The 230,686-nt window shown below is 72.6% G+C and carries 164 protein-coding genes (2 of these 164 cut by a window edge); 75 read left to right on the top strand and 89 right to left on the bottom strand.

The genetic code is table 11. The annotated features are described in order from the left end of the window. Both WMF24_RS23735 and WMF24_RS23730 read left to right on the top strand, forming a co-directional pair. Positions 1–1,102: the 3' portion of an FHA domain-containing protein gene (locus WMF24_RS23735; protein WP_437738717.1), read on the top strand. 122 nt of this gene lie to the left of the window's left edge; 1,102 of the gene's 1,224 nt are visible here — the last part of the coding sequence; its start codon lies beyond the left edge, outside the window; its stop codon occupies positions 1,100–1,102. Next, a complete protein-coding gene (locus tag WMF24_RS23730) occupies positions 1,099–2,484 on the top strand; it encodes a serine/threonine-protein kinase (protein ID WP_437738716.1) in 1,386 nt (461 codons plus the stop codon). The genes WMF24_RS23735 and WMF24_RS23730 overlap by 4 nt, the downstream gene beginning before the upstream one ends. A 13-nt stretch (positions 2,485–2,497) precedes the next feature. Here the strand turns inward: WMF24_RS23730 and WMF24_RS23725 are convergent, their stop codons facing one another. Beyond that, positions 2,498–2,818, bottom strand: coding sequence for a hypothetical protein (locus tag WMF24_RS23725; protein ID WP_437738715.1), 321 nt, complete (start codon positions 2,816–2,818; stop codon positions 2,498–2,500). Between the two features lie 122 nt (positions 2,819–2,940). Here WMF24_RS23725 and WMF24_RS23720 point away from each other — a divergent pair, with 122 nt between their 5' ends. Further along, a complete protein-coding gene (locus tag WMF24_RS23720) occupies positions 2,941–5,766 on the top strand; it encodes a tetratricopeptide repeat protein (RefSeq protein WP_437738714.1) in 2,826 nt (941 codons plus the stop codon). Positions 5,767–5,815: 49 nt separating this feature from the next. Here the strand turns inward: WMF24_RS23720 and WMF24_RS23715 are convergent, their stop codons facing one another. After that, complete coding sequence (locus tag WMF24_RS23715) at positions 5,816–7,960, bottom strand: M3 family metallopeptidase (RefSeq protein ID WP_437738713.1); 2,145 nt, start codon at positions 7,958–7,960, stop codon at positions 5,816–5,818. 173 nt (positions 7,961–8,133) lie between these two features. Next, positions 8,134–9,639, bottom strand: coding sequence for a PPC domain-containing protein (locus tag WMF24_RS23710; RefSeq protein ID WP_437738712.1), 1,506 nt, complete (start codon positions 9,637–9,639; stop codon positions 8,134–8,136). Between the two features lie 441 nt (positions 9,640–10,080). Between WMF24_RS23710 and WMF24_RS23705 the strand changes: the two genes are divergently transcribed. After that, positions 10,081–10,353, top strand: a complete 273-nt coding sequence (locus WMF24_RS23705; RefSeq protein ID WP_437738711.1) for a hypothetical protein — start codon at positions 10,081–10,083, stop codon at positions 10,351–10,353. 32 nt (positions 10,354–10,385) lie between these two features. Here WMF24_RS23705 and pruA read toward each other — a convergent pair whose 3' ends face one another. Next, the gene (gene pruA, locus WMF24_RS23700) at positions 10,386–12,026 is read right to left on the bottom strand and encodes an L-glutamate gamma-semialdehyde dehydrogenase (RefSeq protein ID WP_437738710.1); all 1,641 of its coding nucleotides are present in this window, start codon (positions 12,024–12,026) and stop codon (positions 10,386–10,388) included. A gap of 183 nt (positions 12,027–12,209) precedes the next feature. On the opposite strand from pruA, the gene WMF24_RS23695 reads away from it, so the two are divergent. Beyond that, a complete protein-coding gene (locus tag WMF24_RS23695) occupies positions 12,210–13,214 on the top strand; it encodes a DUF2804 domain-containing protein (protein ID WP_437738709.1) in 1,005 nt (334 codons plus the stop codon). A 12-nt stretch (positions 13,215–13,226) separates the two neighbouring features. On the opposite strand, the gene ligA is transcribed toward WMF24_RS23695, so the two are convergent. Both ligA and WMF24_RS23685 read right to left on the bottom strand, forming a co-directional pair. After that, positions 13,227–15,257, bottom strand: coding sequence for an NAD-dependent DNA ligase LigA (gene ligA, locus WMF24_RS23690; RefSeq protein WP_437738708.1), 2,031 nt, complete (start codon positions 15,255–15,257; stop codon positions 13,227–13,229). 13 nt (positions 15,258–15,270) lie between these two features. Beyond that, on the bottom strand, positions 15,271–15,756 hold the full coding sequence (locus WMF24_RS23685) for an NUDIX hydrolase (RefSeq protein WP_437738707.1): 486 nt from the start codon (positions 15,754–15,756) through the stop codon (positions 15,271–15,273). Positions 15,757–15,906: 150 nt separating this feature from the next. On the opposite strand from WMF24_RS23685, the gene WMF24_RS23680 reads away from it, so the two are divergent. Continuing rightward, positions 15,907–16,767, top strand: a complete 861-nt coding sequence (locus WMF24_RS23680) for a hypothetical protein (protein WP_437738706.1) — start codon at positions 15,907–15,909, stop codon at positions 16,765–16,767. A gap of 59 nt (positions 16,768–16,826) precedes the next feature. Beyond that, entirely contained in the window at positions 16,827–17,645 is an 819-nt protein-coding gene (locus WMF24_RS23675) for a carbon-nitrogen hydrolase family protein (protein ID WP_437738705.1), read from the top strand. A 98-nt stretch (positions 17,646–17,743) separates the two neighbouring features. Here WMF24_RS23675 and WMF24_RS23670 read toward each other — a convergent pair whose 3' ends face one another. The 3 genes from WMF24_RS23670 to WMF24_RS23660 all read right to left on the bottom strand — a co-directional run bounded on the left by WMF24_RS23670 (position 17,744) and on the right by WMF24_RS23660 (position 23,092). Continuing rightward, complete coding sequence (locus WMF24_RS23670) at positions 17,744–18,331, bottom strand: helix-turn-helix domain-containing protein (RefSeq protein WP_437738704.1); 588 nt, start codon at positions 18,329–18,331, stop codon at positions 17,744–17,746. Positions 18,332–18,750: 419 nt separating this feature from the next. Beyond that, positions 18,751–20,688 carry a DNA gyrase/topoisomerase IV subunit B gene (locus WMF24_RS23665; protein ID WP_437738703.1) on the bottom strand — a complete coding sequence of 646 codons (1,938 nt, stop codon included), beginning with the start codon at positions 20,686–20,688 and terminating at the stop codon, positions 18,751–18,753. Between the two features lies 1 nt (position 20,689). After that, on the bottom strand, positions 20,690–23,092 hold the full coding sequence (locus WMF24_RS23660) for a DNA gyrase/topoisomerase IV subunit A (RefSeq protein WP_437738702.1): 2,403 nt from the start codon (positions 23,090–23,092) through the stop codon (positions 20,690–20,692). A gap of 309 nt (positions 23,093–23,401) precedes the next feature. Between WMF24_RS23660 and bamA the strand changes: the two genes are divergently transcribed. Together bamA and WMF24_RS23650 are read left to right on the top strand one after the other, a co-directional pair. Continuing rightward, positions 23,402–26,053 carry an outer membrane protein assembly factor BamA gene (bamA, locus tag WMF24_RS23655; protein WP_437738701.1) on the top strand — a complete coding sequence of 884 codons (2,652 nt, stop codon included), beginning with the start codon at positions 23,402–23,404 and terminating at the stop codon, positions 26,051–26,053. A 254-nt stretch (positions 26,054–26,307) separates the two neighbouring features. Continuing rightward, a complete protein-coding gene (locus WMF24_RS23650) occupies positions 26,308–27,090 on the top strand; it encodes a rhomboid family intramembrane serine protease (RefSeq protein ID WP_437738700.1) in 783 nt (260 codons plus the stop codon). 51 nt (positions 27,091–27,141) lie between these two features. On the opposite strand, the gene WMF24_RS23645 is transcribed toward WMF24_RS23650, so the two are convergent. From WMF24_RS23645 to WMF24_RS23605, 9 genes are all read right to left on the bottom strand, one after another. After that, the gene (locus tag WMF24_RS23645; protein ID WP_437738699.1) at positions 27,142–27,456 is read right to left on the bottom strand and encodes a hypothetical protein; all 315 of its coding nucleotides are present in this window, start codon (positions 27,454–27,456) and stop codon (positions 27,142–27,144) included. 123 nt (positions 27,457–27,579) lie between these two features. Beyond that, complete coding sequence (gene rpoD, locus WMF24_RS23640; RefSeq protein WP_437738698.1) at positions 27,580–29,499, bottom strand: RNA polymerase sigma factor RpoD; 1,920 nt, start codon at positions 29,497–29,499, stop codon at positions 27,580–27,582. A 117-nt stretch (positions 29,500–29,616) separates the two neighbouring features. Then, positions 29,617–31,566: a DNA primase gene (gene dnaG, locus WMF24_RS23635; RefSeq protein ID WP_437738697.1), complete on the bottom strand. Its 1,950-nt coding sequence runs from the start codon at positions 31,564–31,566 to the stop codon at positions 29,617–29,619. Positions 31,567–31,765: 199 nt separating this feature from the next. Then, complete coding sequence (atpC, locus tag WMF24_RS23630; RefSeq protein WP_437738696.1) at positions 31,766–32,323, bottom strand: ATP synthase F1 subunit epsilon; 558 nt, start codon at positions 32,321–32,323, stop codon at positions 31,766–31,768. A gap of 7 nt (positions 32,324–32,330) precedes the next feature. Next, positions 32,331–33,755, bottom strand: a complete 1,425-nt coding sequence (gene atpD, locus WMF24_RS23625) for a F0F1 ATP synthase subunit beta (RefSeq protein ID WP_437738695.1) — start codon at positions 33,753–33,755, stop codon at positions 32,331–32,333. A 144-nt stretch (positions 33,756–33,899) separates the two neighbouring features. Then, positions 33,900–34,730, bottom strand: a complete 831-nt coding sequence (gene rsmA / locus WMF24_RS23620; protein ID WP_437738694.1) for a 16S rRNA (adenine(1518)-N(6)/adenine(1519)-N(6))-dimethyltransferase RsmA — start codon at positions 34,728–34,730, stop codon at positions 33,900–33,902. Between the two features lie 9 nt (positions 34,731–34,739). Next, positions 34,740–36,416 (bottom strand): DUF58 domain-containing protein, encoded by a 1,677-nt coding sequence (locus WMF24_RS23615; RefSeq protein ID WP_437738693.1) that lies wholly within the window; start codon positions 36,414–36,416, stop codon positions 34,740–34,742. 7 nt (positions 36,417–36,423) lie between these two features. After that, positions 36,424–37,401 carry an AAA family ATPase gene (locus WMF24_RS23610; RefSeq protein ID WP_437738692.1) on the bottom strand — a complete coding sequence of 326 codons (978 nt, stop codon included), beginning with the start codon at positions 37,399–37,401 and terminating at the stop codon, positions 36,424–36,426. Next, positions 37,398–38,825, bottom strand: coding sequence for a DUF4350 domain-containing protein (locus tag WMF24_RS23605; protein WP_437738691.1), 1,428 nt, complete (start codon positions 38,823–38,825; stop codon positions 37,398–37,400). The genes WMF24_RS23610 and WMF24_RS23605 overlap by 4 nt, the downstream gene beginning before the upstream one ends. A gap of 249 nt (positions 38,826–39,074) precedes the next feature. Here WMF24_RS23605 and WMF24_RS23600 point away from each other — a divergent pair, with 249 nt between their 5' ends. The 10 genes from WMF24_RS23600 to WMF24_RS23555 all read left to right on the top strand — a co-directional run bounded on the left by WMF24_RS23600 (position 39,075) and on the right by WMF24_RS23555 (position 46,324). Further along, positions 39,075–39,257, top strand: coding sequence for a hypothetical protein (locus WMF24_RS23600; RefSeq protein WP_104982642.1), 183 nt, complete (start codon positions 39,075–39,077; stop codon positions 39,255–39,257). A 462-nt stretch (positions 39,258–39,719) separates the two neighbouring features. Beyond that, on the top strand, positions 39,720–39,986 hold the full coding sequence (gene rpsP, locus WMF24_RS23595) for a 30S ribosomal protein S16 (RefSeq protein ID WP_012237071.1): 267 nt from the start codon (positions 39,720–39,722) through the stop codon (positions 39,984–39,986). Position 39,987: 1 nt separating this feature from the next. Continuing rightward, positions 39,988–40,239 carry a KH domain-containing protein gene (locus WMF24_RS23590; protein WP_061608562.1) on the top strand — a complete coding sequence of 84 codons (252 nt, stop codon included), beginning with the start codon at positions 39,988–39,990 and terminating at the stop codon, positions 40,237–40,239. A 12-nt stretch (positions 40,240–40,251) separates the two neighbouring features. After that, a complete protein-coding gene (rimM, locus tag WMF24_RS23585) occupies positions 40,252–40,764 on the top strand; it encodes a ribosome maturation factor RimM (protein WP_437738690.1) in 513 nt (170 codons plus the stop codon). 40 nt (positions 40,765–40,804) lie between these two features. Continuing rightward, entirely contained in the window at positions 40,805–41,617 is an 813-nt protein-coding gene (trmD, locus tag WMF24_RS23580; protein WP_437738689.1) for a tRNA (guanosine(37)-N1)-methyltransferase TrmD, read from the top strand. Continuing rightward, positions 41,614–42,189 carry an RNA methyltransferase gene (locus WMF24_RS23575; protein WP_437738688.1) on the top strand — a complete coding sequence of 192 codons (576 nt, stop codon included), beginning with the start codon at positions 41,614–41,616 and terminating at the stop codon, positions 42,187–42,189. Before trmD ends, WMF24_RS23575 begins: the two co-directional genes overlap by 4 nt. 69 nt (positions 42,190–42,258) lie before the next feature. Beyond that, positions 42,259–43,446: a tRNA epoxyqueuosine(34) reductase QueG gene (gene queG / locus WMF24_RS23570; RefSeq protein ID WP_437738687.1), complete on the top strand. Its 1,188-nt coding sequence runs from the start codon at positions 42,259–42,261 to the stop codon at positions 43,444–43,446. A gap of 121 nt (positions 43,447–43,567) precedes the next feature. Next, positions 43,568–44,464, top strand: coding sequence for a lysophospholipid acyltransferase family protein (locus tag WMF24_RS23565; RefSeq protein ID WP_437738686.1), 897 nt, complete (start codon positions 43,568–43,570; stop codon positions 44,462–44,464). 88 nt (positions 44,465–44,552) lie between these two features. Beyond that, complete coding sequence (locus WMF24_RS23560; protein ID WP_437738685.1) at positions 44,553–45,278, top strand: DUF72 domain-containing protein; 726 nt, start codon at positions 44,553–44,555, stop codon at positions 45,276–45,278. Then, positions 45,275–46,324 (top strand): hypothetical protein, encoded by a 1,050-nt coding sequence (locus tag WMF24_RS23555; RefSeq protein ID WP_437738684.1) that lies wholly within the window; start codon positions 45,275–45,277, stop codon positions 46,322–46,324. The genes WMF24_RS23560 and WMF24_RS23555 overlap by 4 nt, the downstream gene beginning before the upstream one ends. Before the next feature lie 364 nt (positions 46,325–46,688). Here WMF24_RS23555 and rpmB read toward each other — a convergent pair whose 3' ends face one another. The 3 genes from rpmB to WMF24_RS23540 all read right to left on the bottom strand — a co-directional run bounded on the left by rpmB (position 46,689) and on the right by WMF24_RS23540 (position 49,085). Next, the gene (gene rpmB, locus WMF24_RS23550; protein ID WP_104982632.1) at positions 46,689–46,913 is read right to left on the bottom strand and encodes a 50S ribosomal protein L28; all 225 of its coding nucleotides are present in this window, start codon (positions 46,911–46,913) and stop codon (positions 46,689–46,691) included. A 218-nt stretch (positions 46,914–47,131) separates the two neighbouring features. Further along, positions 47,132–48,211, bottom strand: a complete 1,080-nt coding sequence (locus tag WMF24_RS23545; protein ID WP_437738683.1) for a hypothetical protein — start codon at positions 48,209–48,211, stop codon at positions 47,132–47,134. Between the two features lie 13 nt (positions 48,212–48,224). Next, the gene (locus WMF24_RS23540; protein WP_437738682.1) at positions 48,225–49,085 is read right to left on the bottom strand and encodes an N-formylglutamate amidohydrolase; all 861 of its coding nucleotides are present in this window, start codon (positions 49,083–49,085) and stop codon (positions 48,225–48,227) included. A 157-nt stretch (positions 49,086–49,242) separates the two neighbouring features. Between WMF24_RS23540 and xerD the strand changes: the two genes are divergently transcribed. Continuing rightward, complete coding sequence (xerD, locus tag WMF24_RS23535) at positions 49,243–50,133, top strand: site-specific tyrosine recombinase XerD (RefSeq protein WP_437738681.1); 891 nt, start codon at positions 49,243–49,245, stop codon at positions 50,131–50,133. Positions 50,134–50,154: 21 nt separating this feature from the next. Here xerD and WMF24_RS23530 read toward each other — a convergent pair whose 3' ends face one another. The 7 genes from WMF24_RS23530 to WMF24_RS23500 all read right to left on the bottom strand — a co-directional run bounded on the left by WMF24_RS23530 (position 50,155) and on the right by WMF24_RS23500 (position 58,806). Then, a complete protein-coding gene (locus WMF24_RS23530; protein ID WP_437738680.1) occupies positions 50,155–51,942 on the bottom strand; it encodes a serine/threonine protein kinase in 1,788 nt (595 codons plus the stop codon). 4 nt (positions 51,943–51,946) lie between these two features. Next, on the bottom strand, positions 51,947–52,594 hold the full coding sequence (locus tag WMF24_RS23525) for a hypothetical protein (protein ID WP_437738679.1): 648 nt from the start codon (positions 52,592–52,594) through the stop codon (positions 51,947–51,949). Between the two features lie 147 nt (positions 52,595–52,741). Further along, a complete protein-coding gene (locus tag WMF24_RS23520; RefSeq protein ID WP_437738678.1) occupies positions 52,742–53,782 on the bottom strand; it encodes a DUF4340 domain-containing protein in 1,041 nt (346 codons plus the stop codon). Then, the gene (locus WMF24_RS23515) at positions 53,779–55,767 is read right to left on the bottom strand and encodes a Gldg family protein (protein WP_437738677.1); all 1,989 of its coding nucleotides are present in this window, start codon (positions 55,765–55,767) and stop codon (positions 53,779–53,781) included. The genes WMF24_RS23520 and WMF24_RS23515 overlap by 4 nt, the downstream gene beginning before the upstream one ends. Then, a complete protein-coding gene (locus WMF24_RS23510; RefSeq protein WP_437738676.1) occupies positions 55,764–56,489 on the bottom strand; it encodes an ABC transporter permease in 726 nt (241 codons plus the stop codon). The genes WMF24_RS23515 and WMF24_RS23510 overlap by 4 nt, the downstream gene beginning before the upstream one ends. Then, positions 56,486–57,568, bottom strand: a complete 1,083-nt coding sequence (locus WMF24_RS23505; protein ID WP_437738675.1) for an ABC transporter ATP-binding protein — start codon at positions 57,566–57,568, stop codon at positions 56,486–56,488. The genes WMF24_RS23510 and WMF24_RS23505 overlap by 4 nt, the downstream gene beginning before the upstream one ends. Positions 57,569–57,915: 347 nt before the next feature. Next, complete coding sequence (locus tag WMF24_RS23500) at positions 57,916–58,806, bottom strand: hypothetical protein (RefSeq protein ID WP_437738674.1); 891 nt, start codon at positions 58,804–58,806, stop codon at positions 57,916–57,918. A gap of 377 nt (positions 58,807–59,183) precedes the next feature. Between WMF24_RS23500 and WMF24_RS23495 the strand changes: the two genes are divergently transcribed. Beyond that, positions 59,184–61,067: a type VI secretion system Vgr family protein gene (locus WMF24_RS23495; RefSeq protein ID WP_437738673.1), complete on the top strand. Its 1,884-nt coding sequence runs from the start codon at positions 59,184–59,186 to the stop codon at positions 61,065–61,067. Between the two features lie 186 nt (positions 61,068–61,253). On the opposite strand, the gene WMF24_RS23490 is transcribed toward WMF24_RS23495, so the two are convergent. Then, positions 61,254–63,167 carry a DUF2169 family type VI secretion system accessory protein gene (locus WMF24_RS23490; protein ID WP_437738672.1) on the bottom strand — a complete coding sequence of 638 codons (1,914 nt, stop codon included), beginning with the start codon at positions 63,165–63,167 and terminating at the stop codon, positions 61,254–61,256. A gap of 346 nt (positions 63,168–63,513) precedes the next feature. Between WMF24_RS23490 and WMF24_RS23485 the strand changes: the two genes are divergently transcribed. The 4 genes from WMF24_RS23485 to WMF24_RS23470 are packed head-to-tail and all read left to right on the top strand — an operon-like array spanning position 63,514 to position 67,422. Next, positions 63,514–64,749 carry a DUF2169 family type VI secretion system accessory protein gene (locus WMF24_RS23485; protein WP_437738671.1) on the top strand — a complete coding sequence of 412 codons (1,236 nt, stop codon included), beginning with the start codon at positions 63,514–63,516 and terminating at the stop codon, positions 64,747–64,749. Next, positions 64,742–65,971 (top strand): DUF4150 domain-containing protein, encoded by a 1,230-nt coding sequence (locus WMF24_RS23480; protein ID WP_437738670.1) that lies wholly within the window; start codon positions 64,742–64,744, stop codon positions 65,969–65,971. Before WMF24_RS23485 ends, WMF24_RS23480 begins: the two co-directional genes overlap by 8 nt. A gap of 11 nt (positions 65,972–65,982) precedes the next feature. Next, positions 65,983–66,732, top strand: coding sequence for an ankyrin repeat domain-containing protein (locus WMF24_RS23475; protein WP_437738669.1), 750 nt, complete (start codon positions 65,983–65,985; stop codon positions 66,730–66,732). 9 nt (positions 66,733–66,741) lie between these two features. Beyond that, entirely contained in the window at positions 66,742–67,422 is a 681-nt protein-coding gene (locus WMF24_RS23470) for a hypothetical protein (protein WP_437738668.1), read from the top strand. 582 nt (positions 67,423–68,004) lie between these two features. Here WMF24_RS23470 and WMF24_RS23465 read toward each other — a convergent pair. Next, a complete protein-coding gene (locus WMF24_RS23465) occupies positions 68,005–68,316 on the bottom strand; it encodes a cupin domain-containing protein (protein WP_437738847.1) in 312 nt (103 codons plus the stop codon). A 219-nt stretch (positions 68,317–68,535) separates the two neighbouring features. On the opposite strand from WMF24_RS23465, the gene WMF24_RS23460 reads away from it, so the two are divergent. Beyond that, positions 68,536–69,663, top strand: a complete 1,128-nt coding sequence (locus tag WMF24_RS23460) for a BMP family ABC transporter substrate-binding protein (protein ID WP_437738846.1) — start codon at positions 68,536–68,538, stop codon at positions 69,661–69,663. A 133-nt stretch (positions 69,664–69,796) separates the two neighbouring features. On the opposite strand, the gene WMF24_RS23455 is transcribed toward WMF24_RS23460, so the two are convergent. From WMF24_RS23455 to WMF24_RS23435, 5 genes are all read right to left on the bottom strand, one after another. After that, on the bottom strand, positions 69,797–70,471 hold the full coding sequence (locus tag WMF24_RS23455; RefSeq protein WP_437738667.1) for a cysteine hydrolase family protein: 675 nt from the start codon (positions 70,469–70,471) through the stop codon (positions 69,797–69,799). Next, complete coding sequence (locus WMF24_RS23450; RefSeq protein ID WP_437738845.1) at positions 70,468–72,015, bottom strand: ABC transporter ATP-binding protein; 1,548 nt, start codon at positions 72,013–72,015, stop codon at positions 70,468–70,470. The genes WMF24_RS23455 and WMF24_RS23450 overlap by 4 nt, the downstream gene beginning before the upstream one ends. A 62-nt stretch (positions 72,016–72,077) precedes the next feature. After that, positions 72,078–72,776: a biuret amidohydrolase gene (gene biuH, locus WMF24_RS23445; protein ID WP_437738666.1), complete on the bottom strand. Its 699-nt coding sequence runs from the start codon at positions 72,774–72,776 to the stop codon at positions 72,078–72,080. A gap of 112 nt (positions 72,777–72,888) precedes the next feature. Continuing rightward, positions 72,889–73,818, bottom strand: a complete 930-nt coding sequence (locus WMF24_RS23440; RefSeq protein WP_437738665.1) for an ABC transporter permease — start codon at positions 73,816–73,818, stop codon at positions 72,889–72,891. Then, positions 73,818–74,918, bottom strand: a complete 1,101-nt coding sequence (locus WMF24_RS23435; protein ID WP_437738664.1) for an ABC transporter permease — start codon at positions 74,916–74,918, stop codon at positions 73,818–73,820. The genes WMF24_RS23440 and WMF24_RS23435 overlap by 1 nt, the downstream gene beginning before the upstream one ends. A gap of 326 nt (positions 74,919–75,244) precedes the next feature. Between WMF24_RS23435 and WMF24_RS23430 the strand changes: the two genes are divergently transcribed. From WMF24_RS23430 to WMF24_RS23415, 4 genes are all read left to right on the top strand, one after another. Beyond that, positions 75,245–76,288, top strand: a complete 1,044-nt coding sequence (locus tag WMF24_RS23430; protein ID WP_437738663.1) for a hypothetical protein — start codon at positions 75,245–75,247, stop codon at positions 76,286–76,288. A gap of 147 nt (positions 76,289–76,435) precedes the next feature. Then, positions 76,436–77,422 (top strand): hypothetical protein, encoded by a 987-nt coding sequence (locus tag WMF24_RS23425; RefSeq protein ID WP_437738662.1) that lies wholly within the window; start codon positions 76,436–76,438, stop codon positions 77,420–77,422. Positions 77,423–77,616: 194 nt separating this feature from the next. Then, positions 77,617–78,912, top strand: a complete 1,296-nt coding sequence (locus tag WMF24_RS23420) for a Kelch repeat-containing protein (RefSeq protein ID WP_437738661.1) — start codon at positions 77,617–77,619, stop codon at positions 78,910–78,912. A 299-nt stretch (positions 78,913–79,211) separates the two neighbouring features. Then, the gene (locus WMF24_RS23415) at positions 79,212–80,627 is read left to right on the top strand and encodes an EGF domain-containing protein (RefSeq protein WP_437738660.1); all 1,416 of its coding nucleotides are present in this window, start codon (positions 79,212–79,214) and stop codon (positions 80,625–80,627) included. A gap of 139 nt (positions 80,628–80,766) precedes the next feature. Here WMF24_RS23415 and WMF24_RS23410 read toward each other — a convergent pair whose 3' ends face one another. From WMF24_RS23410 to WMF24_RS23385, 6 genes are all read right to left on the bottom strand, one after another. Then, positions 80,767–82,203 carry a PEGA domain-containing protein gene (locus tag WMF24_RS23410; RefSeq protein ID WP_437738659.1) on the bottom strand — a complete coding sequence of 479 codons (1,437 nt, stop codon included), beginning with the start codon at positions 82,201–82,203 and terminating at the stop codon, positions 80,767–80,769. Then, entirely contained in the window at positions 82,200–82,949 is a 750-nt protein-coding gene (locus tag WMF24_RS23405) for a hypothetical protein (RefSeq protein WP_437738658.1), read from the bottom strand. Before WMF24_RS23405 ends, WMF24_RS23410 begins: the two co-directional genes overlap by 4 nt. Beyond that, positions 82,946–86,503, bottom strand: coding sequence for an nSTAND1 domain-containing NTPase (locus WMF24_RS23400; RefSeq protein WP_437738657.1), 3,558 nt, complete (start codon positions 86,501–86,503; stop codon positions 82,946–82,948). The genes WMF24_RS23405 and WMF24_RS23400 overlap by 4 nt, the downstream gene beginning before the upstream one ends. Positions 86,504–86,589: 86 nt before the next feature. Beyond that, entirely contained in the window at positions 86,590–87,609 is a 1,020-nt protein-coding gene (locus WMF24_RS23395; RefSeq protein ID WP_437738656.1) for a hypothetical protein, read from the bottom strand. Beyond that, the gene (locus WMF24_RS23390; RefSeq protein WP_437738655.1) at positions 87,564–88,070 is read right to left on the bottom strand and encodes a hypothetical protein; all 507 of its coding nucleotides are present in this window, start codon (positions 88,068–88,070) and stop codon (positions 87,564–87,566) included. Before WMF24_RS23390 ends, WMF24_RS23395 begins: the two co-directional genes overlap by 46 nt. A gap of 175 nt (positions 88,071–88,245) precedes the next feature. Beyond that, positions 88,246–88,968 (bottom strand): tectonin domain-containing protein, encoded by a 723-nt coding sequence (locus WMF24_RS23385; protein ID WP_437738654.1) that lies wholly within the window; start codon positions 88,966–88,968, stop codon positions 88,246–88,248. Positions 88,969–89,390: 422 nt separating this feature from the next. Here WMF24_RS23385 and WMF24_RS23380 point away from each other — a divergent pair, with 422 nt between their 5' ends. The 7 genes from WMF24_RS23380 to WMF24_RS23350 all read left to right on the top strand — a co-directional run bounded on the left by WMF24_RS23380 (position 89,391) and on the right by WMF24_RS23350 (position 106,271). Next, entirely contained in the window at positions 89,391–98,345 is an 8,955-nt protein-coding gene (locus WMF24_RS23380; RefSeq protein WP_437738653.1) for a LamG-like jellyroll fold domain-containing protein, read from the top strand. A gap of 69 nt (positions 98,346–98,414) precedes the next feature. Beyond that, positions 98,415–99,782: a hypothetical protein gene (locus WMF24_RS23375; RefSeq protein ID WP_437738652.1), complete on the top strand. Its 1,368-nt coding sequence runs from the start codon at positions 98,415–98,417 to the stop codon at positions 99,780–99,782. Positions 99,783–99,959: 177 nt separating this feature from the next. After that, positions 99,960–101,378, top strand: coding sequence for a peptidoglycan-binding domain-containing protein (locus tag WMF24_RS23370; protein WP_437738651.1), 1,419 nt, complete (start codon positions 99,960–99,962; stop codon positions 101,376–101,378). Then, complete coding sequence (locus tag WMF24_RS23365; RefSeq protein ID WP_437738650.1) at positions 101,375–102,595, top strand: hypothetical protein; 1,221 nt, start codon at positions 101,375–101,377, stop codon at positions 102,593–102,595. The genes WMF24_RS23370 and WMF24_RS23365 overlap by 4 nt, the downstream gene beginning before the upstream one ends. Before the next feature lie 41 nt (positions 102,596–102,636). Then, positions 102,637–103,980 (top strand): metallophosphoesterase, encoded by a 1,344-nt coding sequence (locus WMF24_RS23360; RefSeq protein WP_437738649.1) that lies wholly within the window; start codon positions 102,637–102,639, stop codon positions 103,978–103,980. Positions 103,981–103,992: 12 nt separating this feature from the next. Next, complete coding sequence (locus WMF24_RS23355) at positions 103,993–105,693, top strand: hypothetical protein (protein WP_437738648.1); 1,701 nt, start codon at positions 103,993–103,995, stop codon at positions 105,691–105,693. An 8-nt stretch (positions 105,694–105,701) separates the two neighbouring features. Beyond that, entirely contained in the window at positions 105,702–106,271 is a 570-nt protein-coding gene (locus WMF24_RS23350; protein WP_437738647.1) for a hypothetical protein, read from the top strand. A gap of 26 nt (positions 106,272–106,297) precedes the next feature. Here the strand turns inward: WMF24_RS23350 and WMF24_RS23345 are convergent, their stop codons facing one another. Beyond that, a complete protein-coding gene (locus WMF24_RS23345; protein WP_437738646.1) occupies positions 106,298–107,365 on the bottom strand; it encodes a hypothetical protein in 1,068 nt (355 codons plus the stop codon). Positions 107,366–107,667: 302 nt separating this feature from the next. Between WMF24_RS23345 and WMF24_RS23340 the strand changes: the two genes are divergently transcribed. From WMF24_RS23340 to WMF24_RS23330, 3 genes are read left to right on the top strand one after another with little or no spacing between them, the layout of a single operon-like run. Next, entirely contained in the window at positions 107,668–109,662 is a 1,995-nt protein-coding gene (locus WMF24_RS23340) for a CHAT domain-containing protein (protein ID WP_437738645.1), read from the top strand. Further along, the gene (locus WMF24_RS23335) at positions 109,659–110,351 is read left to right on the top strand and encodes an RNA polymerase sigma factor (protein WP_437738644.1); all 693 of its coding nucleotides are present in this window, start codon (positions 109,659–109,661) and stop codon (positions 110,349–110,351) included. The genes WMF24_RS23340 and WMF24_RS23335 overlap by 4 nt, the downstream gene beginning before the upstream one ends. Positions 110,352–110,353: 2 nt before the next feature. Beyond that, the gene (locus tag WMF24_RS23330) at positions 110,354–112,027 is read left to right on the top strand and encodes a hypothetical protein (RefSeq protein WP_437738643.1); all 1,674 of its coding nucleotides are present in this window, start codon (positions 110,354–110,356) and stop codon (positions 112,025–112,027) included. Between the two features lie 198 nt (positions 112,028–112,225). Here the strand turns inward: WMF24_RS23330 and WMF24_RS23325 are convergent, their stop codons facing one another. Next, complete coding sequence (locus WMF24_RS23325; protein WP_437738642.1) at positions 112,226–112,732, bottom strand: hypothetical protein; 507 nt, start codon at positions 112,730–112,732, stop codon at positions 112,226–112,228. A 259-nt stretch (positions 112,733–112,991) separates the two neighbouring features. Further along, a complete protein-coding gene (locus WMF24_RS23320; protein WP_437738641.1) occupies positions 112,992–114,413 on the bottom strand; it encodes a thrombospondin type 3 repeat-containing protein in 1,422 nt (473 codons plus the stop codon). Between the two features lie 300 nt (positions 114,414–114,713). Between WMF24_RS23320 and WMF24_RS23315 the strand changes: the two genes are divergently transcribed. Then, positions 114,714–114,956: a hypothetical protein gene (locus WMF24_RS23315; RefSeq protein WP_437738640.1), complete on the top strand. Its 243-nt coding sequence runs from the start codon at positions 114,714–114,716 to the stop codon at positions 114,954–114,956. Positions 114,957–115,129: 173 nt separating this feature from the next. On the opposite strand, the gene WMF24_RS23310 is transcribed toward WMF24_RS23315, so the two are convergent. Both WMF24_RS23310 and WMF24_RS23305 read right to left on the bottom strand, forming a co-directional pair. Beyond that, the gene (locus WMF24_RS23310) at positions 115,130–115,759 is read right to left on the bottom strand and encodes a response regulator transcription factor (protein ID WP_437738639.1); all 630 of its coding nucleotides are present in this window, start codon (positions 115,757–115,759) and stop codon (positions 115,130–115,132) included. Further along, positions 115,756–117,972, bottom strand: coding sequence for an ATP-binding protein (locus WMF24_RS23305; RefSeq protein WP_437738638.1), 2,217 nt, complete (start codon positions 117,970–117,972; stop codon positions 115,756–115,758). The genes WMF24_RS23310 and WMF24_RS23305 overlap by 4 nt, the downstream gene beginning before the upstream one ends. Before the next feature lie 932 nt (positions 117,973–118,904). Between WMF24_RS23305 and WMF24_RS23300 the strand changes: the two genes are divergently transcribed. Continuing rightward, entirely contained in the window at positions 118,905–124,697 is a 5,793-nt protein-coding gene (locus tag WMF24_RS23300; RefSeq protein WP_437738637.1) for an MG2 domain-containing protein, read from the top strand. 3 nt (positions 124,698–124,700) lie between these two features. Next, a complete protein-coding gene (gene pbpC, locus WMF24_RS23295; protein ID WP_437738636.1) occupies positions 124,701–127,217 on the top strand; it encodes a penicillin-binding protein 1C in 2,517 nt (838 codons plus the stop codon). Positions 127,218–127,298: 81 nt separating this feature from the next. Here the strand turns inward: pbpC and WMF24_RS23290 are convergent, their stop codons facing one another. Next, positions 127,299–128,570, bottom strand: coding sequence for a DUF1501 domain-containing protein (locus tag WMF24_RS23290; protein WP_437738635.1), 1,272 nt, complete (start codon positions 128,568–128,570; stop codon positions 127,299–127,301). A gap of 8 nt (positions 128,571–128,578) precedes the next feature. Further along, positions 128,579–130,888, bottom strand: a complete 2,310-nt coding sequence (locus WMF24_RS23285; RefSeq protein ID WP_437738634.1) for a DUF1588 domain-containing protein — start codon at positions 130,886–130,888, stop codon at positions 128,579–128,581. A gap of 433 nt (positions 130,889–131,321) precedes the next feature. On the opposite strand from WMF24_RS23285, the gene WMF24_RS23280 reads away from it, so the two are divergent. Together WMF24_RS23280 and WMF24_RS23275 are read left to right on the top strand one after the other, a co-directional pair. Continuing rightward, a complete protein-coding gene (locus tag WMF24_RS23280; RefSeq protein ID WP_437738633.1) occupies positions 131,322–132,623 on the top strand; it encodes a sigma 54-interacting transcriptional regulator in 1,302 nt (433 codons plus the stop codon). 501 nt (positions 132,624–133,124) lie between these two features. Beyond that, a complete protein-coding gene (locus WMF24_RS23275; RefSeq protein WP_437729744.1) occupies positions 133,125–134,162 on the top strand; it encodes an IS630 family transposase in 1,038 nt (345 codons plus the stop codon). Here the strand turns inward: WMF24_RS23275 and WMF24_RS23270 are convergent. The 3 genes from WMF24_RS23270 to WMF24_RS23260 all read right to left on the bottom strand — a co-directional run bounded on the left by WMF24_RS23270 (position 134,159) and on the right by WMF24_RS23260 (position 137,195). Continuing rightward, entirely contained in the window at positions 134,159–134,842 is a 684-nt protein-coding gene (locus tag WMF24_RS23270) for a hypothetical protein (protein WP_437738632.1), read from the bottom strand. The genes WMF24_RS23275 and WMF24_RS23270 overlap by 4 nt on opposite strands. A 66-nt stretch (positions 134,843–134,908) precedes the next feature. Continuing rightward, positions 134,909–136,069 carry a GNAT family N-acetyltransferase gene (locus WMF24_RS23265; RefSeq protein WP_437738631.1) on the bottom strand — a complete coding sequence of 387 codons (1,161 nt, stop codon included), beginning with the start codon at positions 136,067–136,069 and terminating at the stop codon, positions 134,909–134,911. Beyond that, positions 136,059–137,195, bottom strand: a complete 1,137-nt coding sequence (locus tag WMF24_RS23260; protein ID WP_437738630.1) for a quinone-dependent dihydroorotate dehydrogenase — start codon at positions 137,193–137,195, stop codon at positions 136,059–136,061. Before WMF24_RS23260 ends, WMF24_RS23265 begins: the two co-directional genes overlap by 11 nt. Positions 137,196–137,424: 229 nt before the next feature. Between WMF24_RS23260 and WMF24_RS23255 the strand changes: the two genes are divergently transcribed. Then, positions 137,425–138,720: a M18 family aminopeptidase gene (locus tag WMF24_RS23255; protein WP_437738844.1), complete on the top strand. Its 1,296-nt coding sequence runs from the start codon at positions 137,425–137,427 to the stop codon at positions 138,718–138,720. A gap of 12 nt (positions 138,721–138,732) precedes the next feature. On the opposite strand, the gene WMF24_RS23250 is transcribed toward WMF24_RS23255, so the two are convergent. After that, the gene (locus WMF24_RS23250) at positions 138,733–139,776 is read right to left on the bottom strand and encodes an agmatinase family protein (protein ID WP_437738629.1); all 1,044 of its coding nucleotides are present in this window, start codon (positions 139,774–139,776) and stop codon (positions 138,733–138,735) included. Between the two features lie 470 nt (positions 139,777–140,246). Between WMF24_RS23250 and WMF24_RS23245 the strand changes: the two genes are divergently transcribed. Next, positions 140,247–141,191 carry a fatty acid desaturase family protein gene (locus WMF24_RS23245; protein WP_437738628.1) on the top strand — a complete coding sequence of 315 codons (945 nt, stop codon included), beginning with the start codon at positions 140,247–140,249 and terminating at the stop codon, positions 141,189–141,191. Between the two features lie 176 nt (positions 141,192–141,367). Here WMF24_RS23245 and WMF24_RS23240 read toward each other — a convergent pair whose 3' ends face one another. Further along, positions 141,368–141,688 carry a KGG domain-containing protein gene (locus tag WMF24_RS23240; RefSeq protein WP_437738843.1) on the bottom strand — a complete coding sequence of 107 codons (321 nt, stop codon included), beginning with the start codon at positions 141,686–141,688 and terminating at the stop codon, positions 141,368–141,370. A gap of 501 nt (positions 141,689–142,189) precedes the next feature. Next, positions 142,190–143,275 (bottom strand): 3-phosphoserine/phosphohydroxythreonine transaminase, encoded by a 1,086-nt coding sequence (gene serC, locus WMF24_RS23235; RefSeq protein WP_437738627.1) that lies wholly within the window; start codon positions 143,273–143,275, stop codon positions 142,190–142,192. A 196-nt stretch (positions 143,276–143,471) separates the two neighbouring features. Between serC and WMF24_RS23230 the strand changes: the two genes are divergently transcribed. Both WMF24_RS23230 and WMF24_RS23225 read left to right on the top strand, forming a co-directional pair. After that, the gene (locus WMF24_RS23230; RefSeq protein ID WP_437738626.1) at positions 143,472–144,434 is read left to right on the top strand and encodes a ferritin-like domain-containing protein; all 963 of its coding nucleotides are present in this window, start codon (positions 143,472–143,474) and stop codon (positions 144,432–144,434) included. Next, entirely contained in the window at positions 144,427–145,638 is a 1,212-nt protein-coding gene (locus tag WMF24_RS23225) for a 1-aminocyclopropane-1-carboxylate deaminase/D-cysteine desulfhydrase (RefSeq protein WP_437738625.1), read from the top strand. Before WMF24_RS23230 ends, WMF24_RS23225 begins: the two co-directional genes overlap by 8 nt. Before the next feature lie 93 nt (positions 145,639–145,731). Here WMF24_RS23225 and WMF24_RS23220 read toward each other — a convergent pair whose 3' ends face one another. Beyond that, entirely contained in the window at positions 145,732–146,370 is a 639-nt protein-coding gene (locus tag WMF24_RS23220) for a hypothetical protein (protein WP_437738624.1), read from the bottom strand. A gap of 151 nt (positions 146,371–146,521) precedes the next feature. Here WMF24_RS23220 and WMF24_RS23215 point away from each other — a divergent pair, with 151 nt between their 5' ends. After that, positions 146,522–147,733: a hypothetical protein gene (locus WMF24_RS23215; RefSeq protein WP_437738623.1), complete on the top strand. Its 1,212-nt coding sequence runs from the start codon at positions 146,522–146,524 to the stop codon at positions 147,731–147,733. Between the two features lie 30 nt (positions 147,734–147,763). Here the strand turns inward: WMF24_RS23215 and WMF24_RS23210 are convergent, their stop codons facing one another. Beyond that, positions 147,764–148,720 carry a rhomboid family intramembrane serine protease gene (locus tag WMF24_RS23210; protein ID WP_437738622.1) on the bottom strand — a complete coding sequence of 319 codons (957 nt, stop codon included), beginning with the start codon at positions 148,718–148,720 and terminating at the stop codon, positions 147,764–147,766. A 254-nt stretch (positions 148,721–148,974) separates the two neighbouring features. Between WMF24_RS23210 and apaG the strand changes: the two genes are divergently transcribed. Next, positions 148,975–149,358, top strand: a complete 384-nt coding sequence (gene apaG, locus WMF24_RS23205; protein WP_437738842.1) for a Co2+/Mg2+ efflux protein ApaG — start codon at positions 148,975–148,977, stop codon at positions 149,356–149,358. Positions 149,359–149,674: 316 nt separating this feature from the next. On the opposite strand, the gene clpA is transcribed toward apaG, so the two are convergent. The 8 genes from clpA to WMF24_RS23165 all read right to left on the bottom strand — a co-directional run bounded on the left by clpA (position 149,675) and on the right by WMF24_RS23165 (position 161,257). After that, complete coding sequence (gene clpA, locus WMF24_RS23200) at positions 149,675–151,996, bottom strand: ATP-dependent Clp protease ATP-binding subunit ClpA (protein WP_437738621.1); 2,322 nt, start codon at positions 151,994–151,996, stop codon at positions 149,675–149,677. Continuing rightward, positions 151,993–152,316 (bottom strand): ATP-dependent Clp protease adapter ClpS, encoded by a 324-nt coding sequence (clpS, locus tag WMF24_RS23195; protein WP_020737250.1) that lies wholly within the window; start codon positions 152,314–152,316, stop codon positions 151,993–151,995. Before clpS ends, clpA begins: the two co-directional genes overlap by 4 nt. A 174-nt stretch (positions 152,317–152,490) precedes the next feature. Continuing rightward, positions 152,491–152,673, bottom strand: coding sequence for a hypothetical protein (locus WMF24_RS23190; protein WP_437738620.1), 183 nt, complete (start codon positions 152,671–152,673; stop codon positions 152,491–152,493). Positions 152,674–152,686: 13 nt separating this feature from the next. Continuing rightward, positions 152,687–155,260: a glycogen/starch/alpha-glucan phosphorylase gene (locus WMF24_RS23185; RefSeq protein WP_437738619.1), complete on the bottom strand. Its 2,574-nt coding sequence runs from the start codon at positions 155,258–155,260 to the stop codon at positions 152,687–152,689. A gap of 436 nt (positions 155,261–155,696) precedes the next feature. Beyond that, complete coding sequence (locus WMF24_RS23180; protein WP_437738618.1) at positions 155,697–156,035, bottom strand: hypothetical protein; 339 nt, start codon at positions 156,033–156,035, stop codon at positions 155,697–155,699. A 90-nt stretch (positions 156,036–156,125) separates the two neighbouring features. Next, positions 156,126–157,508, bottom strand: coding sequence for a WD40/YVTN/BNR-like repeat-containing protein (locus WMF24_RS23175; protein ID WP_437738617.1), 1,383 nt, complete (start codon positions 157,506–157,508; stop codon positions 156,126–156,128). Positions 157,509–157,633: 125 nt separating this feature from the next. Continuing rightward, positions 157,634–159,406, bottom strand: a complete 1,773-nt coding sequence (locus tag WMF24_RS23170) for an RICIN domain-containing protein (RefSeq protein WP_437738616.1) — start codon at positions 159,404–159,406, stop codon at positions 157,634–157,636. Between the two features lie 984 nt (positions 159,407–160,390). Further along, positions 160,391–161,257, bottom strand: coding sequence for an MOSC domain-containing protein (locus WMF24_RS23165; RefSeq protein WP_437738841.1), 867 nt, complete (start codon positions 161,255–161,257; stop codon positions 160,391–160,393). Positions 161,258–161,447: 190 nt separating this feature from the next. Between WMF24_RS23165 and WMF24_RS23160 the strand changes: the two genes are divergently transcribed. Continuing rightward, the gene (locus WMF24_RS23160; protein ID WP_437738615.1) at positions 161,448–162,545 is read left to right on the top strand and encodes a Nif3-like dinuclear metal center hexameric protein; all 1,098 of its coding nucleotides are present in this window, start codon (positions 161,448–161,450) and stop codon (positions 162,543–162,545) included. Positions 162,546–162,636: 91 nt separating this feature from the next. Here WMF24_RS23160 and WMF24_RS23155 read toward each other — a convergent pair whose 3' ends face one another. The 4 genes from WMF24_RS23155 to WMF24_RS23140 form a co-directional block, all read right to left on the bottom strand. Then, positions 162,637–163,515, bottom strand: a complete 879-nt coding sequence (locus WMF24_RS23155) for a hypothetical protein (protein ID WP_437738614.1) — start codon at positions 163,513–163,515, stop codon at positions 162,637–162,639. 362 nt (positions 163,516–163,877) lie between these two features. Then, a complete protein-coding gene (locus tag WMF24_RS23150) occupies positions 163,878–164,633 on the bottom strand; it encodes a Uma2 family endonuclease (RefSeq protein WP_437738613.1) in 756 nt (251 codons plus the stop codon). 67 nt (positions 164,634–164,700) lie between these two features. Continuing rightward, positions 164,701–165,330 (bottom strand): DUF4276 family protein, encoded by a 630-nt coding sequence (locus tag WMF24_RS23145; RefSeq protein WP_437738612.1) that lies wholly within the window; start codon positions 165,328–165,330, stop codon positions 164,701–164,703. Then, positions 165,327–166,658, bottom strand: coding sequence for an AAA family ATPase (locus WMF24_RS23140; protein ID WP_437738611.1), 1,332 nt, complete (start codon positions 166,656–166,658; stop codon positions 165,327–165,329). The genes WMF24_RS23145 and WMF24_RS23140 overlap by 4 nt, the downstream gene beginning before the upstream one ends. Positions 166,659–166,958: 300 nt before the next feature. Here WMF24_RS23140 and WMF24_RS23135 point away from each other — a divergent pair, with 300 nt between their 5' ends. From WMF24_RS23135 to WMF24_RS23125, 3 genes are read left to right on the top strand one after another with little or no spacing between them, the layout of a single operon-like run. Further along, positions 166,959–168,428 carry an MATE family efflux transporter gene (locus tag WMF24_RS23135; RefSeq protein WP_437738610.1) on the top strand — a complete coding sequence of 490 codons (1,470 nt, stop codon included), beginning with the start codon at positions 166,959–166,961 and terminating at the stop codon, positions 168,426–168,428. A gap of 55 nt (positions 168,429–168,483) precedes the next feature. Further along, complete coding sequence (locus WMF24_RS23130; protein WP_437738609.1) at positions 168,484–168,693, top strand: hypothetical protein; 210 nt, start codon at positions 168,484–168,486, stop codon at positions 168,691–168,693. Beyond that, a complete protein-coding gene (locus WMF24_RS23125) occupies positions 168,675–169,085 on the top strand; it encodes a type II toxin-antitoxin system VapC family toxin (RefSeq protein ID WP_437738608.1) in 411 nt (136 codons plus the stop codon). Before WMF24_RS23130 ends, WMF24_RS23125 begins: the two co-directional genes overlap by 19 nt. A gap of 50 nt (positions 169,086–169,135) precedes the next feature. Here WMF24_RS23125 and nudC read toward each other — a convergent pair whose 3' ends face one another. Both nudC and WMF24_RS23115 read right to left on the bottom strand, forming a co-directional pair. Then, entirely contained in the window at positions 169,136–169,975 is an 840-nt protein-coding gene (nudC, locus tag WMF24_RS23120) for an NAD(+) diphosphatase (protein ID WP_437738607.1), read from the bottom strand. A 144-nt stretch (positions 169,976–170,119) separates the two neighbouring features. Continuing rightward, positions 170,120–172,705, bottom strand: coding sequence for a helicase HerA-like domain-containing protein (locus WMF24_RS23115; RefSeq protein WP_437738606.1), 2,586 nt, complete (start codon positions 172,703–172,705; stop codon positions 170,120–170,122). 163 nt (positions 172,706–172,868) lie between these two features. Here WMF24_RS23115 and WMF24_RS23110 point away from each other — a divergent pair, with 163 nt between their 5' ends. The 7 genes from WMF24_RS23110 to WMF24_RS23080 all read left to right on the top strand — a co-directional run bounded on the left by WMF24_RS23110 (position 172,869) and on the right by WMF24_RS23080 (position 181,439). Continuing rightward, on the top strand, positions 172,869–173,099 hold the full coding sequence (locus WMF24_RS23110; protein ID WP_437738605.1) for a DUF433 domain-containing protein: 231 nt from the start codon (positions 172,869–172,871) through the stop codon (positions 173,097–173,099). Beyond that, on the top strand, positions 173,096–173,485 hold the full coding sequence (locus WMF24_RS23105) for a DUF5615 family PIN-like protein (protein ID WP_437738604.1): 390 nt from the start codon (positions 173,096–173,098) through the stop codon (positions 173,483–173,485). The genes WMF24_RS23110 and WMF24_RS23105 overlap by 4 nt, the downstream gene beginning before the upstream one ends. A 148-nt stretch (positions 173,486–173,633) precedes the next feature. Then, positions 173,634–175,817 carry a tetratricopeptide repeat protein gene (locus tag WMF24_RS23100; RefSeq protein ID WP_437738603.1) on the top strand — a complete coding sequence of 728 codons (2,184 nt, stop codon included), beginning with the start codon at positions 173,634–173,636 and terminating at the stop codon, positions 175,815–175,817. Positions 175,818–176,301: 484 nt separating this feature from the next. Further along, positions 176,302–177,579 carry a toll/interleukin-1 receptor domain-containing protein gene (locus WMF24_RS23095; protein ID WP_437738602.1) on the top strand — a complete coding sequence of 426 codons (1,278 nt, stop codon included), beginning with the start codon at positions 176,302–176,304 and terminating at the stop codon, positions 177,577–177,579. Positions 177,580–177,827: 248 nt separating this feature from the next. Further along, positions 177,828–178,334: a hypothetical protein gene (locus WMF24_RS23090; protein WP_437738601.1), complete on the top strand. Its 507-nt coding sequence runs from the start codon at positions 177,828–177,830 to the stop codon at positions 178,332–178,334. Between the two features lie 220 nt (positions 178,335–178,554). Beyond that, positions 178,555–180,543, top strand: a complete 1,989-nt coding sequence (locus WMF24_RS23085; protein WP_437738600.1) for a protein kinase domain-containing protein — start codon at positions 178,555–178,557, stop codon at positions 180,541–180,543. A 572-nt stretch (positions 180,544–181,115) separates the two neighbouring features. Beyond that, entirely contained in the window at positions 181,116–181,439 is a 324-nt protein-coding gene (locus WMF24_RS23080) for a hypothetical protein (protein WP_437738599.1), read from the top strand. Between the two features lie 251 nt (positions 181,440–181,690). Here the strand turns inward: WMF24_RS23080 and WMF24_RS23075 are convergent, their stop codons facing one another. Together WMF24_RS23075 and WMF24_RS23070 are read right to left on the bottom strand one after the other, a co-directional pair. Then, positions 181,691–181,999, bottom strand: coding sequence for a rhodanese-like domain-containing protein (locus WMF24_RS23075; protein WP_437738598.1), 309 nt, complete (start codon positions 181,997–181,999; stop codon positions 181,691–181,693). 97 nt (positions 182,000–182,096) lie between these two features. After that, positions 182,097–184,919: a hybrid sensor histidine kinase/response regulator gene (locus WMF24_RS23070; RefSeq protein ID WP_437738597.1), complete on the bottom strand. Its 2,823-nt coding sequence runs from the start codon at positions 184,917–184,919 to the stop codon at positions 182,097–182,099. A gap of 292 nt (positions 184,920–185,211) precedes the next feature. Between WMF24_RS23070 and WMF24_RS23065 the strand changes: the two genes are divergently transcribed. The 3 genes from WMF24_RS23065 to WMF24_RS23055 all read left to right on the top strand — a co-directional run bounded on the left by WMF24_RS23065 (position 185,212) and on the right by WMF24_RS23055 (position 190,880). Beyond that, positions 185,212–187,761 (top strand): DEAD/DEAH box helicase, encoded by a 2,550-nt coding sequence (locus WMF24_RS23065; protein ID WP_437738596.1) that lies wholly within the window; start codon positions 185,212–185,214, stop codon positions 187,759–187,761. Positions 187,762–187,857: 96 nt separating this feature from the next. Beyond that, complete coding sequence (locus WMF24_RS23060; RefSeq protein WP_437738595.1) at positions 187,858–190,170, top strand: DPP IV N-terminal domain-containing protein; 2,313 nt, start codon at positions 187,858–187,860, stop codon at positions 190,168–190,170. A 161-nt stretch (positions 190,171–190,331) separates the two neighbouring features. Next, positions 190,332–190,880: a hypothetical protein gene (locus WMF24_RS23055; protein ID WP_437738594.1), complete on the top strand. Its 549-nt coding sequence runs from the start codon at positions 190,332–190,334 to the stop codon at positions 190,878–190,880. Positions 190,881–190,919: 39 nt separating this feature from the next. Here WMF24_RS23055 and WMF24_RS23050 read toward each other — a convergent pair whose 3' ends face one another. The 5 genes from WMF24_RS23050 to WMF24_RS23030 all read right to left on the bottom strand — a co-directional run bounded on the left by WMF24_RS23050 (position 190,920) and on the right by WMF24_RS23030 (position 197,600). Further along, entirely contained in the window at positions 190,920–191,660 is a 741-nt protein-coding gene (locus WMF24_RS23050) for a DNA alkylation repair protein (protein WP_437738593.1), read from the bottom strand. 250 nt (positions 191,661–191,910) lie between these two features. Beyond that, a complete protein-coding gene (locus WMF24_RS23045; protein WP_437738592.1) occupies positions 191,911–192,918 on the bottom strand; it encodes a chemotaxis protein CheB in 1,008 nt (335 codons plus the stop codon). A gap of 58 nt (positions 192,919–192,976) precedes the next feature. Beyond that, a complete protein-coding gene (locus tag WMF24_RS23040; RefSeq protein WP_437738591.1) occupies positions 192,977–193,351 on the bottom strand; it encodes a response regulator in 375 nt (124 codons plus the stop codon). Between the two features lie 49 nt (positions 193,352–193,400). After that, on the bottom strand, positions 193,401–196,817 hold the full coding sequence (locus WMF24_RS23035; protein WP_437738590.1) for a CheR family methyltransferase: 3,417 nt from the start codon (positions 196,815–196,817) through the stop codon (positions 193,401–193,403). 75 nt (positions 196,818–196,892) lie between these two features. Continuing rightward, complete coding sequence (locus tag WMF24_RS23030) at positions 196,893–197,600, bottom strand: hypothetical protein (RefSeq protein ID WP_437738589.1); 708 nt, start codon at positions 197,598–197,600, stop codon at positions 196,893–196,895. Positions 197,601–197,955: 355 nt separating this feature from the next. Here WMF24_RS23030 and WMF24_RS23025 point away from each other — a divergent pair, with 355 nt between their 5' ends. After that, on the top strand, positions 197,956–198,363 hold the full coding sequence (locus WMF24_RS23025; RefSeq protein WP_437738588.1) for a hypothetical protein: 408 nt from the start codon (positions 197,956–197,958) through the stop codon (positions 198,361–198,363). Positions 198,364–198,506: 143 nt separating this feature from the next. Here WMF24_RS23025 and WMF24_RS23020 read toward each other — a convergent pair whose 3' ends face one another. The 4 genes from WMF24_RS23020 to WMF24_RS23005 all read right to left on the bottom strand — a co-directional run bounded on the left by WMF24_RS23020 (position 198,507) and on the right by WMF24_RS23005 (position 205,707). Continuing rightward, complete coding sequence (locus tag WMF24_RS23020) at positions 198,507–199,313, bottom strand: lysophospholipid acyltransferase family protein (protein ID WP_437738587.1); 807 nt, start codon at positions 199,311–199,313, stop codon at positions 198,507–198,509. 235 nt (positions 199,314–199,548) lie between these two features. After that, the gene (locus tag WMF24_RS23015) at positions 199,549–203,382 is read right to left on the bottom strand and encodes a protein kinase domain-containing protein (RefSeq protein ID WP_437738586.1); all 3,834 of its coding nucleotides are present in this window, start codon (positions 203,380–203,382) and stop codon (positions 199,549–199,551) included. Positions 203,383–203,789: 407 nt separating this feature from the next. Next, a complete protein-coding gene (locus WMF24_RS23010) occupies positions 203,790–205,088 on the bottom strand; it encodes a hypothetical protein (RefSeq protein WP_437738585.1) in 1,299 nt (432 codons plus the stop codon). A 274-nt stretch (positions 205,089–205,362) separates the two neighbouring features. Continuing rightward, on the bottom strand, positions 205,363–205,707 hold the full coding sequence (locus tag WMF24_RS23005) for a DUF433 domain-containing protein (protein WP_437738584.1): 345 nt from the start codon (positions 205,705–205,707) through the stop codon (positions 205,363–205,365). A gap of 294 nt (positions 205,708–206,001) precedes the next feature. Between WMF24_RS23005 and zwf the strand changes: the two genes are divergently transcribed. From zwf to WMF24_RS22980, 5 genes are all read left to right on the top strand, one after another. After that, complete coding sequence (gene zwf / locus WMF24_RS23000; RefSeq protein ID WP_437738583.1) at positions 206,002–207,570, top strand: glucose-6-phosphate dehydrogenase; 1,569 nt, start codon at positions 206,002–206,004, stop codon at positions 207,568–207,570. After that, the gene (locus WMF24_RS22995) at positions 207,567–208,640 is read left to right on the top strand and encodes a glucose-6-phosphate dehydrogenase assembly protein OpcA (protein ID WP_437738582.1); all 1,074 of its coding nucleotides are present in this window, start codon (positions 207,567–207,569) and stop codon (positions 208,638–208,640) included. Before zwf ends, WMF24_RS22995 begins: the two co-directional genes overlap by 4 nt. A 23-nt stretch (positions 208,641–208,663) precedes the next feature. Continuing rightward, a complete protein-coding gene (gene pgl, locus WMF24_RS22990) occupies positions 208,664–209,389 on the top strand; it encodes a 6-phosphogluconolactonase (protein ID WP_437738581.1) in 726 nt (241 codons plus the stop codon). A gap of 153 nt (positions 209,390–209,542) precedes the next feature. After that, positions 209,543–210,202 (top strand): cobalamin B12-binding domain-containing protein, encoded by a 660-nt coding sequence (locus tag WMF24_RS22985; protein WP_437738580.1) that lies wholly within the window; start codon positions 209,543–209,545, stop codon positions 210,200–210,202. Continuing rightward, positions 210,193–211,431, top strand: coding sequence for a sensor histidine kinase (locus WMF24_RS22980; protein ID WP_437738579.1), 1,239 nt, complete (start codon positions 210,193–210,195; stop codon positions 211,429–211,431). Before WMF24_RS22985 ends, WMF24_RS22980 begins: the two co-directional genes overlap by 10 nt. 41 nt (positions 211,432–211,472) lie before the next feature. Here the strand turns inward: WMF24_RS22980 and WMF24_RS22975 are convergent, their stop codons facing one another. After that, the gene (locus WMF24_RS22975; protein ID WP_437738578.1) at positions 211,473–212,570 is read right to left on the bottom strand and encodes a glucokinase; all 1,098 of its coding nucleotides are present in this window, start codon (positions 212,568–212,570) and stop codon (positions 211,473–211,475) included. Positions 212,571–212,948: 378 nt separating this feature from the next. Between WMF24_RS22975 and WMF24_RS22970 the strand changes: the two genes are divergently transcribed. Genes WMF24_RS22970 through WMF24_RS22960 form a run of 3 tightly spaced genes read left to right on the top strand, consistent with a single transcriptional unit; the run spans position 212,949 to position 217,557 of the window. Beyond that, the gene (locus WMF24_RS22970) at positions 212,949–214,790 is read left to right on the top strand and encodes a mechanosensitive ion channel domain-containing protein (RefSeq protein ID WP_437738577.1); all 1,842 of its coding nucleotides are present in this window, start codon (positions 212,949–212,951) and stop codon (positions 214,788–214,790) included. Continuing rightward, positions 214,787–216,091, top strand: a complete 1,305-nt coding sequence (locus tag WMF24_RS22965; protein ID WP_437738576.1) for a cation:proton antiporter — start codon at positions 214,787–214,789, stop codon at positions 216,089–216,091. The genes WMF24_RS22970 and WMF24_RS22965 overlap by 4 nt, the downstream gene beginning before the upstream one ends. Before the next feature lie 11 nt (positions 216,092–216,102). Then, positions 216,103–217,557: a cation:proton antiporter gene (locus WMF24_RS22960; protein WP_437738575.1), complete on the top strand. Its 1,455-nt coding sequence runs from the start codon at positions 216,103–216,105 to the stop codon at positions 217,555–217,557. A gap of 12 nt (positions 217,558–217,569) precedes the next feature. Here WMF24_RS22960 and WMF24_RS22955 read toward each other — a convergent pair whose 3' ends face one another. Continuing rightward, a complete protein-coding gene (locus WMF24_RS22955; protein WP_437738574.1) occupies positions 217,570–217,875 on the bottom strand; it encodes a hypothetical protein in 306 nt (101 codons plus the stop codon). Positions 217,876–217,879: 4 nt separating this feature from the next. On the opposite strand from WMF24_RS22955, the gene WMF24_RS22950 reads away from it, so the two are divergent. Next, on the top strand, positions 217,880–218,173 hold the full coding sequence (locus tag WMF24_RS22950) for a hypothetical protein (protein WP_437738573.1): 294 nt from the start codon (positions 217,880–217,882) through the stop codon (positions 218,171–218,173). Between the two features lie 184 nt (positions 218,174–218,357). Here the strand turns inward: WMF24_RS22950 and mltG are convergent, their stop codons facing one another. From mltG to WMF24_RS22920, 6 genes are all read right to left on the bottom strand, one after another. Then, entirely contained in the window at positions 218,358–219,458 is a 1,101-nt protein-coding gene (gene mltG / locus WMF24_RS22945; RefSeq protein ID WP_437738572.1) for an endolytic transglycosylase MltG, read from the bottom strand. A 327-nt stretch (positions 219,459–219,785) separates the two neighbouring features. Continuing rightward, positions 219,786–221,351: a vWA domain-containing protein gene (locus WMF24_RS22940; RefSeq protein WP_437738571.1), complete on the bottom strand. Its 1,566-nt coding sequence runs from the start codon at positions 221,349–221,351 to the stop codon at positions 219,786–219,788. 81 nt (positions 221,352–221,432) lie between these two features. Then, positions 221,433–223,970 (bottom strand): NAD(P)-binding domain-containing protein, encoded by a 2,538-nt coding sequence (locus WMF24_RS22935; RefSeq protein ID WP_437738570.1) that lies wholly within the window; start codon positions 223,968–223,970, stop codon positions 221,433–221,435. Then, positions 223,954–225,681, bottom strand: a complete 1,728-nt coding sequence (locus WMF24_RS22930; protein ID WP_437738569.1) for a DUF4215 domain-containing protein — start codon at positions 225,679–225,681, stop codon at positions 223,954–223,956. Before WMF24_RS22930 ends, WMF24_RS22935 begins: the two co-directional genes overlap by 17 nt. Beyond that, positions 225,663–228,602 carry a vWA domain-containing protein gene (locus WMF24_RS22925; RefSeq protein ID WP_437738568.1) on the bottom strand — a complete coding sequence of 980 codons (2,940 nt, stop codon included), beginning with the start codon at positions 228,600–228,602 and terminating at the stop codon, positions 225,663–225,665. The genes WMF24_RS22930 and WMF24_RS22925 overlap by 19 nt, the downstream gene beginning before the upstream one ends. A gap of 275 nt (positions 228,603–228,877) precedes the next feature. Further along, positions 228,878–230,686, bottom strand: partial view of a cyclic nucleotide-binding domain-containing protein gene (locus WMF24_RS22920; protein WP_437738567.1) — the 3' portion only. 567 nt of this gene lie beyond the right edge of the window; only the last 1,809 of its 2,376 coding nucleotides appear in the window; the start codon falls outside the window, past its right edge; it ends in the stop codon at positions 228,878–228,880.

Below are 230,686 nucleotides of genomic sequence, written 5' to 3'. Positions count from 1 at the left end.
GGACGACGCGGCCCGGGTCCTCCTCCTCCGCGCCGACGCCGAGCGGAGCGTCGAGAAGCGGATCGCCTTCTGCGCCACGGCCTCCCGGACGGCCGAGAGCCCCGAGCTCCGGCGGGCGGCGCTCGGGCGCAAGGCGCTGCTCGCCTTCGACCTGGTCCGCGCGCGGGGCGCGAGCGCGATGCGGAGCGAGGTGCTCGCGGTCGCGCGCGAGCTCGAGGCGGCGGGCGAGCTCGAGCGCGCGGCGGACGCGTACGCCCTGGTCGGCGACACCGAGTCGGAGACGCGCGTCCTCGCCGCGGCGGGGGCGATCGACCGGCTCGAGGAGCGGCTCCGCGCCTCGATGACCGCCGAGCGGGACCAGCGCGAGCTCGCCGCGGCGCTGCGGAAGATCGCGGATCTCGACCGGGTGGCGGAGCGCCGCGAGGCGATCGAGGTGGCCGAGGCGTGGCTCGGGGGCGGCCGCGACGGCGAGCGGGTGGCGGACGCGCTGCGGGCGATCCGCGTACGGCTGCTCATGGGGCCGCTCGTCACGATCGAGCTCGGCGGCGCCCTCCAGCGCTGCGCGCTCGGCGACGAGGTCACGATCGGCCGCGGCGAGGCGACCCTCGTCGTCGCGTCCCGCGCTGTCAGCAGGACGCACGCGCGGATCCGGCGCGGCCCGTCCGGCATCGAGGTCGAGGATCTCGGGACGCGCAACGGCACGACGCTCGCCGGCGCGCGGCTCACCGGGCCGCTGCCGGTGGGCCGCGGGGTGCAGATCCTGCTCGGCGGCGAGGTGCCGTGCGCGATCGCGCCGGGGACGGGGCAGGGCTGCGTCGTGGAGCTCGCGGGCGAGCGCTACGCCGTGCCGCTCGGCGATCTTCCCGTCGGTCCGTGGCGGCTCCGCCTCGAGCGGGCCGGCGCCTCGGCGTTCGTCGCGCTGAAGACGCCGCCGGGGGCGCCGCCGCCGTTCCTCGGCGACTACCAGCTCGCCCCGTCGGTCGAGCTCTGCGCCGGCGACGCGATCGCCGCGTCGCGCGGCGGGACGCCGGTCTTCCGGATCCCCGCCGCTGGCCAGGCGGCCGCGGCGCGGCGCGAGGGCGCGGAGGGCGGGCCGGCGTGAGCCTGTGGCAGCGGCTCAAGGAGCGGCTCGGCGTCGCCACACCCGGCGGCGCGCCGGCGGACGCCGACGTCGGCGCCGCGCCGGGCGCGCCGGACGACGGCGAGCGCGCCGATCCGGCGCGCGGGGCCCGGCGGTCGGCGCCCCCGCGCGCCGAGGCGCGCCCGGCGCGCAATCCGACGCAGAAGACGCGCAATCCGCCGCACAAAGAGGGCGTCGACGAGATCGCGCGCCTGAGGAGCGCCGGCGCGCGGGACGGCCCGTCGACGGACGAGGTCATCGCGGTCCTCCGGCGCGCGCGCGGCACGCTGCGGGAGGCCGAGGCGGTGGCGCACCTCGTCGCGGCCATGGAAGAGCGGGTGCTCCCGGATCCGGTGCGGGTGGCGTGCGCCGATCTCCTCGCGGCCCGGGGCGACGAGCAGGGCGCGCTCTCCGTCCTCGAGGGCGCGGCGCCGCCGCGGGAGCGCGGCGGCGCGTCGCGCGCGCAGCCGGTGTCCTCGACCGAGGGGCTCGTCCTCGCGGCCGACCTGTACGCGTCGCTCGGGCAGCTCCCGCGCGCGATCGGCGCGATCGAGCGCGTGCTCGTCCGGGAGATCGGCGCGCCCGGCGCGCGCGAGCGCCACCAGCGCTGGCGCGCGGCGCTCGGCGCGGAGCGACCCCCGGCGGCGCGGGTGGAGGACGTGACGGTCGTCGCGCCCTCGGCCGCCAGGACCCCGTTCCGCCTGCTCCGCGAGGTCGCGCGCGGCGGCGCGGGCGCCGTCTACGAGGCCGAGGACGAGGTGCTCGGCCGGCGCGTCGGGTTCAAGGTCTACCACGGCCGCGGCGGCGACCGGGCGCACGTCACCCGCGAGGCGCGGCTGGCCGCGGCGCTCGCGGGCCCCGGCGTCGTGCGGGTGTTCGACGCGGACCCGGACGAGGGGTGGATCGCGCTCGAGTGGGTAGCGCGCGGCTCGGTCCGGGACGTGCTCCGCGCCGGCGACGCGGCGGCGCTCGCGCCCGTCGCGCGGTGGGCGCGCCCGCTCGCGCGCGCGCTCGCCCGCATCCACGAGCGCGGCTACGTCCACGCCGACGTCAAGCCGGCCAACGTGCTGCTGCGCAACCTCGGCGAGCCCGTGCTCACCGACTTCGGGCTGGCCAGGCCCCGCGGCGCGCCGTCGGCCGGCGGCAGCCCGGGCTACGTCTCCCCCGAGCGGCTCGCCGGCCGGCCGAGCGACCCGCGCGACGACATCTACGGATACGGGCGCGTGCTCGAGGACGTCCTCGTGCGGCTCGAGGCGCTCGGGGTCGAGGGGCTGGCCGCCTGGAAGGAGCTGTCGCTCCGGTGCCTCGGCCCCGACGACGAGCGGCCGGCGGACGGCGTCGCGCTCGTCCGGGTCGCCTGCTGAGCGCCGCGCCGGCTCAGCACGCCTGGAGGCACCGCATGTACAGCTCGAACGCGGCCGCGTCCGTCCCGTCGAACGCGCCGCACGGCACCTCCGCGGCGCACTCCGACGCGCACCGCACGTCGCCCTCGCACGACGCCTCGCTGGACGTGCCGCCGCCCTGGTAGCCGCACTCTTCCATGTGCTCCGCCGCCTCGTCGCACACGCCGCCGCAGCCCGACGCGACCGCGACCGTGAGCGCGAACGACGCGGCGCGCGCTCTTCCGGACGAAGCGGCGCGCGCTCTTCCGGAGCTGCCGGGCGCTTCCGTCCACCAATGACCCCTGCCTTTTCTCATGGGTGCTCTCTCCCGGAGTGATGTCTCTGCGGGGGACCTTACTGCGGCGGGGTTGCGCGCAGGTTGGCAACTCGCTTCGCTTCGGGCGCGGCCCTGGGTAGATTGCTCGCCTACATGCGCGCGTGCACCGAGGGGAGGGCGAGCTGATGCGCCTGGCGATCGTCGCCACGCCGAGCTTGCTCCGCGATCAACGGCCGGCTCCCGGCTCGCTCGACGGTGATCTCATCCGGGCCCGCCTCTCGCTGGACGACGCGGGCTTCCGGGTGATCGACGTCGATCCGGCCCGGGATCTCGCCGAGCAGCTCGACGCGCTGTTCGACGAGCTCGTGGCGACGAGGCAGACGCTCGTCGACGCCGACGAGGCCGCGCGCGAGGAGGCGTCCACCCTGCTCCTCTTCTACGCCTCCAGCGCCGTCGCGCTGTCGCCGGACGGGGAGCTCTTCCTCTGCCTCGACCCCGAGAACCCCGGCGTCGGCGACGCGTTGAGCGACGTCGCCGCGGTGTTCCGCGATCGCGCGCGCGGCGAGGTGCTCTTCGTCATCGAGTGCCACCACGCCCCCGGCGCGCCCTCGCGCGCCGTCGTCGCCGCGGCGGAGCGGGCGGTCGCGTCCCCCGAGACGGGCATCGAGCTGCTCGTCGCGGCCCACCCGATCGGCTCGCTCGACGCCGACCTGCCGTCGGTGCTCACCCGCGCCTTCGTCGAGCACCTCGACGAGGCCGAGCCGGAACGCGGCCTCACCGCCGGCGCGATCGCCCTCCGCGTCCAGGGGAGCCCCGACCTCGCCGGCGCCATCCCGTGCTTTGCGCGCGCAGAGGGGCGGGGCTCCTGCTTCGTGCTCGTCCCGCGCGGCGGCGTCCCGGGCGAGGCCCCGGCCGAGGAGCCCGCGGCCGCGCCGCCCGACGCCGCGGGCGACGGGCACGCCGCCACGACGCCCGCGCCGGCGCCGGACGATCCGGTCGCCCAGTACCTCGCGGCCGGCGACACGCTCATCGCCGCGTCGGACCTGGAGGGCGCGCTCACGGCGTACAAGAAGGCGCTCGCGCTCGTCGGGACGGCGCAGCGGGACGCGCGCGCCGAGGTGTACCTGCGCATCGCGCACGTGCGGTGGCGCCAGGAGCGGCACCGGGAGGCGATCGAGGGCTTCGAGAAGGCGCTCGCGCTCGCGCCGGAGCACCGCCCCGCCCTCGAGGCGCTCTGCGAGGTGCACCTCGCAGAGCGCGACCTCGCCGGGCTGCGCACCACGGAGGAGCGGCTGCTGTCGCGGATCGAGGGCGACGCCGAGCGGTTCGGGTACCTCGTCCAGTCCGCCGAGCGCTGGGAGATCCACGCCGGGGACACGGACCGGGCGCGGGAGCTCCTGGAGCGGGCGCGGGAGCTCCGCCCCGACGACGCCGCCGTGCTGCGCAGCCTGGGCCGGCTTTACGAGGAGGCCGGCGACGTCCAGGCGTCGCTCGACGCGCGCCGCTGCCTCATCGAGCTCATGGAGCACCCGCGGCAGCGGGCGGTCGCGTTCCTGGAGCTCGCGCGCGCGGCGATCCAGGGCGAGGCGCGCGCGACCTTGACCGAGGTCACGCGGGAGCAGGCCGGCATCGACCTGCTCGAGCGCGCGCTCGACGCCGATCCCACGCTGCTCGATCCGCTCGCGCTCATCGCCGTCCTCCTCTCGGCGCGGCAGGAGTGGGGCGAGCTCGAGCTCGCGTACCGCCGCATGCTCGACCGCGCGCAGCGCATCGCCGATGCCCGCACGCGCAGCGATGTGGTCTGGGAGCTGTGCCGCCGCCTCGGCCTGCTCTTCCGCGACCACCTCGAGGATCCCGGCTCCGCGCTCGACGCGTTCGAGGGCGCGGTGGCCGAGCGGCCGGACGACGTCGCGGGGCGGCTGAGCGCGGCGTCGCTCGCGCGCAGCGCGGGCCGGCTCGAGCGCGCGGCGGCGCACCTCCAGGCCGCGGCGGTGCTCGATCCCGGCAACGTCCAGGTGTTCCACGACCTGTTCGACACGTTCCAGAAGCTGCGGCGCACCGATCAGGCCTGGGCCGCGGCGAGCGTGGCCGTGTACCTCGGCGCCGCCGAGGCGCGGGAGCGCTTCCTCTTCGAGGAGCACCGGCCGGCGGGCCTCGTCCAGCCCGCGCGCGGGCTGACCGCCGGGGCGTGGGATCTGCTGCGCGCGGCCGATCGCGATCGCGCGCTCGAGGAGGTGCTCGCGTCGGTCGCCGACGCGGCGATCCGCGCCCGGCTCGCGCAGCGGGCGCGGGAGAAGAAGCTCCCCCGGCTCGATCCGGCCGCGCGCGCCGAGGCGGAGCGGAGCGCGGCGGGCGTCGTGCGCCTGTTCGCGTGGGCGAGCCGGTGTCTCGGGATCGCCGCGCCGGCGCTCTACTTCCTCAAGGACGCGCCGATCGGGGTCGCCGCGGTGCCGGTGGGCGAGCCGAGCGTCCTCGTCGGCGGCGAGGCGCTCCGCGGGCGGACCGCCGCCGAGCTCGCGTTCCTCGTGGGCAGCCATGTCGCGTACCACGCCGGCCCGCACCGCCTGCTCCTGCATTTCCCCACGCTCGAGGAGCTCGGCATCTGCCTGGCCGCCGCCGTGAAGCTGGCGCGCCCCTCCGAGCCGGTCCCCGCCGAGCTCGACGGCGCGGTGCGCGCGCTCGTGCCCCTGCTCGACGACGAGCTCACCGCGGGCGAGCGCGACGCGCTCGAGGCGGCGGTGTTCGAGCTCTACGAGATCCGCGCGCCCCTCGATCTCGCGCACTGGGTGGGCTCGGTGGAGCGCTGCGCTGCCCGGATCGGCTATCTGCTCACCGGCGAGCTCTCGGTCGCGGCGTCGTCGCTGTCGCGCGCGGACGCGCCGGGCGTGCTGACGGCGGAGGAGAAGATCGGCGATCTCCTCTCGTTCACCGTCTCGGACGCCCACCACGCCCTGCGCGAGGAGCTCGGCGTCGCGATCCAGCCCTAGGGCCGGCGCGCGCTCGGCGCCCGCGCGCCGGGCGTCCTCTCGCGCGCGCTCAGCGCTTGCCCTGCAGGTAGGCGAGGTACGCGTCGTGGTTCGCCGCCCGGCCGAGGAAGCGGGCGACGAGCTCTCCTGCCTCGACGCCGCCCCCCTTCGCGAGCACCTCGTCGCGGAAGGCGCGCGCGACCGCGGGGTTCATCAGCCCCTCCTGCTGGAAGCGGGTGAGCACGTCGCGCGAGAGCGACAGGGCCCACTGGTAGCCGTAGTAGCCCGCGTCGTACGTGATGAGGTGCCCGAAGCTCGACTGGAGGTGCGTCCCCTTCACGAAGGCGAACGACTCGTTCGCGCGCTGCGCTTGCTCCACGACCCGCGTCGTGTCGAAGCCCGGATCGCGCGCGTGGAGCTCCAGATCGATCGTCGCGAGGGTGAGCTGCCGCTGCGTCGCGAGCGCCCGGCCGAAGCCTCGCGCGCGGGTCATCGCCTGGAAGAGATCGTCCGGGATCTTCTCGCCGGTCGCGTGGTGCCTCGCGAACAGATCGAGCACGTCGCGCGACCACGCCCATTCCTCGAACATCTGGCTCGGCGCCTCGACGAAGTCGCGCACGGTCGCCGTCCCCGAGTAGGAGGCGAGCTCCGAGCGCGTCAGCAGGTGGTGCAGCACGTGCCCGAACTCGTGGAAGAACGTCACCACGTCCTCGTGGGACATGAGCGCCGGCTGCGCCCCCGGCTTCGGGAAGTTGCACTCGAGCGCCGCGACCGGCGTCTGCCACGACCCGTCGTCGAGCCGCTTCGCCGTGCGCACCGAGAACATCGCCGCGTGCTTGTACTTGTCGGGCCTGCTGTACAGGTCGAGGTAGAATTTTCCGACCACCTCGCCCCCGGAGCGCACCTCGTACGCGGTCACGTCGGGGTGCCAGGCCTTCGCGGGGACCTCTCTGTACTCGAGGCCGTACATCCGCGCGGTGATATCCATGAGCCCCTGCTTCACCGCGCCGATCTCGAGGTAGTCCGAGAGCGCCTGCGAGTTGAACTGGTACCTGGACGCGCGGACGCGGTCTTCGAGGAAGTACCGCTCCGAGGGCGGGAGCTTGTCGGTCGGCTTGCCCCCGAGCCGCACGTGCTCCTTCATGAGCTCGGCGAACTCGGCCTTCGCGGGCTCCTTCAGCGCGGCCCTGACCTGATCGAGGAAGGCGCGCACCGCGCCGCTCGTCCTGGCCATCCGCGGCTCGATGGCGTAGTCGGCCCAGCTCTTGTAGCCGAGCATCTTCGCCTTCTCCGAGCGGAGCGCGAGCAGGCGCTCGAGCAGCTTCACGTTCTTCTCGCCGCCGCGGTTCGTGAACAGCACGTACAGATCGAGCGCGGCCTTGCGGTCCCTGGCGTAGGTCACGAACGGGAAGAAGTCGGGGTAGTCGGTCGTGATCTCGACCTTGCCGTTCGCCTTGGGCGGGTGCTTCGCCACGTACTCCTTGGGCAATCCCTCGAGCGAGGCGGGCGCGATCTCGATCGCGCCGATCGACGCGGACAGGTTCGACATGAACTCCTGTCCGATGCGGGTGATCTGCTCGTTCACGTCGCGCAGGCGCTGCTGCCGGTCTTTCGGCAGCGACAGCCCGTTGCGGCGGAAGTCGCGCAGGACGTCGGAGAGGAGCCGGGCCCGCTCTCCTTTCAGCGTCTCGCGCGTCTCGCTCTTCTCAGCGTACGCCTTGATGACGGCGGCGAGATCGGCGTCCAGCCACATCGCGGTCGTGAACCGGTCCACCTTGGGCTCGCAGAGCCTGGCGGCCTCGCGCACGGCGGCGTCCGGGTGCGCGACCCCCATCAGGTACGGGAAGTCGCCCGCGCTGTTCACCTCGAGCACCGCGTTGTCGAACCGCCCGAGGGTCGCGGCGTATGTGAGCTCCTCCGGCGGCGCGCCGTTGAGCGCCCTGATGGCGTCGAGGTGCGCCTCTGCCGCGCGCAGGTGGTCGTCGCAGAGCTGCTTCACCCCGTCCACGGTGATCCCCGGCGCCACGGGGTCGAACTCGGCGCGCGCTGGCGCTTCGGGCGCCTCTTTCGTGGCCGCGGGGGAGCTCGTCGCCGGCGTCGCGCTGCCGGGCGCGGGCGGCGAGGCGACAGCGCCGGGCCGGGGGCCGGCGCTGCAGGCGACGAGCAGGAGGAGCGAGACGAGCCCGCCGCGCGCGGGCGAGTGGCCGACCTTCATGGTGCTCCGGCTATATCACGGCCCGCCGGCGGGCTCGGGCGCGCCGCCGGCCGGACCGTCGGAGACGTCGAGTTCCGGAACGTGGAACGTGGGGAGAACACGGCCGCGTGTGTCGGCCGGGGCCCGGCGGCGCCGGCTCCCGAGGGGAGCGCGGCGCCGCGAGCGTCGTAGCGTCAGTTGCCCGGGATGAAGCCGAAGACGCAGTCGTAGCTGCGGCTCGTCACGTCGGCGGCGGGCGTGCCGGCCGACACCATGGCGATCAGCCGGTTCTCCGCGGGGGTCGCCGGGAGATCCTTCCCCACGATCTCCAGGTCCGCCGCCTCGCTCTCGGTGTGCGTGTACCCGTCGCCGAGCTCCGTGCCATCGCCGTTCAGCAGCGTGACCTTGAGCTCGCGCAGCCCGGAGCCGTGGCGCTGCGCTCCGCAGAAGGCGGAGACCTTCCATGTCGCGTCCGCGCCTTCGGGCAGCGGGAGCGCGTAGTAGTCGGTGTCCGGGGCGTCCCCCTCGGCGATCTCGCCGTCCACGGTATAGGCGATGCCGCCGCCGCCGATATCGAAGGAGTACAGGTCGCCCTCCGGCGTCGTGGCGTCGTTGTTTGTCGACTCCTGGGCTTCACGACCGGAGATATCGAGCCGGTTGTGAAGGAGAACATAGAAGTCGTTCGCCCCCACCTCTCCCTGCGGGCGCTTCACGAAGACAAGGTACTCGGCCTCCTCGCCGGCCTTGACGGGGACCTCGATGCTGCCGCCCTTCGAGGGGTCGACCTTCGCGTAAGGGGTGGTCAGATCCGCCGCGTCGAACACGGCGATCTCGCTGACGTCCACCGTGGAGCCGCTGCCCTCGGCGCCGGGCGGGGCCGAGAGGAGGAACGACGCCTTGAGCCCGTGCTCGGCGGCGGGGGCCTCGGGCAGCGTGAAGGAGTAGACGTCGACGTCCGTGGCGCTCTCGAAATCGCCGATCAGGAACGTCGTGTAGTACCCCGTGTCGTCGGCGAGCGCCTCGTAGTGGAGCGGCAGGGCCTGCGTCTCGTCGTCGTTCGGCTCCTTGTCCTCGATGAGGCTGTCGTCGTCGGCGGCGGCCGGATCGAGCGACGAGATACCGATGGCGTAATCGAAATTCTCGATGTCTTCCGCGGGCGCGCAGCTGCTCGGTCCCAGCGCGGACGTGCACTCCTCGACCACCACGTAGTAGTCGCCGTCGGCGGGCAGGACGGTGATGAGCCGGCTGTCGTTGCCGCCGCCCAGCGGCGGATCGTCGTTCCGGGCGATCTGGTTGCCTTGGGCGTCGAGCAGCGAGACAACGAGATCGGGATATGTCGGATCGGTCTCGTCCTGTTCCGGCTTCGCGTCGGTCGTGACGTACAGGATCTGCCCCTGGGTGCCGGTGAAGCGGTAGAAGTCCTGATCTGTGTCGACCGGATCGAGCGTCTCCTGCACCCCGTCGCCGTCGATCTCGATCGATTCGGCGGTCTCGATGCTGTCGTTCTGATCTCCCTGTTCGCCTCCCGAAGAGGTGGTCGTGGTGACGCCGCCGGTCGTCGAGGAGGAGCTCGTGGCGCCTCCTGCTCCTCCGGCGCCGCCCTGGCCGCCGGCGCCGCTGTCGTCATCACCGCCGCAGGCCGCGGCGGTCGCTGCGATCGCGCCGAGCACGAAGCAACCGAGGAAATGGATCGATCTCATGACACCTCCAACGTCTGCTGCTCTACAGCAGCCTCTGCTGTAGTTGTATAGGAATAGTGTGCCTACACTGCAGGCGGTCCCGCGTGCCACGAAAGCGCAAGATTTCGTCGGGCGGAACTCTGGAGATGTGGAAAGGATGAGCCCTGATCTACAACTGGATCTCGATCGTGGTGAAAATGAACTGTCGAGTCCGTTGCGCGGCGCCCGGGACGGTGCTGACTCGAGGCCAGACGGCCTGAAGAGAGTACCAGTCTCGACGCGCGAGCTCACGAAGGCTGTCGCGACATGGCTGCTGTGAGAGCTCACCGGCTCGACGCCTCGCCGGCGGTGCGCGCTTTACACGCGGTCTCCGGTCGAGCTGCCGGCGCGCGGCCGCCCCGCAGCTCGCCTCTCGCCGCCGGCTCGTCAGCGTGCTCCGATGGCGGCTGGAGCCTCCCCGCCATGCCCCGTCGCGCGCTCGTCCTTGCCCTGCTGCTCGCCTCTTTCGCCCCTGCCTGCTCGAGCAGCGACCCGTGCGAGGTCGTCTGCGCCAGGAACGCCGCGTGCCAGCCCGACGGCCCCGGAGAGGAGACCTGCACCGCCCTGTGCAACGAGCTGTCCGATCGCGCTTCCTACGCGACGGCGATCGAGCGCCAGGCCGAGTGCTACGAGTCGGAGGACTGGTCCTGCGAGGCGCTCGCGGGCGGCGCCTGCGACTACTCGGCCGAGGATTGAGCGGCGGGGCGCGCTGACGCGCGCCGCGCTTTCTACTCCGCTGCCATGAACGGGTAGGCGACCGCGCGCGACGGGGCGAACGTCTCCTTCACGACCCGCGGCGAGACCCACCGGAGCAGGTTGAACAGGCTGCCGGCCTTGTCGTTCGTGCCGGAGGCGCGTGCGCCGCCGAACGGCTGCTGCCCGACGACGGCCCCCGTCGGCTTGTCGTTGATGTAGAAGTTGCCCGCGGCGAAGCGGAGCGCGTCGCTCGCCCTCTCGATGAACGCCCGGTCCCGCGCGAAGACCGCGCCGGTGAGGCCGTACGGCGACGTCTCGTCGCAGAGCGCGAGCGCGCTCGCCTCCTCGCCGTCGGGGTAGACCCAGACCGTGAGCACCGGTCCGAACAGCTCGTCCGTCATGAGCGGGTGGCGCGGGTCCGCTGTCTCGACGAGCGTCGGCTCGACGAACCAGCCGTCGCTGCCGTCGTGCGCGCGCGCGCCGCCGCCGCAGACGAGCGAGCACGCCGCGTCCTTCCTCGCCGCGGCGATCCGCTCCGTGAGCCGGGCGTGCGCGCGCCCGTCGATCACCGCGCCCATGAAGTTGCGGAAGTCGGCGACGTCGCCCATGCGGATCGCCTGGATGTGGCCGGCGAGCCGGTCCCTGAGGCCCGGCCACAGCGAGCGCGGGATGTACGCGCGCGACGCCGCCGAGCACTTCTGCCCCTGGAACTCGTAGGCCCCCCGCACGAGCGCCACAGCGAGCGCGTCGACGTCGGCGCTGGCGTGCGCGAAGACGAAGTCCTTGCCGCCGGTCTCGCCCACGATGCGCGGGTAGCTGCGGTAGCGCCCGATGTTCTCCCCGATGCGGCGCCAGATCGACTGAAAGACCGCGGTCGAGCCGGTGAAGTGGACGCCCGCGAGCTCCGGATGATCGAGGCAGGCGTTCGAGACGAGCTCGGGCGGACCCATGACGAGGTTGATGACGCCGGGCGGGAGGCCCGCCTCGATGAGCAGCTCCATGACGAAGTGCGCCGAGTACAGCGCGTTCGCCGACGGCTTCCACACCACCGTGTTGCCCATCAGCGCCGGGGCCGCGCAGAGGTTGCCCGCGATGGCGGTGAAGTTGAACGGCGTCGCCGCGAAGACGAAGCCCTCGAGCGGGCGGGGCTCGGCGAAGTTCCAGGTGCCGGCCGCGCTCGCCGGCTGCTCCGCCGCGATCCGGTGGGCAAAGTGGACGTTGTAGCGGAAGAAGTCGATGAGCTCGCACGCCGAGTCGATCTCCGCCTGGTACGCCGTCTTGCTCTGCCCGAGCATCGTCGCCGCGTTGAGCACGGGGCGGTACCGGGTCGCGAGCAGCTCGGCCGCCTTGAGGAACACGGCGGCGCGCGCCGTCCACGGCGTCCTCGACCAGGCGGGGTGCGCCCGCCGGGCGGCATCGATCGCGCGCGCCACGTGCTCGGCGCCGCCCTGGTGAGCCCGGGCGAGCAGCAGGTCGCGCCGGTGCGGCGCGCGGACCTCGTCGAACGCGCCGGTGCGGACCGCCTCGCCGCCGATGACCATCGGGATCTCGATGGTCTCCCGCGACCTGCGATCGAGCTCGGCCTTGAGGGCCGCGCGCTCGGGGCTGCCAGGAGCGTACGCGAGGACGGGCTCGTTCTGAGGGCTCGGGGGCGCGGCGATGGCGTCGATCATGACGCCGAGTCTAGCGGGGGAGACGCGGGTGCGCAGCGCTCCGACGCCGTCGCGCACCGTCATCGGATGTCGCCCCCGTGAGCCGGACGGCCGTACGGGCGAGCGCTCGCCGCATTCCGCGGATGCCATGTTTCAGGAGCCGCCCGCCTTGGGCAGCGTCTGCGTCGCCGCTACGCTCGTCGGATGCGCGAGCTCCTCACGCCGCCGGATGCGTTCCTCGATCCGATCACCGGGGCGGTGCGCGTCGGCTCGTATCGCGGCGAGCTCCCCCGCGTCGATCTGACGCCGTTCGCGCCGCGGAGGCTCGACCGGCTGCTCAGGCACAAGCGGTGGACCTACGTGTCGATCGTGTCGGACGAGATCTTCATCGCCGCCGCGGTCGTCCACCTCGGCTACCTCGCGAACGCGTTCGGCGTCGCCTTCGACAAGGTCGGCCGGCGGCTGCTCGTGGACCGCTCCGCGTACGGGCCGCCGTTCGCTGCGAGCGTGGGCGACGTGGGCGGCGAGGGCAGCTCTGCGCGCGCGTGGCTGCCCCGCGGGCGCGTGCGGATCGAGCGCCCGCGCGGGGAGGCGACGATCGCGGTCACCGCCGCCTTCCGCGGGATCGATCTCCGCGCGCGGCTGGATCCGCGCGCGGCGCCGCCGGCGATCTCGGTGATCGCGCAGCCGCCGGGCGGCGTGCTGATCGCGACGGAGAAGCGGCAGCTCCTCGGCGTCGAGGGCGAGGCGTCGGTGCTCGGGCGCCGGATCTCGCTCGACGGCGCGCTCGCCAGCTACGACTACACGAGCGGCCTCCTGCCGCGCCGCACGACCTGGCGCTGGGCGCTCGCGCTGGGGCGCGCGCAGAGCGGCGAGCGCGTCGGGCTGAACGTGGGCGAAGGGTTCGTCGGCGACGCCGAGTGCGCCCTCTGGGTCGAGGGCGATCTCATCCCGCTCGCGGAGGGCCGGTTCACCTTCGACCCGGCGCGGCCGCTCGACCCCTGGCACGTGCGGACCGCGGACGACGCCGTGGATCTGCGGTTCATCCCCGGCGCGGCGCACTCGAACCACACGAACCTCGGCGTGCTCGCGTCCGAGTTCCTGCAGCCGATCTGCCTCTGTTCGGGCACGGTCCGCCTCCCGGGCGGGAGGGTCCTCGAGCTCCGCGACGTCCTCGGCCTGACGGAGGACCAGGTGATCACCTGGTAGCGGTCCGCCCGATCAGCCGCCGCGGCGCTCGGCGATGAGCCGGTCGAGGTCTTCCTCGGTGATGAGCTTCGTGCCGTACTTGCGCGCCTTCACCGCCTTGCTCGACGCGGAGGCCACGTCGGCGAGGACGAGGTAGTTGAGCTCCTTCGTGACGCTGTTCAGCACCCGGCCGCCGTTCGACTCGACGAGGTGCGTGAGCTCGCCGCGGGGGCGCGCCGCCGCGCCGGTGAAGCAGAACGTGAGCCCCGCGAGCGGGCCCTCCGCCTCGGGCGCGACCGGGACGATGCCCCCGGCGATGAGCCGCGCGATCTCGTCGCTGCGGGCGCGCAGCCCGCGGACGATGCTCGCGGCCTTGATGGCGCCGAGGCCCGGGATGTTCGCGAGCTCGTCCTCGCCGGCGGCGAGCAGCTTGTCGATCGTCGTGTACCCGGCCGACACGAGCAGCCGCGCGGTCTGGATCGCGAACCCCTCGATGCCGAGCGCCGCGAGGAAGACCGGCAGCGTGAGCGGCAGCCGGCTCCTGAGCTGATCGAGGCACTTCGTGGCGCTCTTCTCGCCGCGCCGATCGAGCTCGGCGATGTCCTTCACCGTGAGCTTGTAGAGGTCGAGCGGCTCTCGCACGAGGCCCGCGGCCACCACCTGCTCGATCAGCTTGTCGCCCCACTCGAGCGCGCCGATCGCGTCGATCCAGTTGTGGATGCGCCCCTCGATGAGGGCGCGGCACCCGGCGTTGCGGCAGAGGAGGTACTCGCCCTCGACGACGAGCGGCGCGCTGCAGACCGGGCAGGTCGACGGCGGCACCGCGACGGGGCCGCGCTTGTCGACGACCTCCTCGACGTACGGGATCACGTCGTTGCGGCGCGAGACGAGCACCTCGTCGCCCACGCCGATGCCGAGGCCCCGCACGTTGGCCGCGTTGTGCAGCGAGGCGCGCCGCACGTTGGCGCCGGCGAGCTCCACCGGCTCGACGATCGCCACGGGGGTGACGCGGCCGCTCGGCCCGGTGTCCCACTGGATCGCCACGACGGTCGTCACCTTCGCGGGCGACGCGAACTTGAAGGCGACCGCGCCGCGCGGCCTCCGGTTGACGTCGCCGAGCAGCCCCTGGAGGTGGAGCGAGTTCACGTAGACGACGAGCCCGTCGATCTCGTAGTCGAGCCCCGCGCGGAGCTCGCTCGAGTACCGCCGGTAGAGCTTCACGACGTCCTCGACGCTCCCGTGCGCGGTCTGCGGCGTGGCGAAGCCGAGATCGCGCAGCCAGGTGAAGCGCGCCTGGCACGTCGGGATCTCGAGGTGGTCGGCGACGTCGTAGAAGAGCACGGTGCAGTGCTCCGCCCCCTGGCCGTCGAACCGCTTGGCCGCGCCCGCGGCCATGTTGCGCGGGCTCGTGACGCCGGGGAAGTGGCGCTTCATGTCCGAGAGGCGGAGGATGATCTCGCCGCGCACGGACAGCCGTCCCTTCTCCCGGATGCGCGACGGGATGCCCTTCATCCTCGCGACGTTCGCGGTGATCCGCTCGCCCCACTCGCCGTCGCCCCGGGTGATGGCGTCGACGAGCTTGCCGCCCTTGTAGATGACCTCGATGGAGATGCCGTCGAGCTTCTCCGCCACGAAGAGGTCGTCCGCGACGCTCGCGACGGCGGTGTCCGCCGGCTGCCCGCCGCCATCGCCGTCCGCGCCCTGCGCGTCCTTCGCGAGGATCTCGTCGCAGCGGGCGACCCAGGCCCGGAGCTCGTCCTCGGAGACGACCTTGTTGAGCGAGCCCATCGGGATCTCGTGCCGCGCCTTCTCCCACTCGGTGATCAGCGAGGCCGAGCCGACGCGCGCGAGCACCGGGTGCGTGGGATCGAGCGCGCGCAGCTCGTCCTCGAGCGCGTCGAACGCCGCGTCCGAGATCTCGGGGTGCCCGGCGTAGTAGCTCGCCCTGTACTTCTCGATGCGCTCGGCGAGCTCATCGATCCTCGCCCTGTGCTGCGGATCCGTCGTGAGCCCGCCCTGCAGCGCGCTGCGCGCGCCGGTCTCGTCGTTGTGTGCCTGCGTCATCGCTTGCCTCGGCTCACTCGAGCTCCGTGTCGCCGCCGCGCCGGGCGGCGGCGAGGAAGTCGCCCATGCCCATCGCCAGCTCGGTCGGGAGCTCGTCCTCCCGGAACAGCCTGACCTCCCGGATCTCGAGCGGGTTCTGGGGAGGGCGCGTCGGCTCGCCGATCCGCGCGGCGACGACGACCGTCACGGCGTGGAAGCGGATGTCGCGATCGGGGCGCGAGTACACGCCCACGACTCGACCCACATCGACCTCGGTGACGCCGGCCTCCTCCGCGAGCTCCCGGACCACGGTGTCGCGGAGCGACTCGCCCCACTCCAGGGTCCCTCCCGGGAGCGCCCACGTGCCGGTGTCGCTGCGGCGGATGAGCAGCCATCGGCCGTCGGCGGTCTGCGCGGCGGCGGAGATCCCGACGACGGGTCTCCGGAGAAGCGCGCGCGCGACCTCCTTGGCCAGGGCGAGCACGGAGCGCGGTAACAACGACAGGGGAGCGATTTCCATGAGAATTTTCGTGATCTGCCGGCAAAGCATAGAAGCGATCGGCGGCTGCCGGGAGAGGGTACCGCTCGACCTTTGTCGTTCGTGAGGGGGCCGGGAGCTGCGCGGCTCGGGCTCGGCCCCGGGGGAGAGGCAGGCTACGCTCGTCCCATCATGACATTCGTGCGGCGGGCGATGCGCGCCCCTGTCGGGCGGTACGGCCGCGCTGTCCTGTACGGCGTGGCGACATGCGGCGCGATGCTCGCGGCCGCGTCGCTGCCGAGCTGTACCGAGGAGCGGCTCCCGCCGCCGCGCCCCCATGCCGGCTCGTCCACCGGCGCTGGCACGTCGGGAGGCGCGTCGCCCGACGCGGGCTTCGACGAGGGGCCCGGGCCCGCGAACCTCTGCGAGTGCGTCGCGGCGTACGGCGGTGAGGCCGGGCGCTGCGGCGATTGCTTCAACGAGCACGCCGCCCGCGGCGCGCGCTGCGAGGCGCAGCTCGCGGCGTGCGACGGGGAGCCCGGGTGCAGGCAGATCAGCCTCTGCCTCAACGCGTGTGGCCGCGACAAGGCGTGCCAGGCGGGGTGCGTGTTCCCTGAGGACGCGGGCGCCGCCGAGCGGGCGTTCCAGCAGGTGCTCGCCTGCGTGTGCGCCGCGTGCGGCGCGAGGTGCGCCTACCACAGCGCGCCGCTCGAGTGCCCTGAGCCGGACTTCGGGCCGGATGGTGGAGATGGCACGGCGGGCGCGGGCGGGGCTGCGGGCGCGGGCGCGGGCGCGGGCGGGGCTGCGGGCGCGGGCGAGGGCGGGGCTGCGGGCGCGGGCGCGGGCGGGGCTGCGGGCGCGGGCGGGGCTGCGGGAGCCGGCGGGGCGCCTGGCGCGGGCGGAAACGCGAGCTCGAGCGGGACCGCGGGTGCGGTCGGGACCGCGCAAGCCAGCGCGGGCGGAACTGCGGGAGCCGGCGGGGCGCCGGGGGCGGGCGGGGCTGCGGGCGCGGGCGGGAGCGCGGCCGCGCCCGTAGATCGCGGCGTCCGGTGAACGCCGTGCGTTCCTCGGCGCGCGGTCCACGCCGGTGCCTCGTGCGGTAGGCTTGCCGCATGCAGAAACCGGTCATCTGGGCGGCGCTTCAGCTCTCCAGCCAGGAGAACGTGAGCGAGAACCTGGCGCGGGTGGAGGCGCGCGTCGCCGAGGCGGCGCGTCGTGGGGCGACGACGGTCGTGCTGCCCGAGAACTTCGCGTACATGGGCAGCGAGGAGGGGAAGCGCAACATCGCGGAGGATCTCGACGCCGGCGGCGGCCCGATCGCGCAGCGCCTCGCCGACGCGGCGAGCTCCGCCCGCGTGACGATCGTGGCCGGCGGCTTCCCCGAGCGCGCGCACGACCCGGCGCGTCCGTACAACACCTGCGCGGTCTTCGCCCCCGACGGCCGGCTGGCAGCCCGCTACCGGAAGATCCACCTCTTCGACGTCGAGATCGCCGACGGGACGAAGTACCGCGAGTCCGCGTCGACGACCGCCGGCGAGCGCCCCGTCGTCACCGAGATCGACGGCGTGAAGCTCGGGCTGTCGATCTGCTACGACGTCCGGTTCCCGGAGCTCTACCGCGCGCTCTCGGCGGCGGGGGCGGAGGCCATCGTCGTCCCTGCGGCGTTCACGCTGCTCACGGGCAAGGACCACTGGATGGTCCTCCTCCGCGCGCGGGCCATCGAGGCCCAGGCCTACGTGATCGCCGCGGCGCAGTGGGGCAAGCACCCTGGTGGGCGCGCCACCTTCGGGAAGTCGTGCGTGATCGATCCCTGGGGTGAGGTGATCGCTCAGGCCTCGGAAGGGGAGGGGATCGCGATGGCGATGCTCGACCCCGCCTACCTCGATCGGGTGAGGGCGAATCTACCGTCGCTCAAGCACAGGCGACTCTGATCGCGATGTCATGGGGGCAGGGAATTTGTCTCCGCATCCGGGAGAGAGCGCGGCGCCGGCGCTCCACACGGCCGGCGCCTTCGTCAGATGGCGTCAGATCACTCCGCCGAGGCGTCGCTCGCCTCGGCCTCGCTGGCCGGGGCCAGCGCGCCGCCGCGCTTCGACAGGAGCGCCCGGAGCTCCGCCGGCCTGCGGAAGCCGATGCGGCGGGCGACCTCCCCCTCCGTGAGCCCTTCGCGTAAGAGCGTCCGGGCCCGCTCGGCGCGCACCTCGTCGTAATAGACGTGCGGCGATAGCCCGAAGGCGGCACGGAAGAGCCGAGCGAAGTGAAACTCGGACAGATCGAGATCCAGCGCGACCTCGTAGGAGCGGATCCTCTGGCCCGCTTCCGCGGCGCTGCGGATTCGATCACGGCCGAGCAGGAGCCGCTCCGACGTGCTGCGCGGGAGCGGGGCTGCCGGGTGCGGCGGCGTGGAGCGCGAGACCGCGGTCGCTGCGGCGCGCTCGCGTGCCGGCTGCGCGCTGTAGCTCGACGCTGCGGCGCGCGGCGGCGCCGTGAGCCGCGCGGCCGGCGTGCTGCTCGGGAGCGCGGCGGAAGTGGCCGGGACCGACAGGGCGCGTGCGGCCGGCGTGGTGTGGGACGAGGAGGGTGCGATCGGAGTCGAGATGGGAAGCGCAGTCGTCACGAGTACCTCTCCAGCGGTGAAAGGGCGGTGTGCCGCGGTCATCGCGGCCACCGGTAGGGCGTATTGCAACCGGTAGGCCGCAAGCGGACGCAGCGCTTCTGGCTCAGGTGATCCGGCATCCCGCGGCACAAAACGCCGGGATTTCAGGTCAACCTGCTCGCGATGTCATGTAGGGTGTGGCCTGGCGTTCACGCGACACAGACGCCCGGGATCATTTGTGCCTGGCACACCGTGCCTTCTCGCGGCGCACGCCAGCGCGAAGGCGTGTGACGAGGACTCCTCGCGGAAGGCGTGTCACGAGGACTCCTCGCGCCGCTGTCGCTGCTGTCAGGTGATGATGAATGCGCGCCGGCGTCCCGGCATCCAATGCGGTGCGCGCGCGGTGTGTCTCAGCGATCTCCGGATCGCGGCGTCGAGGATCAGACGTCGATCTCGGCGTTCGGCGCCCGCTCCATGATGAAGCGGAAGCGCGCCTGGGCGTCTTTACCCATCAGCTCGTTCAGGATGCGGTCGGTCTCGATCTCTCCCTCGATCACGATGCGCAGCGCGCGGCGGCGGCGGATGTCGAGCGTCGTCGCCTTGAGGTCCTCCGCGGGCATCTCGCCGAGCCCCTTGAACCTCGAAATGTCCGCCTTCGCCGTCCTGGGGAGCTTCGCGAGGATCCGGTCTCGCTCTGCGTCGTCGAGCGCCCAGTGCGTCTCCTTGCCGACGTCGATCCGATAGAGCGGCGGCTGCGCCAGGAACACGTGGCCGCCGCGGAGCAAGCCGGGCAGGTGTCGGTAGAAGAACGTCAGCAGCAGCGTGGCGATGTGCTGGCCGTCGCTGTCGGCGTCCATCAGCAGAAAAATCCGGCCGTAGCGCAGCTTGGAGGCGTCGAAGTCCTTCCCGAAGCCGCAGCCGAGCGCGCTCACGATGTCCTGGAGCTCCTTGTTGCCGAGCACCTTCGAGGTCGAGGCCTGCTCCGCGTTGAGCACCTTGCCGCGCAGCGGGAGGATCGCCTGGGTCCGGCGATCCCGGCCCTGCTTGGCGGAGCCGCCGGCGCTGTCGCCCTCGACGATGAAGAGCTCGCTCTCGCTGGGATCGGTCGAGGAGCAGTCGGCGAGCTTGCCCGGCAGGTTGAGCCGGTGGGACACCGGCGTCTTGCGCAGGACCTGCTGGGTCGCCTCGCGCCGCGCCTCCCTCGCGCGCGCCGCCAGGATCGCGCGCGCCACGATCGACTCGCCGGCCGTGCCGTTGTGGAGCAGCCACTGCTCGAGCGCGGGCCGTACCAGGCCCTCGACCGCCGGCCCAGCCTCCGGGTTGTTGAGCCGATCCTTCGTCTGCCCCTGGAACTGAGGTTCCTGGATGTAGATGGACAGGACCCCCACGATCCCCTCGCGGATGTCGTCGGCCGTCAGCGTCACGCCCTTCGGCTGGATCTTCTTGGCGTCCATGAAGGCGCGGACCGCCTTCACGATCGCGGCGCCGAAGCCGGACTCGTGCGCGCCGCCCGCGTGGGTGGGGATACCGTTGACGTACGACCTCACGTAGTCGTCGGTCGACTCGGTCCACTGGAGCGCGGCCTCGAGCCGGATCTCGCCCTCGCGCGCGACGTAGAAGATGGACGGGTGCGTCACCGCCTTGCCGCGCTGGGCGACCAGCTTCGGCAGGAAGTCCGCGATGCCGTTCGGGTGGAGCAGCTCGATCGACTCGCCGGACGCGAGATCGCGGAACACGATCGCGAGCCCTCCGTGGAGGTACGCCTTGGCCTCCAGGCGCTCGCGGATGGTCTCGGCGTCGAGCTTCCGGCCCTGCCCGAAGATCTCCGGATCCGGCCGGAAATGGATGCTCGTGCCGTGCTTCCGGGTGGGCGCGCCCTTCTTCAGCTTGCTGATGGGCACCCCGCGCGAGAACGTCTGCTGGTGCTCGAACCCGTCGCGCAGCACCCGGACCTCGACGAGCTCGGAGAGCGCGTTGACGACGCTCGAGCCGACGCCGTGGAGCCCGCCGGAGACCTTGTAGTTGTCGCTCGCGAACTTCCCGCCCGCGTGCAGCGTGCAGAAGATGAGCTCGAGCGCGGGGCGCTTGTACCGGGGGTGGACGTCCACGGGGATGCCGCGCCCGTCGTCGGTCACGGTCGCGCCCTGGTGGTCGGCGTCGAGCGTCACCTCGATCCGCTTCGCGTGCCCGTTGATCGCCTCGTCGACGGCGTTGTCGACGATCTCCCAGAGCAGGTGGTGGTAGCCCCTGGCGTCGGTGCCGCCGATGTACATGGCGGGGCGCTTGCGGACGGGCTCGAGCCCCTCGAGCACCTCGATGTCAGCAGCCGTGTAACGTGCGCCGGACGCGGCGCGGACCGGGGGATTCGTGGCGGCCATGTCAGCTCACCTCCAGCGTCGGTACGACGACGGCCGGCGGCACCACCCGGGCGAAGCGGTCGCGTCGCGCGACCGGCTCTCCCTGGGTGCCGCGGGCGCCGGCGATCTTGCTCGCGGCGATCTCGAGCGTCTTGCCCTTCTCGGTCTCGACCGTGATCGTGTCGTTCGGGCCGAGCGCGAGCGCGGCGCCGACGAGGCGCTCGCCCTCGGCGACCCGCATCACGACCGAGCCCTTGCCCGGGCCAGAGAGCAGCGCTAGCTCCTCCACGGCCACGCTGAGCGCCCACGCGTCGGTCGTGGCGCAGAGCACGCTGTCGGCCCCGTTCACGGCGTGGACGAAGAGCACCTCGTCGCCGTCGTTCAGCTTGGCGAAGCGGCGCCCGGAGCGCGTCGAGGGGTCGCGGTGCGGGCGCAGCGAGAACCGGAAGCCCAGGCCGCCGCGCGTGATCGCGAGCGCGAAGGGCGGCTCGGGCTCTGCCGCGTCCGGGGTGGGCGCCGGGACATCGATCGCCCTCGGATCGAAGGAGAGCATCGCGATCATCCGCTCGCCGTCGGCCAGCTTGAACAGCTTCTGCACGGGGTCGCCGTAGCCGGTCGACTGCGGCACGTCGTGGATGCGGCACACGTAGCACGCGCCGAGGTTCGAGAAGAACGCGACCGTCGACCGCGTCGATCCGGCGACCGCCGCGAGCACGCTGTCGCCCTCGCGGACGCGCGTCGACGAGAGATCCCGCACCTCGCGGACCCGCTTCACCCAGCCCTGCGCCGAGAGGATGACGTTCGCGTCCTCGGCGACGATGAAGTCCTCGGCCTGGTACTCGGGCTCGTCGATCGAGCCGACCACCTTGGTGCGGCGCTTCTCGCCGTAGGACCCCTTGATCTCGACGAGCTCGTCGCGGACGATCCCCCAGCGCTTCGCCTCGCTCTTGAGCAGCCCCTCGATCCGCTTCGCCTCGGCGCGCTTCTCGGCGAGGTCCTTCTGGACGAGCAGGATCTCGAGCCGCGCCAGCCGGTAGAGCTTGAGCTCGAGGATCGCGTCCGTCTGCTCCTCGCTCAGGCTGAAGCGCTTCATCAGCTTCTCGGCCGCGTCGGCCTTGCCCTCGCTCTTGCGGATGATCCGGATCACCTCGTCGAGCGCGTCGAAGATCTTCTCGAACCCCTCGAGGATCGTGATCCGCCGCCTCAGCTCGCCGAGCTCGAACTCGAGCCGCCGCGTCACCGTCGCGTAGCGGAAGTCGAGGAACTTCGTCAGGATCTCGTGCAGGCCGAGCCGCCGCGGCGCGGCGACCTCCGCGTTGTCGGTGGGCACGAGGCAGGTGAGGTTCACCTGGACGTTGATGGCGAGCGGCGTCTGTTTGTAGAGGTACGCCATCACGAGCTGCGCGTCCGCGCCGCGCTTCAGCTCCATCACGATGCGCACCTCGCCCGTCGACTCGTCGCGCACGTCCACGAGCGTCGGCAGCTTCTTCGAGACGATCACCTCGGCGATCTTCTCGACGATCGCCTTCCGCTCGACCCCGTACGGGATCGAGGTGATCACGATCTGGGGCGCGGCGCCGCGCTTGCCGTCGCCCTCTTCCAGCTTCCACTCGCCGCGGAGCTTCAGCGACCCCTGGCCGGACGTGTAGACGGCCTCGAGCTCCTTCTTCGTCGCGTGGAGCTGCCCGCCGGTCGGGAAGTCGGGCCCCTTCACGTACGACAGCAGCTTCTGCGTGGTGAGCTCGCGGCTCTCGATCAGCGCGACGCACGCGTCGATCACCTCGCCGAGGTTGTGCGGCGGGATGCTCGTCGCCATCCCGACGGCGATCCCCTGCGAGCCGTTCACCAGGAGGTTGGGGAAGCGCGACGGCAGGACGATCGGCTCGAAGCGCGTCCCGTCGTAGTTGGGCCGGAAGTCCACGGTGCGCTGGCCGAGCTCGCTGAGCAGCTCGAGCGCGAGGGGGCGGAGCTTCGCCTCGGTGTAGCGCATGGCCGCCGGCGCATCGCCGTCCACCGAGCCGAAGTTCCCGTGGCCGGCGATGAGCGGCGCCCGCATCACGAAGTCCTGCGCGAGCCGGACCATCGCGTCGTAGATCGCGACGTCGCCGTGCGGGTGGTACTTGCCCATCACGTCGCCGACGACCGCGGCGCTCTTCCGGTACTTCGCGTCCGGGCCGAGGTGCAGGTCGTGGAGCATCGCGTAGAGGATGCGGCGCTGCACCGGCTTCAGCCCATCGCGCACGTCGGGGAGCGCGCGCGACGTGATGACGCTGAGCGCGTAGTTCAGGTACCGGCGCTGCGCTTCGTCGGCGAGCGAGGTGTCGGGCGCCGGGGGCGGCGGCGGCTCGCCGTCGTCGGGCCGGCCACCGCGGCGGCCCCTGCGGGGTGCGTCACCGTCGGGCGGAAGGGAGGGGGTTCGAGACACGCGTTACTCCACGGAGTGCGCGGGCACCGGCTGAACAGGTGCTCCGATGTTCAGGTGAACGCTGGCAAGCCTCGGCAATTACCCAGGGCCTCGCGCTCGGTCAAGGCTACCTTGCGGGAATTTCTGACGGCGGGTGCTCGCCTGCGCTCGTTCGGGCCCTTGCATAGCGTCAGATGGCCCGGAGATCGACCCGAACGCCGGGATCGCGGCATGGCCCGTCGTCGATGCCCTGTTTTCGGCGTCCGCCCTTGAGACTCACGGCGCACTGGGCTACGGGGTGGCGCCTTGTACGCGACAGGCACCCGTTCAATGCTTCGCCTCCCCGGCCGCTGGCAGCGGCTCGTCTGGCTCGGCCTCTTCCTGGTGTTCGTTGCGGCAGTGGCGTTGCGCCCCCGGCTCGCGGCCGCGCAGGTGCCCGGAAGTGCTCCGGGCGCCCAGCCGCCCGGGGGTGGCGCCACGCCGTCCCCCGCCCCGGCCGGCGCCGCTGCACCACCCGATCCGGCCGGCACGGCCGGAGGAGCACAGCCCGGCGCCGCCGGTACACCTGTGCAGGGCGCCGCCGACACGGCGGAGCCGACGCTCGACCTCGCGCCGACCGAGGCCGAGCTCGCCCGCGGGCAGCCGGTCGTTCAGGTCACCGTCGCCGGCAACCGGCGGGTCTCGACCGAGGACGTGCTCGTCTACCTCGGGCAGACGCGCGTCGGCCGGCCGTTCACCCCCGAGGGGCTGGCGCGCGACGTGCGCGAGCTCTGGGAGTCCGGCCTGTTCGATGACGTCGAGGTCGATCTCACCCGCCGCGACGACGGCGTGAGCCTGCGGGTGCTCGTCCGCGAGCGGCCGAGCATCAAGGCCATCGAGTTCTCCGGCAACAACGAGATCAGCAGCGAGGACCTCACCGAGGCGCTCTCTGTCGAGGTCAAGACCGGCACGATCTTGAGCTACGCGGCGATCCGGCGCGGTGTGCAGAAGCTCCGCGACAAGTACGCCGAGGAGGGCTACTTCCTCGCCGAGGTCAGCTACGAGATCAAACCGGAGCGGGAGAACCAGGTCACCCTCAAGTTCACGATCAAGGAGCACTCGCCGGTCACCGTCCGGCGCATCACCTTCATCGGCAACCACAACATCTCGGACGAAGAGCTCCGGGAGGTGATGATCACGGGGCAGGGGGGCTTCTTCGCCTTCGGCACGGGCGGCCCGTTCCGCCAGGACGCGTTCGAGCGCGACGTGCTCGTGATCAACGCGCTCTATTACGATCGCGGGTTCCTGGCGGTGCAGGTCGCGACGCCCCGGGTGATGCTCACGCCCGACCGCACCGGCATCGAGGTCACGCTGACGATCAACGAGGGGCCGCGGTTCCGCATCCGCTCGCTCCGCGTCTACGAGCGGGACGCCGACGGCCGCGAGATCGAGCCGCTCGGCGGGCGCCGGGCGCTGCGCGAGATGGTGCGCGCGAAGCCGGGGGACTGGTTCAACCGCGCCGAGCTCGCGAAGGATCTCAGCGCGATCCAGACGCTGTACCGCGACGCCGGCTACGCGAACGTCGAGGCGTCGCCCGACACCCAGCTCGACCCCGACCGGCGGGAGGTCGACATCACCGTCGGCATCCGCAGAAACCAGCTCGTCTATTTCGGGCGCATCGAGATCCGCGGCAACACGAAGACGCGCGACAAGGTGATCCGCCGCGAGATGGAGGTGGAGGAGCGGAAGCTCTTCAGCGAGACGAAGCTGGAGCGGTCGAAGCAGCGGATCACCGCGCTCGGCTACTTCGAGCGGGTCGACATTTCCACCGAGCAGGGCGAGGACGCCCAGCACATCAACGTCAACGTCGACATCGGCGAGAAGCCGACGGGCACCTTCCAGATCGGCGCCGGCTTCTCCAGCGTCGAGAGCTTCATCGCGACGGCGCAGGTCCAGCAGGCCAACCTGCTCGGAAGCGGCCAGTCGCTCTCGCTCCAGGCGCAGATCTCGGGGTTGCGGCGGCTCATCGACCTCCGCTTCTTCGAGCCGTACCTGTTCGACAGCCCGTTCTCCGCGGCGGTGAGCGTCTACAACCAGCTCCGGGCCTACAAGGAGTTCTCGCAGACCTCCACGGGCGGCTCGCTCACGATCGGCTACCCCCTCGTCGAGCCTGAGCTCCGCGCGCAGCTCACCTACACCCTGGAGAAGGACGAGATCTCGTCGTCCACGACGACCGGCCTCGGCACGGCGGACCCGCGGTCCACGTTCCAGCGGCTCCCGCTCTACAACCTCTTCAACGACGGGATCACGTCGAGCATCCGCCCTGCGCTCACCTACGACACGCGCAACAACCAGCTCTTCCCGACCTCCGGCATCTACCTGCAAGGCTCGGTGGAGCTCGCTCACAGCGCGTTCGGCAGCCAGAACGAGTTCCTGCGTTACCGCGCGACGGGGCGGTTCTACTACCCGATCACGGACAGCCTGGTCCTCAAGCTGAACACCGAGGCGGGCATGGTGACGAGCCCTAACCCGGAGGGCGTGCCGATCTTCGCCCGCTTCTTCCTGGGCGGCATCCTCGACGTCCGCGGCTTCGAGATCCGCGACATCGGCCCGCGCCTCCCGCTCCGCGACTCGCTGGATCCGAACTCTGCGCCGATCGCGAACGGCGCGAACATCGGCGGCAACCTGATGTACTACCAGAACCTCGAGCTGGAGTTCCCGCTCATCGAGGCCGTGCAGATCAAGGGCGTCGTCTTCACCGATCTGGGCAACGCCTGGAACCTCGAGAAGCTCTACTGCAACGCCGCCCCTGCCTCGCCGCACGACGTCACGAACCCGTGCTTCTCGCTCGAGCGCCTGCTCGACGTCCGCACCTCGTGGGGGCTCGGGCTCCGGTGGTTCTCGCCGCTCGGACCGCTGCGCTTCGAGTGGGGCTTCCCGTTCAAGCGCCTGCCTTACGAAGAGACGTACAAGTTCGAGTTCAACATCGGAAACTTCTTCTGAGCTGTCGCCCTGCGGGCAGCAGGGGACCAGGCAGCCATCGAAACAGGCGCGCTGCCGGCGTGCGTGCGTGCGCGCGCGCGTGCGTGTGCCGCCTCGGGCCCGCCGGGCGCTGCCGGGCAGCCCCTGCCCCGGAGCGTCCCGGCTGGCGTGACGCGGGCGCACGCCGGGGCGCGGCGGCGCGGGCAGGGGGCGGATCGCGGCAAAGTACGGGGGCAGCGGTTGCCGGGCGGGGGCGCGGCTGTTAGGTGGAAAGCATGCGCCCGGAGCACGGCTCGATGGGGTTCCCCAGGCCAGGCAAGGCCCTGCTGGGGATGATGATCGCGATCGGCTGTATCTGGGTGATGTTCACCCTGGGGCTGAACTGGGGCGGCGCCGGGGAAGGGGTCCTGGAGCCGTTCCTCGGCATCAGCGACCGGGTGCTGCACGGCCAGGTGTGGCGGCTGCTCACCGCGCCGCTCATCCACAGCCCGAGCGACCCCTGGCACTTCATCATGACGGTGCTCGGCCTGTACTTCCTCGGCACGTCGCTCGAGGAGCGATGGGGCGCCGGCCGCATGATCGCGTTCCTGTTCGGCTCCGCGGCGTTCGCGTTCGCGCTCCAGGTGGCGGTCGGCGCGCTCTTCCCGAAGGTGGCGCAGTCCGTGTTCTACGGCGGGCTCGGCATGATCGAGGCGGTCGCCGTCGCGTGGGCGCTCGCGCACCGCCACGCCACGGTCCGGCTCTTCTTCATCCTCCCCGTGACGGGCACCATGCTGCTCGTCTTCATCTTCGCGATCTCGGTGCTGAACGTGATCGCGATGCGCGCGCCCCCCGAGGGGCTGATCACGCCGTTCGGCGGCATGCTCGCGGGCTACCTCTTCGGCGACTTCTCTCCGCTGCGCCGCTTCTACCTGCGGATGCGCTTCCGCCAGCTCCAGGCCCAGTCCGCCGCGCTCCGCCGCGTCCCCGCGGCGCGCGGTCGATCGAGCGGCGCCCCGCTCCGGGTCATCCCCGGCGGTCAGAAAGACCCGCCGAAGGACAAGCGCTACCTCAACTGAACCGAGCTGAGCCGCCGAGGGGGCGCCTGCTGGCGCGCCCGCGGGCGCCCTTCACGGCGCGCCGCACCGGCGGAGATCCTCGAGCGTCTTCGCCCGGGTGAGGCAGTCGATCTCGCCCGGGTCGACCTCGCTCCCGGCGAGCTCGCGTTTGCAGTCCGACGTCCACTCCGACGAGAGCCGCTCGCCCTCGCTTGCGAGCACGACCGAGGCCTTCCCCGAGCCTCCTGGCTCTGCCGGCCCGGCCCGCTTCACCTCCGCCGCCCAGGCGGCGCGCATGGCCTCGCCGACCCTGCGGCAGTCGTCCTCGGACATGGTCTTCTTGCACCCGGCGCCGAGGAGCGCGCCTGCGACCGCGAGGAGGGCCACGGCGGCGCGCTGAGCGACAAGCGAGCCCCTCCCCCCACGAGCGCGCGGCTCGCCGGGGAGGGGATGGCAGCGCGGCCTGCTCGCAGGGCCTGCCTTCCGTCGCCGAGCGGGGCAGCCCACGGGCTAGCTGTCGATGAAGCTCTTGAGCTGCTTCGACCGGCTGGGGTGCCGGAGCTTGCGGAGCGCCTTCGCCTCGATCTGGCGGATGCGCTCGCGGGTGACCTCGAAGTCCTGGCCGACCTCTTCGAGCGTGTGATCGCTCTTCTCGCCGATGCCGAAGCGCATCCGGAGCACCTTCTCCTCGCGCGGGGTCAGCGTCTTCAGGACCTTACGGGTCTGCTCGGCGAGGTTCATGTTGATCACCGCCTCGGCGGGCGAGATCACGCTCTTGTCCTCGATGAAGTCGCCGAGATGCGAGTCCTCCTCCTCGCCGATGGGGGTCTCGAGCGAGATCGGCTCCTTCGCGATCTTCAGGACCTTCCGCACCTTGTCGAGCGGGAGCTCCATCTTCTCGGCGATCTCCTCGGGGGTCGGCTCGCGGCCGTACTCCTGCACGAGGTAGCGCGAGGTGCGGATCAGCTTGTTGATCGTCTCGATCATGTGGACCGGGATGCGGATCGTCCGCGCCTGGTCCGCGATCGCGCGGGTGATCGCCTGCCGGATCCACCACGTCGCGTACGTCGAGAACTTGTAGCCGCGCTTGTACTCGAACTTGTCGACGGCCTTCATGAGGCCGATGTTCCCCTCCTGGATGAGGTCGAGGAACTGGAGGCCGCGGTTCGTGTACTTCTTCGCGATGGAGACGACGAGGCGGAGGTTCGCCTCGACCAGCTCCGCCTTGGCGCGCTCGGCCATCCGCTCGCCTTCGCGGATGTTCTCGTAAGTCTCGCGGATCGCCGCGACGTCGATGTTGAGCTCTTCCTCGACCTTCTTCAGGCCCTTCTGGGCGTTCTTGATGGTCGACTCGAAGTCGTTGAGCTCCTCGCGGTTGACGTTGAGCTTCCTGGCGAGCCGCCCCTCGAGGGCGCGGTTGCCCTTCACCTTGATGAGCTCGCGCTTGAGCTCGCCCTTCGAGAGCCCCGTGCGCCGCTCCAGCTCCGTCGCGCCGGCCTCCGCCTTCTCGACCTTCGAGATGAGGCTCTTCAGCTTCTGGACGATCTTGTCGATCGTGCGCTTGTTGAGGCGCATCTCCTCGAGCGTCGTCACGAGCTCGGCCGTCGCCTGCGTCACCTCGACGTCGATCTGCTTGCGGCGGGCCTCGGTCTTGACGTCCTTGCGCTCCTCGAGGAGCTCCGCCTTCTTCTTGTCGACGCGCTTCACCTTGTCGATGAGGCGGATGATGCGCCGGTCGGCCTCCTCCTCGTCGAACTCCTGGTCGTCGTTCTCGGCGTCCTTGATGAGCTCCTTCACCCGGATCTTGTGCTTCCGGAGCTTCTCGCCGAGATCGATGATCTCGCGGACGGCGATGGGGGAGTCGAGGATGGCGGCGTTGACCTTCTGCTCGCCGATCTCGATCCGCTTCGCGATCTCGACCTCGCCCTCGCGGGTGAGCAGCGAGACGCTGCCCATCTTGCGGAGGTACATCCGGACGGGATCGTTCGACTTCGAGTAGTAGTCGACGTCCTCTTCCTCGCGGTCGGGCGTGACGACGAGCTTCTTCTCGCCCGCCTCCTCGTCCGCGATGCGCTTCGGCGCGATCTTCACCTGCGTGGCGCCGTCGACGATCTCGATGTCCTCGTCACCGAGGGCACCCACCACGTCGTCGAGCTGATCGGGCGCGACGTCCGCGGGGAGCGCGTCGTTCACCTCGTCATAGGTGAGGAAGCCCTTGCTCTTGCCGGTCTCGACGAGTTTTTCCAGCGTCTTCCGGTCCTTCTCGGACCGCTCGGCTCGGATGCCCGCGTCTCCTTTGTTGCTTGGGCGTGCCCCTGCCTCAGCGTGCCCGCGTGTCGAAGCGTGCCGCGCGCCGTTCAACGCGCCGCCCCCCGCCGCCCTCGCGACCCCGCCTGCCCGACCGGAAGATTGCTTGGCCTTGCTCGCCATTACCTCATGCTCCACTTTCGGCGATCTGCTCGCCGCGACCGACAAGACACCAACGATTCCGACAAACTCTAGGGATCACGCACGTCGGGGCGCCACGTCGGGGCGACCCGGAACGCATCAAGGAAGACCGAGCCCCCCCGCTCTTCGCTGGAATAGCTCACGCAGCAAAGCGTTTTCAGCTTCGGCGTCGACAGCGCTCTTCTGAAGCTGGCTCATCACGGCGGCCTTCTGTCGGGCCAGGGCTTGCCTGCTCAACTTTTTCGAGTTCTCCAAGAGCGTCGCCTTGGCCGTTGAGGCCGCTTCGAAGACAGGCGAGACCAGCCGTCCAGCCGCGAATGAATGGATCGGACCCGGGACTTGCGCAAGAAATTCGCCGGCGGCAAGTCCCATTTCAAGAATGAAATTTTGACGCGCTGCGACAATTGCAAGAGCGACGTCGCCCTCCAGACATTCGAGCGCGGCCTGGACGTCGTCGTCGACGAGCAGCTCGGGGAAATCGAGGATCGATCCCAGGATCTCGAGGCTGATCTCCTGGATCTGCGCGCGCGACCGGGCGTGCTCCCAGGTCTCGGTCGACTGGCCGGAGGGGGTCACCTCGCGGGTGGGCTGGCCTCGCGGCCGGGAGAGCGATTCCTCGACGACGCGCTCGAGCTGCCGGAGGTCGTCGGGGGAGCGACCGCCGATCACGAGCTTCGAGGAGACGCGGTCGGCGTAGAGCTTCGCCATCATCCGGAGGTTGGGGTCGTCCTCCTCGGCGAGCAGCGCGGCCACGGCGCGCACGCGGGCGAGCTGCTCGGGCAGCGACGAGCCGCCGAAGCTGTCGCCGTCGAGCGCCTCGTCGATGAGGTGCTCGAGCAGGCCGCGCGCCCCCTTGAGGATGCGCGCGACCGCCTCGGGGCCGTGCTTGCGCGCGAGGTCGTCGGGATCGAGGCCGGCGGGCAGCACGGCGACGCGGGCGCTGAGCCCCGCCTCGCGGCACGGGGTGCGCGCCGCGCGCGTCGCCTTCTTGCCGGCCGCGTCGCCGTCGAAGAGCAGGACGACCGCGGGCGCGAAGCGCTTGATGAGCTTCGCCTGTCCGGGCGTGAACGCGGTGCCGAGCGGCGCGATCGCGTTGCCGATGCCGCGCGCGTGGAGCGCGACGACGTCGAAGTTGCCCTCCACGAGGACCGCCTCGCCGCGCTGCCGGATCGCCTGGCGCGCCTGGTACAGGCCGAAGAGGTGCTCGCCCTTCGTGTAGATCGGCGACTCGGGGCTGTTGATGTACTTCGCCGGGGCGCTGTCGGCCTGCGGCGCAGGGCCGGTGAGGCCGAGCGACGAGAGCTCCGCGGGGCTCGGATCCGGCAGCGCGCGCCCGCTGAACGCGATCACGCGGCCCATCACGTCGGTGACGGCGAACATGAGCCGGTGCCGGAAGCGGTCGTAATGGCCGCTCCCCGACGAGCGCGGCACGAGGAGCCCGACGCGCTCGCCGAGGACCGGGGAGACGCCTTGTTGCCGCAGGAAGGTGGCGAGCCCGTCCCAGCCGAACGGGGCGTAGCCGATCCGGAACGACTGGAGGGCGTCGGAGATCGGATCGACCGATCCATCGCCGTCGCGCAGGGGCAGGCCGCGGCGCTGCAGCTCCTCGTGGGCGTAGCGCGCGAGCGGGTGGGGGCTCGTGCCCGGGCCGCCGCGGAGGCTGTGCTCGAAGAACGTCGCGGCGAGGTGGTTGACGGCGTAGAGGTCGTCCTTCGACTTGCGCGCGGCCTGCGCTTCACGCCGCTCGGCCTCGGTCATCGCCTCGGCCACCTCGATGCCGGCGCGCTCCGCGAGCGCGCGCACCGCCTCGGCGAACGTCCGGCCCTCGAGCTTCATCACGAAGTCGATGGCGCTGCCGGTCTCCTTGCAACCGAAGCAGTGATAGAACCCGCGGTTCGGGTTCACGTGGAAGCTCGGCGTCTTTTCCTTGTGGAAGGGGCAGAGCCCGGTGAACGAGTGTCCGCGGCGCGTGAGGCGCACGCTCTCGCCGATGAGCGCTACGAGATCCGTGCGCTCTTTCACGAGCGCGATCGTCTCCGGAGAGATCATGGGCTGCCTTGAAGGCCCCGTGCGCGCGGGGCCCGCAGATCGTCACGGGTGAACCCGGGCGGCGTGGCGGCGTTCGCGCCAGCGCCTGGGCGATGCGGGCAGCTCGCGAAGCGGGAGAGCTCCCAGGCCTTCGCGGCCAGTGTAGAGACCAGTGTCCTGTGCGGCGGCCGCACGCGCAAGGCGGTTGCCGCCAGGAACGTCACTTCGGATCGGGGAACGGAGACCCGGGCTTCTTGTGGTCCGTGAGGCTCTCGTCGGGGTGGGAGGCCTCGACCATCTCCTCGACCGACGGCGCCTCGGCGTGATCGACGAGGAACCGCGTGTCCTCGCGGACCATGGGCGGCGGCGGATCGCCGATGAGCTCGAGCTCGGTGGCGAGCCACTGCTCCTCTTCAATGAGCTCGCGGCGGCGCGGATCAGTCAGGTCGCCTTGCCAGTGGTCGAGCTCAGCGTCGACCTCCTTGAGCCGGAGGCGCACCCTCACGACGTCGACGTCGGCCTTCTTCGCGAAGCGCTCGGTGAGCAGCAGCGCGGTGTCGTGGGCGACCTCGACGAAGCCGTGATGGACGGCCAGGCGGTGCTCCTGGCCGTTCTGGTGGTAGGTCACGAGGCCGGTCCGGAGGGCAGCCAGCAGCGGGAGGTGCCCCGGCAGCACGCCGAACTCGCCGGCGACGCTCGGCGCGGTCACGTCGGTGACCTGCTCGCGCAGCGCGACGCCGGTCGGCGTCACGATTTCGAGGAGGATTGTGTCGGCCATGGCTGCTTCAAGCCGCCCTCTGCGAGGCCCGAGCCTTCACCTCGTCGATGCCGCCCACCAGATAGAAGTCCTGCTCGGCGACGTGGTCGAGCTTGCCGTCGAGGATCTCCTCGAACCCCGCGATCGTGTCCTTGAGGGGCACGAGCTTGCCCTCGAGGCCGGTGAACTGGGCCGCGACGAAGAACGGCTGCGACAGGAACTTCTGGATCTTGCGGGCGCGCGACACGACAAGCTTGTCGTCCTCGCTGAGCTCGTCCATGCCGAGGATGGCGATGATGTCCTGGAGGTCCTTGTAGCGCTGCAGCGTCTGCTGCACGCGCCGCGCGACCGAGTAGTGCTTCTCCCCGACGATCTGGGGATCGAGCATCGTCGAGTTCGAGTCGAGCGGATCGACGGCCGGGTAGATGCCGAGCTCCGAGATCGCGCGCGAGAGCACCGTGGTGGCGTCGAGGTGGGCGAACGCCGTGGCGGGGGCGGGGTCGGTCAGGTCGTCGGCAGGGACGTAGATCGCCTGCACGCTGGTGACAGAGCCCTTGGTCGTCGAGGTGATGCGCTCCTGGAAGGCGCCCATCTCCGTGGAGAGGGTCGGCTGGTAACCGACGGCGCTGGGAATACGCCCGAGGAGCGCGCTCACCTCGGAGCCCGCCTGGGTGAACCGGAAGATGTTGTCGACGAACAGGAGCACGTCCTGGCCCTCCTCGTCGCGGAAGTGCTCGGCCACGGCGAGCGCCGAGAGCGCGACGCGGGCGCGGGCGCCCGGGGGCTCGTTCATCTGGCCGTAGATGAGCGCGGCCTTGGAGATGACGGGGCTGCCGTCCGCGAGCTTCGACTCGCTCATCTCGAGGAAGAGGTCGTTGCCCTCGCGCGTCCGCTCGCCGACGCCGGCGAAGACCGACACGCCGCCGTGCGCCTTCGCGACGTTGTTGATGAGCTCCAGGATGAGCACCGTCTTGCCGACGCCGGCGCCGCCGAAGAGGCCGATCTTGCCGCCCTTGCGGTAGGGGGCGATCAGGTCGATGACCTTGATGCCGGTCTCGAAGACCTCGACCTTGGTCGACTGCTCGATGAACGGCGGAGGATCCCTGTGGATCGGCGCCATCTTCTTCGCGTTCACCGGGCCGGCCTCGTCGATCGGCACGCCGACGACGTTCAGGATGCGGCCGAGGCACTCGTTGCCGACGGGAACCATGATGGGCTTGCCCGTGTCGCGGACTTCCATGCCGCGCACGAGGCCGTCGGTGGAGTCCATCGCGATGGTGCGCACCGTCGACTCGCCGAGGTGCTGGGCGACCTCGAGCACGAGGTTGTCAGGCTCGGCCGAGATGCTCGGGTTGCTCACCTTGAGCGCGTTCAGAATCTTGGGTAGCTGGCCCGACGGAAAATCGACGTCGACGACCGGTCCGATGACCTGAGTGATCTTTCCAACAACCATGGAGCGGGAGCCCTCCTCGTACGAGCTTTGACGAGTCGCGCGGCGCACTAGCACGGACCTGCGCGTCCGACTAGGGGTTCCGCGGCCCACTCCCTTCAGAGAACGCCTGCGCCGGGGGGCGGTCGGCGCTCGCGCGGTGGGTGGTCAGCGGCCCTTGGCGGCGGCGATCCGCGCGAACGCCTCGACGCTGAGCGTCTCGCCGCGCGCGTCGAGCGAGATGCCGGCGTCCTTCGCGCGGCGATCGAGCTCCTCGGGCGACCAGCCGTAGAGGTTCTTCCAGGCGTTGCGGAGCGTCTTGCGGCGAGCCGAGAAGGCCGCGCGCACGGCGGCGCGGAAGGCGTCCGTCTCCTCGGCGCGCCGCGGGCGCGACGGCGTCAGGACGACGACGGCGGAGTCGACCTCGGGCCTCGGGTAGAAGGCGCCGGCGCGCGCGATCAGCAGGCGGCGCACGTCGAACGCCGCTTGCACGAACACCGAGAGCGCGCCGTAGTCGGCGGTGCCGGGGGCGGCGGTGAGGCGCTCCGCGACCTCGAGCTGCACCATGAACACCGCGCGATCGATCTCGTGCGCGATCGTGGTCGCCTGCTCGAGGAGGCGGCCCGTGAGCTGGTACGGGAGGTTGCCGGCCACCGCGCGCGGGGGCGGCTTTCCGGCGAGCGAGGCGACCCAGTCGACCTGGGCGGCGTCGGCCTCGAGCAGCGTCAGCCGACCCTCCTCGATCGGGCCGGCGAGCTGCTCGCGGAGGATCGGGACGAGGTCGCGGTCGCGCTCGATCGCGACGACGTGCGCGGCGCGCTCGAGGAGAGGTCGCGTCAGCGCGCCGAGCCCCGCGCCGATCTCGACGACCGCGCCGCCGGTCGGCGTGGTGGCCGCCTCCGCGATCCGGCGCGCAGCCTCGGTGTCGACGAGGAAATTCTGCCCGAACGCTTTCTTGGGAGAGAGCCCGCGCGCGCGCAGGAGCTCGGAGATCGACATCGCTCGTCCTCAGGCGTGAGGTGGGGGCGCCCCGTTGTGGGGCGCTGCCGCGGCTGCGCTCGGCGCAGCCGCTGTCGTGGCGCGAAGCCGTACCACGCGCACGCCCGCCTTGCGGAGCACGGCCTCGCGGCGGGTCTGCGCCACGCGCGCGCGGATGAGCACGGCCTCGGCCGCGATGGGCGCGAGCTCCTGGAACGCCTTGTCTGCCGGCGTGGGGGCCCGACGCTCATCGTCGCCCTCGCTCTCCTGCGGGCGGGGGGCTTCCCAGGGAGGGCTGAGCCCCGGCTCGAGATCCGGGAGCACCCACATCACCTGGACGGCCTTCCGCGAGAGCCGCCGCACCGCCTCCGAGAGCCGGCCGAGCTGCGCGTCGGCGGGGGGCGGCGCGAGGACGTAGACCATGCTCGCGCGCGGCTTGGTGCGCGCGGCGTGCGTGAGCGACTCCGCGATGGTCACCGCGGAATCGCGCCGGTCCGGCTCGGACCGCGCGGGCGACTCGATGCCGTAGCTGGCGAGATAGCGGCGCAACGTGCGCTCGCGCTGCGAGCGCCCGAGCGGCGCCGTCGCCGAGAACGGCGCGCGCGACCGCATCGACTCGGCGCGGGCGGCCAGCCGGTCGAGGTCGCCGCGGCGCAGGTCGTCGAGGCCGCGCCCGTCGAGCGGCCTGAGGTGCTCGAGGACGCGCGCCGCGACGTCGGACTCGTCGAGCTCGCTGCGGTCGGCGTCGTAGGTGCCGCACCCGACGGTGAGCGCGTGCGCGATCTTCTGGCCGTGTCCCGGGCCGTGGTCGGGCGGGATCGTCACGCGCGGGCCGGGCGCGAGGATGATGAGCCCGACGCGATCGCCGCGCCCGAGGTGCCTCGTGGCGACGGACGAGGCCTCGTCGATCATGAGATCGAGCGGGGCGCGGCCGAGCGGGCCGGCCCAGAGGTCCACGGCCGCGTCGACGAGGATCCAGACAACGTCCCGCTCTTCGCGCTCGAACTCCCTCACGAGCAGCGTGCCCCGGCGCGCGCTCGCCTTCCACGCGATCTTCCGGAACGGGTCCCCCGGCTGGTGCTCTCGCAGCTCGCGCAGGTCGTCCCCTTCGCCGCGCACGCGCCCGGGCTTGCCGGACGCGGCGAGGAGGTGGCTTCGCCCTCCGCGCGGCTGCGTCAGGTACGCCATGAAGGGCCGCGGCAGCACCTCGATCCCGTAAGGGTTCGCGAACGTCAGCGGGACCTCGAAGAGGCCCGGGGCGCCGTGCACCTCGAGCGCGAGCCCGTGGAGCCCGTGCTGGCCGACGCGCGGCGTCCGCACGACGACCTTCACCTTGAGCCGCCCCGAGGCGGAGACCTCCCCGCGGCTCGGCTCGATGCGCACGTCGAGCTGCGACGACGCGATCGCGCGCAGCTTCACGTAGCGCGCCGCGAGCGTGTCGCGGTTCCGCACCTCGGCCTCGATCTCCACGGTGCCGCCGCGCGCGGACCGCAGGACCCGCTTCGAGCCGCCCCAGAGCATCTCGAACCCTGCAGCGCGGATGCGCGCCACCGAGACGAGCGTCACGCCGCGGGCCAGCGCGATCGCGACGAGGATCGCCCCGCCCCAGCCGACGATCGCCGGCTCGCGCGCGATGAGCCCGGCGCCCATGACCGCGACGCCGGCGATGGCCAGGTGGGCGGCGGTGCGCGTGGGGTAGAGCTGCATGGGCGACCTACGTCGGTCGCGCCGCGCGCCGGTAGCCCACGCGCTGGACCGCCTCCTCGATGATGGCGTCGCGCGCCTTCGTGTCCACGTCGGCCTCGGGCACGAGCACCAGGCGGTGCGCGAGCGTCGCGGGCGCCATGCCGCGCACGTCGTCCGGCGTCACGAACGGGCGGCCGCCGATCACCGCCGCGGCCTTCGCCGCCTGGATGAGCGCGAGCGTGGCCCGCGGCGACGCGCCGAGCAGGACGCGAGGGTGCGTCCGCGTGAACGCCGTGAGGTTCACCGCGTACTCGTACAGATCCTCCTCGACGTGGATCCGTCGCGCGACGCCCTGCAGCATGAGGAGGTCCTGGACGGCGAGCGTCGCCCGCGCCCGCGGCGGCTCGACGTTGTGCGCGCGGAGCATCGCCACCTCGTCCTTGTGCTGCGGGTAGCCCAGGCTCACCCGGATGAGGAACCTGTCGATCTGCGCCTCCGGCAGCGGGTAGGTCCCCTCGAGATCGATCGGGTTCTGCGTCGCGAGCACCATGAAGGGCGACGGCAGCTCGAAGCGATCACCCTCGATCGTCACCTGCCGCTCCTGCATGGCCTCGAGCAGGGCGGACTGGGTCTTCGCCGGGGCGCGGTTGATCTCGTCGGCGAGCACGACGTTCGCGAAGATCGGGCCGGGGCGCAGCGTGAACGTCCCCTCCTTGGGCGACAGGACGTACGTCCCCGTGATGTCGGCGGGCAGGAGGTCGGGCGTGAACTGGATCCGCCGCACGGACGCGCCCAGCGCGGCCGCGAACGCCTTCACCAGCGTCGTCTTCGCGACGCCGGGGACACCTTCCAGCAGCACGTGCCCCTGCGCGAGCAGGGCGGTGAGCATCAGATCGATCACGCGCGACGATCCGATGTAAACGCGCGTGATCTCCCGCCGGACCGCCTCGATCCGCTCCTTGGCAGCGGAGATTTCGTCGACGGCGACGGCTTGAACCTGGTTCATCGAGCGCCTTTGTCAGAGGGTGGTGGTGCGAGCTTCGCGTCTGCCTGCGAGGGCCGCGCCTCCGGCGCCGCCGCCGCGCGGCCCTCCGGCGCGCCGGGGTGAGATCCGCGCGGCGGCTTCCGGCCGTCGGCGCCGCAGGCGGCGAGGACCTTCCGCACGACGTCGGCCGCGTGCAACAGCGCTGGCCTGGACACGTTCGCCGGCTTGCCGGCGACGACGGACGCTTCGACTCGGTACATGGAGCCCAGAACCTCCTTGAATGCCGAGAGGGCCCGCTCGTCAAGAGATCCCTCTCGGGCCACGAGCCGCGCGACCGCCTCCTGCGTCGGGTTGGCCTCGAGGCCGAACCGCACGGACAGGGCCTCGAATAGCGCGCTCTTCAGCTCGAGGAACGCGAGCCCGCGGGGCGACGACGGGGCGGCGAGCACGGCGAAGCGCCCGGCGGCGCCTCCCTGCGCGACGAGCGGCGTCGGGCGGGCGTATCGAGGGAGCGGGCTCCGGTAGGGGCGCGCCGAGGCGCGCGCGGTCCAGAGCGCGAGGCCGAGGCCGGCGAGCGCCGCGAGCGCGAGGAGGGCGCCGCCGGGCAAGCCGTCGCGGCGGGCGTCCTCGACGGCGCTGGCGAAGGCCTTGAGCTGCGCGTCGAGGTCCTTGCGGAGCGACGACTCGCCGCCGAACGAGCTCTCCTCGTCGAACCGGTTCGCGACGATGTAGAGCTGCCCCCGGCGCGGCTGAGCCCCGTCCTCGTCGACGAGGTAGCGCGTCAGGCCCGACACGAACGCCCGGTTGCCCGGGTACCGGAGCATCATGTTCATCAGCGCGGACGGGTCGCCCATCGCGAAGAGCCGGCCCTTGCCGACCTGCCCGGCGACGGCGACGATCACGTCGGGCTCGCTGACGGCGCGGATCCGCAGCACGGGCGAGAGGTTCGGGTGCCTCAGGCCGGTCGCGTGGTTCGTGACGAGCCGCTGCACCTGGCTGACGACGGGGTGCGGGCCGATGGCGTGGCCGCCGACGACGTCGACGACCGGCTCCGCGATGGCGAGGGCGGGGCGGTTCCGGAGCGCGGCGACCGGCCGGGCTGGCGTCGGGATGCGCTCGATCTGGAACCGCCGGAGCGTGTCGTCGCCGCGGCCGAAGTCGTCGACGATCGCGAGCCGCCCGCCGGCCTTCATGAACGACGTCGTGTCGTCCGCGTCGAGCGCCTGCAGCGGGTGGAGCACGAGGATCCCGTCCTCGGGGCCGATCCGGCTCCAGTCGAGCACAGCGACGGCGTGGACCCTCGCGACACCGAGCTCCGCGCGCGCGATCTCGAGGAGCTCCGAGCAACCTTCCCAGCTCTGGTCGCTCACGTCGAAGGCCGCGCTCGCTGATCGGACGGGCGCGAGCAGCGCAATCAGCGCCGCCAGCGCCGCCAGCGCGACCACGCGGGAGCGGCATGTCGCCCGCCGGCGCACCTGCGGACGCCGATCATCCCTGGGAAATTCGAAGGATGCGTGCGCAAGCCACGCGCCGTACCGCGTCATGAGCGCCGCGAACATACCACTGTCGGCCCGAGCGATAACCTTGACCCGCCATCCCACATTGCTAGATTCGCTTCTAAGAGCGGGGTGCTTTCTCCCAGACCTCGTTCCACCAATTCAGCCGAGTACTCTACGAGGTGGAGGGGTTAGTCGATGCTTCCTCCGTTCATCATCGAGCAAATACGGCAGCGCGAAGAAGAGAAGGATCGGTCAAGAAGAGAAGAAATTCGACCGCGCCTCGAGCTGCCGATCGAACGCTACCCCGCACCTCGTCGTCTTCCGGACGCGGAAGAGGACGATCCCAACCGGGGCGTCATCATCCTCGACCTGGGCTGACGCCACGTGTAGCACGCAAGCCCCCCGTCTGATTCCCGCGGGAACGCCTCCCGAAGCGTCCCTGAAGAAGCCTCCCTGGAAACCGCCGAGCGGCTACCCCAGCGAGCCGCCCCGCAACGCTTTCCCGTACCTCCGCAAGCTCCGAAGATCGGCGACGTGCGTCCTTCGATGCGCCCACGGAGCTCGTTGTTTCGCCTGAACCGATGTCCGGCGGATCTCGTCCGGTCGGAACGGGATGCCGGCGGGCTCGAGCGCGTCCCGCCCCGCGCACGCGAAAGAGGGCAAGAAATCGCTCTTTGCGGGTCTCGCCACGCTTGTGCGGGGTTGACCACCGGCGGGATCTTCGCCTAGGTTGCGCCCCCGCTTCTGGCGCCGAGCACTGAACGAGCTACGCTCCGGCGCCTCAGAGCAGGCCGTGCACAACGTGCGCACGGGCTCTTCCATTCGATCGAGGTTCTACAGATGGCCGTTCATATTCGCCTCGCCCGCGCGGGCACCAAGAAGACGCCCTTCTACCGCATCGTCGTCGCCGACCAGCGCAGCCCGCGCGGCGGCAGGTTCATCGAGCGGCTGGGCACGTACGACCCGCGCAGGACGGAGATCCGCCTCGATGTGCCCCGCGTGAGGCACTGGATCTCGAACGGCGCCCAGCCGACGCACACGGTGGCGCTGCTCCTGAAGCACCCTGGGCTCGCCCAGGCCGCCGCGCCGGCGGACGCCGCGAAGTAGCATGGCCTCCTCGACGTCTCCGCTGGTCGATCTCGTCGCGCTCGTTGCCCGAGCGCTCGTCGATCACCCGGACCGGGTGGTGGTGCGCGAGGTCGCGGGCGACCGCTTCCCGCGGATCGAGCTGACGGTCGCGCGCGAGGACATCGGCAAGGTGATCGGCAAGGACGGGCGCACCGCGCAGTCGATCAGGACGCTGCTGAGCGCCGCCGCGAGCAAGTCGGGGCGGCGCGCGCACCTCGACATCCTCGACTGAGACGGATCCGACGTGGAGCGACGTTACGTTCCCGTCGCGGAGATCGCCCGTCCGCACGGCGTGCAAGGGGAGCTGCGGCTTCGGCTCTACAACGAGGCGTCCGACCTGCTCGTCGCACGGCTCGCGGTCAAGCTGCGCCTCCCGGACGGGGCCGAGCAGGACGCGAAGATCGTCGCGACGCGGCCCGTCGACAAGGCGCTCCTCGTGCGGCTCGCGGGCGTCGACGACCGCGACGCGGCCGAGGCGCTGCGCGGCGCGCAGGTGTGCGTGCCGCGCGACGCGTTCGCGCCGCTCGCCGAGGGCGAGTTCTACGCGTGCGACGTCGAGGGGGCCCGCGTGATGACCCCCGAGGGCGCGTTGCTCGGGCACGTGAAGTCGCTCCAGTCGTACCCGACCTGCGACGTCCTCGTCGTGGAGCGGCGCGGCGCAGACGCGATCGAGATCCCGCTGACCGAGAGCTTCGTCGGCAGCGTGGACGTGGAGCAGCACCTGGTCCAGCTCGTCACGCTGGAAGGCCTCGTTTGATCCGCCGTCCGGCGCGAGGCAGCCCGCCGCGGCAGGTTCGATGCGCATCGCTGTAGTCACCCTGTTTCCAGAGCTCTTCCAGGGCTTTCTGGCGATCGGCATGGTCGGGAGAGCGCTCGCCTCGGGCGCGATCACCGTGCAGATGCGCAGCCCGCGCGAGTTCGGCCTCGGCCGCCATCGAAGCGTGGACGACACGCCCTACGGCGGCGGCTCGGGCATGGTGATGCGCGTCGACTGCATCGTCCGCTGCATGGAGGCGCTCGACGAGGCCGCCGCCGACGGCGAGCCGGCGAGCGCGCCTGCCGGCAGCGAGACGGAGGCGCCTCAAGGCCCCGCGCAGCCCGCGCAGCCCGCGCAGCGGGCGCACCGGATCCTGCTCACGCCGCAGGGGCAGCCCTTCCGTCAGGAGAAGGCGATCGAGCTCGCGGCGCGCCCCTCCATCGCGCTCGTGTGCGGTCGATACGAGGGGTTCGACGAGCGGGTCCGCGCCTTCGTCGACGAGGAGATCTCGCTTGGGGACTTCGTGATGACCGGCGGCGAGGTGGCGGCGATGGCGGTGATCGACGCGTGCGTGCGGCTGCTGCCGGGGGTGCTCGGCAACGCCGGATCGGCGGAGCACGAGTCGCACAGCCCCGCGCTCGCCGGGCTCCTGGAGTACCCGCAGTACACGCGCCCCGTGGACTTCCGCGGGCTCAGGGTGCCCGAGGTGCTGCAGCAAGGGAACCACGCCGCCATCGCCCGGTGGCGACAGGCGCAGGCGGAGCAGCGCACGGCCGAGCGGCGGCCCGACCTGTGGCGCAAGGCGCGCGGGGAAGGCGCTCCGCCGGACGAGCGCGGTGAGGAGCGGCGATGAGGCTCGCGCTCGCGCTCGTTCACTACCCGGTGCTCGATCGATCGGGCGAGACGGTGACCACGGCGATCACGAACCTCGATCTCCACGATATGGCGCGGAGCGCGCGCACGTACGGGGCCGAGCGGCTCTTCGTCGTGCACCCGGTCGCCGCCCAGCGCGCGCTGGCCGAGCGGATCAGGGAGCACTGGGTGGAGGGATCGGGCAAGCGCCGGATCCCGGATCGCGCCGTCGCGCTGGACGTGCTCAGCGTGGTCCCGAGCCTGGAGGAAGCGTACGGCGCGCTGAGCAGCGCGGGGCGCGAGGGCGTCGAGATCTGGACGACCGCGGCTGCGTCGCGGGGGCTCCCGGTGACGAGCTATGCGGCGACCCGCGAGCGCCTCGCGCAGGCGACCCGCCCGGTGCTGATCCTGTTCGGCACGGGCTGGGGGCTCGCGCCGGAGCTCATCGCCGACGCCGACGTCCGGATCGAGCCCATCCGCGCGGCGGCGAGCACCGGCTACAATCACCTCAGCGTGCGCGCGGCGTGCGCGATCACGCTCGATCGGCTGCTCGGCGAGCGGACCGCCGGGTGAGCTCGTGGGGTCGTCGCGCGTGACGCCGGCGACCGCGTCCGTGCAGGGGGCACCGACGTCATGAACGTCATGAGCAAGCGCGAGGCCCATCGTCCCCCAGGGGAGGCGAGCACGGAGCGACCGACGCTCGATCGGCTCGTCCGCGAGCAGGCGTTCGCGCTCGGATTCGACGTCGTCGGCGTGGCGCGCGCGGACGAGCCGATCGGGATCGAGCACGCGCGGTACCTCGAGTTCATCGAGCGCGGCATGCACGGGGAGATGGGCTACCTCGCGGAGTACGCGGAGCAGCGCCGGCGGCTGGACACCAGCGCGATCCTGGAAGGGGCGCGATCGGTCGTGTGCGTCGGCCGCAGGTACGCCCGTCCCAGGGAGAGCGAGGGGCGCGACCCCGCGCTCGCGCAGAGCGTCGCGCGGTACGCGCGCGGGCAGGACTACCACAACCACCTGAAGCGCCGGCTGCGGCGGCTCGCGTCGTTCATCCGGTCGCTCGCGCCCTCCGTGCTCGCGCGGCCGCTCTGCGACGTCGAGCCGGTGATGGAGCGCGTCTGGGCGGCGCGCGCCGGCATCGGCTTCGTCGGCAAGAACGGGCTCCTCATCACGCCGGGGCAGGGGAGCTATCAGCTCCTCGGCGAGGTGGTGACCACGCTGCCGCTCGTCCCCGACGTGCCCATCGCCGAGCGCTGCGGATCGTGCACGCGCTGCCTCGACGCGTGCCCGACGCAGGCGTTCGACGCGCCCTTCGTGCTCGATCCGCGCCGCTGCGTCGCGTACCTGACGATCGAGCAGCGGAGCGCGCCGGCCGAGGAGCTGCGGCCCGGCGTCGGCGAGCACCTCTTCGGCTGCGACGTGTGCCAGGAGGTCTGCCCGTTCAACAGGACCGCGCCGCCGCCCCTCGAGCGCACCGCGCCGTTCCATCCGCTGGCGCGATGGGAAGCGCGGGACGTCGATGACCTCGCGTCGCTGGGCGAGCAGCAGTTCGATGAGCTGACCGCCGGGACGCCGCTCCGGCGCGCGCGGCGCGGCGGGCTCGCAAGGAACGCGACGATCGTCGCCGCAAACCGGCTCGCGCGCGGCGCAGAAGGCGCGGCCGCGGCCAGCGCGAAGCGCGCGCTCGCCGCGGCGCTCACCCACGACGACCCCTCGGTGCGCGACGTCGCTGCGTGGGCGGTGCGCCGCGCAAGGGTCGCCGAGCCGGCGAGCCCGTCCGCTTCTGAAGCCGCAGGGCCGCCCGAGGATCCGGAGCCCGGCGCGGGCTGAGGCGCGCGGCGCCCCCGGAGGGCGTCGCGTCGCGGCGCGGCGGTGCTCCGGCGCTCTTCGCGGGCGCCTCGCGATCCGCTACGGTGTCCGCCGGCACGACGCCGCGCGCACGAGCACGAACGTGGATCTCCCTCCCAGGCTCCGAGCGCTCCTCGACGATCTGCGCCACCACGACTCCGTTCTCTGGCGGCGCGCGGTCGACGCCGGGGTGACCTACGGCCCAGACCTCCTCGTCCGCCACGGCCCTGCGCTGTTCGGGATCTTCTTCGGCGCGGTGTTGCCGGAGCAGCGCAAGGCCGTGCTCAGGAACCTGCGGCTGGCGCTCGGCGAGCGGGGGACGCTCGACGAGTACCGGGACGCCGCCCGGGTGTTCATCAACTTCGCCAGCTGCCTCACCGACGCGTTCATCGCGGGCAGCGGCCGCCCCGAGCGGCTCACCGGCCTGTGCGTGAACGACGAGCACTTCACGGAAGCGTACCGGCGCGGCCTCGGGGTGATCGTCGTCACGGCGCACACGGGCGGCTGGCAGGCCGCCGCGCCCCTGCTGCGTTCGGTGCACGCAGCCGACGTGCTCGTCGTGATGCAGCGCGAGCGCGACAGCCGGGCGCAGGCCATCCAGGACGGCACGCGCGATCGGGTCGGCGTGCGGATGCAGCACGTGGCGGACGATCCGCTCGCGGTGCTCCCGCTGCTCGCGCACCTGCGACGGAAGGGCGTCGTGGCCATCCAGATCGATCGGCTCCCGTCCGGGATGCGCGGGCGCGACGTCGAGCTCTTCGGCATGCCCTGGCGCGTCCCGGAAGGCCCGCTCCAGCTCGCCGCCGTGAGCGGCGCGCCGATCGTCCCGGTGTTCACCCGGCGGACCGGCTTCATGAAGTACGAGATCTGCATCGCGCCGCCCGTCTCGCTGCCCCGCAGGCCAGGACCGTCCGAGCTCGACATCGCGGCGCGGCAGATCACGGCGGAGATGGAGCGGTTCCTCCGGGAGAACCCGACGCAGTGGTTCCACTTCGAATAATCAAGGATTTTGAGCCTGTAGCGAGAAATCGCGCCGCGGTCGCCCATGCGCTGCATCGGCGCGCGAGCTGGGTTAAGAGTCCGCGCTGATGGCCCGCCTCCTCGTCGGACTGCCCTCGCTCAAGGGGGATATCCAGAAGTACAAAGATCGCTTCGATCTGGTCGAGCTCCGTCCGATCGACTCGTCGCTGCCCCGCGTGACCACGCTGCGCAAATGGCGCAAGGCGGTCCCGCCGGGCTTCGTCTTCAGCGTCGTGCTGCCGCGCGTCGTCGGCGAGCTCGCGGCCGGGAGCGAGCTCGACGCGGCGCTCTCGACCTCGCTCGAGGTGGCGGCGGTGCTGGAGGCGCGGTGCATCGTGCTCCAGACGCCGGCGTCGTTCCGACCGACGGCGACCAACCGCAAGAAGCTCGCGGCGCTGTTCGAGCGCCTGCCCGCGGAAGGGGTCGTGCGCTGCTGGGAGCCCTCCGGGATCTGGGAGCGCGACGACATCGTCGCGACCGCGCGCGCCGCGAAGGTCATCCCGGTGCTCGACGTCGCCCGGGACGCGCCGCCGCCCGGGCCGATCGTCTACACACGGCTGCGCGCGCTCGGAAAGTCGTCGTCGCTGGGGGCGGCCGCGCTCGAGCGCGTCGCCGACCGCCTGCGCGGCCGGCGCGAGGTGTTCCTGGTGGTCGAGGGGGACCGCGCGCAGCAGATCAAGTCGCAGCTCGCGGCGTCGCTCGCGCGCAACCCCGATCGCTCAACGGCGTCGGCCGTGGTAAGGCCTGCCATGCCCATGGCGAACACCCTCGTCGCCGAGGACGAGGAGCAGTGATCCGCGGCGTGGCGGCCACGGCGAGCGACGCCTCTGCGGCCTCGGCCGCTCGGGCCGCGCTCGAGTCGTCCGGCAGCGCGATCGACGCGATCGTCGCCGGCTTCTTCGCCGCCGCGGGCGCGCAGCCTGACGTGCTGCTGGCGCCCGCCGTCGCGCTCGCGGCCGGCGTCGGCGTCGGCGCGCGCGCCTTCGATGGACGGGCGGTCCAGCCTGGCCGCGGCGCGCCGCGGCCGCGCGGGTTCGTCGAGGGGCAGAGCGTGCCGGAGGCCGCGCGCGTCGCGGTCCCGCGCTCGCTGGGCATGCTGGTCCTGCTGCACGGCTACCTCGGGCGCGCGCGGCTCCGCGAGCTGGTGCGCGCCGGCGTGGCCGCGGCCGAGCGCGCTGGCGCGAGCGGGCGGGCGGCGCTGCTGCGCGAGGTCGGCTCGCTCGGCGCGGTGGCGCTCCGGGCGCGCGACGTGGAGCGGGCGCTGCTCGCCGTGGGCGGACCGGTCGCCGGCGGGACGCTGACGGCCGAGGACATCGCCGAGGCTGTCCCGGCCGAGGTGGAGGCCGCATCGACGCCGGTCGCGGAGGGGGCGGTGGCGCTCCAGGCGCCGTGGCCGGTCGGGGAGCAGGCGCGGCCCGCGGACGCCATCGTCGCGTGCGACGGATGGGGCACCGTCGCGGCGCTGGCCTATGCGCGCACGGAGGACGGGATCGCCGTGCCCGAGCTCGAGATCGTGCTCGGCCGCGACGCCGTCCCGGTGCGCCGTGGCATCACGCGCCTCGCGCCGGGCACGCCCCTGCCGGCAGCGGCGCCGATCGCGATCCTCCAGCGCAGCGGCTTCGCGGCGGCGATCGCGCTCACGGGCAAGCCCAGGCTCGACGTGAACGCCCTCGGCGCGCTCCTCCACGGCAACGCGCTCGAGGCCGCCCTCCACGATGTCCGCACGCAGATGAGCGCCGAGGGCGCCCTGGCCGTCGTGCGCGACGACCGGGACGCGCGCGCGGTCCACCTGGCGCCCGGCTTCTCGGCAGGGCCAGGATCACGGCCAGCAGGGGATTGAGGCGACGCAGGCGCGGCGTCGGCCGACGCTGCGCCTGGCGGCAAGGCCGCGGGCGGGCCTGGCCTGCCGCGCTGGCTCGCCGCGCGGGGCCAGCGCCGCCGTGAGGGGGCCTGTCGGCATCCGTGCGGCAGCGGGTCGCCGTGGCGCAGCGATCGGCCTCGCCCGCGAGGCGTGCGGCGAGCAAAGGCCCACGCGCGGCAGCTCACGCTGGACGCACAGGACGCCTGCCGCAGGAGCCTGCGGCCTCGGATCGAGCCTGGTGTGGGGTGTGGGGCGAGGCCCCGGGGAGATTCAGAAGATTCAGAAGGGGCGCGTTGCGTCCACGCAGCTGCCGGGCGCCGGCCTGGTCGCGCCGGCGCAGGGCCTAGAGCGTGACGCCGTGGCGCTTCGCGTAGGCAACGACGCCGATCTTGTCGATCGTGCGGATGTCGCGCGTCGTGAGGTTGAGCTTCACGAAACGGTTGAGCTCGGGGACCCAGACGCGCCGGGTCTGGATGTTCACGAGCTGCCAGCGCTTCGTCTTGATGTTGGAGTGGGAGACATTCTGCGCCAGAAGCTTCCGCTTCCCAGTGATGTCGCTCTTCGCCATGACGTCCTCGGTTGGAAGGAGCACCGCCCTCGGTGCCCCGACCGGTATCGATAAAACTGGCCGGGCGCACGCCCTGCGCGGGGGAGCAGGGGGGCTCGGGAGCGCGGGAAAGTGAAGGAAGCCGGGGGACATGTCAAGCGTCCACCGGCGCGCTTCGTGAATCTTTGCGCCGCTTCGCGCAGCGCACCCGGAATTGCTGCCGTGCTTCCGGGAGGGCCCTAGGTCAGCCACTCGCCGCTGGAGGGCGGACGCCGGTCCGGCCCATCCTTGTCGTTCGGGCGCGAGTGTAGGTCGATGCGCCGGGCGTCGGCGGCCAGGCGCCAGGCCAGGACCTGGAACAGGCCGAGGCTCGTGAGGGCGGACGTCGCGGCGAACGCCAGGCCCGCGGACAGCACACCGACGAGCTCACCCGGCGAGAAGGCGCCGAGCTGGGCGAGGCGGCCGACGATCAGGTCGACCGTGAAGGCGAGCACCACCGTGACGGCAAGGAACGTCCCGGCGCCCGTCGTCTCCGACCCCATGAAGCCGGTGAGGCTGGACAGCACCGCCAGGATCACCATCGCGGCGCCGAGCTGGCCCAGGTGCGGCTCGAGAAGGGCGAGCTGCACGACGGCCTGCCCGAACGACGGGAGCGCGACGAGGAACGCGGCCACGAGCAGCCAGCGCGCGCCGCTGTACGCCCGGTAGCGCGACCGGAACACGAGCGCCGCGGGGAGCGCGATGGCCGCCGCGGCCCGGGCGGCTCCCCAGCCGAACGCCGTCCCGGCGCTCTCGAGGCCGACGACGGTCGCGATCCCCCCGAGCACCACCATGGCGACGGCGCGCTGCCGGTAGCTCACCGAGGTGAGCGCGGTGAACAGCGCGACGATGCCCAGCACGAACGCGGGCGGCCCCGCGACGACGCCGTCCGGGCGGAGCCCCGCGAGCGACAGGCCGCCGAGGAACAGAAAGCCCACGCCCACGGCGGCACACCAGATCCGCGCCGCGTCCTGCGCCGGGCGCATCGGCGCGAGGTCCTCCATGAGCGCCTCGGACGCGAGCAGCGGCTTCGTGACGGTCTCGCGCGCGCTCGGGGGAGGCTCCTCGATCGTGATGGCCGGGCTCGGCGCGAGCTGCCGCTCGTCCGGCGCCGTCCCGCTGGGCGCCGCGGCGGGCGCCTCTTCCGCGGGCCGGACGGCCGGGGCATCGCCCGCTGTGGCGCCTTCCGGCGGGGCTGGTGCTGCCTTTTCCCGTTCGGCGGTGGCGCGACGGCTTGCTGGGGGGCGGTCGCGATTCGCCTCTCCGTAAGGCTTTTCCATCGATGGAGCTGGATCAGATCTCACGGGCGTCGAGGGGGTAACGGCGAAGCTGCCCGAGCAGCTCGGCCGAGGTGAGCCGCGCGACCAGGGTGCGCCCGAAGTCTCGCACGGCGGTGAATCCTTGCCCATCCATCGCGAGGGATTGCTCGTCCATGTACAGCCGGCGCGCAATCTCGATCTGCACGGCGTGGACGGCGCGGTGCGGCTGGCCGTAGTGCCCTGTGCTGAAACCCCCTTTGTAGGGGTCGTCGTGGCGCACGGAGAAGCCGCAGGCGCGCGCGTGCTGGTCGACCGCGTCGATGACGGCGCTCGCGGCGGTCGTCCGGCCGCGCGTCCCGGGGACGATGTCGGCCCGGCCGACGGCGCCCTCCGCGTTGCCGCGGCGGCTCTGGCTCGGCATCGAGTGCGCGCACAGCAGGATCGCGAAGCCGAAGCGCTCGCGCTTGCGGGCGAGGATGGCGCTCAGGCTGCGGTGGTAGGGGCGATAGAACCGGTCGAGCCGGCGCTCCACCTCGGCCCGCGGGAGGCGCGACACAAGGATGGGCTCGCCGTCCGTTGTCACGCGCCAGATGAGCCCCCTCGGGTAAGGCGCCCGGCCACCCCCCTCGACGGCCTCGCCGTCACAGTCCGCCTCGCTCCGGTTGAGATCGACCACCAGGCGGCTCATCCGGGAGAACAGGAGGGTCGCGCCCTCGGACGGAGCGTCCTGGAAGAGCGCGTCGACGTACAGATCGGCGTCGCGCCCGATGCTGCGCGCAGGGGCGACCGTCCACGCCAGCGACTCGGGATCCATGTGGACGCCCGCGTGCGGTACCTCGACGAGGACCGGGCTTTCCGCTCCGCGGGGCTCGACGACCTCGAAGGCTGACACCACGGCGACACTCTGACGCATTCCGTGCCCGGCTGGAACCCGGACGGGTAAGGTCCAGACGGGAAGGAAGGCTGCGGCGCGGACGTCCAGTGCGTCCAGAGTGCACAAGCTCCGGGCCCGCTTTCTGGCGCACATCGACGCTTTCGCGTTAGCGTTGGGTGTGGATCTCGCGACCTGGGTGGACGCGTACCTGGATCACCTCCGCGTCGAGCGGGCTCTGGCGCCCCTGACGCTCGAGGCGTACGGCCACGACCTCGCCAAGCTCGTCGCCCACGCGGAGGCGGCCGGCGTCACGACCGTCGAGGGCCTCGACCAGGCGCTGATCGGCACCTACCTCGTCGCGCTCGGCGAGGCCGGCATCAGCGCCAGCTCGGCCGCGCGCCACCTCTCCGCCGTCCGCGGGTTCATCCGCTTCCTGCTGCGCGAGCGCCGGATCGAGCGAGATCCGTGCGCGCTCGTCGAGCGACCCCGGGTCGGGCGGCGGCTGCCCAAGGTGCTCTCGTTCGACGAGATCGCGCTCCTCATCGAGGCGCCGGAGCAGGGGACCTTCAGGGGCCTGCGCGATCGCGCGATGCTCCACGTGATGTACGCCGCCGGCCTGCGCGTGAGCGAGGTGGTGCGCCTCAAGATCGGGGACATCGAGCGCCGCAAGGGGATCGTGATGGCGCTCGGCAAGGGGGGGAAGCGGCGGCTCGTGCCGCTCGGGGAGCCGGCGCTCGCCGCCATCGACGCCTACCTGGAGGCGCGCGCCGCGCACCCGCGCAGCGCGTCGACGCAGGTGCTGTTCCTCTCGCCGCGCCGCGGGCCGCTCACCCGCCAGGCGGTGTGGAAGCTGCTCGGGGGATACGCCCGCGCCGTGGGCATCGACAAGCCGAGCTCGCCGCACAAGCTCCGCCACTCGTTCGCGACACACCTGCTCGAGGGGGGCGCGGATCTCCGGAGCGTCCAGGCGCTCCTCGGCCACGCCAACGTCGTGACGACCGAGATCTACACGCACCTCGCCGACGACCACGTGCGCGCCGCGTACCGGCGGGCGCACCCGCGCGCGTGAGCGCGTACGTCCTCTCGGTCGTCAGTCGCAGCGCTTGAGGAATTTCCCGCAGGGCTTCTTCGTGGCCTGCCCCGCAGGCTTGGCGGGGGCGGGGGGGATCTCCGTGAGCTGGAACTCCTGCACGAGCGGCGTGCCGGTCTTGGCGGCGACCTTGAGGCTCCGCGGGAAATAGCCGGCGCGCTTCACGCTGATCTGATGCACCCCCGGCGTCAGCTCGAGCTCGACCTCGGGCGCCTGGGTCGCCTTGCCGTCGACCGTGATCTCCTCGCAGGCGACGGGCTTGCACGAGATCCTGGCCGGCACCAGCGCGCTGGCCGCGGCGCCCGCGTCCTTGGCGGCGCCGGCGTCGACAGGGGCCTCGGCCGTCGCCGCGCCGGCGTCGGGCGCCGGCGCGGTGGCCGCCGGCGCGGGCGGCGGGGGCTCGGGCGACGGCGCGGGGGGCGCGGCGGAGGCCGCCGTCGGGGCGCTGGGGACCGGCTGCGCCTCGTCCTTGCGGTCGAGGACGTACCACGCGGCGGCCGTGCCCCCGACGAGCAGCACCGCGACGACGCCCACCGTCAGGGAGGCCGCCTTGCCCCACGGCGACCGCGGCGCGGCGCTGACCGCCGTCAGCGCCGTGCCGGCGGTCCGCGGCGGCGCTGCGGGGCTCTCGGGCGCCTGCGCGACGGTCACGTCCGGGAGCGTCGGCTGCGGTGACGCGACGGTCACGTCCGGGAGCGTCGGCTGCGGTGACGTCGACGGCTGCAGCGGGGGGGAGAGCGGCGGCGGCGCATGCTGCGGCGACGCGGAAGGGGAGAACGGCGCGAACGGCGACGGCGCGAGCTGCGTGGCGTCGTGCGGCGGCTGCGGCGCTGGCGCGACCGCCGGCGGGGCCGCGCGGGGCGGCGGCGCAGCGGCGACCGCCTCGCTCGCCGAGGGAGACAGGGCGAGCGTGGAGCCCACCTCGATCGCGGCCGCCGAGAAGCCGCTCAGCATGGCGGCGAGCTCGCTCGCAGAGCGGAAGCGCTCGCGCGGGTCGTGCGCCAGCGCGCGCGCGAAGGCCGCGTCGAGCACGGGGCTCAGCGGGACGCCGAGCTCCGCGGCGCGCGCGGACGCGGCGGGGCGCGGCCCCATGAGCTCGCGCTGCCAGCCGGGCACGTCGACCTGGCCCTGGCAGGAGCGCCAGTACGAGCGGCCCGTGAGCGCGAAGAACGCGACGAGCGCCGCGGAGAAGATGTCGGCGGCGGCGCCGGCGGGGGCACCCGGCTGGACCTGCTCGGGCGCGAGCCACGGCGCGGAGAGGACGTAGCCCTCCGGCGTCGGCATCAGGCTCCGCGCGAGCGACGGCCCGAAGTCGGTGACCTTCACGTTCCCGGGGGCGCTCGGATCGATGAACAGGTTCGTCGGCTTGAGCCCGAGGTGAGGGACCTCGCGCGCGTGCGCCGCGTCGAGCACCGCCGCCAGCGAGCGGAGCATCGATCCGACCTCCTCGAAGCCCATCGGCCGGCGCCGCGCGACCTCCGCGAGCGACGGGACATGGATCATGTCCGTCACCGTGAAGGGCGCGGCCGTCGCCTGGTCGTAGCCGGCCTCGAGGATGTGCGCGGCGAACTCCTGCGGCAGCCTGTTCGTCTCCGCCACGTACCGCTGGAGGTGCTGCATCGCGTCCGGGCGCTGCCCGATCGCCGGCGAGTACAGCTTGAGAGCGACGTCCCGCGCCTGCGCCGTCGCCGCGCGGAAGGTGGCCGTCGCACCCCCGTAACCGAGGAGCGCGCGGACGGAGAACCTCCCCGCGATGACGCTGCCCGGCGCGACGTTCGGTGCCGTCACGAGATCACTCCCCCGCGACCGAGATCGACTCGATCGACTGCAGGATGGTCGCGTCGGCGCCGGAGCTGTCGTCGTCCGGCACGAAGCCGAGCCCGATCAGGATCTCCCCCTCCTTGCCCGTGTCGGCGAAGATCAGCAGCGGGCCCTTCTTGGCCCCGCGCGTCGCGCCCTCGCTCTGCCACAGGCCGATCTTCCTTCCGGCGATCTCCTTGGTCTCGAGGGGCTTCTTCCAGTTCACCTTCTTCTTGGGCAGCGTCACGTTGATCTCGCCCGCCAGCGCCTCGAGCGCGGCGTCGCGCTTCTCCGCCGCCTGCTTGCCCTCGCCCACGTCGACCTGCGCCGTCGCGAGGGCAGGGCCCTCGGCCGCGGCCTGCGCGAGCGTCGCGCTCTCGGCCTGGGCGTAGGTCCAGCCCTTCACGGGCGTGAGGATGAAGGAGCTCCCGGCGATCTTCGCCCGGGTCGACTCCTCGGCCTGGCAGCCCTCGTCGAGCGCCTTGCAAGGCTTCGGCGCGGGCGGAGGCGGAGGTGGTTCGGGCGCCGCGGTCACGGGGGGATCCGGCGCTTCGGGTTGAGGTGGAGGCGTCGAGCTGCACGCCGCGGCGAGCGCCGCCGCAGCGCCCAGCGCCAGGGTGGGCCATCGTCGAGAGAACATTGCGTCCGAGCGTTGCAGGACCGGACCCGGGACGGCAAGTAAAGAGCGATCCGGGGGGACGGCTTGCGCCGGGAGACGCGGCGGGCGCCGCGTGAAACGCCGGGCGCGCCGGAGGAATGCCCCCGGCGCGCCCGCGAGGTGCAGCGGCTACTTGACGAGCGCGCCGACGTCCTGCTCGACCTGCTCCGCCAGGCCGGAGGGCACCTTGCCGTGGAGGCGGGTGCGCTCCGTGACCAGGAAGTAGTCAGGCTTGCCGCTCGCGCCGGGGGGCCCCTTCACGAGCTCGAGGAAGCCGATGTCGCCCGAGGCGCCGGCGTACTCGACCCGCACGACGACCTGCCGCTGCTCCGGGGGAGCGGCCGTGTACTCCGTGGGGCGCAGGCGATCGAGCTTGCTCATCCAGTTGCCGACGGTCTCGTCCTTCTGATCGGGGCTCGCCGGATCGGCCCAGAACTTCTTGCCCTCCTCGCCGCTGCGCACGATCTCGCGGCGCTTGTCGCCGGCGACGACGCGCGCCCGGGCGAGCTCGACGTCCTTCCACTCGTGGAGGTCCCGCTCCATGAGCCGCGACTCCGCTGTGTCGAGGTCGCGGTAGATGTCGCCGTCGATGGCGTACACCTCGCCCGTGGCCTCGTCGCGGGCGTAGCGGTCCGCGCCGCCCGGCGTCATGCCGCCGATGACGAGCTTCTTCTCGGCGCCGCGCAGCTTGACGGTGAGCGTGCCCTCCGGCTCGGCGAGCCCGAACTCGCTGGCGCGATCGTCCGCGATGCGGCCGACGGCGCGCAGCGCCTTGAGCGGGGCCAGCCCCTCGGCGAGCTTGTTGCCGGCGCCCACCGAGACGAACGTCGTCGTCTTGACCGTCGGCTCCGCGTCCGCGGGCTCGTCGTCGTGCGCGCCGTCGCCGTGCGGGTCGTGCGGGTTCTCCTTCTTGTCGGGCGGGGGCGTCGTGCGCTCCGTCGTGCCGACGAAGTAACGGCCCTCCTTGTCCTTCTGCGCCTCGAGGACGACCTTCTTCGACTTGCCCTCGAAGGCGATGCGCTCGACGTCCTCGGCGCGGCCGGCCCAGACGGTCACGTCCATCGTCGAGAGCGCGGCCGCTGACTTGTCGCGCGTCCAGACGAGGACCGCGAACACGGCCGCGATCCCGAGAAGGCCGAGGTGCACGAAAAAGCTGCGATCCAACCTCATGCGCGCCTCCCGCTCGCGCGCCGCCCGCGGCGCGTGATGAAGAGCCCGAGCCCCAGCACCATGGCCGGCGCCACGAGGATCGTGGCCCAGAACCAGACCTGGTCCTTCTCCTTCGTGTGCTCGATGCGGACGTCCTCGTTCGTCGTGATCTCGCCGGCGAAGCTCTCCTCGCCGCCGAGCCACCGGAACGCGTCGAGCGCGAGCACGATGTTGGGTTCGTTCCTGAACACCGCGTCGGTGAGCGCGTCGGCGTCGGCGAGCACGAACGCGCGCAGCTCCTTCTTGTCCTTGCCGTCAGCGCCGCCGGGCGCGATCTCCTTGGAGACCGCCGCGGCGAGGTTGTAGGCGCTCCGCTGCTCGCTTCCCTGGTCGAACTTGAAGTTGCCGTTCGTGTCCGCGAACGTCTCGCCCAGCGTGCGGACGACGAAGTCGGCCTTCACGTCGGCGCCCTCGACCTTGTCGAGCGACGACGCGCCCGGGAAGATCGTCGGCGCCTGCTGCGCGTGGCGGCTCAGCGTCGAGACCGAGGCGTGCGATGAGTACCGCGTCGTGACGAGCATCGCCTGGTCCGAGTCGTTGAAGCGCCGCCGCACGTGGACCCGATCGTTCGCGAGGACCACGGGCTTCCACGTGAGGCCCGCGACGCGGGCGAGCGGATCCAGATCGACCTTGGCCTCCGGGTCGAGCGCGAGCAGGAGGTGCCCGCCGCCGTTGGCGTAGCGCTTGAGCGCGTCGACCTCCTCCGGCAGGAACTCCTTCTGCGGGCCGAGCACGATGACCACGCTCGCGTCCTTCGGGATCTCGCTGCCGAGCCCCTGCGCGAGCCCGAGATCCTTGATGAGGTAGTTCTGGGACTCGAGGAGCTTGCGCAGGTTCTTCGTCGTCCGCCCCTCGGCCGAGCTCGACGTCTCGTTCAGCTCGCCGTGGCCCACGGTCATGTACGCGATGCGCTGGGCGCGGATGACCTTGAGCAGCACCTTCTGGAAGTCGGCGTCGAGGCTCTTCAGCTTGGCGGCCGCGGTCTTCATGTCGGCGCCGACGGTGAGCGTCTCGCGCGACGTGCCGCGCGTGAGCACGATGACGCCGTCCTGCGTGACCTTGGCCTCCTTCGCGAGCGCGGGGACGAGCAGGCGATCCTGCATCTCCACCGTGATCTGCGGCGACGCCGCCTTCACCTCGCGCAGGTAGCCCTCGACCTCGGCGCCCACGTCGTTGAGCTGCGGGAAGAACGCCGTGATCTTGAGCGGCTCGGTCAGGCTCTCGGCGACGCGCTTCGTCGAGTCGCCCGGGCGGGCCGTGCGGTAATACGAGAAGTCCGCCTTGAGCTCGAGCTGGCCCGCGGCGTACACGAAGAGCGCCGAGTACACTGCCGCGAACGCGAGCGTCACGCCCGAGAGCGTCGCGGCGCGCACGCGCCGGCCCTCGATGCGCTCGGCGCGCCGCATCGGCGCGAGCGCCGCCTCGCCGAAGAACAGCGGCACCGTCGCGATGACGAGCAACGCGACCCAGCCGACCGTCGTGGCCGCGTCGATGCGCGCGCGCAGCTCGGGCGCGGCGCGGGAGACGCCGAGCATCGCCCGGCCCGCGTCGGTCGTGGTGAAGTACGCCGCCACCGCGACGAGCCCGAGCGCCGACAGGATCGCGAGCGCGCGCTCGACCGCGCGCCGCTCGCCCGTCTCGCGCACGGCGGTCGCGAAGCGCAGCGCGGTGACGAGGAGCAGGGTCAGCACCCCGAGCCCCGACAGCGCGTAGCGGAGCCCCTCGATCGTCGGGACGACGCGCTCGCCGAGGAAGATGGCGAGGAGCGCGCCCGCGTACGCCGGCACCATCCAGGCCCCGGCGCGGATCGGGGGCCCGCTGCGCGGCGCGGCCGCCGGCTGATCGGCCGGGGTGGCCTCGGGGGCTGCGCCCTCCGCGCGCCTCGCGGCGCCCGCTTCCTTGCCGTTCACCTCGGCCTCGTCGGCCTGAGCATTCTGGTCCTTCACCGCCACCTCCGTGCCCTCAGGGTGTGGGTCGCGGCGAGCAGGAAGAAGTAGGCGACCGCGACGTAGTACACGACGTTCTCCAGCCGGAGCACGCCGTTCAGGAACGGCTTCTGGTTGTTCGGGTAGAGGTTCAGCGCGCTCACGACGTCGTTGAGCGGCGGCTCCGTGACGCGCGCGACGAGGAACAGGAAGCCGAGCGTGCCGATGATCGCCGCGCCGAGGATGACCGCGATGACCTGCGTCGACGCGAGCGTCGAGGCGAAGAGCCCGATCGCGAGCGACGCGGCGCCGAGCAGCAGCACCCCGGAGTAGCCGACGAGGATGTGCCCGACGGACACCTTGCCGTTCACGAAGATGAGCAGCGGCATGTAGATCGTGATCGCCGTCATCATGGCGACGAGCGCGAGCGCGGCCAGGAACTTGCCGACGATGATCTCGCCGTCGCGCACCGGCGCCGTCTTGAGCAGGATGAGCGTGCCGCCCTCCCGCTCGCCGGCGATGAGCCGCATCGAGAGGATGAGCGCCGCGACCATCGTGATGAACGCCGTGCCGTCGAAGAACTTGAGCAGCACCTCCGCCGACAGCCGCGCGCCCGAGCCGAGCGCCGCGACCTGGAAGTAGATGCCGTCGATGAGCAGCGCCGCGGCGGCGACGACGTACCCGAGCGGTGACTTCAGGTACGCGGACAGCTCCCGCCGCGCGACGAGCAATGTCCCTCTCATGCCTCGCCCTCGCCTTCCTCCGCCTGCTCGCTCGCAGGGGCCTTCCGTGAGTCGCCGCCGGCCTTCGCCTTGTCGGCCGCGGCGGCCCTGTCCTTCGCCGCGGGCGTCGCGCGCGTCGCGAGCCGCAGGAACACCGACTCGAGCTCGCGCTCGCTCCGCTTGACCTCGAGGATGCCGATCCCCGCCTGCACGAGCTCGGCGCACAGCGCCGCCCGCACGTCGCGGTCGGCCTCGACCGCGAAGCTCGCGACGTCGCTCCCCGGCTCGGCCGTCGTGAGCTGCTCGACCGACGTGACCCCCTCGACCTGGCGCGCGATCTCGAGCGCTCGCGCCGCCTCGCCGCGCGTGACGCGGTAGCCGGCGCCCTCCGCCGCGGGGCCGCGCACGGTGAGCTCGACCCGCTGGCCGTGGAGCAGCTTCGCCGAGAGCTCCTGCTCGGTGCCCTGCGCGCCGATCTCGCCGTCCCGGATCACGAGGATGCGGTCGCACGTCTCGCTGATCTCCGAGAGGATGTGGCTGGAGAGCAGGATCGTGTGCTGGCCGCGCAGGCTCCGGAGCAGGGCGCGCATCTCGACGATCTGCACCGGGTCGAGGCCGCTGATCGGCTCGTCGAGGACGAGCAGCCGCGGCTTGTGCACGATCGCCTGGGCGATGCCGACGCGCTGCTTGTAGCCGTGCGACAGCGCGCTGATCGGGTCGGCCGCGACGTCGTCGAGCTGCGTCACGGCGAGCGCCTCGGCCACGCGCTTGTCGGCCGAGCCGGCGTCGACGCCGCGCAGGCGCGCGGCGAAGTGGAGGAAGGCGCGCACGCTCATCTCGTCGTAGAGCGGCGGCCTGTCCGGGAGGTACCCGATGCGCGACCGCACCTCGTGCGGGTGGTCGACGACATCCAGGCCGTCCACGAGGACGCGACCCGCGGACGGGAGCAGGTCGCAGGCGAGGATCCGGAGCGTCGTCGTCTTGCCCGCGCCGTTCAGGCCGAGCAGGCCGACGATCTCCCCCGTCTCGATCGAGAACGACAGGGGCCCGATGGCCTTCCGGTCACCGTAATATTTGTAAAGGTCGCTGATTTCGATCACGGCCGTGCACCCCTCCGCGAAGGGAAGAAGGTCTCGCGCCGGCGAAGCGGATGCCGCGCAGCGCGGCGGTCCAGGCGCCAGCGGCCCCTTACAACAGCGGGGGGCGGAAATCATTCCCGGCGGGCGCGCGCGGAGGCGTCCTGTCCAGGGCAACGTCCGCCTCCGACGTGGACGACCGGGACACGCCACCAGCACGGTGAGCGCTGCGACCGGGACGTGATGGATGTCAGCGTTCGGCGAACGGGGGCGACGCCGGGGGAGCGGCGTCGATCGGCAGGGGCGCTCGGCTCGTTGTCAGCTTGTCGTCCGCTTGCCGTTCGCCGTCGTCCGCTGTCGTCAGCTTGCCGTCAGCAGTGCTCTGCGATGATCGCCCAGCAGGCGTCCGCGAACTCCCTGTAGGTCGACCGGTCGAGCGTCGTCTGCGTCACCGGCATCACGTCCTGGTGCTCGGCGAGCATCGGGCGCAGCGCGCCCTCGATGTCCGCGCTCGTCTCGATCCACAGGAACTCCTCGATGCCGTCGGTGATCTGGCCGCGGATGAGCTTCGGCACCTCGCTGAGCCGGACCTTCTTCGGGCTCCGCCGGGCGATCGACGACGCGATCTGCTCGGCGTGCGCGGGCCACCGCCTGAGCGCCCGGTGGAACGTCGAGCCGACGAGCCGCAGGATCTGCTGCGCGAGCTTCGCGACGCGCGGGCGCTGCACCCGCTCCTCGTTCTCCGCGACCATCGCGAGGTAGTCGTCGGTCAGGAGCTTGCGCAGATCGCTCGTCAGGATCTGCTGCGACTCCGGCGTCATCCGCAGCTCCGCGACGTGCGCGAGGAAGATGTCGCGCACCATGGTGAGCCGCGCCGTGACCGAGCCGGTCGGGGTCGTGTCGAGGATCTCGGCGAGCGGGTCGATGAGGCGGCGGCCGAACGTGGTGAGGATGTGATCGAGGATGCGCTTCTGATGCTGCTCGTGGCCGAGCACCGACAGCGCGCGCGCGATGTGCGCCTTGCTCGGCGCGTCGACGAGGATCTCGAGCGGCTGATCCTGCTGCTTCCCCTCGTACATCCGCAGCGACGCGAACATCTCGCGGAAGGCGTCCGCCGCGGCGGCGCCCTCGCCAGGCTCGCCGTAGACGCGGATGACGAGCCCCGAGTCGGGGCCGGCGTCGAACAGCCGCCGGAGCTCTTCCCGGATGTCCTCGTCCGTGACGAGCGGCCCCGGGGGGAGCGATTTCCCGCGTGGATTCATCGATCCACAGCCTACGGTAAAGTGCGGCGTACCTGAACCTCTGCGCCGAGAAAGCGAGCGCAGGGGGCGCTCCCGGATCCGATGAGGATGCGTCTGCGGCGATGTCGTACCCGGGCGACACCGGGGCGCGGGGCTGTCGCGGACGCGGCGTCCGCTCGGGCGTGCCGCGCTGCACCGCCTCAGCTTCACCGTCGCCGCACCGGCGTCACGGATCCGTGTCACGGACGGGCGCGGGGCCGGCCTTGTGGCGCGCTCGCTCTGCCGGATACCATCCGCCGGTCCGTCCCGTCGCGTCCCGTGCGGGAGGAGCGGGCATGGGAGCATGTATGGACGGTGCGAACCCGGCTCATCGGTTGAAGGCAAAAGGCATCGACGGCGTGGCAGGCGCGCTGGACGCGCGCGGCGAGGCCCGGGCCGAGGTGCACGTCGCCTCCGGGGACACGCTCGACGTGCGCCGGTTCACGGCCTCGGACCGCATGTCGGCGCTCTTCGAGGTGCGCATCGTCGCCGTGTCGGACAACCCGGACATCGACTTCGAGGCGGTCATCGGCCGGCCGATGCGCTTCGCCGCGCACCGCGACCAGGTCCGCGCGTGGTCCGGCATCTGCAGTCACCTCCGGCAGATCGCGGTCGAGGAGCGAAACCTCTCCACCTACGAGCTCACGCTCGTCCCCGCGCTGTGGCTCGCGACGCAGCGGCGCAACCACCGCGTCTTCCAGCACCTGTCGGACGTCGACATCGCGCTGAAGATCCTCGAGGAGTGGGGCATCTCTCCGGCGCTGCGCCTGGCGGGGAGCTACAGGAAGCGCAAGTTCCGCGTCCAGTACGGCGAGAGCGACTACACGTTCCTCTGCCGCCTGCTCGAGGACGCGGGGGTGAGCTTCTACTTCGAGAGCGGCGGCGAGAGCCGGCTCGTGCTCGACGACGGGCCTCACGGCAACCCCCGCCGCCGCCCGATCGCGTTCCGCGACCACCCGACCGACGCCGACCTGGAGCACGTCACCGAGGTGCGCGTCGGCCGCCGGCTGCGCCCGGGGAAGTACACGGTCCGCGACCACGACACCCGGAGGCCGGCGACGTACGAGCTCGCCGCGAGCGCCTCGGGCCCTGGCGGCGTCGAGGAGCGCCTGGAGCGCTTCCACTACGTGCCCGGGGCGTTCCTCTACGAGAGCGACAAGGGCGAGAGCACGCCGGCCGCCGACGACAAGGGCAAGTACCGCGCGGACGAGTCCGAGGGCGCCGCGCTCGCGCAGCGGCGGCTCGAGGCGAAGCGCGCCTCGGCCCGCGAGATCACGTTCGAGACCAACGCGATCGAGCCCGCGCCGGGCACCGTGCTGTCGTTCCTCGACCACCCGAAGGCAGAGCTCGGCCCGGACAGGCCGCTGCTCGTCCTCGAGTCGACGCTCACGGGCGAGGTCCCGGGCGCCTTCCGGCACGCGTGCAAGGCCGTCACCGCGGACGCGCCGTACCGCCCGCCGCTGCGGACGCGCAAGCCGCGCGCCCGGGGGGTCGAGTGCGCCACCGTCGTCGGCCCGCCCGGCCAGGAGATCCACGTCGACGAGTTCGGGCGCGTGCGCGTGCAGTTCCACTGGGATCGCGAGGGAAGCATGAACGACGGGTCGTCGTGCTGGATCCACGTGAGCCAGCCGTGGAGCGGCGCCGGCTTCGGCGGCACGAACCTGCCGCGGGTCGGCCAGGAGGTGATCGTCGACTTCCTCGGCGCCGACCCCGACCGCCCGATCATCACGGGCCGGGTGTACACGAACCTCCAGAAGACGCCGTACAAGCTGCCCGAGAACAAGACGCAGAGCGGCTGGAAGAGCTACTCGTCGCCGGAGACCGGCGGCTACAACGAGATCATGTTCGAGGACGCGGCGGGCAAGGAGCTCGTCCGCGTGCAGGCCGAGCGCGACCTGCACAAGACCGTCAAGCACGACGAGGAGGTGGTCATCGGCAACGATCGCGTGAGCGCGATCGGGCACAACGAGGACCAGACCGTCGGCAACGATTTCTCGAAGCAGGTGATGAACAACGCGCGCGAGGTGGTCGGGATGAACCGAGCGCGCGCGGTCGGCAACAACGAGACGGTGGAGATCGGCAGCGTGCAGGCGACCCGGGTCGGGGACCGGGTCGAGATCGTCTGCGGCAAGTCGAGCATCGTGCTCGAGAAGTCGGGCAGGATCGTGATCTCGGGGACAGACATCACGATCCACTCGAGCGGCCACACGCAGGTCTACGGGGATCCGATCGACCTCAACTAGCTCCTCGGGGCAGGGACCTTGCCAGGGCTCTGCCGCGCGGGCGGAGAGAGAGATTTCAACGCAAAGGCGCATAGGCGCAAAAACGCAAAAGCAAGAAATAAATTTTTCTCCCTTTTGCGCCTTTGCGCCTTTGCGTTGAAATCCCCCCGGATCCTAGCCTGGTGCGTGGAACCAGCGGGCACGACGTCACGGGTCCTCCGAGGCCCTGCGCATCGCGGCGCGCACCTCCTGGGCCGCCGCGGGATCCTTCACGGTGCGCTCCAGCCACACGCGCCGGAGCCGGAGCAGCGCGCCGTCCGGCAGGCCGAGCTCCGCGAGCGCCCGCGCTTCGTTGCCGCGCTCGGCCGCGATCACGAGCCGCGCGTACTCGTCCGCCGTGATCGTCCCGCGCTCTGCCGCGAGCGCCGCGACGTACGCCGCGTCGTACGACGACAGAAGCCGCCGCTTGCCGCGCCCCACGTCGGCGCGGATCGCGTCGAGCCAGTGCGCGTGCAACGCTTCCCACGCGTCCGGCGAGAGCTCCTCCTCCTCGAGGATCGCGTCCTGCGCCTCGGGGCGCCTCGCGAGCCGCGCCGCGATGGCCGCGCAGCGCTCGAGGGGATACGCGTCGACGGGCAAGGCCGGCGCTGACGGGACCTCGCCCGGAGGCCGTTCTGGGACGACCGCGGGAGGCGGCTCGGGGACGGCGTCGGGCGCGGTCGCCGCCGCCCGGACCGGCTCCACGAGGTACAGCACGCCGAGCGGCGCGGGCCGCACCGAGGGGGGCGGCGGCGCGGGCGGTTCCGAGGGGAGCAGCGGCGTGGGCAGCGCTCGCGGGGTGGGCGCGCCCTCGTCTTCGTCCGGCTCGTCGGCGTACGGCGCGAACGATCGCGCGTGGGATCCGTCCGGCGGGAGCGCGTGAAACGGGAGCGCTGGCGTCGGGGGCACCACGGCGGGCACGAGGGTCTGCTCGGCGTCGCCGGCGGCAGGCGGGGCCGGCGGGGTGCGCGCTTCGGCCGCGGGCGGCGCCGGCGGGGTGCGCGCCTCGGCCGCGTCTGGCGCCGCGCCGGCGGGGGGCTGCGCGGCGGCGGCCTGCAGGAACGGGAGCGCCGCGGGAGGCCTCGATGAGAGCGGCGCCATCACCGTGCCGGTGAGGCTCGGCGCGATGTCGTCGTCGGTGACGAGCACGACGCCCTCGCGCGGAGGGCGATCGAGCATGAGCTGCCCGCGCCAGACGAGCGCCGCGACGCCGCGATCGGCGTCGATGACGAGCGTGTCGCACCGGAGGGGCACGCGCTGCTCGGCGCCGTTCGTCAGCGCGATCGCGCGCGGCGCCGGCGCGCGCAGGCGCGTCGCGAGCCGCGGGTAGCGCGGGTGCAGGTGCTCGAGCACGATCGGCTCCGCGCCCGTGAGATCGTTCGTCACCTGATCGAGCGGCGCGACGTTGAAGTAGCCGGGGTCGATGCCCTCGGGCAGCGCCTGCTCGGTCCAGCGCGCGTGGTCCCAGCCCGCCGCGTGCCGGCGCAGGCGCTGCGCGCGGTCGGGCCACTCGGGCCGGAGCGGGCCGAAGCCGGCGGGCCAGAGGTGGCCGTGCCGCATCGCCGTCGACGAGGCCACGGGCAGGAGGTTCGGCGCGCGCGCTCGACCCCACCGGTCGGCGAGCGCGCCGTTGCCCGTCGGCACGCCGATCGGGTTCGAGGTGTGGGGACCGCCGGCGGCGCGCTCCCAGCGGAGCGGCATGCGCGTGAAGGGCGCGGGCTCGCCGAGCGATCCATCCGGCGCGAACCACGAGTCGCCGCGGACCTGGATCGCCTTGTCGATGTCGCCGACGGCGAGCCGCGCGATGAGCGAGCCCACCGCGCCGCCCTCGGGCGCGTGGGCGTGGCCGACGACGAGCACCTCGCCCCACCGCTTGAACGGCGCGACAGGGCCCCACGGCTCGACGAAGCGCCGCTCGTCGCCCTCGTCCTCCAGCAGGGCCGCGGGGCCGCTCATCACCGGGGACTCGAACGGCGCGAGCTCGAACAGCGCGTGGCACGCGACGGTGACCACCCACGCGTCGGGCGTGGGTCGCCATTCCAGCGAGCTGGCGTGTAGCAGGCCTTGGCAGACGACGTGCATCGACGTGAATCGGACGTTGCTGAGGTTGCTGACGTTTCAGGCGTTGAAGCGTGAAGCGCGACGACGTGGCGACGCGGAGGCGCGGCCGCCGTGAAGACGCGCGCGCGTGCACCTGGACGCGATCCGGCGTGCGCCCGACGCGCGCCGAGGCGACGTGCATCTGGGCGACACGCCTCAGGATATCCGAGCCGGGAGGGCCGCGTCCGGGCGAACGTCCGCCGTCACGCCGCGGCCACGCGCGGGACGCTCCTCCGCCGCGCCGCATCGCGCGGCGCCGCTCCCGGCCTCGTCGTGGCGCGTCGCCATTGAAGGCGATCGCGCGCTCCGATAGCGTCGCTATGCGACGATGGAGTGCCAGAACCTCACCCCATTCGACGCCCTCGCCTACAGCGCCCTGGATGCGCACGACGAGGAGCACCATGTGGTCGCGCTCAAGGCGGCCTACCGCCTCGTCCCCGGAGACGGCGGGGAGGTGACGCACCGCTGCGAGCTCGCCCCGGGCGACGGCGCGGGGCTGCTGCTCCTGCGCGACGCGTTCGAGGGGGAGGTGAACGCGTCGAGCGTCCGCGCCGAGAGCGATCTCGCGCCGTTCAAGCCGCGCTGCGACGTGCTCGTGCGCGCGACCGCGTGGGCGCCCGGCGCGGAGCCCGCGGAGCGCTGGACGGCCCGGCTGCGCGTGACGGAGCCGGACGCCCAGCACCCCGGCGGCGCTGGCGCGCGCGAGCCGCCGCGGCGCGCGCTCGTCGACAAGACGCTGGAGGTGTGCGGGCCGCGGTGGTTCGAGCGGACGGCGGAGGGCTGGCAGCTCACGCGGCCCGAGCCGGCGGCGAGCGTGCCGGTGCGCTGGGAGCGCGCCTTCGGAGGCCGCAGCCTCGTGAGCGCCGAGCCCGGCAGGGCGCCCCTGCTCGACGAGGTGTGCTTCACGAACCCCGTCGGCCGCGGGTGGATGGAAGCGCGCTACCTCGATGCGCTGCGCGACGCCGGCGCGCCGGCGCCCGAGCGCGTCGCGGCGCCGCAGATCGAGCGACCCGACAGCCGGGTGACGCGCCTCGCCGTGGCGTCGCACCCGCCGCACGCCGTGGAGGCGCCGCAGATGGCGGAGATCGCGGCGGGCTACCCGTTCGCGCCCGCGGGCCTCGGGTGCGTGGGGCGCGCGTGGACGCCGCGGCTCCAGCGCGCGGGCACCTACGACGAGGCGTGGGCGGCCGGCCGGCACCCGTTCCTCCCCGACGACTTCTCGTTCGCGTACTGGAACGCGGCGCCCGACGATCAGCAGATCCCGCACCCCGGCCACGGCCTGCGCGTCGAGCTGTGGCGCCTCGCGCGCCCCGACCTCGCCTGCGACGGGCGCGTCGCGTTCGAGCTGCCGCCGCACCGGCCCTTCGTGATGGCCTGGATCGCGGGGCTGCCGGTGCCGGTGCCCGCGGCGCTCGACACGCTCTCGGTGGACGCCGAGTCCATGGTCGTGACGTGCGTGTGGCGGGCGCTCGTGGCGCGCGCGTTCGGGGTGCAGCGGCTGGAGGCGCGCTTCGAGGTCGACCCGCGCGCTCCGCTCTTGAAGATGGAGGTCCGGCGTGGCTGAGAACGTCCTCTCCCGCAGGCAGGAGCCCTGGATGGCGGTGTCGTGCGCGCCCGACGTGTGCAAGACGCCGATGGGATCGAGCACGCCGCCCGTGCCGTACAACGTGGTCTCCAGGCTCTCGCCCGCGCTCGACGCCAGCGAGGACGTGCACGCCAACGACGGCCGCGTGCAGAAGCACGCGCTGACCGTGATGCCGACGACCGAGGGCGACGAGCCGGGCAGCGCCAAGGGCGTCGTGAGCGGCACCGTGGGCCAGCAGAGCTGGTCGCAGACGCACAGCCCGAGCGTCCTGGTCAACTCGCACCCGGTCGTGCGCCACGACGACCTGGCGCAGATGAACGGCGACAAGGCGGCGCAGGACAAGGCCGACAAGAAGGCCCGCTACGAGTGCCGCAAGGCGCAGATCGAGGCGGGCAAGAACAGCGACGACCCGGCGACGCGCGAGGCCGCCGCGCGCTTCGAGCGCAACACGATCGCCGCGGAGAAGGCCGCGCTCTCGGGCCACTCGTACGACCCGTCGAAGCCCGCGCCGACGGGCTGGCGCGACATCAGCGACGACCCCGAGGCGCTCGCGCGCTACGGGCTCACGCCGGGTGATCTGGACGGCAGCCGCCCCGGCGCGACGCGGCTCTACGAGCCGGACCCCGACGTCTTCGGCAGCGATCAGCGGCCCACGGTGGCGTTCCGGGGGACGGAGAACGGCGCGGACTGGAAGAACAACCTCGCGCAGGGGCTCAACATGGACTCGCCGTACTACCGCGACGCGGTGCGCGTGGGGAACACGCTCGGGAACAGCGTGGACTACACGGGCCACTCGCTCGGCGGGGGCCTCGCGTCGGCCGCGGCGACGGCGGGCGGCTCGCGCGGCTGGACGTTCAACGCGGCGGGCCTCAACGCGGGCACGGTGACGGGCTACGGCGGCACGGAGCGCCCGGCCGACATCGAGGCGTACCGCGTCCAGGACGAGGTGCTCACGGGCTTCCAGGAGCAGGGGTGGAAGGGCACCCTGGCCGCGTGGGCCGCCGGCGGCTTGTGGGGCGCCCTGGCCAAGGTGGGCCTGAGCGCCGTCATGCCGGACGCTGTCGGCACGAAGTACGATCTGCCCGCGTCGAGCCTGGACCCGTACAACCGGCACCTCATGCCCGACGTCATCAACGGCATCGAGAAGCAGAAGCAGGCGGACCAGCGGAAGATCGCCGAGAAGACCGGCAAGAGATGCTGAGCGGAGCCACCATGCGCGCGCCCGATCCCGAACGCTTCTTCCTCGGCCCGCAGCGCGAGCTCGCGCGGGCCATCGCGGCCGCCGACCTCGCGGCCGTCCGCGCGCTCGCGCCGGCGACGGACCTGAACACGCCCGGCGCGGAGGACATGACGCTGCTCGTGTTCGCGATGCACAGGGCGTCGGGGCAGGAGCCCGCGCGCTTGCAGATCGTGACCGAGCTCGTGCGCGCCGGCGCCGACGTGTTCCACGTGGTGCCGCTCCTCTCGAGCGCCCTCGATCTGGCGATCCTCGCGAAGAGCCCGGCCTTCCTGCGGGCGATGCTCGACGGCGGCGTGTCGCCCGACGCGCGGGTCGGCCGCGGCCACACGCCGGCGCTCTTCCATGCGGCCTCGGAGGCGACGGTCGAGAGCATGCGCCTCCTCCTCGACCGCGGCGCGGACGTGAACGCCCGCGACGCGATCGGGACGCCGGCGATCACCTACGCGCTGCGCGCGCTGCAGCTCGACCAGGTGGAGGAGCTGCTCGACCGGGGCGCCGATCCCCGCGCGGTGAACCGCCTCGGGCAGTCGTTCGCGCGCGTGCTGGAGGAGCTCATGGCGCGGCAGCTCCCGGGCTCGTCCGCGCTCCGCAAGATGGCGGCGATCCGCGACAGGATCGCGCGGCAGGGCGTGCAGTGGCCGCCCGACCCGCCCGAGGTCGAGCGCGAGCGCATGCGGCAGCGCGGCGAGGAGCCGATCGTCCCCGTCGGCCAGGCGCGGTGAGGTGACCCCATGGCAACCGGCAACACCATCGGACGCATCGTCGGTCAGACCCCTGTGCGCGCGGTGCCCGCGGAGCAGGCCAACCCCGCCGTGCAGCTCTTCCAGGGCCTCGAGCGGCTCGTGCCCATGTGGCAGCAGCTCGGCGGGCTCGCGCAGCAGCTCCTCGGCGGCGGGCGCGGCGGCGGGGCGGCGGCGATCGGCGCAGCCGCGGCGGCCTTCGGCGGAGCGCGCGGGGCCGGGGCGGGCGTTCCGGGGCCCGGGGACGTCGCGTCGGCCGAGGAGCTCGGCGCGCGCCTGACCGAGCTGGGACGCCTCGTGCGGACGCCGCCCGAGGCGATGGACGGGCCCGCGCGGCCCGATCAGATCCGGACGCGCCGGATCACCGAGGAGATCCTGGGGCTGGCGATGCGCGTGTCGGGGCCGCGCGGCCAGCCGGTGCACGAGCTCGCGCTCGGCGCGGCGCGGGAGCGGGTCGAGGCGCTCGCGGCGACGGCGCCGTCGCCGGCGCAGGCGGCGCAAGCCGTGGGCAACGCGCTGACGATGGCGCAGATGCGCGGGGCCAACGGGCCGGTGCTGGAGATGCTCCGGTCGGTGCTCGCGGGGCTGCAGCAGGCGCTGCGCCTGATCCAGGGGATCACGGGCCGGAACGACGGCGCGCAGATCCGGAAGCCTCCGCGTCCAGCGCCCTAGCGCGACAAGCGGGTCGAACGCGCCTGAAACGAGCAGGATTTCGAACCGCCAAGACGCCAAGATTTCTGTCTTTTCTTGGCGTCTTATGGCGTCTTGGCGATTCATTTCTCGCTCGCTGGGCGGCCCCGGTGTCCAGATGGGCGCCCCGGTGTCCAGATGAGCCGCCTGCGTGTCCAGATGGGCGGCCCCGGTGTCCAGATGAGCCGCCTGCGTGTCCAGATGGGCGGCCCCGGTGTCCAGATGAGCCGCCTGCGTGTCCAGATGGGGGCCCCGGTGTCCAGATGGGCGGCCCGGGTGTCCAGATGCGCCCGCAAGGGCTTGCGTATCGACGCAAGCCCTTGCGGTGCCGCGCAGCAGGCTGCGCGACCTGGCTCCGGCGCCTGCGAGCCCCGCCGGACTCGTCCCTCGGGTCAGAAATCCTGCCAGCGCTCTGCCTCGCGAGTGGAGAGATTCAACGCAAAGGCGCAAAGACGCAAAACTACAAAGATTCTCTCTTTTTTTTGCGCCTTTACGCCTTTGCGCCTTTGCGCCTTTGCGTTGAAATCTCGCTCCGGATCCCTGGCCGACTCCTGGTGCGCGGGACTAGATGAACACGACGGGCTGCTCCCAGATCGCGAGGACGATGCAGCCCTCGGCGCTCGAGACGCTGTGCCGCGTGCCCGGCGAGTTCACGACGAGCGTGCCGGCGCGGTGGTGCCCGCGCTCGTCCGACTGCGAGCCCGCGAGCACGAGGATGTGCTCGCGCCCGCGATGGACGTGCTGCGGCACGGACGCGCCCGGCGCATAGCGCAGGAGCGCCGCCGAGGCGCCCGCGTCGCCGCTGCCGTAGAGGCGGTGAATCTCGACGCCCTCCCGGAACCGCCGCCACGGGACCGACTCCGGATGAGCGGCCATCGCCGCCACGTTCGCAACGATGAACGGCAACTGCACAACTGCCGGATCCCGCGCCGGTGCTGGATTCGTGGCTGTCATCGCGAACCTCCCGTGTTGAGCGAACATGCCACGGCGCCGGGCGCGCGCTCAATCGCTATTCAACGAGGCGCGAAGAGTTCATGGGCGGGAAAAGTTTCAGAAATGTAGGGGCGCGTAGAGATCCAGAGCGTGAAGAGCACCCTGCGAACTCCTCTGCTCCACACGGCGCGCGCCCTCCTGCGCCCGCTGCTCCTCGCGCTCTCGCTCCTGCCGGCGGCCGCCTGCAGCAAGGAGGCGCCGGGCGACCAGCCGCTCACGGTGGGATTCGTCTACGTCGGCGCCAGGGACGACTACGGTTACAACCAGGCGCACGCGGAGGGCGCCGCCGCCGTCGCCAGGCTGGCCGGCGTGAAGACCCGCGAGGAGGAGAACGTCCCCGAGACGGTCGCCGTCCAGAAGACCATCGAGAGCATGATCAACCTCGACGGGGCGTCGGTCATCTTCCCGACGTCCTTCGGTTACTTCGATCCGCACATCCTCAAGGTGGCAGAGAAGTTCCCGGACAGGACGTTCCTCCACTGCGGCGGCCTCTACGACGCATCGAAGCACCCGAGCAACGTCGGCAGCTACTTCGGCTACATCGACGAGGCGGAGTACGTGTCCGGCATCGTCGCCGGCATGACGACGAAGAGCGGCAAGCTCGGGTTCATCGCGGCCAAGCCGATCCCGCAGGTGCTGCGCAACATCAACGCGTTCACGCTGGGCGTCCGGAGCGTGAACCCGGGCGCGAAGACCGCCGTGATCTTCACCGGCGACTGGTCGATGCCCGTCAAGGAGGCCGAGGCGGCCAACAGCCTCATCGACCAGGGCGTCGACGTCCTCACAGCCCACGTCGACTCGCCGAGGGTGATCATCGAGCTCGCCGAGCGCCGCGGCGCCTTCAGCACCGGCTACCACACGAACCAGGCGACGCTCGCGCCCAGGGGATACCTGACCGGGGCCGAGTGGAACTGGTCCAAGGTGTACACGGACTACCTGGCGTCGATCCGCGAGGGGAAGCCGTATCCGCACCTCCTGCGGGGCGGCTTCAAGGAGGGGTTCGTCAAACTCTCGCCGTACGGGCCCGCCGTCTCCGAGGAGGCGAAGAAGAAGGCCGAGGAGGCGAAGGCGAGGCTCACGGAGGGCACGCTCACCATCTTCAAGGGGCCCATCAAGGACAACGAGGGAAAGGTGGTCATCGCCGAGGCCGTCGAGCAGCAGCAGACCGACATCGCGCTCGAGAGCATGAACTACCTCGTGGACGGCGTGGTCGGCTCGGTGAGCCCGTAGCGCGGCGCGCGGCGGAGAGCGCGTGGGCCGTCAGGACGCCAGGGACATCAAGAGGCTCGTCTCCGGGTCTTCTTGGCGTCCCTGGCATCCTGGCGGTTCTCCTCCGCTGGTCCCTCTGGTCTCTCCCTGCCCGTCATAGCGCCGCGAGGACGGCGGTGGCCGGCGCGGTCCAGCCGACGATCGCCCCCTGGGCGCGGACCATCTCCAGGGTCGCCGCCTTGAACTCCGGGAAATAGCTCTCCGTGGCGTCCTCGATCAGCAGGCACTCGTAGCCGCGGTCGTTCGCCTCGCGCATCGTCGTCTGGACGCAGACCTCCGTCGTCACGCCGGCGAGGAGGAGCTGAGAGACGCCGAGCGCCTGGAGCCTGGCGTCGAGCCCCGTCCGGTAGAACGCGCCCTTGCCCGGCTTCGGCACGACGAGCTCCCCGGGCGCGGGCGCGAGCTCGGGCACGAAGTCGTTGCCCGGCTCGCCGAGGACGAGGATGCGCCCCATCGGGCCGACGTCGCCGATGCGCATGCCCGGAGCGCCCCGGTTCCGCTTGGCGGGCGGGCAGTCGGAGAGAGCCGGCCGGTGGCCCTCCTTCGTGTGGAGGATGGGCAAGCCGCGCTCGCGGAACGCGTCGAGGAGGAGGCGGACCGTCGGCACGATGCGCTGGAGCCGCCGGACGTCGTTGCCGAGCGCCGCGCCGAAGCCGCCCGGCTCGAGGAAGTCGCGCTGCATGTCGATGACGAGCAGCGCGACCGAGTCCGGCCCGGCGAGGCGGAACGGGTGCGGCCTCGCCGCGATCTCGAGGGCCCGCGGCGTCACGCGTGCCCCGCCATCGCGCGGCCGATCGCCGCGATGTCGGCCGAGGCGATCGGCGACTCGTGGACGATGCGGCCCCCGCTCATCACGAGGACGCGGTCGGCCATGGCGAAGATCTCGTCGAGATCCGCGCTCACGAGGAGGACGGCCGCCCCGCGGTCGCGCGCCTCGAGGATGCGGGCGCGGATCTCGGCGACGGCCGCGAAGTCGAGCCCGAAGCAGGGGTTCGCGGCGATGAGGAGCTCGACGCGCTCGTCGACGCGCTCGTCGACGCCGACCCCGAGCCCGAGCTCGCGCGCGAGGACCGCGCGCTGCACGTTGCCGCCGGAGAGCGCGCCGATCGGCGCGTCGACCGAGGGCGTCTTGACCGCGTACGCGGCGACGAGGCGCTCGGCCGATCGCCGGAGCGCGTCGCGGCTCACGCCCCAGCGGAGCCGGGTGAAGGGCGGCCTGTCGAAGACGCGGAAGCCGATGTTCTCGGCGACGGTCATCGCCGGCACGCAGGCGTTGCGCAGCGGCTCCTCGGGCAGGCACCGCACCCCGTGCGCGCGGGTCTCCTCGCGCCCGGCGCCGTACGGGGCGTCGTGGACGAGCACCCTCCCGGAGCGGGCGGGCCGCTGGCCCGCGAGCACCTCGACGAGCTCCTCCTGCCCGTTGCCCGAGACGCCGGCGATGCCGACGATCTCCCCGCGGCGCACCGTGAGCGTCACGCCGTCGAGCGCCGGCCTGCCGCGATCGTCGCGCGCGGCGAGATCCTCGACGCGCAGCACCGGCGCGCCGGGGGGCGCGTCGCTGCGCGCCGCGGCGACGCGCGGCGGCTGCGCGCCGACCATCATCTCGGCCATGGCCGCCGGTGTGAGGTCCCGGGCCTCGCCCCGGCCCGCGACCCGGCCGCGCCGCAGCACCGTGACCTCGTCCGCGAAGGCCGTCACCTCGCGGAACCTGTGCGAGATCATGAGCACGCTGAGCCGCCGCGCGTCGGCCATGCGGCGGAGCATCCCGAGCACCTCGTCGGCCTCCGCGGGCGTGAGGACCGACGTCGGCTCGTCGAGGATGACGATCCGGCTGCCGAGGTAGAGCTGCTTCAGGATCTCGAGCTTCTGCTTCTCGCCGGCGGCCAGCGAGCGCGCGGGCCGATCCGGATCGATCTGGAACGGCATGCGCGCCATGAACGCGCGGATCGCCGCGCGCTCCCTTGCCCAGTCGATCACGAGCGGGAGCGACGGGCGCGCGAGGACGAGGTTCTCGGCCACCGTCATGTTCATGACCAGGGTGAAGTGCTGGTAGACCATGCCGATCCCCAGCGCCTGCGCCTCGCGCGGGCTCCGGATCGACAGGGCGGCGTCGCCGACCCGCACCTCGCCCGCGTCGGCCCTGTGGTAGCCCATGATGCACTTGACGAGCGTGCTCTTGCCGGCGCCGTTCTCGCCGAGGAGCGCGTGGAAGCTCCCGGGCAGGAGGCGCAGCGAGACGTCGTCGAGCGCGAGCAGCGGGCCGAACCGCTTCGTGATCCCGACGGCGGAGAGCGCCGGCGGCGGCGCGGGCAGGGCGGGCTCGACGGCGGCGCGCGCGGGCCTCGCCGCCGGACCCGGGAGGACGCCCGGGGCCGTCACGACGCGAGCGCCTCCAGGAGCGCCGAGGAGGTCGAGACCGCGCCGAAGACGCCGTTCTGCATCGTGATCATCTTCAGCGCGGCGGCGTGGTTGCCGGGATCCGTGGCGGCGCAGCAGTCGGACAGCAGGAGGCACTCGTAGCCGCGGTCGTTCGCCTCGCGCATCGTCGTGTGCACGCAGACGTCGGTCGTGATCCCGGTGAGGATCAGGTTGTCGACGCGGCGCTGGCGCAGGATGAGATCGAGATCCGTCGCGCAGAACGAGCCCTTGCCGGGCTTGTCGATGACCGGCTCGCCGGGCAGGGGCGCGAGCTCGGGGATGATCTCCCAGCCGGGCTCGCCGCGGACGAGCACCCGCCCGCGCGGCCCCGCGTCGCCGATGCCGACGCCCGTGCCGCGCCCGCCGTCGGTCCGGCGCGAGCGCCACCGCTTGTTCGCCGGCAGGTCGGAGAGGTCCGGCCGGTGCCCCTCGCGCGTGTGGAGGACGTGGACGCCGCGGCGGCGCGCCCACGCGAGCACGCGCTGGATCGGCGCGACGCACGCCCGCGTGAGCGAGATGTCGTAGCCGAGCAGATCGATGTACCCGCCCTTGCCGCAGAAATCGGCCTGCATGTCGATGACGACGAGGGCCGTGTTCTCGGGGCGGAGATCGCCGTTGTACGGCCAGGCGTAGGGGTCAGCGGCCACGTGGGTCATGCGTCGGGTCCTCCTGTGATCCAGCGACTGGCGTTGCTTGCGTCTCGTTGCGTCGTTTGCGTCTCGTTGCGTCGTCTGCGTCTCGTTGCGTCCTTCGCGGGTCCTTTTGCGCTCACCGCGCGAGCGTGAGCTCGGCGGGCTGGTCGGGCAGGGTCCGGGTCGCGGAGCTCGTCGCGACCATGAGGGCCAGCGTGACGAGGTACGGCGCGGCGTTGAAGAGGTGGTACCCCCAGGTGACGCCCACGGACTGGAGCGCCGGGCCGAGCGCGCTCGCGCCGCCGAAGAGGAGCGAGGCCCAGAGGCAACGCACCGGGTTCCAGCGCGCGAAGATGACGAGCGCGACCGCCATGAGACCCTGTCCGCTCGACAGGCCCTCGTTCCAGCTCCCGGGGTAGAAGAGCGAGAGGAACGAGCCGCCGACACCAGCGAGGAAGCCGCCGGCCATCGTCGCGCGCCGCCGGACGAGGTCGACGTCGACGCCCATCGCGCGGGCGCTGTCGGCGCTCTCGCCGACGGTGCGCAGCACGAGCCCGGGCCGCGTGCGGTTCAGCACCCAGAGCAGGAGCGGGGCGAGCGCGGCGCCGACGAGGAAGAGCGCGTTCACCTGGAGCGCGGCGCGCACCTGCGGGAGGTCGCTGAAGAAGCCGAGCGGGATGGCGGGCAGGCGCGGGGCCGTGGGCTTGATGAGCGGCTTGCCGAGGAAGAAGGCGAGGCCGACGCCGAAGAGCATGAGCGCGATGCCGACGGCGATGTCGTTGACGCGCGGCTTCGCGCAGAGCCACGCGTGGAGCGCGCCGAGCGCCGCGCCGAGGGCGCCGGCGGCGAGCACGCCGAGCCAGGCGGAGCCGGTGAGGTACGAGGCGCCGTAGCCGCCCATCGCGCCCATGACGAGCGTGCCCTCGAGGCCGAGGTTCACGCGGCCGCTCTTCTCCGTGAGGCACTCGCCGAGGCTCACGAACAAGAACGGCGTGCTGACGCGGAGCGCCCCCGCGGCGACCGCGAGGGGAATGCCCCAGAGCCCGAGCGCCCCGGCGTCGTCCATCACGCCACCGACGGCGCCGGCGCCGCCTGGGGGGAGCCCGGGGCCCGCGCGAGGCGGAGGCGGCCGCGGAGCGCCTCGCTCGCGAGGATCGCGAGGAACAGGATGCCCTGGAGCACGCTCACCGTCGCGTCGGGGAGCTGCGCGGCGCGCTGCACGAGGCCGCCGCTCGCGCCGATGCCGCCGAGCAGCAGCGCGACAGGCACGATCGCGATCGGGTGGTGGCGCGCGAGGAACGCGACGAGGACGCCGGTGTAGCCGTAGCCGCTGACGAGCGACGCGCTGGCCCGGCCGTGGACGGCGGCGACCTCGACCATGCCGGCGAGGCCAGCGCACGCGCCGGCGAGCATGCACGTGAGCACGACGAGGCGCTTCACCGGCAGGCCGGCGAGGAGCGCGGCGCGGACGTTGCCGCCGCTCATCGCCGCGGCGAAGCCGAAGGTCGTGCGGTGCATGAGCACGTAGCAGAGCGCGCAGGCGAGCACGCCGTAGGCGAGGCCCCAGTGGACCTCGACGCCGGGCAGATCCCCGAGCGCGTTCTCGGCGGCGAGGGGGGCCGTCGACGGCTTGTTCAGGCTCGCGGGGTCGCGCAGCGCGCCCTCGACGAGGTGGTTCAGGAGGGCGACGCCGACGTAGTTGAGGAGCAGGCTGCTGATGGTCTCGCTGACGCCGCGGTGGACGCGCAGGGCGCCGGCGACGCCGACCCAGAGCGCGCCGGCGGCGAGCCCCGCGGCGAGCATCGCGGCGAGCACCGCGGGCGGCGGCGCGCGCAGCGCCTGCGCGCCGAGCCCCGCCGCCGCGGCCGCGAGCCCGCCCATCACCATGGCGCCCTCGCCGCCGATGACGATGAGGCCGAGGCGCGCCGGCAGGGCCGTGCAGAGCGCCGTCAGCAGGAGCGGCGCGGCGCGGAGCAGGGTGTTCTGGAACGAGAACCACGTGCCGAAGGCGCCGCGGTACATCTCGTAATAGACGTCGAAGGGGTTCGCACCCTGGGTCGCCACGAAGGCGCCGAACACGAGGAGCGAGGCCGCGATGGCCCCGGCAGGGATGGCGATCGACTCGGCTGCCTCGCGCCCGAGCAGCCCGCGCGGAATGAGCTTCACGGCGCCGACGATACGGCCTCCACTATTTCCGCGATTTTTCGGCGATCTTGCAGGGCGTCGCGGGCGCGCCCTGATCGCGAAAATACGGTCGTCGTGACGCGGCGCCGCGCCTCGCCGGAAGGCGCACCGACGGAGAGGCCCGCCGGAGCGGCGCCCTCCCGTCGTGACGTGCGGCGAGAGGTCGTCGGTGAGGCCGCACGATGCTGCGGTGTGGTGGCCGTGGCGACCGCGAACGAACCGCACAGATCGGCCGCCGCCGGTCGGGCCTCAGCCTTGCACGGTGCGCCGCGCAGTCCTGTGAGCCCCGATCCGGAGGTGTCCTCGGCATGCGGTTCGGCCGATCGTTCCTGCTCCTCGTGGGCGCCAGCGCCCTGATCGCGCCCCGCGCGACGGGCGCCGCCGAGCTCACGTGTCCATCGAGCGCGACCCTCGAGGCGCTCGTCGCGTGCATTCGCGACCAGATGCCCGGCAGGGGCTCGGGGATGTTCGTCGCCCCGAGCTTCACCGAGATGGACGCCTGGCGGAGCGCCGTCAGCACCATGATGCACGGCGCCTGCGACTTCGTGCTCCCGCCCAGCCTGTGGTCGCTCGCGCGGGTCCGATCCTTCCGCGACGCGGAGAGCGGCCGCCCGTACTGCCTGCTGATGGAGACCGCCGACTGGAACGGGGACGGCGTCGTCGACCGCGGGTTCGGCGCGTTCATCGTGGACGCGTCCGCGGAGCGGGAGCTCAGCCATCAGGTGTCGCACCCGATCGCGGACGCAGGGACGGAGAGCCAGGCCATCGCCGTCTTCAAGAAGACGAGATCCCGCACCTTCCTGCTGGCCGGCGCGCACCGCGACGCGATCCCGGGCAGCCGCTGGCTTCACGGCCCCTCGATGGGCTCGGACGTCGCCCACAACGCGGCGACCATGTTCCACGCGGCGCACGCGGCGATCGCGGCCCATTACGGGTGGAAGCCGTGGTGGGCCGTCCAGTGGCACGGGATGGCGGAGGACACGTGCGAGGGCGTGGATGTGCACCTCTCTCACGGCGTGGACACCGCCCCCGCGGCGGGCGACAAGATCCTGGAGCTCAGGAGCAACCTGCTCGCTTACCAGCCGACATGGCGGATCGGCGTGCCCGGCAGCCGGATGTGCTCGCTCAACGCGACGAGCAACGTCCAGGGCAGGCTCCTCAACGACGGCGCGCCGACCGGCTGGGCTCACGGCGGCTCGCCGAGCGGCTGGATCCACGGCGGCTCGCCGGCAGGCTGGAGCTTCGGGCGCCCGGCCGCGGCCCACCCTCGGCGGTTCGTGCACATCGAGCAGCACCCCGGGGTCCGCGACGCCGATCGGTGGATCGGCGCCGTGCTGGCCACCTGGCCGTGAAGGGCGTGGCGCCGGATTGCCCGTGAACGGAGGAGCGCTCCGCGCGGCGTCCGGACCAACTCGTCGCGCGCCTGCATGCGCGGCGCGCGTCTCGCGCGAGCGCCGGTCGGCCTCGCTCATGAACCCCTGTCTGGAGGTGTCCACATCATGCGGCTCCAATCAGCGATGTTGCTCGTGCTCGGCGTCAGCGCCCTGATCTCGTCTCGCGCGGCGATGGCAGCCCAGCTCACCTGCTCGGCGAGCGCGACCCTCGAGGATCTGACGGTGTGCATCCGCGGCCAGATGCCCCCCCGGGACTCGGGGGGGTTCGTCGCCCCGAGCTCCACGCAGGTGAGCGGCTGGCGGAGCGTCGTCCGCGCGATGATGCGCGGCACGTGCAACACCGCGCTGCCGTCGAGCCTGTCGCCGTTCCTGCGGATCCGGTTGCTCCGCGACGCCGACAACGGACGCCGGTATTGCGTGCTCATGGAGACAGGCGACCAGGACGAGGACGGGTTCGTCGATCGCGGGACTGGCACCTTCATCGTGAACGCAGCCGCCGAGCGGGAGCTCAGCCACACGGCGCCGCACCCGATCTCGGACATGACCACGGAGACGGAGGCGGTCACCGTCTTCAAGGAGACGAGATCCCGCACCCTCCTGCTGGCCGGGACTCACCGCGACGCCAGCCTCGCCGTCAGCACCTGCCAGAGCTCGACGATGCTCTCGGACGTCGCCCACAACGTGGCGAACATGTTCCACGCGACCCACCTGGAGCTCGCGGCCCATTACGGACCGCGTCCGTGGTGGGTGATCTCGTGGCACGGCATGGCGGAGGACACCTGTCCGGCCGTGGATGTCCACCTGTCTCACGGAATGGATGTCCCCGCCGCGGAAGGGGACAGGGCGCTGGCGCTCAGGAACAACTTGCTCGCCGATCATCCTGAATGGCGGATCGGGCTCCCGGGCCGCGGTCTGTGCTCGCTGAACGGGACGACCAACGTTCAAGGCAGGTACCTCAACGGCGTGCCGGCGAGCAGCGTCTGCGGCAGGGAAGCGGCGAGGTACAGCGGGCGCTTCGTCCACATCGAGCAGGATCCCGGGTTCCGGGATCCGGACAGCTGGATCGCCGCGGTGCTGGACACCTGGCCCTGACGCTCGGCCCCGGCGCGATCGTCTGCCCGGAGAGGACGCCTGGCGGCACGCGCAAAAAACGGAGCATTTACCGTACCTCGCCCTCGCTCCGCAATACGACGAACGTGCATCTGTCGCCGGCGTGTGCCCCGTCGTAGCGTCCCCGTCGCGTCCTGTCCTGCTGCGGGCGCCCTCCCTGGAGCCGGAGAACACCCATGACCCGTCAAGGTACGTCTGTCCCGATCGCCTCCCTCCTCCGCATCCTCGTCCCGATCAGCGTCGCGCTCCTCGCGGGCGGCTGCTCGCAAGCGCCGGCGGAGGTCCACGAGCGCCTCGGCGGGGACGAGGCCGCGCTGACCGACGCGCAGCGCCTCTCCGCGCATCGCGGGGGAGGCGACGTTCACCCCACGAGCTGCGGGGACCTCCCGAGCGCCGAACCGTCGAGCTTGCCCTACTGGACCGCGATCGCGCAGAACGGAGCCATCCCCGACGCCCTCTGGGACGGTTCGAGCGCATATCAGGACGGCCGGTTCTACATCTTCGGCGGGTTGAACGGGACGTACCCGAACGACGAGGCGGTGGCCGATTTCAGCGTCTTCGACGTCGACACGCGGACCTGGCACGATCTCGGCGAGCACACGGGCGGGCCCTCCGCACGGGCCGAGGCGATGATGTGGAGCGTCGCCGAGGACGACGCCCTGATCGTCTCCGGCGGGAGAGGCCCTTTCCGGCGCGGGCTCGATCTCACGCACCAGGACACGTTCCGCTTCGATCGGGGGCACGGGTGGACGCAGGTCGCGCAGAACGCGGCCGAAGTCGGGCTCGCGAATCGCTCCACGGAGGCGGTCGCCGTGCGACGGAAGGGCAAGCACAAGACCGTCGCGTACGCCTTCTCGGGATCGTCGTCGACGCTGTCGGGCTTCATCAACCGCCCGGACGGCCTCCAGCACGACCTGGTCCGCTACAAGAACGGCTGGAAGCAGGTCGCGACCGGCTCGCCTGTCCCGCGCGCTCGAGCCCATCACCCGCTCGTGTACGCCGAGGGCTGGAACGCCCTCCTGGTCTACGGCGGATACACGAACGACGCCGTGAACGGGACCGGCCTGTTCACGCCGGAGAACTACCTCGGCGATCTCTGGATGCTCGACGTCGACACGGAGACCTGGGAGCAGATCGCCTTCGACGAGGACAGCGGACCTGGCCGCCGCGACAACGCGAAGCTTGTCGCCGACGAGCGCGGCAATCGAATCTGGCTCTTCGGGGGCAGCCAGTTCGACGGCACCACCCTGTCGGATGTCTGGTGCTTCGATCTCGGCACCGGGGGCTGGACGCGCGTGGACACCGCGATGGCGGGGCCGGCGCCGGCGCCGCGGTTCGGCCAGTTCTCTTTCTCCCGCAGGACCGCCACGGCCTACGAGCTCTACATCTTCGGGGGAGCGACCGCGGAGTTCGCGCCGGTGCTGCTCAACGACATGTGGAGATTGACGATCCCCCTCGCCGGCGACGACTGAACGGACGGGAGCTCGGCCACGGCCAGGAACCGCTCCGTCATCGAGCTCGGCAGGGTCGCCGCGGTCGGTCACGGCGGTGCGTCGTGGTCTCCGCAGGTGAGGCATTCAGACAGCAGCAGCAGCAGGCGCGCGACTGGGCCTGGGCGACGGGGACCGGAGGAGCGCACACGCCGAATGCCGTGCAGGGGCCTGCGTCAACATCACCTCGGAAAGGGCAGGTTCGACACTGGCATTTAACTTGAATGGACCGGCCCGACCCTTCTCCAGATAGCGTAAGTACAACCTTGAAAGGATGACCCATGAGGTATCTTGCAGACTCGCTTCTCCACTCTCTGACGATCCCGGCTCTCTCCACCCTGCTGCTCGCGGGCTGCACCAGCGCCGGCCCCTCCGCGGCTGGCGGCGACGAAGGCGGGGAGGCCGTGGGCGAGGCCCATGACGCGCTCACCCCCGAGCAGTGCAGCTATTTCGATCCCGGCGGCAAGGTCCAGATCTGCCACCACACCGGCTCCGCGACGAAGCCGTACACGATCCTTCGTATCAGCGACCAGGCGTGCATCGACGCGCACAGCGCCCACGACGGTGACTACATCACCAGCACCGACCCGAGCTCGCCGCTCTACGACCCGACCTGCAACGGCCAGGGCTGCCTGCCGGTGGGGGCGCCGTGCGACGCCATGCCGCCGTGCTGTGACGGCCTCACGTGTCAAGACGGCACGTGCACCGATGTCGACGAGTGCGCGCTGGGCACCGACGACTGCGACGCGAACGCCGCCTGCGCCAACACGCCGGGCTCGTTCACCTGCGCTTGCACTGCGGGGTACTCCGGGGACGGGACGACGTGCACCGACATCGACGAGTGCGCGCTGGGCACCGACGACTGCGACGCGAACGCCGCCTGCACCAACACGCCGGGCTCGTTCACCTGCGCTTGCACTGCGGGGTACTCCGGGGACGGGACGACGTGCACCGACATCGACGAGTGCGCGCTGGGCACCGACGACTGCGACGCGAACGCCGCCTGCACCAACACGCCGGGCTCGTTCACCTGCGCTTGCACTGCGGGGTACTCCGGGGACGGGACGACGTGCACCGATGTCGACGAGTGCGCCCTGGGCACCGACGACTGCGACGCGAACGCCGCGTGCACCAACACGCCGGGCTCGTACACGTGTCAGGCTGCATGCAACCCGCCGAACACCCAGTGCGGCGCAGACTGCGCCGACACCACCTCGGACGCGAGCCACTGCGGCGGCTGCGCCAACGCCTGCGCCGCGAACCAGTCGTGCGTGGCCAGCACCTGCGTGGGCAGCGGCAATCTCGGGGTCAGCGTGACGTGGAGTCGGCCCGGCGACCTCGATCTCTTCGTCTCGACTCCCAGCGGGAACGTGATCTTCGCTGGTAACATGGGTCCGAACGCGAACACGGATTTCGGGCAGTTGGATAGAGACGATCTGGTCGGCACCGGCCCGGAGAACATCTTCTGGGATATCGGGGTGACGCCCCCGAGCGGTACGTACCACGTCTGCCTCCTGCCTTTATTCTTCTTGATTCCGCCGACGGTGCTCACCCCGTTGAGCTACACCGTCACCGTGCGGCGTCCCTTCCAGGCGCCGCAGGTCCTCAATGGCTCGTTCACGAGCCCGATCCTCGGCTTCTCCTTCTCGTGCGACCCCGGGCAACCGAGCTACGTGACGTCGTTCACTTATCCGTGATGAGGCTCGCCGTTGCCCCCAGGGCGGGCGCGTCCAATCTGAACCAACGGTTCCCGAGAGAGCGCGCAAGAGTCGGCAGATCGTGCCCAGGATAGGGATCTCCACCCGCGCACGGCAGTGCGCCGGAGGCAGGTCGGCTTCAGTAGAAATCGTACCTGGCGCCCAGGGCAGGCATGAAGATCGGGAAGAGGGGGGCCGTGAGGGGCTCGCCTGGAAACCAGGCCGAGGCGGCGTGATCGACCCCAGCCGCGGTGTCGACGAACACCCGCTGGCTCGACGCCGGCCTGGGCACGGCGATGAGCAGGGGCACCTCGAGCCCCAGGGTGAGCTCGACCCGCCTGGCTAGCCTGACGCCGGCGCGCACCTCGGGCGCGACGTACACGAAGCGCGCCGCCGCGCTCCGCTCGAGCGGGCCGAACGACGGCGCGCCGCCCGTCGACGCCCGTGCGCTCGTGCGCGATGCCGCGATCACGCCGAGCAGCCCGCCGGCGCCCAGCCGCGCGTGGAGCCGGAGGACCTCGCCCGATGAGTACCCGACCCAGGCGCCGAAGAGCGCGCCGCGGAGCGCTGTCGTGTCGTCGACGCGCACCGGGTACGACGCCCCGCCGACGGCCTCGAGCGTCGTGATACGCCCGCGGACGGCTTGCCGCACGCTCAGATAGCCCGCGGAGGCGCCGAACGAGAGATGGTCGATGCCGTACCCTCCGTGGACCATCAAGCTGACGCCAGCCCCGAGGGGCTTGCTGCAAGACGCCACGCACCCCGTCGGCGCGTCTCCGCCGAACGACACAACGAGCGGCGCCGCGGCGCTCAGCTCGGCGAGCCAGCGGGGCGTACGGCGCGGGCCGCGCTCCTCACGCTCGTCGGTGGCCCCGGCGCCTCGCGAAAGCCGGATCCTGCGTGCGTCCGGCCCCTCCCTCGGCGGCTCGGCGACCTCGAGCGTGCCCGTCTCCTGGAGCCGGACCAGCCGCGCCGTCACCTGGACCGTCTCCCCGCCGCCCACGTCGAGGCGCTGCTCGAACGGCTGGTAACCCGCCTTGACCACGCGGACGGTGTGGGGGCCGCGAGGCACGCGCAGGGGCGCGCCGAGCGGCAGCTCGCCGCGCGGTACGCCGTCGATCAGGACCGTCGCGCCCGGCTCGGCGCCCGCGATCCCGATGGCCCCGACGGCATTGTAAAGGAGCTTTACCACCAGCAGGATATCGCGCTTGTCCTCGGCCTTGAGCCTCTCGGAGAAGTCGCGCAGCGCGCTCTCGTACAGCGCGATGGCCTCCAGGTAGCGCTCGAGCTGGATGAGGCACGCGGCGGCGTTGGTCGTCCCGTTCAGCGTCATGAACAGCGAGCGCGATGCCTGGAACTCGGCGAGCGCCTCGGCCCAGCGCTCCTGATCGCGCAGCGCGATCCCGCGCTGGAAGTGCGCGCGCGCCTCCTCGCGACGCTGGACCTCGCCGGGCTCGCCCGGCTGCGCGGCGGCGAGCGAGCCGAAGGGCAGGGGCGCCAGGAGCGCCGCCGCGAGGAGGAGGCCGCCACGCGCGGCGCGTCGGCGCGTCGTGCCCGGTCGTGCGCGCGCCCTCATTCGAACGAGTCTCCGGCCAGCACGCCGCTGCGCGGCTTCCCGTGCGCCGCCGCGGCCGCGCCCGTCGGGCACCTGGGGGTGACCTGCGCCGCCGGGGGACAAACACACGCCGGACCCTCGCTCGGCCGCGCGGCGCCGAGCGCAGCGCCCAGCGCCGATCCGGGCGGCGGTTCCATCGCCAGGTGACCCGCCAGCACGTCGTGCTCGGCGGCGACACCGGGCAACATGGACTCGAGCGCCAGCTCCGGCGGCTCGGCGAGCTCCGGCGCGGCGGAGTCGACGGCCTCGGCGGCCGCCGGCTCGGCGGGCGCGGCCGGGAGGAGGCCGCGCCCGGAGCGGCGCGCCGCCCGCGCCAGGGCGGCGAGATCGAGCGAGGGCGGCGAGGCGCCGGCGTCCGTGAGGGTCACGGTCGTCTCGCCGTGCCGTGCCCCCCTGGAGACGCGCACCCGGTGCGTCTGCCCGACCTTGCCCGAGAGCTCGATGACGCCGTCCCGCCGCCGCATCGGGACGCCGTCGACCTCGACCACGGCGTCGGCGGGCAGGACGAGCAGCTTCACCCGGCGCTCGCCGGCGCCGAGCCTGTGCGCCGCCGGCCGCGCCGCCGCGGGGGCGCGGGCCTCGACGGCGTTCTCGCCGGCGGACGTCGCCGGCTCGGCTCCGCCCTCCTCGACGCCGGGCTGCCCGCACGCGCCCTGGGCCGACAGGAACACAAGCGCCGCGGCCGCGGCCATGTCGCGCGCCCTCATCGCCCCCGGCCCTCCGCGAGGAGCGGCGCGCGCTGGTACGAGCGCTCGCACGCCGCGTGCCGATCCCGGGCCGCGGACGCGGTCTCCCCGAGGTAGGTGACGCGCATGTGCGGCGGCAGGCAATCGGTATGCGCGGTCAGCAGGCGTCTCTTCAGGGTGTCCACGTCGATGCTCCAGGTGTGAATGCCGTTGTCCATGGCGACGGTCATCAGCCGTTGCCCTCCGTCGAGGAAGGCCAGCGCGATGACCGGCGCCGACGATCCGAGCACGATGGGCGCGCCCTCGCCGGCAGCGCTCCAGAGGCGGACGGTGGCGTCGGCCGACGAGGTGACGACGCGCCCGCCGTCGGGGCTGAAGAGGGCGCGGAGGACCGCGCCGTCGTGCCCGCGCAGCACGACGGGCTCGCCCTCGCCGTCGGCGCGCCACACCCGCGCCGTCCCGTCGTCGGACGCCGTCACGACGCGCTCGCCGTCGGGGCTCCACGCGCCGGCGTGGACGCCGCCGCCGTGCCCGCGCAGCACGACGGGCTCGCCCTCGCCGTCGGCGCGCCACACCCGCGCCGTGTGGTCGAGCGACGTGGTGAGCACGCGCGCGCCGTCAGGGCTCCACGCGGCCGAGGTGAGCCAGTCCTCGTGCCCGCGCAGCACGACGGGCTCGCCCCCGCCGTCGGCGCGCCACACCCGCGCCGTCCCGTCGTCGGACGCCGTCACGACGCGCTCGCCGTCAGGGCTCAACACGGCGGCGCGCACCTCGGCCTCGTGGCCCCTCAGCACGACGGGCTCGCCCTTGCCGTCGGCGCTCCATACGCGCGCCGCGCGATCGAACGAGGCCGTGGCGACGCGCGCGCCGTCGGCGCTCGGCGCCGCGCTCGCCACCCACCCCGCGTGACCCCTGAGCACGACGGGCGCGCCCTCGCCGTCGACGCGGAAGACGCGCGCCGTCCCGTCCTCGAAGGCCGCGACGACGCGCTCGCCGCCTGCCACGATGGACGCGGCGTGGAAGAAGCCGAGGTCGCGGCGCCGGTGCGGCATCGCCCGGAGCGGCTCGGCGCTCCACACCTTCGCGGTGCGGTCGGACGAGCGCTCCCACGGATCGGACGCCGCGGTGACGACGCGCGCGCCGTCGGGGCTCCACGCCGCGGAGCGGAGCGGCGCGCGGTGCCCGACCAGGACGAGCGGCGGGCCGCTGCCGTCCGCCGGCCAGAGGCGCGCCGTCCGGTCCGCGGAGGCGCTGGCGACGTACTCGCCGTCGGGGCGCCATGAGACGAAGGTCACGGCGAGCGCGTGGCCGGAGAGCACGACCGGCTCGGCGCCGCCGGCGGCGCGGAAGACGCGCACGGTCCGATCGGCCGAGGCGGTGGCCACGCGCAGGCCGTCAGGGCTCACGGCCACGTGCAGGACGCTGTCCTCGTGCCCGGCGAGCACCACGGGCGCGCCGGCGTCGGCCAGCGTGAAGACGCGCGCCGTCCGGTCGCGCGAGCCGGTGACGACCCGCGCGCCGTCGGGGCTCACGGCCACGGAGATCACCTCGCCGGTGTGCCCGCGGAGGACGCGGCTCCTGCCCGTCGCGATCAACCAGACGCGCGCCGTCCGGTCGTCGGAGGCGGTGACGACGCGCGCGCCGTCGGGGCTCCACGCGGCCGCGTTGATGCGGCCGCGGTGGCCCGTGAGGACGACCGGAGCGCCCTCGCCGCCCATGCGCCACACGCGCGCGCTGCCGTCCGCCGAGCCCGTGAGCACGCGCGCGCCGTCCGGGCTCGCGGCCACCGCGGTGACGGCGCCGCGGTGGCCCCTCAGCACCACGGGCTGACCGGCGCCGTCGGCGCGCCACACGCGCGCGGTGCCGTCCTCCGAGCCCGCGAGCGCGCGCGCGCCGTCGGGGCTCCACGCGGCCGCGAGGATGGCCCCGCCGCCGCCCTCCAGCACCACGGGCTGGCCGGTGCCGTCGGCGCGCCAGACGCGCGCGGTGCCGTCGGCCGAGGCCGTGAGCACGCGCGCGCCGTCGGGGCTCCACACGGCCGCGGCGAGGGCGCCCGCGTGCCCGCGGAGGGTCGCGCGGAGCGCGTTCGCGTTGAGGGCGTCGCTCGCCAGCTCGATCCAGCCGCGGCGCGCGCCCGGCCGCTCCGCCTCGGGCAGGAGCCTCATCGCCAGCGGGAGCTGCGCGCGCACCGCGAGCTCGCGGAAGCCCGCGAGGATCCTGGCGTCGTGCGCCTCGGAGCGCCGCTCCTCCGCGACGTCGCGCTGCCGGTCGGCCTCGCGTCGAGCCCGGACCTCCTCGACGCGCAGGCGATCCGCGCGGAGCTTCTGGCCGTACGCCACCGCGCCGAGCGCCGCCGCACCGGCCGCGACCAGGAGCGCCGCCGCGGCGACGGCGGCGGAGCGGCGCCGCCGCCCGCGCTCCTCGGCGAGCCTCGCCTCCGCCTCGGCCCGCTCGCGTCGCCGCGCCTCCAGGTGCTGGCGCTGCTGCCGCTGATCGAAGACCTCGCGCGCCAGCCAGTCGTGGCCGATCTCGAAGTACCGGCTCCCCTGGTGCTCCGCCGCGTGGAGGATGGCCGCCCCCTCCAGCGCCTTCAGCGCCGGCCCGAGCTCGTCCGCGGGGAGGACCCGGAGCAGCTCCTTCTCGGTGCGCAGCGTGCGGCTGCCGTCCGCCGTCACCAGGTGATCCTCGAGCAGCCGCTCGGCCCCGCCGCGCAGCGCGCCGAGGCCGGCGAGCGTCGCGTCCAGATACCGGCGCAGGATGGCCTCGGCATCGACCGCGCAGGCCGCCGCGCCCCCCTTCGCGCGCTGCTCGAAGAGCGCGCGGCACACGATCTGCGCGTACGCGGCCTGCGCCTCGGCCTCGTCGACCGCGGCCTGGCCTGGCACGCGCACCTGGAGCAGGAGCGGGCGCATGTCCGCCGGCGCCCACGCCTGCGGCGGCTCGCCCGCGGCGGCCGCCTGGCAGACGGCCTCGCAGAGCTCGGCGACCGTGAGCGGGCCGACGCGGAAGCCGTGATCGAGGAGCCGGCGGTGCTCGCGCAGCCGATCGCGGAAGCGGCCGAGGTAGTCCTCGCGGAGCGACAGCAGAAGGCGCAGGTTGCGGGTGGGCAGCCCGGCGAGGCGGTCCACGCAGTCGAAGAGCGCCTCGGCCTCGGCCGCGCCGCGCGTGGCGTAGAGCAGCTGCTCGATCTGATCGAGGTAGACGACGGCGAGCCGCGGCGACCCCCGCGCCGCGCGCTGCGCCGCCGTGAGCAGCGCGTCCGCGGGCGAGGCGCCGGCCGGCCGGTCGCCGAGGCCGAGGGCGCCGTACACCGCGTCCGCGAGCCAGCGCGTCGGGTCCTGATCCTCGGGCCAGGCGTCGACCCGCGCCACGCGGATCTCCTGCTTCTCGATGAGCGACGGCAGGACCGCCGCCTGCACCAGGGAGGACTTGCCCGCGCCGGACGGCCCGAAGACCGTGACGCAGCGGTTGGCGAGGATGGATGCCTCGAGCCGGTAGGCCAGGTCGCCTCGCCCGTAAAAGCGATCACGGTCGGAAGCGCGGTAAGGTTGCGGACCAGGGAAGGGGTTCTGCATTGCGGGGCAGCGAGAGTGAGTAAGAGCGAGCAAGAGCGAGTAACAGCGAGTAACAGATGGGTTCGGCGCAAACACCTTATTGATTCTCAAGGATCCAGAGGTCGCTCCGGGGCTCGCGACCGACCCGGGTGTGGCGCGCTCCCGGGGGGCGCGCACTTGTCGGGCGACTCCGAGCGGGTCACCCAGCGACGGAGGTCGATGTTCACCGTCCCCAGGAAGGCTCCCTTGAGCACGCGGACGTTGTAGGTGACGCCGGGCGCCGTCTTCTGCGCCTCTCCCCACGCGCCGAGGGTGCCGTCGAGATCGACCGACGCGCCGCCCTCACACGAGAGCTTCCCCTTCCAGGCCGCGCCGGCGGTGTCGAGCGCCGCGATGTTGAACGAGCACGCGTCGAGATCGCAGACGTTGCCCGGACCGACAGCCGCGCCGGCGCAGTCTTTCTTCTGGTAAACCACGCTGAAGCACTCGGGGTAGTCCGCGAAGAAGAGAGAGGTCCCCTGGAGCCTCTGGCCCGACGTGCTCGACGCGCTCATGGAGGTCCCTCCGATCGAGGAGGCGTCGATCGCCAGGGACGCGGCCACCGCCTCCTCGGCCGCCACCTCGATCGTCCCCGCCTTGATCGCGCGCGTCAGCACCCTGACGTAGCTCGTCCCGGTCTCGGCGAACAGGCTGGTGCACGCGCCGCTCGCGTCGAGGTACACCGCCGAGAGCCTGCTCTCCACGAGGTCCGTCAGCGTGATGTTCGCGCTCCGCTTCGACGACGCGCGGGCCGAGGAGGCGACCTTGAAGGCCGCGCCGAAGTCGCCGGAGAGCTCCCCGTCGAGCACGTCCCCGTAGTGGAGCGTCACCTTCGACCAGCTCGGCGCCGCGGTGCCCTGGTCGCCGTCGAAGCAGGCGTTGGTCTCGGGCTGGTCCCCGAGCTGCCGGCGTCCGAGGCTCGCGGAGCCGCTCGCCGGCGTCCGCGCGCGGTAGTCCGGCGCGAGGTCCTTGATCGCCTTGTCGAGCGTGACCGTCGGGGTGCTCGCGCAGGCCGTGACCGGTAGCGCGGCCAGCGCCGCGATCACGAGGCGGATCGGTGAGCGATTTCTGTCATCGTCAATCTGCACGGTGGATCTCCTTCGACCGCGCCGTGGCCGCGGTCAGGGCGAGACGGCCGAGAGGACGTCCTCGATCTCGGCGGCGAGCTGTCGACGTCCGCCGACGCGTCGCTGGCGAGCCAGTCGATATCGTCCTTCCGGCGGTAAGCCTCGGCGCGGATCCGTGGGACGACCACGAGCTCTTCGTCCTCGGTGAGCTCGTCGGCGAGCAGGGTGACCGAGAGCTCGCACACCTTGATGCTGCCCTCCGGCTCGGGGATCCGCAGGGTCACCGTGGCCGTGGCGCGCTCGGAGTCGAGGCGCGCGGCCGCGCGGCCCTCGAAATGAACGGACAGGGCCTTGCCCACCGACTGGAGCAAGGCCTGTACCGCGCGCCTCGGTGGTTCGCCGGGGCCGAGGCGCGTACGAAGAGAGACGCCGACCGTCACCCACGACGAGCCGCTGAACGCGATGGGCTCATCCCGATTCATGTGTTCCTCCGCTGGCACGGGCATACCTGCCATGAAACGGACGATGTCGCGTTCTGTCAGCTCAAGAGAAATCAAGGAGCGACGCGTTCACGAGAGGCCGCGCCGGACGTCGTGAGCTTCGGAGCAGCGCCGTCCCGCCGCGGGATCGGTCGCTATCTCGAGGAGGGCTGCGGTGTCATTCGCCACGCGGATCATACACAATCGTTTTGCCGGTGGTGTCGATGAGCGCAAAGGAGTAGTCGGGAGGGAAGCTGATGGACTTCGCCTTCGGGAGCAAGTCCAGCGGGTACCACCAGTCGGGGGCGCCCGCGTACATCCACGCGTTGCCGGCTGAATCGAGGCCATAGTATGCCATGGCGCCTGCGGACACCACCTGGACCAGGGTTCCACTGGTGTTGTTGTTGGGGATGGGGTCAGTCCAGCTGTTGGTCGCGAAGATGTACTGGCGCATGTTGCCAGAAGTGGTGAGCCCCATCAGATACCAATTCCTCCCCCCTGCGTTCCAGAAGGCGCTCACCTGCTTCATCCCGCCGCCGTTGAGCGTGCTCCAGGAGTTCGTGCTCGCATTGTACTGCAAGACGTTGCCTGCCGCGTCGACCCCCCAGACCCCAGACCCGTTGTTGACCCCAACGGCCACCTGAACCAGCGAGCCGGGCATCTGGACCCAGGGGTCTGTCCCGTTGTACTTGTACACCCTGCCCGCCGCGTTGACGCCCCACACCGTCCCGTCAGTCGAGGCGCTCACCTGGACGAGCGAGCCAGGGATCTGCGTCCAGCTGCTTCCGGTGTAATGGAAGATGTTCTGGGCGCCATCAACCCCCCAGACGTTGGGGCGGCCTCCAACAGGGTAAGAGACGGCGGAAATCTGGGTCATGGTCGTGCTGAGCGTGAGGGGCATGGTTTCTGTCTCCTTCGTCCATTCGGCGCCAGGCTCCGTCGAGCAGAACGCCCCGATGGAACGGCGCTTCGAGGCCCCGCGGACGACGCCATCGTCATTCCGTCAGTGCCATCGCGATACCGGTCGTATCCGTCGTCGGTCGCGCTGACAACTTAAGCTATTTTAATGCGCCTCGGATTCGGCGGCGTGACCGGGCGTGGAGGCGACGGGGAGACCGCTCCCACCGTCGCGCAGCTTGGAGATTCTTAAGATCAAACACGCTTCACGGCGGGCCGCCCCGTACGTCGTGAGGGGTAGAGCAGCGCCCTCCTCGCCAGGGGACGGGCCGCTGCGTCGAACCTGCACCTGTCGCGACGGCCGCACCCGCGGTGCCGGCCGGAGGGTGGAGGTCTGCCCCGAGAACCCTTTCCGGCGAGGCGCGTATGAGTTTCAGCGATCAGAAGATCAACCACCTGAGCACCGTCACCCACGACGGCAAGGTCGTCTGCTTCGGCACCGATCCGAGCGGCACGATCTGGTACACGGTCAAGCGCAGCGGCTTCGAGGACACGGCCCTGCAAGACGGCGCCGACCCGTTCGGCTTCGAGGCGTCCAAGAAGCTCCGGCTCGGCGAGTCGGTCGCCGACGCGTCGGTCATCGCCCACGAGAAGGAGAACCTGGCGGCCGAAGGCGGCGACGTGCTCGTGAAGACGGTGTACGGCGCCTCCGACGAGGTCACGAGGAGCGCCGACGCGCCCGTGCAGGTCGTGTCGGCCCTGAATCACCTGTTCGTCTTCCGCCAGTCGCCGGGCGGCAAGATCCTCGTGAGCCGCTTCGTGCTCGACGGCATGACCAACGAGCTCGTGCCCAAGCTCGAGGTGCGCTTCCGGCGCAGCAGGCAGCGCCTCAAGGCCGCGCCGTCCGCCGCCGGCAAGGGCGGCGGCAGCTTCGACAACCTCGATTACCGCGACATCGACGGAAACTACTTCTACGAGGGCGCGGCGGAGCTCTCCTTCGCCGGCACCGTGGCCAACGGGTGGTTCTCGCCCGTCTTCGCGCCGACCGCCGAGAGCGATAGGCACCGCTGGCACCTGTTCGTCCACGACAAGGCCGCGGGCAAGCTGGTCCTCTACACGATCGGCTCTCAGGAAGAGCGCGTCTTCGACGTGAAGGACTACCTCCTTGCCCGGCAGGACCCTTCGAACCCGAAGAACACCATCTACCGGTCGCTCCCCGGCATCGTCCGCAGGACCCTCGACCTGCCTGGGTGGACCGTCGCCGGCGCCCCGGCGGCGACGACCTACGATCTGCAGAAAGAGCAGATCACCGACGCGGGCCCGCAGCTCCTCCGCGACACGACGAGGGTGATGCTGGCCGTGCCGGTGAAGGCGGCCAGCAGCGACGTGGTGAGGACCGCGGTGCTCGATTTCGCGCTCGCCGCGGACGGCACGCTGTCGCAGATCGACCTCACGCCGGACAGCAGCGAGATCCTGCGCAGCGAGGCGCGCGAGGTGCTGACCCCGCTCTCGTTGCTCGACGACATCAAGGAGATGGCCGACACGACGCCGCCGCCGTCCGGGACCATCGTCGGCACCGAGCGGGGCGGCGACGACCTGCTCCAGATCCGGTCGAGCGGCGCGCTCCCGGCGGGCGTCGCGCGGGGAGCCAAGGTGAAGATCCGGGGCACCCAGAGCTACGACGGCCATTACAAGGTGGTCAGCGTCAAGGACGCGACCTTCCAGGTCGAGGCCACGTTCACCGACAACCAGGCGGGGTTCTGGGAGATCGTGCCGGACAAGCAGACCGGCCTCGTGTTCGACAACATGGTCGTGGGCACGGCCAAGGACGCCCAGGGCAAGCTCATGGTCGCGTGCGCGGCGCACGATCTGAAGCCCGGCGACGAGGTGCAGATCACGGGCACCCAAGGCTACGACGGCATCTTCCCGGTCAAGTCGGTCGTGGCCGGCAAGAGCGCCTTCGTGCTGGACACGCCGTTCTTCGCGGGCGAAGCGGCGAACCTGAGCAAGGTCGTCCGCCGGGGGCTGCGGATGGACGGCGACGACCGGGTGGAGACGCCCGAGCTGGAGCTCGCGCCGCCGAGCCCGGCGCGGGACCTCGGCCGCACGCTCTCGGCCTGGGTGCGCGTGGACGCGGCCGGCAACCTCGAGCAGAGCCTCGTGAAGGACAGCGGCGGGATGATGCACCTCGCCCTCGGCGCCGACAACAAGGTGAAGCTCGTCGTGCGCATGAGCGACGGCGCGACGCGGACCGTGACCGATCCGAAGGAGTTGCCCGCCGACACCTGGGTGCATCTCGCGGGCACGGTCGCCTACGCCACGAAGACCGGCGGCGATACGCGGATCGCGCTCTGCCGCGACGGCGTCGAGGTCGCGCAGCAGATCGTGGCGCGCGCGTTGCCGTGCCACCTGGGCCAGAATTGCGCGGTCTTCGACGGGGACGACGACTACATCGAGGTGCCATCCCTGGGCCAGAAGTTCGCCGGAGGCATCACGGCCGAGGCATGGGTGTACCTGGATGACCCGGCGGAGGCGAGCTCACTGCGCGGCATCGTGGGCCAGGACTTCAGCGCCGGCGTGGTGCAGTTCGCCTTGCAGGTGGAAGGCGCCGACCACCAGCTCCGCGCCGGGTTCTACGACGGCACGACATGGTGGGACATCCTGGACGACGAGGGCTTGCCGCGCGATCGCTGGGTCCACGTCGCCGCGACGTATGACGGTCATCGCCTCGCCATCTACCGCGACGGCGTGCTCATCAAGAGGAGCGACGACATGGACCGCCCCTTGCCCGACGAGAGCACCGCCGGGTGGCGGATCGGACGCCGGCACGACCTCGACGATGCGGCGAGCATGTGGAAGGGCCGCATCGCGGACGTGCGGTTGTGGAGCCGCGCTCGAACGCAGGCGGAGATCGCCGAGGGCATGGCGAAGCGGCTGACGGGAGGTGAACCGGGCCTCGTCGGGTACTGGCCGCTCGACCAGGGCACGGCGAACGACCTGTCCCGGGCGAAGCGGCACGGCACCCTCGCAGGGCAGCTCGGATGGAAGCCGGACGCGTATCTGCACCCGCAGATCGTGCCGCCGGCGGCGCCCGGCGCGAAGCTCGCCAGGACCATGAAGCTCGACGGGGTGGACGACTCCATCGAGGTGCCCGCCTTCGCGACCCCCTCGAGCGCCATCACGGTGTCGGTCTGGGCGCGCAGCGCGGCGGCGGCCTGGAGCGGCCAGGGATCCCTCGTCAGCAAGAGGGACTCCTTCGTCCTCAACCCGTCGAAGGGCGCCCGCGACGTCGAGTTTGGGCTCTGGCTCGATGGAACCTATACCAGCGTGTCCGGCGCGCCGGCCGACGTCCAGGGGTGGCACCTCTACACAGGGACGTACGATGGGAGCGAGATCCGCCTCTACATCGACGGCGCGCCCGCGGCGCAGCAGGCGGCGTCCGGCGCGATGGCGGCCGACGCGTCCGGGGTGATGTGCATCGGTCACGACGACGGCCATGCCGCGACGGAGCGCAACCTGAGCGGGCAGGTGGCCGACGTGCAGGTGTGGAGCGTCGCGCGGGCGCAGGCCGACATTCAAGCAGACATGTACCGCAGGCTGACGGGCAACGAGGGCGGCCTCGTGGGCTACTGGCCGCTCGACGTCAACGCCGGGGACCTCTCGCCGAGCAAGCGCAACGGCGCCCTCAAGGGCAGCCCGGCGCTGGTGAGCGCGGGCTCGGCGCACACGATCGGTGAGGCCTTCCGCGGCGAGATCTCCGGCGTGCAGATCTGGGAGGAGGCGCGGGCCGCGGCCGCCATCAAGGCCTCCATGCACCTGAACCTGAGCGGACGGGAAGCCGGGCTCGCCGCCTACTACCGCATGGGCGCGATCGCCCACGAGGGGAAGTCGCCGATCCTGCCGGATTTCTCGCGCCATGGCAGGAACGCCGCGGTGTACGGCGACCCCTACGCCGGCGCGCGGCGCCTCAACCGGGCGACGGGCTCGGGCAAGAAGGTGGTCCAGTACGGCAGCGACGAGCTCGTGGCGGTCAGCCAGCGCGGCGTCTACGAGGAGACGTTCGAGTTCCGGGTGACCTCGCCCGGCGCGGCGCTCGACCCCAACAACGCCGGCGGCACCGGGGTCAGGCTCTTCGGCTTCTCGTACTGGGGCAAGAGCAGCCGCGGGAGCAAGGAGATCCTGCGCGTCCCGGCGGGGAGCGTGCAGCAGAGCGATTTCAAGAGCCTCGGCGGCGGCTGGTACAAGGCCGCGTGCCGCGTCGTCGTGCCGGACGGGATGAGCCTCCTGCGCGCGTTCGAGGTCGCCGACGTGCGCGGCACGTGGGGGGCCGAGAGCTCGCCGCCGGGCGACGAGTGGACCGCGATCGAGGTTCGCAAGCACCGCATCCGCCTGGTCTCGGACGCGGTGACGCGCGACAGCTACACCGACGTGTCGAAGCTCTCGTCCTTGCCCGCGCAGAAGCAGGAGCTGTTCGACAACCTGGCGGCGGAGGCCGGGGCGGAGGCCAAGGAGGCCGGCGTCGAGGCGCGGATCCGCGACCTGCTGGCGCGGATCGACGTGGCGAAGAACCAGCAGCGCTACGTCGAGGAGGCTGCGAGGCTCAAGGACCGCCTGTCGAAGCTGGCGTCCGACAGGAAAGTGATGGAGAGCGAGCGCGATGCGATCAGGAGCAATCGGTGGAGCTACTACCAGCGGATACTGAACCACGGGTCCGGCAAGGACATGACCGCCGGTGACGACAGGGCCGTATACCACCACCAGCCGTGGGCGCCGAAGGACCTGGGCTATCAGCGCTGGCGGGTCGTGGAAGGCGACCCCGGGCGCTTCCAGATCCTGCAGCAGAAGAGCGGGCTGGCGCTGAGCGCGCCGGGCGGCGGTGGGCAGGACACGGACCTCAGGATCGAATCGCCGAGCAACAGCGCGCACATGCAGTGGTCGCTCGCCGACTGCAATGATCTCGACAAGGGGCCTTGTCGCCTCAGGCCGTGGCACAACATCGGCGTGTGCGTCGAGATCGCTCGGGAGGCGAACCACGACGGCGCGGTGTGCCAGCTGTGGGGCACGAAGAGCATCGCTCACCAGTATTGGTGGATCGTGAAGACCGACGCGATGACCGCAGAGGACAAGGCGGCGCTCGACGCGAAGGACGCGGAGCTGTCGAGGCTCGACAAGGATGTCGCGCAGATGGATCGCCGCATGGCCTGGCTCAACGAGATCCTCGCTCGAAAGGAGAGCCTCGACCAGCTCCAGCGCGATCTCACGACCGCGCAGGGCGATCTGACCACCGCCCGCGCGGATCTCGCGACCAAGGACGCGACGGCCGTCAGCGGTCTCGCCTCGCTCCCGCCGGCGATCATGCCGGTCATCGCGACCGACGAGCGGGGCCTCACGACGGCCGGCGCGGTGCTCGATTTCGTCCAGCCCGCCGGCGGGGTCCGGCTCACGGAGAGCTGCGAAGGCAACGTGCTGCTCACCTACGTCGATCGGCAGGGCCGCATGCGCGCGACCCGCTACGACGCGGCGGCGGACGCCCGCAACGCCACGTTCGAGCAGTGGCTGCCCGACCCCGCGCGCGCCTGCGCAGACGTCCGCGACAGCGGCGACAAGATCACCCTGGCCAAGGCCGTGAGCCTGCCCGCGACCGGGTGGACATGCGAGGCCTGGGTGCATTTTCCCATGGCCACCAGGGACGATGGAGCCCCGTACGGCACGAACGTGGTGGCCAGCACCGGCGCCTCGTCGGACGCGCCGCTCGTCGTGCGCGCGGGCAACCGCCTGGGGCTCATGATCGACGGCTGGTACTTCGACAGCGGCGCCCACCTCGAGCGGATCATCAAGGCGGGGTGGCACCACGTCGCGGTGGCCTCGAGCCGAGGCACCACCACGGTGTACGTGGACGGCGAGGCGGCGGGCAGGCGGACGACCTCGCAGCCGGCCCTCCGCTTCAATGGCACCACGGACTATGTCGAGGTGCCGGCGCACAAGAACCCCACGACGGCCCTCACGGTCTCGATCTGGGCGCGCAGCGCGACCGAGCGCTGGAACGCTCCCGGTTGCCTGGTGTGCAAGCGAGATGCGTTCATCATGCACCCCATCTCGAACAGCAAGGAGATCCGGTTCTACCTCTGGACGAGCGCGGGCCTGCAGGCGGTCAGCTTCACGCCGGAGGACATCCAGGGCTGGCACCTGTACACGGGCACGTTCGACGGCGGTTACATCCGCCTCTACGTCGACGGCGAGCTCGCCGTCGAGCAGGCCGTCACCGCGACCATCCAGGAGTCGCAGGGCGCGCTGTACATCGGGTACGACAACGGCAACAACGGCTACTTCCAAGGCGACATCGCCGAGGTGTCCGTCTGGAAGTCGGCCCGGACCTTCACCGAGATCCGAGAGGACTTCTATCGGTCCTTCGTGGGCAACGAGTCGGACCTCATCGGCTACTGGCGCATGAATGGCGCGCACGACGGCGGAGTGACCAAGGTCAAGGACCTCACGTCGAGCGCGCGTCACGGCCTCGTGAAGGGCGCGCCGGCGGACGCGACGATCACGACGCTGGCGGCGCGGACCCTCGATGTCCAGGTCCTCGGCAACCTCGCCAAGGGCGGCAGCCCCATCGGCCGGTTCGCCGAGGTCCGCCTCTGGAACCTCGGCTTGACGGACGCGGAGGTCGCGGCCAGCGCGCGGGCGTCGCTGTCGGGCAACGAGCCGGGGCTCGTCGGCTACTGGCCGCTCGACGAGGCCACGGGCGCGACGGCGCGCGACCGCTCGGCCGGCGGCGAGGCGCACGGGGCCATGGTGGGCGTGGACTGGGTGGGTTACACGGCGCACACAGGCCACGCGAGCGGCGGGAGCCTCAACCTGCCTGCCGGGGGCAACGCGTACATCCAGCTCGCGCCGATCGCGCCGGCCGGCGGTAGCTTCACGTTCGAGTGCTGGGCGCGGCGGCAAGGCGGCGGGAGCGGCGCCGCGTTCCTCGTCACGGCCACCGGCGCCGGGACCCCTGGGCTGTTCGCGTTCGGGTTCGCCACGGACAAGCTCACGATGATCCTCAAGAATGGGTTGCAATCGCCTCTGGCCTATACGGACACGGACTGGCACCACCTGGGCTGCACGTACGACCAGCCCACGGGGACGCGGCGGCTCTACCGCGACGGCGAGCTGATCGCGGAGGATACGACGACGAGCGATCTCGTCGCCTCTGACTTCACCGTCGGCGGGATGCTGTCGAATTCCGGCCAGTTCAGCGCTCCGTTCCATGGCGATATCGCCGAGGTGCGGATCTGGGACAAGGCGCGCACCGCCGACGAGATCCGCGCGGACATGGGCCGTCGCCCCGCGGGCACCGAGGCGAACCTGCTCGCCTGTTATCCGCTGGATGCGGTGAGCAGCGACAGGAAGGTCTGGGACAGGAAGTCGGGCCGGTACCAGGGCGTTCTCAACGGCGGCGCGCAGCTCGTCCCCACGACGCCCGCGAAGCTCGTCCCCGCGATGCCTCCGCCCGTGTCGCCCGGGGCGAGCCTCGTCACCGCCGAGTACAGCTCGATCGAGATCAACGCCGAGGGGAAGCGGCGCGCGCTGATGCGGCGCTTCTTCGGGTCCGCCGCCGGAGGCGACGTGAAGCTCCTGCCCGAGCTGCGGGTCGAAGAGCTGACGCTGCAATGGATCGGCAACACGCAGATCAACCCGACGCTGCTCGGGTACATCGAGGGCGCGCCGCCCGTCCCCTCGGAGAACCTCACCGGGGAATACCAGGACTACGACGCCGCGACGACCGTCGCCCTCAAGCAATCGCAGGAGACGAGCTATCGATGGCAGCGCAGCGAGGCCCAGAACGCCGCGTTCAACCTGGACGGGTTCCTCGGCGCGGCGTGGGACACCGAGGCGGGCCTGCTGATCTCCTCCAAGGTCTCGGAAGGTCAGGCGGGCGGGGTCTTCAACTACGCCTTCCAGAAGAGCGACGCCAAGGACACCGCGATCGCCGCGTCGTCCAGCATCACCGCGACGGACAGCCTGGCGCTCTCGGGCGTCGCCGAGGACAAGATCTCTTGCGCGGCGGTGGGCCGGCGCTGGGTCCCCAAGAACGTCGGGTATGCGCTCGTGATCTCCGGCATGGCCGACGTCTTCGTCACCAAGCTCAGGAGGAGCGGCCGCATGGTGAGCTACGACATCCGGCCGGTCGAAGGCGTGCCGCTCGACGTCAACACGATCACGTTCATGATCAACCCCGCCTACACGCTCAACGGGAGCCTGGACGGCATGGTCGGGTCGATGCCCGCCCATCCGACGTTCTACCCGCACGTGCCCGACATGCGCGCGCAGTACGGCTCGCTCTACCCGGCGAGCTATTTCCGGCTCAAGCAGGCGTACGCGCTCAAGGACACCATCGAGCGGTTCGACAAAGAGCGGGAGAGCTTCTTCTACAACTTCAGCGCCGACCAGGTCGAGAAGCTCGACGCGTTCAACACGCCCAGCGCGCCGAGCCTCCCCGAAGGATCGCCGGAGACGTCGTCGAAGGCCACCGACGCCGATCTGGACGCGCTCAAGCAGAAGAACCAGGAGAAGAAGAAGGAGCTCCAGCGCGAGGCGGAGAGGCGGAAGGCGGACATCGACGCCAAGCACAAGGGCCTCGAGGGACGGGTGCGCGCGAGCGGGGCCTTCTCCGACTGGCAGCACCGTATGGCCGGTATCCAGACGAAGGCGGGCAAGCGCAACATCGTCAACACGTACGTGTGGGACGCCGACGGCGGGCTCCGCGCCGAAGAGCAGGGCTTCGCGAGCACGATCGAGCACTCGATCAGCACGGAGACGAGCCACAGCGGCGGCGGCGGCTTCTCTTCCGAGGCGTCGATCTATGCGTTCAAGTACTCGATCTCGCTGGTGGGCTCGGGAGGCCGCGTCGACGCGAACAGCAAGACGCTGAGCGCGAGCAAGGCCCTCGAGCTCTCCGTGGACCTGTCGGGCGTCGAGAAGAAAGGGATCACCGACGCGCGCGACAACCCGCTGGTGCCCGGCGAGAAGGTGGATCGTTACCGGTTCATGACGTTCTACCTGGAGGGGAGCACGGACCACTTCAGCGACTTCTTCAGCTACGTGGTGGATCCGGAGTGGCTGATGTCGAACGACGAGGAGGCGCGGGCGCTCCGGCAGGCGCAGGCCGGCAGGCCGAACCCGTGCTGGCGCGTCCTGCACCGCGTGACGTACGTCGAGCGGCCCGCGCTGAGCGGCTTCGGCCGCGACGTCCGCGCCCTCGCCCCGGCCGGCACGGCCGCCGTCGTGACCGACTACTTCGCCGAGCTCGAGCGCAAGCAGCAGGCGTTCGACGTCCGGCTGGGCAACATGGAAGACCAGCTCGCGCGGATCGTCGCGAAGCTCGGCGCGTAACCCGATCGACGTCGCCGCGGCCGGCCGGCGACCCCGGCTGGCCGCGGCGGCGTCACCACGGAGCAGATCATGCGCGATCCCACCTACGCCGCCCTCGTGCCCCAGCTCTCCGTCGCCTTGCAGGAGGCGATCCTGGACCTCTATGGACCGGAGCTCGGCATCACGAAAGAGCTCAGGGCCCGCGTCGACGCGGGCACGGCCACCCCGGAGGAGCTCACGACCTATACCCGGAACGCGGACAAGGTCATCGACAAGGTCAAGACGGACATGCGCAGCACGCCGCTGGACAGCTATTCCAGGGCCCAGATCGATATCATCGCTCTGGCGAACGCGATCCATTACGCGACCTTCCAGAGCCGTGACGAGCCGTTCGCCAAGATCGTGCCCGCCGCGGAGGTCGCGAAGGTCCTGAAGCAGAACGAGGCGCCCAGGTTCTTCGGGTTCACCGCGTCCGTGCGGTACTCGGCCGACCTCGCGCCGGACCAGATGGTGAGCCAGTTCGGGCTCGACTACACGACGACCGACAACGACGGCAACACGTCGACGCCTTACCTCGTCAACGGCAAGCCGCAGCCCTTCGTGTACGTCATGGAGTCGCCGATGACGGACGACATCCGGCGTGCGGCCAAGATCCCGTTCGACCCGCGCACCCTCGGGGGCATCGAGGCGGCGGCCGCCGACCCCGGGCGCAGCGATCTCGTCCGGCAGGCGGCCCGGCTCGTGAGCCAGCCGGACGTCGCCTGCGTCATCGTGCGCAAGGACGCGCCCGATGCCCCGCAGGACGCGCTGGCCGAGCCGTACCGGCAGCGCGGCTACACCGTCAAGAGGGGCGCGGACGCGCCGTACACGGGCAACGCCATGCCGCAGTTCGGCAAGGGCCTCGACGGGAAGGCGGTCTTCTCGGACCTGGTCCAGGAGATGAACATCGACACCAGCAAGGGAATCGCGCTCGGCGGCGAGGGGGCGGCCATCTACCTGGTGGTGCCGAAGCAGGGCAGCTCGAACACCGGGGATCCGACGCTGCCGCGGGGCTCGGACCGGGTCAAGATCACCGGCTTCGACGGCCATCGATGGGAGAGCCCGGTCGCCAGGGAGCAGCTCGATCGGCGCATGGAGCAGCTGCTCGGCGGGTTCTCCGACGCGGACAGGGCCGAGCTCGCGAAGCGGCTGGTGACGCACGACACGCTGGAGGCAGCCTACACGGCGGGCGCGGCCAAGGAGCTTCCGGGCGCGCCGCTCAAGCCGCTGGCGAAGAAGGGGATCCAGGACCACGAAGCGGGCGTGAAGCGCCACATCGTGGCGCAGAAGCTGGGCTATGTGGTCGCCGCGTTGAGGCTCTCGGATACCGACAAGAAGAAGCAGAAGAAGAAGAATCGGGCCGCCGGCGACTCGGACCGGCCGACGGCGCCCAGCAAGCGAGCTTCGTCCGGAGATTGAGCCATGTCGCAGGGCGTCTATCCCCCTGCCGCCACAGCCGCGCGCGCTCCTCGGCGCGCGCCGCGCTGCGGCCTCCCGCGCTGACGGGAAGGAACACCCAGTTTAATTTCTCTTAAGGTGACGACGCCAGGTCTCGTCGGTTTGATACGGAGACGTCACCGCCGAAAGGGACCTGCCATGTCACGGAACGTTTTCCTGTTCGATATCGCCCACGATCGCGCCCGGGCCGGGGGGGGCCGGGACGGGGCCCTCTCGTTCGCGGACGGCGATCTCCCGGTCTGGGAGCATCACGCGCGCGGCTCGGGCGCGGTGGAGGCAGGGAGCGCGCTGCCCGAGGAGCTCACCGCCGAGATCGCGCAGCGCCGCGCCGCCGTGCCGGTCGAGCCGGGGCTCAAGCCCTGGCGCGCAGGGCACGTCTACACGGGCAGCGCGGACAGGGCGCACCTCGCCTACCTGCACGGGTATTTCGACGCCCGGGCGGCGAAGGCGAGCCCCGCCGACCGGCGGAAGATCATCGCTTTTCGCGCGTTCCAGGCGCGCGAGGGCAGCACGGCCGCGATCAACACCTACGATAACCAGATCGTCACCTGGGGGACGGGCTGGGGCGGCCTCGGCTGGCTGGGCAAGGTGATGGAGCGGGCGACCGCGAACGACGCCGTGCGCGAGGCGCTGGGCGCCGCCGGCGTCCGCTACCGCGGCGGCAACGTGTACGACGTCGTCGATCTCGACGCCGGCAGGGTCGTCACCGGACGCAAGGAAGCGCTCGAGATCCTGCGCCGCTCCGTCCCGCTGCTCCACCTGCTGATCGACCTGGCCAGGAACCCAGCCACGCGCGACGCGGTGACCGAGGCCCAGCTCCGCACGTTCATGGACGGCTCGGGCAACCTCTGCGGCGCCGACGCGATCGCGACGCAGGCGCTGTTCAACCTGATCGCGCACCTCAAGCACTGGGCGCCCGGGTACGTGATCGGGTGTCTCGAGTGGGCCGTTCCGCAGCTCGGCCCCGGGTCGCCCTCGGAGGAGCGCGACCGGCGCCTCGCCGCGCTCGTGGCCCGCTACTTCTACGGCAAGGCGCGCAAGCACAGGTGGATCCCGGACTTCAGACAGTTCCGGCTCTACTTCCAGCACATGAAGGACGACGGGCTCGATTGCCTGGACGAGCCCTTCCTCCAGGCCGCGGGGCCTCCGGCGGATGACCCGTTCGCCGCCACGATGGGCGCGCCCCCGCCGGAGGCGCCGAGCCCGCCGAAGGACCGGCGCGTCACGCGCGCCCCCCTCGCCGCGCAACCCGATCTGGAGAGCGTCGCCTCGGGTCGGGGCGCGCTCCGGAGAGGGGCGAGGGGACCAGGGGTGAAGGCGCTGCAGGAGGCGTTGCTCGCGCTGGGCGAGCGCGCCCCTGGCGGCGCCGACGGCGCGTTCGGTCCGGGCCTCGAGGCGGCCGTCAAGCGGTTCCAGGCCGAGCGCGGCCTCGCCGCCGACGGCGTGGTCGGCGCGGTGACGCTCGCGGCCCTCGACGCGGCCCTCTCGGCGAGCGCGGCGACCCGGGCGACAGGCGCGGAGACATCGAATCGAAGAGAAGAGGAGGAGCACCGATGACCGCAGACAAGAGCGATGAAGGCGCCCCGCCGCGGGCGGGCGTCCCCGCGTGGGTGGACATGGACCCAACGCCCGCCGAGCCGCCCGAGGAGTGGCTGGCTCGCCCGGTCGCGTTCGCCGACGACGAGCCGCCACCGCAGCTCGTCCGCACCGTGAACCTGCTGGACCCGCCCGAGCACGGCCTGCGCGGGCCCGAGGACGCCGAGGGCCTCGCCGAGCTCATCCTGTCCCGCGCCAGGGAGGGGATCGGCGACGTCTTCTCGCACCCCGATTACGACACCGCCTCGGGCGACCACGAGGACTGGGCGCGGGCCATCGCCGAGCACCAGACCGGCATTCCGTACACGATGCCAGCCTTCTTCTACGGCGCGCAAAGAGCGGTCGCGAGGGCGATCTCGGGCAGCGGGCGGTACCCGATCGTGGGGCAGTGCCAGCAGTCGGTGACCACCGCGCTCTGCATCGGCGGCTGGGACGGCGGCCCGTACGGCGACATCGGCTGCGGGACCGACGCGCTGCCGGCTGCAGCCAGGCTGGGCGACGGCTGGACCTCCGTCCCGAAGGTGCTCGCCGACTGGCCCGACGATCTCTGGGAGAAGGTCGCGGTCGGCTCGTGCCTCTTCTGGTCGGCGTCCGGAGCCGCGGGCGCCGGGAGCGGGCACGTGGCGATGGTGATCCGCAAGCACCCGGTCGAGCGCAAATGGCAGCTCTGGGACACCACCACGTCCTTCAACGACCCCGCGACGCACGCCGCCGCCGCCAGGGGCGCGCGCATGCTCTGGGAGTCGCACTGGTGGCCGTTCATCCCGCCGGCGCTCTGCGGCGGTCGGTGGTCGTTCCGCGGCATCGCCCGGATCGACGGGCTCGGAGAGATCAAGAGCGGTCTGAAGCCGCGCGGGCGCGCCCGCCTGCTCCTCCGGCGCCGCGGCGACGGCGAGCTGCTCTATCGCTCGGCGTGGATGTCGATGGAGAACGAGGGGCTCCCCATCTCCTGGCTGCTCCGTTCGCTGCGCGGCGCGCCCTTCCACGATCGCATCGAGCCCACGTGGTGCGTCAACTCGAAGTCCGACGCGCCGAGCAAGCTGGCCCCGGACAACCGGCCGCTGCTCGACGTCTTCTGCGATGCCAGGGGCAACGCGAGGATGTCGTGGAGCCCGGCCCAGGGCCTGCACAACCGCCCTCACCAGGCGATATGGGCGCCGCCCGCGGCGCTCCGCTGAGCCGCGGCACTGGGCGCCCCAGCAACCGGGAGACAACCTTCATGCGTACCCTCATCATCAGTGATCTGCACCTCGGCAACGGGGGTGACCACGACGTCTTCGCCGGGGGGGAGGCGCTGCCCGCGCTCCTCGACCGGATCGCGGGCGAGCCCGCGCGGGTCGTGGTCAACGGCGATGGCGTCGACTTCCTCATGAACGAAGACCCGCTGGAGCTCGACCCGACGCGCGCCGCCGCGCAGGCCTGCGCGATCGCCGCCGCGCCCGCGAGCGCCGCCGTGCTGGAGGCGTTCGGGCGCGTCCTCGCGCGCGGCGGTGAGGTCGTCGTCCGCCTCGGCAACCACGACGTGGAGCTCGCCGTCCCGGAGGTGCAGGAGATCCTGCGCGCGGCGACGGATCAGCCGCCCGAGGTCGCGGCGCGCCTCACGTTCCAGCTGGGCGACGCCCCCGCGATCCTCGACGTCGGCGGCGCCCGGATCCTCGTCACCCACGGCGAGCACAACGACAGCTGGAACAAGGTCGACTACGGGCGCCTGGCCCGGCTCGACCGCTTCAGGTACGCGGCGGGCTCGGTGCTCGTGAAGCAGCTCATGAACCCCATCGCGCGCCGGCACGGCCTGCGCTTCGTGAGCCTGCTCAAGCCCGATTTCCAGGGCGCGGCGCTCGCCGCGCTCGCGGTCGCGCCCGGGATCGTGAAGCAGCTCTTCAGCGCGGCCTCGCTCGACATCGCCTGGCAGCTCTTCAAGAAGGCGGGGTCGGCGGCCTCCTTCGCCGAGGAGGAGGAGGACCTCGGGCTCGCCGAGAGGCTCGCCGACGCCGGCCTCGAGGCCGAGGAGGCGGCGGCGCTCGAGGCCGCGCTCGGCGACGGGCCCGCGGCGTTCGCCGATGAAGAGATCCTGTCGACCGCGAGCCTCAAGCTCGCGCGCGCCGGCCTGAAGCTCTACGCGGGCATGCAGAAGAGGCTCGCCGGCACCCTCGGTGACGAGTACTTCCGCCTCGAGCCCGATGAGGCCGAGTGGGCCGACGCCCGGCGCCTGGCGAAGAAGTTCGACGCCGGCGCGGTGGTGCTCGGCCACACCCACGCGGCCCGCTGGAAGGTGGCCGACGGCATCGCCTTCGCCAACACGGGCACGTGGATCTGGCTGATGCAGCTCCCGCGCTCGGACGCCGGCGACGAGGCGTGGGCCGAGTTCCTCGAAGAGCTGCGGAACAACCCGAGGCTCCTGCCCGAGCGGCAGCGGGCGGCGAAGACCGTCCAGCGCCTCACCGCCGTGCTCCTCGACGCGCACCCGGACGGCGGCGCGACGATGCGGCTCGTGCAATGGGACGAGGGAGAGCTCCACCCCCTGGGGGCCGCGCGCGTGCCGCCGGGCGGCGTGGCGCGCTGAGAGGGAGGCGTCATGTCCGACATCGCCGACATCGAGTTGCTCCTCTGCCACGCCGACGATCAACGACCCGTCCTCGAAGAGGGGTTGCCGCTCGAGTCCGCCGCGGACGAGCCGCAGCCCGGCGGAGAGGAGCTGATCCACGATTTCGCCGATTTCTCCGACGATCCCAACGATCTCTCGCTCCAGCGCTGGTCCGTCATCGCGCCCGAGGGGCCCGCGGGCGACGCCCTCCTCGCGCTCGTCGAGCCCCTGATCCGGAAGCGGGAGCAGAACCAGGGCGCGCCCGTCGTGCCCTACCGCGTCCCCGCCGGCATGGACGTGGACGCGGCGATCCGGTGGAGCAAGAGCGTCTATCATGACGAGTCGGTCGCGCTCGAGGACCTGCCGCGGTATCTGCTGGTGCTCGGCGACCTCGACGAGGTCTCGCTCGAGCTCCAGCAGGCCATGGCGAGCGAGGCGCTGGTCGGTCGCCTGGTGTCCCGGTCCGCCGCGGGCTACGCGGCGTACGTGGACAAGCTGCTCTGCTCGGAGCGCGCCCCTTCGAGGGAGGCGCAGGCGCGGGCGCTCTTCTTCACCGCGAAGGACGGCACCGCCGCGACCACCATCGGCCACAGGGCGCTCGTCGCGCCCAGCGTGGCGCGGTGCCGCGACACCCGGCAGCGGGGCGGCTTCAAGGCGAGGGACATCGAGGAGATCGGGTACGACGGCGCCGAGGCGGCGAGGAGCGCGCTCCTCGAGCAGCTCGGGCGGCCGGAGCCGTCGATGCTGTTCACCATGAGCCACGGCCTGGGCGCGCCCCGCAGGGGATGGACGTCGGCGGACGAGCAGCGCGCCGTGCAAGGAGCGATGAGCCTGGGCTCCGGCGTGCGCATCGCGGCCGAGGACCTCGGCGACAGGCCCTTTCTGCCCGGTGGGATCTGGTTCTTCCTCGCGTGTTATGGCGGCGGGACGCCGGCGGAGAGCGCCTATCACCACTGGCTCGCCCGCCTGCGCGACGCGGGCGGCTTCGGCGGGCGGGTCGACGGCGTGCTCGCCGGCCTCCCCAGGCCGGGCGACCGGCCCTTCATCGCCGCGCTGCCGCAGGCCGCGCTGGCGAGCCCGCGCGGCCCGCTCGCGGTCATGGCCCACGTCGATCTGGCCTGGACCTACAGCTTCCAGGACATGGGGCCCGACGGCAAGGACAGGGCGTCGCGGTTCGAGGGCGTCTTCAGCTCGCTGGTCAAGGGCGCCCGCGTGGGCAACTCGTACAACGAGCTCCTCCGTTACCTGGGGAACGCCAACCACGAGCTCGCCGCGATGTACAACCAGGAGGCGAGGGCCGAGGTGGCGGGCAAGCCCCTCGCCCCCGACCAGGGTCGCGCGAAGCGGCGGGCGAACCTGTGGATGCTGCGCGAGGATCTCGCGGGGTACGTCCTCCTGGGTGATCCGGCGGCGCGGCTCGCGATCGACCGCGACAGGGGCGCCGTCAAGGCCGCGCCCGCGCCGGCGGAGGTGCGCTCGCCCGCCCCGCCGCCGCCCGCCGCTCCGCCGGCCCCGGCGGCGAGGCGCGCGCGGGACGCGGCGCGCATGCAGCGCGCCGTCCACGAGAAGATCCTCGGGGAGGAGGGCGACAGGAAGATCGCCGAGAGATACGGCATCACCCGCGAAGAGCTCCAGCGCTGGTACGATGCCTATTGCGAGGCCGGGCTCGAGGCGCTGGGCGAGCTGCCGTAGCGGTGCGCATGCCCGAAGAGGAGCCCGACGCCCCGCCGGCCCGCCCCCCCGCCGAGCCCGTGGGCGAGGCGCCGCCACGCAGGGCCCGGCGGCGCCGCGTCCTGCGGTCGCGCCGCCACGATCGCGTCGACAGCGTCAACACCAGCAGCCGGCTCCTCAGGGAGCAGCTCTGGACGCTCGCGCTGCTCGCCCTCCTCGTCCTGCTGCTCCTCGTGGCGCTCACGGCCACGGCGCGAGCCCCCGTCCAGCAATGGCCTGCCTGGGGATGTCGGACCCTCCTCGGCGTCTTCTCCTTCGGTGCCCTGGGAGCCACCTTCAGCGCTGCTCGATCGCTCAAGGGCTCTTCTCCCCGGGCCCGGGCTCACGCGCGGGTGTCGGACGCGCGGGCCACCCTCTCGCGCGCCGTCCTCGGGGCGCTGCCGGGGCTCGCCGCCTACGCGTTCCTCCAGTCGCGGGTGCTGAACCTCGGGGACGCCGACAACAGCAAGGCCTTCGCGATCGCGTTCATCGCTGGCTTCAGCGAGCGGCTCGTGCTCAAGGTGGCAGAGACGTTCGCCGGGGAGCAGAGGGCGAGGTAGCGACGCCGGCGGGCGCGCCGCGTCCGTCACGAGGCAGAGCGCGTGTCCTGAGGTCGCGCGTGCTCGGTCCGGGGCGAGACGAACCGGACGACGGCGCGCGGCGCGAGGCGATAACCGTGCTCATTGCGCTCGATGATGTCCCTGAGCCCCATGCGGCGGAGCTGGGTCAGGGCCACGTAGACGCGGTTGGCCCCCGCGTCCGCCACCGGCCGCTCGCCGGGCCAGCCGGCCTCGAGCAGGTCCTGGAGCGAGAGCGAGGCGTCCGGCGCCTCGTCGTGCCGGTCGACGAGGGCCGTCACGATGCGGCTGAGCGCGTGCCCGAGCGTGTGCTTCACGCCGTCCTTCGCCGCGATCCAGCGCACCTCGCAGCCGAGGACCAGCGTGGGCGGGCAGGCCGGCGCCGCCTCCGCGGCGAGCGGCAGCGGCCGCCCGGCGAGCAAGCTGGCCACGAGCGACGCGAACCCCTCGGGATCAGGCGCCTCGCTGCAGGGCGCGAGGTGGTGGAGGAGGTCCGCCTCGTCGGCGCGCGCGCGCCTTCGCGCGCTCGCGGCGCTGCCCTGGACCGCCGCATGGCGGAGCGACCGCGCGAGGAGCGCCAGCGCGAGCTCGTCGCCCGCCGGGGTCGGCTCGCCGCCTGCCGCCACCTCGGGCGCCTGGAACTCCAGGACCCTGTCGATCTGCTGTTCTCCGGCTCTCTCGAGCGGGGAATTCCTGCCGTAGCCGACGAGATAGAAGCGACCTTCGCGCGAGAAGAGGATGTCAGCACACGAGACGCGACCGATGCAGACGGGCCGCCTGTGCTTCGGATCGATCACCGCGTGGGCCGCCTGCATCGCCTCTCGGAGGCTCGCGACGAGGCCGGCCGCGATCCTGGGCGGCACCTTCCAGCCGGCGTCGTTCAGGAGGCTCGTGAGGTCGACACCGTCGATCACGGCGTCACAGGCGAGCTCGATGTACGGCGTGCCGTCGGCGACCCCGCGCGCCGCGACCTTCGGGATGAGCGGGTGATCGAGGAGCGCGTGGACGCGCTCGATCTCGGCAAATATGGTGTTTGCCCGCGCCGCGCTCGCGGCCGGGACGGGCACGATGACCACGCAGGGCTCCGCGCCTCCGGCGCGCGTCGCCGCGACGACGTGGAGGCCGTCGCGACGGCGGATGGAGCGCGGACTTTCATATCTACCGAGCCATCGTGAACGAGAATCGTCCGTGTGTCCCATGATGGTGTCCGTTCTTCAGTCGCGCACGCCTGCCGGCACACATCATTAATCACGTCCCAAGCACGAGCCCGCCGATGCGTTCTTAATAGTTTTTAAGGTGAGAAATCCTCCTGCTGCGGTCTACAAAGCCACGGAGTCGGACACGGCAGGGAGCACAACGTAGCGAGGCTTGTCTTTCGATGTGGTTGGAGATCGAGCTCGACATCAGCGGTGATGAGGTGCGCGTCAACGCGCGTGGCAGCCGGGGAGAGCGCCCCGCGGGGCACGCGATATCCTCCGAGCAGGGCCTCGCTGCGCTGCAGACCTTCGCCAGCAAGATCGGGAGGGCGGTCCGCGGCGGGAAATCGCTCGATCCAGCGGCGGTGAGCGACGCGCAGGCGCTCCACGAGGAGGTCTTCAAAGGGGAGCTGCGCGACGTCCTCGTGCGGCTCGGCGAGGTGTCGAAGGGCGGCCCGCTCCTCGTGCGGCTGTTCGCCCGCGATCACGCGCTCCAGGCCATCCCCTGGGAGGCGCTCTGCAGGCCGGGGACGTCCGAAGGGTTTTTGGGGACCGACCCCAGGGTGCTCTTCGCGCGCGGCGTCACCTCGTCGGAGCCGTGGGAGCCGCGCGAGGTCAAGGGCGCCGTCCGGGTGCTCGGGATCGCGCCGGGCACCGGCGAGCGGGCCCTCGACGTGCTGCGCGAGGCGCTCGCCCCGTCGATCGACGCCGGCGAGGTGGAGTGGCTCGATCCGATCGCCGGGCCGGAGATCGGCGCGCGGGCCCTCTTCGATCGGCTCCGTCGCGGCAAGAGCCCGCACGTCGTGCACTGGCTCGGCCACGGCGGCGTGGATCTCTCGGGCAAGCCCGTCCTGCGCGTGGCGGACGACGAGGACGGCGAGGAGGCCTGGATCACCGCAGAGGCGCTGGGGCGCGAGCTCTCCGCCGCCTTCTGCGAGGAGCTGCGCCTCGTGATCCTCGAGGCCTGCGAGGGCGCCAGGGCCGGCGCGCTGGGCAGCGCGGCGGAGATCCTGGCCAGGGCGGGCGCGGACGCCGTGGTGGCGCACCTCTGGCCGGTGAAGGCCGACGTGGCGCGCGCGTGCTCGACCGAGCTCTACCGCGCGCTCACGGGCGCCTCGCTCGGCCAAGGCGACATCGGCGCGAGCGTGGCGGCGGCGCGGCGGACGCTGCTCTCCCAGAGCGCCGAGGCGTTCTCGCCGATCCTGTACCTCCGCGGCTCGGACTCGGTGGTCTTCAACTTCCAGGGCCGCCGCGTGACGAGGCCGGGGAAGAAGGGCCGATCGAGGGCGCTCGCGCCCGCGCTCCAGGGCCTGCTCGAGCGGCCGTTCACGATGGTGCTCGGCGATCTCGAGGACGATCGCGCCGCGCTCCAGCGGGAGCTCGAGCAGTTCATGCAGGAGAGCGGCGAGCCGGCGGCTCCGGGGATGTCGCTGAGCGCGCTCACCCAGCGCTGCGTGCTGCGGTTCGGGCAGGAGGTGCTGCACTCGCTCTTCCAGCAGGCGCTGACCGCTTCGCCCGCCGCGGCGGCCCCGCCGCTCGTCGAGGCGCTCGCGCGCTTCGTCCGGCCGGGGGTCCACGTCACGCTGCTCTGGCGGCCCTGCCTCGAGCACGCGATCGCGCAGAAGCTGCCGCAGCGGACCGTGTACGCCATCCAGCCGTCTCTCCTTGGGGCTGGCGGCAAGCCGCGCGTCGTCAAGCGCGCCGCGGGGGCGGCCACGTGGAAGATGGATCCCGTCATGCCCAGGCGCTTCGATCTCGACAGCGAGATCGTCGTGCTCCGCCTGTACGGCGGATACTCGGCGGAGCCGCGCCCCATCTTCTCGCCGCCGCTGCTCACCGAGGACGATCACATCCACGGCCCCCTCGGCGCTGACGGCGCCCGGCCGCCGCTATGGATGGAGGAGCTCCTGGCGCGGCCGCGCGTCCAGCCCGGCCTCTTCGTCGCGCTCTCGAGCCTCGACTTCCGCCACCGCATGCTGCTGCGCTGGCTCTACGATCAACGCCCGGCGCCGCCGGACAGCCTGGCCGTCCTCGCGCCTGGGGTCGAAGGGAGCGAGATCGAGATATGGGGCAACGGCGGTGGGCTGCCCGGCACGGGCCACATCGCGGCCACCACCGGAGATCTGGTGGAGCTCGCGGAGCAGCTCGACGCCTTCGCGCTGGAGGACGCCTCGTGACACACCCTCCCTTCCAGGCGAAGCCCCTCCGCGATCCCGTCGTCGACGCGCTCCTGCGCTGCTGGGTCGAGCAGCGGGAGGAGCTCCTCCGCTCCTGCCGGCGCGCGCTCGGCCGAGCGGACGGTGAGGAGGCGTTCAGTCGAGCGACGTTGTCGATGCTTCAGGCCACCGCCCCCACGGGCGGCATCCGCCGGCCGGCGGCGTGGCTTCAGGAGATCATGCGCCATGCGTGCGTGGACCTCCACCGCGAGCGGACGCGGCGCGGAAGGCTCCTGTTGATCGTGGACGAGGATCTCGGCGAGCGCGCGGCGAGCCCCCAGGCCGCCGCGCGCGATCCCGAGCGGACCTTCCTCGAGCGGGAGACGCTGGCCCGGCTGGAGGGGGCCATTCGCGCCTTGTCCCCGGCGCTGCGCGCTCCTCTCTTGCTGCGGGTGGAAGAGGGGCTGTCGTACGCGGAGATGGCCGCGCTCCTGCTCGAGTCGGAGGAGAACCTGCGCAAGCGCGTGCAGATCGCGCGGCAGCGCGTGCGGCGTTCGGTCCTCCTGCAATGGGAGCAGGCGCCGCGCCGCCCCGCCGGGGACCACCCCGCCCCTCGCGCCGGCCGCCCCGGCCTGCGCCGGGGCAGGGCGCGCGCCGCGGCGGCCATCGATCCTGTCCACCTGAGCTCCGGGCCATCGAGGAGCCAGTGACCGTGAGCCCCCGCGAGGACCGGCTGGACCTCCTGCTCGCCGACGCCGACGAGCGCCGCCCCGTGCTCGACGAGGGGCTGCCTGACGACACCGCTCAGCGCGCGCCGAGGCCCAGGAAGGCCCGCGATGCCAACCACTGGCGCCGCACCGACGCCGATCGCAACGACCTCACGCTCCAGCGATGGGCGGTGATCGCGCCCGAGGGCCGGGAGGGCGACCGGATGCTCGAGGCCATCCAGCCGCTCGTCGCGCTGCGCGAGGCCGAGCAGGGCTCGCCCGCGCGCGTGGTTCGCGTGCCGCACGGGATGGACGCCAGGCGATCCGCGGAATTCCGGAGAGACGTCTACTGGTCCGAGGAGGTGGCGGAGGAGGACAGGCCCCTTTACCTGATGATGCTCGGCGATCTCCATCACACCTCGGTGGAGCTCCAGCACGCGCTCGCCAACGACGCGCTCGCGGGGCGCGTCCACTTCGCGGACGGCGCGGGGGAGACGGATCTCGCCGGCTATGCCGCCTACGCGGAGAAGGTCGTTCGCTATGCGCAGCGCGGCACGCCCGAGACCTCGCCGGAGCTGCTGTTCTATGCCGCGCCCGACGGCTCGGCGGCCACGGTCGCGGGCAAGCTCAGGCTCGTCGGCCCGAGCCTGGCCACGTCGATGGAAGCGCACGCCAGGGGCAAGCTCCCCGCGGCCTCCGTGCGCGAGATCTCCGCCGGCAGCGTGGACGACCTGCTCGCCGGGGGCGGCGGCGCGCGTCCTTCGGTGCTGCTGTCGGTGAGCCACGGCCTGGGCGCACCCCGGCGCGGCTGGCGCAGGGAGGAGGACGCCTGGCGGCGCCAGGGGGCGCTCGTGATCGCCCACGACGAGATCCTCGACGCCGAGCGGCTGCGGGGACAGGCGTTCTTGCCGGGAGGCATGTGGTTTTATCTGGCCTGCCTCGGCGCGGGCACGCCGGCGGAGAGCGTCTATCACGCCTGGCTCTCGCAGCTCGCGCAGGAGGATCGTTATGGTGGCAGCCTGAAGGCCGTGCTGCACAGCCTGCCGGCGTCGGGCCAGCGCCCCTTCGTCGCGGCCCTGCCGCAGGCCGCGCTGGCCAACCCGGCGGGGCCGCTCGCCGTCATCGGCCACGTCGACCTCGCGTGGACGTACGGCTTCTCGGGCACGAACAGCCTGTCGGAGAGCAAGAAGTCCCGAATCTATCGCCCGCTCGAGGTGCTGGTCCGCGGCAGTCGCGCGGGGATCGCGCTGGAGGCGCTGATGGAGTTCTACCGCGGCGCGAACGACGAGCTCGCGCAGAGCTACCAGATCGAGGCCGACGCGCGCGCGGCGGGCCGCGCGGATCCCACCGATCGCGCCGATCGCGCTCACCTATGGATGCTGCGCAACGATCTCCGCGGCTACGTGCTGCTCGGCGATCCGGCGGTGCGGCTGCCGCTCCAGCAGCTCGCGCTGCGCGCCGAGGCGGCCGCGCCTGCCGGGGTAGCGTGGACCCCGCCGGATGCGCCGGCCGCCGACGCTGCGCCTGGGGCGCCGACGCGGGAGGCGGCCGTGCTGGCGATGATCCGCGGAGACGAGGCGCCGCGCGCGATCGCGGCGCGCGCGAGGGTGTCGCTGGAGACGCTGTGGCGCTGGGTCGACGCCTATCGCGCGGGCGGCCGCGAGCGACTCGGGCGGTGACGGAGCTCCGCGGGATCGTGCAACCCATATCAGCGAAGGTTCCGTCGCCGTTGCCGAGCCGCACGGTCACGGTGTTGGGGACGACGAGGTGGAGATGGCTGCCCCCGTTGAGGTACGCCACGGCCACGTCCGTGAACAGGCGCCGTCGTTCATGCACCGGCGGTAGCGTTTGTGCACAGGGCCCCACGGCGAAGGCGGTCACGGGCTCGCCGTCGCGCGCCGGCCGGTGAAGGTGTCGGAGGCGATGGGATCGCCGGTGTCGCTCGAAGGATCGAGCGGATCCTCGCCGTCCTCGAAGGTACGCACGACGAGAGAGCCGGCGATCTCGTCGCAGCCCTGACCGACCGTGTCGAAAACGATATCGATCCGGGCCGTCGTCATCAGGGTTTTGTCTTCGTTGTAGACGAACGCGAACAGGGCGCCACGAGCGCCATCATTGCCGACTTTACTCCAGCTCCCCTGCTGGTTGGAGAAGTTGTATAGGGGCTGCGTCGAGGTGGTCCCGAAGAATGACCCGTCAGGCGCGAACGTCCAGAAATCCCTGGCGCCGCCCGCTTCCGAGATCAGGTAAGTCCCGGCGCAGCTTTGGGGAGAGCGACCGGCCAGGGTTGGCGCCGGCCGGAGAGCGAGCCCGAAGGCCGCGAGCGGGAGCAGCGAGAGAGCGAACAGGAGGCTTTTGCGCATATCGGTTTCGATCCTTTCCACGGATCGGTGCGCCGCGCCCTTGGCGCGTCCTCACGCCAGGGCGCCGCGACAGATCCGTTCCGAAGAACGTGATGAAACGACTCGATGTATCAAGGCGCCGATGCAACCGAAATACTCTTGGGTGCGGGGAGCAGGTGGCGGAGTATCGGCGCCTCTCGTCCACGAGAAATCGCTGCCGCGCTTCGTGGAGAAGGCGTTTCATGAATACCTGCGGTTCGGCGGGAGATTCTCTGAGACGCCTCCCCCTGCTGCTGGCGGTCTACCGGGATCGCGAGCGCCGGCGCCGCGCCCCGAGCGCGGCCGCCGCGATCGTGAAGAGCGAAGCGTAGGACGCGCCCCGCGACGCCTCGCCGCCGGTCACGCGGCAGCCGCAGCCGCCGTCATCCTCGCTGCCGCCGGCGCCGCCGGTGCCGGTCGTGGCGGCCGTGGTCGTGGATGTCGTGTCGCCGCCGGTGCCCGCACCGCCGGTGCCATTGGCGCCGGCGCCGCCGACGCCCATGCCGCCGACGCCCATGCCGCCGGCGCCCATGCCACCGGCGCCCATGCCACCGGCGCCGCCGACGCCTTCAGCACCACCGACGCCTTCAGCACCGCCGACACCCATACCACCGCCCATGCCGCCCGCGCCGGACGCGTCGCAGGCGTCGCCGATGCCACTGCCGCTGGAGTCCGCCTGGTCGGGGTTCGGCACGGTCGGGCAGTTGTCGCAGGCGTCGCCGACGCCGTCGGCATCTACATCCGACTGCGTCGCATTGGCCAAGGTCGGGCAGTTGTCGCAGGCGTCGCCGACGCCGTCGGCGTCGGCGTCGGTCTGCGCGCTGTTGGACACCGTGAGGCAGTTATCCATGCCGTTGAGGACCGTGTCGAGGTCGGTATCGGCGGCGCTCGGCACGGCGCACGCGGTCCAGGTCGTCGACCAGGGCTCGCTGGCCTCGTCACGGCCGCTGACGCCATTGCTGCCCGTCATGACCTGGCCGGTCTCCGTGAGGTCCACGCGACACGTGTTGATCGTCGTCGTCGCCGTCGACAGGGGTGCGTGCAGCGCGGGGTTGTCCGCCGTATCCGGCAGATACGTCGAGCCGTTGACCGTGACGCCCGTCTTGTTCACCGGGGACTGGGGCCCCGCCGATCCATAAAACACGTAATCGACGTCGGTCACGAGGTTCGTCATGCCATCCCAGTAAAACAGAACGACCGGCTCGCTCCCGTTGGTGAGCCCCCACGCGGTGCCGACCCCGTTCGTGACCGGCACGAGCATGTCGGGGACAGCGGGGCTCGTCGTGGTCGCGGCGCCCGTTGCGATCTCGTATGTGGGATAGATCCCGTATCCGGTGAACGGGCTCGTCACGCCGCAGGAGGTCCTGAAGCACTCGCCGCCGGCGATCGACACGTACTGGGTCTCACCCGGCTGGATGACAGCACCGGCTGGAAATCGCACGATGAAGTCGGAGGTGCCGGCGGGGGCCCCAGCGGTGACCACGTCGTAATAAGTGTTGTAATCGGCGAGGTAATAATCGGTCAGGACGATCGGCGTGCGTCCGGGGTTCCGGAACGCGATGGACTCGGCCTGTGTCGGGGAGACGACGACCTCGATCAGCAGGAGCTTCTCCGCCGCGGCGTGCGCCGCGGCTGGAAGCAGGACCATCGTGGAGAAGGAGAGAATCGAGGCGAGACGCTTCATGGTGTGTACCCTAAACCAAGCTCGGAAATGGTGAAAGGCCCGGAGCGGCGTCAGTCCGCATCATTCCAGAGCGGCTCCGAGGCCGGGAGGCGCGCTCGACGCAGCCACCACAGGAAGCAGACGCCGCCCCGATGCGGGTGGACCGCCATCTGGACGACGTTGTCGAGCAGCCGCTTCGCAGCTGTCTCGATGCCGTCACACCGACTCAAGACCAGGACCTGGAGACAGCCGACGATGGCACCGTTCGTATCCGGCAAGGCGTTGCGCCCGACCGCCGTGCCTCCATAGGAGGACGCCGAGATGCGCCACGGCCGCAAGAGCCGATCGAAGCGGTTCGACGGCTACAAGGAGCATATCGCGCGCGACCTCGACCTTCCCGTCATCGTTGCCTGCCCATTCAAGCCAGCGAATCGGCCCGAAGATGAGCGGGCCGCACCGCTCGCCAACCCCGCCTGCGTTGTCTGGAACCGCGATCTCGCGGCGTGCGGCGACCTACCTACCGCCGGCGAAACGCGCGCGCCATCGTCCGTTCGGTCAGCTTGACACGCGGCGGGGCCTATGACTGCGTCGTGTCTTTGGTCTCAAGAAAACGGGATTCTCGTCACGCCCGGATCCGGCGCTCGCCGCCATCGTCGATCCCGAGGTCGTCTCCGCTCTCCAGGCGACCGGCTGTCGGGCTGGCCTCGCAGCTCGGAAGACCCTCCCCGTCGCGGCGCTCACCCGTCTCGCCCGCGGCTCCGCTCGAGCAGCGCCGCGAGCTCCGCCGCCGACGCCACCCCGAGCTTCGCCGTCGCGCTCGCCCGGTGCTGCTTCACGGTCGACTCGGCGAGCCCCAGCTCCGCCGCGATCTGCTTGTTGAGCGCCCCGCGCGCGATCCGGTCGCACACCTGCCGCTCGCGCGGCGTGAGCGCGTCGAGCCGCGCCGCGAGCGCCGTCTGTTCCTCCCGCGCCGCCCGCGCCCGCGCGTCGAGCTCCATCGCGCGCCTCACGGCCGCGAGCACCTCGTCCGCCTCGAGCGGCTTCAGCAGGAAGTCGACCGCGCCCTCCTTCATCGCCTGCACCGACGCGCGCACGTCCCCGTGTCCGGTGATGAAGATGAGCGGCAGCCGGCACCCGGACGCCCTGAGCGCCGCCTGCAGGTCGAGCCCGCCGAGCTCCGGCATCGCCAGATCCACGATAACGCAGCCGGCCCGCGCGCCCGGCGCCGCCGCCGCGGACGCCAGGAACGCGCGCGCTCCCTCGAACAGCTCCACCTCGTAGCCCGAGGCGCCGAGCAGCCGGCCGACGCTCCGCAGCACCGCGCCGTCGTCGTCGATCACCACGACCTTCGCCGTCACGTCCGTCATCGTTCCTCCTGCGCCGCCTCGCCCGGCAGCTCGAGGCGCGCAGCCACGCCGCCCGCCGGCGCGCGCTCGGCCCACAGCCGACCGCCGTGCGCGTCCGCGATCGACCGGCTGATGCAGAGCCCGAGGCCCAGACCCTCCGACTTTGTCGTGAAGAACGGCTCGAAGAACCGCTCGAGATCGTCCATCGCGCCCCCCTCGCCCGAGTCCTCCACCACGAGCGCCACGCGCCCGCCGGCGCGCGCCGTCCTCACGATCACCCGGCGGTCGCCGTACGGCCGCCCCGAGACGGCGTCGAGCGCGTTCGAGATCAGGTTCAGCACCACCTGCTGGAGCTGGACCGCATCGCCCCGCACCGCGGGCAGGTCGGGCGCGAGCTCCAGGGCGATCGTCGCCCCGCGCAGGAGCGCGTCGTTGCCCACGAGCCGCGCCACCTCGCGCGCCGCCTCGTTGAAGTCGCACCGTTCCCTCTGCGCCTCGCCCTTCTTCAGCAGCACGCGCATCCGCCGTATCACCTGGCCGGCCCGCCGGGCGCCGGCGACGATCTCCTCGAGGGCAGCGCTCACCTCCGCGACGTCCGGCGCCGCGCGGCGCAGCAGGATCTCCGCCGCCTGCGCGCTCGTGAGCACCGCGGAGAGCGGCTGGTTGATCTCGTGCGCGATCGAGGACGCGAGCTCGCCCATCGCCGCCACGCGGTTGAGGTGCGAGAGCGCGCTGAGCGACTCGCGCGCCTGGCTCTCGGCGCGCTTCCGGCTGGTCACGTCGAAGTGGGAGACGACCGCCCCCCCGTCCCTCCACGAGAGCCGCCGCGCCCGCACCTCGGTCCAGCGCTCGGCGCCGCCGTGACGGTACTCGACTGTATCTTCGACGTCGCGCCCAGCGAGCGCCCCCTGCACGAGCTCCATGACCCGCCCGGCGCCGGCGTCGCCCGCCGCCGCGGCCCGCCGGAACGCGCCGAGGTAGCTCTCCCCCTCGGCGATACGCTCGATCGGGCCCGGCGCGCCCTCGCGCGACGCGCTCGCCCACGTCCGGTTCGTGCGGCGCACCACCCCGGTCCTGTCCACGACGGCCACGAAGCCGACCATCGAGGCGAGCACGGCGTCGCTCATCGCCTGAGCGCGCCCGCGCCGCCGCCGCTCGATGACGAGCCCGGCGATCAGGGTGGTCTGGAGCGTGACCGCGACCGCGGCGCCCAGCGCCCACCGACGGTAGAGGTCCCAGAAGGACGGCGCGCGGAAGTGGACCTCGGCGCCGGGCGGCAAGCGGTCCTCGGGGATCCGGAAGAGAGCGAGCTCGCGGGCGTCGAAGGCGAGCGCGTTCGCGTCCGCGGCGCGGATCGGGATCGACGCCGCGGACTCGCCGCCGAGGAGCCGCAGCGTGATCCCGCCCAGGTCGCGCCCGACCCGCCCGTAGTCGACGATCTCCCCGCCGACGATCCCCTTGCCGAGCCCGACGCCGTGGACGGAGAAGAACGGGCGCTGGGTCTGCGCTCGGAGCCGCTCGAAGGCCTGTATCCCGACGAAGCGGTCCCCGGCGGCATCCATGTAGAACGTGTCGAACAGGACGATGGCGTTCGCCGGGAGCGCGGAGAGGCGCCGATCGAGCTCGGCGAGCGGCAGGCTCGCGAGGTCCAGGAGCGCGACGCGGGCGGCGAGGGGGCCGAGATCGCGGGCGATCCCGTCGTGGCGCGCGCGTTCCCAGGGGCTCGCGCCCATGACGAGCGCGACCTCTCGCGTGTCGGGGAGGAGGCGCAGCGCGCTCTCCGCCGTCCGGAGCCACGCGAAATCGAGCCAGATCCCGGTGACGTCCGGCGCGGCGGGCACCGCGAGGGCGGCGCTCCGGTCCTCGCTCAGGAAGAGCACGGGCGCGCCGGACCACAGCTCGCGCCGCAGATCGAGCACGACCTGGAGCACGTCGAGCCGGAGCGCGACGATCACGCCCGGGTGATAGCTGCTGTATTTCGCCCGGTAGAAGCGGCGGAGCTCGCGCGCGTAATCGGGGGTGTCGAACCACGACAGGTCGAGGAACTCGAGCTTGAAGGTGACCGGCCCGTCCCACTCGACCCGCACCGATTCCCGGAGCTCGCCGGTGATCGAGGACATGGCCGGCGCGGTCGGGTCATCCGACTGGAAGACCAGGACCTGCGCCGGCGCTCTGTCCGCCAGCGCCGGCGCGGGCGCGCCGAGGGCGATCGCGAAGGTCGCGATCAGCAGCACGAGCGCCGAAAGAGAATCCCGATGATGCCTCGACGGAGCCGAAGAACGCTCCCGATCCCTTCGTCGCGCTGGTGTCGGCAACAAGAGAGATGAACTTATCACGGCTGTTCGCGCCATTTCAAGAGGGGCGCGGCAATGGCCGTATTGGTCGAGAGGGTCGACCGAAGGCAGAAGGTGTTGGACGAGGTGATGTCTTATCGATCCTATCCCCGCTCCCTGTTCGAATCGGGCCACCATCGACGATTCTTCGCGCTATCCGCTCGCCTCCTGAAAAACGACGTTATCCCAGCGACCTGCACGGCCATCGGAGGGGCTGCCTCCACGCCGCGACCTGCAGCGCGCCCGAGCCGGAGCACCCGCTCCGCCGGCGGCGGCGACCGCGGCGCGTGCGAGCTGCGCCATACACCCGGATGCAGTGGACGATCTCGAACGGGCGCTGCGACCATGTCCCCGCAGGAGCTGAACGGAGTAGCGACGGCCAAGGTGGCCGAAGAGATGGGTTTGCGCTCCTCTGCGGTTGACGAGCGATGAGCAGAGCACATCGCTACTCTGCGTGATGTCGTCAAACTCCGGGGCAGGGGAGATATCCCACGGGGCGCGGGACGGTGGTGAGCGCCGCCGGCCTGGCTGTGCGCTCAACGAACGACCTGGACGACGATGCGACAGTGTGAATGATCGGCGTTCTCATCATGTCCAAAGGGGGTCACCGAGGCGCGCAGACGACATGCGCCGCGCTGGCCAGCGCGCGCCTCGACCTCCACCGCCGCCTTGCCGCGCAGCCCGGATGAAGGGCACGGTCGAGGACGTCGTGGCAGGGGGCCGCGCGTCCCGGCGCTCCCGGGGTGTGTCCCGGCTGCCACATCGCGCGCCCGGCCTCCGCGGCGGACAGGCCCCTTGCGCCCGCGGCATCCCCATTGCTGAGTCGTGGCGACATGCTCGCCGCCCCGCGCCTCCGGTTCGCGCCCGCAGCCCTCGCCGCCATCGCCCTCAGCCTCGCGTGCGTGCAGGGCGCGCGCGCACCGAACGTCCCGCCCCGCGGCACGCTCGCCCCGGGCGCGCTCGACCCGGGCGGTAAAGCCGACGAGGGCCCGTTCGCGGTGGTGTTCGGCGCGCCCACAGGGCAGACGACGAGCCCCGCCGAGATCAGCCTCGTGTTCAACCGGCCGATGCGGCCGCTCGACCTCGCCGGCGGCGAGGCCGCCGCCCCCGCCATCCTGAAGCCGCCCGCGCCGGGGCAGTGGCGCTGGGTCGGGACGAGCGGCCTGACGTTCGCCCCGCGAGGACGCCTGCCGCGCGCCACGGCGTTCACCGTCGAGGTCCCGGCGGGCACCAGGGCGCTCGACGGCAGCGAGCTCGCCCAGCCGTACGTGCTCACCTTCCGCACCGAGCTGCCCAGGGTCGCGCGCGTCGAGCCGTGGTCGGGCAAGGACGACCTCACGCCGGACACGCGGTTCGAGCTCCGGTTCAACCAGCCGGTCGACGCCGCCGAGATCGCGCGGAGCGTCTCGCTCACGGCCGGCGGCCGCGCGGCCAAGGTGGCGTTCGACGTCCGGCGCCCCGATCCGAAGAACGAGCTGCTCGCCGAGCTCGTCCCGCGCGGCCCGCTGCCGCGCGACAGCGAGATCGAGCTCGTCGTGGCCGGGAGGCTCCGCGGCCGCGAGGGGCCGCTGCCCGCCGGCGAGGAGCAGCGGTTCTCGTACCGCACCTTCGGGCCGCTCCGCCTCGCGGACGTGCGGTGCGACGACGACACGCCGCAGCGGCGCTGCGCGGCCGAGGGCGGGCTCACGCTCCTCTTCTCGAACCCCGTGCGGTTCGCGGACGCGAAGCGGGCGATCTCGATCGAGCCCGCCGTGAAGCCGAGGTGGCCGTCGTGGATGCAGGACGAGGACTTCACGAGCCACATCCCGATCGGCGGCGCCTTCGCGCCGGGGCGCACCTACGAGGTGCGCATCGCCGCCGGGCTGCGCGACCAGCACGGACAGGCGCTCGCGGGCGCCGTCTCGCACCAGGTCGCGTTCGGCGACCGCTGGCCCGAGGCGCAGATCGGGCTGACCGGGAGCGTCTTCGAGCCGGCCCAGCGGCGCGAGATCCCCGTCGTGTCCGTGAACGTGCGCGAGCTCTCGCTCGCCGTCGGCGCGATGACCGAGGACGCGGTGCTCGCGCTCGAGGCCGACCCGAACAGCCCGGGGCGGAGCCCGAAGCTGAGCGAGATCGCGGCGCTGCCCTCCGGCAAGCGGTCCGTCCTGCGCCCGGCCGCAGCGACGAACACGCCCGCGACGCACCTCGTGCGCGCCAGCGAGGTGCTCGGCGGCGAGGGCAAGCGCGGGCCGCTGGCGATCGGGATCAGCTACACGGCGCGGCCCGGGACGCGGAACGCGCGCACCGCCTCCGAGGCGGTGATCGCGCAGGTGACCGACCTCGGCATCAGCGCGAAGGTGTCGCCGCACGGCTCGCTCGTGTGGGTGACGCGCCTGTCGACGGGCGCGCCCGTGCCGGGCGCGCGCGTGTGGATCCGGACGCCGGGCGCGGGCGCGCCCGCGGCGGTGATCACGGACGCCGAGGGGTTCGCGACCGTCCCGCCGGAGGTGTACAGGCCGGAGACCTCGTCGAGGCCGGAGCGCGGCGTGATCTTCGCGCGCTCGGGCGACGACTGGACGTACCGCCGCGTGGCCGACGCGCTGAGCGGGTGGCGCTTCGGCGCGCTGTCGGACTTCGGCGAGGCGCGCCCGTTCGGGATGGTGTTCTCCGATCGCGGCATCTACCGGCCGGGCGACACGGTGCGCGTGAAGGGGATCTTCCGCGAGGAGGCGGCGCGCGGGACGAAGACGCCCGCCGGCAAGCGCGTCGCGTTCAAGGTCGAGGGGCCCGACGGCGAGGCGCTCGTCTCGCTGACGCCGGCGCTCGGCCCCTTCGGCACGTTCTCGGCCGACGTGAAGATCCCGGAGACGGCGCGCCTCGGCACGTACAGCCTCGCCGCCACGGTGCAGGGGGGCGAGGCGGGGTGGCCGGACGTGACCGGCAGCGTCGAGGTCGCGGAGTACCGGCCCGCCGAGTTCAAGGTCGGCGTCGAGAGCGACAGGCCGAGCTACGTCCGCGGCGACAAGGCGCGCTGGATCGCGCGCGGCGACTACCTGTTCGGCGCGCCGATGACGAACGCGGAGGCCAGGCTGTCGGTGACGCGCGGGCCCGCGGCGTTCATGCCGCCGGGGCTCGAGGGGTTCACGGTCAGCGAGGACGAGCTCACGGACGCCCTGCCGGACCGGTCGCCGCGCGAGCACGAGGTGCAGAGCGCGCGCGACAGGCTCGACGCGGCCGGGCAGGCGGCGATCGGCGCGACGCTCGCCATGCCGGGGCAGCGCGGCACCGAGCTCGTGACGTGCGAGGCGGAGATCACCGACGTGTCGCGGCAGGCGATCGCCGGCAGCTCGACGGCGCTCGTCCACCCGGCGGAGTTCTACGTCGCGCTCAAGGAGCCGGAGCGCTTCGCGAAGGCGGGCGACGTGCTCCGGCCGGAGATCCTCGCGGTCGATCCGAAGGGGGCGCGCGTCGCGCAGGTCCCCGTCCGGGTGGAGCTCGTCCAGCGGACGTGGACGCTCGCGCGCGAGGGGAGCGGCAGCGCGTACCGCAGCGTGAGCGTGCCCGTCGACAAGGTCGTCGCGCGCTGCGGCGTGACGACGGCGGCGGCGCCGCGGAGCTGCGAGCTCACCGTCCCGTCCGGGGGCTACTACCTCCTGCACGCGACGGCCAAGGACCGCCGCGGCAACCCCGTCGGCGCCGCGACCGGGATCTACGCGCTCGGCGAGGGCGGCGGGGGCTTCGGCGACAGCGACCAGCTGAAGGTCGAGCTCGTCCCCGACCGCGAGAGCTACGAGGTGGGGCAGACCGCCCGCGTGATCGTGAAGTCGCCGTTCGCCTCGGCGGACGCGCTCGTCACCGTCGAGCGCGCCGGGATCTCCTCGCGCCGGCGGGTGAAGCTGTCGGGCGCGATGCCGGTGATCGACGTGCCGATCACGGACGACCTCCGGCCGAACGCGTTCGTCTCCGTGCTGCTCCTGCGCGGCCGCACGAGGCCGCCGCCCGCGCCCGCCAAGGGCGGCGCCGCGGGGCCCGACGTCGGCGCGCCGGCGTTCCGCCTCGGGTACGCGCCGCTCCGCGTGAACCCCGAGGCGCAGCGGCTCGCCGTGCGCGTCCGGCCGGACAGGGCGGACGCGCGGCCCGGCGAGCCGATCCGCGTGGACGTCGACGTCCGCGATCGCGGCGGCCGGCCCGCCCGCGCCGAGGTGACGCTGTACGCCGTGGACGAGGGCGTGCTGTCGCTGACCGGCTACGAGACGCCGGATCCGATCCCCGTGTTCGGCGCGCCGCGCAGCCTGAAGGTGGCGACGATCGAGACGCGCGACGCGCTCGCCCGCGTGCGCAACCCGTTCGCCGATCTCGGCGCCGACAAGGGGCGCGCGGGCGGCGGCGGCGCCGCGGGCGGCACGGGCGTGCGCCGCGATTTCCGCCAGAGCGCGTACTACCACCCGGCGCTCGTCACCGACGCGGCCGGGCAGGTGCGCGCGAGCTTCAAGCTGCCCGACTCGCTGACGACCTACCGGGTCATGGCGGTCGTCGTCGCGGAGGACGACAGGTTCGGCTACGGCGAGTCGCGCGTGACCGCGAGCCAGAAGCTGATGGCCCGCCCGGCGCTGCCGCGCTTCCTCCGCGCCGGGGACGCGATCGACGCGGGCGTCGTCGTGACGTCGAAGGGGCTCGCGAAGTCGACGGTCGAGGTGGAGGTCGCCGCGTCGGGGCTCACGCTGTCGGGGAGCGCGAAGCGCGCCGTCGAGCTCGCGCCCGGCGCGTCGACCGAGGTCCGCTTCGCGCTCGCGGCGCCGAAGGCCGGCCCGGCGACGCTGCGCTTCCGCGCGTCCGGCGGCGGCGCCGAGGACGTCGTCGAGGTGACGCGCGAGATCAAGGCGCCGGCGTCGCTCGAGGCCGTCGCGCTCTACGGCGACACGACGACCGCGAGCGCGGAGCGGCTCGGGGACCTGTCGGCGATCCGCGACGACACCGGCGGGCTCACGGTCAGCCTCTCGCCGACCGCGCTCGTCGGCCTCGGCGGCGGCGTGGAGCAGCTCCTCGAGTACCCGTACGGGTGCACCGAGCAGCTGACGAGCCGCATGGTGCCGCTCCTCTCCTTGCGCGATCTCGCGAAGGCGTACGGGATCGCGCTGCCGAAGGACCTGCCGGCGGTCGTCGGCAAGACGGTGCGCGAGATCCTCTCGCACCAGCGCGGCGACGGCGGCTTCGGCTTCTTCGCCGAGTCCGACCGCCCGGATCTCTGGACCAGCGCGTACGCGCTGTGGGGCCTCACCGAGGCGAAGCGCCACGGGGTCGCGGTGCCGGCGGACGCGGTGGAGCGCGCCGTCTCGTTCGTGCGCGGCGCGCTCAACGAGGCCGGCGACGACCCGATGCTGCGGGCGACGGCGCCGTTCATCGTCGACGTCCTCGCGGCGAGCGGCGCGCCCGATCCGGGGCGCGCGAGCCGGCTCTTCGAGGAGCGCGACAGGCTGCCGCTCTTCTCGAAGGCGCTCCTCGCGCACGCGATGGTGATCGGCAAGGGCGACAGGGCGGCCGTGGATCAGCTCGTGCGCGAGATGGAGGGCGCGCTGCGCCTCGACGGGCCTGTCGCGCGGGCCGTCCACAACCACGGCGACGCGTACGCGGTCCTCATGGACTCCGAGGCCCGCACGTCGGCGCTCGTGCTGCGCGCGCTGCTCGCCGCGCGGCCCTCGCACCCGCTCGCGCCGCGGCTCGCGGCGGGCCTCCTCGCGGACCGGCGCGGGGGCACGTGGCGCAGCACGCAGGAGACGGCGTGGGCGCTGATCGCCCTCGACGACTACCGGAAGGCGCAGGAGAAGACGGCGCCCGACTTCGACGCCCGGGTGTTCCTCGGGGAGGTCGAGCTGTTCTCGGCCCCGTTCCACGGGCCGACGACCGAGCAGGTGCGGACGTCGATCCCCGCGGCGCGGCTCGCGAGCGCGGGCGGCGCGCCGCTCGCGTTCTCCGTCGACGGGCGGGGCCGGCTCTTCTACGAGGCGCGGCTCCGGTACGCGCGAAAGCAGCTCCCGACGGCGCCGCTCGACCGCGGGTTCTTCATCGAGAAGTCGCTCCGCGCGCTCGCGCCCGAGGACCTCGCGGCCGCGCTCGGCGGCGCTCCGCCCGGGGGCGCGGCGGGCGCGGCGACCTCGTCGCTCGCGTTCGCCGGCGGCGACCTCGTGCTCGGCGAGATCGTCGTCGTCGCGCCGTCGCCGCGCGACTTCGTCGTGATCGACGACCCGCTGCCGGCCGGCCTCGAGGCGGTCGACGCGCGGCTCGCGACGTCCGCGCGCTCGCTCGACGTCGACGCGATCGAGGCGGATGCGTACGACCCCGACGTCGACCAGGCCGACCTGCGCGCGACGGGCCGCATGTACGAGCCGAGCCGCTTCGTCCGGGAGATCCGCGACGACCGGGTCCTGTTCTTCGTCGATCACATGGCCGCGGGCATGTACCGGTACCGGTACCTCGCGCGCGCCACGACGCTCGGCTCGTTCGTGGTGCCGCCCGCGCGCGCGGAGGAGATGTACAGCCCGGAGGTCTTCGGCCGGACGGGCGCCCTCTCGGTCAAGGTCTCGCCCCGGGGGACGGACGCGGCGAAGGTCTCGCCCCGGGGGACGGACGCGGCGCCGCGTCCGCGCTGATCCGTGCGCGCGCCCTCTCCGCCCTGGACCGGCCGCCTCAGGCGCTGGCTCGCGCGCTGGCTGGCGCAGGAGCGCGCGCGGTGGCTCGCGCGCTCGCCCCTGCGCGTGCGCCGCGCGGCGCAGGTCGCGCTCGCCGCCCTCGTCGCCCCGTGGCTCCTGCTCGCCCTCGCCGCGGCCCTCACGCCGCTGCCGCAGGAGCTCCGGGCGGCCCAGGACCACGCCGTGTCGACCGTGCTCCTCGACCGCCACGGCACCGTGCTGCGCGAGCTCCGCGCAGGGGACGGCGCGCGCGCGCGCTGGCTGCCGCTCGACGAGGCCGGCGATCGCATCCAGCGCGCCCTCCTCGCCGCGGAGGACCGGCGGTTCGCGCGCCACCCGGGCGTCGATCCGATCGCGATCGCGCGCGCTGCCTTCCAGCTCGCGGCGGAGCGGCGCGTCGTCTCGGGCGCGTCCACGATCACGCAGCAGCTCGCGCGCACGCTCGCGCCGCGCCCCCGGACGGTGCGCGGCAAGCTCGGCGAGATGGCGCTCGCGCTGCGCATCGAGGCGTCGCTCTCGAAGCGCGAGATCCTCGAGCAGTACCTGAACCGCGTCGCGTTCGGCCCGGGCCTGCGCGGGGTCGAGGCCGCGAGCCGCTTCTACTTCGACAAGCCCACCGCCGACCTGTCGCTCGCCGAGGCCGCCGCGCTCGCCAGCATGCCGCGCGGCCCCGCGCTGTACGACCCGCGCCGCGGCACGGGGCCGCTCCTGCGCCGCCGGGACCGCGTCCTCGATCGCATGCGCGCGGCCGGCCTCGCCGGCGAGGCCGAGGTGGCCCGCGCCCTCGCCGAGCCCATCGCGCTCGCCCCGAGGGGGAGCGGCCTCGGCGCGCCGCACCTCGTGCGCGCGGTCCTCGGCGGCGCGCTCGGCGACGGCGCGCCGCCGCTGCGCGGCCGGGCGAGCGCGATCACCCTGACGATCGACCGCGGCCTCCAGCGCGAGATCGAGGTGCTCGCGCAGCAGACCGTCCGCGGCCTGTCGGACCGCGACGTCGGCGCCGCGGCGGTGGTGGTGCTCGAGAACGCGACGGGCGAGATCCTCGCGTACGTCGGCTCGCACGACATCGACGACGTCGCCGGGCTCGGCCACAACGACGGCGTCCTCGCGCTGCGCCAGCCCGGCTCCGCCCTGAAGCCGTTCGTCTACGAGCTCGCGATGGAGCAGCTCGGGTTCACCGCCGCGACCGTCCTGCCCGACGTCGAGCTCTCGTTCCCGACGGCGAGCGGCAGCTACGCGCCGCGGAACTACGACGGGCGCTTCCACGGCCCCGTCCGGCTCCGGGACGCGCTCGCCAGCTCGTACAACGTCCCGGCGGTCTGGACGGCGGCCGCGCTCGGCCCCGACCGGGTCCTCTCGCGGCTCCGCGAGCTCGGCCTTGGCTCGCTCGACGGCGAGCCGTCGCGCTACGGCGTGGCGATCGCGCTCGGCGACGGCGAGGTCCGCCTCCTCGATCTCGCGAACGCCTACGCCACGCTCGCGCGCGGCGGCATCCACCTGCCGGTGCGCGCGGTGCGCGAGGTGCGTACGGGGGCAGGCGCGCCGTCGCCCTCGCCGAGCGCGCCTCCCGCGCGGGGCGCGCGCGTGCTCGACGCCGCGCGCGCCCGGGTGATCGTCGACATCCTCGCGGACGACAAGGCGCGGCTCGCCTCGTTCGGCGGGGGCAGCGCGCTCGAGCTGCCGTTCCCCGTGGCCGCGAAGACGGGCACGTCCAAGGGGTTCCGCGACAACCTCGCGGTCGGCTTCACGCCCGACGTCACCGTCGCCGTCTGGGTCGGCAACTTCGACGGCTCGCCCATGGGCGGCGTCAGCGGCATCACCGGCGCGGGCCCGCTGTTCCGCGACGCCATGCTCGCCGCCGCGCGCGTCCGCCCGCCGCGCCCGTTCGACCCGCCCGATCCCGACCTGATCGCCGAGGTCGAGGTGTGCGCGCTCTCCGGCATGACGCCGACCGCCGCGTGCCCGCACCGCCGGCGGGAGATCCTGCCGCGCGGCGACGCCGCGGCGCTCTCGCCGTGCGACATGCACGAGATCGTGCGCGTCGACCGCCGCAACGGCCTGCGCGCCGGCGCCTGCCCCGACGCGGTCGTCGAGGAGCGCGTCGTCGAGCGCCACGACGCCGAGCTCACCGCGTGGGCGCGCGCGGCCGGCCGGCCCCTCGCCCCCGACGAGGCCTCGCCCCTCTGCGGCGCGCCCCCCGGCGGCGGCAGCGCGGCCGCCGCCGGCGCGCGCGTCCGGGTCGCGTACCCGCCGGACGGCGCCCGGTTCGTCCTCGACCCCTCGGTCAACTCGCTGCAGGCCATCCGGCTGCGCGCGGACGTCCCCCCGGGCGTGCGCCGCGCGCGCTTCGTGCTCGACGGTCGCCCGATCGAGGTCGGCCCGCCGTTCGCGCTCGACTGGCCGCTCGTCGCCGGCGCGCACCGGCTCCGCGTCGAGGCGGACGGCGCCGCGGCCGGCGAGGAGATCGCGTTCACGGTGGAGTGAGCGGCGGGGGCGGGGAGGGGCGCCGCGCCCCCGCGCCGCCCTCGCGCCGCGGCGCCATCGCCGCCGCCCGCGCCGCGGCGGTCACCCGAAGATCGGCAGGTCCTCTTCCTCGGAGAGCGGGAATCGCTGCACGAGCGGATCGTCCGCGATCCCTGCGAGCTTGCGCAGCGCCTTGTGGATGTGCCCCGGCTTGATCCGGACGCCGCCCTCCTTCGGCTGGAGCGTCACCGGATCGACCTCGAGCGGGTTGTGCCGCTCGTCCGTCGCGCCGATCACGCGGTTCCCCTGAATGCCCGCGCCGGCGAGCATCATGCTCGTGATGTTCCAGTGATCCTTGCCGTTGCCCTCGTTGTAGCCCGGGGTCCGCCCGAAGTCCGAGCCCACGACGACGACGATCCGGTCGGCGATGCCTTGCTCCTCCGCGGCGGTCAGGAGGAAGTCGATGCCGTCGCAGATGTTGCCGAGCCGCGGGATGTGGCTGTCGTCGTGGTTGCCGTGGGTGTCGAAGCCGCCCGCCGTCAGGTTCGCGCTGACGCAGATGCCGGCGCGGTAGGCCGCGAGCGCAAGCTGCGCCTGCCGCCGCAGCGAGGCCTGCTCGAACGACTCGGGCAGGTACTGGATGAGCTGCTTGAGCTCGTTCTGCCCGACGCGCGATGTGAACAGCGTGCTCATCGCCTGCTTCACGTGGGGCAGCCGCTGCTGGTCGAGCCGCGCCGCGTGCCGCGCCTGCCGCGCCTCCAGGATGCGCGTCATCGTGGCCTCGGTGTGATAGCCCTCGCGCCGCTCGGACGACGGATCGATCACGTTCGGGTACGCGAGCCGCTGGAGCAGGCCGGTGTCCGGCACGCGCGTGACGGCCACGACGTTCGCCGTCGTGTCGTAGCCGCCGTTGCTGATGAACCCCATCGGCAGCGCGCCGCCGTGCACGCCGGCGACGAGCGCCGCGAACCCGGGCTTGCCCTCGCGGAGCGTCCCGCACCACGTGTTGCGGACGCCCGCGTCGTGGCTGTTCGTCTCGGTGTCGATGCCGTTGATGATGAGCAGCTTGCTGTAATGCTTCTTGAAGAACTCCGCGTTGCCGCCGACCGGCGCGTACCGGATGTTGCCGGCGGTCCCGATCTCTGCGTTGAGGTAGCTGCGGTTCATCGCGTCCCGCGTCTCCTGCTCCTCGGCGCTCATCGCGCCCTTCGGGTCGCAGAGGCTCGTCGGGTCCCACCCGCCGCTCGCGTGGATATGGATCCAGAGAGGACCGGAGTAGGGGCCAGCCGCCGCGGCGTCCCTCGACAGCCCGCCCGCCGCGACGACGCCGAGGCCCGCCATCGATGCCAGTTTGAGGAAATCTCGACGTTCCATGGCTGCTCCTACTGGTAAAGGAACCTGAAGTCCGACAGGAGATAGGTCATGACGCTCATCCACGCGCGGACCGTGTAGTTTTCGTCCCGCGTGAGCCGCTGCTCCTCGGGCAGCCCCTCGCGGGTCCAGTAGTCGTTGTTCACCTGGCAGGCGCCCGGCAGCGAGCGCGAGAGCCGGCCCTCCTCGCCCTCGGCCTTCGCCATGCCCGCCTTGCCCTCCTCCCACGTCTCGAAGAAGAGCTTGTAGGCCCGCTCGATCTCGGGGTCGTCGAGCTCGAGCGACTCGCCGAGCACCCGCTTGTGCAGGTGCTGAATGTTCTTCTTGATCGCCTCGATGGCCGGCAGCACGTCGAAGCCGTTCGTGTCCCGGGGCTCGAACGTCGTCTCGACGTACGGGAAGAGCAGCCGCTCCTCCTGCGGGAGGAACAGGTCGCGCGGCACCGAGATGCACGCCATCTCGTTCGCCATCCGGTCGGCGACGTTGGCCATGATCCCGTTCGGCTCCGTGATCCGCTGGATCACCTCCTCCGAGTCGATGCCGCCGTAGAGCAGGCGGTAGGCGTCGCGCCGGAGCAGGTAGTCGTAGCGGCTGCCGTCGTCCTCGAACGCCCTCGGCCGCCACGGGTACCCGGTCACCGCCCAGATCTTCCGGTGGAGCTGCTCGGGCCCGAGGAACCGGGTGCCGCCGAGCTGCGTCAGCGCCTCGCCCCGGGACGACGGCTGCGCGACGTTGCGCGCGCGGAAATAGGGGCTCTTGACGATGGCCTTGACGACGGTCTTCAGGTTGAAGTCGCTGTCGGCGAAGTCGCGCGCGATCGCGTTGAACGCGTGGTACTGCGCGAGGTACGCCCGGAACTTCGCGCTGAACTCCGGATCGTCGTTCGTCGGCGCGACGAGCGGCTTTTGCCCGGTGAGCCCGGTGTACATGGTGTAGACGGCCGAGAGCGCGAAGCGCGGGTCGTCCGCGACGCGCTCCGCGACCCACGAGAGCGCGCTCGGGAACTCGCTGTAAGGCACCGACTCGGCGCCGAAGCCCGGCGGCCGCATGTCCTCGTACCAGGTGTCGTCCGCCCTGTACCGGCCCTGCGAGTCGAAGCTGTGGAATCCGCCGGACAGCGGGTCCAGCGCGGCGTGGCAGACGGTGCACGCCGCGTTGTTCATCGTCGGGTTGAAGTCGGTGATCTTCGTCTGATCGAGCGGCTGCTCGGCCGTCTTCAGGATGTCGGTGCCGAGGAAGTACTGATAGACCACCCGCGCGCGGTGCCGGTTCCTGTTGGTGCTCGTGGTCGGGTGTCGGTTGAGGAAGACGGGGGAGGTGAGCACGCCCGCGAGCGGGATCGGGTCGCGCTTCACCGGGACGAACTCCTCCGGATCCGCGTCGTTCTGGAACTCGGCGGTCACGCCGTACGCCTTCGCCGAGAACGGGTTCACGACGGTGTAGTCGGCGGTGAGGACCTCCTTGAACGACCTGTCGTTGCGCACGATGTACGCGATGAGCTCGAGCGGCTCCCGGCCGATGGCGCGGTTCGTCCAGCTCTTCAGCTTGTTGATGGCGTCCTCGAGGTCCCGCGCGCCGTATTTCTCGACGAGCGCCGGGTCCTGCGGGAGGCTCGCGTACCACTTCGGGTCGTACGCGTCGCTCCTCAGCAGATCGACGGCCGCCTCGCCGTTCAGGTAGCGGTCGGTGAGGAAGAGATCGTTGTAGATCTCCATCAGCCGCACGTAGAACGCGTCCTCCGTGAGGAGCTGGTCGAGGATCGGGTCGAGCGCGTCCATGCCGCTCTGGGCGACGGCCTGCTCCTCGGCCTCGGTGGGGAGGCGCCCGGCGATCTCCAGGCTCGCCGCGCGGAGCGTCTCCTGTGGCCCGCTCATCACGACGCCGGCGAAGGACGCGTTGACGTCCGTCTCGCAGGACGAGGGGCTCTTCGTGCGCTCGACCATCTCGCGGAGCGCCTCGTACTCGGGGCCGTCGACGTCGATGACGTGGCCGCCGCCGTGATCGATCGTCTTCGTCGGCTTGAGCAGCACGTACGACTCGCCGCTGAGCTCGAGCCCCGCGAGCGACTTGAACGTCGCGAGGTTCCTGTCGAGGAAGCCCGCCTCGCTGCTGCCGGCGAGGATCAGCTTGGACTCCGCCGCCTGGCCCTGCGGGTTATGGCAGCCGATGCATTTCGTCGAGAGGATGGGGACCCACACCTTCTCGGCGAAGAACTGCTCGTCGGAGATGCACGGGCCGTCGGCCTCGCTGCTGCAACCGGTGGACACGGTGGCGAGCGCGCCCGCCCCCGCGGAGAGCCCCAGGAACGCCAGGGCCGTCACGGCGCGCTTCCGGAGTAACCATCCTGTTCTCGGCATAAGCATCCTCGTCGGGGGCGCCTCTCCGGCGCCCCCGCGTTGAGGGGACCGGGAGAGCGGAGCCCCGAACCGCGTTGATCGAAACACACACCGACAGACCCGAGGTGGGCTGTCGCGCAACGACGCCCGACGAAGCGAACGGGACAATCGCCCGCTCCATCTTCTGCGTAGCCACGTAGTCTAACCTCAGTAGGGCCTCTCCCGCCACGCGCTCAGTACATCCATTGATCCAAATTGTTCCGGCCTGCCTCTCGTGACTTTGAAGTTTTTCGACGAGAGGCCGCGTCTCATCGGGAAGTCGCGTACCCGGTGTGTCCAGGTGGGCGTCTCTGACCATGGAGAGACGGGAGCGTACGGAGATGTGGTCAAGAGCGGGGAAATCGAATAACCGTTGGATATGAGCTCGACGAGGGATGCGACCCGCGCTCGCGCGGTTCAGTGGTTCGTTCGCGGGGGGACGCTGCGGGCAGCGGGCCGGGATCCGGTCAAGATCGGCATCGCGCCGGTCGTGGTGGGGCGCGATCCGAGCTGCGGTGTGGTCGTCGACGATCCGGAGGTCAGCTCGACGCATTGCGAGCTGCGCGCCGAGGGCCCCGGCGTGCTCGTCCGCGATCTCGGCAGCAAGAATGGCACGTTCGTCTCGTCGGTGCGCATCCGCGAGGGGATCTTGACGGCCGCGTGCGCCATCCAGGTCGGCGGTTCGGTGCTCGGCTTCGAGCCGCTCGAGAAGGAGCGGGTCGACGTCGGCTTCGACGAGAGCTTCGGCCCGCTGATCGGGGCGTCACCGCGGATGCGCCACCTCTTCCGGCTGCTGCGCGAGGTCGCGCCGACGGAGCTGTCGCTGCTCATCACGGGCGAGACCGGCACGGGCAAGGAGCTCACGGCGCAGGCGATCCACGACAGCTCGAGCCGGCGCGGGGGGCCGTTCGTCGTCGTGGACTGCGCCTCGCTGCCGGGCGCGCTGGCCGAGAGCTTCCTGTTCGGGCACGAGCGGGGCGCGTTCCCCGGCGCGAACGATCGGAAGGCGGGCGCGTTCCACGAGGCGAACCGCGGGACGATCTTCCTCGACGAGATCGGCGAGCTGCCGCCCGAGCTCCAGCCGAAGCTCCTGCGCGTCCTCTCGGAGCAGAAGCTGAAGCGGGTCGGCTCGCGGGTGCACGAGCCGATCGACGTGCGGATCATCGCGGCGACGCGCCGCGATCTCGGCCGCAGCATGAACACCGGGCGCTTCCGGAGCGACCTCTTCTTCCGGATCGCGCAGATGCGCATCGAGCTGCCGCCGCTGCGCGAGCGGCGCGAGGACATACCGCTGCTCGTCGCGAGCGTCTGCGAGCGCATGGGGTGCCCGGAGCGCGCCGTGGAGATGGTCAATCTGATCACCACGACGCTGGGCCAGCACGATTTCCCGGGCAACATCCGCGAGCTCATCAACGTGACGAGCGTGGCCACGAGCCTGCCGCCCGGCGCCGAGGCGATCGCGGCGATCCTCCCCCTGGAGGGCGGGGGCGACGTCGTCGCGCCGACGTCGGCCTTCGGCGAGGCGAAGCGGAGCGCCGTCGCGGCGTTCGAGCAGCGTTACTTCAGCGACCTGATCCGCGCGACGGGCGGCAACATCAGCGAGATGGCGCGCCGCGCCGGCATGGAGCGCCACCACGTGCGGATGTTCCTGCGCAAGCACGGGCTGACCGCGAAGCAGTGACGCGGCATACGTAGTTGGGCCGGGCCTCTCTGCTCCAGGCCCCAGGGCTCGTCCCTCGTGGGAGATCGAGAGAGAATTTGAACCACAGAGGCACAGAGGGCACAGAGGGGAGAGAAGAGATAAAAATCTCTTTCTTCTCTCTCCTCTGTGCCCTCTGTGCCTCTGTGGTTTTTTCTCTCTGTTCTCTTCAGGAGGGTTGACGTCCAGAGCAACAGACGGGTTGAACCCGCCTGAGACGAGCAGAATTTCGAACCGCCAAGGCGCCAAGGGCGCCAAGATCTCGTCTTTTTCTTGGCGTCCTTGGCGCCTTGGCGGTTCATTTCTCGCTCGGTGCTCTAAATTCCCGATCCTGATTCGGGAACGCCAGCAATTCCAAGCGCTTGAACGGAAAGCTTGCAGGTCGGCCTCTCCGTGCGCTCGTGGCCGCTGTGAACGAACCCACCACGAGGAGGAGAGGCCGATGGGGAGAATGTTCTTCGGCTTCGTTCCCGGCACAAGCGGGTGCTCCAGCAGCGAGCCCGAAAAGCGCGGGACGGGGCCTACCGAATCCGCTGCCTGATTCTGCTGAGGTTGGACGCCGGAGCGACGCCGGCACGTATTGCAGAGGAGCTCCAGGTCGCTCGCTCGACGATCAGCCGGATCCGCTCGCGCTTTCTCGCCGAAGGACTTGCGGGCCTACGCGACCATCGCGCACACAACGGTCAGCGCAAGGTTTCTGCAGCGCACCGGCGGCGACTTGAGCAATTGCTCGACGCGAGCCCGCAGGACTTCGGCTGGGCACGGCCGACGTGGACGCGCGAGCTGCTGGCGCTCCAGCTCGAACGCGACACCGGGCTACGCCTGAGCGTCGGCCACATCGGTCGGCTGCTGCGAGCGATGGGGGCGCGCCGCAAGCGCCCCCGTCCCGTCGTCCGCTGCCCGTGGCCGAAGGCGCGCGAGCGCCGCAGGATCGGAGCGATCCGCAAGCTGATCTGCAGCCTGCCCCGCGACGAGATCGCGTTCTACGTCGACGAGATGGATGTCGATCTCAACCCGCGGCTCGGGCTCGACTGGATGCGGCGCGGTCGGCAGAAGCGTGTGCTCACGCCCGGCAACAACCAGAAGCGCTACGTCGCTGGCGCGCTGACGATCGGCTCGGGCAAGCTGACGTGGGCGTTCGGCGCTCGCAAGAGCAGCGACTTGTTCATCGCGGCGCTGGCCACGCTGCTGCGCCGCTACCGGCGCTACCGGCGGCTGCACGTCATCGTCGACAACTTCGGCATCCACACGAGCAAGAAGACCCGAGCATTCGTCGAGGCCGCGGGAGGCAAGCTCGTGCTGCACTTCCTGCCGCCGTATGCGCCCCAGTACAACCGCATCGAACGTGTCTGGAAGCAGGTCCACGACAACGTCACCCGCAACCATCGGTGCGCGAGCATCGACCAACTCGTCGAGGAGGTGGATGATTGCCTGGAGGCCCTCTCCCCGTACCCGGGGTCGTCCGCGAGCCTGCGGCCTGTGGTCAGCTCGCCCGTTGCCGATTCGGGATCGGCTATTTAGGCGCCGCCGGCTCCCCCGGCGCCGCCCGCGCCGGCGCCGCTGCCGCCCGCGCCGCCGCTGCCGGACGGGTCGCCGCCAGTGCCGGCGCCGCCCGCGCCGCCCGCGCCGCCGGCGCCGCCCTCGCCGCTGCTCGTCGTGGCGGTGGTCGTGGCGGCGTCGCCGCCGCAGCGCTCCACGTCGCGGCAATCGGCGCAGGAACAGCCCTCGTAATACTCGGCGCACGAGCCGTTGTCAGCGCAGTGGTCCGTGCACCGCGGGGTGTCGGTGCAATCGGGGCAGGTGCAATCCTCGTTCAGGCCGCACGCGTCGTTGTTGTTGCAGCCGCGCCGCGGGCTGCACTCGGCGACGCTGCCGGCGCAGTCCTGACAGGTGCAATCCTCGCTGTCGGGGGCGTCCGGGCGCAGGTCGCAGACGCCGTCGTCCTTGCAGTGGCCGAGGCAGCTCGCCGAGCCGGCGCAATCGGGGCAGCCGCAGCTCTCGGGGACCTGGGCGAGGATCGTGCACCGCCCGTCGGGGCTGCCGCCGAAGCAGCCGAATCCGAGCGAGCCGCCCGCCCCGGCGACCGTCGCCGCCGCGGTGCTCGTCGTCGTCGCGTCGGGCGTCGGATCGCTCGAGCAGCCGCCGCTCGCGGCGAGCCCGAAGGCGATGGAGGAGGTGAGGAGGGCAAGAAAGACACGCATGCCCCAGAGCATCCCTCCCCGGAGCGCGTCACGTCAACACCGCGCGTCAGGCGACACCGCCGGAGCTCAGCGGAATGCCACGCTCGTGTCCGCGGTGCGCGCGCGGACCACGGCGCGCTCGCGCGCGAGGAACTCGCGCACCGCGGCGTCGAGGCGCGGGTGCGCGAGGTGGTGCGCGCTGTGGGTGACCCTGGGTGCGAATCCGCGAACGAGCTTGTGCGACCCGCCCGCGCCCGGCTCGAAGCGGCGCAGCCCGCGGGCGATGCAGTCCTCGACCGGGTGGTAGTAACAGACGTTGAAGTGAAGGAAGGGGCGCTCCTCCGAGGCGCCCCAGTAACGGCCGTAGAGCGTCGTGGGCCCCGCGAGGTTGAACGCGCCCGCGATGATCCGCTTGCCCTCCCGCGCGAGGACGACCTCGACGCCTCCCCGGGACCCGGCGCGCTCCCCGTCGCTGCGGAGCCGCGCCGTGATCTCCTCGAAGAAGGCGCGGCTCAGGTACTGCCGGCCCCAGGCGAACTTCTCCACCGTCGAGACGTAGAAGCCGAACATCACGTCGACGATCTCCGGCGTGATGTCCGCGCCGCGGAGCGTCTCGATCGAGATGCCCTGCCTCGACGCCTCGCGCATCTCGCGCCGGATCTGGTGCCGCCGCTTCGCATTGAAGCGCGCGAGGAAGTCGTCGAACGTCGCGTACCCCTCGTTCTCGAACTGGAACTGGATGCCGCAGCGGTGCGCCATCTCCGCCCCGGCGAGGCCGGCGGCCTCGTCCTCGGTCGGGAACAGGACGTGGGCGCCCGAGATGCGGCTGCGCGCGACGAGCTTGCGGAGCGTCTCGGCCAGGACCGGCAAGAGCGCCGGCCGGTCCTCCGGCCGCCGCACGAGGAGGCGCGGCGAGGTGGCGGGCGTGAACGGCACCGCGACGACGAGCTTCGGGTAGTAGGGCGCGCCGAGCTGGTGCGACGCCGACGCCCAGCCGTGGTCGAAGACGAACTCGCCCTCGCTGTTGTCCTTCAGGTACGCGGGCGCGGCGGCGAGCAGGGCGCCCTCGGCCCGGAAGGTGATGTGGTGGGGCAGCCAGCCCGCCGCCTCGCCGACGCACCCCGTCCGCTCGAGCGCGTCGAACCACGCCCACGAGAGGAACGGCGCCTCGCCGGCGCCGTCGAGCGCGTTCCACTCGCCCTCCGGAATATCGCGGATGGTGCCGTGGACGTGCGCTTCAAGCTCCATGGTCGATCATAGCAGCGCGCGCCGCGCTGCCAGGACGGCCGGAGAGCTCCTGGATCGACCGCGCGCCCGAGCGCGCGACGAGCTCCGAAAGCCCGCGCGCGATCGCGGCGGGGAGCAGCGGCCCGCCGTAGATGAAGCCCGTGTAGAGCTGCACGAGGTCGGCGCCGGCCTGGATCTGGTCCATGGCGTGCTCCGCCGTCTCGATGCCCCCGGCGCCGATCACCGTGACGCCGCCCCCGAGGCGCGCGCGGATGCGCCGCACCATCGCGAGCGAGCGCTGCCGGAGCGGCGGCCCGCTCAGCCCGCCGGCGCCCATCGCCTCGACGGCGGCCGGGCTCGTCGCGAGCCCGTCGCGCCGCACGGTCGTGTTCGTCGCGATGACGCCGGCGAGGCCGACCTCCTCGACGACGGCGAGCAGCGCCTCGAGCTCCTCGTCGCCGAGGTCCGGGGCGACCTTGATGAGCAGCGGCAGCGGCCGCGCGCCGGCGCGGTTCTCGCGCGCGATCGCCGAGAGGAGCGCCCGCGCGATCGCCGGCCCCTGCATGGCCCGGAGGTCCTTCGTGTTGGGCGACGACACGTTGATCACGACGAAGTCGGCCGCGCGCCGCACCTCGCGGAAGCTCGCGAGGTAGTCCTCGATCGCGGGCTCGATCGGGTCGAGCGGGGCGACGCGCGACTTGCCGATCGAGATGCCCACGGGCACGCCGACGGCCGCCGCGCCGCCGCGATCGAGGAGCCGCTCGGTGACGCGCGCGGCGCCCTGGTTCGGGAACCCGAGCCGGTTGATGAGCGCCCGGTCGTCCGGCAGCCGGAAGAGGTTGGGCGGCGGGTTCTCGGCCTGGGCCTGCGCCGTGACCGTCCCGAGCTCGACGAAGCCGAAGCCGAGGGCGGCGAGCGCGCGGGGGCGGCGGGCGTCCTTGTCGAAGCCGCCCGCCACGCCGAGCGGGGAGGGGAAGTCGAGCCCCATGGCGCGGACGGCGATGCGCCCGTCGCGCGGCGCGAGGCGCGCGCGCACGAGGGCGCGGAGCGGCGATGCGTGCTCGATCGGGGCGAGCGCGAGCATGCCGAGCTCGTGCGCCAGGCGGGGTGGAAGCGCGAAGAGGAGCGGTCGGACGAGGCGGTACATCGGGGGCGCGTCTCCCTTGCGGCGCGGCGCGGAGGAGGCCCGGCGCGCGGCGCGGTGGTGGGCGATACCATGACGCACGGGCCGCGTGGGCCGCCATCTCGGCGAGGGGGGCGCGCCCGCTCTGCTAGACTCGCCGCCCCCCATGACGCCCCCCGAGATTTCCGATCGCGCAGGAGAATCCAGGCCATCGACCGACCTTGGCGAGCGCTTCGCGCGGAGCGCGGACGAGATGTCGACGCTGCGCGAGCGCGGCGTCGCGGCCGCCCGCGACCTCTGCGCCTTCATCGATCGCGCGCCGACGCCGTTCCACGCCGTCCGCGAGGTCGCCTCGCGGCTCGCGGCCGCCGGCTTCTCGGAGCTCGGCGAGCGCGACGCGTGGACGATCGCGCCGGGCGATCGCCGCTACGTCATCCGGGGCGGCTCGACGATCGTCGCGTTCGTCGCCGGGGCCGAGCACCCGGCGCGCGGCGGCTTCCGCATCCTCGGCGCCCACACCGACTCGCCGAACCTCCGGGTGAAGCCGAACGCCGAGCTCTCGCGCAGCGGCTACCAGCAGCTCGGCGTCGAGGTCTACGGCGGCGTGCTGTACTCGACCTGGCTCGACCGCGACCTCAGCGTGGCCGGACGGGTGCACGTGCGGCGCGAGGGCCGGGTCGAGCGCCACCTCGTCGACCTGGGCCGCCCGGTCGCGCGCGTGCCGAACCTCGCGATCCACCTCAATCGCGGGGTCAACTCCGAGGGGCTCGTGCTCAACGCGCAGAAGCACCTCGTCCCGGTGATCGGCCTCGGCAAGGAGGCGGACCTCCAGGCGCTGCTCGCGTGCGCCGTCGACGCCCCGCGGGACGCCGTCCTCGGCTTCGATCTCTGCCTGTACGACACGCTCAAGGCGTCGATCGGCGGGCTCTCCGACGAGTTCATCTTTGCATCCCGGCTGGACAACCTGGCGAGCTGCCACGCCGCGACCGCGGCGCTGATCGGCGCGGGCGATCCCGGCGCGGCGACGCGGGTCATCGCGCTCTACGACCACGAGGAGTGCGGCAGCCGGAGCGCCGTGGGGGCGGCGGGCAGCGTCCTGCGCGACGTGCTCGCGCGGATCGTCGAGGCGTACCCGTCGCGCGAGCCCCAGGCGTTCGCGCGGGCGATGGCCGGGTCGCTCCTCGTCTCCGCGGACATGGCCCACGCGGTGCACCCGAACTACGCCGATCAGCACGAGCCGCGGCACACCCCGCAGGTCAACCGCGGGCTCGTGATCAAGTCGAACGCGAACCAGTCCTACGCCACCGACGGCACGACGTCGGCCGCGCTCGAGGCGCTGTGCCACGACGTCGGCTACGCCCCGCAGCGCTTCGTCGTGCGCAGCGATCTCCCGTGCGGCAGCACGATCGGCCCCATCACCGCGGCCGCGCTCGGGATCGCGACGGTCGACGTCGGCGCGCCGATGCTGAGCATGCACTCCTGCCGCGAGATGGCCGGCACGCTCGACGTCCACCTGGCGATCGAGACCTACAAGCGCGCGCTCGCCTGACCGCCGCGAGCGTCAGCGGCTCTGGGAGAGCAGGGCGAAGCCGATCAGCTTGTAGAGGAGGCGCGCGCCGACGTTGCCGTCCCACTCGTCGTTGTCGTCCTTCGGGGCGACCTCGTTCAGGTCGAAGCCGACGATGCGGCGGCCGCTCTTCTGGATGCGGCCGATGAGCGCGACGGCCTGCTGGAACGACAGGCCGCCGGGCACGGGCGTGCCGGTGCCCGGGCACAGCGTCGGATCGAGGCCGTCGATGTCGAAGGTCACGTAGACGTCGTCGGGGAGATCCTCGACGATCGCGTCGGCGATCAGGTGGAACGGCTCGCCCTCGAAGAGGCGGTCGGCGATCGCGGCGTCGACGTGGGCGACGATGCGCCCGTTCGACGCGCGGATGAACCGGAGCTCGTCCTCGCTCATGTCGCGCAGCCCGACCTGGACGATCCGCGAGATCTGCGGGTAGCGGGTCGCGACGTTGTGCATGATCGAAGCGTGGGAGTCGGTGAACCCCTCGTAGGCGTCGCGGAGATCGGCGTGCGCGTCGACGTGGAGGATCCCCATGCCGGGGTACCGCTCGGCGTGCGCGGCGATCGTGCCGTAGGGCGCCGAGTGGTCGCCGCCGACGACGCCGACGAGCTTGCCACGCTCCATCCACCGCGCGGCGAGCTCGTGGACGCGCTCGTTCAGGCGGCGCGACAGCGCGTTCACCGCCGCGAGGCGCGCCTCGAGGTCCCGGTCGCCGGCGACCTCGCCGAGGGCCGCGATGACGGGCTCGGCCGCCGCGCACGCCTCGGCGTTCCAGCGGACGATGTCGGGGTCGACGTCGAGCATCGCGATGCCCTGCTCGTACGGCCGGCCCGTGTGGAGGTCGAAGAGGTCGACCTGCCGGCTGGCCCGCAGGATCGCCGCCGGCCCCTTGGCCGCGCCGCGCCGGTAGGACACCGTCGGCTCCCAGGGCACCGGGATGAGGACCACCCGAGCGTCCTCGGGGGTGTGCGGCAGACCGTACACCCCGTGGCCAACCGCAGGACCGTTCGGATCGAAGCCGAGAGGGGATGAGCTCACGCGGGCCACGTTGGCGGTTCGGGACCAGGTCGTCAAGCGCGAGCCGCGCCCGCCGAAGGCGCGCAGCAGGCGCGACGGAGAGCGGAAGAGCACGTTGAAGCGCGTGGAGCGCGCCGGAGCGCATCGGCTCACGTCGGGCGCGCGGCGGCGCACGTCGGGGCGCGGTGGAGCGCTCCACCGCGCCGTGCGCAGAGCACCTGCGCAGCGACCGCCAGATCCGGCGCGGCGGCGGGAGGTGCGTAGAGACGATCGCACCGAGTCCACAGGACATCGGCGTGAAACACTGGCGCGAGACGCGCCGGTGTGCAGCGCGCGTCGGAATGCAACTTGGAGCTTCCCGCAGTGGAGAAATGCGGTACGAAGGGCGACGATATGATGACGGGCCGCCGCGCCCGACCGGCCCTGCAGGCGCCGCCACGCGCCGCCGGCAGCCCCGGCGCGCGAGGTCCTCTCACCCTTGAAGAACTGCCATGCTCCGGTACCGCGCCGATATCAAGACGCTCCTCTTCGTCGCGACCTACTTCGTCCTCGTGGCGGTGCAGTGGGTCCTTGCGCCGACGGCGCTCTGGCTCGCGATTCCGCTCCTCGCCATGACCTGCGCGTTCTCGTTCCTCGGCGCGGTCGCCACGCACAACTCGGTCCATTGCCCCGTGTTCCGGCAGCGATGGATGAACCGCGCGTTCCAGGTCGTGCTGACGCTCACGTACGGTCACCCGGTCAGCGCCTACGTGCCGGGTCATAACCTCAGCCATCACAAGTACACGCAGTCGCGCCGCGACGTGATGCGGACCACGAAGGTGCGTTACCGGTGGAACCTGCTGAACGGGCTGCTCTTCATGAGCCGCGTGGTGCGGGACATCCTGCCGGCCGACATGCGCTACTTCAAGGCGATGTACCGGCGGAACCCGCCCTGGTTCCGGCAGATGCTCGTCGAGTCGGCGGTGTTCCTCGGCGCGATGGGCGTGCTCCTCGCGCTCGACTGGAAGAAGTTCCTCCTCTACGTGCTGATCCCGCACCAGTACGCCGCGTGGGGGATCGTGACCATGAACTACCTCCAGCACGACGGCTGCGACGAGCACAGCGAGTACAACCACTCGCGCAACTTCGTCGGCCGGTTCGTCAACTGGTGGACGTACAACAACGGCTACCACTCCATCCATCACATGGAGCCCGGCCTGCACTGGAGCCTCTTGCCCGCCGAGCACGCGAGGCGCGTGGCGCCCTTCATCCACCCGAACCTGGACCAGCCCTCGCTGCTCGCGTACCTGTTCCGCAGCTTCGTCTGGCCCGGGAAGCGCCTGCGCTACGACGGCGCCCCGGTCGTCCTCCCGCAGGAAGAGCCGGACGAGGAGTGGATCCCCGGTCCGAAGGAGACGCCGAGCGACGTCTCGCTGGGCGCGATCGCGCCGAGCTGACGCGCCGCCCGGGCCGGGCGGACGCGCTGCTCCCGCGCTGCTCCTCCAGCGGAGCGGCGTCCCTCTGAAGAAAACGCACGTTGCGGCCACGACCGGGAGCCCCGGGTCGTGGACGGCGCAAGCATGCAGGGGGCTCGGCCCGGCGCCGCGGCACCGGGCCTCTCGCCTCCCCCGGATCAGCGCGGCGGGTTCTCCCGCGGCTGATCTCCCCGCGACTCGCCGCCCCGGCGGCCGATCTCGGCCATGTGCTGGCGATCGCCGCTCACGGCCTCGCCGCCCTTGCGGCCGATCTCTGCCATGTGGGCCCGGTCCTGGCTCACGCGCTCGCCGCCCCGCCGCCCGATCTCGGCCATGTGCTTGCGGTTCTGGCTGACGACCTCGCCGCCCTTCTTGCCGGCGGCGCGGGCCTCATCGCGCGTGAACTCGTGGGCCGTGCCCTTCTCGTGAGCTGCCTTCCCGCCCTTGCTGGCGATCTTGCGCTGACGCTCCTCGTCCATGGCGGCGAAGCCGCGCTGCTGTCGTTCATTGGCTGCCTTCTGCGTCGCTGACGACGGCGGGGGCTCGCTCGGCGAGGCCCCCTTCTCCTCCTGGTCCTCCTCACTCCTGGAAATCATCCCACGATCATCCATGCTCGCCATCATCCTCTCCTTCACGGTTGGCTCGCTCGATTCAGGTCTCCGACCGGGGCCTGCAAGCCCGAGATGGCAACGCCGCCCCCCCGGACCGGTCGGGGACGGCGGCGCCGCCCCCGACCGTATCGGTCGGAGATTCAGCGTTCGCCATCCCCTCCCTGCGCTGGTCGGGGCCGGCGTTCACCGACCCCTTCCAAGCTGCGGAAAGGCCGACAGGCCCTTTCCGCCAGGGCCTGTTGTGCCGGGCGGAACAACGTCAAGCGGGCTGAAGGTTGGGAGGCGACGAATTAGGGGGAGGCTCGCCGAGGAGGTTTGGTGGAAACCTAGGCAAGCCTGGAATAGCGAGAATGTCGTGCTCCCAGCGAGTCAAGCCCTCTTGGCGAAGTCCCGCATGAACGCGGTGAGGCGTTCCACCGACTCAACGGATACTGCGTTGTAGATCGAGACCCGGATACCTCCGGTCGACCTGTGTCCGGCCAGCCCCACCATACCCTCCTTCGCAGCCTCTGCGATGAAGCGTTTTTCCAGCTCCTCGCTGGCCAGCCGGAACACCACGTTCATGTACGAGCGGCTCTCCTTCTCGACCGGAGCCCGGAAAACCTCCGGATTTGCGTCCAGGGTCTCGTACAGCAGCTCACCCTTCTTGCGATTGCGTCGTTCGACCTCCTCGAGCCCGCCGACCTCAAGCGTATACGCGAGCACGTTGCGCATGAGGTAGATTGCGAATGTCGGAGGTGTGTTGTAGAGCGAGTTGTTGGCAGCGTAAGTGGCATAACGGAAAATGACGGGAATGTCTTTTCGCCCGCTGTCAACGAGGTCCTTGCGGACGATCACGACCGTGATCCCGCTCGGCCCGATGTTCTTCTGAGCGCCGGCATAAATCAGGGCAAACCTGGAGACATCGATCTTCCGCCACAGGATGTCCGATGACATGTCGGCGACGAGCGGCACGTCGCCGGTGTCGGGGAGCCAGTGCCACTGCGTCCCGAACAGCGTGTTGTTCGTCGTCATGTGGGCGTAGGCGGCGTCCGGATCGAGCGAGAGCTCGTTCTGGTGCGGGATGCGGGTGTAGCGCTTGTCGACCGCGGTGCTGCCGGCGACGCGGACGGTCCCGATGCGCTTCGCCTCGTCCATGGCCTTCTCGGACCAGCCGCCGGTCAGGATGTAATCGGCGCTCTTGCCCTGCGGCAGGAGGTTCATCGGCACGAGCGCGAACTGCATGTGTGCGCCGCCCTGCATGAGCAGCACGTGGTAGTCGTCCGGCACGCCGAGGAGCTGCCGGAGGAGCGAGAGCGCCTCGTTGTGCACAGCCTCGAACACCTTGCCGCGGTGGCTGTGCTCCATGATGGACATGCCCGTCCCCTCGAAGTCGAGGAGCTCGCGCTGCGCGCGCTCGAGGGCGGGAAGGGGGAGCCCGGCAGGGCCGGGGTTGAAGTTGTGGACGCGCGCCATGGTGCTTCTCCTGAGGTTCGAGTCTCGGCGGCGCCTGAGCCGCCGCTGCGGCCGTATACCACGAGGGGCCCCGGCTCCGCCCGGGCGAGCCGAGCAGCGGCCACGGCGCCGCGCGCGGCGGTGGCGCCGGGCTCATCACCTCGGGCCTGCCGGGGGCTCGGACCTGGGCTAGATTCATCGCTCCGGAGGGCGAGCGATGCTGGTGACCCGCGAAGAGATGGCGTTCGATTTCCAGGGCGCCAGGCTCGATCCCGTCAAGGACAAGGACGTCATCGTCTGGGCCGTCCAGCAGTTCCTCTACGGCGAGATCACCGGCGTCCAGATCGGGCACTGGCTCTACAACGCGCCCGATCTGGAGTCCGCGCGCTTCCTCGCGCGCCAGGCGGTCGAGGAGTTCCAGCACGTCGGCAACTTCCTCCGCATCCTCGAGATCCTCGGCGCGCCGCCGGAGAAGGCGACGTGGAGCGTGCGCTTCCTCGCGACCGGGCTGATGGGCGGGGACTGGGCCGAGCACGTCGCGCTCGAGATGGCCCTCGGCGAGGGCCTCGTCCTCCAGGCCTTCTACGCGATGATCGACACCGTGGACGAGCCGGAGATCGTCGCGATCCTGAAGCGCGGGGTGCGCCAGGAAGAGCGCCACGTCGACTTCGGAGAGCAGCAGACGAGGAAGGCGATCGCGGGCAGGCCAGCGCTCCGGCGGCGGCTGCTCGGGCTCGCGCTCGTGTCGCTCTGGGGCGTGTCGCGGCTCGAGGCGTTCATGAAGAAGCGCCTGCCCATGGACCACCCTGCGCTGAAGCGCCTGCCGGATCTGGTCCGCCACTCGGTGCGGGTCGCGGAGCTCCGGCTCATGCGGATCGGCCTGACCGAGGTGCCGATCTCGTCGATGTCCGCCGGCCGCAAGCTCGCGCTCGTCGCGGAGGCGTACGCGGGCAAGCTCGCGCTGGGCGTCGTGTCGTGGGTGCTCGCCGTGCTGCTGTTTCCGCTGCGGCTCGTCGGCGTCGCCGGGCCGAAGCGGCTGACGGACACGTACCTCAGCGATCCGCTGATCGCGCGGGGCGGCCGGCTCGGCGCCGGGTCGGAGGACGACCCGGGCGACGCCGGCGAGCAGGCGGGGCCCGGCGGCTCGCCGGCCGGGCACGGGGCGGCGGCGCGTGCCTGAAGGCGAGGGGGAGCGCGCGGCCCGCGCCGGGACGCCCGGCGCGGCGGGCTCCTCCGACGCGGCGGGCTCCTCCGGCGCAGCGGCGGGCGCCTCCGGCGCAGCGGCGGGCTCCTCGGGCGCAGCGGCGGGCTTCCTGCCCGCCTCGAGGGAGCTGCCGCTCTTCGCCGAGCTGCCCGAGCTCGCAGGGCAGATCCCGTGGCGTCCGCTCGCGCACGCGCCGACGCCGATCGTCCCGTGCACGGCGATCGAGGGGTACCTCGGCCGCGGCGGCGTCTGGGTCAAGCGCGACGATGCGATCTCGCCGCTCTACGGCGGCAACAAGGTGCGGCGCTTCGAGTTCCTGCTCGCCGACGCCGAGCGGCGCGGCGCGAGGACGCTCGTCACGGTCGGCGGCCTGGCGTCGACGCAGGTCACCGCCACGGCGCTCTTCGGCCGGGCGCTCGGCTTCGCTGTCACCGCCGTCCTGTTCGATCAGCCGATCACCCGCTTCGGCCAGCGGGCGCTGCTCACCGGCGCGGCGAGCGGCGCGGAGCTCGTCCACGGCGGCGGGTACGCGACGACCGCGGTCCGGGCGATCCGGGCGCTGCGCCGGGCCGAGCGGCCCTATTTCATCCTGCCCGGCGCGTCGGCCGCGCTCCCGTGCCTCGGCTACGTCGACGCGATGCTCGAGCTCGCCGAGCAGGTCCGGCGGGGCGAGGCGCCGCGGCCCGATCGCATCGTCGTCGCCTCGGGGACGGGCGGCACGCTGGCGGGGCTCGCGCTCGGCGCGGCGATGCTCGGCTGGCCGACGACGATCGTCGGCGTGCGCATCACCGAGCGCATCGCCTCGAACCGCGCCGTCGTCCGGTACGAGATCGGGAGCATGAGGCGCCTGCTCGCCCGGCGCGCGCCGCGCTTCACCCGGCGGCGGCTCCCGGCCGCCCGCTTCGCGATCGAGCACCGCGCGATCGGCCCCGGCTACGGCGCCCCGACGCCCGCGTCGATCGCCGCGATCCCCGAGGTGGAGCGGCTGATCGGCGTGCCGGGGGAGGTCACCTACAGCGCCAAGGCGCTCGCGGCGCTCCGCGAGATCGGCCGGGAGCACCCGGGCGAGACGATCCTCCTCTGGCAGACGCTCTCGAGCGCGCGCCCGCCGCTCGCGCCGGGCGCCGCGGCGCTTCCTCCGGCGTTCGCGCGGTTCTTCGAGGGGGACGTGGCGTGCTGAACGACGCGCCGCGCGCCGGGCGACCTGCCCGGCGCGGCGCGCGGGCGGGTCACCCGTCCTGAGCGGCGCGCGGCGGGGCGCCGCGCGGGCGGATCACTTCACGCGCAGGCTGTTCACGAGCTTGTCGAAGTCGGCGCGCGCCCCGGTGACCGTCTTCTCGGGGCCGGTCATCTTGAAGAACCACAGATCGCCGGAGGGCATCTCGGCGATCGCGCCGAGCAGCGCGTGCTTCGCCTTCGGGTCCGAGACGGGCATGCCGGGCATCCCGGAGCCGGCGAACGTCCCCTTCACCTCGACGACGGTGACCTTGATGTCGTTGACCTTGAGCTCGCTCCGCTTGGGGGAGTCGGCGCTCTTCTCGGAGAACTGGCCGACCCAGCGCGTGATGTTCGCGTCCACGCTGCCGCCGGCCGGCATCACGCTGAGCTCGGCGTCCTCGGGGTCGCCCGCGGCGCGCTTGATCCTGTACGTGGCCTTGCGCATCGAATTGGGGTTCGGCGCGCTCTCGAAGCTCGCGGGCGCGTCCCAGGCGAGCTCGGCGCCGGCCGCCTGCTGGCCGCCGGCGGCCGGCGCCGTCGGCGCGGCGGCCGGCTGGGCGGGCTCGGCGGGCTTGCTTGTCGACGGCGGCTCGGGCGCAGTCGTGGCCGTCGGCTCGGGCGTCTTCGAGCACGCCGCGGCGAGCGCGGCGACGAGCGGCAGTACCAGGGCGGAGCGGGGCTTGATCATCGTCATCGTGGCAGGCCTCGGCGAGGGTTCGCGGCGACTGTAGTCGCCGGGCTCGGAGCCTCAAGCCGGATCGGACCTGTGCGGGCCCTTCCAGCGCTCCGGACGCAGGCGCCGTGGTCGTGCAGCCGCGCGCGCCGCCGTGATACCACCAAAATTCATGGAACCGACCTTCCGGCGCGCCTTCAACGCCGCCTTCGGCCCGTCGACGTACGCGGAGTACATGGGGCGCCTCGAGCGGCGGCTCGGGTGCTCGATCCCGTTCCGCGTCGCCGAGACGCCGCTCTTCCTGCCGGTCGCGCTGCGCGACGAGCTCGAGCGCTCCGCGACCGAGATCGTGCGGCAGATATCGAGCCCCGCGCTCATCGAGCAGATGAAGCGCGCGATCCCCGCGCACCTCGACGTCCCCGGCATGGACGCGCTGCCCAGCTGCGCGCAGGTGGACTTCGCGATCGTGCGCGGCCCGGACGGCGGGCTCCACGGCAAGGTCGTCGAGCTGCAGGCGTTCCCGTCGCTCTACGCGCTGATGCTCGTGCAGACCGAGATCGTGACCGAGATGCTGGCCGCGATGCCAGGGCTCGACCGGCGCTGGTCGTGCTGCTTCGGCGGGCGGAGCCGCGACGATGTCATCGCGCACCTGCGCCGCGCGATCCTCGCGGGCGAGCCCGAGGAGTCGGTGGTGCTGCTCGACCTCCACCCGGAGCAGCAGAAGACCTACCCGGACTTCGTCGCGACGAAGCTCCTCGTCGGCGTCGACGCCATCTGCCCGACGTCGCTCGTCCGGGAGAAGGACCGGCTGTTCCGCCGCGTGGACGGGCGGCTCGTCCAGGTCCGCCGGCTGTACAACCGCGTCGTGTTCGACGAGCTCGAGGCGAAGCGGGTCGAGCTCCCGTTCCGGTACGACGAGCCGCTCGACGTCACGTGGTGCTCGCACCCGAACTGGTACTGGACCTGGTCGAAGTACACGCTGCCGCACGTCGATCACCCCGCGGTCCCGCGCGCGCGGACGCTGGACGCGATCGAGCGCGTGCCCGACGATCTGGAGCGCTACGTGCTCAAGCCGCTGTTCTCGTTCGCCGGCTCCGGGGTGAAGATCGACGTCACGCCCGAGGACATCGCGGCGATCCCGGAGGGCGAGCGATCGAGGTGGCTGATCCAGGAGAAGATCGCGTACGAGCCGGCGCTCGCGATGCCTGACGGGACGGGGGTGAAGGCCGAGGTGCGGATGATGTTCCTGCGCGCGCCCGACGAGCCCGAGCTCTCGCTCGTGCTCAACCTGGTCCGGCTGTCGCGCGGGAGGATGCTCGGGGTCGATCAGAACCGGGATCTGACGTGGGTCGGCGGCACGGTGGGGATCTGGCCGGCGGATTGATGGCCGGCCCATCGATGAGCCGCGCGGCGGTCAGGCGCGGAGCGCGAGCTGCCACGCGCCGAGGACGAGCCCTGTCGCGACCGCGCCCATCGCGACCTGCGCGAGGGGGCGGCTCCGCGCGGGCTGCTTGCGCAGCGACAGGCCGGCGACGGCGCCGATCGCGGCGCCGCTGAGCAGGCCGAAGGCGTGCGCGCCGAGGTCGGCGCGCGGGCTCGCGCCGAGGGCGCCGAGGAGCGAGAGGCCGCCCACGAGCGGCGCCACGAGCTGGAGGAGGTGGCGCTTCTCGCCGCTGTCCTTGTCGTGGGCGCGGTCGAGCATGAGCTGCGTGGCGGCGAGCAGGCCGATCGCGCCGAACACCGCCGTGGAGGCGCCGATCGAGGCGTGGTGGTGGCCGAGGCTGTGGTGCCAGATCGCGTTCGCGAGGTTGCCGATCGCGCCCGAGGCGACGACGGCGAGAGCGGTGCCGCCCGGGCCGAGGCGGCGCTGCACGGCGGAGGCGAACACGGTCCCGGAGATCACGTTGCCGATCACGTGGGCCGAGTCGGCGTGCAGCGTGAGGGCGGTGATGGCGCGCCACGGCTCGGGCCCGACGACCAGATCGGCGACGGAGGCGCCGCGCTGGAACAGGCGCCCGCCGCCGCTCGCCGGGCCGGTGACGAGGAAGAAGAAGAGGGCGAGCGCGGCGAACGCGACGCCCGCGACGATGGACGGCGGGTGGCGCGGGCGTTCGCGCGGCCTTCGCGGGGGCCAGTCGCGGTTCTCCGCCTCGTACCGATCGATCGAGGTGGCGGCGAAGTCGTAGTCCTCGTCGCGCACGAGGAGCACCCAGCCTGCCGGGGTGTACCGCACGGCGTGCCAAAGCTCGCTCGACTGCAGCACGAGGGCCCATTCGCGGATCTTGCGCTCCGGCATCACGGGCCCGATGGCGGTGATCCCGGGCCCGTGGCCTTCTCCCTCTCCTCCAGGGGCATCGTTGTTCTGGATCATCGCTGCCCTCTCGACGCGCGCTGGCGGCAGGATCGCGATCGGGACGAGCCGCTCGCCTTCAGCACATCGCGCACCGACACAGTCATGTTCGCCCACGGCGGCTCCTCCGGCTCGTTGACCCCAGGTCTGGCGAAACCTGCGGATGAGCCCGGAGGCTGTCAACGCCGCCTCTCCTGGGTCGGGCGGTCTCTTGCCCGCGTACCGGTCGCGGCCGGGCCCTTGTGCGCGCGACGCAGCGGTGGCAGTGCGTGGTTGTGTCGACGGCCATCACGCAGGGCATCCGGGTCACCGTCTCGACGGTGTACGTCCCCACGCAGTCCTCTCCGACGGAGCACCGCTACGTCTTCGCCTACACCGTGCGGATCGCGAACGAGGGCACCGAGCCGGCGCAGCTCAGGACGCGGCACTGGATCATCACGCACGGCAACGGGAAGGTGGAGGAGGTGCGTGGCCCCGGGGTCGTGGGCCAGCAGCCCTCGCTGAAGCCTGGCGAGCACTTCGAGTACACGAGCGGCTGTGTGCTCGAGACCCCGCGCGGCACGATGCGCGGCACCTACCAGATGCACCGCCCCGACGGCCGCATGTTCGACGCCGAGATCGCGTCCTTCACCCTGGCGATGCCGCACTCGCTGAACTGACGCCCGCCGCCCAGCGAGCACACCGCAGCCACCCGTTCCGTCAGGAGAGAGCCAGCGGGCTCCCATGCGTGCTGGCCCCTCAGGAGTCCGCCCCTTCCGCCCGGGAAGAGCCAGCGTGGAGGGGGTGCCCGTGCGCGCGGGCGGCGGGGTAGGGCCCCACGAATCCGAGCGCCGGCCCGCATCGCAGCGCTCTCCGTTCGGACCGACTCGCCCGCACCTACGGCAATCGCCTCCTACAAGGCGCGAGTTCGTGGGAGGGGCCCCCGCCGCCCGCGCGCACGGGCACCCCCTCCACGCTGGCTCCGTCGCTCCCGGATCAGCCGGCGGCCGCCGGCTCCACCACCGCCCCGTTCGCCTTCGCCTTCTCCGCGTCTCCTCCGCCCGCCGCCGACGAGAACGAGAACGTGAAGTCGTCCCCCTCGAAGTCGATGGCGACGTTCCCCCCGTTCTCGAGGGCCCCGAACAGCAGCTCGTCCCCGAGCCGCCGCTTGATGTCGTTCTCGATGACGCGCCCGAGCGGCCGCGCCCCGTTCGCCGGATCGTACCCGCGCTTCGCGAGCTCCGCCCGCGCCCGATCGGTCACCTCGACGGTCACCGACCGGTCCGCGAGCATCGCCGCGAGCTCGCCGATGAACTTGTCGACGATGCTCCCCATCACCGACGGATCGAGCGAACGGAACATGATCCGCGCGTCCAGCCGGTTCCTGAACTCCGGGCTGAACGTGTTCTTGTAGGCCCTGTCGTCGTCCCCCGCCGACCCCCGCTCGCCGAAGCCGACCCGCGCCTGCGCGAGCTCCCGCGCGCCCACGTTGCTCGTCATGATGAGCACCATGTGGCGGAAGTCGCTCTTCTTGCCGTTGTTGTCGGTCAGCGTGCCGTGGTCCATCACCTGGAGCAGCACCTGGAACACGTCCGGGTGCGCCTTCTCGATCTCGTCGAGCAAGAGCACCGCGTGCGGCGTCTTCGCCGCCGCCTCCGTGAGCAGACCGCCGCGGTCGAACCCGACGTAGCCGGGCGGCGCGCCGATCAGCCGGGAGACGGTGTGCCGCTCCTGGTACTCGCTCATGTCGAACCGCAAGAACCCGATGCCGAGCGCCTTCGCGAGCTGCTTGGCGAGCTCGGTCTTGCCGACGCCCGTCGGGCCCGAGAACAGGAACGAGCCGATCGGCTTCTCCGGCGCGCGCAGCCCAGCGCGCGACAGCTTGATCGCGGACGAGAGCTGCTTCACCGCCTCGTCCTGGCCGAAGATCACCGAGCGCAGCGACTGCTCGAGATCCTTGAGCTGCGCCTTGTCCGAGGTCGACACCTGCCGCGGCGGGATCTGCGCCATCTTGGCGATGACGAGCTCGATGTCCGCCGTGTCGACCGTGTACCCGTCCCCGTGGCGGAGGCGCGCCGCCGCGCCCGCCTCGTCGAGCAGGTCGATCGCCTTGTCGGGCAGCCGCCTGTCCTGGAGGTAGCGCGCCGACAGCTTGGCCGCGGCATCGAGCGCCTCGGGCGTGTACGTGATCTTGTGGAACTCCTCGTAGCGCTTCTGCAGCCCCTTCAGGATCTGCGTCGTCTCGTCGACCGAGGGCTCCGTCACCTCGATGCGCTGGAAGCGCCGCGCGAGCGCGCTGTCGCGCTCGAGGTGCCCGCGGTACTCCTGGAACGTCGTCGCGCCGATGCAGCGCAGGCGGCCGGAGGCGAGGGCGGGCTTGAGCAGGTTCGAGGCGTCCATCGTCCCGCCGCTCGCGGCGCCGGCGCCGATGATCGTGTGGATCTCGTCGATGAAGAGCACCGAGCCCGGCTGCTTCTCGAGCGCGCGCAGCACGGCCTTGAGCCGGTTCTCGAAATCGCCGCGGTACTTCGTGCCGGCGAGGAGCGCGCCCATGTCGAGCGCGTAGACGGTCGCGTCCCGGAGCGGCGCGGGCACGTCCTTCTTCTCGATCCGCTGCGCGAGCCCCTCGACGATCGCCGTCTTGCCCACGCCGGCGTCGCCGATGAGCAGCGGGTTGTTCTTGCGCCGCCGCGCGAGCACCTGGATCGTCCGGGCGACCTCGTTCTCGCGGCCGACCAGCGGGTCGATGCGCCCCTCGGCCGCCTCCTTGTTGAGGTTCATCGTGAACGCGGCGAGCGGGTCCTTGATCGGCTGCGAGCCGCCGGGCTCGCCGCCCTCGTCCGACGACGACTCCTCGCGGAGGCTGTCGTCCTGGCCCGTCTTCGAGATGCCGTGCGAGATGTAGTTCACGACGTCGAAGCGGCTGACGCCCTGCTCGCCGAGGATCGTCACGGCGGGGCAGTCGCGCTCGGCGAACATCGCGACGAGCACGTTGGCCCCCTTGAGCTCCTTCTTGCCCGACGACTGCACGTGCATGGCGGCGCGGCCGACGACGCGCTGGAACCCGAGCGAGAGCGTCGGGCTCGTGTCCGAGTCCTCCGGCAGCGCCTCGACCTCCTCGTCGAGGAAGCGCTCCAGCTTCTTCTTGAGCGTCGGCGTGTCGCCCCCCGCGTGCCGGAGGACCTCGGCCGTCTCCTCGTCGAAGAGCAGCGCATAGAGCAGGTGCTCGATGGTCACGAACTCGTGCCGGCGGCGCGAGGCCTCCCGGGTGGCGAGCGAAAAGGCGATCTCAACTTCGGGGCTGATGCGCATGGTCATTCCGGCTCGGCGGTCAACCGAAGGGGCATCCCGTGCTCCTTGGCGAAGTCCTGGACTTGGGCGACCTTGGTCTCGGCGACATCCTTCGTGTACACGCCCGCGACCCCGTGGCCGCGGTGGTGCACGCTCAGCATGATGTGCGTGGCCTCCGTCTCGGTGCGGTGGAAGAACTTCATGAGGACGAGCACGACGAACTCCATCGTCGTGTAGTCGTCGTTGTGGAACACGACCTTGTAACGACGGGCCTTCTCGACCTTTCGTTCCCGCTCCGTCGCGAGGTCGCCCTGCCTGTCTTCTCTTTCCTCAGGATCGTTCGGCATAAATCCGTCGGGAAGGATAGCAAGAGGCCCGCCCCGGCGAGCGGCCGACGAGGGAGGCTCTCACCCCGGAAGCATGCTCCGCGGGAGGATGTTCTGCACGCGCACAGGGCGGGATTTTCCGTCCGCTTTTTACGGCCGGGCTCGGGAGGAGCGGCGCTGGGCCGGCCGCGCCCTTCAGAAAAAACGGCCGAGCCCGCCGGGCGGGGCGCTCCGCTCCCCCGGCGGGCAGACCGCCGGGGGAGGGCCTTGCCGCGCGGCCACGGGGTAGCGCGGCTGCGCGGTCACGGGGTAGCGCGGCTGCGCGGTCACGGGGTAGCGCGGCTGCGCGGTCACGGGGTAGCGCGGCTGCGCGGTCACGCGGGCTGCGCGGTCACACGAGCGACACGGCGGCGCCGAGGTCGATGTCGACCGGCGTGAGGCCCCAGATGTCGCGCGCGTACTCGCGGACCGTGCGGTCGGAGGAGAACTCGCCCACGCGGGCGATGTTGAGCGTCGACTTGCGCAGCCAGGTCTTCCGGTCGGTGTAGGCCGCCTCGACCTCGCGCTGGCAGGCCGCGTAGGCCGTGAAGTCCGCGAGCATCATGTACTCGTCCCGGCCGAGCAGCCGGTCGAGCAGGGGCTGGAACAGCTCGCGGTACTCCGGGGAGAAGAAGCCCGACGCGATGAGATCGATCACCTCGCGGAGCTCCGGATCGGCCGCGACGGCCTCGCGCCCCTCGAAGTGCGCGTGGCGGCGGGCGATGACCTCGTCGGCGGTCAGGCCGAACAGGAAGAAGTTCTCCGGGCCCACCGCGTCGCGGATCTCGATGTTCGCGCCGTCGAGCGTGCCGACGGTGAGCGCGCCGTTCAGCGCGAGCTTCATGTTGCCGGTGCCGGACGCCTCCATGCCCGCGGTCGAGATCTGCTCGGAGACGTCGGCGGCCGGGATGATGCGCTCGGCCAGCGACACGCGGTAGTTCGGCATGAACACGACCCGCAGCCCGGTGTGGCGCCGGTCGCCGTTCACGACGTAGGCGACGGCGTGGATGAACTTGATGATGAGCTTCGCCTGCCGGTAGCCGGGGGCCGCCTTGGCGCCGAAGATGAAGGTCCGCGGCGTGACGTGCTCGCCGCGCTTCTGGCGCAGGTAGAGCGCGACGATGTGCAGCGCGGCGAGGAGCTGGCGCTTGTACTCGTGGAGGCGCTTGATCTGGACGTCGAAGATCGACGAGGGGTCGACCTGGATGTCGAGCTCCTTCGCGATGATCTTCGCGAGCGCCACCTTGTTCTCGCGCTTCACCCTGGCGACCCGCTCGATGAACTCCGGGTCGTCGATGTGGCGCTCGAGCTCGCGCAGCCGCTCGAACTCCGTCACCCACTTCGGCCCGACCTTCTCGGTGACGAGCGCGGCGAGCGCGGGGTTGCAGGCGAGCAGCCAGCGCCGGAACGTGACGCCGTTCGTCTTGTTGTTGAACCGCTCGGGCCAGAGGTCGTAGAAGTCGCGGAGCAGGTCGCGCTTGACGAGCTCGGAGTGGAGCTTCGCCACGCCGTTCACCGAGTGCGAGCCGACGACCGCGAGGTGGGCCATGCGCACGTGGCGCTCGTGCCCCTCCTCGATGAGGGACATGCGCGCCACGCGCTCGTGGTCCTGCGGGTGGGCGTCCATGACCTCGCGCAGGAAGCGCCGGTTGATCTCGTAGATGATCTCGAGGTGCCGCGGCAGGAGCCGCTCGAAGAGCGCGACGGGCCAGCGCTCGAGCGCCTCGGGCAGGAGCGTGTGGTTCGTGTACCCGAAGGCCGCGACGGTCTGCTTCCACGCGTCCTCCCAGCTCACGAGGTGGTCGTCGATGAGGACGCGCATCAGCTCGGCGATGGCGATGGCGGGGTGCGTGTCGTTGAGCTGGATCGCGTTCTTCTCGGCGAAGCGCGAGAAGTCCGGGTGGACGCGGTTGTAGCGGTTCACGATGTCGGCGATGGAGCAGGCGACGAAGAAGTACTCCTGCCGCAGGCGCAGCTCCTTGCCCTTGTCGAAGTTGTCGTTCGGGTAGAGGACCTTCGAGATGACCTCCGACTGGTTCTTCTCGTGGACGGCGTGCACGTAGTCGCCCGCGTTGAAGAGCTCGAAGTCGAACTCCTCGCCCGCGCGGGCGGACCAGAGGCGGAGCGTGTTCACGGTGTTCGACTGGTAGCCCGCGATGGGCGTGTCGAAGGGGACGCCGATGACCTGCTCGGAGGGGCGCCAGACGACGCGGAAGCCGCCGCGCTTGTCGGGGACGCGCTCGGTGTAGCCGCCGAACGAGACCGGGACGGCGTGCTCGGGGCGCTCGACCTCCCAGGGGTTGCCGAAGCGGAGCCACTCGTCGGCGCGCTCGACCTGGTAGCCGTCACGGATGACCTGCTCGAAGATGCCGAACTCGTACCGGATGCCGTAGCCGCAGGTGGGCAGCCCGATGGTGGCCATCGAGTCGAGGAAGCAGGCGGCGAGCCGGCCGAGGCCGCCGTTGCCGAGGCCGGCGTCGGGCTCCTGCTCGACGAGATCGTCGAGGTTGAGGCCGAGCTCGCCGAGCACGGTGCGGTAGCTGTCGTAGATGTCGAGCGCCTGCAGGTTGGCGACGAGCGCGCGGCCGAGGAGGAACTCCGCCGACAGGTAGTAGGCGCGCTTGACGTCCTTCTCGTAGTAGGTGTGCTGGGTCTTGGTCCACCGGTCGACGAGGCGGTCGCGCACCGAGAGGGCGAGGGCGACGTACCTGTCGAACGGCGTGGCGGTCATCGACTCCCGTGCGCGCGAGTAGTGGAGGTGGTCGGCGAACGCGCGCCGGAGCGCGACCGGGTGCATGCCGGTGCGGGCGTCGGGCGCCGGGTGGCCGCGGAAGAAGGCGGCGGGGGCTTCGCGCTGGGCGGACGTGTCTCGCTGGGCGGGGGTTTCTCGCTGACGGGTAGGATCGACGTCGATCGGGTTGGCCATGGCGGCGCACTCTAGTCGGATCCGGGCGGCGCTGGTGGGCTGCGCGACGTGTCGAAGAGGTTTCCGCGAGGTCGCGTTACTCCGCCGACGCCGGCGGCGCGCGGAGGACGGCCGCGGCGCGGCGCGCGGAGCACGGCCGCGGCGCGGCGCGGCGTGGGGGCGCCGGCGGCGAGGTGGTGCGACGGGGAGGAACACTCGGCCGGATGTCAAGGCCTTCGCGCCGGAGGGCGTGAAGGCGGTCCGTCGGGCCGCCGTCGGCGCGGGGCAGGGGACGCGCGGCGCGGCGCGGGGCAGGGGACGCGCGGCGCAGCGCGGGGCAGGGGACGCGCGGCGCAGCGCGGGGCAGGGGGCGGCGGTGGGCACCTGCCCGGCGGCGGGGACGAGCGCCCGGGGCTACGGCAGGGCGCTCACCGGGGCGCGCCTCGTCCCGCTCGGGTCAGCGGTGACAGCCGCCGAGCAGGGGCGCTCCGAGCAGGTCGAGCTGCTCGAGCGCCCGCTGCGGCCGGCGCGCGCGCGGGCCGGGATCGGCCTGCGAGGGGGCGCTCCAGGAGCTCTCCCGCTGGAGGAGCTCCTCGCGGAGCGCCAGGAGCTCGCGCGAGGGCAGGGTGCTCGTGTCCGTCACGAGCCGCGCCCCGTCACGGTAGCCGGTCCACACCGTGTAGCCGTCCCGTGTGACCTCGATCCCGAACCTCGGGCCATAATCCGTGATCTCGTAGCGGCGGCCCAGGGCCAGGAGGCTCCACTTCTTCATCGCGACCGTCTCGCCAGTGTCCATCGGGGCGGACGGAGCGGCCAAGAAACCGGGGGCTGCCGCCGGGGGCCGACGCTGCGGGCCGTTGCCAGCCGTGCGGCCTGGGCGCGAACGTCACGCCGCGCCGGCGGCCTCACGGCGCTTCCGCCCCCGGCGCCGCGCGCGCAGGAGCGCGCCGCCGGCCGCGAGCATGCCGCCAACGAGCGCGCCGGCGCTCGCCGCGCTCCCGCCCGCGGCCTCGCAGGCGCAGCCGCCGCCCGCCTCGCCTCCGCTCGCCGCGGCGCCGCCCGCCTCGCCCCCGCCGGCGCTCGTCCCGCTCCCGCCCGCGGCCCCGCCCGGGCCGCCGCCATCGCAGCGGCCCGTCGCGCCGATGAAGCTCGCGGTCGCCGGCCAGAGCGCAGGGCAGGTCTGGCCGGTCGAGCTCTCGCCCCCGCAGGCCGGCGGTCCGCAGAGGCGATCGAGCGTCATGAGCGGCGAGAACGTCTTTCCCTCGTCCGTGGAGACGCCCGCGGTGAAGCCGTCCACCGCCTCGTCGGCGCAGGCGAAGAGGCCCTGCGCGGTCCACGTCAAACAGCGGACGCCGAGGCTCCCCACCTGGGTGAACTCGAGGGTCGCCGTCGGGGCGATCCACAGGCCGTCCATGTCGCTGCCGGCCGCGATCCTCGTCCCGTCGGGCGAGAGCGCCAGTCCGAGGAGGCTCGTGGCCTGGAATACCTCTCGCCAGGTGGCGCCCCCGTCCGTCGAGACGAGGAGGGCGTCCGCGCCGTCGCCGTCGCGGCGCACATACACGATGTCGGGGTCGACCGGATCCACGGCGCCGAGGTACGGCAGGTTTCGATCGTCGCTGCCGGGGACGTCGAAGTCCTCCCAGGTCGCGCCGCGATCGTCCGAGCGCCTCACGATCCCCTGGAACGTGGGGCCGTTCCAGCGCCCGCTCACGTAGATGCGCCGGGGATCGCTCGGCGCGCTGTCCAGGGTCACGCCGAGGAAGGTGCTCGGGAGATCGGCGCCGGCCTGGGTCCAGCTCTTTCCGTCGTTCTTCGACTCCCAGACCTGGGTCAAGATCGCGTCGCTGCCCGTGACGCTCGAGACGAGGAGGATGGCGCTCGCGGGGTCCGCGCGGTCGATCGACAGGTCGACGATGTAGCGCTGGCCGAGCGCGCCCTCCGCGAGCGCCCAGTGGCAGCCGCCGTCGCGCGTCGCGCTCAGCCCGTCGAACAGCCCGGCGAGGATCGAGCCGTCGCCGGTGACGACCATCATGGGATCCTCGAAGCCGCTGTAGCCGATCGCCGCCTCGCAGATCCACGACCAGCGCTCGCCGCCGTCGCGCGTGGTGAGGACACCGTAGGTCGCGCGAACGACGATGTGGTCCGGATCGGAGGGATCGACGAGGATCTGCCCGGCGGCGGGGTAACGGCCGTTGGCGAGCGCGGGGGTCGAGGCGGCGAGCGCGACGCACGCCGCGGCGGCCCCGAGCCCCGGAGCGAGGCGGTTCATCGAACGGAGGTTCACCGATCCCCCTGCGCAGCGCAACGCCTCGACAGGCGGCCCGCGGCGCCCGGCGCCGTCGAGCCAGGGAGAGCCCCTGGCTCGGGCCGAGCGCGGCGTTCGTCGGCCAGCGACTACTGCCGCCGGAACTGCTGGTTCGTCCCGGTGTGGCACGTGTACTGGATGAACCTGCTGCCGTCGGCGGTGCTGGCCCCGTTGACGTCCACGCACTTACCGCTGTTGACCGAGCGCAGCGAGACGACGCCGTTGCCGCGATCGATGAGCTCCCACTTCTGGCTGTTCTTGCTGGCGTCGCAGTCCGACTGGATGATGTTCGCCGAGTTGTTCCGGCTGGCCCCCTGCACGTCGACGCACTTCCCGCTGCTCGCGTTCTTGATGACCACCGTGGCGCCGCCGCTGCTCTCGATCTTCCACTGCTGGTCGCTCGCCCCGGTGCACGGCCGCTGGACGAGGATGGCGCCGCTGTTCAGGCTCGCTCCGTCGACGCTCATGCACTTGTTGGAATGGAGGGCCGTCAGGCTCTGGCCGCCGGTGCCGCCGGTGTCGCCGCCGGTGTCACCCCCGGTGTCGCCGCCGGTGTCGCCGCCGTTGCCGCCGCTGCCGCCCAGGCCGGTGACCTGGACCTGCGCGCCCGTGGCCGACACGGAGAGGACCTTCAGCGTCGCGCTCGTCCCGAAGAGCTGATGGGAGGCGCCGACGGGGAGCGGCGCGTCGTTGAAGTTGCCGCCCGGGTTCATGTCGAGGAGGTGCGCCCGGCCGCTCTCGCGCGACTGGGTGAAGAACGCGTGGACGAGGACGCCGCTCACGGAGCGATTGCGCGAGTCGACGACGTTCGTCGCCGACGGCTGGCGGAACTCCACCTGGTACATGACGTCGTTCGGCCCCTTGAAGCGGAGGAGCTGCGTCCCGGTGCTCGGCTCGGTGATCGGAGCGAGCGTGTAGGTCCCATCCGCGCTGACCGTCGCGATCTGCGTCGACGGGAGCCACCCGAGGTTCGCCTTGTAGTTGGCGTTGTAGTGCTGCTTGCCGCCGTTGCCCATGGGGTCGAACGGGTCGCCGTACTCGTTGAAGGTACAGTCGTTGCTCATCGTCACCGTCGCCCCGTTGCTCCGGCACGTGCGCGAGGAGGCGTGCCATAGGCCGAAGTTGTGACCGAGCTCGTGCACGACGACCTCGGGCCAGAGGCCGGCGAGCCAGGTGGCGTTGCCGGGCTGCGCGCCCATGCCTGCATAGCCGCAGTCGATCTTGCCGAAGATCATGTAGTGCTGGTACTTGCTCAGGTCGAAGCCGGCGTTCCGCGCCGCGGTCTTCGCCTCGTTCTGCCAGCGGTTGTAGTCGTCGCACTTGCCGAAGCTGATGTTGAACGGGCCGGCGACGTCGTACTCGAGCGCCATCTTCCCGAAGGAAGATCCCGCCAGGTGGGTCGCGGCGGCGGCGAGGGAGTTCCGCACGTCCTGCTCCGTGCCGAGCGTCTGGCCGCCGTCGAACTGCACGCGCAGCGCCAGGACGCGCTTGGTCCCGGTCGTGACGACCGCGTTCGTCAGCGTGCCGATGCCCTCCGCCGGCCGCATCGTGTCGACGTCGATGCTGCCGTCGTCGCCCTCGACGCCGAACACGTCCACCGGCGAGCCGCTGGCCGTTCGCCAGTCGGTCGGCTCGGCGCCGGGCGCCTCCATCAGGTCGTCGAGGTTGAGGCGCACGAACGTCCCATCCTCCAGCTCCAGCATGTACCGGGCTTCGCCGTTGGCGACCGCGACGGTCAGCGTTCCCGAGGCGGTGGGGGTCGGCCCCGCTTCGTCGTCACCAGGGCCGATGCTCAGGCAGCCGGACGCGAGCGCGAACGCTGTGAGGGCAACTGCGGACAGGTAGGACTTGGAGCGCTGCATGGGTGTCATCCTTTCGAAGCTCGATCTGATGCGCCCGTCCTCCTCACGTCGGAGAGCGCCGCACATCCCCCCCTCGTGGGCGTGAGCGCGGCGCGACGGGGCGCTGCCAAGGAGAGGCCGCAAGCGCAGCCAGCCTCTCCGCTGCTGATGCAACTTGGCGGCAGAATCCGATCATCGACCGCATGACCGTCGCGCGCGACCGTCACGCTGCGGTGCCGTCCAAGCACTCTCGCGAGGAGCATCGGGCTTCGAAGCAAGATTCCGTCCACTGCCTCGATGCGGCAATCTCGCCTGTCTCGGCGGAAGAATCACCTGCGAACGGCCGAGGAGTCCAATCAGGCCTTATGTTTGCGCGATTCGCGTGGATCGCGCGAGATCCTGAATGGACATCAAACCACCACCCCTGCATCACAATCGCTTGTCGCGAGAGTGCTTGTGCTCGGCCGCTCGAGCGGTGTTACGAGCGGTGTTAGGAGATATCGCCAGTGTTTGATCTGGCCACGACGGGGCGAGCGGTGGTCGAGGGGGACGATGTGAGCCTTTGCGTGAGGGCGCTCGAGGACGTGTGGGGATGCAGGCGCCGTGGGGCTGCGGACGCCGCGTAGGTCTGATGGGGGCGTGGGGGCCTGTGCCGCCCTGTGGTCTTCTGGCGCGATGTGGGGGCGTCGGCGCCGCGCAGGTCTTCTGGCGCGATGTGGGATGTCGGTGCCGTGTAGGTCTATCGGCGTGCTGGCGATGCGGCCTGTCGGCCATCGCTCCTCCGGGACCCCTGGAGCACCGATCACGTCGAGCGAGCGAGAAATGAACCGCCAAGGCGCCAAGGACGCCAAGAAGAACAAGAAGAAGACAATATCTTGACGTCCATGGCGCCTTGGCGGCTCGCCATTCTGCTCGTTTCAGGCGGGTTCAACCCGTTTGTCGCTCTCGCCAGGAGCGTCGCCCGACCGATGGCGCGCCGAGCTCGCGGCGCCCGAACGGGGCCGTTCAGGAGGCCGGGGGCAGGGGCGCTGCGTCCACCCGGACGGCCGCCCCGCGGCGGAGCGCGCCGCCGCGGCGCACGGTCGCGTAGACCCCGGCCACCGCCGGGAACACGACGCCGGGGGCGAGCGTGGCGCTCGCGACCGCGTTGTGCTGGGCGAGCGCGCGCAGGATGCCGGGATCACGCGGCAACTCACCCTGGGTAAGCGTGGGGACGACGCAGCGGGGGCAAGGGTCGATGACGTCGAGCTGGACCTCGGCTGCGACGGTCAGCGCGCGGCCGATCCAGCCGTTCTCGACGAAGCCGCGCTCTTCCGGGGGGGTCGCGACGACGAGGTTCGGGCGGAACCTGGGGGCCTCGATGCGCCCCGAAGGGTGGAGCTCGCGTATCCGATCGAGCGTCGCCGTCGTCAGCACGTGCACGGCGGCGACATCGAAGAACGTGCCGGCCGGCGCCGCGAGCGCCATCGGCTCCTCGACGATCGTGGCCGGAGCCGCGGGCGCCTCCACGGGCGACCGATCCGCCTCGCGCCTCGGCGCCTCGGGCGCCCGGCTCACGAGCGCCACGTCGCGGCCGAGCGCGCGCGAGAGCGCCCGGTCCACGTCCGGCTGCGCGCTGCTGATCACGGCGCCGTCCGGCAGCGTGATCCAGACCGGCGGCAGGGGCGCCGAGGGACAGGGCGGCGCCGCAAAGGCGGCGCGACACGCGAGGAGCGCCGCCCATTTGCCGGGGTGCTTCGCGCTCGCGATGTGGCCGGTCTCCCGGTCGAGGACGGCGTAGGTCCGGTCGCCGAGCACGCCGCGATCGGTGATCACCGCCTCGTCGAGCTCCTCTCCTTGCATGGATTTGACGGGATAGCGCCACAGCGACACGACGGTTCCGGCGGGCTGGCCTCTCGGGTGCACGGCGCCTGTTCTATCTCATCTTCGTCTCCACGCCGCCCCCCACGGCGCGAGCGCCGCGCCCGCCTGGCACCGAGCGGACCTTCCAGCGATCGACCCGCGACCCGGCGCCTGCGGCCGCGCTCCGCGCCGCCGTCGCCCCTGGGGTATAGAGGCGCTCATGACCCTCCTGAGAGACGTGCTCGCCGCGCTCGAGTCGATCGCCCCGCTCCGGTTCGCCGAGCCCTGGGACAACGTGGGCCTCCTCGCGGGCGACCCGGCGCGGCCCTCGTCGGCGGCGCTGCTCGCCATCGATTACACCCCCGAGGTCGCCCGGGAGGCGCGCGATCTCGGCTGCGATCTCGTCGTCGCCTACCACCCGCCGCTCTTCGAGGCCGTGAAGCGGGTCGTCGCGCCGAGCCCCGTCTTCGCGGCGATCCGCGACGGCATCGCGCTGTACTCGCCCCACACAGCGCTCGACGTGGCCGAGGGCGGCACCAACGACGTGCTCGCGGACGCGCTCGGGATCGCCGACGGCCGCGCGCCGCTCCGGCGGGCGACGTCGAAGGCGTGGCAGCACAAGCTCGTCGTCTTCGTCCCGGAGGATCACGTCGACGCGGTGGCCGACGCCCTCGCCGAGGCGGGCGCGGGCCAGATAGGGCGGTACTCGCGCTGCAGCTTCCGCACGGTCGGGACGGGCACGTTCTTCGGCGAGGAGGGGACGAACCCCACGGTGGGCGAGAAGGGGCGGCTCGAGCGCGTGACCGAGGTGCGGCTGGAGATGGTCTTCCCCCGCGACCGGACCGAGGCGGTGCTGCAGGCCATGCGCGCCGCGCACCCCTACGAGGAGGTGGCGTTCGACCTCGTCGAGCTCGCGGTGGAGCCGCTGCGGGTCGGCATCGGCCGGATCGGGGCGCTCGCCAGCGCGACGCCGGTGGGCGAGCTGCTCGGCCGCATCAAGGAGCACCTCGGGGTCGACGCCCTGCTCGTGGCGGGCCCCGAGGGGCGCGCCGTCGCGCGCGCGGCGACGTGCGCCGGCGCCGGCGGCGCGCTCCTCGGCGAGGCCATCGCGCAGGGCGCGGAGCTCTACCTGACTGGCGAGCTGCGGCACCACGACGCGCTGCGCGCGGCGAGCGCGGGCGTCACCGTCGTGTGCGCGCTGCACTCGAACAGCGAGCGCGCCGCGCTGAAGCGCCTCGCCGAGCGCCTCCGCGCCGAGGTGCCGTCGCTGCGCGTCGAGATCAGCGCGCGCGACAGGGATCCGTTCGCGATCCGGTGAACGGCGCGGCGTCCCCCGAGGGGAGGGGGAGGAGCGCGGTGATGCGTGTTCTTCTTCTCGAGCGCGGGGTGAGCGCGGGGCGTGGCGCGCGTCAGGGCTCGGGGGTGAGCTCGGGTCCGGCGGTGGTCCCAGGCCCGGCGCCCTCGGGCGTCGCGGGGCCAGGCGCCTGCGGCGTTTGCGCGGTCGAGGGGGCCTGGGTGCGGGCGCCGATCGGCGGGACGTGAGCGTCGAGCTGGCGCAGGCCGAACGCGGCGACCCCCGCCTCTCGCAGGTGATCGTACCGCTGGTTGAGCAGCGTCCAGAACTGGTCGCGGACGATGGCCTCGGGCGAGCGCTCGGAGGGCCGCTGCTGGGCGCCGCGCGGCCTGAGCTGGACGAGGAGCCAGTTCGCGTGCTCGGCCATGCGAGCGAGGTAGTCCGGCGAGAACGGGTGTTTGTCGGCGAGCGTGTCCGAGAGCTCGTCGAACAGCCCGGCGATGTCGACGCCGTCGCGCGCGCTGTCGACCGGCCCCGAGCCGCGGCGGATCGCGGCCACGCGCGGCCTGGGCACGAGCTTCATGTCCGCGAAGATCTCGAGCTGCCGCAGCGTGAGATCGCGCATCGGGCGGAACTGCTCGAGGCGCGCCTCGATCTCGCGCTCGCTCGCGGCCGGCGCGATGCGGCCCGCGGCCGCGACGAGCCCGAGCGCGAGGCTCGGGAGCTCGAGGAGGTCGTCGACCGGGCAGAGGGGCAGCTTCTCGCGGACGCGGCCGAGGTGGGGCTGAATCGCGCGGACGCCGCGGTCGACGTTGGCGCGGACGAGCTCGACCGGGAGGCGGCAGATCTCGGCGCGGTCGGCCGGGACCTCGGCCTGCACCCGCGGCAGGAAGTGGCGGTAGGCCTCGTTCGCGTCCGAGGTGGTGAAGACCTGGCGTGCAGGCGCAGACGCCGGACGTTTCTTGGCTTTGGGTTGGGTCTTTGTGGTGGCCATCGTCGAGCGACCATGCGTCGAGCCCGGCGGATGTCATGGGCAGGCTCCTGCTGGAGGGGGCAGGCGGCAAGGTTTCGACGAGGGTCGAGGAGGAGCGCGGGGGGTGAGGGAACCCTGCGGATCGAGATGGGGGCTGGTCGCGGGGGGAGGGGGAGGTGTCGCCGGGAGACGAGCGGGCGTCGCGGAGAGAGAGGAGACCCTTCGGGGCGAGACGGGAGGTGGTCTCGGGGGAAGGGTGGGGTGTCGCCGGGAGATGAGGGGGCGTCGCCGGAGGAGAGGAGACCCTTCGGATCGAGACGGGAGGTGGTCTCGGGGGAAGCGGGGCGTCGCCGGGAGACGGCCCTCGTACGGCGTCGCGGGCGTTACCTCGCCCAGAGCACCGAGAGATCGAGCTCGAGGGCCTCGAACGGCTCGACGCGGACGCGCGCGCTGTCGCGGTAGGTCACGGGTGGCCCCCAGGCTCGCCCGGGGGCGAGCACGTGGACCTCCAGCGTCCGCTGGATGGGATCGACAAGCCAGGCGTGTCGTACGCCTTCGCGCGCGTAGATGGGCATCTTCTCCTCGCGGTCGAGGTTCTCCGTCGACGAGCTCAGGACCTCGCAGATCCAGCCCGGGGCGAGCGAGAAGTAGGCCGCCTCGGGGAGCTCGGGCATCCGCTCGACACGCCAGCCGGCGAGGTTGGGCACGAGCACCTCCACGTCGCAGAGGAGCTTCGACGGGTCGCGCAGCAGCTTCTCCCCGCTCGCGATCGTCGCCGTCCGCACGCCGACGGCCGTGGCCACATGCTCCCGGAACAGCGCCTCCTGTCCTTCCGGTGGGGCAGGTAGCTTTCCGCCGATCTTCGCGAAGGTCGCCTGAAGCCGCCCCGGATCTGGCTCGTAGCTCACCACGTCCTGGTTCATCGCGTACGGCAGCCGATCGATCTCCGGCCGCGGCTCCTCCCGCGACGTGCCGTCCGGCCCGACGACGGCCGCGGCCGGCTCGTAGGCCACGACCCGATCCGACAGCACCACCTCCCCGATCTTCAGCTTGCCCCGGATGCCGGCCGCGATGCCCACCAGCAGCACGGCGATGTCGGCCTGCGATCCATGAACCGGGGGCGACGATGACCAGACCATGGAGTGCCCTCCCAATACGTCTGGCGCCCATCGTAGGCGAGCGCGCGGGCGTGCCGCCAGGCGCGCGTCAGGTCGCCCGCGCCGCCGCCAGGATCGCCTCGGCGAGCTGCTCTTCGAAGCGGCAGAACGCCGGCAGCCGCCGGAGCCGCGTCACGTCGACGTTGGCGCCGAGGAACGCATAGGGCTCGCTTCCCCGGAACGTCCGACCACCGCCTGCGGAGAGGGCGTCGCGCAGGGCGCGCTTCGGATCGAGGACGGCCTCCGGATCGGTCGGCACGCCGAGGGGCTCCTCGGATCGGAGCAGCGCGCGGAGGGCGGCCTCGTCCGCGAGGAGCCACGCTTCGATCTCCCGCACGGGGACGCAAGCCGCCGCGGGGACGTCGCCACGCGCGGCGCGCGCGAGCCCTAGCCCCGGAGCGACCTGCTCCGCGAGCGCCCGCGCCGGATCGCCGCCTCCGTCCGCGTGGATGACGAAGAGGGTGCATTGATCCCAGTACGCGCTGATCGCCGCGGCGATACGGGCATCCCGACGAGGCGGAACGCCGCGTGGGGCGTCGATGCCGACGCTGTCGCCGATCTCGGCCACCCCCGGCAGCAGCGCGTGCGCGAGCGCCGGGATCATCTGGTCGAGCAACGGAAGGAGGAACTCGTAGTCGGTCGATCCCTCCGCGAAGAGACCCGCGCAGAGATAACTCACGGCTCGCTCGCGCCTTCGCCGTGGAGCCGGGTGCTGCCGAGCAGCCGCTCGATCTCGGCGGCCGAGACCGTGTGCCGACCGCGGTCGACGTCGCCGGGCCCCGCGATCCGCCGCGCGCGGGATCTCCTGGGCTCGATCCCTTGCCGGATCATGTCCACCACCACGATGTCGTCGGGCCGATCCATCAGGGCGGCGAGGACGACAGGCGAGTGGCTGGTGATCAGCACCTGACGTGGCGACGACGCCGCGCCACCGTCCTCCAGCGACGGAGACGCGACCGCGCGCAGGAGCTCCACGAGGGCGCGCAGACGCGAGGGATGGATGCCGTTCTCGGGCTCCTCGATCGCGATGAGCCCGCCGGGCGGGCTCGCCTCGAGCATCGTGGCCAGGCCGAGGACGCGCAGCGTGCCGTCGGACAGGACGCGCGAGGCGAAGCGCCTCCCGTCCGTCGCCTCCACCTCGACCCGCAACAGGTCCCCTTCCGGAACGACATCGACCGTCCGCGTTCCGGGTACGAGCCCGGCGAGCGCCGCGCGGACATGCGCGAGCGACCCGGGGGAGAGCGAGGCGAGCGCCGTCGCGAGGTGCGCCCCGTCCGCGGTCATCGCGGGCGCGGCGCGGTCGCTCGGCTCGCGGAGGCGGTGCGGATCGAGGTGGACCACCCGGATGCGCCGGAGCTCCTCCGCGAACGCGCGGAGATGGGGGGACTCCGCCCAGCACCGCGGATCTCCGACGGCGGCGGCCTGTGCTGGATGGGCGACGTCGGCCCGGTGCTCGGGCAGCGTGGTGACCGGATCCCGGAGCGACAGCACACCTCCCTGGTAGGACAGCACCTCGACCAGGTCGGTGTAGCGGGCCAGCGCAGCGAAGATCGGGTGCCGATCGATCCAGGCATCTCTGCCCCGCTCCAGCGTGACCAGCCGCTCGCGCGTGACGAGGAGGCGGTCCGTCAGACCCGGCTGGAGGACCTGGAGCTCGATCGCCAGCTCATACCGCAGGCGCGTGGTCGCGAGCTGCGGCGAGCCGCCGTGAGGCGCATCTCCGTCCTGTACGAGCGCTTCGACGGCGAACTCGCAACGACCGATCGTGCCGGAGTCGTGCCCGTTCGGGAGCTCTTCCACCGCCGAGAGCTGCTCTCGCACCCGGCCGCGCGGCCCATGAAAGGCCGTCTTGAGGTCACCCAACACGATCCTCGACAGCAGGCTCAGCGCGTCGAGGACGTTCGACTTCCCCGCGCCGTTCGGACCGATGAGCGCGCAGAACGGATCGAGATCGAGCGCAAAGCGCCGGAGCGACTTGAACCCGTCCACTTCGATGCGCGTGATCACGAGACCCGGAGAGCAACGTAGGCGCCCGGTGGGCCGAGCGTCAACCGAGCAGCCCCGTCGGCGCGCTACCGTGGGTTGCTGGAGCGCCTTCGGTTCGCGCTCGATCCGGGCTGTGGCCCGGACGATGCTTGGTTCTTCTTCTCGAGCGCGGGCTGAACGGCCGGCGCTCGATGTGCGCGGCGCGCTCGAACAGCGATCGCGCCGCGCGGCCGCAGGGCCGACCGGGCGATCTGCAAAGGTGTGCAAAGGGCGCGAAAGCCGCTGGACGATCCGCCCGCCCGCCATCAGCCTGCCGGCCCCATGCGCGACCATGCCACGCCACCTGCCCCCGACCTGCGCGCGGAAGCCGTCGCGGCCTCGCCACCCGCGCCGGCCCCGCGCCGCGGCGCCGGCGTCTGGGCGACGCTCCGCGACGCCGTCCGCGGCGGCGAGCACGACTTCACGAGCGGGTCCATCGACAGGGCCATCGCGCTGCTCGCGATCCCGATGGTCATGGAAATGCTCATGGAGTCGCTCTTCGTCATCGTCGACGTCTTCTGGGTGTCGCGCCTCGGCGCCGACGCGGTCGCCGCCGTCGGGCTCACGGAGTCGATCCTCTCGGTCGTGTACGCCCTGGGGATGGGCCTCGCCGTGGCCGCCTCCGCGACCGTCGCGCGGCGGATCGGCGAGGGGCGCCCCGAGGAGGCGGCCGCCATGGCGGGGCAGGCGATCGTGCTCGCCCTCCTCATCTCGCTGCCCATCGCGGCGGCCGGCGCCCTGCTCGCGCCGCGGCTGCTCGCGGCGATGGGGGCGACCGCCGGGGTCGTCGCGACCGGCGCGCCGTTCGCCTCGATCATGCTGGGCGGCAACGCGACGATCCTGCTGCTGTTCGTCATCAACGCCGTCTTCCGCGGGGCCGGCGACGCGGCGCTGTCGATGCGGGTGCTCTGGCTCTCGAACGCGCTCAACATGGCGCTCGGCCCGTGCTTCATCTTCGGCCTCGGCCCGTTCCCGGAGCTCGGCGTGGCCGGCGCCGCGGTGGGCACGACGCTCGGCCGCGGGGCCGGCGTCGCGCTCCAGGTCTTCCTGCTCGCGCGCGGCGGCGGCCGGGTGAAGGTGCGGGCGCGGCACCTCGTCCCCGACCCGAGGGCGCTCGCGACGCTCGCCCGCCTGTTCGCGAACGGCGCGCTCCAGGCGGTCATCGGCACGGCGAGCTGGATCGGCATGGTGCGCATCCTCGCCCCCTTCGGGAGCGCCGCGCTCGCCGGCTACACGATCGGCATGCGGGTCGTCGTGTTCGCGATCCTGCCGGCGTTCGGGCTCGCGAACGCCGGCGCGACCATGGTGGGGCAGAACCTCGGGGCGGGCCGCCCCGAGCGGGCGGAGGCCGCCGTGTACCGCGCGGGCCTCTGGACGACGGCCATGCTCGGCGCGATCGGCCTCGTCTTCGCGGTGGCGGCCGGCGCCATCGTCGGCGCCTTCACGGACGACGCCGAGGTGCTGCGGTTCGGGACGCAGGCGCTGCGGGTCGTGGCGTGCGGGTTCCTGTTCTACGGCTTCGGCATGGTGTTCACGCAGGCGTTCAACGGCGCCGGCGACACGTGGACGCCCACGCTGCTGAACCTCGCGTGCTTCTGGCTGTGGGAGATCCCGCTCGCGTGGGGCCTGGCGCACGCCGCGGGGCTCGGGCCGATGGGCGTGTTCATCGCGATCGCGGCGGCGTTCTCGACGATCGCGATCGCGGGCGGGCTCATGTTCCGCCGCGGCACCTGGAAGCTGCGCCGCGTCTGAGGGGCGCTATCGCGGCCGTGGGCCCGAGCGGCGCCGCGCCACGCTATACTGAGCCATGGAAGCGCACCGCGTCGAGGCCACGGTTCGGCCGGACGGAACCCTTACCATCGAGGGCTTGCCGCTCGGCCCTGGGACGAACGTGGAGATCATCGTGCTCGTCAAGGAGCGGCCGAAGTCCACGGCGTACCCGCTGCAGGGGACGCCGTACCAGTTCGACGATCCGTTCTCGCCAGCGGAGCCCGAAGGGTGGGAGGCGGAGCGGTGATCGTTCTGGATACCCACGTCTGGGTATGGTGGGTCCAGCGCGATGAGCGCCTCAGCGCTCCCTGGGCAGCGTTGATCCGGCGAAGCGAGGGGGAGGGCCTCGGGGTGAGCGCCATCTCTTGCTGGGAAGTGGCGAAGCTCGTCGAGCGCGGGCGACTCGCGCTGCCGTGCGACCTCGATTCCTGGCTCGACGCGGCGCTGGCGTATCCAGGCGTGCGGCTCCTGCCGCTCGCTCCGAGCATCGCCGCCGAATCGACGCGGCTGCCTGGCAGCTTTCATAGCGATCCTGCGGACCAGATCATCGTGGCCACGGCTCGAGTCCACGGATGTGCGCTGCTCACCGCGGATGCGAAGATCCGGGCCTACCCGCATGTGAACCTCGCCGACGCGTGATCGGTGCGGGCTGACGTCGAGCGCTGCGCCGATGCGCTCGCCCGGCGCCGCTACCGCGCGGGCCGCGCGAGCCAGGCCTCGATGAGCTTGCGGGCGATGCTGAGCGGCGGCGGCAAGAGCGGCAGCGTGTCGCGGTGGAACCAGCGCGCGTCCTCCAGCTCGCGCGTGTCGACGCGGAGCTCGCCGCCCGCGTAGCGCGCGGTGAAGCCGACCATGATCTGGTGGGGGAAGGGCCACGGCTGGCTGCCGAAATAGGCGATGTCCGCGATGTCGACGCCCGTCTCCTCGTGGACCTCGCGCGCGACGCACGCCTCCAGCGTCTCGCCCGGCTCGACGAACCCGGCCACGAGGCCGTACATGCCCGCAGGGAACCGCGCCTGCCGCGTCATCAGGAGGCGCGGGCCGTCCTCGACGAGCACGATGGTCGCCGGCGTGATCCGCGGGAAGTAGCTGCTCGCGCAGCGGGCGCAGCGCTTGACGCGCTCGTCCTGCCCGGCCTCGAGCTCGGCGCCGCACGCAGCGCAGTACTGGTGCGCCCGGTCCCAGTGCTGGATCTGGTACGCCGTGCCAGCGACGTCGTAGAGCTCCGGATCGATGCGCCCGTGGAGGCGCCGCAGCGAGACGTACGCGTGCCCCTCGGGCGCCGGAGCGCCCGGCGCGAGCTCGGCGGAGCGGCAGGGGTGCCCGTCGAGCTCGCCGAGCGGCTGGGCGCGCACGACGGGGACGCCGAGGTCGCCGAGGTCGGCGGCGACCGGGACATCGAAGCGGTCGCCGGCGGCGTCCACAGGCGCGCGGACGAGGAGCTCGTCGCCGCGGAACGCGAACCAGGCGATCTCGCCGGGCGGCGCGGTCGGCTGGCCGAGGCGCGGGCGGAAGCGGGGGGAGGGCATGGCGTCACCGTGCGCGGAGCCGCGCGGGCTCCGCTGCGAAGGGCTGCGCCGCGCGACGGGCGCGCGCAGGGGAGGCGATCGGGGGCATGGGGGAGAGCTTAGCGCCTCGGCGGGCGAGCGAGGCGCCGGGCGATCGGGCGCCGGTCACGCGGGGCCGGCGAGCGTCGCGGCCCAGGCGAGCGCGACGAACGCGACCTCGACGTCGTTCTTCCTCGGCACGAGGCGCTTCGCCTCGATGCCCTCGCCGGCGCGCAGGGGGAGCTGCTCCAGCGCGGAGAGCTCGGCCGCCTGCGCGGCGTGGAGGTCCCGGAGCGCGGCGTCCGCCTCGGCCCAGTCCTGCCGCGCGCGCGCGAGCTTCGCGGTGGCCTTGTCGCGCTGGGTCCCGGCGCGCCGGGCGGTGTCCCGGCCGGCGACGAGCCCGAGGAGCGCCGCGCCCACCGCGCCGGGGAGCGCGGCCACCTCGGCCTCTGCCTGGTCGTACCGCGCCTTCGCGGCGGCGATGCGCTCGCCGAGGCGCGCGATCCTTGGCGCGAAGCGGCCGATCACCTGCTGCCGCTCGGCGGCGGCGAGCCGGGCCGCGGCGGCGCGGCAGCGGGCGGCGAACGCCTCGAGCGGCTCGCCGTCGGCCTGCGCGAGGCCGAGCTCCCTGTGGACGGCCACGGTGGCCTCGGCGGTGCGGTAGGCGTGCTCCCGGAGCGCGCGCGCCGCGGCCTGCGCGGCGGCGCGCTTCGCGAGCGGCGCCGGCAGCTCGGCGAAGCGGGCGCCCGGCGCGGGGGACGCCGAGAGAAGCGACGGGTCGAGCCGGGTGACGCGCGAGAGATCGGGCCTGCCGTCGGGCAGGAGCGGGGCGGCGAGGAGCTGGCTCTGGTTGAGGGTGACGCCGAGCTTCGTGTCGCGCAGGTGAGCGACGACCGAGGCGGCCACCCAGGGGATGTAGCGAAAGCCCTCCGGGGCGGCGGCGGGGGCGTGCGCGTACAGGCTGCGCCATCCCTCGGGCGGCGGCGGCGGCGGCGGCGGCGGCGGCGGGGACGACGGCGCCAGCGTCGGTGACCTCCGCGGCGACGGTGCGGCGGCTCCGGCGTCCGGGCGAGCGGCCTCGCTGCGCCGGGCGGCGTGCGGGGCAGGGGAGGGGGGCGCGTGGCGCGGATCCAGCAGGACCGTGCCTCCCGGGCCCGTGGCGGCGCGCTGGGCCGGCCCCGCGGCGGCGCGCTGGGCCGGCGTCCTGTCGGGCCCCGCGGCGGCGCGCTGGGGCGGCGCGGCCGCCGCTGCGTGCGCCGCCGGGCCCGGAGGCCCGGACGAGGCGGGCAGCGATGGCGCCATGCCCCGGACGAGGCGGCCGATCTCGCGCCGGGTCACCGGGCCGCGAAGCCACGACAGGCTGAACCGCGTCTCGGCGAGGAACGAAGGCGGCTGCATGTGGACGTCGCGCACGAAGAACGTGCGCGGCGGCAGCGCCTTCAGGGTGGCCGACAGCGCCGCGGCGTCGACGCCCCCGGCGCCCCCGTCGGCGCCCGAGAGCCCCTCGACGACGCGCTCGCGATCGGCGTCGGTCTGGAGCCGGCCCACGAACCACGCGCCGGCGTTGGAGAGCGCCTTGTAGTCGAGATCCATCGGGTTCTGCGTGGCGAGGACGACGCCGACGCCGAAGGCGCGCGCCTGCTTCAGGAGCGCGAGCAGCGGCCGCTTCGTCGGCGGGTTCGCGGGGTGCGGGGGCAGGAAGCCGAAGACCTCGTCGAAGACCACGAGGGCGCGCAGGTCGCTCGTGCCGGAGAGGCCGCGCACCCACGAGAGGAGCTGCTCGAACAGCAGCCCGAGGACGAGCTGCCGCTCGTCGTCCTCGAGGTGCGCGACGCTGACGATGACCGCGGGCGTCTTGCCGCCCGCGGCGCCCTGATCGAGCCACGCGGCGACGTCGAGCGGCGCGCCCTTGCGCCACGTCGCGAACGTGGGCGAGGCGAGGAGGGTGTTGAGCTCGCGCGCGAGCGCCTGCCGCTCCTTCGGGGCGAAGAACCTGTCGACGTCGAGGGCGCCCACCGCGGCGATCGGCGGGTCGGCGAGGTCGGCGAGCAGCTCCTCGAGCCCCGCGGCCCGCCCCTCGCGCAGGCGCCGCTCGGCGAGGTGCGCGAGCAGCACGTGCTCGCGGCTCCGCGCCGGATCCGGGTCGCGGCCGACGAGCCGGAGCAGGAGCGACAGCGCGGCCGAGAGCGCCTCGCGGGCGGCCTCCTCGTCGTCGTCCCAGCGCGGCGAGCGCGCCTCGAGCGCCGACAGCACGTGGATCGGCTCGCCCGCGGTGGTCCCTGGCGTGAGCAGGCGCGGCGCCATGCGGGCGCGGAGGGCGGCGACGTCGGCCGGCGAGAGGCCCGAGGCGGCGAGCCCCGCGCGCCACCGCGCCGCGAGCTCGGCGGCGACGTCGGCGGTGGAGCGGCCGTCGCGCGCGGCCGCCGAGGGGTCGAGCCACGGCTCGAACTCCGCCGGGGAGAGCTCCGGGAACGTGAAGAGCAGGTTGGGCAGGTCGCCCTTCACGTCGACCATGAGCACCGGGACGCCCGAGCGCAGCGCCTCCTCGACGAGGACCATGACGAGCCCGGTCTTGCCGCTGCCGGTCATGCCGACGACGACGCCGTGGGTGACGAGGTGGTGCGCCGGCAGCTCGATCGGGCGCGCGGCGGCGGCGCCGGGATCGCCCGAGAGGGGGCGGGAGCGGCCCAGAGCGAAGGGGCGGGTCGGCATGGCGGCGGGCTCGTGCCATGGCGGGCGCGGTGTCGCAATGCTCGGGGGGAGAGGCGGGAGGGCGCCCACCGGGAGCGCGCGCGGGGCCGCGACGCCGGCCCGCGGCGCTCGTCGGCGGGTTGCGCCGGTCTCGCGCCTGCCCTATGCGTGGTGAGGAGCTGTCATGCAATTCTCGCGAATCACCGTGCATCCTGGGCAGATGGGCGGCGCGCCGTGCATCCGTGGCCTTCGCATCCCCGTGGCGACGGTGGTCGGCATGGTGGCGGACGGTCTGACGCTGGAGGAGATCCTGGAAGCGTATCCAGATCTCGAGCGGGAGGACGTGCGCGAGGCGCTGCACTACGCCGCAGAGGCCGTGCGTGACGGCGAGCTGCCGCTCCGCGCTGCGTCGTGAGGTTCTTGATCGACAACGCCCTGTCGCCGCTCGTCGCCAGGCGCTTGCGCGAAGCGGGGCACGACGCCGTGCACGTGCGGGACTACGGCATGGCGGCGGCGCCCGACGAACAGGTGATGGATCGCGCGGCGCAGGAAGATCGGGTCCTGGTCTCGGCGGACGCTGACTTCGGGACGCTGCTCGCCGTGCGTGGGACAGATCGGCCTTCCGTGATCCTGTTTCGACGGGGCACCGACCGGCGGCCGGACCAGCAGGCAGCGCTGCTCCTCGCCAACCTCGAGCCGATCGCGCCGCTCCTTGCCCAGGGAAGCGTGCTTGTCTTCGAGGATCGCCGCATCCGGACACGGCGTCTTCCCATCGGGCGCGGCGGCAGCGACAGGCAGTGAACCCGCGCGCGGCGATGGCCTGCGCGCGGCGTTCGCTCCGAGGCCAGCACCGAGCGCCGTGTGCGCGGCCGTGCGGTGATGCTGGATTTCCCGGGCAGGCGCGGGTGTATGCTGCTTCTGTAAGGGCAGGCGTACGAGGAGGACGGGCGTGCGCAAAGCGGGGCAGCGTGGGGCGTGGGGCGCGATGGTGATGGCGCTCGCCTGCGGCTGCGCTGGGCAGGCGCCGGTGCGAGCTCCGGCGAAGATCCCGGCGCCGGCGACGAAGCCCGGAACACCGTCGCTGTGCCCTGCGGCGGTGAGCAAGCCGGTGTTCTGCCTACCGGGCGAGGGCGGGCAGTTCGTGGTGGGTCTGCCGCAGGGGCACGGCTGGGAGCGGGGCGATTGGGTGCTGCTCTCGCAGCCGCACCCGGGTCTGACGGCGGCGCGGCCGGTGGCCGTCGCGGTGCTCGTGGAGGCGCTCGCGGAGGCGGCGCGGGTGAAGGTTCTGTACCAGACCGACGCCCGGCTCGACGGAGCCGACGCCCGCAAGATCGGCAACGACGAGCGGCCGCAGCTTCAGAAGTACGTGGGCCGGGTGCTGCGGGTCGACGGCGGGCGGGTGCAGCTCGGCGTGGGCAAGGCCGACGGCGCGGTCGAGGGCGACATTTACACGGTGCGATCGGCGCGGGACGCGAACGAGATCGTGGGGCGCGTGCAGGTCAAGGAGCTCGGGGAGCTCCACGCGTGGGCGCTGGCACTCGACGGCGAACCGGCGCGCGAGGGGCAGTCGGTCGTCTACCTACGCGCGGCCGGCGAGGGCGTGTTCGGCGTTGGCGCGCCGGTGTCGATCCTCGTCGTGAACTTCGATCCGACCGACGAGCAGGACGCGCGGGAGGCAAGGGCGGGGAGGGGATTCGCGAAGCAGCTCGCCAACGAGCTCGGGAATGCGGCTGCTGGATTGCCGGGGCTGTCGGTGCGCTACGAGGGCAGCCAGCGCGTGCGGGTGGACCGGTCGGACGAGGAGGCGCACGCCGAGGCGCGGGCCCTTGGCAAGCGGTTCGGAGCGCATATCGTGGTGTGGGGCTCGATGCGCTGCGACAAGGAGGGCTGCGCGCTGCCGCGGTTCACGGTGGTGGATCCGGCGCGGCTGAAGCGGGCGGCTGTCAGGGGCAACGAGATGCGTGGGAGCTTCGACGACGCGGGGTTCACTCTGAAGGGCGCCCGGCCGCTGGAGCCGGTGGCGTTGGCGGCGGCGATCCTGGGGGCGGTGGCGTACGACGCTCAGCGGTATGCCGACGCGCGCGTGTACCTTGGTAAGGCGCTGAGTCATGGAGTGCTGCAAGGCGAGGACGAGCTGCGGGGGCGATCGTCGCTGGCGTATGCCCTATACACCGAGGGGCAGACGGTGGCGGCTCGGGAGCAGGCCAACGTGCTCGTGACGCGTGCGCGGCAGGCGGGCGCAGCGCGGTGGGAACAATTGGGGCGCGCAGAGCTGGCGCGCATTGATGCGCGGGAGGGGAAGAACGACGCGGCGCGGTCGCACCTCGGAGCCATCCGGCAGTGGTCCGAAACGACTGGAGACGAATGGATGCTTGGGTTTGCGCTGCATGCGCTCGCGGTGCTGGAAGCGCGGCAGGGGCGAGTGGACGAGGCGCGTAGGCAGTACGAAAGGTCGCTGGCGCTCAAGCGGCGCAGCGGGGATGTGAAGGGGGAGGCGGCGACGCTGCACCAGCTCGCGGTGCTGGAAGCGCAGCAGGGGCGAGTGGACGAGGCGCGCAGGCAGTACGAAAAGTCCCTGGAGCTAGAGCGGCGCAGCGGGGATGTGAAGGGGGAGGCGGCGACGCTGCATGCGCTGGCAGTGCTGGAAGCGCAGCAGGGGCGAGTGGACGAGGCGCGTAGGAAGTACGAAAAATCGCTGGAGCTATGGCGGCGCACCGGGGATGTGAAGGGGGAGGCGGCGACGCTGCACCAGCTCGCGGTGCTGGAAGCGCAGCAGGGGCGAGTGGACGAGGCGCGCAGGCAGTACGAAAAGTCCCTGGAGCTCAAGCGGCGCATCGGAGACGCGGCGGGGGAGCTCGCCACCCGCATCAACATGGCCGTGCTCGTGTTCCACCGCGGGCGGCGCGACGAAGCGCGGCGACACCTCGAAGAGACCCTCCAACGGGCGCGTGCCCTCCGCCACGCCGAGTACGAGGCCCGATGTCTCAACTGGCTGGGCATCTTCGACCGTGACGAGCGCAAGCACGCGAGCGCTCGCGCGCGGTGGATCGCGGCCCTTGCGATCTACCGCGGGCTCCGGATGCCTCGCGAGGTGCAGGAAATCGAAGAGCAACTCGCCTCGCTTCCACGCTGAAACAACCAGAGCGCTGCGGCAGTCCTGCGGGCCTCCGACCGTCGCGGAGCCACGCTCGCTGCCACAGACGAACTCCGCAGCGCCCTCGAAAGCCCAAGGACGCCCTTGTTGATGTAATTTACAACACCAGGAGGGCTTCTGGTGCCCTCCGGGGAGACCTTCCGTCGCGCTCCCGAAGCTTCCGTCGCGGCCCGGAAGCCTTCCGGCGCCACCGAAATGGCCGGGATTTCGCGCCCCGAGGCGCGGGCGTCCGGAATTTGCGCCCCCGGCTCCGCCAGCGAGCCCCTCAACTTCCCGTGAAAATCGCGCTCCATGCCGCGACGCAAGCTTCGGGACGGCGACGGAAGCCTTCGCCGCGGCGGAGGAAACCCTCGCGGGGACCGAGGCGAGCTTCCCTCCTTCCAGGAGGTCGGTTAGCCTGCCGTGCGCTGCCCGGACAACGCAGGATCGCGCCTGGTCGCCGGACCCTCCTCTGGACCGCCACGTGACCGACGTCCCTTCCCTCCCGCCGTCCGCCGATTCGACCTCTCCCGAGCGCGCCGACGCCACCCCGGGCGAAGCGGGACAGCACGCGTTCGACGCCTTCATCTCCTATAGCTGGGACGACAAGCCGATCGCCCGCGCGCTCTACCAGCGGCTGGTCGACGCCGGCCTCCGCGTCTGGATCGACGACCAGCAGATCCCGATCGGCGCCAACATCACCGCAGCGATCGAGAGAGGCCTCGAGAGCAGCCGGCACCTCATCGTCCTCGTCTCGCGCCCCTCGCTCGGCTCCGGCTGGGCCACGGTGGAGCGCCACGTGGCGCTCTTCTCCGACCCCGACGCGCGCCACGGCGTGATCCTGCCCATCCTGCTCGAGGACATCGACCCGCTCCCGCCAGCGCTGCGCATCCGTCGCTGGGTCCGATTGCATGGCGAGGAAGGCCTCGACGCGCTCGTCCCCGAGCTCCTGGCCGCGATCCGCGGCCAGCCGAGCGCCCCGGCGCCCGCGGCCGCCGTCACAAAGCCTTCGCCGAAAGCGACCGCCGCGTCCCCGCAGCCCGCGCCGGAGCCGCGGAGCAAGCGCGCGCTCCTCTGGACCGCCCGCGCGCTGGCCGCGACGTCGGCCCTCGCGCCACTCGCGCACTCCATCCACCCTGACCCGATCACCCGGCAGTGCGCCTCGCTCGCCGCGCCCGCGGTCCTGGCGGCAACCATTGGGATCGAGCTCACCTTCCACCATTATCGACTCGCCGTCGCGGAGCTCGCGGCGCTGACGCTGGTGCTGGTCTACGCAGCGCGCATGCCGGAGCCCCCGTCTCCGCCAAAGCCGGCGTCCGAGCTGTCGAGCTCCTCTGCGCCGCTCGTGCCCTCCCGTCCCGATGGGGGCGGCCCCGCTGCCGGTACAAGACTCGCTGCCGCTGCGCGGGGGGCGGGCGCGCCAGATCCTCCGCCAACGCCAGGACCGGCGCCATCACGCGCCAAGGGCACCGGAGCTTCCGCCGCGGCCGCCCATGCGGGCGGGAGCGTCGATCCTGCGACGCTCGCGACCTCCGGGGCAGCGAGCTGCCGTGGCCAGTCCTGCACGCTTGACCTCGCGGGTCGCTCCCTGCCGACGAGCACGACCCGCGCTTGCCTGGCGCCCGCCAGCCCGCAACCCGAGCTCGCAGGCCATCAAGCCACGTGCCGTATCGACGGTGCTGGCCCCGGCTGCATTCGCGATGACCGCGTGGCCACCGTGCCGTTGAAGGCTCCCATCCGCTGGTCGCTCTGCTCCCCATGATCTCGCGCGTACGAACGAGCTCGCACCTCGTGATACCTGCGCGGCTCTCTGCGCTCCTCGCGCTTGCGCTCCACATCTCATGCGCGGGAGCGTCCCCTGGTTCCACGACGCCCTCGAACCGTCCCGCGCCGCCACCTTCCGTACCGGAGTCCGCACTGATCTCCGCCGAGCCGCGCCTCCGCGCGCGCGGCGACCTCCTCTTCCTCGCGGCGCCGCCAGACCGATACAAGCGCGGAGAGATCCTGTACGTGCTCGACCCCCAGCCCCTGTACGAGCGCACGCGCCTGCGCATTGGCCTCGTGCAGGTCGTCTCTCCCAGCGACAACACCGTGACGTGGTATTGCCGTCCCAGAAGCCCTGTCGGCAAGGCGCTCGCCGGAGAGGGCCTGCCCGTCGCGGATTTCAAGCCCGACACGCGACTCCGCGCGGGCAAGTGCTGGGGCGGCTATGACGCGCCAGGGGGCACGGCCCAGGCGGGCACGACCGTCGACCTGTCGCTCAACCTGGGCCCTGGCGACGGCGTTCGTCCGCACGATCTTTACGAGGTGCTCGGCGAGCCCGTCGTCGATAAGGACGGCCGCGCCGTGGTCGGGTTCGAGCCGATCGGGAACTGCACGGTGCTGCCGTTCGAGGGCACGACGCTGACCTCGCTGTGCCGCATCGACCGCGCGGTCTCGCCGAAGTTCGACGCGAGGGCGATGGCGCGCCCCGGCTTCGTGCGGCTCCTCCAGGAGGCGCCGCCGGAGGCCCCGTAAGCGGATCGAGAGCGCGCGCTCAGGACCGGAAGCCCCTGTGCCCTCACGCGCTCGCCGGCTGCTCAGCTTGACCGCATCGGCCGACGATCCCGGAGCGATCGCGCCCCCGCATTCCGCTCACCGCGCATTCCACCGCCTCCTCCCCCGGGGCGCCGACGCGTGCATCTTGGCGTCTGTTTGGACGCCGTTGCGGCTATAGTGCGCCGATGGAGGTCGGGCCATGAAGCCGGATGCGCCCGCATCGGCCGCAGACATCCCACGGATAGGCGACGTCTTCGCGCAGAGATACCGCCTCGAGCGCAGCCTGGGCCGAGGCTCCATGGGCGCCGTCTTCGCCGCGGAGCACGTCTCGCTGCGCCAGCGCGTCGCGGTCAAGTTCCTCCTCCCCAAGGCCAAGGACTTCCCGGGCGCGAGCGCGCGCTTCCTGCGCGAGGCGCGCGCCGCCGCGGCGATCCGGAGCGAGCACGTCGCGCGCGTCATCGACGTGGGCACCGCCGAGATCGGGCTCCCGTTCCTCGTCATGGAGTACCTGCGCGGCCGCGACCTCCAGCAGGTGCTCGACGCGCGCGGACCGCTGCCCGTCTCCGAGGCGGTCGACTACGTGCTCCAGAGCTGCGAGGCCGTCGCCGAGGCGCACGCGCGCGGCATCGTCCACCGCGACCTGAAGCCCGGAAACCTCTTCCTCACGAGCGGCCCGAGCGGCGTCCCGCTCGTCAAGGTGCTCGACTTCGGCCTCTCGAAGTCGGCCGACGACGCCGCCGAGCAGGACGGCAAGCTCACCGCGTCCGAGATGATGCTCGGCTCCCCCTGCTACATGTCGCCCGAGCAGGTCCGCTGCACGAAGGACGTCGACGCCCGCACCGACGTCTGGTCGCTCGGGGTCATCCTCTACCAGCTCCTCACGGCGCGCTTCCCCTTCGAGGCGCCCTCCATCTCGGCGCTCTTCGTGGCCATCGCCACCGAGCCGGCCACGCCGCCGCGGGTGCACCGGTGGGAGCTGCCCGTCCACCTCGAGGACGTCATCCTGCGCTGCCTCGAGAAGGACGTGCAGCGGCGCATCCAGAGCGTCGTGGAGCTCTCGCGCGCGCTCGCCCCCTATGGCACGGAGCACTCCGCGCGCGCGCTCGACCAGATCGAGGCGATCGCCGCGGGCAAGGCCTTCCCGTCGCTGCCGCCCCCGACGCCGCCCTACGACGCCGCCGCGGTCACCGTCCCCGCCGACGCGCTGGCCCTGAAGGGCGCCTCGTCGACCTGGGCGCGCCCGGGCGCCGACGATGCGCCCGACGGGAGGGCCAGCCGCCGCGCCACGACGGTCGCCCCCCACGGAGGCGACCACGTGACGACCCTGCCCAGCCCGGGCACGGCGATCGAGCACCTCCACGGCCGCGACGCCGCGCCGGGCGAGCGCGCCTCCGTGCCGGTGTCCAGCGACGAGGGCCCCACGCTGACGATCGCGCGGGAGGACGGCCCCACGTTGACGATGGCGCGGGAGGACGGCCCCACGCTGACGATGGCGCGAGAGGACGGCCCCACGCTGACCATGGAGCGCGGCGAGGACGGCCCCACGCTGACCATGGAGCGCGGCGAGGACGGCCCCACGCTGCCGCTGATGTACAGGCTGCTCGCGGCGCACCAGCAGCCGTCCGAGGACGAGGAGGCCGCGGGGAGCGTGCCCGTCGTCACGGAGCGCGGCCTCGGGCAGCAGAGCTCCATCATGCTGCGCAAGCGCCGCCGCGCGGCCGCGCGGATCGCCGCTGGCGCCCTCCTGACCGCCGCTGTCGCGCTCGGGGCGACGCTCTGGGCGCGCCGCGCAGAGAAGCCGCCGGGCGTCGTCCTGCGGCCCGGCCCGGCCTCGCAGCCGCCGGCCCAGGCCTCGTCGCCCGCGCCCGCCGGTCCAGCCGATCCCGCGCCGGGCCCCTCGGCGGCCGCCGCCGTGGACCCCGGGCGCGCAGCGGTCCCGGGTGCGCCGGTGCTGCCTCCCGGTTCTGCTGGGGCCGACCTGCACGCCGCGTCGCCCGGCGATCCCGCCACGCAGTCCGGGCACGCCGCGGCGCCTGATCACCGGCCGTACGGCCCGGCGAACAGGCGGGGGTGGCCCAGGCCGGCCACCTCGGCGCGCCCGGCCATCCCGCCGGCCGACAGCTCCTCCCGCGCCCCCACGGGGCCGGCGTCCCCCGATCTGACGCCCGCCATCCGCGGCGACAGGTAGCCTCGCGCCTCGCGCGGCCTCGCGCGGCTCGTCCCCGCGACACCGGCGAGCGTCGCCCGCCGGCAAATTCTTGCCGGCCGACAGGAGACAGCCCGGCAAGAATTTGTCGAGCCGCGGCGGCCCGCGCTGCCGCTCCCTCACCGGGTAACGCGCCCCCACCGCTGAAAGAGCGGGAGTCGCGCCCACCCGGCGCGCGGGAGAGGCGCGTTGTCGCAGGTGGTCCGCGACGTGCCATTGGCTCAAGCAGAGCTCAAGCAGAGCTCAAGCAGAGCTCAAGCAGAGCTCGAACAAGCACGACGGGCCCGCTGGAACGCCCTGCCCACAGGCGTTTCGAGCGATGGGGACTCGAGCTCTCGCGGGCCCGTCATCAACGTCAAACCGTCCCTCTCCGTACAACAGGAGCATCAGCGAACAAGAGCCTCTCTCTCACTGCCGCCCTCGCCCTCGACGTGCTCGAGGCCACAAGCAGGAACCGCGCCAGGGCCGCGGAGCGCTCCAGATCCTGGTGCGGACGCTCTCCTACCGGATGAAGGTGCTCGGCATCGAGCGGCTGGCAGGCTAGGCGGAGGGGGATGGCGAAGAAGAAGCTCTCGGCGCGCGCCGCACGGCGCGCGGGCGATCGCGAGGCGGAGAAGCTCACCCGCGACCTCGAGCGCCTCGCGCTCCTCGATCCGGGCCACACCCCCGGGCGGGCGATCGCGCTCGACGCGGCCTCTCAGGTCGAGGTCGCCGCGCGATCGATCCCGTGCCCGCGCTGCCGCGGCGCCCTGCGCGTGGAGGACCACACGGCCGAGACGATCGAGGGCGCCCGGCTCCGGGTCGCGAAGGTCGTCTGCGCCGTGTGCGGCGCCGGCCGGCGGCTCTATTTCCGGCTCGGCGGCGCCGCCCTCAACTGAGCGGCCCGCGCGAGGCGCCGCCGCCCGGCGGCTCTCCCCGCGCGAGGCGCCGCCGCCCGGCGGCCCTCCCCGCGCGAGGCGCCGCCGCCCGGCGGCCCTCCCCGCGCGAGGCGCCGCCGCCCGGCGGCCCTCCCCGCGCGAGGCGCCGCCGCCCGGCGGCCCTCCCCGCGCGAGGCGCCGCCGCCCGGCCGAGCCGCGAGGCGCCGCCGCCGGCCGAGCCGCGAGGCGCCGCGCTCCCCGTCCGTTCCCCGTCAGTACCGCGGGACGCTCTCGTCGATGTGGATCGACCACGCGTCGATGCCGCCCTGGAGCGACGCGACGCGCTCGTGGCCGAGCTTCTCGAGGATCGCGGCGGCCGAGAGGCTCCGGACGCCGTGGTGGCAGTACGCGACGACGAGCGCCCCCTCCCCGGGCGCGACCTCGTCCGCGCGCTCCGTGAGCTCGCTCAGCGGGATCAGCGTGCTGCCCGGCAGCGCGGCGATCTCGTGCTCGCCGGGCGTGCGCACGTCGAGGAGGTACACGGGCTCTCCCGTCTTCATCTTCTGAAAGAGCTCTTTCACGGATATCTGCTGGACCATGGCCTGCGCGTGACCTCACCCGCGACGACGCGGTAAAGACCTCTCCCTATCCAAAGATCCCCCGAGGAACAACCGCCTCTCACGCCGCCGTCCGCCCCCGGACGAGCGCGGCGATGACGCCCACGAGCTCCGCCGGATCCAGCGGCTTGGCCACGTGCGCCTGGTACCCCGCGCCGAGCGCCCGCGCCCGGTCCTCGGTCCGCGCCAGCGCGCTCAGCGCCACGGCCAGCGTCGACCCGCCGCGCTCCGCGCCGAGCGCCCGCACCCGCCGCATGAGCTGGAACCCGTCCTCGCCCGGCATCCCGAGGTCGCTCACGAGCACGTCGGGCCGCTCCCGCCCGAGCGCGGCCATCGCCTCGGCCGCTGACCCCGCCGTCGTGACGCTCGCCCCGCACTCCTCCAGGACGCGCTGCGCCACCTCGCGCGCGTCGGGCTGGTCGTCGACGACCAGCACCCGCACGCCGGTGAGCTCCGCGCCCGGGTAGTCGGACAGCGTGTCGGCCCGCGCCGCGCCGGGACGCTCCGAGTCGCCGGACGCGTCCAGCGAGACGCCGGCGAGCGGCAGCCTCACGGTGAACGCCGCCCCCTGGCCCACGCCCGCGCTCGCGGCCTCCACCGCGCCGCCGTGCATCTCGACGAGGTGCTTCACGATCGAGAGCCCGATGCCGAGCCCGCCGTACTGCCGCGTCGACGACGCGTCCGCCTGCCGGAAGCGCTCGAACAGGTGGGGGAGGAACTGCGGGGCGATGCCCGCGCCCGTGTCGGCCACCGTCACCTCCGCGAACGCGCCAGCGCGCCGCAGCGCGATGTCGATCCGCCCGCCCGACGGCGTGAACTTCACCGCGTTCGACAGGAGGTTCCAGACGACCTGCTGGATGCGGGCCGGGTCGCCCCGCAGCGCGGCCGCCTCGGGGTCGACGCTCGAGGCGACCGTGATCCCCTTGGCCTCGGCCGCCAGCTTGATCGACTCGATCGCGCTCTGGATGACCACCGGCAGGTCGAACGAAAGGACGTCGAGCCGCATCTTGCCGGAGACGATCCGGCTCATGTCGAGCAGCTCCGACACCATGTCGGACTGGAGCCGCGCGTTTCGCTCGATGACCTCGAGCCCCCGCGCGAGCGCCTGCGGATCGTCCGCCCGGCTCCGCAGGATGCGCGCCCAGCCGAGGATGGCGTTGATGGGCGAGCGCAGCTCGTGCGAGAGGGTCGCCACGAAGTCGTCCTTGACCCGGCTCACGCGCTCGGCCTCGTCGCGGGCGGCGCGCTCGCTCTCGAGGAGCTTCTGCCGCTCTTCATCGGCCAGCCGCTCCGCGGTGACGTCCTCGGTGATCCCGATGAACGACTCCACCTCACCGTCGGGGCCGAATTCGGGGATGATCCGGGCGCGGTACCTGCGCTCGCCGATGCCGAACTCGAACCGCTGCGGCTTGCCCGTGGCGCGCGCTTCGCGGCACGCGGCCTCGCCCGCCTCGCACACATCGAACGGGAGCCCGTTCTCGCGGGGCCTCTTGCCGAGGTAGTGCTCCGGCGGGAACCCCATGACCATCGTCGAGGTGGGCGACATGAACGTGCAGCGCAGCTCGGGATCCATGCGGTAGATCGCGTCGGGCGAGTTCGCCATCAGCGACGCGAGCTGCCGCTCGCTCCGGCGGAGCTCGGCCTCCAGGCGCTCGCGCTCCTCGATGGTCCGCTGCGCCTCGTCGAGCGCGGCGCGCAGCCGGCGCTCGCTCTCGCGCAGCGCCTCCTCCGTGCGCTTGAGGCGGCTGATGTCCAGGCACAGGCCCACCCAGAGGGAGCACTCGCCCCGCTCGTCACGGACCGGCACGGCCCGGTTGAGGGCGTGGTGGACGGCCCCGTCGGTGTCGATGTACCGGACCTCTACCTCGAGCGGCTCACCCCTCCGCACGGCCTGGTCGAACAGCGCGATCTTGGGCCGGTCGTCGGGGTGGACCGAGGCCATCCACCCGAACCCCGCGCACTGCTCCTGGGTCAGCCCCGTCATCCGGAGGTACGCCTCGCTGGCGTAGACGTTCCGGCCTTCGCGATCGCTGACCCAGATGCCATGATCGATGGAGTCTCCGATGGCGTGGAAGATCCGCTCGCCTTGCCGGAAGGCATCCTCGGCGTGCCGGAGCGCCGTCATGTCGAGCGCCAGCACGTAGCCGCCGTCCTCGAAGCGCCCGGCGGGCAGCAGGCAGCCGCTCATCAGCATCCTGATCCGCCTGCCGTCGGGCCGCACATACGTCCGCTCGAAGGGCGTGAACGTCGATTTGCTCGACAGGAGCTCCGCGAGGGCGCGGTCGTCGGCGGGGCGCTCGTCCGGCAGCACCCCGGAATCCCAGCGGACATGGCCGGCCGCGAGCTCCTCCCGGGTGCGGCCCACGAGCCGCAGATACGCGTCGTTCGCCTCGACGATCCGCCCGTCGGGCATCCAGAACGCCATCGGGGCCATGTTGCTGTAGAAGAGCCTCCGCAGCCTGGCCTCGCTCTCCGCCAGCGCCCGCTCCGCCGCGAGCGCCCGCTCCTCCGCGCGGCCCCGGTCGGTGATGTCCTCGACGAACAGAACCACGCGGACGGGCTGCTCCCGGACGTCGCGGACGAGGACGCCGGTCAGCTGGAGCCGGCGGACGCTGCCGTCCTTGCAGCGGCAGCGCATCTCGAAGGTGATCTCGTCCGCGCCGGCCTCGCTCAGGGAGCGCCAGGCGGCCGTCGCGCCGGTGCGGTCCTCCGGCAGCGCCAGGTCCGGCAGCCTCCTCTGCACCAGCTCGCACTCGGAGTAGCCAAGCAGCCGGCAGAGCGCGCCGTTGACGCGCACGAAACGCCCGCTCGACGCGTCGATCTGCGCGCTCCCCCTACCTGACGCGCGCATCGCCCAGGCCGGCTCTCCAGCGGTCTCCCCCATCCCTGTCCGTCCCGGTATTCCGGTCGCCAGCCCGTCCACGTATCCCCCAGGACGTGTCCGCGCGGCACCCCCCTCGTTCGTCCGGCCACGCTATCACGATCGCGTGACGGTGCGGGCACCATGGCGGCCCGCCCGGGGCCCCCGCGCGGCGCGCGGCTCGCCCTGAAATCCGTCCCGTCCGGAGCCGCGCTGGCCCTGCCGTCCGGCCGGGACATCGAGGAGTTTGCTTGCATTTTTGACCGGAACCAGGCTTGTGCAGGGGGCGCCCTGGTACGGGCGTCCTGAAGCCGCCATGGACCTCGCCGCCGCTCCCCTCTACGCCCGCCTCCCGCCGTCGCCCCACGACTTCACCGCCGACGACCTCCTGAACGGCTTCCTCGACTACGTGGCCGAGCGGGGACTCGAGCTCTACCCGGCGCAGGAGGAGGCGATCCTCGAGATCTTCGGCGGCAAGAACGTCATCCTCAACACCCCGACAGGCTCGGGCAAATCGCTCGTGGCGGCGGCCATGCACTTCAAGGCGATGGCCGAGGGGATGAAGTCGTATTACACGTGCCCGATCAAGGCGCTCGTCAGCGAGAAGTTCTTCGCGCTCTGCAACGACTTCGGGCCCGAGAACGTGGGGATGTTGACGGGCGACGCGTCCGTGAACCGCGACGCGCCGATCATCTGCTGCACCGCGGAGATCCTCGCGAACATCGCGCTCCGCGAGGGCGAGAAGGCGCTCTGCGACTACGTGATCATGGACGAGTTCCATTACTACTCGGACCGCGATCGCGGCGCGGCGTGGCAGATCCCGCTGCTCACGCTGCCCCAGGCGCGCTTCCTGCTGATGAGCGCCACGCTCGGAGGCACCGAGTTCTTCCAGGAGGAGATCACGAAGCTCACCGGCGAGCAGACCGCCGTGATCAAGTCGGGCGTGCGCCCGGTGCCGCTCGACTACGAGTACCGCGAGACGCCGCTCCACGAGACCGTCGCGACCCTGGCGAAGAGCGGCAAGGCGCCGATCTACATCGTGAGCTTCACCCAGCGGGCCTGCGCCGAGGAGGCGCAGAACCTGATGAGCCAGGACTACTGCACCAAGGAGGAGAAGCGCGCGATCACCGCGGCGCTCGCAGGGGTGAAATTTTCCAGCCCCTACGGCCGCGAGGTGCAGCGGTTCCTCAAGCACGGCATCGGGCTCCACCACGCGGGGCTGCTCCCGAAGTACCGGCTGCTCGTCGAGAAGCTGGCGCAGCAGGGGCACCTCAAGATCATCTGCGGCACGGACACGCTGGGGGTCGGGGTCAACATCCCGATCCGGACGGTGCTGTTCACGAAGCTCTGCAAGTTCGACGGCGAGAAGACGGCGATCCTGAGCGTGCGCGATTTCCAGCAGATCAGCGGCCGCGCGGGGCGGAAGGGGTTCGACACGCAGGGGAGCGTCGTGGCGCAGGCGCCGGAGCACGTCATCGAGAACATGCGGCTCGAGGCGAAGGCGGGGAACGACCCGGCCAAGCGGCGGAAGATCGTCAAGAAGAAGCCGCCGGAGAAGGGCTATGTGCACTGGGACCGGCAGACGTTCGAGCGGCTCATCCAGTCGCCGCCCGAGCCGCTCGTGTCGCGGTTCCAGGTCACGCACGGCATGCTCGTCAACGTGCTCGGGCGCGAGGAGGGCGGGTGTCTGGCGCTGAAGCGGCTCATCCGCAGCACCCACGACCGGCCCGCGGTCCGGCGCCAGCACGGCAGGACAGCGATGCTCCTGTTCCGCTCCCTCGTGGAGGCGCGCATCATCGAGTTCGTCCCGAGGGAGGATGGACCGGGCAAGCGCATCCGCATCAACGCGGATCTCCAGGAGGATTTCTCGCTGAACCACGCGCTCTCGCTCTACGTGCTCGAGACGGTGGACAAGCTGGATCCCGAGAGCGGCACGTACCCGCTCGATCTGCTGACGCTGGTCGAGTCGATCCTCGAGAACCCCGATCTCATCCTGCAAAAGCAGCTCGATCGGCTGAAGACCGAGAAGCTCGCGGAGCTCAAGGCGGCCGGCGTGGAGTACGAGCAGCGGATGGAGGAGCTCGAGAAGCTCGACTATCCGAAGCCGAACGCGGAGTTCATCTACGGCACGTTCAACGACTACGCGCGGCGGCACCCGTGGGTGGGGCAGGAGAACATCCGGCCGAAGGGCGTCGCGCGCGAGATGTACGAGCAGTACCTGTCGTTCAGCGAGTACATCCGGGAGTACAACCTGGAGCGGGCCGAGGGGCTTTTGCTCAGGTACGTCTCCGAGGTGTACAAGGCGCTCGTCCAGACGGTGCCCGACTACGCGAAGGACGCCGACACGAGCGACATGATCGCCTATTTCCGGGCGCTCATCCGCGGCGTCGACTCGAGCCTGCTCGACGAGTGGGAGAAGCTGCGCGACCCGTCGTACCAGCCGCGCGCGGCGGCCCCCGGCGGCGCCGTGGAGCCGGGCGCGTTCGACATCACGCGCAACGCGAAGGACTTCACGGTGCTCGTCCGCAACGAGCTGTTCTTCTTCCTGCGCGCGCTGGCCCGCCGCGACTACGAGGTGGCCGCCGAGATGGTGGAGGGCGACGAGGCCCCCTGGACAGCGGATCGGCTGGAGGAGGCGCTCCGCGGCTTCTACGCGGAGCACGCGGCGATCCGCACCGACCCGGCGGCGCGGAGCCCGAGCAACACGATCATCCACCCGGCCGAGGACGGGGGCTCGTGGGTGGTGGAGCAGATCATCGCCGATCCGGACGACGACAACGACTGGATGCTCGACTGCAAGGTGGACCTCGATCGCTCCCGCGGAGCGGGCCGGCCGGTCATCGTGCTGCGGCGGATCGCGAGCTGACCTCTCGCGGGGGCGGGGACGCCGCGGGACGAGGGGAGCCGCCATCACAGCGCGCCAGCGTTTGACATCCCCGTCGCATCGGGAGAGATCGCGGCCATGCGAACTCCGCGGCGCTCCGCGACCTGGTGGTCGCTCCCCGTCCTCCTGGCCGCCGCCTGCGCCCCGCCGGCCGGCTCGTCCCCGCCGCAGATAGCCGCGCCGGCGAAGGCCTCCCCCGCCGGGGGCGACGCGGCGGCGAAGCAGGGCGGCGGGCCGGAGAAGACGCGCATCGCCGGGCCGGAGGCGAGCCGCGTCACGTACGCGCACCTCGGCCGGCAGCCGCCGCTCGGCGCGAAGCTGCCAAGGGCGATCCAGCACGCGCCCGACGGCAAGCTCGTCACCTTCCTCCAGCGGCAGCCCGACAGCCCGGAGCAGGCGCTCTTCGCCTTCGACACGGCGTCGCGCGAGGTGCGGCAGCTCGTCGCCTCCAGCGACCTGCTGAAGGAGACGAGGCCGCTCTCGCGCGAGGAGGAGCTCCGGCGCGAGCGACAGCGCATGTTCTCGAGGGGGATCACGGCGTACGCGTGGGCCAGGCGGGCGCCGGTCCTGCTCATCCCGTTCGGCGGCGATCTCTTCCTGCGCGACGCGGGGGGCGCCATCGTGCGGCTCACCGACACGCCCGAGCCGGAGATCGACCCCAAGGTGTGCGGCGGCGGCGAGCGCGTCGTGTTCGTCCGCGGGCGCGAGCTGTTCATGATCGACGTCGCCTCGCGCCGCGAGACAGCGCTGACCCGGGGGGCGCCGGAAGGGGTCTCGCGCGGGCAGAGCGACTTCAACGGTCAGGAGGAGTTCGAGGAGCCGAGCGGGTTCTGGATCTCCCCCGGCTGCGACAAGGTGGCTTACCTCGAGGTCGACGAGCGGGACGTCGCCGAGGTGCCGATCTTCGGCGTCCGGGAGGGCCGGGAAGACCTCATGATGCAGCGATACCCGCGCGTCGGCGGCAAGAACCCCCGCGTCAAGGCGGGGATCGTCGACCTCGCGACGAGGCGGACGCGCTGGATCCAGTGGAAGGGCGGCGAGCAGGAGCGCTACCTCGGCCGGTTCGCGTGGGCGCCGGACGGCAAGGCGCTCTGGTTCCAGACGATCTCGCGCGACCAGCAGCGCCTCGCGCTGCTCCGCGCCGACGCGCGCTCGGGCGAGGCCGCGGAGATCGTCGCCGAGACGTCGCCGACCTGGGTCGATTTCGGTCACATGCGCTTGCTGGAGCGCTCGCCGAGGTTCCTCTGGGCGACGGCGGCGAGCGGCCACACGCACATCACCCTGCGCGACGCGGGCTCGGGCGCGGAGCTCGCGAAGCTCACCGCGGGCGACTGGGACGTCACCTCGCTGGAGCCGCCGGACGAGGAGCGCGGCGAGGCGCGCTTCGTGGCCACAAAGGACGGGCCCACCGAGCGGCACCTCTACGCGGTGCCGCTCGAGGGCGGGGAGGTGAAGCGGTTGACGTCGGACCCGGGGGTGCACTTCGTCGCCGTGGCGCCGAAGGGGCCGGGGTACGTGGACGTCCACTCGGGCCTGGGGCGCCCGTGGAAAGGCGCGGTGCGGGGCGCCGGCAACGCGGAGCTGGGCGCGCTGCCGGTGCCTGTCGATCCGGAGCTCGCCGACCTCGGGCTTCGCGCGCCCGAGATCGTGAAGGTGCGCGCCGAGAGCGGCGACACGCTGTACGGCGCCCTGCTCGCGCCGCGGACGATCGAGCCCGGCCGCCGCTACCCGGTCGTCGTGATGGTGTACGGCGGGCCCGGCGTCCAGACGGTCTTCAACGCGTGGTCGCCGCTCCTGCTCTGGAATCACCTCGCGGACCGCGGGGTCGTGGTCTTCCAGCTCGACAACCGCGGATCGGCGAACCGCGGGCGCGCGTTCGAGGCGCCGATTCACGGGCGGCTTGGCGAGGTCGAGCTCGTCGACCAGATCGCGGGCCTCGAGTTCCTGAAGACGCTGCCGTACGTCGACGCGGGTCGCGTCGGCATCCACGGCCTCAGCTACGGCGGCACGATGGTCCTTCACGCGCTGCTCAGGGCGCCGGATCGGTTCCACGTGGGCGTCGCGGGGTCGCCGGGGAGCGACTTCAGGCTGTACGACACGGGCTACACGGAGCGGTACATGGGGCTCCTCGGCACGGCGGCCGCGCGGTACGAGGCGGCCGACGTGACGAAGCACGCGGCCAACCTGCGCGGCAAGCTGCTCGTCATGCACGGGCTCATGGATGAGAACGTGCATATCGCGCACACGGCCAAGGTGATCGAGGCGCTCATGGCCGCCGACAAGCGGTTCGACATGGTCGTGTTCCCGGGCGAGCGGCACGGCTACCGGTCGCCGGTGGCGAGCCGGTTCGCGACCCGCGAGGTCGTGGAGTACCTGGCCGAGCACCTCTGATCGCCGCGCCGGCCCGCTCGCGGGCCCCCGAGCGCGCCGACGCGCGCGCCGACGTTGCTGGGCGCCGCCGCGCGCCCAGCGCGCTGGCCGCGCGCGCAGGGCCGCTTGCCCCCGCGGCGCGCCGGCCTGCGAATCGCATCTGCCCCGGTCGGAGGGCATCCATGCAGAAGCTTGCACAGATGAACAAGGACAAGGCCATCGACCTGCTCAACGAGCGGCTGACGTACGAGCGCGCGAGCGTCAGGCTCTATGACTCCATCGTGGAGAAGGTCGGCCGCTCGGCCGATCCGAGCTTGATGAACCTGCTCGGCCAGCTCCGGCAGTTCCGCGACCAGGAGAAGGAGCACGAGGAGTGGCTAGAGGCGCAGATCCGGAGCCTCGGCGGGGACGCACACGCCGAGACCGAGATGTCGCGGCTCATCGCGATCGAGTCGCAGGGCATCCGGCAGGTGGTGCTCGACGGCGACCAGAACCCGGCCCACCTCTTTCACGCGCTGCTCACCGCGGAGCTCGTCGACGACGCCGGCTGGCAGCTCCTTCTCGAGCTCGCCGACGAGGCGGACGACGACGAGGCGAGGGCGTCGTTCAGAAGGCGCCTGCACGAGGAGGAGGAGCACCTGATCCTCACGCGCCAGGTCGTCGAGCGGCTCACGCGCACGGAGCTGCTCGGATCGCCCGCCGAGGCCGTCGCGGCAGCGAACCCGACGTGACCGAGGCCGGGGGGCGCCGTCGGCGCCGGGGCGCCGCCGTCAGCCCCGGCGCGCGGCCTTTCGGGGTTTCGCGGCGGGCGTCCTGGCCGGCTTCGCCGGCGCGGCGGCCGGCCTCCGGGTGGCCCACAGCTTCTGGATCTGGGCGGTCGCGTCCGGCGTCTTGTACCCCGTGTCGCCGTTGTCGATCGCGACCTTGCCGATGCGCCGCGCGGCCGTGAGCGCCGCGCCGCGCAGCGGCTCGTTCCGCGCGCCGATGCCGATGAGCGCGCTGTTCATCGCCTCGCGGGCGCGGTTCTTCGCCCTGTGGATCGACGCCTCGATCGCCGAGAGCCGATCCTCGAACACGCTGTCCGGCAGCGACGGCTCCTCGGCCGCGAGCGCGCCGACGAGGGTCCAGCCCGCGCGGCCGATCCACTCGTCGTCCGAGGCCGTCCAGCGCTCCATCGCCTCGCGGGCGAACGGGGTCTTCAGCGCGATGTGCTTCACGAACAGGTCGATGAGGAGCGGAGAGCGCAGGCCGTCGAGCCACGCGTCGAGCGTGCCCTGGGTGAAGCGCGCCGGATCGGCGATCGCCGCCGCCAGCGTCCGCGCGTCGGCGTTGCCCGTTGCCCAGAGCGCCTCGGCGAGGCCGTGGTCGCGCTTGATCCGCTTCGCGAGCGCGTTCACGTGGGCGAAGCTCACGCCGAAGAGCGGCTCGGTCGCGCCGTGGCGCAGGTACACCCTCCGGTTCTGCTCGGTGCCGAGCCGCTCGAGCTCGCTCATCACCTCGGTGAAATCCATGGCTCTCACCTAACCATCCTGCCCATTACGCGCTCGCCCCAGATCTTTTCACGCGAAGGTCGCGCGTTGCCCACGGCGCGGCGGAAGAGCAGGCCCGCGCCTCGGAAGCGCAGGCGCGCTCGGCGGAGGAAGAGGCGAAGCTGCTCGCGGCGCGGCTGGCCGAGTACGAGCAGCGGTTCGGCAAGCTGCCAGGCGGCGCCTCCAGCTGGCGCGCGTCGCGCTGTCCACGCTCAGCCGGTCGCGCCGGCGCTCACCACTTCGGCCGCGGCGACGAGCGCCCCGCGCGCTGGCCCACGGTGATCCCGTTCCCGCTGCCCGCGCCGAGCAGCGCCCGGCGCACCAGGGCGCCCCGCTCCTCGGCCGCCCGGACCTTCTCCTCGAAGTGGGCCATCACATGGAGCTGATTCCGCTCCGCCGCGCGCTGCGCCATCCGGCGCGCCAGCGCCGCGGTGTCCTCGATCGTGCGGAGCGCGACCCAGAGCGCCGCCTCGAGCGCCTCGGCCTGCTCGTTCTCCAGCCCCTCCGGGGTGTATCGATGGCCGACCTTGCACCGGAAGCTCAGGATCTCGCCATCGCCGCTGCGGGTCAGGTTGCCTCCGCAGTCCGGGCACGTGAATTCAACCTCTGGCGCCTCCACCTTTTCCCCCACAAGTCCGCGCGGCGACTCCGCCGCCGCGGGCGCCTCTCCTGTCCTCTGATGCACCAGGTCGGCGAGCAGCGGTGGGAGGCGCGCCAGGGGAACGCAGTGATCCACCGGCACGTTGTCGAGCGCGCTCTGCGGCATCTCCGGGAACAGGGCGTCGCTCGGATCCTGGACCACGGCGATGCCGCCGCGGCGCTTGATCTCCAGCAGGCCGGCCGTGCCGCAGTCGCGCATGCCGGAGAGCACCACGCCGATCACCCGCGCGCCGTGCGCCTCGGCCGCGCTCCGGAACAGCGGGTCCACCGCCGGCCTGTGGCCGTTCTCCTTCGCGGTGCGCGTCACGCGCACGACGCCCTCGTCGACGATCAAGTGGTTGTCGACAGGCGCGATGTAGATGCGCCCGCGCTCGATCGGCTCGCCGTCGACCGCGGTCCCCACGCGCATCCGGGTCGTCCGCTCCAGGATCTGCGGGAGCACGCTCCGGGCTGTCGGCGGCAAGTGCAGGACCACGAACAGCGACGCCGGCAGGTCCGAGGGCAGGCCCCCGATGAGCGCGATCAGCACCTCCACGCCGCCCGCCGAAGCCCCGATCGTGATGATGTCGTGTCCTGGCACAGGTCGCCTCGCGGTGAGATGCAGTGGAGAGAGGGAAGGCGCCGCCTGGCGGCGCCGATCACGCGGCCGTGCGGACGACGCGCTCCATCGTGGAGAGCAGCACGGCCATGCTCGCCGGCTTCTGGATGACCGCCGCCGCCGAGAGCTTCTCCGCCGCGTTGCGGAGGTCGTCCGGCATGCGCGCCGAGAAGATCACGATGGGCGGCCTCTCCGACACCTCCTGGAGCCGCTCGATCAGCTCCGGCGTCGTCGCCCCCCTCACGGTCAGATCGAGAAGGGCCGCCCCGAAGCGCCTCGACGTCATCGCGGCGATCGTCTGGTCCGCCGTGCGGGCCAGCTCGACCTCGTAGTTGGCCATCGCGAGCATCTCCAGGAGCATATCGCTCGAATCTCGATCGTCCTCGATCACGAGGATCTTCGCCCTTGTCCCCATGATGTCCTGTCTCACGCCGCCCAGAGCACAGCAGTGTGCGACCAGCGCATCAATCATGCGCATCTCGATTCGCGCTCAGGGGCAGCCTGATAGTGAAGGTGGACCCCTTACCTTCGGCGCTGCGCACGAAGATGTGCCCGCCGTGGGCTTTGACGATCTCCCTGCAAATGAAGAGCCCGAGGCCCATGCCGCTGGACGATGCGTTCCTGGGTCGGTCCACCTGATAGAAGCTCGAGAACACGTGCGGCACGTCGGCCGCGGGGATCCCCGGGCCCTGGTCCTCCACGTCGATCTCGGCGGCGCCGCCGGCGTGCCGCAGGCGCACGTCGATCCTGGGCGAGCCGTCGGCGTACCGGAAGGCGTTGCCTAGCAGGTTCATGAGGACCTGCTCCAGGCGCGCGGGGTCGCCCCTCACCACCATCCGCCCCGGCGCGCTGGAGGGCAGGTCGATGTGGATCTTCGGTGTCGGCGACATCGTCTGGGCGGTCTCCACGGCGTCCGCGACGAGCGGGACGAGCTCCACGTCCGCGAGCTTGAGCTCGAACTTCCCGGTCTGGATGCGGGTCGCGCTCACGAGGTCGTCGACGAGCCGGTCGAGCCGCTCGGTCTGGGCGCGGGCGAGCGACGCGAAGCGGTGAAGCCGCGCGTCGCCGTCCGCGGGAAGAAGGGTGGCGAGCATGTCGAGGTAGCCGCGCAGGGGCACGAGCGGCGTGCGGAGCTCGTGGCTCGCCATCGCCATGAAGCGATCCTGCAGCTTGCGGATGCTCCGCTCCGTGATGTCGCGGATCACGATCACGCCCCGCTCCACGGCGTCCTTGCCGGAGGCCTCGCTGCCGCCGATGGGGTGGCCCGTGGCCTCGAAGTGCCGCGTCGTGCGGCCGGGGCCGGGGGTCGTGAACTCCATCTGGAAGCGCTCGCCGCGCGCGGCCCGCTGCTCCGGCGTGTCCTTGTAGATCACCGGCCGGCCCTTCTCGTCGTGCGCCGTGAGCCGGCCCGTGCCGAACATCGCCTGGTACGCGTCGTTCGTGACCACCGGCCGCCCCGCGCCGTCCACCACGAGGAGCGCGTCCGCCATGCTGCGCAGGATCGCGGAGAGCCGCGCCCGCTCCGCCTCGACCGGCGCGGCGAGCTCCTGGATCTCGCGGCTCCGCGCCTCCAGATCGGCGTTCGTCGTGTTGAGCTCCTCGATCGTCGCCTGGAGCTCCTCGTTGACGGTCTCCAGCTCCTCGTTCGTCGCCTGGAACTCCTCGTTCAGCGTCTCGACCTCCTCCATGGCGGCCTGCGCCTCCTCGGTGGAGACCATCAGCTCCTCGTTCACGGCGCGGAGCTGCTCGTGCGCCGACGTGAGCTCCTCGTTGGCCCGCAAGATCCGGCGGTTCTGCTCGGTCAGCCGCTGGATCGCCGTCTGGTCCTGGCCGCGCGTCGCCTCCAGCCGGGAGAGCGTGGCGGCCAGCGCCCCGTTCTCGCGGCGGAGCTGCTCGCGCTCGGCGGCGAAGCGCTGCTCGGCGCGCTCGCGCTCGGCCCGCGCGGCGGCGAGCTCGGCATGGAGCTGCGCCTCCCGGCTGATGATCTGCTCGACCTGCTTGCGGCGCCGCACGTTCTCGGTGACGTCCTCGACGACCACCAGCGCGGCGTCGATCTTGCCGGGCTCGACGTCGGGGCGGGGACCGTGGCAGGTGATCTGGATGTACGTCGGCTCGTCCTCGGGCGTCGGCTCGACGGCGACCTCGATCGGCTGCGACGATTCGCCCCGGAAGGCGGCGTCGATCGCCTCGAGCAGCGGCCGGTGGGGGACGGACTGCGCGAGGTGCACGAGGTCCTGCCCGAGCGCCGTGCCGTGGATGCCGAGCAGGCGCCGCGCCGCGAAGTTGATCTCGAGGATGTCGTAGCGGCTGTCGACGAGCACGATGCCCACGCGGAAGCTGGACAGCAGCACGTCGATGGACATGCGGGCGCGCGGGAGCTCCCTGGAGCCGCCGCGCAGGGGCAGCATGGGGGTCTCGCCGCGGGGCGCGCGCCGGGGCGGCGCCGGGGCGGCGGCCACGGACGAGGGGGGCACGAGGATGCGCTCGCCGCGGCGCTGGTAGACCTTCTGGTGGATGTCGTGAGGGACGAAGTACTCGCTCAGCGGGCTCGTCGTCTCGGCCTTGCCGAGCACGAGGTAGCCGCCTTCCCGCAGCGAGAAGGCGAAGAGGTGGAGGGTGCGGCGCTGGAGGTCGCTCGTGAAATAGATGAGGACGTTGCGGCACAGCACGAGGTCGAGGTGCGGGAACGGGGCGCGCTGGCCGAGGTCGTGCTCGCCGAAGACGGTGAGGTTGCGGATGCGCTTCTTCACCTGGTAGTGGCCGTCGATCGCGACGAAGTAGCGGTCGACGAGCTCGCGCGGCAGCTCCTCGACGGCGGCCGCCCCGTAGATCCCGCGGCGGGCGAAGGCGACCGCGTCGCTGTCGAGATCGGTCGAGAAGATGCGGACGCTGAAGCTGTCGAGCTCGTCGCCGAGCAGCTCGCTGATCAGGATGGCGAGGGAGTACGCCTCCTCGCCGGTGGCGCACCCGGCCGACCAGATCCGCAGCGACTTGTTGTCGGTCCGGGCGTGGCCGATGAGCGCGGGGAGGATCACGTTGCGGAGGTGCGCGAAGAGATCCGGGTCGCGCATGAACTCGGTGACCTTGATGAGGAAGCTGTTGACCAGCCGCTGGTGCTCCTCGGTGTGCTCGGCGAGGTAGCCCACGTACTCGTCGATGGTGTCGGTGTTCGTGGCCGCCATCCGGCGACGCAGCCTGCGCAGGATGGTCGCCTGCTTGTATTTCTTGAAGTCGATGCCGCTCCGCTCGCGCACGAGCTCGAGGAGCGCGTGAAGGCGCTTGTCCTCCTCCGAGGCGGGGTCGATGTAGGATCCCGACAGAAGGTCGCTCAGGATGCTCCCGACGCGGCCGAGATCGGCCACGATATCGACCGTGCTTGGGGCCAGCGACTCGGGCATGCCGCGAAATTTCGCGGTGTCGGGGTTCTCGATGATCACCGTGCCGCCGCATTGCTTGACGTGGCGGGCGCCGACGCTGCCATCGGAGCCGTTCCCGGTCAGGACGATGGCGATGAGGTTCTCGCCGAAGACCTCGGCCGCGGTGCGGAAGAGCGTGTCGATGGACGGCTTCGGCCGCGCGCTCGTCTCGGGCATGAGGCGGAGCTCATGGTCGGTGATCTCCACGTCGCGGCCCGCGGGCACGACATAGACGACGCCGTCCTCGAGCGGCGAGGCGGAGGCGACGGTGCGGATCGGCAGCCCGCTGCGGCGGCGCAGGACGTCGCCGAGGTGGCTCTCCCGCCGCGGGTCGAGGTGCTGGGCGATCACGAGCGGGGCCGGGAAGGGGGGGCGCAGGCTCGAGACGAGCGTGCAGAGGGCCTCGATGCCGCCAGCGGAGCAGCCGACCACGACGAGCTGGGGCTTGGGGGTGGGTTCGGGCATGACGCGTCTCGCGCCTACACATAGTGCATGCCGGACGGGCGCGATGCGGCGATCTGCGCGGTGGAGGACAGCCGCTCAAGATAAGGGTGAACCGGCCCGGGTCGGGGGCGATCCCGCCGGCCTGAGCCGTGTGGGGCGGATCGGGGGAGCGGCACCGCCATCGCCGGGCCGGCCGTCGGACGGGATGGGCGCCGGCGCTCTTCGTCCGCCGGTTGCTCGCCGCCTCCGGAGCAGCGCGGCCGTGTCGCGAGCGTAGGTGACCGCGGCCAGCTTGAGCGTGTTCCAGACGACCCGCTCGCGGTCGCCATCATAGATCTTCCCCATCGGCTCGCCGGCCGTGCTCCACCGCCCCTCGTAGAGCATGACGTCGAGCGTGAGGCGCTGGAACGCGGCCACCTTGGGCGTGACCGATCCACCCACGATCTTGCGCGCCCCGCTGCGGACCGCGTCGTGGACGCTGCAGATGTAGATCGCGTTCCGGCTGAAGGGCGTCACCGCCGCGCGATCGATCCAGATGCAGCACAGCTCCGCGACGTCCGGCTGCGCGAAGAACTCCTTGATGTCCTGGCGGTCTCTCTCGTCCGGATGGATGAGCCGGTGATACCGATAAGGCGTCGCGCGGTTGAGGGCGTACCCGGCGACCAGGGTGCCCCCATCGAAGAACCCGCGGACCATGGCCCGGCTCAGGAAGTCGATGTCCAGCGGGAGGCCCGACAGCGCCTTGTAACGGGCCTGATAAAGCTGAAGGTCTGATTGCGTCGTCAGCGTGCGCGGGATGAGCATGCGAACCCCGATGTTGCCTTTCGAGAAAACCGCATATCTAAACGCACTTCTTGCATTCGGAGCAACCTGGAGATCGCACCGTCCTCCGGCGAGGAATCCTCGTGTGGCTCCTCACGAAATCTGCGGAGGGATCTCGGGCAGGGATCCTGGGAGCGCCGCGCGGACAGAGAGCATCCCCTCGCGACAGGTCGCGCGGCTTTCTCCTGGGGCGGCTGCCCCGGCCGAGCATCGCGCCGCAGGCGCACCTCCGGGTACACACGCCGACCGGCACCTGCATTGCTCGTCCGCACCCGGGCGCACGAGGGGGCGGCTGAGCGAGCCCTCGCGCGACCAGGTTGTGCAGGAGGAGGTCACCATGAAACCAAGTCTCTTCGCAGCGTCCACGGTCGCTGTCCTTGGCGTCCTGAGCATCGGCGCTGACGCCAGGGCCCAGAGCTGTTCTGAGACCGCGCTCGACACGGCGCGGGCCCTGGCCACGCAGTACTGTGAGACCGTCAAGGATGCCGACGTCGACCGCGTGGTCATCAGGCCGGCTCTGGAGATGAAGGCAGTCATGACGCTGCTGCCCGCGTGCACCCGCACGCACTCGCTGATCTGCAAGCAGCACATGGCCAGCCTCGTGTCGCAGGACCCCTGGTGCGTGCATCTCTACGAAGAGGAGTTCTACTTCACGTTCAAGGACGAGTTCACCGGCAGCGAGCTGAATACCAGCTCGCAATACCTCTACGACCAGCTCCAGTGGGAGGGCTGCAAGCTGCATTAGGCGCTCTCGGGCGAAGGGCCGCGCGGCGCGACCCGCCCGGCGGTCGCGTCGACGGCGATCGGGAGCTGCTTGCTCGCGGCCGGCCTGGCCGTGTTCCTCGCGAGCGACCGCCGGCGCCCCATCGGTTCACCGGAGCGAACGGGCTAGCGCTGGACGCCCTCCGGCAGCGCCGACGCCACGGCGGCCCTGCACGCCTCCATCGAGGCGCGGAGCTCCTCGAGCGACGCCCCCGGCGGATCGAGCGGCGGGTGCACGACCACCCGGATGACCCCGGGCGCCGCGGCATACCGGCCCTTCGGCTGGAGCGCGCCCGCGCCGTCGACGGTCACGGGCAGGACGCGCGCGCCCGCGGCCGAGGCGGTCCGGAACGCGCCAAGCCGGAACGGCAGCAGCCGGCCCGTCGCGCTCCGCGTGCCCTCGGGGAAGAACACCGTCGACCACCGCTGCATCACGTTGCGCTGCGCCTCGCCGAGGTCCGCGAGCGCGCCGCGGGCGCGGCCCCGGTCGACCGGGGTGTGGCCGTACAGGCGCATGCCCCAGCCGAGCACCGGCACGCGGAACAGCGCGCGCTTCGCCAGGAAGCGGAGCGGCGTGCGCCCCTGCAGCACCACGAGGAGCGCGAGGATGTCGAGCGTGCTCTGGTGGTTCGCCGCGATCACGTAGCGCTCGCCCGGCCGCGCGTGCTGGACGCCCTCGGCCTCGACCCGGACGCCGACGAGCCAGAGCGCGCCGCGCGCCCACACGACCGAGAGCCGATCGTGCATCCGCTGCCGGGGATCGAAGGGGAAGCAGAGCAGCCCGAGCGGGAGCAGCACGACGAGGAACAGCATCGCCCAGGCGTGGGCGAGCGCCGTGCGCACGACCTCGAGAGGGCCGGCCGGCGCCGCGGTGGCGCCTGCGCCGCGCGCGTCACGTCCATCGCGCGCGTCGGACGGAACGAGGGATGGCACCGGCCACCATGGTAGCACCCGGGCGCCGCGCCAGGGCTCCTCCAGGACCGCCGCCGGGACCTCGGCGCGGCGATCTCCGGCGCGGCGCGCTGTACCACGCGCACCTCGGCGGCCCGCGACGGCCGGCGGCCCGCGACGGCCGGCGGCCCGCGACGGCCGGCGGCCCGCGACGGCCGGCGGCCCGCGACGGCCGGCGGCCCGCGACGGCCGGCGGCCCGCGGCCCGGCGGCCGCCGTCACTTCGCGATCGGCGGCGCCTCCGGCCCGTCGAAGCGCGGGACGAAGCCCTCCACCGAGGCGAGCGTCTCGAGAAGCGTCACGTGGCGCAGGCGCGGGATCGCCACCATCGTCGGCGGGCCCATCTCCTCCTCCGGGACCGCGAGCGTCGCCGCCTCCGCCAGCCCCGCCACGGTCGCGGCCACGATCTGCGTCGTGCCCAGGCTGCTCGGCGCGATCGACCGGAGCTCGCGCGGCATCCCGGTCCAGTACTCCCGCGGGGCGCCCTGGAACGCCGCCTCGACCGGAGGCCGCGGCCAGAACGTCGGGTCCGTGAGGCCGAGCTCCTCGACGAGCACCGCGCGCTCGGACCGGACGTCGCGCGCCCCCTCCTCGTCGCCGAGCACATCGAACGCCTCGGCGCAGCGCTCGAGCGCGGTCACGAGCTGCGTCCGGTTGCCCGAGGCGCGGATGTGCTCGAGCGTCTCCAAGGCGTACGCCCTGAGCTCGCCGGCGTCGCCGCCCTGGAGCGCCAGGACGTGCATCCGGCCGACGCGGCCGAGGCCCACCGCGTACGCGTCGCCCGTGCCGGCCGACCCGATCTCGACCGCCCGCTCGTACGCGGCGAGCGCCTCGGGGAGGTGCCCCTGCACGAACAGCACGTCGCCCAGGTACCCCTCGGCCCAGCCGCGCCCCATGCCGATGCCGAGCACGCCGCTCAGGTTGCACGCGTTCGCGATCAGCACCCGCGCCCGCGCGAGGTGGCCGACGTGGAACTGGTGCCGGCCGGCGTACATCGTGCCGACGTACAGGTAGAGCCCGCTCAGGCCGTGCTCCTCGGCGTACGAGAGGAGCTGCGCGGTCGACCGGACGCCGAGCTCCCAGTCGAACCGGCCCTCCGCGAGCACCGCGTAGTAGAACCACGTGCCGAGCAGCCGCACCGGGTCGCGCAGGCGCTCGGCGAGGCGCGCGGCGTCGGCGGCGCTCTGCTCGGCCTCGGCGTAGTGGCCCGCCTGGCTCAGCGCGACGCAGAGGATGCCGCGCGAGTGGCAGAGCTCGACGTACTCGCCCGCCGCCTCGGCGAGCTCGCAGCCGCGGCGGAGCGGCTCGGTCGCCGGGCCGACCTTGCCCGCCGCGCACAGCGCGCGCCCGAGGATGTTCGCGGGCAGGCACTGGTACGGGCGCAGCTCGGGGCTCGCGCCGATCGCCTGGAGCGCCTTGCGGCTGTGCGCGACGGCGTCCGCGAACTCGCCCCGCACGTAGTGCACGCGCGACAGCGCGCTGGAGAGCGCCGCCGTGACGAGCGGCGTCTCCGGCAGCGCGCCCTGCGTGCGGCGCAGCAGGTCGAGCGGCTCCGCCGTGCTGCCGAGCAGGCACGCCACGCGCGCGAGCTCGTGCGCGCAGCGGGCCCGGAGCTCGACGCGCGCCGGATCGAGCGGCAGCCGCTCGAGCAGCGCGAGCGCCTGCTTGAGCCGCCGGCTCGCGCCGTGCGGGTCCTGGAGGCGGTCGGCCTCGCTGGCCGCGAGCAGGTACGTCGACGCGGCGCGATCGAGGTCGCCGGCGCGCTCGATGTGGTGCGCGAGCGTCCCCGGATCGCCGCCGCGCAGCTCGATGCGCCGCGCGATGCGCCGGTGGACCTCGCCGCGATCCTCGGGCGGCACCCGGGCGGCGAGCTGCTCGCGCGCCGCGTCGTGGGAGAACGACGTGAGGCGCCCGTCCTCGCTGAGGCAGACGTGGTGCGCGGCGGCGTCGCGCAGGGCGCCGTCGACCTCCGCCGGGTCGAACAGGCCGAGCGCGACGAGGTCGTCGCGCTGGAACTGGCGGCCGATGAGCGCGGCGACGCCGAGGACCTGGATCGCCGTCGGATCGAGCGCCTCGATGCTGCGCGCGAGCACGTCCGACACCGAGGCGGGCGCGCGGTAGTGCGCGTCGGCGCGGGAGAGCTCGAGCGCGCCGCTCCGGCCGCGCTGCAGGAAGCCCTCGGTCTCCATGTTGCGGACGACCTGGATGTTGAAGAGCGGGTTGCCGGCGGCGAGCAGCGGGACGCGGCGCACGAGCTCCTGAACGAGCTCGTCCCCCGCGCCGCGGCCCAGCGTCGAGATCAGCGCCCGGTTCGCCTCGGGTGGGAGCGGGCCGAGGTCGAGCCGCTCGACGCCCTTCCACGCGAGCCACCCCACCGATCGCGGCGTCATGGGCGACGAGCCGGGCGAACCAGGCGCGCCAGGCGAACCGGGCGATGCCGACGCGCCGCGCAGCCCGGACGAGCCGGGCGCGCCGCGCAGCCCGGACGAGCCCGGCGGCGGCAGCGAGCCGCGCGCGCCGTGGAACGGCGGCCGGGCTGTCGCGAGCAGCAGGACGGGCATCTCGCCGAGCTGGTCCGAGAGCCGCAGGAGCACCTCCTGCGTCGCCTCGTCGGCCCAGTGCACGTCCTCGATCGCGAAGACGACGGGGATCTCCTCGGAGATCGCGCCGAGCAGCCGCAGGATGAGATCGGCGATCCATCGTGGGCCGCCCGGGCCGATGGCGCCGCCCTCGTCGGCGAGCCCGACCGCGCGGATGAGCTCGGGGACGAGCCCCTGGAGCAGGGCCGCGTCGTCGGCGACGACGAGGCTGACGAGCCGGCGGATGCGCGCCGCGCGGTTGTCGCTGTGCCGCTCCAGCCAGAGCGCGACCTGCGTCAGCGCCTCGCGGAGCGCGGAGTAGGGGACGAGCCCGGAGAGCTCCCGGCACCGGCCGTAGGCGACGATCGCCGCGCCCGCCTGCTCCGCGCTGCGCAAGAGCTCGGCGACGAGGCGGCTCTTGCCGACCCCCGTGTCGCCGACGACGACGGCCGGCCGCGGCTCGCCGCGCACCGCGCACTGGAGGAGCTCCACGAGCCGATCGAGCTCCTGCTCGCGGCCGATGAACGGCACGTCGTCGAGCGCCTCGGGCGAGGAGGCGTCGCGCGCGTGATCGGCCTCGTCGGACGGCTCGGCCGGCTGCGCCGGCGAGCCGCCGTGGAGCGTCAGGTAATAGAGCTCCTTGAGCCGCGCGCAGAGCCGCGCCGCGCTCGAGAAGCGCCGCGCGGGGTCGCGCTCCATGAGCTCCTCCACGAGCGCGACGACGGGGGCCGGGGTCTCCGGGGCGACCTGGGAGAGCGGCACGAGCGCGCCGTAGAGCTTCTGGTTGATGATCGCGTTGACGGTGCCGCCCGCGAACGGGAGCCGGCCGGCGAGCAGCTCGTAGAGCACGACGCCGACCGCGTAGAGGTCCATCCGGGGGCTCGGCCGCCCGAGCGCGCCCCGCTTCAGGCACTCGGGCGCGAGGTACGCGATCGTCCCCGCGTTGACGCGCGCGTGCTCGGGCTGAAAGCTCACCGTGAGCGTGGCCAGGCCGAAATCGAGGATCTTGAGCCGGGGCTCGTACGGATCGGTGAGGATGATGTTGCTCGGCTTGAGGTCGAGGTGCAGCACGTTGAGCGCGTGGCAGTGGGCGAGCGCCTCGGCCACGCGGCGCACGATGCGCAGGGCCTCGATCGTGTCGAGCGAGCCCATCCGCGCGACGTACCGGTCGAGCGTCTCACCCCGCACGAGCTCCATCGCGAGGTAGAGGCCGACGCCGTCGAGGACGCCGTACGAGCTGAGCTTGACGAGCGACGGGTGGCGCAGCCGGAGCAGCGCCTCGATCTCGTTCTGCTGGGCGAAGAGCTGCCCGACGTTCTGGGCGCTCACGTCCTTGAAGATCTTGATGGCGGCGTCGTTCCCTGCCTCGTCGTGGCCGCGGAACACGGTCCCGAAGCCGCCCTCGCCGAGCGGCTCGTCGATCGTGTATTCGCCGATCCTGGCGCCGCGCTCGATCAAGGGACCGCCGACCATCGCTCCTGCCCTTCCGAGGTCTCCGTCATCACCTGCAGAGGCATCATGATACTCCGGACGCGGCGCCGTGCCGGGCGCAATGGCCCCTCCCTGCGCGCGTCGTCGAGGCCCGGGCCAGAGGAGGCGTAGCGCGCATCAACGCCCCTCGCCGCGCCTCGCATCCTTCGGCAGGAAACCGGGCTGTCACAAAGGCGCGGCAAGCCGGGTATCTGTCCGGACATGTGGATGTCCGGGTCGTGAAGAAAAGGTGAGCTCGCATCCAGAAAGGATGCTTTGCCCCCGGACGGCCGCTCCGGGAGACAACCGCGGCAGCCCTTTTCGGGAGGGGACCGCCCCGAAACGACAACGGCGGCAGCCCCCTCCGGGAGGGGACCGCCGCCGCGTCTGGCCTCAGGCCTGTCCGGGGATCAGGTCCCGCCGCTGGCCGAGCCGCTCGCGGAGCCGCTGACGCTCGCGCTCGCCTTGATGTTCACGTCGATCGAGGCGGTCGCGTTCGCCGACGCGTCGACGGCGGCCGCGACGCAGGCGACCGCCTTGCCGCCGGCCTTGAGCGCCGCGTCCTTGAGGTCGGCGCCGGCCTTGCCCACGCCGGACACCGCCGCCGCGAGCTTCTTGCCGGTGCCGAGCTGCACCTTCGCGATCGCCGGGAGCGAGGTGCGGAGCGCCGCGACGAGCTTCTGCGCGTCGGCGTTCACCTTGCCGTTCGCCACGATGCGGACGTTCGGCGGGTCGCACTTCGCCGAGCCGGCGGTCTTCGCCGTGCAGCTCATCTGGCAGCTCGGATCGACGCTCGGGGGCTTGAACTCGCCCGAGCACTTCGGCTCCTTGATCTCCGCGCTGCAGCCGCCCGAGCAGGAGCCCGAGCACTTCGCCGCCGCCTTGAGCTCGCAGGAGCCCGAGCAGGAGCCGTCACAGGTGCCCGTGCACGACCCCTCGGCCTTGGCGTCGCACTTGCCCTCGCAGGTGCCCGCGCACGCCGCGCCCTTCGAGTCCTTGCCGTCGCACTTGCCGTCGCACTTGCCGCCGCAGGTGCCCTTGAAGCCGGCGTCGCACTTGCCCGAGCAGCTCGCGTTGCAGGTGCCGGAGCACGCCGCGCCCGCCTCGACGGAGCACTTGCCCTTGCACTCGGCGTCGCACTTGCCGCTGATCTCGCCGCCCTCGCAGGACGCCTCGAGCTTGCCCGGCTGCACGGGCGAGCCGCAGTCGCCGAGGCACGCCTGCATCGCGTTGATGTCGGCGTAGCACTTGGGGGGCTCGATCTGGACCGTGATCTTCGCGTCGGCGTTCGCCTTGACGGCGGCGCCCACCTTGGCCGAGACCGCGTTGCAGACCTTCTCGGCGCCCTTGCCGCCGCCCGGCTCGGCGTTGAGCTCGGCGTCGCTCATGCCGAGATCCTTGCCGAGCTTGCCGCACGAGGCGATGAGATCCGCCTCCATGTCCGCCGTGAGCTTGTCGAGCGAGGCCGCAGCCTCGAGGAAGCCCTTGAGCTTGGCATCGACGTCGGCGCCGCCCTCGAACTTCAGGTTGGCAATGCCGCCGTTCTTCAGCTCCTCGCAGCCGCCCGCGGCGGACGCCAGATCACCGGCCGGCCCGGGGAGGTTGTCCGCGCCCGGGATCCCCTTGCCGCCGCAGTTCATGAGGAGAGGCGAAGCCAGCCCGACAAGGGCCACGGGCATCGCAAACAACTTCCATCGATTGACGCTCATCTCAGAAACCCTCCGGCACCTCGACAGGTACCCCATGGGGCGCGGACCCTACACCGGCGACCGCGACCTTGAAAGCCGGGACCGCCGCGATCCCGCGCGGCAGTCGCTCGCAATGCCAAGCAGCCCCGACTTCGGGCCCCAGCGATGGTGGGGCCCTCATGCCCCAAGTCACGATCGCTGTAAAGAAACAAGCTGAGCTTGCGGAGGGACGTTCGCCGTGTCGTGGCGTGAGACAGCGCGAGAGGACGCGCCCTCACACCCTCTCACCCGGCGCTCACTCGTCGCCTTCGTCGAACGGGAGGTTGAGCTGCGCGAGCGGCCGGGCGCCGACCGAGGGCCCGCCCTTCTTCTCGAAGAGCGCCTGCTCGCGCGCGATGTCGGCCTCGATGAGCTCCTGGTTGTCGTAGGCGAAGGCGAGCGCGTCGAGCACGCGCGCCGGCCCGAGGTTCGGGTAGCGCTTGAGGAGCGTCTCGACCGACGCGCCGCCGCGGTGCCACGCCCAGAGCCGGCGGACCGGGACGCGCGACCCGATCACGTGCGGGCTGCCGGCGAGCACCTGGCTGTCGCACCGCACGTGAGGGTGGGGGACGCGGATTCGCGGGAGCACCGGCGCGGCCATCGCGCGAGCGAGCCTAGTACCGGTCGCGATCGGATGGAAGAGCGCCGCGAGCCGCCGGCGGCGTTCGTCGCGGCGGCTGGACGGGCGCCCTCGTCGCGGCGGCTGGACGGGTGAGCTCGTCGCTGGCGCGAGGCCGAGCGCCTCCGGCCGGGCGCTCGCGCTCGCGCCGCACGCCCGCGCCTCACCGTCGAGTCGACCGCCGCGGCGGCTTCCATCGGCGCGATCCGGGCTACCCTACGCCGCGGAGGCGCGCGAGCATCACGCCCGACGTCGTCACCGACCGGAGCCCATCCCATGACCCAAGCCGAGAAAAACCCGCTTCGCGAAGGAATGCCCGAGGAGCGCACCGCCTCGCCTGCAGCGCTCGTGATCTTTGGCGCCTCGGGCGACCTCACCCGGCGCAAGCTGCTGCCCGCGGTCTACAACCTCGCGCTCAGCCGCCTGCTGACCGGCGGCTTCGCCGTCGTCGGCGTCGCGCGGCGCCCGAAGCCGGATTTCGCCCAGGAGATGCGCGAGGCCGTCGCGAAGTACTCGCGTCGCCCGCTCGAGGAGGCGTCCTGGAGCGAGCTCGAGAAGGGCATCAGCTACGTCCAGGGGTCGTTCGACGAGGCCGAGACGTACACGCGCCTCGCCGCGGAGCTCGAGCGGCTCGACGCTGAGCGCGGCACCCGCAAAAACCGCGTCTTCTACCTGGCCGTGGCGCCCGACCAGTTCGCCCCCATCGTGCGCGGCCTGCGCGCGGCGAACCTCGTCACCCCGCCGTCCCACGAGAAGGACGCGCCGTTCCAGCACGTGGTCGTCGAGAAGCCGTTCGGCGAGGACCTCGCGAGCGCCCGCGCCCTCAACCGCGACCTGCTCGCCCACCTCGCCGAGTCGCAGATCTACCGGATCGATCACTACCTCGGGAAGGAGACGGTCCAGAACCTCCTCGTCCTCAGGTTCGGCAACACGATCTTCGAGCCGCTCTGGTCGCGCCAGCACGTCGACCACGTGCAGATCACCGTGGCCGAGGACATCGGCGTCGAGGGCCGCGGCAAGTTCTACGAGAAGGTCGGCATCACCCGGGACATCGTGCAGAACCACGCGCTCCAGCTCCTCACGCTCGTCGCGATGGAGCCGCCGTCGTCGTGGGACGCGGACGCGGTGCGCGACGAGAAGGTGAAGGTGCTCCGCACGCTCCGGCCGATCGAGGGCCCGGGCGTGCTGTCGTCGACGGTGCGCGGGCAGTACACGGCCGGCATCGTGCGCGGCGAGAAGGTGCCCGGCTACACCGAGGAGCCCGACGTCGCGAAGGACTCGGCGACGGAGACGTACGTCGCGATGAAGCTCCACCTCGACAGCTGGCGCTGGGGCGGCGTGCCGTTCTACCTGCGCGCCGGCAAGCGGCTGGCGAAGCGGGTGGCCGAGGTGGTGCTGCACTTCAAGCCGCTGCCGCACGGCCTGTTCAAGGGCGCGCCCGGCGCGACCGACGAGCCGAACGCGCTCGTGATGCGCCTCCAGCCCGACGAGGGCATCTCGCTCCGGTTCGCGGCGAAGATCCCGGGCGGCGGCATCGCCATCCGCGGCGTGACGATGGACTTCCGGTACGGCGCCGCGTTCGGCTCCAGCACGCCCGAGGCCTACGAGCGGCTCCTGCTCGACGCGCTGCGCGGCGACGCGACGCTGTTCACGCGCGCCGACGAGGTCGAGGCGCAGTGGGGCTTCGTCGACCCGATCTTCGAGGGGTGGGGGACGCAGCGCGCCCCGATCGCGCGCTACGCCGCGGGCAGCTGGGGGCCCGCGGAGGCCGACGCCCTCGTCGAGCCGCCGACGGGCGCGTGCGGCGAGCGCAAGGCGACGGAGCGGGCCTGGAGGCGGCCGTGAGCGCGGGGCGCATCGCCGAGGTGATCAAGCGCGTCGAGTCGGAGCTCGCCGAGTTCTGGTCGGCGCCCGACGAGTCGCAGGGGGAGCCGGCCCCGAAGACGCGCGCGTCGACGATGAACTTCGTCGCGGTGGGCAGCCGCGCCGAGGTCGAGCGGCTGCGCGAGCAGGCCGAGGAGCTCGCCGAGACGCACGCGGGCCGGACGCTGCTCGTCACGCTCGACGACCGGCTCGACCCGTCGAGCGTGCAGGCCGAGTGGTCGGCCACGTGCCGCCGCGCGGGCGAGGTGCCGATCTGCTACGACCGCGTGGAGCTCACGTTCGGCGTGGCCGCCGCCGAGCGCGTCGCCTCGGTCGTCAGCGCGCTGACGATCTCCGACGTGGCCGTGATCGTCGAGCTCGCGCCGGGCGCGCCGAACGTGATCGGCGACGCGCTCGCGCCGATCTGCGATCGGCTCGTGTTCGACTCGGCCGAGACGAGCCTCGATCGCATCGCGGAGGTCGCGCGCGAGACGAAGGCGCCGCTCGCGGATCGCGCGTTCGTGCGGACGTTCTCGTTCCGCGAGCTCGTGGCGCGGTTCTTCGACGACGTGCCCGAGGCCTGCCGCGCGATCCGGCGGGTGGAGATCGCGCGCAGCGCGGGGCCGAAGCCGGATCCGGCGGCGCTGTTCCTCGGCTGGATGGGCTCGCGGCTCGGCTGGACGTTCGAGTCGCGCGGGCCGGCCCAGGGCGGCGCCGGCGCCGTCGGGCGGGCCCGCGGCGCGGACGGGGCGCCGATCGAGATCGCGCTCGTCGACGGGCCGCCGGCCGAGGACCTCTCGTGGCGGCGGATCGACGGCGTGCGCATCGCCACATCGCTGCGCGGCGAGCCTCTCTCGCTCGCGTGCGCGCGGCTCGACAAGGCGCCCGGCACGGCGCGGTGGACGATGGAGGGGGCGCGGTCGGCCGAGCACATCCACCCGCTCGGCTACCGCGACGAGACGTGGGTGCTGACGAAGACGATCGACTCGCTGGAGGGCGACCGGCTGCTGCGCGACGCGGTGCTCGCCGCCGCGAAATGGAGCGCCCTCTGAGGGGGGCCGAGAGGAGGAGCGAGATGAACGGACAAGAGGAGACGTGCGTCGCGCAGGACGCGGCGGAGCTCGCGCGCCTCGGGGCGGAGCTCATGGCGCGCGCCATCGCGGCGGCGATCGAGGCGCGCGGCGTCGCGCGGATCGCGCTCTCGGGCGGGAGCACGCCGTCGGGCGCGTACCAGCGGCTCGCGGCGCTCTCGCTGCCGTGGGCGCAGACCGAGTGGTACTGGGTGGACGAGCGCGCGGTCGCGGCCGACCACCCCCGCTCGAATTACGGCGCCGCGCGCCGCGATCTCGCGGCGGCCCGCGTCCCGGAGGACCGGTTCTTCCGCATGGAGGGCGAGTCGACCGACCTCGCCGCGGCCGCGGCGCGCTACGAGCAGCTCCTGCGCGCCCGCTTCGGGGTCGCGTCGGCCGTGGCGTTCGACGTCATGACGCTGGGGATCGGCGACGACGCGCACACGGCGTCGCTCTTCCCCGGGACGGGGGCGGTGGGCATCGAGGACCGCCTCGTCGCCGCGATCCCGGCGCAGCCGGACAAGGGGCTGGAGGCGCGGCTCACGCTGACGACCCCGGTGATCCGGGAGGCGCGCACGAAGCTGCTCCTCGCCTGCGGGGCGGCGAAGCGCCCCGTCCTGGAGAAGGCGAAGCGTCCCGGCCCGGCCGACGAGGTGCCGGCGCGCGTCGTGCGCGGCGGCGCCGGCAAGCTCGTCTGGCTGCTCGACACGGCGGCGGCGCCGGCGGGGTGAGCCGAACGAGGCGCGCGGATTCGCGCGCCGGGAGGCTTGACGCCGTCGTCTCTTGCCCGACAAGGCGCGCAGGCGTTGGCTCCCTCCGCCGAGCGAGAAGCTGAAAATCGAACCAATCCGGACTCCGGTGTACTCCCTGTGCACATAGCGCCCGTGGGATCGGACGAGACGCTCCCGGAGAGGGTCGAGGGCGAGGGCGCCGAGGCGCGCCCGTTCACGGCCGCGATCCTGACGGGGAACTACGTGGCCGCGCGCAGCTTGCTCCAGGCCGCGCTGCCGGACGGGCTCGATCACGTCTACGAGCGCATCGTCGCGCCCGCCGTGGAGCAGGTCGGGCGGCGCTGGTACGAGAACCGGATCACGGTCGCGGACGAGCACCTCGCCACGGCCGTCGCGCAGGCCGCCGTCGCGTCGCTGTACCCGCTGGTCCGGTGGCCGGCGGGGGGGCCGAGGGCGGTGGTCGGCTGCGCCGAGCCCGAGCGCCACACGTTCGGCGCGCGCATGGTCGCCGACCTGCTGGCCCTCGACGGCTGGCAGGCGACGTTCACGAGCGGGGAGAGCTCGCTCGCGCGCGAGCTCGACGACGCGGGGCGGGGCGAGGTGAGGCTCGTCGCCGTGTCGATCACCCTCGAGACGCACCTGCCGGCGGCGCGCGCGCTGATCCAGCGCGTGCGCGAGGCCGCGCCGGGCGCGAAGATCCTCGTCGGCGGCCGCGCCCTCGCGGCGCTGCCCGACGCCGCGACGCTGCTCGGGGCCGACGCTGTCGCGGGGTCGGCCTCGCTGGCCGTGAGGGTCGCGCGCGCATGGCGGTGACGCAGCCCGACGCGGCGGCGCTCCTCGGCGCCCTCCTCGCGAGCCCGGACGACCTGCTGCTCGTCGTGCAGCGCGGCGAGATCACCCACGCCAGCGTCGCGGCGGGCCGGCTGCTCGGCCGGGCCGCGGCGCCGGGCGGCGACGTCGCGTCGCTGTTCCACGAGACCTGCCGGGAGAAGCTCTCGGCGGCGCTGGCCCACGAGGCGGCCGCCCCGTGGGAGCTCCAGGTGCGCCGCGAGGACGGGGGCCAGGAGGCGGTGACGTTCCTCGTGGTGCCCGCCGCGGACGGGTCGCGCATCCTGCTCGGGCGGGCCTCGCTGCGGGACGAGGTGCGCCGGCGGGAAGCGGCCGCGATCGCGCTGACGGGCGAGCTCGCGGACCTCACCCGCGCGCTCGCGACGAAGGGCGCCGAGCTCGAGGCGGCGCGCGCCGGACTCGAGGAGCTCGGGCGGCAGCGCGAGGACTTCATGTCGATCGTGTCGCACGACCTGAAGTCGTCGCTGAACGCCATCCGGCTCCAGGCGACGCTCATCGAGCACACGCAGAGCGCCCCGACGCCGGCGCAGCGCGCGACGATCGCGGGGCGGCTCCTCCGCAACGTCGACCGGATGACGGCGCTCATCTCGGACATCCTGGACGCGGCGCTCGCCGACGCCGGGGAGCTGCGGATCGCGGCGCGGCGCCTGTCGCTCGAGGAGGTGGTCGCCGAGGTCGTCGACACCATGGCCCCGATCGCGGCCGAGGTGGGCGTGGAGATCCGCCGCGCGGCCGCGGGCGCCGCGCTCGTGCGCGGCGACGCGCGGCGGCTCTACCAGGTCCTCGTGAACCTCGTGGAGAACGCGATCCGGCACACGCCGCGGGGCACCGACGTCCTCATCGAGCTCGCCCCGCGCGACGGCCGCGTGCGCTGCGCCGTCGAGGACGCGGGGCCCGGCATCGCGCCCGAGGGGCGCGCGGCGGTGTTCGATCGCTTCCGGCGGCAGGGCGGGCGCGCGGGCCGCGCCGGCCTCGGGCTGCACATCGCGCAGCGGATCGTCGCCCTGCACGGGGGCTCGATCTGGGTCGAGGCCGGCGCGCGCGGCGGCGCGCGGTTCGTCTTCGAGCTCCCCGCGCCCGACGAGGGCGCCGCCGGCGGCGGGAACGCAGGCGCCGCACCGGAGCGGGACGCGGCCGCGGGGCGGGACGCGGCCGCGGAGCGGGATGGTGGCGGGAGCGCTGGCGCGCGTTGAGCCGGCCCCTCGCGCCGCCGGGGGGCCCGGGGGCTCCGCGCTCAGGACCTGCGGGGCGCCCGGCGGGCCGGGGGCTCCTCCGCGGCGGCGAGCTCCCGCGCGATGGCGAGCGCGCCCCGCACGCCGACGAGCGGGTCGGTGACCACGGCGACCGGCACGCCCTGGAGGAGCGGCGCGAGGCGGCCCTTCTTCAGGAAGGACTTCATGAACAGCTCGCGTCGCGCGGTGACGAGGTGCCGCGCGATGTTGCCGAGGACGAAGACCCCGCCGAGCGCGAGCTCGCGCAGGGCGAGGTTGCCGGCCTCGGCGCCGTAGATCTCGACGAACAGGTCGACCGCGCGCGCGGCCGGCCGGAACGCGCGGGCGAGGCCGATCTCGGAGATCGCCGCGTTGCGGTCCCCCTCGGCGAGGCGGCGCTCGATCGCGCGCGGCACGCGGGCCGCGCGCGCGGTGGTGAAGAAGTCGAAGAGGGCGCCGAGCCCGTCGCCCGACAGGACGCGCTCGTAGCTCACGTGGTCCGGGTGGCGCTCGCTGAGGAAGTGCCACAGCTCGGCCTCGACGGCGGAGCGCGGGGCGAAGTCGGTGTGCCCTCCCTCGGTCGGCAGCGTGAGGTGGCGGGCGCCGTCCCAGATGAGCCGGGCCTCGCCGAGCCCGGTGCCGGCGGCGATGACGGCGAGGTGGTTCCCCTTCGGCCGGGGTCGGCCCTCGGTGAGCGGCGTGATCGAGCCGCGGGGGATGTGCAGGCAGCCCCGCGCGCCGACGACGAGATCGTTCGCGAGCAGGACGCGCCCGATCTTCAGCCGGCGCGACAGCTCGCGCTCGGCGAGGCGCCAGGGCAGGTTCGTCACGGTGGCGACGTGGTCCTTGATGGGGCCGGCCACGCCGAGGACGGCGACGGCGGGGTGGGGGGCGTCGCTGCGCACGAGGAAGGGGAGGGCGATCTCCTCGAAGCTCGCGTGCTCGCGGCTGCGAAAGACGGCCTCGGAGAGCGGCCGTTCGCCGGACGCATCGTAGAGGGCGAGCCGGGTGTTCGTGCCACCGATGTCGCCGACGAGCAGCGTCGGCGCCGCGGATCTCTTGGTCCTTGCCACGCGGCCGCCCTGCCAGCGAGTCGCCTCGGCCGCAAGGCGATCCGTCATCCGGCGGGCGCGATAGAAGCGATCGCCTCGTTACGCCCTGCGGCCGCGCGCGATCGCCCGGATGCGGCCGTCCCGCGGCGCTGCGCTGGCGATCTCTCGCCGCGGCGCTGCCTCCCGCATCGCTTGACCGCCGGCCTGCGTCCGGTCGAAAGTGCCACCGTGCAGCGGCTATTCACCGCGCTTCTGGTCGCGTTCGCCGGCTTCGCCGCGTCGGGCGGAGCCGCGCTCGCCCAGCCGGCGCAGGGCGCGTCCGCGCAGCCGCCGCGGGCGCCTGTAGCGGCCCAGCCGGCGCGCTCGCCCGCGGCCGTGTCGGCGCAGCCGGCGCGCTCGCCTGCGGCCGTCGTATCAACGCAGCCGGCGCGCTCGCCTGGGGCTGTCGTGTCGGCGCAGCCCGCCGCGCAGGCGGCGTCGCCGTCATCGCAGGTCGCGCCCGCGCCGCCATCGGCGCACCTCGCGCCGCCGCCCGCGCACGTCCCGCCGTCGTCAACGCAGGCCGCGCCCGCGCCGCTGTCCGCGCAGACTGCGCCGCCGCCCGCGCAGGCCGCGCCGCTGTCCGCGCAGGCCGAGCCGCCGGCCGAGCCGCCGGCGCAGGCCGAGCCGCCGCCGTCGCCTCCGCCGGTCCAGCCGCCGCTCGTGCGGGTCGCGCCGCCGCCGGCCACGCCGGCGCCACCGCGGGCGCAGGTCGTGCTGGCGCCCGCGCCGCCGGCCTCGTCGGCCGATCTGGTCGGCCCGCCCGCCCCCGAGCCACTTCCGCCGCCCCCGCTGGCCGAGCAGCCCGAGGCGCGCGTCGAGCTGCTCGGCCGGACGGTCTTCGCCGTCCGCGTGCACCGGGGCAACCTGTCTCCCCCGGAGCGCGCCCGCGAGGCGGCGAAGGTGCTCGAGCGCGCCGCGCAAGAGAAGAAGGTCCCCGACGTCCGCATCGACGAGCAGGCCGGCGTCGCGGTCGTCTACGTCGGCGAGAGCCCGCTCATCCACCTCGGGCCCGAGGACGCCGCCGCCGCGGGCGCCGCGACGGTCTCGGTCCACGCCGCCTCCATCGCCGCCACGGTGCGCGACGTGCTCGCCAAGGAGCACAGCAGGAGCCAGATCGCGACGAGCGTCTTCTCGTTCTCGCTGCTCGTGTTCTCGGGGCTCATCGCGCTGCTCCTGCTCCGCAAGGTCGGCGAGCTCGTCGCGCGGGCGCGCGCCTGGGTCGCCGAGCACCCCGAGCGGCTCCCGGCGCTGCGCGTCCGCGGCATCGAGATGCTCAGGCCCGCCGCCTCCCAGGGCGCGCTCTCGGTCGCGCTCGGCGCCGCGGGCGTCCTCGTCCGCGCGGGCATCGCGTACATCTGGATCCTCTTCGCGCTCTCGCTGTTCGCGTCCACGCGCGACTACAGCCAGAAGCTCACCGGCATCGTGCTCGCGCCGATGTCGGACCTCATGGGGCGCATCGCGCGGAGCGTCCCGGTCCTCCTGCTCGCGATCGTGGCGACGATCGCGGTCCTCGTCCTCATCCGCTTCGTCGGGCTCTTCTTCGGGAGCGTCAGCCGGGGCGAGACGTCGCTCGGGTGGCTCCCCTCCGATCTCGCGATCGCCACCGGGGTCCTCGTCCGCTTCGGCATCCTCGTGGCCGCGCTGCTCCTCGCCGCGCCGCTCATCACCGGCACCGACGAGGGGGCGCTCACGCGGGTCGGCTTCGTCGTGCTCGCGTCCGCGGCGCTCGCCAGCACGCCGCTCATCGCGTCCGCGGCGGTCGGCCTCTCGATCATCTACGGGCGACGTTTGCGCATCGGCGACATCGCCGACGTGGGGGGCCGGACCGGGCGGGTCCGCGAGCTGACGCTGCTCGAGGCGCGCCTCGAGGACGAGGACGGGTGCGTCGTGCGCGTGCCGCACCTGCTCAGCCTGTTCCACCCGACGCGCGTCCGCGGCCGCCCGCCGCTCGTGTCCGTCGAGATCAGCGTCGACCCCTCGGCCGATCTCGAGCGCGTGCGGGAGCTCCTGCTCCGGACGGGCTCCGGCCTCGGCAGCCGCGCGCGCGCCGCGCTCGTCGCGATCGACGAGGGCGGCGCGCATTTCCGGGCCACGATCGCCTGCGACGGCGACGACGTGCGCAGCCGCTGGCTCACCGCGGTGGCGCAGGCGCTCGCCGCCGCGGCCATCCCGCTCGGGCGGTCGCCGTCGTCCTCCGGCAACGCGCGTCACCGCGTCGTGCCCGTCGACCGGGGCGCCGCCTCGTGAACGCCGTCTGGCTCCTGATGGGGCTGCTCGTGCTGTCGTACCTCGGCAGCTCGCTCGTCGGCGGCCGCGTGCTCCGGGGCATCGGCCTGCCTTCCGGGGCCGAGTACGTGGTGCTCGGCTTCGTCGTCGGCCCCACGGCGCTCGGGCTCCTCGAGCCCTCGTCCATCGCCGCCTTCGACCCCGTCGCGGGCGTCGCGCTCGGCTGGCTCGCGCTCGTCGTCGGCCTCGATTTCGGCTTCGTCGGCAACCGCCGCGTCCGCCCCGCCCGCATGGCGCTCGCCGTGCTGATGAGCATCGCGACCGGCTGCGCGGTCGCGGCCGCCGTGTGGTTCGTGGCGGCGCGCGTCGCGCCGTCGCTCGAGCGCGGCGACCGGGTGCTGCTCGCCGCGGGCGTGGGCGCCGTCTCCGCGGAGACGACGCGGCACGCCGTGCTCTGGGTGACGCAGCGCTACAGCGCCAGCGGCCCGATCTCGGATCTCATCGCCGACATCGCGGACTGCGACGACCTCGGGCCGCTGCTCCTGATGGGCGGCGCCTTCGCGCTCGTCCCGCAGGCGACGGCGCCCTGGCCGCTCCCGTTCTGGGGGTGGACGATCGTGACGGCGCTCATCGGCGTGGTGCTCGGGCTCATCGCGGTCGTGCTGCTCGGCACCGATTTCCGCCTGATCCAGAGCTGGGGCGTGCTGCTCGGCACCTCGCTGTTGACGATGGGCACGAGCGCCCGCGTCGGCCTGTCGCCGCTCCTCGCGACGTTCGCGATGGGCGTGACGATCGCCGCGGTCTCGCGGCATCGCGAGGAGATCGTGGCCATGGTCGCGCCGACCGAGCGGCCGGTCATCCTGCCGGCGCTGCTGCTCGCGGGCGCGCACGCGAACCCGAAGGCGGCGCCGTTCCTGCCGTGGATCGTGGCGATCGCGCTCCTCGCGCGGGTCGCCGGCAAGCTCGCGACCGGCCTCGTCTTCCGCGTCGCGTCGCCCGGCGCGCGCGAGACGTCGCCGTGGCTCGGCCTCGGGCTGCTCTCGTCCGGTGCGGTGGCGATGAGCGTCGGCCTCGCCTTCGCGCTGCGCTTCCCGGGCCCCGTCGGTGACACCGTCCTCTTCACCGCGGCGGCGGTGGCGGTGTTCGGCGAGTTCGTCGGTCCGCAGGCGCTGCGCGCCGCGCTCCGCAAGGCCGGCGAGCTCGCCGCGCCCGAGCGCGAGTCGCTCTTCTTCGGCCGCGGGCTGGCCCGCGCCGGGCGCGACGCCACGCCGGTCGAGGGCGAGCCCCCGCCGTCACCCGCGGCAGGGCGAGGGGAAGGGTAGGAGGTGTCGCCGTGAGCGCTGCAGCACTCCCCGAGGTCGGGCCTCCCGCGCCCGCCGAGCCGCACGGCACGCCGGTCGAGCCGCACGGCGCGCCCGCGCCCTCTGGCCGCCACCACGGGTCCGCGCCCAAGGGGCCGCTGAACCACCTCACGCACGCGGTCGCGCTGGTGATCCTGTTCGGGGTGCTCTACGCCACGACGCGCGCCGTCCCCCACGACCACGGCCCCGCGGGCACCATCGCCTCGATCGGGTTCCTCCTCCTCGCGGGCACGCTCGCGAGCGAGCTCGTCGAGCCGCTCCGCCTGCCGCACCTCTCGGGCTACATCCTCGCGGGCATCATCGCCGGGCCGCACGTCCTCAAGCTCGTCGATCACCACGCGGTCGAGGAGATCTCGCGGGTCAACACGCTGGCGCTGGCGCTCATCGCGCTCGCCGGCGGCGCCGAGCTCCGGCTCGAGATGGTCAAGAAGAGCCTGAAGAGCCTCCTCTTGCACAACCTCGTCCAGACGGTGCTCGTCTTCGTGGCGATGACGGGCGTCTTCTACGCCGCGCGCTCGCTCGTCCCGTTCGCGGCCGACCTCCCGATCACCGCGGCGTTCGGCGTGGCCATCCTCTGGGGCGTCATCGCGGTCACCCGCAGCCCCTCGGCCGTGCTGGGCATCCTCTCGCAGACGCGCGCGACCGGCCCCGTCGCGATGAACACGCTCGCGTTCGTCATGACGTCGGACATCATCGTCATCGTCGTGACGGCGGTCGCGCTCTCCACGGTGCGGCCGCTCATCGAGCCGGGCACGACGATGTCCATGCACGAGATCGAGCTCCTCGGCCGCGAGATCCTCGGCAGCATCTCGATCGGCACGACGCTCGGCCTCGCGCTCGCGGCCTACATGCGGCTCATCGGCCGGCAGCTCATCCTCGTGCTCGTGGCGCTCGGCTTCGGCGCCACCGAGGTGCTCCGCTACCTCCGCTTCGACGCGCTGCTCGTCTTCGTCGTCGCCGGCTTCGTCGTCACGAACCTGTCGCAGCAGGGCGAGAAGCTCGTGCACGCCGTCGAGGACGCCGCGAGCGTCGTGTTCGTCCTCTTCTTCGCGACCGCCGGCGCGCACCTCGATCTGCCGCTGCTCCGGACGATGTGGCCGGTCGCGCTGCTCTTCGGCGCGTCGCGCGCGTTCGTGACCTTCGTCGCGAGCCGCATCGGCAGCCGCCTCGCGGACGATCCGCCGGTCTTGCGCAAGTACGCCTGGTGCGGCCTCGTCTCGCAGGCCGGCCTCACGCTCGGCATCAGCATGACGATCGAGCGCGCGTTCCCGTCGGTCGGCGCCGGCTTCGGCGCGCTCGTCATCGGTTGCGTCGCGCTGAACGAGGTGTTCGGCCCGATCCTCTTCAAGTACGCGCTCGACCGCACCGGCGAGACGGCGGTCGAGGCGTCGCGCGGCTCGCTGCCCAACATCGGGCGCCACGGGTGAGGCGCGGCCTGCTCACGGCGTGAACCGGAGCGAGTAGCTCACCACGGTGGGGCCTCGCCGCGGCTTCTGGAAGTCGATCCGCTCGAAGACGCCGACGACGCACTTCGTGAACGCCTCGCCCTTGAGCGCCGTCCGCGGCTTGCGGACCTCGGCCCTGCCGCCGTCCTTCTCGATGCGCAGGTCGATCCCGAAGTCGCCTCCCTTCGTCGGGTCCTCCGCGAGCGCGAAGCAGCGGCGGAAGTCGTCGAAGTGGGGCGCGACCGAGCGCTTGATCGGCTCCTTCGTGTAGTCGTCGTGCGGCCCGCCGCCGATGTGCATTCCGATGTTCGCGACCTTGACCTTCGGCAGCGGCGCGGCGTCGGACGGCGCCGCCGGATCGGCCGGGGCGCTCGCGGTGGGCGCCGCGCTCGCGGCGGGCGCGGCGGCGGGGCCGGAGGCGCTCGCGGCGGCGGGGCCGGAGGCGCTCGCAGAGGCGGGGCCGGAGGCGTTCGCAGCGGCGGGGCCGGAGGCGCTCGCAGCGGCAGCGTTCGCGGGCGGATCGAGCGGCGACGGCGCGGCGTTCGCGGTCGCGGTCGGCGCTGCCTCCGCCTGCGGCGTTGCGCTGCGCTCGGCCTGAGGCGTGGCGCGCGACGAGCAGCCTGCCGCCGCGAAGGTGAAGGCCAGCGGAGCAGAGAGCGCGACGAGGAGCGGAGCGGGACGGCTCATGATGGCGCGCGAATCTACTGCGCCTCACGCCGCTCCAGGAAGCGCGGACGGTGCTGCGTCCCTGGTCTCTTGGCGGTTTTTCTGTTCTCTCTCCGCTACGGCGCCGTCGCGTCCCGCCGCTTCCGGACGGCATCGTTGTGCTCGTCCAGGCTCTCGCTGAACCGGTGGCGCCCCCCGCCCGCCGCCACGAAGTACAGGTACTTCGTCGCCGCGGGCGCCAGCACGGCCGCGATCGACGGCGCTCCCGGGTTCGCGATCGGCCCGGGCGGCAGCCCCGGGTGCGCGTAGGTGCTGTAGCGGTTCCTCGGGTCGCGCACCACGGCGGGCGTCGGCTTGCCGCCCCAGTTGGCGCACGAGGGCGCCTGCTCGGGCCAGGCGACGCAGCCGTAGAGCGCCGTCGCGTCGGACTGCAGCCGGCGCGAGCGGAACGCCGGATCGAGGAGCCGGTTCAGGAAGACGCTCGCGATGAGCGGCCGCTCCTCCTCGACGACCGCCTCCTTCTCGACGATGGAGGCGAGCGTGAGCACCTCGCGGCGCCCCCACCCGAGCGTCGCCTGCAGCGCGGCGAGCCCGTCCTTTCCCTGCGCGGCCAGGACGGCCCAGCGCCTGTCGGACTCGGCGACGAGGCGCCGCGCGACCTCGCGCGCGTCGGAGTCCAGCGCGAACTCGTACGTCGCCGGAAAGAGGTACCCCTCCGCGCTCTCCGCCCCCACGGCGCCGCCGCGCTCGATACCGAGCGCCTCGAGGAACGCGCCGTCGGCCGTCGCGGCGAGGAACGTCTTCCTGCCCGCGACGCGCAGCTTCTCCAGCCGGGCCGCGACGTCGAAGCGGTTCCACCCCTCGGGGATCGTGACCTTCGTCTTCGGCCGCCCCTCCGCGCGCGTGAGCATCTGCCGGAGCTCCCGCGGCGTCGCGCCCTCGAAGAGCAGGTGCGGGCCCGGCACGAACCCCTCCGTGCCGCCCGTCGCGCGCAGGTAGAGCGCCATGGCGCGCTCGCTCTCCACGAGCCCCTCGGCCGCGAGGAGCGCCGCCGCCTCGTCCGTGTCGAGCCCGTCCGGCCAGTTGATCTCCACGACGCGCCCCCGATCCGGGGCCCTCGTGCGCCCGAAGCCGAGCACGAGCGCGAGGAGCGCCGCGCCCGCGAGCGCGACCGCGCCCGCGAGCCCGAGGAGGATCGCCCGCGCGCGCCTCGACAAGGGCCGGGTCGCCGGGCGCCGCGACACGGGCGCGCGCTGCCCGGCGCCGCGCGCGCGCCGCGCGGGGGTGGACTTCCGCGTCGACGACGGGGGGTCGCGCGGCGGCGAACCCTGCGCGCCGTCGCCACCCGTCCGGCGGTTTCCCGGCCGGCTCGCCCTCGGTCGAACGCCCACCGCCCGGAGTCAAAACCCGAAAGCCGGACCCGTGTCAACGCCCCGCGCTCGCCGGGCGGCGCGGCGCGCGGCCGCGCCGCCGCGCACCGGCCCGCGCCGCGCATGCCTGCGGCGGGTTGCGCCGCGCAGCCGCGCTCCGGCCCGCGCCGCGCGTCAGCGCGCCATCTGGACGGCGTCCACCTCGTTGCGCCGGACCGCCGCCTTGCCCTCGCGGGACTGCGCCGCCGCCGCCGCCGGCGCCGGGGCCGGCGCCGCCGCGAAGCCGCCGGCCTTCGCCGGGCCGGCGGCGGTCGGCGGCGTGGCGAACGCCGGCGGCGTGGAGAAGTCCGTGTTGGCCCGCTCCAGCGCGGCGAGCTGGCTCTCGAAGTCGGACGCCACGTCCTTCGCGCGGCTCGCGGGGGCGCTGCGCTTCGCCTTGTCGGCCGCGCTCCGCAGCTGCCGCTGCTGCGCGTCGAGCTTGCCGCGCGCCTCGTCGAGGCGCCCCTGCTCGAACAGGAAGTTCGCCTGCTTCAGCGTCGCCGCCGTCTCGCTGCGCTGCACGCGGCCCGCGACGAGCGCGTCGAGCTCGCTCGCGTCGGCGTCGCGATCCGCGATCGCGACCGCCAGCTTGCCCTGGCAGCGGGCGTCGGCCCCCGCGACGAGGTCGCGGTACGCGAGGCCGACGTCCGCGACGGGCGCCGCGCCGCCCCTGTCGCTGCCCAGCCCGTCGAGGCGCACCTTGAGCAGGACCGTCTTCACCTCCCCCGCCGCGAACGCGCCGAGCGGCACGACGACCTGGCCGCCGGCCCTCCGGAACGGGCGATCGAAGACCCGATCGAGCTCCACGCCGGGCGCGAGGTCGATCGCGAGCTCCGCGCCGCTCGCCACGGACGCGGTGAGCTGCTCCGCCTCCGCCTCGAAGATGCGCGCGAGCGCGGCGTCGTTCTCCACGAAGTAGTGCCGGCCGTTCGAGTCCAGCGCGATCGCCGACAGGATCTTCTCGTTGTACTCGACGTCGACCCCGATGGTCGTGATGCTCACGCCGCGATCGCGCGCCCGCTGCGCCATCGCGCGGAAGCCCGGGACGTCGCGCACCCCGTGGTTGGCGTCGCCGTCGCTGAGGACGAGCATCCGGCTCACCCCGGACCCCACCTGCCCGAGCAGCGCGAGCCCCTCCTCGATGCCGCAGGAGATGCACGTGTCGCCGCCGAGCGAGATGCCGCGGACGCTCGCGAGGATGCGGCCGCGCGTGTCGGGCCCGACGGTCGTGGGCGGCACGACGACGCTCGTCCTCGTGTCGAAGGTGACGACCGACACGACGTCGCCGTCGTTCAGGCGGCTCACGGCCGTCGTCGCCGCCTGGACGGCGTTGGCGAGGCGGGTGCCCTTCATCGATCCAGAGCGATCGATGACGAGCGAGAGGTGCGCCTGCGCCTGCGCCCGCGCGGGCGCCCCGTCGCCCCGGACCTCGAACATGAGGAACGTCTCCCGCGCCGCGCGGGAGACGCGCGCGTGGCCGACGCGCCCCTCGAGCATCAGCCGGCTTCCGGCGGTGAAGCGGCTCGCGTCGGCGGCCGCCGCCACGGCGCCGCCCGTCACCTCCGGGACCACGCGGGGCGGCTCGGCGACGACGACGTCGCTGGCCGACGCGGCGCCCCCGGACGGCGCCAGCGAGTACACGGAGATGCTCGTGAGCATCATGCCGAGGGCGGAGAACAGGGCGACATGGGTCGGCTTCATGGCTCCTCCTGAGAACGGCCCGGGCCCGTCGATCTTACGACCGGCTGGCGACCGACCGTCGCGACCTACCGCGCGGTGGGCTCACGGCGCCGGGGCCGCGGGCGTGGTCCCTTGTACGTCGTCGCGCGTCGAACGATCTGTCGGCTCCGCGATCGGCCGGACGCCGGCGGCGCGGAGGGCGCTCCAGGGCGGGATGCTCCCGATCAGGACGAGCACGGCGTCACACGGGTGCGCCCGCGTCCCCGACGGCGACGAGAGCGTCGCCGCGAGCGCGCCGCCCGGCTCGGCGTCGAGCGCGGTCACGTCCGTCTCGAACCGGAGCGCGAGGCGAGACGCGGCTGCAAGTCGTCGTATCTCCTCGATATTTCGCGCCTTTCCGCGGCGGAACCCGCCGCCCCGGTAGACGACGGTGACCTCGGTGGCCGGCTGCCGCGCGAGCGCGATGGCGGCCTCCATGGCGACGTCGCCCAGCCCCACGATCAGCACCCGGCTGCCGGCGAGGCTCCTGGCGTCGGCGAGGTGGTAGTACACCCGGCCCTCCACCTCGGCGGACAGCTCGAACGGAAGCCGGCGCGGCGACCCGCGCTGTCCGAGGGCGAGCAGGACGCGCCGCGCCCGGCGCTCGGCGCGCGGCCCGCCCTCGCGCGGCTCGGTCACGACGACGAAGCCCGCCGGCGCGGCGCGGTCGCCTGCGCCGGGCGCGCGCTCGACCGACACCATCCGCGTATCCTGCAGGATGGGGAGCCGCTCCTTGCGCACGATGCGGAGCCAGTGGGAGAGCAGCTCCTCCTTTGTCGACTCCCTCAGCCACAGCTTCCCTGTGACCGGCAGGTCGAGCGGCTGATCGAACACGAGCTTGCCGCGCGGGAAGCTCTGGATGCTCTGCGCCACGCTGCCCTGCTCGATCACCTCGAACGACAGGCCGAGCTCTCTGGCGCGCAGCGCGGCGCTGATCCCGGCGGGGCCCGCGCCCACGATGATCAGATCGAGCTCCCCGCCGCGCGCGCCGCCCGGGCCTGCGTTCCGCAGGTCCTCCGCGATGCGCGTCACCGCGTGCGCGCCCTGGTGGATGGCGTTCTTGATGAGGGGGAGCCCGGTGATGTCGCCCGCCAGGTACAGGCCCGGCGCGTCGAGGCTCTCGAGGTCGTCGTCGAGGCGCGGCCGGTCGGCGACGGGCGCGCCGTCCTCGATGGTGAGCGACCCGTTGGGGCAGCGCTGCTCGCACAGGGTGAGGCCGCAGCACGCCTCGGGGCGGGCCACGACGGCGACGTACCGCTCGACGGCGAGCACGTCGTACGGGCACGCGTCGACGCACGCGTAGCAGCCGAGGCAGGTGGTCGTGTCGATCCTGGGCAGGCGCACGCGCTCCGCGGGGCGCAGCATCGCCTCGGCTGCCGCGCCATCCACGCGGTCCACGCGGTCCACGCGGTCCACGCGGTCCACGCGGTCCACGCGATCGCGCGTGCGATTGCGTGGACCTCGTGGACCGCGCGCGCGCAGCTCGCGCAGCTCGCGCAGCGCGTCGCCGCCGCGCGCGCCCGCGAACGCCAGCGCGGCGGCGGCGAGGCCCGCGCCCATCCAGAGCAGCGCCCGCCCGCGGGGCGCCGCGCCCGCCGCGCCCGTCACGACCGGCATGGTCGCGGCCGCGTCGCGCGCCGCGTCCCACGCGAGGGCGCGGTCCTCGGTGTGCTGGCCGCTGCAGACGCCGCCGGCCGCGCCGCCGCGGTCCGGCGCGGCGGCGTCGGGGAGGGCAGGGCGGTGCTCGTCGAAGCAGGTGATCGGGCGGGCGTCGCCGAGCGGCGCCTGCGCTGCGACGAGGCACCTCGCGATCGGGTCGCGCGGCGCGCCGGGGTCGTGGCACGGCGCGCAGCTCCCCGCCGTGACGATCGCCACCGTGGTCGGCTGGCCGGGGCGGAAGGCCGTCCCCGGGAGCTCCACCTCGGCGCCCGGCGCGAAGCGCACCGGCGGCCTCGCGGGCTCGAAGACGACGCCCTGGTCAGCGCGGTGGACGGGGTGGCAGGTGGCGCAGCTCAGCGCGCCGCTCGCCAGCAGCGCCGCGTGGCTCCTGCGGGTCGATCCGTGGGCGCCGTGGCAGCCCGTGCAGGCCTGGTCCATCGATCGCGCGGCCGCCGCGGCTTCCCGCGAGGCCGCGGCTTCCCGCGGCGTGGCGGTCTCTTGGGCCGCGGCGGTCTCTTGCGCCGAGGCGGGCTGCGGTGCTGCAGAGGGCCCGCGCGCCGCGGCGGGCGCCTGCTCGGCGTGGCACGACGCGCACGCGAGCCCCGCGCGCGCGTGGGGCAGCGACAGCGGCCCCGGCGCCGCGTGTCCGCCCGGCGGCGGGAAGAGCAGCGCCGCCGCGCCGGTCGCGACGGCGCCCGCCAGCGTGGCCGGCAGCACGCCGCGGAAGCGGGTCACGTCCGACGTCGACTCGGCGCGGCGCGCGGCGCGCCCCCGGACGGCCTCCCGCGGCTGGGCGGCGCGCTGGCGCGGGTCGGAGAGATCGGCGCGGTAGAGCGTCCTCGATGTGTCTGGAGAGCGCGCCGCCCCGGCCGCCTCCGGGTCACCGCCGGGCGGCGCGCGCGTCGAGCCCCGCCCGCCGGTCGGGCTAGAGGACCGTGACATTCAGTCGATAGAAGAAGGTCGCGTCGGGAACGATGTCCGCGGCCCTGACCCTCACGTGATAGGTGCCCTCGGCCAGGTCGGTGGCCGTCGCGGAGGAGCAGTACCCGGCGCCCGCGTCGTCGTCCGACGCGAGCACGGTGGCCCCGTCGTCGCCAAGGATCTCGACATAGCTGTCGAGCCGCCCGTTCATGCACGCCTCGGTGCCGTTGTCGCTGACGGTCGCGATCAGGGTCGAGCCGGACCCGGGCACGTTCACGGTGACCACGTCGACGTCGCCCGCCGGAGAGATCTCCGCGAGCCACGGGGCGGCGTGGGCGTCGGCCTGCGCCGGCGTGTCGTTGGGCTCCGTCTCGTGGAGCTCGAAGCGGCAGGCAGCGCTGCACCCGTCGCCGGACGTCGTGTTGCCGTCGTCGCACTGCTCGCCGTAAGTCACGTCTCCGTCCCCGCAGACCTCCGGGACGAGCGTCACGTCGAGCCGGTAGGGCGCCCGCTGCTCGGGGCCGACGTTCGCCGCGACGCGGACGTAGTAGTCGCCCGCCGCGAGCGCCGGCGCGACGGCGCGGGCGCAGTGGCCGACCCCTCCGAAGTCGCGTTGCACGAGCACCGCGCCGCTCTCGTCCAGGATGTCGATCATGGTGTCGAGCCGGCCGTTGAGGCAATCGGAGCTCGTGACGTCGGCGGTCTCCGCGATGAGCGCCGTGGGACCGCTCGGCACGGTGACGCGCACGACGTCCACGTCGTCCAGCGGATCGATCGAGGCGAAGAACGGCGCCGCGTAGGGGTTGGCCGAGGTGATGTCGTCGTTCGGCTCGACCTCGGTCGCCTGGAGCCGGCAGTCGTCGCTGCACCCGTCGTCCGGCTGATCGAGGAGGTTGTCGCACTCCTCGGCCGGATCCTGGATGCGGTCGCCGCAGACGGTCTCGCGGCTCCGCACGGCGAGCTCGAACGCGCCCGCCTGGCCCTCGTTCGCGCCCGAGACGACCACGTAGAACGCGTCGCCCTCGCGGACGGGGACGGTGAGCCGGTTGTCGATGCCCGCGCCGGCGCTGACGCCGCCGCACGCGCGCTCGGTCGCGGCGTCGTCGCAGGCGCCGCGCAGCACGGCGACGAGCCCGGCGTCGGTCGCCGGGGTCAGGACCACGTCGAGGAACCCCGTGGTGGTCGCGGTGAACGAGTAGGCGACGCCCGGGGCGCCCGCCGTGCACCCGCCCTCGACCGCGGCGTGACCGCGCGTGTCGCCGGTGACGGTCGCGGGATCCGCCAGCGCCACCGGCGCGGCGCACATGTCCGCGCACGCCGCCTCGCACTCCGGATCGCCGCAGTCGGCGCTGCCATCGCCGTCGTTGTCGCGGCCGTCCTGGCACGCCTCGACGCCTGTGCAGCCCGACGTATCGGCGGTGCAGTCGGGGCTGCACCGGAGCTCGCCGCCCTCGAAGCCGAAGCGCTGGCACGTGGCGTCCCCGAGATCGGGCCCGTCGCACGCCTCGCCCCGCTCGACGACGCCGTTCCCGCAGGCGCCGGGCGCAGCGCCGCCGCCGCCCTCGTCGCCATCCCCGCCGTCGCCGCCCTCACCGCCGGCGGCCCCCGTCCCGCCGGAGGCGGTCTGAGGCCTCCGCGGGCCGTCGTCGCCTCCGCCGCACGCCGCGGCGAGCGCGGCGGCCGAGACAAGGGCAATCGCCGCGATACCGCGGCTCACTCGGAATCCGGACATGAGTACGTGATCTCCCAGTCGTGTACCTGAACACCGCCTCCGCCCGTGCTCGTCGGATTGAGCCTCATCTGGAGCTCGAGATACTCGGTCCGAGCGTCCGGGAGCTCTTGCAGCACGTCGAACAGATCGATCGCGCACGGCGGTGCCGAGCTCTCGTCACAGATCCGCGTATCGGTCGGCGCCGCGTGCGCGGTGGCGGCGACCCGCACCGTCGCCGTGTCGAGATCATCCGGAGCGTCGGCCGCTCGCACGAAGAACTCGACACTCGAGTCGCCGGGCGTCGTCGTCCTGTACCTGAGATACCCCCACTGGGTCTTGGTCCCCGGCGGGCAGACGCCGTGGTAGCGCTCCCAGTCCGTGGTGATGGCCGTGAGGCTCGTCGTCACGCACGGGACGGTCGCCCGGACCTTCCCGCCCGGGTTCTCGCGGAGGTCGGAGCACGTCTGCGGGCAGAGCTTGACGCTCGAGTGCGTCGCGTCGGCGAAGTACCAGCCCTGGCCGCAGCTGGCCAGCCCGGCCCGGGGCGTGAGGACGGTCTCGGTGCCGGCGTTGTTCACGTGGACGACGGACACCGACGAGGGATCCGCGGCGCCGGCGACGGGGACCGTGACGTCGCACGGGAGCGCCTCTCCGCGGATCGAGACGAGCGCGTCGAGGAGGCTGCCTTGCAGCGTGGTGCCCGCGGTGAGGTTGTACGCCTGTCCGCCGCCTCGATCGGCGATGAGGTTGATGATCTCTGCGTTCGAGCTGCCGAAGCCCACGGCGTGCACGCGGACGCCGTAGTTCTGGAAGGCGTTGCGCGCCAGGTTCGCGATCTGGTTCGGGACCGTGTTGCAGTGCGAGGGGATGCCGTCGGTCACGAACACGACGGCGACCTCCTCCTCGGGGTGGGCGATCTTGTAGTTCCTCGCCCAGGTCGTGGCGCCGTCCAGCGCCGGGTACATCGGCGTGTCGCCGTAGGGCTGCGGGACGCTATTGATGGCGTTGATCAGCGCGTTTTCCTGCTGATCGAACGGCGCGGGCTCTTCCGTCAGCCGCCGGGCCGCCGAGCCGTCGAACGGGACGATCGGCAGGGCGCAGCCGCCGCCGCCGGCGCCTGGGCAGCTGGGGTTGTCGTTGCACGGGCCGGGGTTGTCGTACGGCCAGAACCGGAACGCGACGCCGAGCCCCGCCGACGCCGGATCGGCGAAGAACGCCTTGAGGGCCTCGGTCGCCGGGACCCATCGATCGTCGTACACGGGGTCCCCCGTCGAGGTCTCCCACATCGAGGTGGACCGATCGAGCGCGACGAACAGGGTGACCGGCCTGATCATCGAGACGCTGGCCGTGGCGATGCAGCCCGGCGACTCGCACATGGCCGACTGATAAATGCTCCCGTTGTTGGCGCACGCGTGCGGGCACTCGGCGATCTGGCCCGGGCCCGGCGGGTTGACGAAGAGCTCCATGCCGTCGGTGAGGCCCGTGCAGCCGGCCACGCTGATGCACTCGCCCGGCGCGATCGGCTGCGTGGTCGTGCACGCGAGGGTGCCGCCGCTCGGGCTGCACGAGTCCAGGACCTCGCTCGGCGCCGAGGAGGGGAGCTGGCGCGAGCCCGCGGGATAGCTGTGGATGGCGATCCCCGCGGGCGCCGGGGTGTTGCCGCGGTTGCAGACAGGGATCGTCCCGCCGCAGGGCACGCCGACGGTGAGATCCACGCCGCTGCACTCCGGGTTCGTCTGGTTCGGCAGGTACGCCTTGCAGAGGCCCCGCTGCTGCTCTGGATCGGTGCTGCAGGTGGCGCCGCACAGCTCCTCGACAAGATCGACGCACGTCGCGTCCCACGTCTCGGTCGGCGGGGCGCACGACTTGCCAGGGCACCGGGTCGCGACGAGGTCGGCGCAGGCCTGGCTCCAGATCCCCGTGCACCTGCCGTTCACGGGGGCAGATCCCGTGGGGCACACGCCGCCGGGCGGGAGGCAACGTCGCGGGGTGCCGGGCAGCACGATAGGGCAGGTGCTGCCCATTCCGAAGATGGGCGTGCACTGCGCGGCCATCGTGCACGTGAAGTCGCAGCAGAGCGGGTTGGACGCGCAGATGTTGGCGATGCACGCGTCGCCGCAGGTCGCGGTCATGTGCATCGCGGCGCCGGGGGCCGCCTCGCAGGCGTCATGCCCGCAGTCGGCGGGTATGGTCGTCTGGGTGCAGCAGCTCGGCCGAGCGTCGCAGACCTTCGCGACGCAGCCGCTGCAGGTCGACAGGAGCGACTCGCCGGTCGTGCACGGATCGTGGGCGCAGGCGCCCCGCGCGGGGTGCTCGCAGTACTGGTCGAACTGGCAATCCTCGCTGGTCGTGCAGGGCTGGTGCGTGCCCTGCCGCGCGACGGCCTCGGGCAGCTCGTTGATATCCCCGACCTCCCACGTGTACGTGACGCCGGTGCCCGAGAGGTCGATGGGCCCCCCGTCCGGCACCTCCTCGAACGACCGGCACGACGGATCGCACGGGTTCGTCGCGCAAAGACCCCCGTCGGAAGCCTCGGAGTTCGCGAGCGGGCGATACCCGCTCTCGCCGCTCCCCCGCGGCGCCGCCCCGAACGGAGACCGCCGCATGGTCATCGACCCTTCGCAGCCCCCGTAACGCCCGTCCTCGCAGCGCCGGACACCGTCAAGGCACGTCAGCACGCCTTCGTGCTCACCGACGGTGATGTGACACTCCACCTCTTCGCCGTCCTCGCACGGGTCGCCCGGGCCGGGGCCCGCCCCCGCGTCGGGCCCGCTCGTCCCGTCCTGCGGCCCTTGAAGGCCGCTGTCGTCTCCGCTGCACGCTCCGGCGATCACCGCCGACGCCGTGAGCAGCGTGACGAGCAGCAGCGCTCTCGGCGCCCACGCCTCGGCGGAGCCTGATCGGGAGAGCGCTCCCATCCACTTGGTCGAGGGACCAGTCATCGGCTTCTCTACCTTCCACTGGGGTGCTGACGAGAAAATTGTACCTGGGCGCAGAAGGCAAAGTCCAGGCCTCTTGCCGGCACGCCCACGTCTGCGAGAAACGCGGTCGCACCGCACGTGTGCGGTCCCCCCACGCGCGCGGTGCCGCGGGACGCGAGGCCTGCGAGCCACAAAGAAATGCCGTGCCTCGCAACAATTTCATAGCGAATCGACGCGCCGCCGTCGTTCCGTCGCGCGCCGCGGCGGCGGTCGTGTGGGGCGGCGTGCGCGCGCCATCAAGGCCATGTCGCCGCCGTGAGCGCGTGGAGTGCGAGCAGCGCGGCGGCGATGCCGAAGGTGATGATGTGCGCCGGCAGCCCTGCGCGGAGCGCGGCGAGGAGCGCGCGCTGGGCGGGGAGCGCGCGCAGCTCCACGGCGAGGCGGATGAGGTCGGCCAGGCCGGCGAGGCGCTCCGCGCCGCGTCCTTCGAGGACGGCGTCGATGCGGGCGCGCAGCGCGCGCTCCTCCTCGCGCAGGCCGCGCCCCGAGGCGAGGAGCGCGAGCGGGCCGAGGGGGCTCTGCACGTAGGGCACGAGGATCTTCTCGACGATCTTCTTGACCAGATCGCTGCGCCCGCTCACCCCGCGGTAGAAGCGGTCCAGGAGATCGCGGCGGGCGCCGGCGAAATCCTCGGGCAGCGCCGCGGTGCGCTCGATCCGGGCGAGCCGCCGCGGCGCGAGCCGGTAGGCGACCGCCGTGAACGCGCCCGCCGCCGCGGTCGCCCAGAAGACCAGGTGCAGCGCCGCGCCGAGCGTCGGGCGGCCGGAACGCGGCCACGGCGCGTGCGCGAGCGCGAGACCGGCGGTGACGAGGCCGATCGCGAGGTGCCCGGACAGGTGCGGCCGCAGGCGGCTCTTCACGGGCGCGCCGTCGCCGCGCTCCTTCGCCGCGTCGTCGCTTGCCTTGACCGCGCCGCCGCGCCGCCCCGGCCGCGTCCACGCCCATCGCGCGGCGCGCTTCGGGACTGCGTACAGCAGGAGCAGCGCGACGCCCACCGCGGCGGCGACGCCCGCCGACAAGGCCGCGCCCTCGCCGGGCCGCGCGTCGCCGCGCGCGTGCGCCGCGGTCCCCGCCGCCCCGAGCCCCGCCGCAGCGATCGCGCTCCCGGCCATCAGCGCCGTGTCGCTCCGCGCCGCGCCGTCGCGCCCCTGCGCGCGCCGCGCCCCGCCGAGCAGGTCGCGCACGTCGGCGATCTCCTCCGCCGGGTTGACGCGGAAGATCGAGCCCGTCGGGCACGCCTTCACGCACGCCGGCCCGTCGTGATCGCGGCAGAGATCGCACTTCACGGCGACGTCCGGGAACGCCGCGCCGCCCGGGCGCGGCGCGCCCGCGGGCCGCGGCGCCATGGCGATGTTCTCCCAGGGGCACGCCTTGGCGCAGGCGCCGCAGCCCGTGCAGAGCGCGTCCCGGATGAACACCTCCCCTCCGGTGTCCTTGCCGATGGCGCCGGTGGGACACTCGATCATGCACGCGGGGCTCTCGCAGTGCTGACAGGAGTTCGGCAAGAGCAGGCTCCGCGGCGCCTCCTGCCGCGCGGCCTGCGGCGCGTCGTCGACCCGCGCATGCACCTTGTCTCCGCGGCGTACGAGCCGCGAGACGCCGTGCACATCGGCGCACGACCACGCGCAGTGCCCACAGCGGGCGCACGTCTCGAGGTCGATGACAAGGAGCGACCGCGCGACCTGCAGGCGATAGAGGTCCCTGAAGACGTGCGCCGTGTGATGGCGCGCCTGTCCGGCGACGATCGCCTCCTGGGCGGCGCGCTGGTCGCCGGTGATGCGACGGAGTCGAGGGATCAGATCCGGGTGCTTGCGCACCAGGGCGGCGAACGTCTTCGCTGGCACCGACAGGAGCGCCGCGGCGCCGCTCGCCACCGCGCTTGTCGCACGACACCGGCCCTCGTCGAGCTCGACGTCTCCGAAGAAATCACCCCGGGTGAGGTACGCGCGCACATGAATCCGATCGCCGTCCTCCGTCTGGATCTGCACCATGCCCTCGGCGATCAGCCACAGCTCCGCTGCCGGATCGCCGGCGCGATAGACGGC

Origin of the sequence: Sorangium sp. So ce1335 (assembly GCF_051521615.1) — a bacterium.
Lineage (GTDB): Bacteria > Myxococcota_A > Polyangia > Polyangiales > Polyangiaceae > Sorangium.
The sequence above is the reverse complement of the archived record's forward strand: the minus strand, read 5'-3'. Positions and strand labels throughout refer to the sequence as shown.

Coding starts and splice junctions, on each gene's coding strand:
- WMF24_RS23725 (WP_437738715.1), bottom strand. CDS start 2,818: ATGAGAAAAGGCAGGGGTCATTGGTGGACGGAAGCGCCCGGCAGCTCC.
- WMF24_RS23715 (WP_437738713.1), bottom strand. CDS start 7,960: ATGAAGGTCGGCCACTCGCCCGCGCGCGGCGGGCTCGTCTCGCTCCTC.
- WMF24_RS23710 (WP_437738712.1), bottom strand. CDS start 9,639: ATGAGATCGATCCATTTCCTCGGTTGCTTCGTGCTCGGCGCGATCGCA.
- WMF24_RS23705 (WP_437738711.1), top strand. CDS start 10,081: ATGCCCCGTCGCGCGCTCGTCCTTGCCCTGCTGCTCGCCTCTTTCGCC.
- pruA (WP_437738710.1), bottom strand. CDS start 12,026: ATGATCGACGCCATCGCCGCGCCCCCGAGCCCTCAGAACGAGCCCGTC.
- WMF24_RS23695 (WP_437738709.1), top strand. CDS start 12,210: ATGCGCGAGCTCCTCACGCCGCCGGATGCGTTCCTCGATCCGATCACC.
- ligA (WP_437738708.1), bottom strand. CDS start 15,257: ATGACGCAGGCACACAACGACGAGACCGGCGCGCGCAGCGCGCTGCAG.
- WMF24_RS23685 (WP_437738707.1), bottom strand. CDS start 15,756: ATGGAAATCGCTCCCCTGTCGTTGTTACCGCGCTCCGTGCTCGCCCTG.
- WMF24_RS23680 (WP_437738706.1), top strand. CDS start 15,907: ATGACATTCGTGCGGCGGGCGATGCGCGCCCCTGTCGGGCGGTACGGC.
- WMF24_RS23675 (WP_437738705.1), top strand. CDS start 16,827: ATGCAGAAACCGGTCATCTGGGCGGCGCTTCAGCTCTCCAGCCAGGAG.
- WMF24_RS23665 (WP_437738703.1), bottom strand. CDS start 20,688: ATGGCCGCCACGAATCCCCCGGTCCGCGCCGCGTCCGGCGCACGTTAC.
- bamA (WP_437738701.1), top strand. CDS start 23,402: ATGCTTCGCCTCCCCGGCCGCTGGCAGCGGCTCGTCTGGCTCGGCCTC.
- WMF24_RS23650 (WP_437738700.1), top strand. CDS start 26,308: ATGCGCCCGGAGCACGGCTCGATGGGGTTCCCCAGGCCAGGCAAGGCC.
- rpoD (WP_437738698.1), bottom strand. CDS start 29,499: ATGGCGAGCAAGGCCAAGCAATCTTCCGGTCGGGCAGGCGGGGTCGCG.
- dnaG (WP_437738697.1), bottom strand. CDS start 31,566: ATGATCTCTCCGGAGACGATCGCGCTCGTGAAAGAGCGCACGGATCTC.
- atpC (WP_437738696.1), bottom strand. CDS start 32,323: ATGGCCGACACAATCCTCCTCGAAATCGTGACGCCGACCGGCGTCGCG.
- atpD (WP_437738695.1), bottom strand. CDS start 33,755: ATGGTTGTTGGAAAGATCACTCAGGTCATCGGACCGGTCGTCGACGTC.
- rsmA (WP_437738694.1), bottom strand. CDS start 34,730: ATGTCGATCTCCGAGCTCCTGCGCGCGCGCGGGCTCTCTCCCAAGAAA.
- WMF24_RS23615 (WP_437738693.1), bottom strand. CDS start 36,416: ATGCAGCTCTACCCCACGCGCACCGCCGCCCACCTGGCCATCGCCGGC.
- WMF24_RS23610 (WP_437738692.1), bottom strand. CDS start 37,401: ATGAACCAGGTTCAAGCCGTCGCCGTCGACGAAATCTCCGCTGCCAAG.
- WMF24_RS23600 (WP_104982642.1), top strand. CDS start 39,075: ATGCTTCCTCCGTTCATCATCGAGCAAATACGGCAGCGCGAAGAAGAG.
- rpsP (WP_012237071.1), top strand. CDS start 39,720: ATGGCCGTTCATATTCGCCTCGCCCGCGCGGGCACCAAGAAGACGCCC.
- WMF24_RS23590 (WP_061608562.1), top strand. CDS start 39,988: ATGGCCTCCTCGACGTCTCCGCTGGTCGATCTCGTCGCGCTCGTTGCC.
- trmD (WP_437738689.1), top strand. CDS start 40,805: ATGCGCATCGCTGTAGTCACCCTGTTTCCAGAGCTCTTCCAGGGCTTT.
- WMF24_RS23575 (WP_437738688.1), top strand. CDS start 41,614: ATGAGGCTCGCGCTCGCGCTCGTTCACTACCCGGTGCTCGATCGATCG.
- queG (WP_437738687.1), top strand. CDS start 42,259: ATGAGCAAGCGCGAGGCCCATCGTCCCCCAGGGGAGGCGAGCACGGAG.
- WMF24_RS23560 (WP_437738685.1), top strand. CDS start 44,553: ATGGCCCGCCTCCTCGTCGGACTGCCCTCGCTCAAGGGGGATATCCAG.
- rpmB (WP_104982632.1), bottom strand. CDS start 46,913: ATGGCGAAGAGCGACATCACTGGGAAGCGGAAGCTTCTGGCGCAGAAT.
- WMF24_RS23545 (WP_437738683.1), bottom strand. CDS start 48,211: ATGGAAAAGCCTTACGGAGAGGCGAATCGCGACCGCCCCCCAGCAAGC.
- WMF24_RS23525 (WP_437738679.1), bottom strand. CDS start 52,594: ATGTTCTCTCGACGATGGCCCACCCTGGCGCTGGGCGCTGCGGCGGCG.
- WMF24_RS23520 (WP_437738678.1), bottom strand. CDS start 53,782: ATGAGGTTGGATCGCAGCTTTTTCGTGCACCTCGGCCTTCTCGGGATC.
- WMF24_RS23510 (WP_437738676.1), bottom strand. CDS start 56,489: ATGAGAGGGACATTGCTCGTCGCGCGGCGGGAGCTGTCCGCGTACCTG.
- WMF24_RS23500 (WP_437738674.1), bottom strand. CDS start 58,806: ATGAATCCACGCGGGAAATCGCTCCCCCCGGGGCCGCTCGTCACGGAC.
- WMF24_RS23490 (WP_437738672.1), bottom strand. CDS start 63,167: ATGCACGTCGTCTGCCAAGGCCTGCTACACGCCAGCTCGCTGGAATGG.
- WMF24_RS23485 (WP_437738671.1), top strand. CDS start 63,514: ATGGAGTGCCAGAACCTCACCCCATTCGACGCCCTCGCCTACAGCGCC.
- WMF24_RS23475 (WP_437738669.1), top strand. CDS start 65,983: ATGCGCGCGCCCGATCCCGAACGCTTCTTCCTCGGCCCGCAGCGCGAG.
- WMF24_RS23470 (WP_437738668.1), top strand. CDS start 66,742: ATGGCAACCGGCAACACCATCGGACGCATCGTCGGTCAGACCCCTGTG.
- WMF24_RS23465 (WP_437738847.1), bottom strand. CDS start 68,316: ATGGCCGCTCATCCGGAGTCGGTCCCGTGGCGGCGGTTCCGGGAGGGC.
- biuH (WP_437738666.1), bottom strand. CDS start 72,776: ATGACCCACGTGGCCGCTGACCCCTACGCCTGGCCGTACAACGGCGAT.
- WMF24_RS23440 (WP_437738665.1), bottom strand. CDS start 73,818: ATGGACGACGCCGGGGCGCTCGGGCTCTGGGGCATTCCCCTCGCGGTC.
- WMF24_RS23430 (WP_437738663.1), top strand. CDS start 75,245: ATGCGGTTCGGCCGATCGTTCCTGCTCCTCGTGGGCGCCAGCGCCCTG.
- WMF24_RS23425 (WP_437738662.1), top strand. CDS start 76,436: ATGCGGCTCCAATCAGCGATGTTGCTCGTGCTCGGCGTCAGCGCCCTG.
- WMF24_RS23420 (WP_437738661.1), top strand. CDS start 77,617: ATGACCCGTCAAGGTACGTCTGTCCCGATCGCCTCCCTCCTCCGCATC.
- WMF24_RS23415 (WP_437738660.1), top strand. CDS start 79,212: ATGAGGTATCTTGCAGACTCGCTTCTCCACTCTCTGACGATCCCGGCT.
- WMF24_RS23410 (WP_437738659.1), bottom strand. CDS start 82,203: ATGAGGGCGCGCGCACGACCGGGCACGACGCGCCGACGCGCCGCGCGT.
- WMF24_RS23405 (WP_437738658.1), bottom strand. CDS start 82,949: ATGAGGGCGCGCGACATGGCCGCGGCCGCGGCGCTTGTGTTCCTGTCG.
- WMF24_RS23400 (WP_437738657.1), bottom strand. CDS start 86,503: ATGCAGAACCCCTTCCCTGGTCCGCAACCTTACCGCGCTTCCGACCGT.
- WMF24_RS23390 (WP_437738655.1), bottom strand. CDS start 88,070: ATGAATCGGGATGAGCCCATCGCGTTCAGCGGCTCGTCGTGGGTGACG.
- WMF24_RS23385 (WP_437738654.1), bottom strand. CDS start 88,968: ATGCCCCTCACGCTCAGCACGACCATGACCCAGATTTCCGCCGTCTCT.
- WMF24_RS23380 (WP_437738653.1), top strand. CDS start 89,391: ATGAGTTTCAGCGATCAGAAGATCAACCACCTGAGCACCGTCACCCAC.
- WMF24_RS23375 (WP_437738652.1), top strand. CDS start 98,415: ATGCGCGATCCCACCTACGCCGCCCTCGTGCCCCAGCTCTCCGTCGCC.
- WMF24_RS23370 (WP_437738651.1), top strand. CDS start 99,960: ATGTCACGGAACGTTTTCCTGTTCGATATCGCCCACGATCGCGCCCGG.
- WMF24_RS23365 (WP_437738650.1), top strand. CDS start 101,375: ATGACCGCAGACAAGAGCGATGAAGGCGCCCCGCCGCGGGCGGGCGTC.
- WMF24_RS23360 (WP_437738649.1), top strand. CDS start 102,637: ATGCGTACCCTCATCATCAGTGATCTGCACCTCGGCAACGGGGGTGAC.
- WMF24_RS23355 (WP_437738648.1), top strand. CDS start 103,993: ATGTCCGACATCGCCGACATCGAGTTGCTCCTCTGCCACGCCGACGAT.
- WMF24_RS23350 (WP_437738647.1), top strand. CDS start 105,702: ATGCCCGAAGAGGAGCCCGACGCCCCGCCGGCCCGCCCCCCCGCCGAG.
- WMF24_RS23340 (WP_437738645.1), top strand. CDS start 107,668: ATGTGGTTGGAGATCGAGCTCGACATCAGCGGTGATGAGGTGCGCGTC.
- WMF24_RS23320 (WP_437738641.1), bottom strand. CDS start 114,413: ATGAAGCGTCTCGCCTCGATTCTCTCCTTCTCCACGATGGTCCTGCTT.
- WMF24_RS23315 (WP_437738640.1), top strand. CDS start 114,714: ATGCGCCACGGCCGCAAGAGCCGATCGAAGCGGTTCGACGGCTACAAG.
- WMF24_RS23310 (WP_437738639.1), bottom strand. CDS start 115,759: ATGACGGACGTGACGGCGAAGGTCGTGGTGATCGACGACGACGGCGCG.
- WMF24_RS23300 (WP_437738637.1), top strand. CDS start 118,905: ATGCTCGCCGCCCCGCGCCTCCGGTTCGCGCCCGCAGCCCTCGCCGCC.
- WMF24_RS23290 (WP_437738635.1), bottom strand. CDS start 128,570: ATGGAACGTCGAGATTTCCTCAAACTGGCATCGATGGCGGGCCTCGGC.
- WMF24_RS23280 (WP_437738633.1), top strand. CDS start 131,322: ATGAGCTCGACGAGGGATGCGACCCGCGCTCGCGCGGTTCAGTGGTTC.
- WMF24_RS23270 (WP_437738632.1), bottom strand. CDS start 134,842: ATGCGTGTCTTTCTTGCCCTCCTCACCTCCTCCATCGCCTTCGGGCTC.
- WMF24_RS23265 (WP_437738631.1), bottom strand. CDS start 136,069: ATGGAGCTTGAAGCGCACGTCCACGGCACCATCCGCGATATTCCGGAG.
- WMF24_RS23260 (WP_437738630.1), bottom strand. CDS start 137,195: ATGTACCGCCTCGTCCGACCGCTCCTCTTCGCGCTTCCACCCCGCCTG.
- WMF24_RS23255 (WP_437738844.1), top strand. CDS start 137,425: ATGTCGACGCTGCGCGAGCGCGGCGTCGCGGCCGCCCGCGACCTCTGC.
- WMF24_RS23245 (WP_437738628.1), top strand. CDS start 140,247: ATGCTCCGGTACCGCGCCGATATCAAGACGCTCCTCTTCGTCGCGACC.
- WMF24_RS23240 (WP_437738843.1), bottom strand. CDS start 141,688: ATGGACGAGGAGCGTCAGCGCAAGATCGCCAGCAAGGGCGGGAAGGCA.
- serC (WP_437738627.1), bottom strand. CDS start 143,275: ATGGCGCGCGTCCACAACTTCAACCCCGGCCCTGCCGGGCTCCCCCTT.
- WMF24_RS23230 (WP_437738626.1), top strand. CDS start 143,472: ATGCTGGTGACCCGCGAAGAGATGGCGTTCGATTTCCAGGGCGCCAGG.
- WMF24_RS23220 (WP_437738624.1), bottom strand. CDS start 146,370: ATGACGATGATCAAGCCCCGCTCCGCCCTGGTACTGCCGCTCGTCGCC.
- WMF24_RS23215 (WP_437738623.1), top strand. CDS start 146,522: ATGGAACCGACCTTCCGGCGCGCCTTCAACGCCGCCTTCGGCCCGTCG.
- WMF24_RS23210 (WP_437738622.1), bottom strand. CDS start 148,720: ATGATCCAGAACAACGATGCCCCTGGAGGAGAGGGAGAAGGCCACGGG.
- clpA (WP_437738621.1), bottom strand. CDS start 151,996: ATGACCATGCGCATCAGCCCCGAAGTTGAGATCGCCTTTTCGCTCGCC.
- clpS (WP_020737250.1), bottom strand. CDS start 152,316: ATGCCGAACGATCCTGAGGAAAGAGAAGACAGGCAGGGCGACCTCGCG.
- WMF24_RS23185 (WP_437738619.1), bottom strand. CDS start 155,260: ATGGCCAACCCGATCGACGTCGATCCTACCCGTCAGCGAGAAACCCCC.
- WMF24_RS23180 (WP_437738618.1), bottom strand. CDS start 156,035: ATGGACACTGGCGAGACGGTCGCGATGAAGAAGTGGAGCCTCCTGGCC.
- WMF24_RS23175 (WP_437738617.1), bottom strand. CDS start 157,508: ATGAACCGCCTCGCTCCGGGGCTCGGGGCCGCCGCGGCGTGCGTCGCG.
- WMF24_RS23170 (WP_437738616.1), bottom strand. CDS start 159,406: ATGCAGCGCTCCAAGTCCTACCTGTCCGCAGTTGCCCTCACAGCGTTC.
- WMF24_RS23160 (WP_437738615.1), top strand. CDS start 161,448: ATGACCCTCCTGAGAGACGTGCTCGCCGCGCTCGAGTCGATCGCCCCG.
- WMF24_RS23155 (WP_437738614.1), bottom strand. CDS start 163,515: ATGGCCACCACAAAGACCCAACCCAAAGCCAAGAAACGTCCGGCGTCT.
- WMF24_RS23150 (WP_437738613.1), bottom strand. CDS start 164,633: ATGGTCTGGTCATCGTCGCCCCCGGTTCATGGATCGCAGGCCGACATC.
- WMF24_RS23135 (WP_437738610.1), top strand. CDS start 166,959: ATGCGCGACCATGCCACGCCACCTGCCCCCGACCTGCGCGCGGAAGCC.
- WMF24_RS23130 (WP_437738609.1), top strand. CDS start 168,484: ATGGAAGCGCACCGCGTCGAGGCCACGGTTCGGCCGGACGGAACCCTT.
- nudC (WP_437738607.1), bottom strand. CDS start 169,975: ATGCCCTCCCCCCGCTTCCGCCCGCGCCTCGGCCAGCCGACCGCGCCG.
- WMF24_RS23115 (WP_437738606.1), bottom strand. CDS start 172,705: ATGCCGACCCGCCCCTTCGCTCTGGGCCGCTCCCGCCCCCTCTCGGGC.
- WMF24_RS23110 (WP_437738605.1), top strand. CDS start 172,869: ATGCAATTCTCGCGAATCACCGTGCATCCTGGGCAGATGGGCGGCGCG.
- WMF24_RS23085 (WP_437738600.1), top strand. CDS start 178,555: ATGAAGCCGGATGCGCCCGCATCGGCCGCAGACATCCCACGGATAGGC.
- WMF24_RS23080 (WP_437738599.1), top strand. CDS start 181,116: ATGGCGAAGAAGAAGCTCTCGGCGCGCGCCGCACGGCGCGCGGGCGAT.
- WMF24_RS23070 (WP_437738597.1), bottom strand. CDS start 184,919: ATGGGGGAGACCGCTGGAGAGCCGGCCTGGGCGATGCGCGCGTCAGGT.
- WMF24_RS23065 (WP_437738596.1), top strand. CDS start 185,212: ATGGACCTCGCCGCCGCTCCCCTCTACGCCCGCCTCCCGCCGTCGCCC.
- WMF24_RS23060 (WP_437738595.1), top strand. CDS start 187,858: ATGCGAACTCCGCGGCGCTCCGCGACCTGGTGGTCGCTCCCCGTCCTC.
- WMF24_RS23055 (WP_437738594.1), top strand. CDS start 190,332: ATGCAGAAGCTTGCACAGATGAACAAGGACAAGGCCATCGACCTGCTC.
- WMF24_RS23050 (WP_437738593.1), bottom strand. CDS start 191,660: ATGGATTTCACCGAGGTGATGAGCGAGCTCGAGCGGCTCGGCACCGAG.
- WMF24_RS23040 (WP_437738591.1), bottom strand. CDS start 193,351: ATGGGGACAAGGGCGAAGATCCTCGTGATCGAGGACGATCGAGATTCG.
- WMF24_RS23035 (WP_437738590.1), bottom strand. CDS start 196,817: ATGCCCGAACCCACCCCCAAGCCCCAGCTCGTCGTGGTCGGCTGCTCC.
- WMF24_RS23030 (WP_437738589.1), bottom strand. CDS start 197,600: ATGCTCATCCCGCGCACGCTGACGACGCAATCAGACCTTCAGCTTTAT.
- WMF24_RS23025 (WP_437738588.1), top strand. CDS start 197,956: ATGAAACCAAGTCTCTTCGCAGCGTCCACGGTCGCTGTCCTTGGCGTC.
- WMF24_RS23015 (WP_437738586.1), bottom strand. CDS start 203,382: ATGGTCGGCGGTCCCTTGATCGAGCGCGGCGCCAGGATCGGCGAATAC.
- WMF24_RS23010 (WP_437738585.1), bottom strand. CDS start 205,088: ATGAGCGTCAATCGATGGAAGTTGTTTGCGATGCCCGTGGCCCTTGTC.
- WMF24_RS23005 (WP_437738584.1), bottom strand. CDS start 205,707: ATGGCCGCGCCGGTGCTCCCGCGAATCCGCGTCCCCCACCCTCACGTG.
- zwf (WP_437738583.1), top strand. CDS start 206,002: ATGACCCAAGCCGAGAAAAACCCGCTTCGCGAAGGAATGCCCGAGGAG.
- pgl (WP_437738581.1), top strand. CDS start 208,664: ATGAACGGACAAGAGGAGACGTGCGTCGCGCAGGACGCGGCGGAGCTC.
- WMF24_RS22980 (WP_437738579.1), top strand. CDS start 210,193: ATGGCGGTGACGCAGCCCGACGCGGCGGCGCTCCTCGGCGCCCTCCTC.
- WMF24_RS22975 (WP_437738578.1), bottom strand. CDS start 212,570: ATGACGGATCGCCTTGCGGCCGAGGCGACTCGCTGGCAGGGCGGCCGC.
- WMF24_RS22955 (WP_437738574.1), bottom strand. CDS start 217,875: ATGCACATCGGCGGCGGGCCGCACGACGACTACACGAAGGAGCCGATC.
- WMF24_RS22950 (WP_437738573.1), top strand. CDS start 217,880: ATGTTCGCGACCTTGACCTTCGGCAGCGGCGCGGCGTCGGACGGCGCC.
- WMF24_RS22940 (WP_437738571.1), bottom strand. CDS start 221,351: ATGAAGCCGACCCATGTCGCCCTGTTCTCCGCCCTCGGCATGATGCTC.
- WMF24_RS22935 (WP_437738570.1), bottom strand. CDS start 223,970: ATGTCACGGTCCTCTAGCCCGACCGGCGGGCGGGGCTCGACGCGCGCG.
- WMF24_RS22930 (WP_437738569.1), bottom strand. CDS start 225,681: ATGTCCGGATTCCGAGTGAGCCGCGGTATCGCGGCGATTGCCCTTGTC.
- WMF24_RS22925 (WP_437738568.1), bottom strand. CDS start 228,602: ATGACTGGTCCCTCGACCAAGTGGATGGGAGCGCTCTCCCGATCAGGC.